The organism is Pseudomonas sp. ATCC 43928 (assembly GCF_005938665.2).
Taxonomy (GTDB): Bacteria; Pseudomonadota; Gammaproteobacteria; order Pseudomonadales; family Pseudomonadaceae; genus Aquipseudomonas.
This window is the reverse complement of the sequence record NZ_CP041753.1, coordinates 2,086,064-2,316,749: the sequence shown is the minus strand read 5'-3', so window position 1 is coordinate 2,316,749 and position 230,686 is coordinate 2,086,064. Positions and strand designations below refer to the sequence as shown.

The 230,686-nt window shown below is 58.9% G+C and carries 209 protein-coding genes, 3 tRNA genes, 3 rRNA genes and 1 pseudogene (2 of these 216 cut by a window edge); 114 read left to right on the top strand and 102 right to left on the bottom strand.

Going from position 1 to position 230,686, the window contains the following annotated elements; all coding sequences use genetic code 11:
* The 7 genes from FFH90_RS10555 to FFH90_RS10525 all read right to left on the bottom strand — a co-directional run.
* A protein-coding gene (locus FFH90_RS10555; RefSeq protein ID WP_138867121.1) for a hypothetical protein crosses the window boundary here: on the bottom strand, positions 1-116 show its start. Its footprint begins 1,063 nt before the window's first position; only the first 116 of its 1,179 coding nucleotides appear in the window; it begins with the start codon at positions 114-116; its stop codon lies beyond the left edge, outside the window.
* Between the two features lie 54 nt (positions 117-170).
* Positions 171-1,304 (bottom strand): hypothetical protein, encoded by a 1,134-nt coding sequence (locus FFH90_RS30100; protein WP_178114245.1) that lies wholly within the window; start codon positions 1,302-1,304, stop codon positions 171-173.
* A gap of 804 nt (positions 1,305-2,108) precedes the next feature.
* On the bottom strand, positions 2,109-3,428 hold the full coding sequence (locus FFH90_RS10545) for an oligosaccharide flippase family protein (RefSeq protein ID WP_018928278.1): 1,320 nt from the start codon (positions 3,426-3,428) through the stop codon (positions 2,109-2,111).
* Between the two features lie 12 nt (positions 3,429-3,440).
* A complete protein-coding gene (locus FFH90_RS30095) occupies positions 3,441-4,247 on the bottom strand; it encodes a hypothetical protein (protein ID WP_178114244.1) in 807 nt (268 codons plus the stop codon).
* A 23-nt stretch (positions 4,248-4,270) separates the two neighbouring features.
* The gene (locus tag FFH90_RS10535) at positions 4,271-5,593 is read right to left on the bottom strand and encodes a UDP-glucose/GDP-mannose dehydrogenase family protein (protein ID WP_018928280.1); all 1,323 of its coding nucleotides are present in this window, start codon (positions 5,591-5,593) and stop codon (positions 4,271-4,273) included.
* 281 nt (positions 5,594-5,874) lie between these two features.
* Positions 5,875-8,100 carry a polysaccharide biosynthesis tyrosine autokinase gene (locus FFH90_RS10530; protein WP_138867120.1) on the bottom strand — a complete coding sequence of 742 codons (2,226 nt, stop codon included), beginning with the start codon at positions 8,098-8,100 and terminating at the stop codon, positions 5,875-5,877.
* A gap of 46 nt (positions 8,101-8,146) precedes the next feature.
* Positions 8,147-8,587, bottom strand: a complete 441-nt coding sequence (locus tag FFH90_RS10525; RefSeq protein ID WP_172901207.1) for a low molecular weight protein-tyrosine-phosphatase — start codon at positions 8,585-8,587, stop codon at positions 8,147-8,149.
* On the opposite strand from FFH90_RS10525, the gene FFH90_RS10520 reads away from it, so the two are divergent.
* The 4 genes from FFH90_RS10520 to rfaH all read left to right on the top strand — a co-directional run bounded on the left by FFH90_RS10520 (position 8,501) and on the right by rfaH (position 11,064).
* Positions 8,501-8,776 carry a hypothetical protein gene (locus FFH90_RS10520; protein ID WP_064621216.1) on the top strand — a complete coding sequence of 92 codons (276 nt, stop codon included), beginning with the start codon at positions 8,501-8,503 and terminating at the stop codon, positions 8,774-8,776. The genes FFH90_RS10525 and FFH90_RS10520 overlap by 87 nt on opposite strands.
* A gap of 470 nt (positions 8,777-9,246) precedes the next feature.
* A complete protein-coding gene (gene galU / locus FFH90_RS10515; protein ID WP_018928284.1) occupies positions 9,247-10,080 on the top strand; it encodes a UTP--glucose-1-phosphate uridylyltransferase GalU in 834 nt (277 codons plus the stop codon).
* A gap of 49 nt (positions 10,081-10,129) precedes the next feature.
* Positions 10,130-10,561 (top strand): hypothetical protein, encoded by a 432-nt coding sequence (locus FFH90_RS10510; RefSeq protein ID WP_018928285.1) that lies wholly within the window; start codon positions 10,130-10,132, stop codon positions 10,559-10,561.
* Complete coding sequence (gene rfaH / locus FFH90_RS10505; protein WP_019581966.1) at positions 10,558-11,064, top strand: transcription/translation regulatory transformer protein RfaH; 507 nt, start codon at positions 10,558-10,560, stop codon at positions 11,062-11,064. The genes FFH90_RS10510 and rfaH overlap by 4 nt, the downstream gene beginning before the upstream one ends.
* A 69-nt stretch (positions 11,065-11,133) precedes the next feature.
* Here rfaH and FFH90_RS10500 read toward each other — a convergent pair whose 3' ends face one another.
* Complete coding sequence (locus FFH90_RS10500) at positions 11,134-11,970, bottom strand: undecaprenyl-diphosphate phosphatase (protein ID WP_019581965.1); 837 nt, start codon at positions 11,968-11,970, stop codon at positions 11,134-11,136.
* A gap of 380 nt (positions 11,971-12,350) precedes the next feature.
* Here FFH90_RS10500 and FFH90_RS10495 point away from each other — a divergent pair, with 380 nt between their 5' ends.
* A complete protein-coding gene (locus tag FFH90_RS10495) occupies positions 12,351-12,767 on the top strand; it encodes a hypothetical protein (protein ID WP_111453690.1) in 417 nt (138 codons plus the stop codon).
* Here FFH90_RS10495 and FFH90_RS10490 read toward each other — a convergent pair.
* The 5 genes from FFH90_RS10490 to FFH90_RS10470 all read right to left on the bottom strand — a co-directional run bounded on the left by FFH90_RS10490 (position 12,761) and on the right by FFH90_RS10470 (position 17,435).
* Positions 12,761-13,663, bottom strand: a complete 903-nt coding sequence (locus tag FFH90_RS10490; RefSeq protein WP_111453689.1) for a universal stress protein — start codon at positions 13,661-13,663, stop codon at positions 12,761-12,763. The two genes, FFH90_RS10495 and FFH90_RS10490, sit on opposite strands and share 7 nt — an antisense overlap.
* A 190-nt stretch (positions 13,664-13,853) precedes the next feature.
* Positions 13,854-14,453, bottom strand: a complete 600-nt coding sequence (locus FFH90_RS10485; protein ID WP_018928290.1) for a trypsin-like peptidase domain-containing protein — start codon at positions 14,451-14,453, stop codon at positions 13,854-13,856.
* Positions 14,454-14,791: 338 nt separating this feature from the next.
* Positions 14,792-16,012: an organoarsenical effux MFS transporter ArsJ gene (arsJ, locus tag FFH90_RS10480; protein WP_138867119.1), complete on the bottom strand. Its 1,221-nt coding sequence runs from the start codon at positions 16,010-16,012 to the stop codon at positions 14,792-14,794.
* Between the two features lie 9 nt (positions 16,013-16,021).
* Positions 16,022-17,026: an ArsJ-associated glyceraldehyde-3-phosphate dehydrogenase gene (locus FFH90_RS10475; protein WP_018928292.1), complete on the bottom strand. Its 1,005-nt coding sequence runs from the start codon at positions 17,024-17,026 to the stop codon at positions 16,022-16,024.
* Between the two features lie 43 nt (positions 17,027-17,069).
* Positions 17,070-17,435, bottom strand: a complete 366-nt coding sequence (locus tag FFH90_RS10470; protein WP_086945530.1) for a metalloregulator ArsR/SmtB family transcription factor — start codon at positions 17,433-17,435, stop codon at positions 17,070-17,072.
* 222 nt (positions 17,436-17,657) lie between these two features.
* On the opposite strand from FFH90_RS10470, the gene FFH90_RS10465 reads away from it, so the two are divergent.
* From FFH90_RS10465 to FFH90_RS10390, 16 genes are all read left to right on the top strand, one after another.
* A complete protein-coding gene (locus FFH90_RS10465; RefSeq protein WP_007935506.1) occupies positions 17,658-18,329 on the top strand; it encodes a GntR family transcriptional regulator in 672 nt (223 codons plus the stop codon).
* Between the two features lie 105 nt (positions 18,330-18,434).
* Positions 18,435-19,367 (top strand): 4-hydroxyproline epimerase, encoded by a 933-nt coding sequence (locus FFH90_RS10460; protein ID WP_138867118.1) that lies wholly within the window; start codon positions 18,435-18,437, stop codon positions 19,365-19,367.
* Positions 19,364-20,479 carry an FAD-binding oxidoreductase gene (locus tag FFH90_RS10455; RefSeq protein WP_138867117.1) on the top strand — a complete coding sequence of 372 codons (1,116 nt, stop codon included), beginning with the start codon at positions 19,364-19,366 and terminating at the stop codon, positions 20,477-20,479. Before FFH90_RS10460 ends, FFH90_RS10455 begins: the two co-directional genes overlap by 4 nt.
* On the top strand, positions 20,472-20,708 hold the full coding sequence (locus FFH90_RS10450) for a (2Fe-2S)-binding protein (protein WP_008074690.1): 237 nt from the start codon (positions 20,472-20,474) through the stop codon (positions 20,706-20,708). The genes FFH90_RS10455 and FFH90_RS10450 overlap by 8 nt, the downstream gene beginning before the upstream one ends.
* Positions 20,705-21,958: an FAD/NAD(P)-binding oxidoreductase gene (locus FFH90_RS10445; protein WP_138867669.1), complete on the top strand. Its 1,254-nt coding sequence runs from the start codon at positions 20,705-20,707 to the stop codon at positions 21,956-21,958. Before FFH90_RS10450 ends, FFH90_RS10445 begins: the two co-directional genes overlap by 4 nt.
* A gap of 71 nt (positions 21,959-22,029) precedes the next feature.
* On the top strand, positions 22,030-22,779 hold the full coding sequence (locus tag FFH90_RS10440) for an AraC family transcriptional regulator (RefSeq protein WP_138867116.1): 750 nt from the start codon (positions 22,030-22,032) through the stop codon (positions 22,777-22,779).
* A 402-nt stretch (positions 22,780-23,181) separates the two neighbouring features.
* Positions 23,182-23,541 (top strand): DUF6124 family protein, encoded by a 360-nt coding sequence (locus tag FFH90_RS10435; RefSeq protein WP_138867115.1) that lies wholly within the window; start codon positions 23,182-23,184, stop codon positions 23,539-23,541.
* A 442-nt stretch (positions 23,542-23,983) separates the two neighbouring features.
* Positions 23,984-24,802 carry a transporter substrate-binding domain-containing protein gene (locus FFH90_RS10430; RefSeq protein ID WP_019581953.1) on the top strand — a complete coding sequence of 273 codons (819 nt, stop codon included), beginning with the start codon at positions 23,984-23,986 and terminating at the stop codon, positions 24,800-24,802.
* 10 nt (positions 24,803-24,812) lie between these two features.
* Positions 24,813-26,591, top strand: coding sequence for an aconitase X (locus FFH90_RS10425; RefSeq protein WP_138867114.1), 1,779 nt, complete (start codon positions 24,813-24,815; stop codon positions 26,589-26,591).
* On the top strand, positions 26,584-27,249 hold the full coding sequence (locus tag FFH90_RS10420; protein ID WP_018928302.1) for an amino acid ABC transporter permease: 666 nt from the start codon (positions 26,584-26,586) through the stop codon (positions 27,247-27,249). Before FFH90_RS10425 ends, FFH90_RS10420 begins: the two co-directional genes overlap by 8 nt.
* Before the next feature lie 10 nt (positions 27,250-27,259).
* On the top strand, positions 27,260-27,910 hold the full coding sequence (locus FFH90_RS10415; RefSeq protein WP_064616855.1) for an amino acid ABC transporter permease: 651 nt from the start codon (positions 27,260-27,262) through the stop codon (positions 27,908-27,910).
* Positions 27,903-28,625 (top strand): amino acid ABC transporter ATP-binding protein, encoded by a 723-nt coding sequence (locus tag FFH90_RS10410; protein WP_064616854.1) that lies wholly within the window; start codon positions 27,903-27,905, stop codon positions 28,623-28,625. The genes FFH90_RS10415 and FFH90_RS10410 overlap by 8 nt, the downstream gene beginning before the upstream one ends.
* A gap of 25 nt (positions 28,626-28,650) precedes the next feature.
* Entirely contained in the window at positions 28,651-29,679 is a 1,029-nt protein-coding gene (locus FFH90_RS10405; RefSeq protein WP_064616853.1) for a proline racemase family protein, read from the top strand.
* A 113-nt stretch (positions 29,680-29,792) separates the two neighbouring features.
* Positions 29,793-30,710 (top strand): dihydrodipicolinate synthase family protein, encoded by a 918-nt coding sequence (locus FFH90_RS10400; RefSeq protein ID WP_138867113.1) that lies wholly within the window; start codon positions 29,793-29,795, stop codon positions 30,708-30,710.
* Between the two features lie 71 nt (positions 30,711-30,781).
* Complete coding sequence (gene abaF, locus FFH90_RS10395) at positions 30,782-32,170, top strand: fosfomycin efflux MFS transporter AbaF (RefSeq protein WP_064616852.1); 1,389 nt, start codon at positions 30,782-30,784, stop codon at positions 32,168-32,170.
* Between the two features lie 217 nt (positions 32,171-32,387).
* Positions 32,388-33,968 carry an aldehyde dehydrogenase (NADP(+)) gene (locus tag FFH90_RS10390; RefSeq protein ID WP_138867112.1) on the top strand — a complete coding sequence of 527 codons (1,581 nt, stop codon included), beginning with the start codon at positions 32,388-32,390 and terminating at the stop codon, positions 33,966-33,968.
* 53 nt (positions 33,969-34,021) lie between these two features.
* On the opposite strand, the gene FFH90_RS10385 is transcribed toward FFH90_RS10390, so the two are convergent.
* The 7 genes from FFH90_RS10385 to FFH90_RS10355 form a co-directional block, all read right to left on the bottom strand.
* Positions 34,022-35,029: an Ldh family oxidoreductase gene (locus FFH90_RS10385; protein ID WP_138867111.1), complete on the bottom strand. Its 1,008-nt coding sequence runs from the start codon at positions 35,027-35,029 to the stop codon at positions 34,022-34,024.
* A 103-nt stretch (positions 35,030-35,132) separates the two neighbouring features.
* Complete coding sequence (locus FFH90_RS10380; RefSeq protein ID WP_086945299.1) at positions 35,133-36,911, bottom strand: acyl-CoA dehydrogenase C-terminal domain-containing protein; 1,779 nt, start codon at positions 36,909-36,911, stop codon at positions 35,133-35,135.
* Between the two features lie 7 nt (positions 36,912-36,918).
* The gene (locus FFH90_RS10375) at positions 36,919-39,435 is read right to left on the bottom strand and encodes an RND family transporter (RefSeq protein ID WP_138867110.1); all 2,517 of its coding nucleotides are present in this window, start codon (positions 39,433-39,435) and stop codon (positions 36,919-36,921) included.
* 31 nt (positions 39,436-39,466) lie between these two features.
* On the bottom strand, positions 39,467-40,540 hold the full coding sequence (locus FFH90_RS10370; RefSeq protein ID WP_138867109.1) for a YCF48-related protein: 1,074 nt from the start codon (positions 40,538-40,540) through the stop codon (positions 39,467-39,469).
* A gap of 150 nt (positions 40,541-40,690) precedes the next feature.
* A complete protein-coding gene (locus tag FFH90_RS10365) occupies positions 40,691-42,049 on the bottom strand; it encodes a DUF1329 domain-containing protein (RefSeq protein WP_138867108.1) in 1,359 nt (452 codons plus the stop codon).
* A 41-nt stretch (positions 42,050-42,090) separates the two neighbouring features.
* A complete protein-coding gene (locus FFH90_RS10360) occupies positions 42,091-44,100 on the bottom strand; it encodes a DUF1302 domain-containing protein (protein WP_138867107.1) in 2,010 nt (669 codons plus the stop codon).
* Positions 44,101-44,227: 127 nt separating this feature from the next.
* Positions 44,228-44,794 carry an alpha/beta hydrolase gene (locus tag FFH90_RS10355; RefSeq protein WP_018928315.1) on the bottom strand — a complete coding sequence of 189 codons (567 nt, stop codon included), beginning with the start codon at positions 44,792-44,794 and terminating at the stop codon, positions 44,228-44,230.
* 356 nt (positions 44,795-45,150) lie between these two features.
* Between FFH90_RS10355 and FFH90_RS10350 the strand changes: the two genes are divergently transcribed.
* On the top strand, positions 45,151-46,203 hold the full coding sequence (locus FFH90_RS10350; protein ID WP_138867106.1) for an AraC family transcriptional regulator: 1,053 nt from the start codon (positions 45,151-45,153) through the stop codon (positions 46,201-46,203).
* Positions 46,204-46,343: 140 nt separating this feature from the next.
* On the opposite strand, the gene FFH90_RS10345 is transcribed toward FFH90_RS10350, so the two are convergent.
* The 7 genes from FFH90_RS10345 to FFH90_RS10315 all read right to left on the bottom strand — a co-directional run bounded on the left by FFH90_RS10345 (position 46,344) and on the right by FFH90_RS10315 (position 52,764).
* On the bottom strand, positions 46,344-47,354 hold the full coding sequence (locus FFH90_RS10345; RefSeq protein WP_064616844.1) for a YeiH family protein: 1,011 nt from the start codon (positions 47,352-47,354) through the stop codon (positions 46,344-46,346).
* Complete coding sequence (locus FFH90_RS10340; protein WP_026286598.1) at positions 47,351-47,677, bottom strand: Rieske 2Fe-2S domain-containing protein; 327 nt, start codon at positions 47,675-47,677, stop codon at positions 47,351-47,353. The genes FFH90_RS10345 and FFH90_RS10340 overlap by 4 nt, the downstream gene beginning before the upstream one ends.
* Entirely contained in the window at positions 47,674-48,354 is a 681-nt protein-coding gene (locus FFH90_RS10335) for a DsbA family oxidoreductase (protein WP_138867105.1), read from the bottom strand. Before FFH90_RS10335 ends, FFH90_RS10340 begins: the two co-directional genes overlap by 4 nt.
* Positions 48,351-49,682 carry an MFS transporter gene (locus tag FFH90_RS10330; protein WP_138867104.1) on the bottom strand — a complete coding sequence of 444 codons (1,332 nt, stop codon included), beginning with the start codon at positions 49,680-49,682 and terminating at the stop codon, positions 48,351-48,353. Before FFH90_RS10330 ends, FFH90_RS10335 begins: the two co-directional genes overlap by 4 nt.
* Positions 49,683-49,782: 100 nt before the next feature.
* Entirely contained in the window at positions 49,783-50,835 is a 1,053-nt protein-coding gene (locus FFH90_RS10325) for a 3-keto-5-aminohexanoate cleavage protein (protein WP_018928321.1), read from the bottom strand.
* Positions 50,836-50,923: 88 nt separating this feature from the next.
* Complete coding sequence (locus tag FFH90_RS10320) at positions 50,924-51,769, bottom strand: TauD/TfdA family dioxygenase (protein WP_019581932.1); 846 nt, start codon at positions 51,767-51,769, stop codon at positions 50,924-50,926.
* A gap of 14 nt (positions 51,770-51,783) precedes the next feature.
* Entirely contained in the window at positions 51,784-52,764 is a 981-nt protein-coding gene (locus FFH90_RS10315; RefSeq protein WP_138867103.1) for a quinone oxidoreductase, read from the bottom strand.
* Between the two features lie 283 nt (positions 52,765-53,047).
* Here FFH90_RS10315 and FFH90_RS10310 point away from each other — a divergent pair, with 283 nt between their 5' ends.
* The 8 genes from FFH90_RS10310 (at position 53,048) to FFH90_RS10275 (ending at position 59,630) form a co-directional block, all read left to right on the top strand.
* A complete protein-coding gene (locus FFH90_RS10310; protein WP_086945290.1) occupies positions 53,048-53,500 on the top strand; it encodes an Ohr family peroxiredoxin in 453 nt (150 codons plus the stop codon).
* A gap of 200 nt (positions 53,501-53,700) precedes the next feature.
* Positions 53,701-54,162 (top strand): MarR family winged helix-turn-helix transcriptional regulator, encoded by a 462-nt coding sequence (locus FFH90_RS10305; protein ID WP_018928325.1) that lies wholly within the window; start codon positions 53,701-53,703, stop codon positions 54,160-54,162.
* Positions 54,163-54,426: 264 nt separating this feature from the next.
* A complete protein-coding gene (locus tag FFH90_RS10300) occupies positions 54,427-55,203 on the top strand; it encodes an ABC transporter substrate-binding protein (RefSeq protein ID WP_138867102.1) in 777 nt (258 codons plus the stop codon).
* A 91-nt stretch (positions 55,204-55,294) separates the two neighbouring features.
* The gene (locus tag FFH90_RS10295) at positions 55,295-55,984 is read left to right on the top strand and encodes an ABC transporter permease (protein ID WP_138867101.1); all 690 of its coding nucleotides are present in this window, start codon (positions 55,295-55,297) and stop codon (positions 55,982-55,984) included.
* A gap of 14 nt (positions 55,985-55,998) precedes the next feature.
* Positions 55,999-56,697 (top strand): ABC transporter permease, encoded by a 699-nt coding sequence (locus FFH90_RS10290; protein WP_138867100.1) that lies wholly within the window; start codon positions 55,999-56,001, stop codon positions 56,695-56,697.
* Between the two features lie 9 nt (positions 56,698-56,706).
* Positions 56,707-57,819 (top strand): succinylglutamate desuccinylase/aspartoacylase family protein, encoded by a 1,113-nt coding sequence (locus FFH90_RS10285; RefSeq protein ID WP_138867099.1) that lies wholly within the window; start codon positions 56,707-56,709, stop codon positions 57,817-57,819.
* 18 nt (positions 57,820-57,837) lie between these two features.
* Positions 57,838-58,602: an ABC transporter ATP-binding protein gene (locus FFH90_RS10280; RefSeq protein ID WP_138867098.1), complete on the top strand. Its 765-nt coding sequence runs from the start codon at positions 57,838-57,840 to the stop codon at positions 58,600-58,602.
* A gap of 119 nt (positions 58,603-58,721) precedes the next feature.
* A complete protein-coding gene (locus FFH90_RS10275) occupies positions 58,722-59,630 on the top strand; it encodes a MurR/RpiR family transcriptional regulator (protein ID WP_007940239.1) in 909 nt (302 codons plus the stop codon).
* Positions 59,631-59,726: 96 nt separating this feature from the next.
* Here the strand turns inward: FFH90_RS10275 and FFH90_RS10270 are convergent, their stop codons facing one another.
* The 6 genes from FFH90_RS10270 to FFH90_RS10245 all read right to left on the bottom strand — a co-directional run bounded on the left by FFH90_RS10270 (position 59,727) and on the right by FFH90_RS10245 (position 65,207).
* Positions 59,727-61,058, bottom strand: a complete 1,332-nt coding sequence (locus tag FFH90_RS10270; RefSeq protein WP_018928331.1) for a dicarboxylate/amino acid:cation symporter — start codon at positions 61,056-61,058, stop codon at positions 59,727-59,729.
* Between the two features lie 95 nt (positions 61,059-61,153).
* Positions 61,154-61,537, bottom strand: coding sequence for a VOC family protein (locus FFH90_RS10265; RefSeq protein WP_111453875.1), 384 nt, complete (start codon positions 61,535-61,537; stop codon positions 61,154-61,156).
* Between the two features lie 166 nt (positions 61,538-61,703).
* On the bottom strand, positions 61,704-62,645 hold the full coding sequence (locus FFH90_RS10260; RefSeq protein ID WP_138867097.1) for a D-2-hydroxyacid dehydrogenase: 942 nt from the start codon (positions 62,643-62,645) through the stop codon (positions 61,704-61,706).
* Complete coding sequence (locus tag FFH90_RS10255) at positions 62,642-63,037, bottom strand: VOC family protein (protein ID WP_138867096.1); 396 nt, start codon at positions 63,035-63,037, stop codon at positions 62,642-62,644. The genes FFH90_RS10260 and FFH90_RS10255 overlap by 4 nt, the downstream gene beginning before the upstream one ends.
* Positions 63,034-64,002, bottom strand: a complete 969-nt coding sequence (locus FFH90_RS10250) for a hydroxymethylglutaryl-CoA lyase (protein ID WP_019581920.1) — start codon at positions 64,000-64,002, stop codon at positions 63,034-63,036. The genes FFH90_RS10255 and FFH90_RS10250 overlap by 4 nt, the downstream gene beginning before the upstream one ends.
* A gap of 14 nt (positions 64,003-64,016) precedes the next feature.
* On the bottom strand, positions 64,017-65,207 hold the full coding sequence (locus tag FFH90_RS10245) for a CaiB/BaiF CoA-transferase family protein (RefSeq protein WP_138867095.1): 1,191 nt from the start codon (positions 65,205-65,207) through the stop codon (positions 64,017-64,019).
* Positions 65,208-65,324: 117 nt separating this feature from the next.
* Here FFH90_RS10245 and FFH90_RS10240 point away from each other — a divergent pair, with 117 nt between their 5' ends.
* Positions 65,325-66,227 (top strand): LysR family transcriptional regulator, encoded by a 903-nt coding sequence (locus tag FFH90_RS10240; protein WP_018928337.1) that lies wholly within the window; start codon positions 65,325-65,327, stop codon positions 66,225-66,227.
* Positions 66,228-66,354: 127 nt separating this feature from the next.
* Here FFH90_RS10240 and FFH90_RS10235 read toward each other — a convergent pair whose 3' ends face one another.
* The 3 genes from FFH90_RS10235 to FFH90_RS10225 all read right to left on the bottom strand — a co-directional run bounded on the left by FFH90_RS10235 (position 66,355) and on the right by FFH90_RS10225 (position 69,941).
* Positions 66,355-67,725 carry an MFS family transporter gene (locus tag FFH90_RS10235; RefSeq protein WP_138867668.1) on the bottom strand — a complete coding sequence of 457 codons (1,371 nt, stop codon included), beginning with the start codon at positions 67,723-67,725 and terminating at the stop codon, positions 66,355-66,357.
* A gap of 213 nt (positions 67,726-67,938) precedes the next feature.
* Positions 67,939-68,778, bottom strand: a complete 840-nt coding sequence (locus tag FFH90_RS10230; RefSeq protein WP_018928339.1) for a MaoC family dehydratase N-terminal domain-containing protein — start codon at positions 68,776-68,778, stop codon at positions 67,939-67,941.
* Positions 68,775-69,941: a CaiB/BaiF CoA-transferase family protein gene (locus tag FFH90_RS10225; protein WP_018928340.1), complete on the bottom strand. Its 1,167-nt coding sequence runs from the start codon at positions 69,939-69,941 to the stop codon at positions 68,775-68,777. Before FFH90_RS10225 ends, FFH90_RS10230 begins: the two co-directional genes overlap by 4 nt.
* Positions 69,942-70,103: 162 nt before the next feature.
* On the opposite strand from FFH90_RS10225, the gene FFH90_RS10220 reads away from it, so the two are divergent.
* Complete coding sequence (locus FFH90_RS10220) at positions 70,104-71,000, top strand: LysR substrate-binding domain-containing protein (protein WP_018928341.1); 897 nt, start codon at positions 70,104-70,106, stop codon at positions 70,998-71,000.
* A gap of 25 nt (positions 71,001-71,025) precedes the next feature.
* On the opposite strand, the gene ripC is transcribed toward FFH90_RS10220, so the two are convergent.
* Entirely contained in the window at positions 71,026-71,862 is an 837-nt protein-coding gene (gene ripC, locus FFH90_RS10215; RefSeq protein ID WP_138867094.1) for an itaconate degradation C-C-lyase RipC, read from the bottom strand.
* Positions 71,863-72,011: 149 nt separating this feature from the next.
* Between ripC and FFH90_RS10210 the strand changes: the two genes are divergently transcribed.
* Complete coding sequence (locus tag FFH90_RS10210; RefSeq protein WP_138867093.1) at positions 72,012-72,890, top strand: LysR family transcriptional regulator; 879 nt, start codon at positions 72,012-72,014, stop codon at positions 72,888-72,890.
* A gap of 90 nt (positions 72,891-72,980) precedes the next feature.
* Here FFH90_RS10210 and FFH90_RS10205 read toward each other — a convergent pair whose 3' ends face one another.
* Together FFH90_RS10205 and FFH90_RS10200 are read right to left on the bottom strand one after the other, a co-directional pair.
* Complete coding sequence (locus FFH90_RS10205; protein WP_111453661.1) at positions 72,981-74,090, bottom strand: MFS transporter; 1,110 nt, start codon at positions 74,088-74,090, stop codon at positions 72,981-72,983.
* Positions 74,091-74,226: 136 nt separating this feature from the next.
* Positions 74,227-75,168 carry a LysR substrate-binding domain-containing protein gene (locus tag FFH90_RS10200; RefSeq protein WP_178114243.1) on the bottom strand — a complete coding sequence of 314 codons (942 nt, stop codon included), beginning with the start codon at positions 75,166-75,168 and terminating at the stop codon, positions 74,227-74,229.
* Positions 75,169-75,665: 497 nt separating this feature from the next.
* On the opposite strand from FFH90_RS10200, the gene FFH90_RS10195 reads away from it, so the two are divergent.
* Positions 75,666-77,042, top strand: a complete 1,377-nt coding sequence (locus FFH90_RS10195; protein ID WP_138867091.1) for an MFS family transporter — start codon at positions 75,666-75,668, stop codon at positions 77,040-77,042.
* Between the two features lie 75 nt (positions 77,043-77,117).
* On the opposite strand, the gene FFH90_RS10190 is transcribed toward FFH90_RS10195, so the two are convergent.
* Positions 77,118-77,933 carry an alpha/beta fold hydrolase gene (locus FFH90_RS10190; RefSeq protein WP_138867090.1) on the bottom strand — a complete coding sequence of 272 codons (816 nt, stop codon included), beginning with the start codon at positions 77,931-77,933 and terminating at the stop codon, positions 77,118-77,120.
* 161 nt (positions 77,934-78,094) lie between these two features.
* On the bottom strand, positions 78,095-78,988 hold the full coding sequence (locus tag FFH90_RS10185) for a LysR family transcriptional regulator (RefSeq protein WP_018928348.1): 894 nt from the start codon (positions 78,986-78,988) through the stop codon (positions 78,095-78,097).
* A 105-nt stretch (positions 78,989-79,093) separates the two neighbouring features.
* Here FFH90_RS10185 and FFH90_RS10180 point away from each other — a divergent pair, with 105 nt between their 5' ends.
* The 9 genes from FFH90_RS10180 (at position 79,094) to FFH90_RS10140 (ending at position 87,503) form a co-directional block, all read left to right on the top strand.
* Entirely contained in the window at positions 79,094-79,759 is a 666-nt protein-coding gene (locus tag FFH90_RS10180) for an RraA family protein (protein ID WP_111453658.1), read from the top strand.
* Entirely contained in the window at positions 79,759-80,421 is a 663-nt protein-coding gene (locus FFH90_RS10175) for an RraA family protein (RefSeq protein ID WP_138867089.1), read from the top strand. The genes FFH90_RS10180 and FFH90_RS10175 overlap by 1 nt, the downstream gene beginning before the upstream one ends.
* Positions 80,421-81,059: an RraA family protein gene (locus tag FFH90_RS10170; protein WP_138867088.1), complete on the top strand. Its 639-nt coding sequence runs from the start codon at positions 80,421-80,423 to the stop codon at positions 81,057-81,059. The genes FFH90_RS10175 and FFH90_RS10170 overlap by 1 nt, the downstream gene beginning before the upstream one ends.
* A complete protein-coding gene (locus tag FFH90_RS10165; RefSeq protein ID WP_138867087.1) occupies positions 81,056-82,270 on the top strand; it encodes a pyridoxal phosphate-dependent aminotransferase in 1,215 nt (404 codons plus the stop codon). Before FFH90_RS10170 ends, FFH90_RS10165 begins: the two co-directional genes overlap by 4 nt.
* 93 nt (positions 82,271-82,363) lie before the next feature.
* Positions 82,364-83,263: a LysR family transcriptional regulator gene (locus FFH90_RS10160; RefSeq protein WP_138867086.1), complete on the top strand. Its 900-nt coding sequence runs from the start codon at positions 82,364-82,366 to the stop codon at positions 83,261-83,263.
* A gap of 146 nt (positions 83,264-83,409) precedes the next feature.
* Positions 83,410-84,162 (top strand): SDR family NAD(P)-dependent oxidoreductase, encoded by a 753-nt coding sequence (locus tag FFH90_RS10155; protein WP_138867085.1) that lies wholly within the window; start codon positions 83,410-83,412, stop codon positions 84,160-84,162.
* Between the two features lie 74 nt (positions 84,163-84,236).
* Positions 84,237-85,202, top strand: coding sequence for an LLM class oxidoreductase (locus FFH90_RS10150; RefSeq protein WP_138867084.1), 966 nt, complete (start codon positions 84,237-84,239; stop codon positions 85,200-85,202).
* Between the two features lie 210 nt (positions 85,203-85,412).
* Positions 85,413-86,759 (top strand): MFS transporter, encoded by a 1,347-nt coding sequence (locus FFH90_RS10145; RefSeq protein ID WP_256663681.1) that lies wholly within the window; start codon positions 85,413-85,415, stop codon positions 86,757-86,759.
* Positions 86,760-86,840: 81 nt separating this feature from the next.
* A complete protein-coding gene (locus FFH90_RS10140) occupies positions 86,841-87,503 on the top strand; it encodes an RraA family protein (protein WP_018928358.1) in 663 nt (220 codons plus the stop codon).
* Between the two features lie 71 nt (positions 87,504-87,574).
* On the opposite strand, the gene FFH90_RS10135 is transcribed toward FFH90_RS10140, so the two are convergent.
* Positions 87,575-88,879, bottom strand: a complete 1,305-nt coding sequence (locus tag FFH90_RS10135) for a dicarboxylate/amino acid:cation symporter (protein WP_111453654.1) — start codon at positions 88,877-88,879, stop codon at positions 87,575-87,577.
* Positions 88,880-89,223: 344 nt separating this feature from the next.
* Here FFH90_RS10135 and FFH90_RS10130 point away from each other — a divergent pair, with 344 nt between their 5' ends.
* The 11 genes from FFH90_RS10130 to FFH90_RS10080 all read left to right on the top strand — a co-directional run bounded on the left by FFH90_RS10130 (position 89,224) and on the right by FFH90_RS10080 (position 98,682).
* Positions 89,224-89,763, top strand: a complete 540-nt coding sequence (locus FFH90_RS10130; RefSeq protein WP_138867083.1) for a thiamine pyrophosphate-binding protein — start codon at positions 89,224-89,226, stop codon at positions 89,761-89,763.
* Positions 89,751-90,347, top strand: coding sequence for a thiamine pyrophosphate-dependent enzyme (locus FFH90_RS10125; RefSeq protein ID WP_138867082.1), 597 nt, complete (start codon positions 89,751-89,753; stop codon positions 90,345-90,347). The genes FFH90_RS10130 and FFH90_RS10125 overlap by 13 nt, the downstream gene beginning before the upstream one ends.
* A 66-nt stretch (positions 90,348-90,413) precedes the next feature.
* A complete protein-coding gene (locus FFH90_RS10120) occupies positions 90,414-91,577 on the top strand; it encodes an acyl-CoA dehydrogenase family protein (RefSeq protein ID WP_018928362.1) in 1,164 nt (387 codons plus the stop codon).
* Between the two features lie 20 nt (positions 91,578-91,597).
* Entirely contained in the window at positions 91,598-92,800 is a 1,203-nt protein-coding gene (locus FFH90_RS10115) for a CaiB/BaiF CoA-transferase family protein (protein WP_168206158.1), read from the top strand.
* A 37-nt stretch (positions 92,801-92,837) separates the two neighbouring features.
* On the top strand, positions 92,838-93,587 hold the full coding sequence (locus tag FFH90_RS10110; RefSeq protein ID WP_138867081.1) for an electron transfer flavoprotein subunit beta/FixA family protein: 750 nt from the start codon (positions 92,838-92,840) through the stop codon (positions 93,585-93,587).
* Positions 93,588-93,589: 2 nt separating this feature from the next.
* Positions 93,590-94,519 (top strand): electron transfer flavoprotein subunit alpha/FixB family protein, encoded by a 930-nt coding sequence (locus tag FFH90_RS10105; protein ID WP_138867080.1) that lies wholly within the window; start codon positions 93,590-93,592, stop codon positions 94,517-94,519.
* A 25-nt stretch (positions 94,520-94,544) separates the two neighbouring features.
* A complete protein-coding gene (locus tag FFH90_RS10100; RefSeq protein ID WP_138867079.1) occupies positions 94,545-95,387 on the top strand; it encodes a MaoC family dehydratase N-terminal domain-containing protein in 843 nt (280 codons plus the stop codon).
* Positions 95,384-96,208, top strand: coding sequence for a CoA ester lyase (locus tag FFH90_RS10095; protein ID WP_138867078.1), 825 nt, complete (start codon positions 95,384-95,386; stop codon positions 96,206-96,208). The genes FFH90_RS10100 and FFH90_RS10095 overlap by 4 nt, the downstream gene beginning before the upstream one ends.
* Before the next feature lie 23 nt (positions 96,209-96,231).
* Complete coding sequence (locus FFH90_RS10090; RefSeq protein ID WP_138867077.1) at positions 96,232-97,623, top strand: aldehyde dehydrogenase family protein; 1,392 nt, start codon at positions 96,232-96,234, stop codon at positions 97,621-97,623.
* Positions 97,624-97,722: 99 nt separating this feature from the next.
* The gene (locus FFH90_RS10085) at positions 97,723-97,929 is read left to right on the top strand and encodes a hypothetical protein (RefSeq protein WP_018930267.1); all 207 of its coding nucleotides are present in this window, start codon (positions 97,723-97,725) and stop codon (positions 97,927-97,929) included.
* Positions 97,930-98,055: 126 nt separating this feature from the next.
* Positions 98,056-98,682: a LysE family translocator gene (locus FFH90_RS10080; protein ID WP_026331974.1), complete on the top strand. Its 627-nt coding sequence runs from the start codon at positions 98,056-98,058 to the stop codon at positions 98,680-98,682.
* A 267-nt stretch (positions 98,683-98,949) separates the two neighbouring features.
* Here the strand turns inward: FFH90_RS10080 and FFH90_RS10075 are convergent, their stop codons facing one another.
* Complete coding sequence (locus FFH90_RS10075) at positions 98,950-99,357, bottom strand: DUF3224 domain-containing protein (protein ID WP_138867076.1); 408 nt, start codon at positions 99,355-99,357, stop codon at positions 98,950-98,952.
* 508 nt (positions 99,358-99,865) lie between these two features.
* On the opposite strand from FFH90_RS10075, the gene FFH90_RS10070 reads away from it, so the two are divergent.
* Together FFH90_RS10070 and yecR are read left to right on the top strand one after the other, a co-directional pair.
* Positions 99,866-100,228 carry a DUF6124 family protein gene (locus FFH90_RS10070; RefSeq protein WP_064616822.1) on the top strand — a complete coding sequence of 121 codons (363 nt, stop codon included), beginning with the start codon at positions 99,866-99,868 and terminating at the stop codon, positions 100,226-100,228.
* 174 nt (positions 100,229-100,402) lie between these two features.
* The gene (yecR, locus tag FFH90_RS10065) at positions 100,403-100,933 is read left to right on the top strand and encodes a YecR family lipoprotein (protein ID WP_138867075.1); all 531 of its coding nucleotides are present in this window, start codon (positions 100,403-100,405) and stop codon (positions 100,931-100,933) included.
* 190 nt (positions 100,934-101,123) lie between these two features.
* Here yecR and FFH90_RS10060 read toward each other — a convergent pair.
* From FFH90_RS10060 to thrS, 9 genes are all read right to left on the bottom strand, one after another.
* Positions 101,124-101,200, bottom strand: a tRNA-Pro gene (locus FFH90_RS10060).
* A gap of 89 nt (positions 101,201-101,289) precedes the next feature.
* Positions 101,290-101,646: a MerR family transcriptional regulator gene (locus FFH90_RS10055; RefSeq protein ID WP_003179985.1), complete on the bottom strand. Its 357-nt coding sequence runs from the start codon at positions 101,644-101,646 to the stop codon at positions 101,290-101,292.
* Positions 101,627-101,929, bottom strand: a complete 303-nt coding sequence (gene ihfA, locus FFH90_RS10050) for an integration host factor subunit alpha (protein ID WP_002553164.1) — start codon at positions 101,927-101,929, stop codon at positions 101,627-101,629. Before ihfA ends, FFH90_RS10055 begins: the two co-directional genes overlap by 20 nt.
* Positions 101,930-101,932: 3 nt before the next feature.
* A complete protein-coding gene (gene pheT, locus FFH90_RS10045; RefSeq protein ID WP_138867074.1) occupies positions 101,933-104,314 on the bottom strand; it encodes a phenylalanine--tRNA ligase subunit beta in 2,382 nt (793 codons plus the stop codon).
* Between the two features lie 26 nt (positions 104,315-104,340).
* On the bottom strand, positions 104,341-105,357 hold the full coding sequence (gene pheS, locus FFH90_RS10040; RefSeq protein WP_007940232.1) for a phenylalanine--tRNA ligase subunit alpha: 1,017 nt from the start codon (positions 105,355-105,357) through the stop codon (positions 104,341-104,343).
* A 109-nt stretch (positions 105,358-105,466) separates the two neighbouring features.
* On the bottom strand, positions 105,467-105,823 hold the full coding sequence (gene rplT, locus FFH90_RS10035; protein WP_007905879.1) for a 50S ribosomal protein L20: 357 nt from the start codon (positions 105,821-105,823) through the stop codon (positions 105,467-105,469).
* 28 nt (positions 105,824-105,851) lie between these two features.
* Positions 105,852-106,046 (bottom strand): 50S ribosomal protein L35, encoded by a 195-nt coding sequence (gene rpmI, locus FFH90_RS10030; RefSeq protein ID WP_002553160.1) that lies wholly within the window; start codon positions 106,044-106,046, stop codon positions 105,852-105,854.
* Positions 106,047-106,106: 60 nt separating this feature from the next.
* Complete coding sequence (gene infC, locus FFH90_RS10025) at positions 106,107-106,658, bottom strand: translation initiation factor IF-3 (RefSeq protein ID WP_172435341.1); 552 nt, start codon at positions 106,656-106,658, stop codon at positions 106,107-106,109.
* Positions 106,658-108,580 carry a threonine--tRNA ligase gene (gene thrS / locus FFH90_RS10020; protein WP_007940231.1) on the bottom strand — a complete coding sequence of 641 codons (1,923 nt, stop codon included), beginning with the start codon at positions 108,578-108,580 and terminating at the stop codon, positions 106,658-106,660. Before thrS ends, infC begins: the two co-directional genes overlap by 1 nt.
* Positions 108,581-108,953: 373 nt before the next feature.
* Between thrS and FFH90_RS10015 the strand changes: the two genes are divergently transcribed.
* Both FFH90_RS10015 and FFH90_RS10010 read left to right on the top strand, forming a co-directional pair.
* On the top strand, positions 108,954-109,256 hold the full coding sequence (locus FFH90_RS10015) for a hypothetical protein (protein WP_138867073.1): 303 nt from the start codon (positions 108,954-108,956) through the stop codon (positions 109,254-109,256).
* A 290-nt stretch (positions 109,257-109,546) separates the two neighbouring features.
* Positions 109,547-109,759, top strand: coding sequence for a cold-shock protein (locus tag FFH90_RS10010; protein WP_003179963.1), 213 nt, complete (start codon positions 109,547-109,549; stop codon positions 109,757-109,759).
* A 65-nt stretch (positions 109,760-109,824) separates the two neighbouring features.
* Here the strand turns inward: FFH90_RS10010 and FFH90_RS10005 are convergent, their stop codons facing one another.
* Together FFH90_RS10005 and FFH90_RS10000 are read right to left on the bottom strand one after the other, a co-directional pair.
* Positions 109,825-110,142 carry an I78 family peptidase inhibitor gene (locus FFH90_RS10005; protein WP_018930278.1) on the bottom strand — a complete coding sequence of 106 codons (318 nt, stop codon included), beginning with the start codon at positions 110,140-110,142 and terminating at the stop codon, positions 109,825-109,827.
* A 167-nt stretch (positions 110,143-110,309) separates the two neighbouring features.
* On the bottom strand, positions 110,310-110,615 hold the full coding sequence (locus tag FFH90_RS10000) for a hypothetical protein (protein ID WP_018930280.1): 306 nt from the start codon (positions 110,613-110,615) through the stop codon (positions 110,310-110,312).
* A gap of 132 nt (positions 110,616-110,747) precedes the next feature.
* Here FFH90_RS10000 and FFH90_RS09995 point away from each other — a divergent pair, with 132 nt between their 5' ends.
* Positions 110,748-110,960: a hypothetical protein gene (locus FFH90_RS09995; RefSeq protein ID WP_018930281.1), complete on the top strand. Its 213-nt coding sequence runs from the start codon at positions 110,748-110,750 to the stop codon at positions 110,958-110,960.
* A gap of 38 nt (positions 110,961-110,998) precedes the next feature.
* Here FFH90_RS09995 and FFH90_RS09990 read toward each other — a convergent pair whose 3' ends face one another.
* The 9 genes from FFH90_RS09990 to FFH90_RS29945 all read right to left on the bottom strand — a co-directional run bounded on the left by FFH90_RS09990 (position 110,999) and on the right by FFH90_RS29945 (position 118,988).
* Positions 110,999-112,027 (bottom strand): nucleoside hydrolase, encoded by a 1,029-nt coding sequence (locus FFH90_RS09990; RefSeq protein WP_086945278.1) that lies wholly within the window; start codon positions 112,025-112,027, stop codon positions 110,999-111,001.
* A gap of 33 nt (positions 112,028-112,060) precedes the next feature.
* On the bottom strand, positions 112,061-112,465 hold the full coding sequence (gene rbsD, locus FFH90_RS09985; protein WP_138867072.1) for a D-ribose pyranase: 405 nt from the start codon (positions 112,463-112,465) through the stop codon (positions 112,061-112,063).
* Positions 112,462-113,379, bottom strand: coding sequence for a ribokinase (gene rbsK, locus FFH90_RS09980; RefSeq protein ID WP_138867071.1), 918 nt, complete (start codon positions 113,377-113,379; stop codon positions 112,462-112,464). The genes rbsD and rbsK overlap by 4 nt, the downstream gene beginning before the upstream one ends.
* Positions 113,380-113,439: 60 nt before the next feature.
* On the bottom strand, positions 113,440-114,459 hold the full coding sequence (locus FFH90_RS09975; protein ID WP_019649606.1) for a LacI family DNA-binding transcriptional regulator: 1,020 nt from the start codon (positions 114,457-114,459) through the stop codon (positions 113,440-113,442).
* 3 nt (positions 114,460-114,462) lie between these two features.
* Entirely contained in the window at positions 114,463-115,440 is a 978-nt protein-coding gene (locus tag FFH90_RS09970; RefSeq protein WP_007940220.1) for an ABC transporter permease, read from the bottom strand.
* Complete coding sequence (locus FFH90_RS09965; protein ID WP_111455369.1) at positions 115,437-116,990, bottom strand: sugar ABC transporter ATP-binding protein; 1,554 nt, start codon at positions 116,988-116,990, stop codon at positions 115,437-115,439. Before FFH90_RS09965 ends, FFH90_RS09970 begins: the two co-directional genes overlap by 4 nt.
* Before the next feature lie 56 nt (positions 116,991-117,046).
* Positions 117,047-118,003 (bottom strand): sugar ABC transporter substrate-binding protein, encoded by a 957-nt coding sequence (locus FFH90_RS09960; RefSeq protein ID WP_019582837.1) that lies wholly within the window; start codon positions 118,001-118,003, stop codon positions 117,047-117,049.
* Between the two features lie 176 nt (positions 118,004-118,179).
* Positions 118,180-118,632: a hypothetical protein gene (locus tag FFH90_RS09955; protein WP_111455368.1), complete on the bottom strand. Its 453-nt coding sequence runs from the start codon at positions 118,630-118,632 to the stop codon at positions 118,180-118,182.
* A 197-nt stretch (positions 118,633-118,829) separates the two neighbouring features.
* Complete coding sequence (locus FFH90_RS29945) at positions 118,830-118,988, bottom strand: hypothetical protein (protein WP_167331207.1); 159 nt, start codon at positions 118,986-118,988, stop codon at positions 118,830-118,832.
* On the opposite strand from FFH90_RS29945, the gene FFH90_RS09950 reads away from it, so the two are divergent.
* The 3 genes from FFH90_RS09950 (at position 118,969) to FFH90_RS09940 (ending at position 121,206) form a co-directional block, all read left to right on the top strand.
* Positions 118,969-120,057, top strand: coding sequence for an asparaginase (locus tag FFH90_RS09950; protein ID WP_018930289.1), 1,089 nt, complete (start codon positions 118,969-118,971; stop codon positions 120,055-120,057). The two genes, FFH90_RS29945 and FFH90_RS09950, sit on opposite strands and share 20 nt — an antisense overlap.
* 164 nt (positions 120,058-120,221) lie before the next feature.
* The gene (locus FFH90_RS09945; protein WP_064616810.1) at positions 120,222-120,512 is read left to right on the top strand and encodes a DUF1654 domain-containing protein; all 291 of its coding nucleotides are present in this window, start codon (positions 120,222-120,224) and stop codon (positions 120,510-120,512) included.
* A gap of 4 nt (positions 120,513-120,516) precedes the next feature.
* Entirely contained in the window at positions 120,517-121,206 is a 690-nt protein-coding gene (locus tag FFH90_RS09940; protein WP_138867070.1) for an endonuclease, read from the top strand.
* Positions 121,207-121,298: 92 nt separating this feature from the next.
* Here FFH90_RS09940 and FFH90_RS09935 read toward each other — a convergent pair whose 3' ends face one another.
* Entirely contained in the window at positions 121,299-122,762 is a 1,464-nt protein-coding gene (locus tag FFH90_RS09935; RefSeq protein WP_026286742.1) for a glyceraldehyde-3-phosphate dehydrogenase, read from the bottom strand.
* Positions 122,763-123,116: 354 nt separating this feature from the next.
* On the opposite strand from FFH90_RS09935, the gene mfd reads away from it, so the two are divergent.
* From mfd to FFH90_RS09920, 3 genes are read left to right on the top strand one after another with little or no spacing between them, the layout of a single operon-like run.
* Positions 123,117-126,566, top strand: coding sequence for a transcription-repair coupling factor (mfd, locus tag FFH90_RS09930; RefSeq protein WP_018930293.1), 3,450 nt, complete (start codon positions 123,117-123,119; stop codon positions 126,564-126,566).
* Between the two features lie 10 nt (positions 126,567-126,576).
* Entirely contained in the window at positions 126,577-127,155 is a 579-nt protein-coding gene (locus FFH90_RS09925; protein WP_018930294.1) for a CsiV family protein, read from the top strand.
* Between the two features lie 11 nt (positions 127,156-127,166).
* Complete coding sequence (locus tag FFH90_RS09920) at positions 127,167-129,860, top strand: DEAD/DEAH box helicase (RefSeq protein WP_138867069.1); 2,694 nt, start codon at positions 127,167-127,169, stop codon at positions 129,858-129,860.
* 229 nt (positions 129,861-130,089) lie between these two features.
* Here the strand turns inward: FFH90_RS09920 and FFH90_RS09915 are convergent, their stop codons facing one another.
* The gene (locus FFH90_RS09915; RefSeq protein ID WP_064616808.1) at positions 130,090-130,845 is read right to left on the bottom strand and encodes a class II aldolase/adducin family protein; all 756 of its coding nucleotides are present in this window, start codon (positions 130,843-130,845) and stop codon (positions 130,090-130,092) included.
* Between the two features lie 121 nt (positions 130,846-130,966).
* On the opposite strand from FFH90_RS09915, the gene FFH90_RS09910 reads away from it, so the two are divergent.
* Entirely contained in the window at positions 130,967-131,926 is a 960-nt protein-coding gene (locus FFH90_RS09910; protein ID WP_064616807.1) for a LysR family transcriptional regulator, read from the top strand.
* 11 nt (positions 131,927-131,937) lie between these two features.
* On the opposite strand, the gene mrdA is transcribed toward FFH90_RS09910, so the two are convergent.
* The 6 genes from mrdA to FFH90_RS09880 form a co-directional block, all read right to left on the bottom strand.
* On the bottom strand, positions 131,938-133,830 hold the full coding sequence (gene mrdA / locus FFH90_RS09905) for a penicillin-binding protein 2 (RefSeq protein WP_019582845.1): 1,893 nt from the start codon (positions 133,828-133,830) through the stop codon (positions 131,938-131,940).
* A gap of 241 nt (positions 133,831-134,071) precedes the next feature.
* Positions 134,072-134,187: ribosomal RNA gene (gene rrf, locus FFH90_RS09900) — 5S ribosomal RNA — on the bottom strand.
* Positions 134,188-134,342: 155 nt separating this feature from the next.
* Positions 134,343-137,234 (bottom strand): 23S ribosomal RNA (locus FFH90_RS09895).
* Positions 137,235-137,480: 246 nt separating this feature from the next.
* Positions 137,481-137,556, bottom strand: a tRNA-Ala gene (locus tag FFH90_RS09890).
* A 29-nt stretch (positions 137,557-137,585) separates the two neighbouring features.
* Positions 137,586-137,662 (bottom strand) — tRNA-Ile (locus FFH90_RS09885).
* A 163-nt stretch (positions 137,663-137,825) separates the two neighbouring features.
* Positions 137,826-139,364: ribosomal RNA gene (locus FFH90_RS09880) — 16S ribosomal RNA — on the bottom strand.
* The 16S, 23S and 5S rRNA genes sit together here with 2 tRNA genes alongside, the layout of an rRNA operon.
* A 670-nt stretch (positions 139,365-140,034) precedes the next feature.
* Between FFH90_RS09880 and rhtA the strand changes: the two genes are divergently transcribed.
* The 4 genes from rhtA (at position 140,035) to FFH90_RS09860 (ending at position 142,846) form a co-directional block, all read left to right on the top strand.
* Positions 140,035-140,922, top strand: a complete 888-nt coding sequence (gene rhtA / locus FFH90_RS09875; RefSeq protein WP_111454968.1) for a threonine/homoserine exporter RhtA — start codon at positions 140,035-140,037, stop codon at positions 140,920-140,922.
* Positions 140,923-141,092: 170 nt separating this feature from the next.
* Positions 141,093-141,374: a hypothetical protein gene (locus tag FFH90_RS09870; protein ID WP_018929955.1), complete on the top strand. Its 282-nt coding sequence runs from the start codon at positions 141,093-141,095 to the stop codon at positions 141,372-141,374.
* Positions 141,375-141,473: 99 nt separating this feature from the next.
* Complete coding sequence (locus tag FFH90_RS09865) at positions 141,474-142,214, top strand: SDR family oxidoreductase (protein ID WP_138867068.1); 741 nt, start codon at positions 141,474-141,476, stop codon at positions 142,212-142,214.
* A 35-nt stretch (positions 142,215-142,249) separates the two neighbouring features.
* On the top strand, positions 142,250-142,846 hold the full coding sequence (locus tag FFH90_RS09860; RefSeq protein WP_111454969.1) for a 2-hydroxychromene-2-carboxylate isomerase: 597 nt from the start codon (positions 142,250-142,252) through the stop codon (positions 142,844-142,846).
* A 47-nt stretch (positions 142,847-142,893) separates the two neighbouring features.
* Here the strand turns inward: FFH90_RS09860 and FFH90_RS09855 are convergent, their stop codons facing one another.
* The 4 genes from FFH90_RS09855 to FFH90_RS09840 form a co-directional block, all read right to left on the bottom strand.
* The gene (locus FFH90_RS09855) at positions 142,894-144,702 is read right to left on the bottom strand and encodes an aminopeptidase P family protein (protein WP_138867067.1); all 1,809 of its coding nucleotides are present in this window, start codon (positions 144,700-144,702) and stop codon (positions 142,894-142,896) included.
* Between the two features lie 56 nt (positions 144,703-144,758).
* Positions 144,759-145,925 (bottom strand): cysteine desulfurase family protein, encoded by a 1,167-nt coding sequence (locus tag FFH90_RS09850; protein WP_138867066.1) that lies wholly within the window; start codon positions 145,923-145,925, stop codon positions 144,759-144,761.
* Between the two features lie 205 nt (positions 145,926-146,130).
* Positions 146,131-146,742 (bottom strand): LysE family translocator, encoded by a 612-nt coding sequence (locus tag FFH90_RS09845; protein WP_018929960.1) that lies wholly within the window; start codon positions 146,740-146,742, stop codon positions 146,131-146,133.
* A 101-nt stretch (positions 146,743-146,843) separates the two neighbouring features.
* Positions 146,844-147,113, bottom strand: a complete 270-nt coding sequence (locus FFH90_RS09840; RefSeq protein WP_018929961.1) for a hypothetical protein — start codon at positions 147,111-147,113, stop codon at positions 146,844-146,846.
* Positions 147,114-147,424: 311 nt separating this feature from the next.
* Between FFH90_RS09840 and FFH90_RS09835 the strand changes: the two genes are divergently transcribed.
* From FFH90_RS09835 to FFH90_RS09795, 9 genes are all read left to right on the top strand, one after another.
* Complete coding sequence (locus FFH90_RS09835) at positions 147,425-147,883, top strand: VOC family protein (protein ID WP_018929962.1); 459 nt, start codon at positions 147,425-147,427, stop codon at positions 147,881-147,883.
* A gap of 261 nt (positions 147,884-148,144) precedes the next feature.
* Positions 148,145-149,356, top strand: coding sequence for a PepSY domain-containing protein (locus FFH90_RS09830; RefSeq protein WP_064616801.1), 1,212 nt, complete (start codon positions 148,145-148,147; stop codon positions 149,354-149,356).
* A complete protein-coding gene (locus FFH90_RS09825) occupies positions 149,353-149,895 on the top strand; it encodes a hypothetical protein (RefSeq protein WP_018929964.1) in 543 nt (180 codons plus the stop codon). The genes FFH90_RS09830 and FFH90_RS09825 overlap by 4 nt, the downstream gene beginning before the upstream one ends.
* Positions 149,892-150,212, top strand: coding sequence for a hypothetical protein (locus tag FFH90_RS09820; protein ID WP_138867065.1), 321 nt, complete (start codon positions 149,892-149,894; stop codon positions 150,210-150,212). Before FFH90_RS09825 ends, FFH90_RS09820 begins: the two co-directional genes overlap by 4 nt.
* Positions 150,213-150,214: 2 nt before the next feature.
* Complete coding sequence (locus tag FFH90_RS09815) at positions 150,215-150,787, top strand: DUF6162 family protein (protein ID WP_138867064.1); 573 nt, start codon at positions 150,215-150,217, stop codon at positions 150,785-150,787.
* Between the two features lie 35 nt (positions 150,788-150,822).
* Positions 150,823-151,749: a metal ABC transporter substrate-binding protein gene (locus tag FFH90_RS09810; protein WP_019582483.1), complete on the top strand. Its 927-nt coding sequence runs from the start codon at positions 150,823-150,825 to the stop codon at positions 151,747-151,749.
* The gene (locus FFH90_RS09805; RefSeq protein ID WP_019650594.1) at positions 151,746-152,489 is read left to right on the top strand and encodes a metal ABC transporter ATP-binding protein; all 744 of its coding nucleotides are present in this window, start codon (positions 151,746-151,748) and stop codon (positions 152,487-152,489) included. The genes FFH90_RS09810 and FFH90_RS09805 overlap by 4 nt, the downstream gene beginning before the upstream one ends.
* Complete coding sequence (locus FFH90_RS09800; protein ID WP_007906536.1) at positions 152,489-153,388, top strand: metal ABC transporter permease; 900 nt, start codon at positions 152,489-152,491, stop codon at positions 153,386-153,388. The genes FFH90_RS09805 and FFH90_RS09800 overlap by 1 nt, the downstream gene beginning before the upstream one ends.
* Positions 153,389-154,303 (top strand): metal ABC transporter solute-binding protein, Zn/Mn family, encoded by a 915-nt coding sequence (locus FFH90_RS09795; RefSeq protein WP_138867063.1) that lies wholly within the window; start codon positions 153,389-153,391, stop codon positions 154,301-154,303.
* Positions 154,304-154,407: 104 nt separating this feature from the next.
* On the opposite strand, the gene FFH90_RS09790 is transcribed toward FFH90_RS09795, so the two are convergent.
* The 5 genes from FFH90_RS09790 to FFH90_RS09770 form a co-directional block, all read right to left on the bottom strand.
* A complete protein-coding gene (locus FFH90_RS09790) occupies positions 154,408-154,635 on the bottom strand; it encodes an MbtH family protein (protein ID WP_007934245.1) in 228 nt (75 codons plus the stop codon).
* Positions 154,636-154,716: 81 nt separating this feature from the next.
* On the bottom strand, positions 154,717-156,129 hold the full coding sequence (locus tag FFH90_RS09785) for an aspartate aminotransferase family protein (RefSeq protein ID WP_138867062.1): 1,413 nt from the start codon (positions 156,127-156,129) through the stop codon (positions 154,717-154,719).
* 134 nt (positions 156,130-156,263) lie between these two features.
* Positions 156,264-156,749 carry a GNAT family N-acetyltransferase gene (locus FFH90_RS09780; RefSeq protein ID WP_138867061.1) on the bottom strand — a complete coding sequence of 162 codons (486 nt, stop codon included), beginning with the start codon at positions 156,747-156,749 and terminating at the stop codon, positions 156,264-156,266.
* Between the two features lie 128 nt (positions 156,750-156,877).
* A complete protein-coding gene (locus FFH90_RS09775) occupies positions 156,878-158,203 on the bottom strand; it encodes an ATP-binding protein (RefSeq protein ID WP_026286707.1) in 1,326 nt (441 codons plus the stop codon).
* Entirely contained in the window at positions 158,200-158,880 is a 681-nt protein-coding gene (locus FFH90_RS09770) for a response regulator (RefSeq protein WP_018929974.1), read from the bottom strand. Before FFH90_RS09770 ends, FFH90_RS09775 begins: the two co-directional genes overlap by 4 nt.
* Before the next feature lie 326 nt (positions 158,881-159,206).
* Between FFH90_RS09770 and FFH90_RS09765 the strand changes: the two genes are divergently transcribed.
* The 4 genes from FFH90_RS09765 to dsbG all read left to right on the top strand — a co-directional run bounded on the left by FFH90_RS09765 (position 159,207) and on the right by dsbG (position 163,444).
* Positions 159,207-159,980 carry a hypothetical protein gene (locus FFH90_RS09765; RefSeq protein ID WP_138867060.1) on the top strand — a complete coding sequence of 258 codons (774 nt, stop codon included), beginning with the start codon at positions 159,207-159,209 and terminating at the stop codon, positions 159,978-159,980.
* Positions 159,981-160,101: 121 nt separating this feature from the next.
* Positions 160,102-161,835: a protein-disulfide reductase DsbD gene (gene dsbD, locus FFH90_RS09760; protein WP_138867059.1), complete on the top strand. Its 1,734-nt coding sequence runs from the start codon at positions 160,102-160,104 to the stop codon at positions 161,833-161,835.
* A complete protein-coding gene (locus tag FFH90_RS09755; RefSeq protein ID WP_138867058.1) occupies positions 161,835-162,701 on the top strand; it encodes a TlpA disulfide reductase family protein in 867 nt (288 codons plus the stop codon). Before dsbD ends, FFH90_RS09755 begins: the two co-directional genes overlap by 1 nt.
* Positions 162,677-163,444 carry a thiol:disulfide interchange protein DsbG gene (dsbG, locus tag FFH90_RS09750; RefSeq protein ID WP_018929978.1) on the top strand — a complete coding sequence of 256 codons (768 nt, stop codon included), beginning with the start codon at positions 162,677-162,679 and terminating at the stop codon, positions 163,442-163,444. The genes FFH90_RS09755 and dsbG overlap by 25 nt, the downstream gene beginning before the upstream one ends.
* A gap of 67 nt (positions 163,445-163,511) precedes the next feature.
* On the opposite strand, the gene FFH90_RS09745 is transcribed toward dsbG, so the two are convergent.
* Both FFH90_RS09745 and FFH90_RS09740 read right to left on the bottom strand, forming a co-directional pair.
* Positions 163,512-164,336: an alpha/beta fold hydrolase gene (locus FFH90_RS09745; protein WP_138867057.1), complete on the bottom strand. Its 825-nt coding sequence runs from the start codon at positions 164,334-164,336 to the stop codon at positions 163,512-163,514.
* An 81-nt stretch (positions 164,337-164,417) separates the two neighbouring features.
* Positions 164,418-177,401: a non-ribosomal peptide synthetase gene (locus FFH90_RS09740; protein WP_138867056.1), complete on the bottom strand. Its 12,984-nt coding sequence runs from the start codon at positions 177,399-177,401 to the stop codon at positions 164,418-164,420.
* Between the two features lie 380 nt (positions 177,402-177,781).
* Between FFH90_RS09740 and FFH90_RS09735 the strand changes: the two genes are divergently transcribed.
* Positions 177,782-178,330, top strand: coding sequence for an RNA polymerase factor sigma-70 (locus FFH90_RS09735; RefSeq protein WP_007894994.1), 549 nt, complete (start codon positions 177,782-177,784; stop codon positions 178,328-178,330).
* A gap of 93 nt (positions 178,331-178,423) precedes the next feature.
* Here the strand turns inward: FFH90_RS09735 and FFH90_RS09730 are convergent, their stop codons facing one another.
* The 3 genes from FFH90_RS09730 to FFH90_RS09720 form a co-directional block, all read right to left on the bottom strand.
* The gene (locus tag FFH90_RS09730) at positions 178,424-179,437 is read right to left on the bottom strand and encodes a GNAT family N-acetyltransferase (protein ID WP_138867055.1); all 1,014 of its coding nucleotides are present in this window, start codon (positions 179,435-179,437) and stop codon (positions 178,424-178,426) included.
* A 99-nt stretch (positions 179,438-179,536) separates the two neighbouring features.
* Positions 179,537-180,331, bottom strand: coding sequence for an ABC transporter substrate-binding protein (locus FFH90_RS09725; protein WP_102685632.1), 795 nt, complete (start codon positions 180,329-180,331; stop codon positions 179,537-179,539).
* Between the two features lie 94 nt (positions 180,332-180,425).
* Complete coding sequence (locus tag FFH90_RS09720) at positions 180,426-181,049, bottom strand: TetR/AcrR family transcriptional regulator (RefSeq protein ID WP_138867054.1); 624 nt, start codon at positions 181,047-181,049, stop codon at positions 180,426-180,428.
* Positions 181,050-181,239: 190 nt separating this feature from the next.
* Between FFH90_RS09720 and FFH90_RS09715 the strand changes: the two genes are divergently transcribed.
* The 8 genes from FFH90_RS09715 (at position 181,240) to FFH90_RS09680 (ending at position 190,529) form a co-directional block, all read left to right on the top strand.
* On the top strand, positions 181,240-183,030 hold the full coding sequence (locus tag FFH90_RS09715; protein ID WP_168206157.1) for an acyclic terpene utilization AtuA family protein: 1,791 nt from the start codon (positions 181,240-181,242) through the stop codon (positions 183,028-183,030).
* A 12-nt stretch (positions 183,031-183,042) separates the two neighbouring features.
* Positions 183,043-183,942, top strand: coding sequence for an SDR family oxidoreductase (locus FFH90_RS09710; protein ID WP_138867052.1), 900 nt, complete (start codon positions 183,043-183,045; stop codon positions 183,940-183,942).
* Between the two features lie 2 nt (positions 183,943-183,944).
* Positions 183,945-185,561 (top strand): geranyl-CoA carboxylase subunit beta, encoded by a 1,617-nt coding sequence (gene atuC / locus FFH90_RS09705; RefSeq protein WP_018929988.1) that lies wholly within the window; start codon positions 183,945-183,947, stop codon positions 185,559-185,561.
* 23 nt (positions 185,562-185,584) lie between these two features.
* Positions 185,585-186,742: a citronellyl-CoA dehydrogenase gene (atuD, locus tag FFH90_RS09700; RefSeq protein ID WP_138867051.1), complete on the top strand. Its 1,158-nt coding sequence runs from the start codon at positions 185,585-185,587 to the stop codon at positions 186,740-186,742.
* Entirely contained in the window at positions 186,739-187,536 is a 798-nt protein-coding gene (locus FFH90_RS09695; protein ID WP_019650579.1) for an enoyl-CoA hydratase/isomerase family protein, read from the top strand. Before atuD ends, FFH90_RS09695 begins: the two co-directional genes overlap by 4 nt.
* A 52-nt stretch (positions 187,537-187,588) precedes the next feature.
* The gene (locus tag FFH90_RS09690; RefSeq protein ID WP_138867050.1) at positions 187,589-189,550 is read left to right on the top strand and encodes an acetyl/propionyl/methylcrotonyl-CoA carboxylase subunit alpha; all 1,962 of its coding nucleotides are present in this window, start codon (positions 187,589-187,591) and stop codon (positions 189,548-189,550) included.
* A 71-nt stretch (positions 189,551-189,621) separates the two neighbouring features.
* Complete coding sequence (locus FFH90_RS09685) at positions 189,622-190,170, top strand: exonuclease domain-containing protein (protein ID WP_086944671.1); 549 nt, start codon at positions 189,622-189,624, stop codon at positions 190,168-190,170.
* 74 nt (positions 190,171-190,244) lie between these two features.
* Positions 190,245-190,529, top strand: a complete 285-nt coding sequence (locus tag FFH90_RS09680) for a pyrimidine/purine nucleoside phosphorylase (RefSeq protein WP_018929993.1) — start codon at positions 190,245-190,247, stop codon at positions 190,527-190,529.
* Between the two features lie 70 nt (positions 190,530-190,599).
* On the opposite strand, the gene FFH90_RS09675 is transcribed toward FFH90_RS09680, so the two are convergent.
* A complete protein-coding gene (locus FFH90_RS09675) occupies positions 190,600-191,403 on the bottom strand; it encodes an MOSC domain-containing protein (protein WP_019582506.1) in 804 nt (267 codons plus the stop codon).
* A 140-nt stretch (positions 191,404-191,543) separates the two neighbouring features.
* Positions 191,544-192,479, bottom strand: coding sequence for a chemotaxis protein CheV (locus FFH90_RS09670; protein WP_018929995.1), 936 nt, complete (start codon positions 192,477-192,479; stop codon positions 191,544-191,546).
* Between the two features lie 462 nt (positions 192,480-192,941).
* Here FFH90_RS09670 and FFH90_RS09665 point away from each other — a divergent pair, with 462 nt between their 5' ends.
* The 3 genes from FFH90_RS09665 (at position 192,942) to FFH90_RS09655 (ending at position 195,454) form a co-directional block, all read left to right on the top strand.
* Positions 192,942-193,412 (top strand): hypothetical protein, encoded by a 471-nt coding sequence (locus FFH90_RS09665; RefSeq protein ID WP_018929996.1) that lies wholly within the window; start codon positions 192,942-192,944, stop codon positions 193,410-193,412.
* Between the two features lie 492 nt (positions 193,413-193,904).
* Positions 193,905-194,798, top strand: coding sequence for a sensor histidine kinase (locus FFH90_RS09660; protein WP_018929997.1), 894 nt, complete (start codon positions 193,905-193,907; stop codon positions 194,796-194,798).
* Positions 194,795-195,454, top strand: coding sequence for a response regulator transcription factor (locus tag FFH90_RS09655; RefSeq protein ID WP_019582509.1), 660 nt, complete (start codon positions 194,795-194,797; stop codon positions 195,452-195,454). The genes FFH90_RS09660 and FFH90_RS09655 overlap by 4 nt, the downstream gene beginning before the upstream one ends.
* Here the strand turns inward: FFH90_RS09655 and yegS are convergent.
* Positions 195,438-196,355 (bottom strand): lipid kinase YegS, encoded by a 918-nt coding sequence (gene yegS / locus FFH90_RS09650; RefSeq protein WP_026286710.1) that lies wholly within the window; start codon positions 196,353-196,355, stop codon positions 195,438-195,440. The genes FFH90_RS09655 and yegS overlap by 17 nt on opposite strands.
* 324 nt (positions 196,356-196,679) lie before the next feature.
* Between yegS and FFH90_RS09645 the strand changes: the two genes are divergently transcribed.
* Positions 196,680-196,988, top strand: a complete 309-nt coding sequence (locus FFH90_RS09645; protein WP_086944670.1) for a hypothetical protein — start codon at positions 196,680-196,682, stop codon at positions 196,986-196,988.
* A gap of 66 nt (positions 196,989-197,054) precedes the next feature.
* Here FFH90_RS09645 and glp read toward each other — a convergent pair whose 3' ends face one another.
* Positions 197,055-198,281, bottom strand: coding sequence for a gephyrin-like molybdotransferase Glp (glp, locus tag FFH90_RS09640; protein WP_138867049.1), 1,227 nt, complete (start codon positions 198,279-198,281; stop codon positions 197,055-197,057).
* Positions 198,265-198,804, bottom strand: coding sequence for a molybdenum cofactor biosynthesis protein B (gene moaB / locus FFH90_RS09635; RefSeq protein ID WP_007940044.1), 540 nt, complete (start codon positions 198,802-198,804; stop codon positions 198,265-198,267). The genes glp and moaB overlap by 17 nt, the downstream gene beginning before the upstream one ends.
* An 81-nt stretch (positions 198,805-198,885) precedes the next feature.
* Between moaB and mobA the strand changes: the two genes are divergently transcribed.
* Both mobA and FFH90_RS09625 read left to right on the top strand, forming a co-directional pair.
* Positions 198,886-199,488, top strand: a complete 603-nt coding sequence (gene mobA, locus FFH90_RS09630; protein WP_111455009.1) for a molybdenum cofactor guanylyltransferase MobA — start codon at positions 198,886-198,888, stop codon at positions 199,486-199,488.
* A 76-nt stretch (positions 199,489-199,564) separates the two neighbouring features.
* The gene (locus FFH90_RS09625) at positions 199,565-199,786 is read left to right on the top strand and encodes a YgdI/YgdR family lipoprotein (protein ID WP_064616755.1); all 222 of its coding nucleotides are present in this window, start codon (positions 199,565-199,567) and stop codon (positions 199,784-199,786) included.
* Positions 199,787-199,870: 84 nt separating this feature from the next.
* On the opposite strand, the gene FFH90_RS09620 is transcribed toward FFH90_RS09625, so the two are convergent.
* The 3 genes from FFH90_RS09620 to FFH90_RS09610 all read right to left on the bottom strand — a co-directional run bounded on the left by FFH90_RS09620 (position 199,871) and on the right by FFH90_RS09610 (position 201,557).
* The gene (locus tag FFH90_RS09620; RefSeq protein ID WP_111455011.1) at positions 199,871-200,761 is read right to left on the bottom strand and encodes a pseudouridine synthase; all 891 of its coding nucleotides are present in this window, start codon (positions 200,759-200,761) and stop codon (positions 199,871-199,873) included.
* 72 nt (positions 200,762-200,833) lie between these two features.
* Positions 200,834-201,154, bottom strand: a complete 321-nt coding sequence (locus FFH90_RS09615; protein WP_007895054.1) for a hypothetical protein — start codon at positions 201,152-201,154, stop codon at positions 200,834-200,836.
* A 160-nt stretch (positions 201,155-201,314) separates the two neighbouring features.
* Positions 201,315-201,557 carry a glutaredoxin family protein gene (locus tag FFH90_RS09610; protein ID WP_019582515.1) on the bottom strand — a complete coding sequence of 81 codons (243 nt, stop codon included), beginning with the start codon at positions 201,555-201,557 and terminating at the stop codon, positions 201,315-201,317.
* A gap of 199 nt (positions 201,558-201,756) precedes the next feature.
* On the opposite strand from FFH90_RS09610, the gene FFH90_RS09605 reads away from it, so the two are divergent.
* Complete coding sequence (locus tag FFH90_RS09605) at positions 201,757-203,469, top strand: monovalent cation:proton antiporter-2 (CPA2) family protein (RefSeq protein WP_111455013.1); 1,713 nt, start codon at positions 201,757-201,759, stop codon at positions 203,467-203,469.
* A 1-nt stretch (position 203,470) separates the two neighbouring features.
* Here the strand turns inward: FFH90_RS09605 and FFH90_RS09600 are convergent, their stop codons facing one another.
* On the bottom strand, positions 203,471-204,679 hold the full coding sequence (locus FFH90_RS09600) for an ammonium transporter (protein WP_138867048.1): 1,209 nt from the start codon (positions 204,677-204,679) through the stop codon (positions 203,471-203,473).
* A 305-nt stretch (positions 204,680-204,984) separates the two neighbouring features.
* Between FFH90_RS09600 and FFH90_RS09595 the strand changes: the two genes are divergently transcribed.
* The 9 genes from FFH90_RS09595 to FFH90_RS09555 all read left to right on the top strand — a co-directional run bounded on the left by FFH90_RS09595 (position 204,985) and on the right by FFH90_RS09555 (position 216,420).
* On the top strand, positions 204,985-205,299 hold the full coding sequence (locus FFH90_RS09595; protein WP_018930006.1) for a YqjD family protein: 315 nt from the start codon (positions 204,985-204,987) through the stop codon (positions 205,297-205,299).
* Position 205,300: 1 nt separating this feature from the next.
* Entirely contained in the window at positions 205,301-205,690 is a 390-nt protein-coding gene (locus FFH90_RS09590; protein ID WP_018930007.1) for a phage holin family protein, read from the top strand.
* Positions 205,687-206,028 carry a hypothetical protein gene (locus tag FFH90_RS09585; protein WP_019020946.1) on the top strand — a complete coding sequence of 114 codons (342 nt, stop codon included), beginning with the start codon at positions 205,687-205,689 and terminating at the stop codon, positions 206,026-206,028. The genes FFH90_RS09590 and FFH90_RS09585 overlap by 4 nt, the downstream gene beginning before the upstream one ends.
* 124 nt (positions 206,029-206,152) lie before the next feature.
* A complete protein-coding gene (locus FFH90_RS09580; RefSeq protein WP_138867047.1) occupies positions 206,153-207,316 on the top strand; it encodes an EAL domain-containing protein in 1,164 nt (387 codons plus the stop codon).
* 67 nt (positions 207,317-207,383) lie between these two features.
* Positions 207,384-208,715: a deoxyguanosinetriphosphate triphosphohydrolase gene (locus FFH90_RS09575; RefSeq protein ID WP_007940029.1), complete on the top strand. Its 1,332-nt coding sequence runs from the start codon at positions 207,384-207,386 to the stop codon at positions 208,713-208,715.
* Positions 208,716-208,886: 171 nt separating this feature from the next.
* Positions 208,887-209,291, top strand: a complete 405-nt coding sequence (locus FFH90_RS09570) for a response regulator (protein ID WP_111455016.1) — start codon at positions 208,887-208,889, stop codon at positions 209,289-209,291.
* A 255-nt stretch (positions 209,292-209,546) separates the two neighbouring features.
* A complete protein-coding gene (locus FFH90_RS09565; RefSeq protein ID WP_007940027.1) occupies positions 209,547-210,173 on the top strand; it encodes a response regulator transcription factor in 627 nt (208 codons plus the stop codon).
* An 8-nt stretch (positions 210,174-210,181) separates the two neighbouring features.
* Positions 210,182-213,442 carry a transporter substrate-binding domain-containing protein gene (locus FFH90_RS09560; RefSeq protein WP_138867046.1) on the top strand — a complete coding sequence of 1,087 codons (3,261 nt, stop codon included), beginning with the start codon at positions 210,182-210,184 and terminating at the stop codon, positions 213,440-213,442.
* Positions 213,443-213,474: 32 nt separating this feature from the next.
* A complete protein-coding gene (locus tag FFH90_RS09555) occupies positions 213,475-216,420 on the top strand; it encodes an HD domain-containing phosphohydrolase (protein ID WP_111455018.1) in 2,946 nt (981 codons plus the stop codon).
* Here the strand turns inward: FFH90_RS09555 and FFH90_RS09550 are convergent, their stop codons facing one another.
* Complete coding sequence (locus FFH90_RS09550; RefSeq protein WP_111455020.1) at positions 216,421-216,903, bottom strand: GAF domain-containing protein; 483 nt, start codon at positions 216,901-216,903, stop codon at positions 216,421-216,423. It lies immediately after the preceding gene.
* Entirely contained in the window at positions 216,900-217,790 is an 891-nt protein-coding gene (locus FFH90_RS09545) for an ATP-binding protein (protein WP_138867045.1), read from the bottom strand. Before FFH90_RS09545 ends, FFH90_RS09550 begins: the two co-directional genes overlap by 4 nt.
* Before the next feature lie 166 nt (positions 217,791-217,956).
* On the opposite strand from FFH90_RS09545, the gene FFH90_RS09540 reads away from it, so the two are divergent.
* Positions 217,957-220,278 (top strand): response regulator, encoded by a 2,322-nt coding sequence (locus FFH90_RS09540; protein ID WP_111455021.1) that lies wholly within the window; start codon positions 217,957-217,959, stop codon positions 220,276-220,278.
* Here the strand turns inward: FFH90_RS09540 and FFH90_RS09535 are convergent.
* The 3 genes from FFH90_RS09535 to msrB all read right to left on the bottom strand — a co-directional run bounded on the left by FFH90_RS09535 (position 220,262) and on the right by msrB (position 221,755).
* Entirely contained in the window at positions 220,262-220,723 is a 462-nt protein-coding gene (locus FFH90_RS09535; protein WP_007940020.1) for a MarR family winged helix-turn-helix transcriptional regulator, read from the bottom strand. The genes FFH90_RS09540 and FFH90_RS09535 overlap by 17 nt on opposite strands.
* On the bottom strand, positions 220,720-221,205 hold the full coding sequence (locus tag FFH90_RS09530) for a glutathione peroxidase (protein ID WP_111455023.1): 486 nt from the start codon (positions 221,203-221,205) through the stop codon (positions 220,720-220,722). Before FFH90_RS09530 ends, FFH90_RS09535 begins: the two co-directional genes overlap by 4 nt.
* A 154-nt stretch (positions 221,206-221,359) precedes the next feature.
* Positions 221,360-221,755, bottom strand: coding sequence for a peptide-methionine (R)-S-oxide reductase MsrB (msrB, locus tag FFH90_RS09525; protein ID WP_007940018.1), 396 nt, complete (start codon positions 221,753-221,755; stop codon positions 221,360-221,362).
* A gap of 226 nt (positions 221,756-221,981) precedes the next feature.
* Between msrB and FFH90_RS09520 the strand changes: the two genes are divergently transcribed.
* Complete coding sequence (locus FFH90_RS09520; protein ID WP_007940017.1) at positions 221,982-223,193, top strand: pyridoxal phosphate-dependent aminotransferase; 1,212 nt, start codon at positions 221,982-221,984, stop codon at positions 223,191-223,193.
* Positions 223,194-223,510: 317 nt separating this feature from the next.
* Complete coding sequence (gene htpX / locus FFH90_RS09515; RefSeq protein ID WP_008075669.1) at positions 223,511-224,398, top strand: protease HtpX; 888 nt, start codon at positions 223,511-223,513, stop codon at positions 224,396-224,398.
* A 180-nt stretch (positions 224,399-224,578) separates the two neighbouring features.
* On the opposite strand, the gene FFH90_RS09510 is transcribed toward htpX, so the two are convergent.
* Entirely contained in the window at positions 224,579-225,232 is a 654-nt protein-coding gene (locus FFH90_RS09510; RefSeq protein WP_138867044.1) for a thiopurine S-methyltransferase, read from the bottom strand.
* A gap of 103 nt (positions 225,233-225,335) precedes the next feature.
* Between FFH90_RS09510 and FFH90_RS09505 the strand changes: the two genes are divergently transcribed.
* Positions 225,336-226,103 carry a class III extradiol ring-cleavage dioxygenase gene (locus tag FFH90_RS09505; protein ID WP_138867043.1) on the top strand — a complete coding sequence of 256 codons (768 nt, stop codon included), beginning with the start codon at positions 225,336-225,338 and terminating at the stop codon, positions 226,101-226,103.
* Positions 226,104-226,212: 109 nt separating this feature from the next.
* On the opposite strand, the pseudogene FFH90_RS09500 reads toward FFH90_RS09505, so the two are convergent.
* Positions 226,213-227,920, bottom strand: a pseudogene (locus tag FFH90_RS09500) (DEAD/DEAH box helicase).
* Between the two features lie 387 nt (positions 227,921-228,307).
* Between FFH90_RS09500 and FFH90_RS09490 the strand changes: the two are divergent.
* Positions 228,308-229,099 carry a crotonase/enoyl-CoA hydratase family protein gene (locus tag FFH90_RS09490; protein ID WP_018930021.1) on the top strand — a complete coding sequence of 264 codons (792 nt, stop codon included), beginning with the start codon at positions 228,308-228,310 and terminating at the stop codon, positions 229,097-229,099.
* Positions 229,100-229,156: 57 nt separating this feature from the next.
* On the opposite strand, the gene FFH90_RS09485 is transcribed toward FFH90_RS09490, so the two are convergent.
* Positions 229,157-229,912: a spermidine synthase gene (locus FFH90_RS09485; RefSeq protein WP_007940010.1), complete on the bottom strand. Its 756-nt coding sequence runs from the start codon at positions 229,910-229,912 to the stop codon at positions 229,157-229,159.
* Positions 229,913-230,060: 148 nt separating this feature from the next.
* Between FFH90_RS09485 and FFH90_RS09480 the strand changes: the two genes are divergently transcribed.
* Positions 230,061-230,686, top strand: partial view of a class II 3-deoxy-7-phosphoheptulonate synthase gene (locus tag FFH90_RS09480; protein ID WP_138867042.1) — the beginning only. 721 nt of this gene lie beyond the right edge of the window; only the first 626 of its 1,347 coding nucleotides appear in the window; it begins with the start codon at positions 230,061-230,063; its stop codon lies off the right edge, out of view.

Below are 230,686 nucleotides of genomic sequence, written 5' to 3'. Positions count from 1 at the left end.
TCAGTTGGCGTCAAAATCCCAGTTATTTGCAAAGGCGCGCCTAAAAGAAAACACAACAGCATAAAAAAATATAATGCTGAAAACCTTACCTTACTAAAGGTTTGAGACGTATACATCCGCATATCCCTTTCAAATTAAATTTCAACAAGCATTCAACATGAAAGAAACTTCTATACAGAGGCCGTCTTGAAACTCAAATCAAACCTGACCAACAATTCTTTCAAAAACGACTTCAAACGAACTTTAACATACCAACTCTCTTCGATGCTTTCGGATATCTTGCAATTACCCGACAAACTAGCAAGCATTCTAATCTTTTCGGAAGTCATCTCCGAATGATTATAATTAAAAATAAACTCACTTTGGATCTCATAGTCTATAGACGTCACACAAGGCAAGTTATGCTTGAAATATTCATACAGCTTTAGCGGTGATTCATCGTGAGATCTTTCCTTTAAATATGGAAGCAAACCAATTTTAAACGTTCTAGCTATCACCCCAATGTCGTTATATTGAAATTTACCAAAATAATGAACATTACTCATGCTTTTAATACTGGCTAAAACTTTTCTATCAAGACAAAGACCGTATAGGGCTACCGAGTAGTTCTCCGATAGTTTTCTTATGAAAGACAAATCTAATTTATCTGTAATGAACCCAATAAACCCAAAATCATAGGTATTCGAATGGACGGTGAGTTTATTCATCTTGGCATCGTTGAAAAAAATGCCATTTGGCAAAACTGTTTTTTTAGTATTAAAAGATATTAGCGCCTCGCTTGTCACCCCGGTGACAGCGTTAAAATACTTATCTACCCAAGCGTACTTATCTCGCACCAACTCCCGTTGAAGCGGTGTATAACGATTGTGCTTTGTAAAATTATCTATCAAATCATACCAATACAGTACATTGCTATTCTTTAGCAATGGAAAGATAGCAAAAGGAGAAAAATCTAAAACCACCACTTGCTTATCACTTTTATTATACTTTGAAAGCAATGTATTTATTGTTTTAGCAAAACAGGTTTTCGCCCACGCTCTGCCACGTAACGGACCAAACAGATCTAAGGATGTAGCATCAACAAAGTTCACACCTGGAATGACAGACAGATCACTATTCAACTTTCCAAGCACACGCTCATACAGACTAACCGGCCTATTGATAACAGTTATAGCGTCAAAAAAATCAAACTCAGATATGGTTTTTATGAATTGCAAGTCTCTAACCGCAGGCCCGTATTCACTTAAGAAATACTGATCCCTATACGGGATGACTATGAGATCAGGTTTACTTTTAGCATCCATTTTATATATTCCAAATGAAGTCAAACAATATCGGTAGTTCTCAATTTATATGGATCTTCCCGGCTTCCCGAATCATAGAGGAAACATAAACTGAGCCGTTTTTTTGTATAATGGTCATACTCGAATTGAATTGGATCTTCACTCGCCGGAGCTGCTGTAGTTCATACACCGTCTTTATCTGGACATAGCAAACTGTAGACCGAAATACAAATCACACTAGAGCCTTTCAGCTGCTTACTCATAGAGCGACCCAATGACCGTTGAGATATTACTGCATTATTCTTTACAACTGCCATGCGATTATCAGCTTGCACTTAAGCCAGAATATTAGGCAACTTATTTTTATACTCTACGGAGGGCCCGATAACATAAATTCGTCTTGTGAACCCGGGCACTTCTTTTATAGTATTTTTTTGCTTGGTTATATCATTTTCACTCCAGCGAACTGAAAGTATTACAGCGTCCGACCTAGAAGATTCTGTATACGATGCAGCTGCGTCACCCTCTCCTCCTAGTATTGGAGGGTATCCCTAAGCAGTTGATTGCTGGACATTTACTTCAGAATAAATTATTTACAACCCATACCAGCCGCATGGCTATCGCCAATTAGGAGGAAATTTTCTTTTTTAGCGTAGTAATTTAAGCACTCCGAACGACTAAATTGATCCGTTCTCTATAGGCTGACGATAGAAAACATCTCGCTGTTCTCAGATACTCGGAAGGATCGGACTCCTAGATATATAGATATAGCTTGAGAAAAATGGAATACCAATACATCTCAACCACTAAGCGTATTTCGATATTTTAATACTTTAGAATCATCGCACTTGCAGTCATCGCCGCAGTTATCAAACCAGCGGGTAACATTCTAGACAAGAACCCTAATGGGCTTTTTTTGAAAACCACAATATACAAAACACAATATGCCAATATAAAATTTATGTGAAAGGTTATAACAATTGACCAGGACAATACCGTTAGATCTCTTTGAAGTATTCCCCAAACAATACCGCCAGCAGTTATGATGGATGAGAAAACTCCGCAAGCGAATAAGAGATCTGTTCGATTTAATGCTTGAAAAAAACTCCCACTCGTAGAAAGCACGACCTGGACTGGTATCGCTAACGCAAGAATTTTTATTAACGGTACGACTTCACTCCAGCTAGACCCTAGTAGGACCAGGACCATCTGATCGGAAAATAAAAATATAATCAGTGCTACTACTGCGCCTGCAATTGAAAGTTTGAAGGTGAAATCCCTATGTATCACCTCCACCATTTCCAAATCATTCGCATACTTGCGGATCACTGGTTGAATTGCTGGTGTCATTGCAAAGGTTAACAACATTAAAGGATATCGCATAATTTGATACGCCTTATCATAGACACCTAAATATGCTGCCCCCATGTACCTTGCCACTAATATGTTATCGAGATTCCTTGTAAAATAATTAACCAAGTTAAAGCTGAATTGATATGCAGAGAATGAAAACAAGGGCTTTATAGCCGAGAACTTCGTTCCAAAAATGGGCCTACCAAACTCCGTTTTACTAGAAAACAAATAAGCCAATAAGAAACCAGTGGCTGATAAAACTAATGGTTTCGAGGCCAAAGCATGCAACGGATCAGTCACCTTGCTTATTACTATAGTTGTGCCGGTTGAAACTATTTCAGAAGCCAAACCTATTACAGAGATATTAAAAAATAATTGCTCCCTCAACAGAAATGCCATTGGGACAATGGAGCAAGTGAAAAAAAATAGCCCCACACTGGTGTATGGTATTATTTGCTCCAGCGCTTCTATTTTGTAAAAGTCAACAATTACAGGCGTTGCCAAATAGAACAAAAGCCCTACACAAAGACCAATAATAACTGTTAAACCGAATATTCCATTTCGATCTGTTTTTTCAAGGGTATCGATATTTATTATCGACGGCCCTAAACCAGCTTCTGAAAGCATTTGAAAAAATGTCGAAAAAACCGCAACGGATGCAATAATGCCAAATTGCTCGGGAGTGAAGACACGAGCCAATAACATCATTGATCCCAAATTTGCGGCGTAAACGGAATACCGGCCTAGCATACTTTTGCTAATAGCTTTATAAAGTTGACTTTGGGCTTTCAAGATGCTCACTCTTTAAACGATGAGTTTTCTATTTATCTTCATGAGCTTTATTTTACTCGATGATAATTCGAGCACACCTTTTATTCCGCCCATCCCACGAAATGACGAAAATATTTCTTTTTTAAACGTACCATCCAACCTTACTCTACTGGCTCGAACATTCAGCGGCAGAGGCAAAATCTTGTGCGATGTAATAACAAACTTTACCAGTTCTTCAGCGTGTAATGGCTTTTTAGCTGACTCGCAGAAATTCACCATCTCACAAATCCGCTTACCATATACTTTATAAGAGTCAGCTCCGCATACTGCGAACCTATCGTTGTACCCCCCCCACCATTGCCAAGCTGGTATGAATACAGAGGTTTTATCATTTAGTAGCATCGAAAAAATTTCTTTCGGCAACGGGTCATGATAAAAAAGATCTGGTCTTAAAAAGATTGTGACGTCAGGTTTGTAACCTTCAATTAACAACGTCACTTCATGCAGTGAATTCAGCTGATGTATCAAATTACTAAGAGAGTTAAAGTCATCCTTCCAAACATCACCAAAAGATTTAACCCCTTCAAAATCCCATTTCTCTAAACATTCACCAGGCTTTTCCAACCCCCCATTGAAACTTAAGAAAGGATGATATTCTTGCGGAGAAAGAGCACCATTTTCCCCTGATCGTTTATTTACAACTTTCGATTGCTCATACAGATGATAAAAGAACTCTACCTCTGCATTCTCAGGAAGACTGTTTAGAATGTTCTCCTGGATTGACGGAAAGCAAATTGTTGTTGATCTTGGTATTCCATAGAATGCTAAAGCTATTTTCATATTTCACCCTCGAAAAACAACTCCTATCGGCCGATCGAGTAATAGGTCACACCTTTCTTAACCATCCGTTTTACATCAAATAGATTTCGCCCATCAAAAACTATCAGTTCTTTTAGTTCCTTCTCAACCATGTCAATATCGAGAGTTTTAAACACCGGCCACTCAGTAACAATAACAAGCGCATCAGCGCCTCTTAGCGCGGCCTCCTTCGTCCCACATAACCTGAGATCGTCACGATATCCGTAGATACGTTGCGTTTCTTCCATAGCCTCAGGGTCATAAGCCTGGACTTTAGCGCCATACTTCCATAGCTCTTCCATCAGAGTCCTACTTGGCGCTTCCCGCATATCGTCTGTATTTGGTTTAAAACTAAGCCCCCATAGGGCAAAAGTTTTGTCTTTAAGATCCCCGGCATAATGCTTATATATCTTCTTGAACAAAACACTCTTTTGTTCTTTATTGCGCTCTTCAACCGATTTAAGTAGTTTTGCATCAAAATCAATGATTTCGGCAGTGCGTATTAACGCTTGCACATCTTTAGGGAAACAGGATCCACCGTACCCAACTCCAGGATAGATAAAATGATATCCAATTCGTGGGTCGGAGCCTATTCCCTGCCGAACCATCTCGATGTCAGCTCCCAATATCTCTGCAAGATTAGCCATTTCATTCATGAAACTGATTTTTGTAGCTAGCATGCAGTTTGCTGCATATTTTGTTAATTCTGCACTCTTAACATCCATTACAATCATCTTTTCATGATTTCGGTTGAAAGGTGCGTAGAGATCTCGCATTACCTCCTCCGCACGCTCACTGTCGGTACCTATAACAATACGATCAGGACGCAGACAGTCCGCAACAGCAGAGCCTTCTTTTAGGAATTCTGGATTTGACACGACATCAAAAATAAGGTCCCCGCGATTTCTCTGGGCCAGCACTTCATCTACACAGGCTTTTACTTTATCCGCGGTACCTACGGGCACAGTGGACTTATTTACAATTATCTGATTTTTTTCCATATTTCTCGCGATGGTTTCAGCCACAGCAAGAACATACTTCAGGTCGGCGGAGCCATCTTCATCAGGAGGAGTACCAACGGCAATAAACTGAACATCGCCATGTAGTACGCCCACCGAGACATCAGTAGAAAAATTCAGGCGGCCTGCCGAATAATTTTCTTTTACTAAAGCTTCCAGCCCTGGTTCGTAAATTGGGATATGGCCTTGCGTCAAACGCTCAACTTTATTTACGTCGACATCAATACAAACGACATCATGTCCTACTTGTGCGAGGACTGCTCCCTGGACAAGACCAACATAACCGGTTCCAAATATCGTGACTTTCATAGCACCCTCTTTGACTTTAAATACTAAATTCTAACCGAAAAAAACTTGTCCATCGCTTTATCGCAGTTACTGGGAGAGGTAATGATCAAGTTTAATATTGAACTGACACGCTACCGCCCCAGGATTTTTCGTCATCTTCCTCAGGACGTAGTGTCTCTATGAATATCAGTTTGATCATGCCTGTTGGCCAATGATCCGTTGCAGCAATAACGATAAAAACTCAAGAACAACAGCCACGCCGTCAAACATCTGAATTTATGACGCGACCTATTCAATACTCATCAATTTTTGTCGGAGGCGTAGGCATAGTGGTAATAACCATAATCACTGTAGCCATACTTGTTGGAAGCCTTTCTCTCCACGCCATTGAAAATCGCACCTTTAATAACAACGCCGTTCTGGGTGAACCGGCGCACCGTCAACTCGATTTCTTTCGCCGGGTTCAGGCCATAGCGCGTCACGATCAAATTGGTTCCGGACAGACGCCCGACAATCGCCGCATCTGTCACAGCCAGTAGTGGCGGCGTATCGAGAATTACCAGATCGTATTGCTTGCTCACCTGCTCCAATAGCGCGCTGAAATTGGCGTGCATCAGTAGCTCGGAAGGATTGGGCGGAATCTGACCTCGACTGACAAAATCGAAGTTGTCGATTGCGGTCTTATGAATAGCCGTGGCCACATCGCAGCGCCGGGCCAGGACATCGGAGAGCCCATTGTCTGAAGTAGCACCCAACACTTTGTGCAGATAACCCTTGCGCATGTCGACATCGATCAACAATACCCGCAGACCGGTTTGTGCTATCACCACCGCGAGGTTGACCGAGACAAACGTTTTGCCCACCTGAGGGCTGGGCCCGGAAATCATCAAGCGGTTATTGTCGGCCTCATGCATGGCGAAGTGCAGACTGGTACGCAAACTGCGCAATGCCTCGATTGCCAGATCGGTAGGATGAGTGACGGCCAGCAATGAAGTCCCATTGGAACGCCCTCGTCCGCGGGAGATTTTATCTTCTTCGGTTTTTTGCAGAATGCTGTAGGGAATCGAGGCATAGACCGGCAACCCAAGTTGCTCGATGGCTTCAGGACTTTCGAGCCCCCGGTTCAGCGCCTTGCGCAGCAACACCAGAGCCACTGCCAGGAAGCTGCCAAGAAGAGTGGCGATCAATACAATCAAGGCTTTTTTCGGTTTGACCGGTTTGAGGAAGTTGACGTCCGCGGTGTCGATCAGGCGTACGTTACCGACAGTGCCCGCGCGCATCACATCCAGTTCCTGAGACTTATTCAGCAGCTGGGTGTAAATGGCCGTACCGACTTCTACATCCCGGGTAAGGCTCAGCAATTCTTGTTGGGTAGAGGGAAGGCTCTCTACTTTGGACGCCAAACTTTTCTGCTTGCTGCTCAACTCACCGATCTGGGTCAACAATGCGCGATAGGCAGGATGTTGACGGGTGAACTTGCGGTCCATCTCGGCTTGCTGCAACTTCAACTCGGAAATATTGGTATCGAGCCCGACTATCTGATCAAGAATGGCTTTGGTTTCGAGCGTGATGTCCACGGACTTGCTGCGCGTCTGGTACTCATTCAACGCATTTCCGGCTTTTTCCAGATCCTTCTTGACCTCAGGAAGTTGCTCTTTGAGAAACGCCAGGCTCTGCGCAGCCTCTGCTGAAGTGCGCTCTACGTTTTGCCGTACATATATAGCGGCGATTTCATTGAGTATTTTAATCGCCTGGTCCGGATCTGTGCTTTCCAGCGCCAGACCGATCATGCCCGACTCTTTTCCGCGCTCAACTACATCCAGGGCCTCTTGATAGTCGAGGATACTGGTCAGGCGGGAGTTACGGATAATGCGGAAGCGGGTACCAGGATTGGCGTGCAGTTCCTCTATTTGAAACGTTACGCCATTTTTTTCGAAAAGCTCTCCGGCCCGGCTGGCCGCCAATAGGTTGTCATCTTCATCCACCAACGTGAAATGACCATTTTCACCCGTGGTCAGGGTCAATTTCTTGCCCAGTTGCGAATCGGGGAGATCCAGTTTGAAGATCTTCAGCGACTCCCCTCCCCAGGCGAAACTGTTCAACCCCAACAAGGGTTCGGCTATTTCACCGGGATTATTATTCTGGAATCGACGCGCCAGGAACTCACCGAAAACCGGGAAATACTTCGGCTGTATGACAATATCAAGTTTCAAGTTATCGACAGTTTTACCAATCACGGAGCGGGACTGGATCAACTCGATTTCGGTGGCCGAAGGAGACTCCTTGCCCAGCATGCTGCCGATATCCGAGAAGCCCAATAAGTCGTTCTTCTTCGCTTCGACCTGCAACAGCGCATTCGCCTGAAATACCGGTGTCGCCAGCACTGCGTACGCGGCCCCTGCGACCATGAAGGCGCCGGTAACCGCGGCAATCAGCCATTTATGGTCGATGAGTGTTCCAAACAGGCCGAGAAGATCAATCTCGTCATTGTCGTCGTCCCGCACGTTGACTACCGGTGCTTGCTGCATAAGTCGGATTCTTTGCCTTGATTACGATTCAAAAAGGAAGTGGCCATCAGCGTGCCAGACGCTGTGCCCATGCGTGTACAGCTTCTTCGATCAACGCATAAGCGTGCACAAAAGCAGGTTTGCCTTGACGGTAGGGGTCGCTGATCTCTCGATCGTCCTGCCATTTGCCCAACAGCAACACTTTGCCCCGCGCTTCAGGGGCAATGTTGAGCACGCCACTGACATGTCGCCGCTCCATCACCAGAATCAAGTCCGCCTCACTGACGGCTTGAGATGTGAGCTGAACGGCCTGGTGCTCATGGGGCAGATGACCATGCTCTGTGAGCACGGCGTGTGCTGTCGGCTCGATGGGCTTGCCCGTCAGGGCGGCAAGGCCGGCTGAACTGACCTGAATATCGGAATGGACGAGTGCCCCACGCAGCAAATGCTCCGCGGTGGGACTGCGGCATATATTGCCAACACAGACAATCAAAACCCTTTTAAGCAAGATGACCTTCCCCGTCTTGTCAACATTGGCGGTGACCTAGCACTTGCCGAACATAAGAGCTTTAAATTACGAATGAGCCCGGGCATTTATAATGACCAGGAACTGCGACTGAAACTTTCAAACAATCAATGCGTATTTATTACCATGACGCTTGAACAGCCCTCAACTTTTTATCCGGACAAAAAATAACATCGCACTCTCCAGAATGCGAAAATAACAGTCAGTGAATTTATTCAGACAATTTCTAACGGTTGTCGTTTTCTGGCGACTGTTCAATCTAAATTATACTGAAATAGCGAATGACTAATGTATAGCCGTTCCGCTACTGCATTGCCAGGGTGTCGAACATTTGGTTAGTAGTTGGGTAAGGGACGCCTTGGGCAATAACTCTATTTACAGCGGGTTACGTCACGAGCATGCCGTGGAACAACCGGGCATGCTCGCCGGCAAATCGGCTGCTCGATGTCTCCCCTGCCCGCGCCTGGCGAGAAGCATGGCGTGCAGACCATTCGCAGCCCCTGGCGCGTTGCGAACATTGTTCTTGAGTGACCGGGCCGCTTCGAGCCCGCACTCCCCAGCGTGACCGGTTCGGCCAGCCTGGATCGAATCTTTCCTACTGCCATCAGCTATTCCATCAGTCTACTTTCAAGGACGCTTCCATGATTCGTAAATGCCTGTTCCCCGCCGCCGGTTATGGGACCCGCTTTTTACCCGCCACCAAGGCCATGCCGAAGGAGATGCTGCCGATCGTCAGTAAGCCGCTGATCCAGTATGCCGTCGAGGAAGCGCGTGACGCCGGCCTGCAACACATGGCCATCGTCACCGGTCGCGGCAAGCGCGCGCTGGAGGATCATTTCGATACCAGCTACGAGCTGGAGCACCAGATTCGTGGCACCGATAAGGAAAAGTTCCTGCACGGCACTCGCGAGCTGATCGATACCTGCAGCTTTTCCTACACTCGTCAGGTGGAAATGAAAGGCCTGGGGCACGCCATTCTCAGCGGCCGCTCGTTGATCGGTGATGAGCCATTCGCCGTGGTGCTGGCCGACGACCTGTGCCTGAACCTGGAGGGGGATGGAGTTCTGGCGCAAATGCTCAAGCTTTATGAGCAGTTCCGCTGTTCGATCGTGGCGATCCAGGAAGTACCCCGCGAGCAGACTCAGAAGTACGGCGTGATTGCCGGCGAGTTGATTCGCGAGGGGATTTACCGGGTCAACAGCATGGTCGAAAAGCCCCGTCCGGAAGACGCTCCGTCCAACCTGGCGATCATCGGTCGATACATTCTGACCCCCGACATCTTCGACCTGATTGCTGACACCGAACCTGGCAAGGGCGGTGAAATCCAGATCACCGATGCGCTGATGAAGCAGGCCCAGAACGGCTGCGTGCTGGCTTACAAGTTCGAGGGTCGACGCTTCGACTGTGGCGGTGCCGAAGGTTATATCGAAGCCACCAACTTCTGCTTCGAGCATCTGCATCAAAACGCCCTGTGATGTTGCTGTCCCCCGATATGGTCTTTATCACCTTATGGACGAAGCCTCTATGAATACGTTGAGCGGTTTCAAGGCAGATGACAGTCGCCACCCGTATAGCGCTGACCTTAAGCACAACCTCGCGTACCGCATCGTGCGCGCCTATGCGTCGGAACTGATTTTCCCCCGCGTGCGAAAACCACCGGTACTGCTGGTGGAACGCATCGGCGCGTTCCCCTCCTCCGGGGAGATCCGCCGCCAAGTCAAGGATGGTCCGGCGCTGCTGGCGAGCATCAAGCAGCGTTATGCCCGCGACGCCCTTGACCTCAACGAGAGCAGCGGGCTGAACCTGGTCTTTGCCGACTGGCGCTTCAGCTTGCGCCTCTCGGGCGAGGGTTGCGTAGCTTGCCTGACCGTGGAAAGTCGGGGCGACAGCTCGCTCCTGCAGCGCAAAACCGCCGAGCTGCTGGGGCAGATCGATGCAGGGAGGGCATTTGAATGAACGCGATTGCCGAACACGCCACCAAAGCCTGGTACCTGGTCCAGTGCAAGCCCAAACAAGATGAGCGCGCCGAAGAACATTTGCAGCGCCAAGGCTATGCATGCTTTCGCAAGACCTACAGACGTGAGCGCATGTTGCGCGGGCAACGTCGAGTGATCAGCGAGTCGCTGTTTCCGGGCTACCTGTTTATTCAACTGAGCCTTCAGGACAGCTGGGGTCCACTGCGCTCGACCCGCGGCGTTTCGCGGGTCGTCGGGTTTGGCGGTCAGCCATTGCCGATCCGCGATGCGCTGATCGACGAACTCCAGGAACCAGACAGCCAGGCGATCGTGACCACGCTGTTGAAACACGGAGATGCGGTGCGCATCACTGAAGGTCCGTTCTGCGATCTCGAAGCGGTGTTCCTGGCCATGGACGGTGAAGAACGGGTACTGCTGATGATGAATTTGCTGCAGCGTGAACAGCAAATCAGCCTGCCACTGGCACGGGTCAACAAGCTTTAGATGCTTTTAGCTGCTTACACAAAAACGCCGCTCAACAACAAGCGGCGTTTTTTATCAACACAGGAAAACCTACGCCCCTTCCGAGAGGTGATTCCAGTCGACCCAACCCAAAAACCACGTCGCCAGAATCAGTAAACCGAAGGCGATCCGGTACCAGGCAAACACCGCATAACTATGGTTGGCGATGAACTTGAGCAACCCGCGCACGGCAATCATCGCAAAGACGAAAGCGGCGACAAATCCCAGGGCAAACACCGGCAAATCTGCGGCCTGGAACAGGTCGCGATATTTATAGCCCGAGTACACCGCGGCCCCCACCATTGTCGGCATCGCCAGGAAGAACGAAAACTCGGTGGCCGTCTTGCGTGACAGGCCAAACAGCAACCCGCCGATAATCGTCGATCCCGAACGCGAAGTGCCGGGAATCATCGCCAGGCATTGTGCACATCCGACTTTCAAGGCATCGGTCCAGCGCATCTCGTCCACGTGATCGACCACTACCACGTGCTCGCGCTGTTCAGCCCACAACATGATGATCCCGCCGATCACCAGCGCCACAGCCACGGTGATCGGGTTGAACAGATATTGATGGATTTTGTCGGCAAACATCACCCCCAGCACCACCGCCGGCAAGAAACCGATCAGCAAATTCAGAGTAAAACGTTGCGCATTACGCTGGGTCGGCAAACCCGTGGTGATGTCCAGAATCTTGCGACGGAACTCCCAGACGACCGCCAGAATAGCGCCCAACTGAATAATGATATTGAACGCCATGGCTCGCTCACCGCCAAAGTCGAGCAGGTCCGCGGCAATAATCTGATGGCCTGTACTGGAGATCGGCAAAAACTCTGTGAGTCCTTCAACCAGCCCTAGAATCGATACTTGCGTGGTGGTCCAGAAGTCCATTAATCCCCCGTTAACCCCTTTCGGCTGAAAGGTCTGTTGTTGGTTCCGAGCAGCTGTCGGGTCAACGGAGAATTAAAACGCATTACCTGCCGGCTTGAGGCAAACGTTATAAAACGTCCATGACCAGGGCTATGACCACCTCGACAGCCCTACCCGCCTGCTACGCTTTGCGTTCATGACTGGAGGAATAACCATGCCGGACGATCCTCCCCCCGCCCTGCTCGACGCTTGATGGGCGCCTGAAGATGAAATTGACCTGGAAGACTGACACTTGTGTATCGCAAATCCATGGCTGCCACTCATCGTCAGCTCGTTGACGTTTTGAGTTTGGGCGCGCGCAATGTCTACCCCCAAAATGATCGCCCAAGAGAACATTCCATATGGCAAAGATCATAGTGCTCGCTGGTGACTTCCCGCAGTGCGACGGGGAATATCACTCGGGTACCATCACGCTCAAAACGGCCCTTAAGCCACGATTGGGGAAAAGCTTCCCGGTCTCGGAATTTAAAGATCTAACGATCCAGAACACGGACTCCAACAAGAATATAAAGAGCGCCATCGGCCTGGGCATTGCGGGCGCGATGTTGTTGGGGCCGGTCGGTGCCATCGCTGGCTATCTGCTCGCGGGCAACAACACGGAAGTGACCTTCATGGCCACCCTGAAGGACGGTGGCAAGCTCCTGGCGGCAACCGATAGCGAGACCTTCGAGGACATCTCGGCACGTGCCCACAAAAAAAACCGCCCCGGTCGCCGAGGCGTCCCTCGCGAATCATTTAACAACGACTCCATTCACTGATCCGCTGCCCCCGTGACCGCGAAGATGTTGCAGGGCACTCGATACAGAACATGCTCCGTCGTACTGCCCACCCACTTGCCCAACCCCTTGCGATGCGCATTGCCCATGACGATCACATCGGCCCGGTGATGCGCTGCAAAGTCAGCCAGCGCTTTGCCGGGCGGGCCCGCAACGAAGTGTTGTCGCTCGGTGGGCACGCCAAAGTGGTCGGCCAATGCGATGAATGACTGATGCAGAGACTTGCGCAGGTCACTGTTGAAGCCTGGCATCGTCACTGCACCCGCGCCTGCGTCGGCTATATGCGTCAGCGACAGATCATAGGCATGCAGCAAATGCAGTTCTGCGTTGCATTGCATGGCCAGTCCGTTCGCTGCCTGGATGATGCGGTCGTTGATGCCGGTGATCTGCGTATCGGGTTGCGACGGATCGACCGCCGCCACGATCACCCGCGGCAGCGGACACCTGACTTCGCTGACCAGATGCACAGGCACCGGACATTCGCGCAACAGGTGCCAATCCAGAGGTGTAACGAAAACACGCTTGAGTGCAGACTCGTGCTGCACGTCCTTGATCACCAGATCCGGCTGCATTTCTGCCACGTGCCGAAGGATTTCTTGCAACGCGCTGCGGGTTATAAGCACTTCGGTGCTTACCGTGACCCCGCGCCCGCGTATCAGATCTGCTTCATCCTTCAGCCACTTTTCGTTCTCTTGCTGACAGGCCTCACGAAACCGCGCACCGGCGCTCATCAACCCCAAAAGGTGAGAGTCTTCGATAAACACCGTGATGTGCAGCGCTGCGCCAGTGGCTTCGGCGATGGCGACAGCTCGTTCCAACGCCGGGGTGTGACGCATGGCTGGGCCGGCTATCAGAAAGAGTCGTTGATATTGGCTCATGTAACACCTCCAAACGTTCCGGGATATCTAACTCCCCCCCAACGCTCTCGCCTGTCACACCACCGACGATTGGCTATCGCCTCAACTAACGGGATCGACACTATCAATATACGCCTTGATTGAATAAGCGAGTGATAGACGCGCCACGTCACACCGAATCCGATGTTCCGGATTCGGTGATGACCCAACACTACTTCTGCGCGTATTTCGTGCCGTGCGAATCGTTAAGCTGTGCCTGCATCAGCCCCCACTCACGTTGAATGATCGAGTAAGGAATAAAGATACTGATCCGCTCAGCGCCCTTTACCCCAGGGTGAAAACTCACATCGTGAAGTGTGGTGGAGAAGAATCCGACATTAATACCGACAATGCTGCCGTCATTGGCGATAACCGGCCCACCCGACATCCCCTTGATCATCGGGGCATCATGGATGGCATAGCGTTCGCCGCTGCCTTCATCACTGTTGATGAAAGGCGCCGGATACACCTTGCCTTGCCCGCTGACCGTTGTCATATACGGGCTCGTTCCCACGGCAGTGATGTGCTCACCCACGCGCGGTGCGCGCCATGACGGATAATGGCCGTCAGCCTTGTGCTTGATGAAGACCAGGTCGCAACCGGTGCTGCAGCTGTATATCACGTTGCGAATGAGTGGGGTGTGGCGGGTGGTGACGGCGTAATCCTCGTTCCATTGCACGGCCGAGGCGGTGTACAGATAGGGCAAGGGAAAGCCTGAGAAGACTGAGAAATATGAATCGTTGGCAGGTCCCGACAAGTCGGGTTTTACCATACCGTTGCATCCTGCAATACCAGCTCCTATTAAAAAGTAGGCCATGATTTTAATCATGATGTTCACCGACTTATAAGGAGATTTTAGTTTTTGTTGTGTCAGGTTTTTAGTGATCAGGTTGTTGTAGTTGTTCCTCGCTGCCTGTTCTGGTGGGTAATGTATGGCTTAGGTTGCAAGCGTGTGTATGAATTAATTGCGCTAAGAACAATCGCTTTTCGTTACATATAAAAAACTTCAAATATTTGGCGCCTGAAAAATGTCACATGCACCAAAATAAATATAAATGGAAGTTGCACTTAATAAGTGTAAAAGGCGTGAAACAGTACTTTTAGAGCGATTTAGAGCACGTTGGAATGCCGCGGCAACCTAACAGAAATCAGTGCCGCGAAAATAACAAATGCGCTGGATATCCATAAACACGCTTCCAGCCCGAAGACCTGAAAAACCCAACCGGAGAGCACGGTGCCGATCAGCCGTCCCATGGCGTTGGACATGTAGTAAAAACCCACATCCAGCGATACGCCGTCTTCCTTGGCGTAGGACACGATCAGGTAGCTGTGCAGCGAGGAATTCACCGCGAACAACGCACCAAAGATCATCAGACCGCCCAACAGCACCCACTGTGGCGACAACCCGGTGTTCAGCCCCAGCGCGATTGCCGCCGGCAGGCCTGCCAAGGCAACCGCCCAAAGAAACGCGGCGCGGCCATCCGGGACATGCCCTCGTTGCTTGCCGGTGATCCGCGGCGCGAGCGATTGCACGATGCCGTAGCCAATCACCCAGGCCGCCAGGAATCCACCGACCTTCCAGAAGTCCCAGCCAAAAACGCTGCTCAAGTACACCGGTAAAGCCACCACGAACCAGACATCGCGGGCACCGAACAGGAACATCCGTGCCGCCGACAAGATGTTGATGGCCCGGCTCTTGGAGAGGATGTCACGGAACCTGGGCTTGGCTTTCGCCTTGCCCAGGTCCTTTTTCAACAGAATCAGGCTGCTGAGCCAGATCAGCGAAAGAACGCCTGCCATGGCCAGCAGCGCCCCTCTGAAACCGATCAGGGCGAGCAATGCCCCGCCGAGAAAGAAACCGACGCCCTTGAGGGCATTCTTCGAGCCGGTGAGGATGGCTATCCATTGATAAAGCGTGCCCTGTTGCCCGTCGGGCACCAGAAGCTTGATCGAGCTTTTAGCGCTCATCTTGTTCAGGTCTTTGGCGATCCCCGACAGTGCCTGCGCCACCATCACCCAAGGAATCGTCAGCCAGGCCACCGGCACCGTCAGCATCAACAGCGCCACCACCTGCATCCCCAGCCCGATGTTCATGGTCCGGTTCAGCCCCAGTCGCGCGCCGAGATAACCGCCCAGCAGGTTGGTGATCACGCCAAAGAGTTCGTAGAACAGAAACAACGCCGCGATTTGCAACGGGCTGTAGCCCAACCCGTGAAAGTGCAGCACCACCAACATGCGCAAGGCACCGTCGGTGAGGGTAAAAGCCCAGTAATTGCCCGTAACAAGCAGGTATTGCCGCACTGACGGCGCGAGGGCTGACAAGGCTTTCATCAACGCTCCTTAAACGGCCAGACCGACCATCCTGGCCAATTCGACGGTGCGGTTCGCGTAACCCCATTCGTTGTCGTACCAGGCATAGATTTTGACCTGGGTGCCGTTGATGACCATGGTCGACAGCGCATCGATGATCGATGAGCGCGGATCGGTGCGGTAGTCGATGGACACCAGCGGACGCTCCTCGAAACCGAGAATACCTTTGAGTTCGTTCTCGGACGCGTCCTTGAGAAACCGATTCACTTCGTCAACCGTGGTGACGCGATCGACCTCAAACACACAATCAGTCAGCGAAGCATTGGCCAACGGTACGCGCACCGCGTGACCATTCAGACGTCCGCGCAGCTCCGGGAAAATTTCCGCGATGGCGGTGGCCGAACCGGTGCTGGTCGGGATTAGGCTCATGCCCGAAGCCCGTGCACGGCGCAGATCCTTGTGGGGTTGGTCGAGAATGCTTTGGGTGTTGGTCAAGTCGTGAATGGTGGTGATCGAGCCGTGGCGAATGCCTAGCGCTTCATGGATCACCTTGACCACTGGCGCGAGGCAATTGGTGGTGCACGACGCCGCGGTAACGATGCGATGTTCCGCCGGATTGAACAGTTGATGGTTGACGCCCATGACGATGTTCAGCGCGCCCTCTTCTTTCACCGGAGCACTGACCACCACGCGCTTGACGCCCTGGTCGAGGTACGCCTGAAGCACCGCGACAGTCTTCATCTTGCCGCTGGCTTCAATCACCAGATCGCAGCCCGACCAATCGGTATCGGCAATCGCCTTGTTGGCGGAAACCTTGATGCGCTTGCCGTCGATGACAATGCAGTTGCCCTCGGCGCTGGCTTGATCATTCCAGCGACCATGCACCGAATCGAAGTTCAGCAGGTGCGCATGCGTCGCCGCGTCGCCTGCCGGGTCGTTGATCTGCACGAACTCAAACTCCGGCCAGTGCCAGGCGGCGCGCATGGCGAGACGACCGATGCGGCCAAAACCATTGATGCCCACTTTGATAGTCATGTTGGTGTGCTCTGTATCTGTTGTCAGGGATAGGCTTTTGAAATTATCGAACCGGACAGCAGGCGGCTGCCCGTTCAGGGCGCTCACCCATGTCTTCAAGACGTTTGGCATCCGCGCTCAGCCAATGCTGGTTGGTTTCAAGCACGACAGTCAGCATTTGAAGCACCCAGTCAGGAAGGCTCGGGTGCAACCGGTAGTAAACCCATTGGCCTTGTCGACGGTCCGACAGCAATCCACTGGTGCGCAACTGCGCCAGGTGCCTGGAGACTTTCGGCTGGCTCTCATCCAACGCACAGGTCAGCTCGCAGACACACAACTCTCCCTCGCGGGCGATGAGCAGCATCATGCGGACCCGGTTGTCGTCAGCCAGGCATTTGAAAACAGTGGTCGGCGTCAGAGAGTCAGCCATTTCGGGTCTCGGCGTTTGGGTTTCATACAGCAACACGGGCTTCGCGACACAGGCAAGCCTCATTAATATGCGTTTTGCCGAATATATGTTTTTCCGTATATGCGGTAAAGCAGCAAATCTTCGACCAACACAACCAGCGTCCTGACGTTCGTGCGGTCCCGGGAAGATCAGCGAAAGGATTTCGTATACCCTATCGCTATCTCACTCCAAACGATCGCCGCCGTGAACCTACCCAAACTCAACGCTCCCGACCTTGGCAATACGCCTTCGACCTCGGAAATCATCACCCGTCATCTGCGCGACGCGATCGTCGCCGGGCATTTCGCCGAAGATGAGCCGATTCGCCAGGACGACATTGCCCGCCAGTTCAACGTCAGCAAGATTCCGGTGCGCGAGGCCCTCAAGCGGCTGGAAGCCGAAGGGCTGGTGATGTTCCAGCGCAATCGCGGGGCGATGGTCACGAGGGTTTCCGATGCCGAGCTGGCGCAGATGTTCGAAGTGCGCATGTTGCTGGAAGACAAAATACTGCGCCTGGCCATCCCCAACATGACCGAAGAAACCTTCGCCCGTGCCGAGCGTATCTGTCAGGAATTCATCGGCGAGGACGACGTGGGCCGCTGGGCCGAGCTCAACTGGGAGCTGCACGCCTGCCTCTACGAACCGGCACAACGGCCGTTTCTGGTCAGCCTGATTCGATCGGTCAACGACAAGCTGGAGCGCTACCTGCGCATGCAGATGAGCCTGTCGGCCGGCAAGGAACGGGCCGATCACGAACACCGTGAGATCCTCGCGGCCTGCCGTGCCGGCGATGTTGAGCTGGCGGTGAAGCTGCTGGACGAACACATTGCCGGGGTCTGCAAGACCCTGTTCGAACACCTGCCCCACGCTCACTAAGCGCTGTGCCGATTTCGTCATCGGCACAGGATAAATCCATCAAGCCGGCACCTCGCCGCACAGGCCACTCTTGCGTTCACTCATCTGAACGGACGTGGCCCTTCCATGAAACGCATCACCGTGATCGACTCCCACACCGGCGGCGAACCGACCCGTCTGGTGACCGCCGGTTTTCCTGACCTGGGCACCGGCAGCATGGCTGAACGGCGCAAGCGGCTGGCCGACCATCATGATCAATGGCGCGCGGCCTGTGTGCTGGAACCACGAGGCAGCGACGTGCTGGTGGGTGCCCTGCTCTGCACACCGGTAGACCCGAGCGCCTGTGCCGGGGTGATTTTCTTCAACAACACCGGTTACCTGGGCATGTGCGGCCACGGCACCATCGGCCTGGTGGCGTCGTTGGCGCATCTGGGCAAGATCGGCCCCGGTGTGCACCGTATCGAAACACCCGTGGGGACGGTGCAGGCGACCCTGCACGAAGACCATTCGGTGAGCGTGCGCAATGTGCCGGCCTACCGTTACCGCAAGGCGTTGGTGTTGCAGGTGCCGGGCATCGGCCAGGTGGTCGGCGATATTGCCTGGGGCGGCAACTGGTTTTTCCTGATCGCCGAGCATGGCCTGCGGGTCGCCGGCGACAACCTCGACGCGCTGACCGCTTATACCTACGCCGTGCAACAAGCGCTGGAAGCCCAGGGCATTCGTGGCGAAGACGGCGGGTTGATCGACCATATCGAACTGTTCGCCGATGACGATCACGCCGACAGCCGCAACTTCGTACTCTGCCCCGGCAAGGCCTATGACCGCTCACCGTGCGGCACCGGCACCAGTGCCAAACTGGCCTGCCTGGCCGCCGACGACAAGTTGCAACCGGGGCAGATCTGGCGTCAGGCCAGTGTCATCGGCAGCGAGTTCGAAGGTTCTTATGAATGGCAAGGCGAGCGCATCGTGCCGACCATTCGTGGCCGTGCCTTTATCAGCGCTGAAGCCAGTTTGATCATCGAACAAGATGACCCGTTCGCCTGGGGCATTCGCCCATGAGCGAGGGCCTGGTGGCCGATGTAATCGTGATCGGCGCCGGCATCATCGGCGCCGCCTGCGCCCAGGCACTGGCCCGTCGTGGCTTGCAGGTGTTGGTGCTGGACGCCGGCCTGCACGGTGCGACGGCGGCAGGCATGGGCCACCTGCTCGTGCTCGATGACAACCCGGCCGAATTGGCCCTGAGCCAATATTCCCTGCAACGCTGGCGTGAACTGGCGCCGGACCTGCCCGACGGCTGCGCCTACCGCAACAACGGCACACTGTGGCTGGCGGCCAACGCCGAGGAAATGGCGGTCGCCCACAGCAAATACCTGAACCTGAAAGCCCAAGGCGTGGCGTGCGAATTGATCAGCGCCCGCGCTTTGCGTCAGCGTGAACCGGAACTGCGCGAGGATCTGGAAGGCGGCTTGCTCATCAATGGCGACGGCATTCTGTATGCGCCGGCGACGGCCCGCTGGATGCTCGACACACCGAACATCCGTCAGCACCGGGCGCGGGTCAGCGCGGTCGATGGCAATCGCGTTTACCTCGATGACGGCCATTGGTTGCGGGCCGAAGCCGTGGTGTTGGCCAACGGCATTCAGGCCAGCGAACTGTGCCCGGAGTTGCCCATCGAGCCGAAAAAGGGCCACCTGCTGATTACCGACCGCTACCCCGGCACCGTCACCCACACCTTGGTGGAGCTGGGATACGTCACCAGCGCCCACAACGCCACCGGGCCATCCACCGCCTGCAATATTCAGCCGCGCCCGACCGGGCAATTGTTCATCGGTGCCTCACGGCAATTCGGCACCACCGACCCACAGGTCGAAGGCTGGATGCTGGCGAAAATGCTCAAGCGTGCCGCCGAGTACATGCCAGGGCTGGCCCGACTCAACGGCATCCGCGCCTGGACCGGTTTTCGCGCCGCCAGCCCCGACGGCCTGCCGCTGGTTGGCCAGCACCCACAGCAGCAGGGCTTGTGGCTGGCGGTTGGGCACGAAGGGTTGGGCGTCACCACGGCCCCCGGCACGGCCGACTTGCTGGTGGCGCAGCTGTTCAACGAAACCCCGCCACTGGCCGCGCAACCGTATCTGCCCCAGCGTTTCCTCGGAGAACCCGCCTATGCCTGAATTACTGCTGGATGGCCGCGCCTTGAAGGTGGCCGAGGGCACCAGCGTCGCCGCAGCCTTGGCGCTGGGCAGCGACGGATGCACACGCACTTCGGTCAGTGGCCAACGCCGCGCACCGCTGTGTGGCATGGGCATTTGCCAGGAATGCCGGGTGACCATCGACGGCCGGCGACGCCTGGCCTGCCAGACACTGTGCCGCGACGGCATGCAGGTGCAGACATGCCCATGAACGAATACGCCGATCTGCTGATCATCGGAGCCGGCCCCGCCGGCATGTCCGCTGCTCTTGCCGCTGCCCCCAGTGGCGCACGCATCGTCATGCTCGACGACAATCCGCTGCCGGGCGGGCAAATCTGGCGTGACGGCCCTCAAGCCAACGTACCCGATCAGGCCCGTCGCCTGCGTGAACGATTGCAGGCGTGCAGCAACATTCGCCGTCACGCCGGCACTCGGGTGATCGCCAGTCCCGGTCCGAAACAGCTGCTGGTCGAAAATGACGATGACGGCTGGCTGATCAGTTATCACCGATTGATTCTGTGCACCGGCGCCCGCGAGTTGCTGCTGCCCTTCCCCGGCTGGACGTTGCCCGGCGTGACCGGCGCCGGTGGCTTGCAAGCGCTGATCAAGGCGGGCCTGCCGGTGCAGGGTGAGCGCGTGGTGATCGCCGGCAGCGGCCCGTTGTTACTGGCCAGTGCCGCCACGGCGAAAAAACACGGCGCGCAGATCCCGCGCATCGCCGAGCAAGCCTCGCGCACCGCCGTCGCCGGTTTCGCCGCGCAACTGCCCCGCTGGCCTGGCAAATGGCTGCAATCGTTCAGCCTGTTCGACCGCCATTACCGCACCGCGACGCATGTGCTGGCCGCCCTTGGCACTGATCGACTGGAAGGTGTGCGCCTGCAACAGCAGGGCAAAGTCGTCGAACTGGCCTGTGATCGGTTGGCCTGTGGTTTTGGCTTGATCCCTAACATTCAATTGGGCCAGGCACTGGGTTACGCCATCGAGGGTCAGGCGTTGGCCGTGGATGCCTGGCAGGCCAGTCGCGTCGATCATTATGCGGCGGGAGAATGCACCGGGTTTGGTGGCAGTGAACTGGCTTTGGTCGAAGGTGCCATTGCGGGCCACGCGGCGGTCGGTGACCTTGAAGCGGCACGCCAGTTGTGGCCACGTCGGGCACGCTGGCAGGGTTTCGCCAAGGCACTGAATCAGGCCTTCGCCCTCGACCCACAACTCAAATCCCTGGCCCGCCCCGACACCCTGGTCTGCCGCTGCGAAGACGTGCCCTACGGCGCATTGACCGGGCACACCGACTGGCGCGAAGCCAAGCTGGCCAGTCGCTGTGGTATGGGCGCCTGTCAGGGCCGGGTGTGTGGCGGCGCGGTGCAGCACCTGTTTGGCTGGCAACCCTCGGCGCCCCGTCCGCCCTTCAGCCCGGCCCGAATCGAGACCTTGATGTGCCTGGACGACACCCCGCCAGCCTGAAACCCCCTCGGGGGTTTCAGCCGCGCTGTCGAGCCTCTATGATCCCGGGGTCGCCCTCAGACCCCAGCGCCATGTACCCCTCGCTCAGCACCTTCAAACCCTGCGACCTGCCCACGCTGTTGAACAGCCTGCAGCCGATTGCGCCGCTGCTCGACACCCTGGCGGACGTGGTGTTTTTCATCAAGGACCGCGAAGCCCGCTACGCCTTCGTCAACCAGACCCTGGCCCGGCGTTGCGGTTTCAAACATCGCGAGGATCTGCTGGGGCTCACCGCTGAAATGGTCTTCCCGGAACGCTTCGGCCCGCTGTACACCGAACAGGATCGGCGGGTGCTGTCCAGCGGTCGCGAGATGGCCGACCAACTGGAGCTGCACCTGTATTACGGCAACCAGCCGATCTGGTGCCTGACCCACAAACTCGCCTTGAAGGATGAACAGGGCCACATCGTGGGCCTGGCCGGGATCTCCCGCGACCTGCAATCGCCGCAGTCCAATCACCCCGCGTTCCAGAAACTCGCCGCCGTGGACGCGCACATCCGCAGCCACTTCGCCCGCCCCATCAGCCTCGCCGAACTGACCGCCATCGCCGGCTATTCCGTGGCGCAACTGGAGCGTCACTGCAAGCGGGTGTTCCAGCTCACGCCACGGCAGATGATCAACAAGGCGCGCCTGGAAGAAGGCTCTCGGCTGTTGCTGCACAGCGACCTGCCGATCACCGAGATCGCCCTGCGCTGCGGTTACACCGACCACAGTGCGTTCAGCCGACAGTTTCGTGCGTTGACCGGTCTGTCACCGAGTCAGTATCGCGATACTCAGCGCTAAGGATCGTTCCCACGCGGAGCATGGGAATGATCAACCCACAGTAAGACCAATAAACAGGCGATGTTTAATAGACATCTCCAGACACTCACCCAGGCTACACATCCTTGCGCCTCTGCCTACGACTACGCCAGAATCCGCCGGCTAGTGCGCCTGTGGCCTGGGCTATATCGTTTCCCTGTCGCTGAAAAACAGCGATCGGGTTTGGTAGCCCGGTTTTCTGGCGCATAGCGCGACCTAATGCAGAGACTGTTTTCGTCTCCTGTTTTTATGGTGGCTATGCGTAGGGCGCTCTCGGGCGCGCCGGGTTGCCAGATGACCGGTCTACCAACCTGCGTATGGCCACCACCTCTTCGTTTGGTAGCGAAGGTGATGGCTCCACTTTTAATATCTGGAGCTCCATCTATGTTCAAACCAACGCCAAATCCTCCGGAAACCGACGACGTTTCCCCCTACGAATCCCTCGATTCGAAAAAGCTCCACGCAGCCGCCGACCGCGCCCTCGATCACTACCTCAAACCACCCACCCCCAAAGACACCCAGCGCAAACCCAGCACCATTTACCACGTCGGCCCCAAGGTCGATAACGAAACCCTGCTGGTCAACGCCTGCGAATCCCTGGCGTCAGCCAGCATGATGCTCAGTGAGTTCGCCGGGTTGATGGACATGCCCCATCGCAACGTGATGTTGGGGATTCAATCGGTGGTCATGCTCGGGGAGCTGGCGGTGAATCGAGTGCTGGATAACCTCGATCCGCAGGGCTGACGAAAGTCTGTAGTGAGAGCACTTATTGTGGCGAGGGAGCTTGTCGGATCGCCGCACCGTCCCGCTCGGCTGCGCAGCAGTCGCAAAACCGGCTTATGCGGTGTGCCTGTAAAAAAGCAGTCGCAGGTTTTGGGGTCGCTTCGCAACCCAGCGGGAGCAAGCTCCCTCGCCACATGGGTGTGTCAGAGCACGGGGTGATCGCAGGGCGCCGATGTTCCCTAAAGGGGCGCCCCGCACAACCATTGCTCCCATCTGTAACACCCACCATCGCGGCCCCCGCCCCTCACGGCGTCACTCTGACGCACCGCAACACCTCTACTCCAAGGCCTGCCAACAAATTCACGCCTCGGCCTGGAAACGGGCACGTTGATTGCTATATTTAATATCGTATACGAAATCCCCAATACGATATCCAACAGCACTTCACATCAACGAGGCCTCTATGAAAAACCCCGCATTTGCCGTAGCCCTCAGCGCTGTTCTCAGTACCTCCTTCATTGCCACCGCCCAGGCCGACAAGCTCGACGACATCATCGGTTCGGGCAAGCTGCGCTGCGCCGTGACCCTGGACTTCCCGCCCATGGGTTTCCGCGATGCCGGTAACAACCCAGCCGGTTTCGACGTGGACTACTGCCGTGACCTGGCGAAAATCCTCGGGGTCGAGGCCGAAGTGGTCGAGACGCCGTTCCCGGACCGTATTCCGGCGCTGGTCTCCGGGCGGGCCGATGTGATCGTCGCCTCCACTTCCGACACCCTCGAACGGGCCAAGACCGTCGGCCTCACCGTGCCCTACTTCGCCTTCCAGATGGTGGTGCTGACCCGCGACGACACCGGCATCAACAGCTTCGATGACCTCAAGGGCAAACCCGTGGGTAACACCAGCGGCACCTATGAGGCCATCGCGCTAGAGAAAGACGTGAAGAACTGGGGCACCGGCACCTTCCGCGCCTATCAGTCGCAGAACGACACCCTACTGGCGGTTGCCCAAGGCCATATCGACGCCACCGTGGTCACCAACACCGTGGCCGCCGCCACCCTCAAATCGGGCAAATACAAAAACCTGAAAGTCGCCGGTAACGCGCCGTACGTGATCGACTACGTCTCCCTCGGCGCCAAGCGTAACGAGTATGGCCTGCTCAACTACCTCAACCTGTTCGTCAACCAACAGGTGCGCACCGGTCGTTACAAAGAGCTGTTCGTCAAATGGGTCGGCACTGAAATCCCGCCGACCAACCTGACCGTGCCACAGGTCTACTACTGAGGTGTCCGGCATGCCTAGGCCCACTTCTCTGACCGGTCGCAGCCTGGTCGCGGGCGCCGCCGAGGGCGCCCTGCTGTTCGCCGATATCGGGTTGAGTTTCTGGGGCGGGGTCGATCCGTTTAGCGGCGAGATCATTGACCGTCACCACCCGCTCAGCGGCGAATACCTGGCCGGCCGCGTGCTGGCTATTCCCAGCGGACGCGGCTCGTGCACCGGCAGCAGCGTGTTGATGGAACTGATCAGCAACGGCCACGCACCGGCCGCATTGGTGCTGGCCGAACCCGATGAGATCCTGACCTTGGGCGTGCTCGTCGCGCAGACGATTTTCGAGCGCTCCCTGCCGGTGCTGTGCATCGGCCGGGAGGCCTTCGCCGCGTTGCGCGGCAAGGCCTTCGCTCGGGTCGACGGCGCCTCGGTAACCGTGTTCGAACACCTGCCGGGCGATGCCTGGCAGGCACTCGACAGCCCATTGCAAACGCAAGACCCAAGCGCCCCGCTCGAACTCACCGAACACGACCGGGCGCTGCTCGACGGCCAACATGGCAAGGCTGCACAAGTGGCCATGCAGATTGTTCTGCGCATGGCCGAACTGCAAGGTGCCCGCCGCCTGGTGGATGTCACCCAGGCGCACATCGACGGCTGCATCTACACCGGACCTGCGAGCCTGCGCTTTGCCGAACAACTGGTGCAATGGGGCGCCAACGTGCGGGTGCCCACCACCCTCAATTCAATTTCCGTGGACCAGCGCCGCTGGCGCGAATTGGGCATCGACCCGGTGCTCGGCGAACCGGCCAGTGCCTTGGGCGATGCCTATATGGCGATGGGTGCGCAACTCAGTTTCACCTGCGCACCCTACCTGCTCGACAGCGCGCCGAAGGCGGGCGAGCAGATCGTCTGGGCCGAATCCAACGCGGTGGTCTACGCCAACAGCGTGCTGGGGGCACGCACCCTGAAGTACCCGGACTACCTGGACATCTGCATCGCCCTGACCGGCCGCGCCCCGTTGATCGGCTGCCACCTGGACGCACAACGCAAGGCCCGATTGCAGGTCGAAGTGTCCGCCCTGGGTGAACTGGACGATGCCTTCTACCCGTTGCTCGGTTACCACATCGGCGCGCTGGCGGGCAGCCGGATTCCACTGGTGCGTGGGTTGGAAAACCGCAAGCCGAGCCTGGACGACCTCAAGGCGTTCGGCGCGGCGTTTGCCACCACCTCCGCCGCCCCGTTATTCCATATCGCCGGGATCACCCCGGAAGCTATCGACCCGGCGCAGGTGCTGGAGGGAGATGTAGCCCTGCCCGTGGAAACAATCCGCCTGAAGGAGCTATTGGTCAGTTGGCGCGAACTCAACAGTGCCCGCGACAGCCGGGTGGATGTGGTCTCGCTGGGTAACCCGCATTTCTCCCTCAGCGAGTTCGCTCACCTGGCGCGACTGTGCCTGGGTCGGCACAAACACCCCGACGTGGTCCTCGCCATTACTTGCGGCCGCGCCGTGCTGGAGCAGGCTCGCGAAGCCGGGCATATCGCCGTGATCGAAGCCTTCGGCGCCACCCTGGTCACCGATACCTGCTGGTGCATGCTCGGCGAACCGGTGATCCCGCCGGGTGCAACAACCTTGATGACCAACTCGGGCAAATACGCCCATTACGCACCCGGCCTGGTGGGCCGCAAGGTGCATTTCGCCAGCCTGGCTGAATGTGTCGATACCGCTTGCAGTGCCACGGCCAGCGGTCGTCTGCCGGCCTGGCTGCAAACCGCCGCCCCTCTGGAGACTCTCGCGCATGTTTGATTACACCTTCCAATGGCGCGCCACCCTGCGCGCCCTGCCGGACATGCTCGCCGGCGCCTGGGTCACTTTCGAGACCGCCGCGTTGTCGATGATCTTCGGCGTGCTGATCGCCCTGGCCCTGACGGTGATGCGCGAAAGCAAAACCCCGCTGCTGCGTGGTATCGGCAACGGCTGGGTATCGATCGCGCGCAACACCCCGTCGCTGTTCCAGATCTACGTCCTCTACTTCGGCCTCGGCTCGCTGGGCTTGCACGTCAGCTCATGGTTCGCCCTGCTCGCCGGGATCACCTTCAACAATGCCGGGTATCTGGCGGAGAACTTTCGCGGCGGCCTCAAGGCCGTCCCCGACACTCAAGTGCGCGCCGCGCGTTCGCTGGGCATGAGTGCCTTCCAGGCCTACCGCATGATCATCGTCCCGCAGCTGTTGCGGATCGTCTTCTACCCGCTGACCAATCAGATGGTCTGGGCGGTGCTGATGACGTCGCTGGGGGTGATCGTCGGGCTGAACAATGACCTGACCGGGGTGACCCAGGACTACAACGTCAAAACGTTCCGCACCTTCGAATACTTCGCCATCGCCGCGGCGCTGTATTACCTGATTGCCAAGGCGATCGTCGCGTCAGCCCGGCTGATGGCCTGGCGGTTGTTCCGTTACTGAGGGCTTGACCATGTTTTCCACCAGTTTTTCCTGGAATGACCTGCTGTTCCTGCTCGATGGCGCCTGGGTCACCCTGCAACTGACGTTCTGGTCGATCATCCTCGGCTCCTTCGCCGGGCTGTTGTTTGGCCTGCTGCGAGCGCTGTTGCCACGCGCCAGCCTGCCCCTGGCCTGGGTGCTGGATGTGTTTCGCAGCGTGCCGCTGTTGATCCAGTTCGTGCTGTTCAACTCGCTCAAAAGCATCGTCGGCTTGAACATCAGTGCCTTCAGCGTCGGCTGCATTGTGCTGGGGGTCTACACCGCCGCGTACTTCACCGAGATCGTGCGCAGCGGCGTGCTGTCGGTGCCGTTCACCCTGCGGCGGGCCAGTCGTTCGCTGGGCCTGAGCTTTTTGCAGGACCTGCGCTGGATCGTCCTGCCGATGGCCACCCGCGTGGCTTTCCCCGGCTGGCTGAACCTGGTGCTCGGTGTGATGAAAGACACCGCGCTGGTGATGTGGATCGGCATCGTCGAACTGCTGCGCGCCTCGCAAACCATCGTCACCCGCATTCAGGAACCGTTGCTGGTGCTGTGCGTCGCGGGCCTTATCTATTACGTCATGAGCCTGGTGGTTGCACGCCTGGGCGCTCGTCTGGAAAGAAGGTGGCAAGAAAATGATTGAGATCGACAACGTACATAAATCCTTCGGCGATCTGGCCGTGGTCAAGGGTGTCAGCCTGACGGTGGACAAGGGCGAAGTGGTGTCGATCATCGGCGGCTCGGGCTCCGGCAAATCGACCCTGCTGATGTGCATCAACGGCCTGGAGCCGATCCAGAAAGGCAACATCCGCGTCGATGGCGTCGAGGTTCATCACAGCGCCACCGACCTCAACCGCCTGCGGCAGAAAATCGGCATCGTGTTCCAGCAATGGAATGCCTTCCCGCACCTGACCGTGCTGGAAAACGTGATGTTGGCGCCGCGCAAGGTTTTGGGCAAAAGCAAGTGCGACGCCGAGGCGCTGGCGGTGCAGCAACTGACCCACGTGGGCCTTGGCGACAAGCTCAAGACCTTCCCCGGCAAGTTGTCCGGAGGCCAGCAGCAACGCATGGCCATCGCCCGCGCCCTGGCCATGTCACCGGACTACATGCTGTTCGACGAAGCCACCTCGGCCCTCGACCCGCAACTGGTCGGCGAGGTGCTGGACACCATGCGCATGCTCGCCGAAGACGGCATGACCATGGTGCTGGTGACCCACGAAATCCGCTTTGCCCGCGATGTGTCCGACCGTGTGGCGTTCTTTCGCAATGGCCTGGTGCACGAGATCGGCTCGCCGGATCAGGTGATTGGCAATCCGATACATGCGGAAACGGCGGCGTTTCTCAAATCAGTGAAATAACGACCGGCGATAAAAGGAGTCAGCCATGCGTTCATCGAAAGTCATTCATGTGGTCAGCTGCCACGCCGAAGGCGAAGTCGGCGATGTGATCGTCGGCGGTGTCGCCCCACCGCCCGGCGCCACCGTGTGGGAGCAATCGCGCTGGATCGCCAAGGATGAAACCCTGCGCAATTTCGTCCTCAACGAACCCCGTGGTGGCGTGTTCCGCCACGTCAACCTGCTGGTGCCGGCCAAGGACCCTCGGGCGCAAATGGCCTGGATCATCATGGAACCGGCCGACACGCCACCGATGTCCGGCTCCAACTCGCTGTGCGTCGCCACGGTGCTGCTCGACAGCGGCATCCTGCCGATGACCGAACCGCAAACCCGGCTGGTGCTCGAAGCGCCCGGCGGCTTGATCGAGGCCGTGGCCGATTGCCGCGACGGCAAGGTCGAACGGGTGGAAATCAAGAACGTGCCCTCCTTCGCTGATCGCCTCGACGCCTGGATCGAAGTCGAAGGCCTCGGCTCGTTACAGGTCGACACCGCGTACGGTGGCGACAGTTTTGTCATCGCCGACGCCAAAAGCCTGGGCTTTTCCATCCGCCCTGACGAGGCGGCCGAGCTGGTCGAGGTCGGGTTGAAAATCACCCGCGCGGCCAATGAACAACTGGGCTTCGTCCATCCGCTGAACCCCGAGTGGTCGCATATTTCCTTCTGCCAGATTGCCGCGCCCATCGTGGTTGAAAATGGCATCGCCACCGGGGCTAACGCCGTGGTGATTCAACCCGGCAAGATCGACCGCTCGCCCACCGGCACTGGTTGTTCGGCACGTATGGCAGTGTTGCAGGCCAAGGGATTGATGCAGGTTGGCGAGCGCTTTATCGGCCGTTCGATCCTCGGTTCCGAATTCCATTGCCGCATCGATTCGATGACCGAAGTGGCCGGTCGCCCGGCGATCTACCCGTGCATTTCCGGCCGGGCCTGGATCACCGGCACCCACCAATTGCTGCTCGACCCCAGCGATCCCTGGCCACAGGGCTATCGCCTGTCAGACACCTGGCCCGGCGCCTGAAACTCCCCCAGACCAACGGCTATAAAAAACCCTGATTGATTGAAAAAACCACTGGCCGAGTATCGGCATTTAAAATATCGTATACGAAATACAAAAACGAACCGGAGGCAACAATGAGCAAGCGCATTAACTGGAGTGGCGTCTTCCCCGCGGTGACCACTCAATTCAACGATGACTTCTCCATCAACCTGGAAAAAACCCACCAGGTGATTTCCAACGTGATCCGTGACGGCGTATCGGGCCTGGTGGTGTGTGGTTCGGTGGGGGAAAACACCTCATTGACCGCCGAAGAAAAAATCGCCGTGACCGAAGTTGCGGTCGACGCTTCCCGCGGCCGCGTGCCGGTGATTTGCGGTGTGGCCGAGTTCACCAGTGTGCAAGCGGCCAAGGTGGCCAACGCGGTGCGCAGGGTCGGTGTCGACGGCGTGATGCTGATGCCGGCGCTGGTCTACGGTTCCAAGCCGTTCGAGACCGCCGAGCATTACCGCTACGTGGCGAAGAACTCCGACGTACCGTTGATGGTTTACAACAACCCGCCGATCTACAAAAACGACGTCACCCCGGACATCCTGATTTCCCTGGCCGACTGCGACAACGTGGTGTGCTTCAAGGATTCCTCTGGCGATACCCGCCGTTTCATCGACGTGCGCAATGAAGTCGGCGACCGTTTCGTGCTGTTCGCAGGTCTCGATGACGTGGTGCTGGAAAGCATCGCGGTGGGTGCCGAAGGCTGGGTCTCGGGCATGTCGAACGTATTCCCGAAAGAAGGCGAGACCATCTTCCGCCTGGCCAAGGCCGGTCGCTTCGCCGAAGCCATGCCGATCTACGAATGGCTGATGCCGATCCTGCACCTCGATGCCCGTGCCGACCTGGTGCAGTGCATCAAACTCTGCGAAGCCATCGCCGGTCGCGGCAGCGCCCTGACCCGTCCGCCACGCCTGGCACTGCCGCAAGCTGATCGGGAGTTCGTCGAACAGATCATGGCCAAGGCCATGGCCAACCGTCCGGAGTTGCCGGACGTCGGTCTCTGAGTGATTGCCGGGCGGATCCTTGCGGGTCCGGCCCGGCTACCTGTTTTCGCGCCTCTACAGGAAACGTCAGCATGTCCAATCCTCACAGCACCTCCAGCGCAACCACACCCTCGGGACTCAAACGCGTAGTGGCCGCCGCCATGGCCGGCACTGTCGCCGAGTGGTATGAATTCTTTCTCTACGGCACCGCTTCGGCATTGGTCTTCGGCCAGCTGTTCTTCCGTCAGACCGACAGTCCGATCGACGGCATCATCGCCGCCTTCGCCCTGTACGCCGTCGGCTTCCTCGCCCGTCCGTTGGGCGGTCTGGTGTTCGGTCACTACGGTGACAAATTCGGCCGCAAGCGCCTGCTGCAACTGAGCCTGGTGGTGGTTGGCATCACCACGTTCCTGATGGGTTGCCTGCCCGGCTTCGACAGCATCGGCTATGCCGCGCCAGTGTTATTGGTGCTGCTGCGGCTGATTCAGGGCTTTGCCTTTGGGGGCGAATGGGGTGGCGCGATTCTGCTGGTGTCCGAACACTGCCCGGACAATCGCCGGGGCTTCTGGGCCAGTTGGCCGCAAGCCGGGGTGCCGGCCGGCAACCTGGTGGCGACCGTCGCCCTGCTGCTGTTGTCGTCAAACCTGTCGGAACAACAATTCCTCGCCTGGGGCTGGCGCGTGGCGTTCTGGTTCTCGGCGGTGGTGGTGCTGATCGGCTACTGGATTCGCACCAGCGTCGATGACGCGCCGATTTTCAAGGAGGCCCAGGCCCGGCAAGCGCAGACCAAGCAGCAACAACTGGGCGTGGTGGAAGTGTTGCGTCATCACTGGCGCGCGGTGCTGGTGGGGATCGGCGCGCGGTTTGCCGAGAACATCCTCTATTACACCGTGGTCACCTTTTCGATCACCTACCTGAAACTGGTGGTGCACAAGGACACCTCAGAGATTCTGTTGCTGATGTTCGGCGCGCACTTGCTGCACTTTTTCCTGATCCCGTTGATGGGCTATCTGTCGGATATCGTGGGGCGTAAACCGGTGTACCTGATCGGCGCGGTGCTCACTGCGTTCTGGGGCTTCATCGGCTTCCCGATGATGGACACCGGCAACAACTGGCTGATCATCGGGGCCATCACCCTGGGCCTGGCCATCGAGTCGATGACCTATGCGCCCTACTCGGCGCTGATGGCCGAAATGTTCCCGACCCATGTGCGCTACACCGCCCTTTCGCTGTGCTACCAGGTGGCGCCGATCTTCGCCGGATCCCTCGCGCCGCTGATCGCCATCACCCTGCTCAACAAGTACCACAGCTCGACACCGATCGCCTGGTACCTGGTGGGCGCCGCGCTGATTTCCATCGTGGCTGTCGGCCTGACCCGGGAAACCCGTGGCAAGTCGTTGCACCAGGTGGATGCCGAATCCGCTGCGCGTATTGCTGCGCTGGATAACCTCGAACCGGCCGCCACACGCCGGTTGGCTTAATCGCCAGTACGCAACCTGTAGCAGCTGCCGAAGGCTGCGTTCGAGCGCGTAGCGGTCGTAAACCATGCACCGCGGTGTGGCCGAAATACCGCGGTGCATGATTTACGACGGCTTCGCCGCCGAACGCAGCCTTCGGCAGCTGCTACGGATCGCCGCGCTACGCCTGGCATTTCTCAACCAACGGCATTTGGCCTCGCATTCCAACAGGAGTTTTTCCATGCCCCAGATCATCGGCCACAACTACATCGGTGGTGCCCGCAGCGCCGCTGGCAACATCGCGATGCAGAGCCATGACGCCAGCACCGGCGCAGCGCTGCCCTATTCGTTCATGCAAGCCACCGCCGAGGAAGTGCACGCCGCAGCCCAAGCCGCCGCTGCCGCTTACCCTGCCTTTCGTAACTTGCCGGCGACACGCCGTGCAGAATTTCTCGAGGCCATCGCCGCGCAACTGGATGCCCTGGATGACGAATTCGTCGCCCTGGTCACCCGCGAAACTGCCCTGCCGACCGCACGCATCCAGGGTGAACGCAGCCGTACCAGCGGCCAGATGCGCCTGTTCGCCCAGGTGCTGCGCCGGGGCGATTTCTATGGGGCGCGTATCGACCGCGCGTTGCCCGAACGTCAGCCTCTGCCACGGGTCGACCTGCGCCAATACCGGATCGGCGTCGGTCCGGTGGCCGTGTTCGGCGCCAGTAACTTCCCGCTGGCCTTTTCCACCGCTGGCGGTGATACCGCGGCTGCTCTGGCCGCCGGTTGCCCGGTGGTGTTCAAGGCCCACAGCGGACACATGGCGACCGCTGAACACGTGGCCGACGCAATCATCCGCGCCGCCGAGCAAACCGACATGCCTAAAGGCGTGTTCAACATGATCTACGGCGCGGGCGTCGGTGAAACGCTGGTCAAGCATCCGGCGATCCAGGCCGTCGGTTTCACCGGCTCGCTCAAAGGCGGTCGCGCCCTCTGTGACATGGCCGCCGCACGGCCACAACCGATTCCCGTATTCGCCGAAATGAGCAGCATCAACCCGGTGCTGGTATTGCCTGAAGCCCTGCGCGCACGGGGCGAAAAAATCGCCGGTGAACTGGTGGCGTCGGTGGTTCAGGGGTGCGGTCAGTTCTGTACCAATCCGGGGTTGGTAATCGGTATTGGCTCACCACAGTTCAGCGCGTTCACCGCTCGGCTCAGTGCCTTGATGGCCGAACAGCCGGCGCAAACCATGCTCAACGCCGGCACCCTCTCCAGCTACGAAAAAGGTGTGCAGGCGTTAGTCGACCATCCAGGGATAAGCCATCTGGCAGGCCAGGACCAGCACGGTAATCAAGCCCGGCCGCAACTGTTCAAGGCCGACGTCAGCCTGCTGCTCAAGGGTGATCCGCTGTTGCAGGAAGAAGTGTTCGGCCCGACCACCCTCGTCGTCGAAGTGGCCGATAAAGCCGAGTTACAACAAGCGCTGAACAGTTTGCACGGTCAACTCACCGCCACTTTGATTGGCGAAGAGCAGGACCTGAAGGAACACGCCGATCTGCTGGTGCTGCTGGAACAAAAGGTCGGCCGGGTACTGTTCAATGGCTACCCCACCGGCGTTGAAGTGTGCGATGCGATGGTGCATGGCGGTCCTTACCCGGCGACCTCCGACGCCCGTGGCACGTCGGTCGGCAGCCTGGCCATCGAGCGTTTCCTGCGCCCGGTGTGCTACCAGAACTGCCCGGATGCCTTGCTGCCCGACGCCCTGAAAAACGCCAACCCGCTGGGCATTGCCCGCCTGGTCGATGGCGCCAGCCACCGCGAACCGGTCTGACAACACAACCTCCTGTGGGGTGAGCCTGCTCGCTCCCACAGGAGGTCGGATTATCAGGCCAGCAGCACTTTCAGATCGTTGTACAGCGCCTCGGGAATCTGCACGCCCTCCACCAAACTGCGCGACCGCGCCACATAACGCCGTTGCGACGGCAAGCGCGCCCCCTGCCCTTCAATCCCTTGAAACAACACCTCGGCCCGGGCCAAGTGCTCTTCAGTGGCCGCTCCCAGAAAACGTCGCGGATCCAGCGCGATGATCAACTCGCCATGGTAGGGCGATGACTTGCTGCCCGCGTCGTAAGCCAGTGACTCGGCACTGGTCAGGTCACCGATCAAAGGCCCGGCAATCAACTCCACCATCGCCGCCAGCGCCGAGCCCTTGTGCCCACCGAACGTCAGCATCGCGCCGCTATCGAGCACCACGTTGGCATCGGTGCTCGGCCGCCCCTCGGCGTCCACGCCCCAGCCCTCGGGAATCGCCTTGCCGGCACGCCGATGCAACTCGATATCGCCACGGGCAATCGCACTGGTGGCGAAGTCGAACACAAACGGATCCTGCCCCACGCGTGGCCAGCCAAAGGCAATGGGATTGGTGCCGAACACCGGCACCCGTCCCCCGGCCGGCGCCACCCAGGCATGACTCGGATTACACGCCAGCGCCACCAGCCCGGCGGCGGTCAACTGTTCGATCTCCACCCACAGCGCCGAGAAATGCACACAACGATTGATCGCCAGCGCCGCAATCCCATTGGCCCGGGTTTTCTCCGCCAGTAACGGCAAACCTGCCTGGAACGCCAACTGCGAAAAACCACCCCCGGCATCTACCCGAACAATCGACGGTGCCTGGTCGATCACCCGTGGCTCTGCGTCGGCCGACACCTTGCCGGCCCGCAGGGAATTCACGCAGCCCAGAATCCGGTACAAGCCGTGGGAGGCACAGCCATCGCGCTCGCCAGCGATCACCGTCGCCGCCACCGCTTGCGCATGGGCCAGGTTAAAACCGTTGTGCAACAGGATCGATTCGGCCAATTCACGGGCTTCGATCAGGGTCAGTCGAATCATGGTCATCTCCTTGGACAGACCGTTCAGCGTGGTCTATCCAAGGAGCGGTGGCTTGATCGGTTTAGGGACGGAGGGTGACGAAATGGGCACAGTGCCCTTTCGATCAGAACTGCGCTGCTTCCAGTTCAAAGAGGCATTCGCTACCGGCCCTGGCCGATGCACTCAGCGAGTGGATGCGCGGCAGCAGGCGGGCGAAGTAGAAGCGCGCGGTGGCCAGTTTACTGGCATAGAAAGCGTCCTTGGAGTGCGTACTCATCGCAGTCTTGGCCATTCGCGTCCACATGTAGGCGTACGCGGTGTAGCCGAACACATGCAGGTACTCGACCGAGGCCGCGCCGATTTCATTCGGGTTGCTCTGGGCTCGATCCAGCAGCCACGCGGTCAGTTCGTCAAGGGTGTCCATCGCGGCGTTCAACGGTTTGGTGAACTCACCCAGGTCAGCGCAGGCGTTGGCGGTGTAGTGGCGAACTTCGGCGGCGAACAAGCGGTAGAGCGCCCCGCCGCTGGCGACTATTTTGCGCCCGGCCAGGTCCAGCGACTGAATGCCGTTGGTGCCTTCGTAGATCTGAGTGATGCGCACATCGCGAACCAATTGCTCCTGGCCCCATTCGCGGATGTAACCGTGGCCGCCGAAGATTTGCTGGCCGTGCACCGTGGTTTCCAGCCCCATGTCGGTGAGGAACGCCTTGGCCACAGGGGTCAGCAGCGACACCAGTTCCTGGGCACGGGTGCGGGTTGGCGCGTCATCGCTGTACCTGGCGGTATCCAGTTGCAGGGCCACGTAGCTGGAAAACGCCCGCCCGCCTTCGTTCAAGGCCTTCATGGTCAACAGCATCCGCCGTACATCCGGATGCACAATGATCGGATCGGCAGACTTGTCCTTGCTCTGCGCGCCCGTCGGCGAACGGCTTTGCAGACGGTCACGGGCGTATGCGACGGCGTTCTGGTACGAGCGCTCACCCAACGCCAGGCCCTGGATACCCACGCCCAGGCGTTCGTAGTTCATCATGGTGAACATCGCCGCCAGCCCCTTGTTCGGCGCATCGACGATCCAGCCAGTGGCCCCGTCGAAGTTCATCACGCAGGTCGCGGACGCCTTGATGCCCATCTTGTGTTCGATTGAACCGCAGGACAGCGCGTTACGCTCACCCAGCGAGCCATCGGCATTCACCAGCACCTTGGGCACCAGGAACAGTGAAATGCCCTTGGGGCCGGCGGGTGCATCCGGCAGTCTGGCCAGCACCAGGTGAATGATGTTTTCGGTCAGGTCGTGCTCGCCGCCGGTGATGAAAATCTTGCTGCCACTGATCTTGAAACTGCCGTCGGCCTGAGGCTCGGCTCGGGTGCGGATCAGGCCCAGGTCGGTGCCGGCATGCGCCTCGGTCAGGCACATGGAACCGGTCCAGGTGCCGGCATACATGTTCGGCAGATAGCGTTCCTTGAGTTCCTGGCTGGCGTGGGCATTGATCGACAGGCACGCCCCGGCGGTCAACATCGGGTACAGGCCGAACGACAGACTCGCCGAGTTGACCATCTCCTCGACCTGAGCCGAAATGGCCTTGGGCATGCCCATGCCACCGAACTGTGGGTCACCGCCGACGCCCACCCAACCGCCTGCGGCGAACGCTTGGTAAGCCGCGACAAAACCTTCGGGAGCGATGACGATGCCATTGCTCCAGGTGCAGCCCTGCTCGTCGCTGCTGCGGTTCAGCGGTGCGACCACCTCGGCGCTGATCTTGCCGGCCTCTTCAAGGATCGCGGCAGCCGTTTCTTCATCGATCACCTCGGCCAGGCCAGGCAATCTGGCCCAGAGCCGGGACACCTGGAAGACCTCGTTGAGTACGAAGCGCATGTCGCGCAAGGGAGCTTTGTAATCAGACATAGTTGGCTTACTCAGAAGTGGTCAGGGCATGCGACATGGCCTGACGTGGGGTTGTATCGGTTTCAGCGGTTTGCGCCACATCAGCTTGCGCAACGGGGTGACGCAGCAAGAAGTACGACAGGGCCGGGATCAGGATCAGCGCGCCGAGCATGTTCCACAGGAACATGAAGGTCAGCAGGATGCCCATGTCGGCCTGGAACTTGATCGGCGACCAGACCCAGCACACAACGCCCGCCGCGAGGGTGATGCCCACCAGGCCCACCACCCGGCCGGTAAACGACACGGCGCTGCGGTAGGCCTGGCTCAGCGGCAGGCCCTGGCGCTGGAAATGCAATTGCACGCTGAGCAGGTACAAGGCGTAGTCCACGCCGATGCCCACGCCCAGTGCGATCACCGGCAGGGTCGCGACCTTCACGCCTATGCCCATGGCCACCATCAGCGCCTCGCACAGGATCGAGGTCAGGACCAATGGCAACAGGGCGACCAGGGTTGCGCGCCAACTGCGGAAGGTGATCAGACAGAACAGCGTCACCGCCGCATAGACGTAAAGCAGCATGGTGCGATTGGCCTCGCGCACCACAATGTTGGTCGCCGCCTCAATCCCGGCCGACCCGGCCGCCAGCAGGAACTGGCGATCGTCGCTGTTGTTCTCCTGGGCAAATTTTTCGGCGATGCCCACCACGGCATCGAGGGTCTCGGCCTTGTGGTCCTTGAGGAAAGTGATCACTGGCATCAGCGAACAATCGGTGTTGAACAACTCCGGGGAGTTGACCGAGGCTTGCTGCGCGGCGTAATTCAATACGTCCTGATTGCGCTGGATGCTGTTGAGCTTGGGGTTGCCTTCATAGGTGCCGGCGGTGATCTGGCGCACCGCGTTAACCAGCGAAGTCGTGGCCTGTACGCCCGGATACTGCTGCAGCTCCCAGGCCAGGCGATCGGCGAGAATCAGTGTCTTGTAGCTCAGGCAGCCTTCCGGCGCGGTCTTGATCATCACCGCGAACAGGTCGCTGGACAGCGCGTAGTGGCTGGTGATGTAGGCGTTGTCACGGTTATAGCGAGAGTCGGCACGCAACTCCGGTGCGCCACTTTCCAGATCGCCGATCTTCAGCTGCTGGCTGATCATGAAACCGCCGATGCCCATCAGTACCGCGACCACTACCGCCCCCGTGGCCCATTTGGCCGTGGTGAAGCGGTCGAGCAAGTCCCACAGTTTGCCGAAGCCTTTGTGCCCTTCGGCGCGCGTGTCGATGTTCAGCGCACGCTCGGCAGCCCTGGCGCCCACGCCGACATAAGACAGCGCCACCGGCATCAGCAACAGCGAAGTGAAAATCAGCACCGCCACACCGATACTGGCGGTGATCGCCAGATCCCGGATCACCGGTATATCGATCAGCATCAGCACCGCGAAGCCGACGGCGTCGGCCAGCAGCGCGGTAACGCCGGCAATGAACAGGCGGCGGAAGGTGTAGCGTGCGGCGATCAGTCTGTGGGTGCCACGGGCGATGTCTTGCATGATGCCGTTCATCTTCTGCGCCGCGTGGGACACGCCGATGGCGAAGATCAGGAAAGGCACGAGCACCGAATACGGGTCGATGGCATAGCCGAGCCAGGCGACGATCCCCAGCTGCCAGACCACCGCGATCAGCGAGCAGCCGACCACCAGCAAGGTGCTGCGCACGCATCGGGTGTAGGCGTAAATGATGATCAGCGAAGTGACGACGGCCAGGCCAAAGAACATCATTACCTGGATTAGCCCATCGATCAGGTCGCCCATCAGTTTGGCGAAACCGATCACCCGGACTTTGTACGGGCCCTTGCCCTCCTCCCCGGCCTTGCGTGTAGCACTATCTCCTGCAAACTCGATCTGGTCGCGCAACTGTTCTTCGAGCATTTGCGAAAAGGCGTGGTAGTCGATGCGCTGACCGCTGGCCGTGGCCTTGTCCAGCAGCGGCACGATCAGCATGCTCGATTTGTAGTCGCTGGCCACCAGACTGCCGACGATACCGGCGCGGGAAATGTTCTGGCGCAGCTGTTCTATTTCTGCCGGCTTGCCCTGGTAGGTATCGGGCATCACCGGGCCGCCCTGGAAACCTTCCTCGGTGACTTCGGTCCAGCGCACCGCCGGGCTCCACAACGACTTCATCCAGGCACGGTCGACACCCTCGGCAAGGAACAATCGGTCGTTGACCTGTTTGAGCACGTCCAGGTAACCGGGGTCGAAGATATCGCCCTGAGTGTTCTCCACCACCACCCGTACCGAGTTGCCCAAACCGCGCAGCGACTGGCGGTTTTCCAGGAAGTTCTGGATGTACGGCTGGCTCTGCGGAATCATCTTTTCGAAGCTTGGACGCAGCTCCAGGCGAGTCACGGCCATGTAGCCCAGCATCAGGGTGACCAGCGCCATCAGCAGCATGAACAGCGGACGATAGTTGAACACCAGCCGCTCCAGCCGATTGCCGGAATGGCGGTCGAAATCCCGCAGATCGCGGATCACCGGCATGGTTTCTTGTTTGGTATGGCCCATGTCTGGGTTCTCGCTCTAAGGGTTCGAGGACTTAATCAACGGACAGCGTCCGTGCACCACGGCTGCCAACCAGCACCAGCACACCGTCGGCGGACTGAGCGGCGCCGGTCACCGGGGTCGATGCCGGTTGCTGAACCAGGTGCAATTGCGCGCCTGTGCCCTGGCTGACCAGCATCTGCCCGCCCTGGGTGAACAAGCGATAGTTGCCACGGTTATCGACGAGGCCGGCGGTGATGCTGACGTGCAGGCCACTGTCCAGCGGGGTCCAGTTGAGGCCGCCGTCGGTGCTGCGCAGCACGTTGCCGCGCAGGCCGTAGGCAATCACTTCGCCGGGTTTTCCGAGCACGCCGAAAAAACTGCCCTGATAGGGTGTCGGCACGGCGGTGAAGCGCTGATCGGCGTTGTTCCATTTGAGCAACAGGCCCTGCTCACCGGCGATGTACAACGCATCGCCGGTGGAGGCGATGGCGTTGAGGTGAAAGCCCTGCGGGTTGTCGGTGCGATCCTGAAACGGCGTCCAGCTCTGGCCGCCGTCTTCGGTACGCAGGATCAGGTTGAACACACCGACCACATAACCGAGGCGGTCGTTGGCGAACCAGACATCGAGCAAGGGTTTGTCGGCGCCCTGCGCCACCAGGCGTTCACCTTCGGCGACCAGCAGCGGCCATTGTTCATTGCCCGGTTCTGCACCGGCTAACGCCTGGTAATGCTTGACCAGTAAGGCGCCGATCTCGCGGCCGTCCAGCTGCTTGCGCCAGGTCGCACCCGCGTCACTGCTGTGCAACACCACACCGTCGCCGCCCACTGCCCAGCCTTGGGTGGCGGAGGGAAAACTGACGGCATTGAGGTCGGCACTGACCGGCACGGCGGCCTGCTGCCAGTGTTTGCCGGCATCATCGGAATACAGAATGTGCCCACGCTGCCCGACTGCAACCAGACGATCGCCGGCGCGGGCCATGCCCGATAGCGGGCTGTTGATAGCCAGGGCGCTGACCCTGGCCGGCAGATCCAGCACGTCGACATAACCGGAGGCCTGGCTCAAGCCCTGCAACATTGCAAGCAGTGCGCCGAGCGCCAGCCGCAGATAATTTTTGTACGAACACATACCGCGTCCTCTTCGGATAACCGCGCCGGGACACACATCCGTGTGCCTGACTTTCAAACCTGGCGCCCGAAACGATCGGCATACGCCGACCGTCGTGCGCTCCCTTGCCTTGCGGGCAACGGAACGCACGGACGCGTTGTCACGGTTTGCTTAGCGAATCCCGCTACCTGCCAGGGATTCCGACGACCACTGCGCCTTGGAGAGCGGCTCGATGTACTTGATGCCGCCGTAAGGGCCCACCACACCGTTGATGTTGTAGGAGCCACCCACCAGGTCGTAGATCATGAAGGGCGTGGAGTCCGGGACTTGCTTGTCGTAGCTCTGGCTGAGGAACGCGAAAGAGCCACGGTACAGCTGACCACGGGCGTCGTACTGGTCAGAGGCCAGAGCGGTCCAACTGTCTTCATCGAGGTAGAAGCGACGCTTCTGATAGATGTGTCGGGCGCCAGCCTTGAGATTGCCCTCCACCACCCAGACGCGATGTTTTTCCCAACGCACATACTCGGGTGCCAGGTGATTGGCAGTGGTCAGCGACTTGGGGTCCTGGGCGTAGGTCAGCTTGTAAGTGTTGTAGGGCACGATCATTTCCTGCTTGCCCACCAGCTTCCAGTCGTAGCGGTCCAGTGCACCGTTGAACACGAAAACATCGTCGTAGGTGCCGGCGCCCGCGGTGCCGGGGTTGGGCGTGTCGTAAGCCAGGTTCGGTGCCAGCTTGACCCGACGCTGGCCAGGCAAGTATTGCCAGGCACGGCGCGGTTGCTGCAGCGGGTTGGCGGCGTCCTTGAGCATCACCGCTTCACCGGCCCGGCGCGCAGGGCCGGTGTAGGACAGCTTCATCTGGTAGTACACGTCGGCGCTGCTGATCGGCTGCGCCAGGTTCTCGTAGATCGGATAGGAAATGAACGCCTGCCCGGTGGTCGCCAGGCTCGGAATGCCTGCGGAGTCGACGTTCCAGGAGTCGTACTTGGAGTTGATGCTGACGCCCTGATAACGCAACAGGAAGTTCCACATCGCCTCGTTACCCGTCTGCGGAATCGGGAACGGCACGCCGGGCAGCACGTTATCGACGGCCAATCCGCCCTCGAGGGACTTGGCGCCGGTGGCATTTTTCACCCCGTTGTCCAGCACCGCCTTGGGCAAAGAGACGGTACGGTGGGTCGGGTAGACATTGACGTGGAAACTTGGGAACCGCTTGGCCAGTTCCGCGGTGGTTGCACTGAGCAAGCCCTTGTACTGATCGACGTTCTTGCCGTCGATCACCAGCAGCGGCTTTTCGTTGGCGAAGGGATCCGGGCGCATGCTGTCACCGGATTTGAAGCTGGCCGGCGGCGTGGTCAGGCCACCGTCATAGGCGGGGATGGATCCGTCGGCATTCCCGGCTTTTTCAGCCCCGACCAGGGTCAGGCTGGTGCCGAGCCTGGCGGCTTCCTGAGCCGATACAGCGGCCTGTGCCTGGGAGGCAATAACCATCGCCAACGAGGCGGCTAACACGGTTTGCACACATTTCATCTTGTTATTCTCCTGCTTACTTTGCGTAAGCCAGTGGTGAATCAAAAAGTGGTTTTCATCGTCAGGTAAACGGCGCCACGGTCCTCTGTCGTGGCACCACCGGAGAAGGCCGAGTAGCCACCGCCGTAACACGCGTAGTTTTCATTGCCGCTAAAGGCATTGGGTGTGGAGCCGTCTCCGCTGCCGGCATTGGCCGCGCCGGTGCTCGAACCACTGACGTCGCACTTGTCGGTCTTGCCGAAGGAGTCCACGTACTTCAGGTCGATGAAGTATTTGTTGTACACAACAGCACCCACGCCCAAGGCATAGTTGCCGGTGTCTTTGGCACCGCCACCGGACACCGGTGACACGCCAGCGAGGCCGACGTTGATGGACATCGGGGCGTTGAGATCGACCCCCGGGAATACCTGGTACCAGGTCGGTGTGAAGTTGACCGCGATGCCCCAGTTGTCCCGGGTCGGCTGGTCGATGCCGCGATAGGTGTCCTGGCCCTTGTAGAGCGCTTCGTTCTTGCTATCGAGCTTGAGCAGGTTGCTGTAGTACAACTCGGCGAGCAGGCTGGCCGAATCGAACACCGGTGTTTTCGGGAATGTCATCAGGCCATTGAGCGTCCAGTGCAACGTGTCACCGGTGGCACTCAGGCTGTCGCCCTTTTGCGGGGTGTCATAGATCACACCGGTGGCCGCCGTACGGGCCGGCAGCAGGCCCAGACCGGCGCCGAAACCCTGCGGCCCGGTCGAGCTGACAATCGCCGGAATACTGGCCAGCGGCATGTTGTGACGAATGTTCAGGTCCGAACCCACACTGATACCGCGCACATCCTTGGACAGGCTCAGGCCAAAGATCTGAATGTTGTCGGCATAGGCCAGTTGATAGGTGCTGGTGCTCAACGAATTGAGGGTGTTGACCACCGCCGGCACCATGCCGGCAGGCGGGGTGCCGTTGGGATTGGCCGACGTCAGCCCGGTGGCGTTCAGCCAGGCTTGCGGCAGGATTTCCGAGGTATTGCGGTAGTAAACACCGAGGGTGCCATCCAGCCAGGCCGGCGACCACTTGGCCATCACCCCCCAGTCGCCGCGCTTGTCCGGCGTCAGGTCATGACCGCGACGCACATTGGTCAAACTGTTGCAGGGTGCCAGACCGCAACCCAACGGGCTGCCCGGCACCACGCCATTGGTGTTGCCCAGCAGGAACGACTGCGCACCGAAGCCGACCAGATCGGAGCCGCCATAGTAAGTACCGGCTTCCGGCAGGCGGGCGGCATCCCAATCGAGGAAATACTGAGCGGCCACGGTCAACTCGGGATTGACGGTGAACGACATCGACAGCTGGTTACGCGGAACGAACAGTTCCTTGGCTTCGGTTCCCGGCGAGGCGGCCAGTTTGGCCAGGTCCAGCCCGGACTGGCCGTAGCTGATCGAGTGCACCGGGTTGAGAATGGTCTCGCCCCAAAACACGTTGTGTTGACCGGCCTTGACGCTCAACAGCGACTCCTCGCCCACTTCGGTGCTGTAGAACACGAAGGCATCGAGGATTTCGCCGGAAGGACCGGTGTAGTAACGCTCGGCGTAGTGGCTCAGGTGGGGGCTGCCATTGCCGACATTGTCGCCCGTGACCCCGGCCAGGCGCGGATCGTTGGCGACCAGACCCGACCTTGCGTCATTGCCATTGACGAACGGGTTGGAATTGGAGCCGGTGTTCTCGTAGGCCTTGTCATACCAACTGGCGGCGCTGACGCGAAAGCCCATGTGGTCCTTGTAGACCACATCCATTTCGGTCAACAGGTCAACGCGGTTGGTGATGTTGGTTCCCGCCTTGCGGAAGTTGTAGTCGCCATCGTTGTTGTTCGGCGTCGCCAACAGGCGCTTGTCGGCGCTTTCGGTGCGCACACCGTAGTTGTACTTGACGGTGTTATCCAGGCGCGCGGTCCAGTCCGGGTTACCTGTGTCCAGCTCGACCGCCTGCGCGACCGGCACGGCGGCGCCCAGAATGGCCGAGGCCAACAAGGTGCATCGCGAGGGGGCGAACCCGTGACTCTTATTGTTGTGCATTGCGTTGTCTCCGCCTTTTTGTATTTGTTTTAAGCGCAGCCTCCCTCACACCCCCTTGTTCCAGGGGTTTGCGTTTTTCAGGAATGAGGGCAAATGCCGGATGACTGGGGGCCACCCGGCGCCTGAACTAGCGGTCCAGCTCCAGGATGAGAGCTTCGGCTTGAGGCCAGTGGCCAAAGCCTGCAGCCGGATTGAGATGACCTGCATCGCCCACGTTGAGCAGTTCACTGCCCCAGCCTTCAGCCAGCTGAGTGACGGCGGCCAGGCTGGCGAGATGGTCGTTGGTACTGGCGGCCACCAGACTGCGGAACGGCAGCGGCCCTTTTGGCAGGGGGTTCCAACCCTGGGTACGCAGGGTTTCAGCGGATGGGTAGCCTTGCGGCCAATCAGCATCGAGATCCGGCGGAGTGGCCAGCAGCGCGCCCTTGATCGGCCGGCTGTGTTGCGCAGCCCAGTGCGCGACCATCAACACGCCCGCGCTGTGGGCCACCAGAATCACCGGCCCATCGATCTGCTCCAGCTGGTGTTGAATCGCATCGACCCGCTTGGCGCAATCGAGCTTGTCGGTTGCCTGCGGCGGCACACTGCGCACCTTGCACAACCTGGCTTCAAGCAGCGTTTGCCAATGCTCGGCAACGTGCTCGCGCAGGCCCGGTACGATCAGAACGGTTGCGGCAGTTTGCAGTTTGTCCACGTCAACACCTTCGCTTTCTCGATGACTCGACTGGCTCTATTGGCCAGGGGCTTTTTGTAGGACTGACATTAAAGAGCGCCCACCCGAAGCGCTTTTCATTGGACGTCAGGCACTTTTCTTTTCATGACAAATTTCCAGGGATCGGCACGCGGCGACCATTGGTCGTAAATCCCCTCAGGTTCCCTGCGGGTCACTGTAATCAACGGGTGAGCGTCGATTGCGCCACGATAACGGAGGTGATCCTGGACAGATTTGAGCGAGCGCCCTCGACAACCTCGCAACTGTTCAATTGCTGATGCGCTGGATATAGTCGCCACGCTCATTTGAATCGCAACCGGCCCAGGAAAGACCTTCGCATGCCCAAGCTTGTTCGCGCCGCCGTCTTGACCAACTACCTGGAAGTCACTCAATACCTGGGGTTCAACCCGCGCGATGTACTGGCCGGCGTCGGCCTGAGCAAAGCCCTGCTGCAAGCGCCCGAACACCGCATTCCCATTGATGCCGCCGTACGCCTGCTGGAAGACTCGGCCGCCGCCAGCGGCTGCCAGAATTTCGGCCTGAGCATGGCCGAGTCGCGCCAGCTCTCGGACTTCGGAGTGGTCAGCCTGCTCCTCAGCCACCAACGTACGCTGCGTGATGCCTTGCAGGTCGTGGTGAATTACCGTCACCTGATGAATGATTCGCTGGCCATCTTCATTGAAGAGGCCGACAAGATGGTGATCATTCGCGAGGAGGTGGTCACTGAATCGCCAATGCCTTCCCGCCAGGCCACTGAGCTGGCCATCGGGGTCATGTTCCGCCTGTGCGCTGCCTTGCTCGGTACACACTGGCACCCCTACAGCGTCAACTTCACGCACCAGCCCCCGGACAACCTGCAACTGCATCGCCGCCTGTTCGGCTGCACGCTGGAGTTCGGCAGTGAGTTCAATGGCATTGTCTGCTCCGACGCCAGCCTCGACATGACCAACCCCAATGCCGACCCGGCCATGGCGCGCTACGCCCAGAGTTACCTCGACTCGCTGCTCAACCACGAAGGCCCGTCGATACTGTTCGAGGTGCGCAAAGCCATCTACCTGCTGCTGCCGATGGGACGCGCCACCATCGAGCAGATCGCCCAGACCCAGGGCATGAATGTCCGGACTCTGCAGCGCCGCCTCAAAGACGACGGCTGCGCCTTCAACGACCTGATCAACGACGTGCGCCGCGACCTGGTGCTGCGCTACCTGGACAATCCGAATTACTCGCTGGGCCGGATCGCCGACATACTCGGCTACTCCATGGCGAGCTCCTTCACCCGCTGGTTCATCACCCAGTTCGGCATGCCGCCCGCTACATGGCGCAGCGCACAAAAACACACCGTCAAGTCACCGACTGCCCCAACCACCCTGCCCGCACCGCAAAAAACCTGAGCCAAAAAAAAACGGCGACTGCTGGCACAGTCGCCGTAAAAGAACCGGTATCAGTGACACCGGCCGAGAGTCCCACTACGCCATGGAGGCAACGCAGTGCAACGCCGCTCGTGAATGAAAGTCCTGTGGATTTTGTGTGCCTACAGCCCCCAGCGCAGCAACAGCAACACCAGCACGACCAGGAACACCGTCTCCCCCACCATCAGCAGAATGGGTTTGATACCGACCGCCGCCAGCTCCTTGAGCTGAGTCTTCATACCCAGGGCGCTGATGGAAACCACCAGGCACCAGCGCGACAGTTCATTGACCGAACCTTGCACCACCGGGGCGATCCAGCCGGTGCTGTTGATACAGGCCAACAGCAGAAAACCGACGGCGAACCACGGTAGCAGCGGTGGTCGCTTGCCGGTCGGATCGGCACCCTGCATACGCGTGACCATCGCCGCACAAACGATCACCGGCAGCAGCATCGCCACCCGCATCAACTTGACCACCGTGGCGGTATCGCCAGTTTCGGTCGACAGGCTGTAACCAGCGCCGACGACCTGGGCGACATCGTGGATGGTCGCCCCCAGGAACACCCCCGCCACTTGCGGCGACAACGACAGCCAATTGGCAATCATCGGGTACACGATCATTGCCAGGGTCGACAGCGCCGACACCCCGATCACCGTGAACAACGTCGCACGTTCTTTCTGTGGATGATTGGGCAACGCCGCCGCCAGCGCCAACGCCGCCGAGGCACCACAAATCGCAGTGGCCCCGCCGGTGAGCATGCCGAACAAGCGCTGAAACCCCATCGCCTTGGCCGCGATCACCGAGACGCCGATCGTCACCACCACCAGAATCACCACCAGCGCCACAGGCTTCCAGCCCAGCGCGGCAATCTGCTCAAGGGTGATGCGCATGCCGAGCAAGGCCACGCCAATGCGCAACACAGTGCGTGCAGTGAATTCGATGCCAGCCTTGCAGGCACCCTCACTGGCCAGGAAGTTCAGCGCCATGCCCAACAGCAAGGCAAACAGCATCACTGGCGCACCGTAATGCTCGGACAAGAAGGACGCGGCGGCCGCCACGATCAAGCTGACGATAAAGCCTGGCGCCAATTCGCGCGTTCGGCTGTGGATACGGGTAAGTGCGATAGCATTCATGGCGCGGGCTCCTCGCAAGCGATGACGATGAATGCCTGGCCGTCAATTGTCTCGACCGGATAGTTGGCAACTTTGACCTGGGTTGAATTGAGCAAGTAACCGCTGCGCAGATCGAAGCGCAGGCCATGGGCGCAGCACTGGATCACCCGCCCCTCAAGGCGCCCGCCGCACAACGAGGCGCCCTGGTGCGGGCAACTGTCGTCAATGGCGAACAGGTCTCCTTCGATGTTGAATAACGCCAGGCTTTTACCATCGCATTCGAACAGCGCACGACCGCCTGCCGGCGGGAGTTTTCCAGCGGGCACGGGGATTCGAAGACTCATGCCGGTTGCCGCGCGCGATGACTGTCGAGCAAGGCTTCGCACATGGCGTCAAGTAGCGCCTCGGCAGGCTGCGCGCCCACCACTGTCAGGCGACCATCGAACTGAAAACTGGGCACGCCGCTGGCGGCTCCCGCCTCGTTGCCAATGTAAGGATCGCCGTCGCCTTGCAGGCAGGAGGCCATGGCATCAGGGTCGAAGCCACACGACCGGGCGATGGCAAGCAAGGTCTCCGGGCAGCCCAGATCCTCACCGCTCTCTGATCCCTGGAGCTGGAAGTAAGCAGCGAACAAACGCTCAAGCAAAACATCGCATTGGGCGCTATTGCCGAGCACCCTCGCACGCTCCAGCAAGCGATGGGCGTCGGCGGTATTGGGCATGCGGACGATACGACTCAAATCGATGGGCACGCCCACCGCCATCGCAGCCTGCTGCACCTGGGCCAGGCGCATCGCTACGGCTTTAAGACTGCCCAGGCGCTTGAGGTAAAAATCGACAAAGGGTTCACCCTGTGCCGGCAACTGCGGCAGCAATTGCACCCCGTGCCACACCGTGGTGATTTCCACGCCGGGTTGCCGGACACGCAGCAGGTCTTGCGCGCGCGCAAGTTGGCGCTTGCCGATCAGGCACCAGGGGCAGATGAAATCGAAAAACACATCAATACGTAAACGACCACTCACAACTTCACCTCTAACACCGCTTTGCCAATCGAATCGTGGACTTGCTCGCCCTGAAGCCGGGCCATGTCCTTGTGGTAATGACACTTGGCGTAAAAGAACACGGCCGCTGCCGCGATACTGACCAGTGGCACCATTTGAAAAGCCGCCTGCAAGCCAATGAGGTCGGACACCCGGCCGGTGATGAACGGCCCAGGCGCCAGCCCCAGCATGTTGTTGGCCAAGGTCAGCGTGGCGAAGGCCGTGCCATGGACCGAGTAATGGGTCAGGTTGGCAACCATGGCTCCGCAAGGACCGGTCGTGCCGGCGGCAATCAACATCCCCAGGCAGATCAGCACCAATTGCACAGGCCCTGGCGGCAGGGCGAAGGCCGTCGACAACAGCAGACAACTGCCCAGGCAATAGGCGATGGCCAAAGCGACTTTGCGCTCCGGCGAAGGGCGACACAGTCGATCGCTGAGCATGCCGCACAGGATCATCCCCGCGCCGCTGCACAGCACGATGATCGCCGCGACGCCGCCCGCCTTGTCCGTGGCCATGTCGTAATAACGATTGAGGTAGCTGGGCATCCACACGATCACGGTGCCGCCGACGAACAGTTGCAAGCCACTGCCGATGTAGGCAGCGATCACCGAGCGGCTGGAAAACAGCGTACGCAACGGACGCTTGACCGCGGCAGCCGCCTTGTTCGCCGCCTGCGCGGCACGCTGCGGAGCAATGCGTGCTTCCTTGATGATGATCGGGTAAAGCACCGCCAGCAGCAGGCCGAACAACGCCATGCCGGCAAACGACCAGCGCCAGCCCAGTTTGGCGGCGATGGCACCGCCCAGCGCCATGCCCAACACCGAACCGAACATGCCGCCCGCCATGAAGGCACTGGCCAGGGTGGCCCGCATGTGTTTGGGAAACACCGAAATCACCACCGCGATGCCGACGCTGCCATAGGCCGCCTCACCGACCCCCACCATGAAGCGGGCAATAAACATCTGCTGGTAGTCCTGCGCCAACGCGCAGCCCAGTGTGGCCAGGCTCCACAACAGTGCCATCAACGCCAGGCTCTTGACCCGACCGAAGCGATCCGCCAACAACGACAAGGGGAAGGTGAGCAGGCCGACCATCAGGGCGACAACGCCACTGAGCAGACCGAGCTGACCGTCGCTCAGGGCCCACTCGCCCTTGAGCATCGGAAACACCGCATTCAGTACCTGACGCGACATGTAATCGGAAATCAGCAGGCCGAACGTCAGTGCGAAGACGATCCAGGCATACTTGCGCGCAATGCCGACGCCACTGCCGTCGTCATCGTCTGCGGCGATTGGGTGAAAGGCCATGCAGCCTCCTCAAAGCTTCGTTTTATTGTTGTTATCAAGCGTGTTGCCATGCAGCGAGCGGGAGGCGTTTAACCGCCCGCTTCGTCTGCCGATCAGTCGATCAGCCGCGTTGCGGCACACCTTTTTGTCCGGCCTTGCGGTTGGGGGCCATGCCATTGGCCAACAGGGTTTCTTCGATGCTTGGGTACTGCACACCGATGCGATAGATCTCGCGGGCTTCTTTACCGGTAGCGATTTCGCGACCCAGTTCATGGGCAATGCGTACGGTTTGCTCGATTTGCTGCACCGAGCTGAAACGCTTGCCCTTCTGATCAATGATCGTGTCTTCAATCCCCACGCGAGGGTGCAGCCCCATCGCCAGCGCCATGGTATTGAACGGCAGTACGTTCTTGAGCAGCGATTCAGCGGTCAGGGTGCAACCGTCCGGCGCGCGATGGATGAAGTTGAAGAAGTTGAACGGATTGGGGCCATCGAAACCGCCGCCGATGCCGATCCAGGTCAGGTTCAACGGCCCCCTGTACACGCCTTTGCGTACCAGGCGTTCAAGGGTCTCCATGGCATGCATGCCGGTCAGTTGGAAATGCGGCTGGATGCCGTTGTCCATCAGGCGCTTGAGGTGTTCGGCGACCCAGGCCGGGCCTGCCGGTACGGTCATTTCGCTGTAGGCCGCCTGATAGGCAGGGTTGGCCAGGGACGTACCTTCCAGGTATTCCGGATACAGCAGCTCCATGATGTTCATCTGGGTGGTGTTGATAGCCACCGTGACCTGATCCGGTTTTGGCGTCAGCTCCGCGAGCATGTGGCGAGTGTCGTCAGACAGCCACTTGGCCGCTTCACCATCGCTTTCGGGTGCGAAAGAAATCGAACCACCAACCTGGATGATCATGTCCGGCACGGCTTCACGCACACCGGCGATCAACTCGTTGAACTTGGACAGACGCTTGGAACCCTTGCCGTCCAGTTCGCGCACGTGCAGGTGCAAAACCGTGGCACCCGCCTCATAACAATCGACCGCTTTCTGCACCTGCTCATCCATGGTCAACGGGATGTCTTCGGGAAAGTCTTCCGGCATCCACTCGGGGCCATACGGGGCCACGGTGATGACCACCTTTTCCATGTTTTCCGGGTGCAGGGAATCGTCGAAGAATTGCATGGGTTACTCCTATTATTATGGTTGTCCACACGCCCGGATCGCGCCGGGCGGACGTGTCTGTGAGAGCGAATGCAGCTGCGGTCGATCGTTAAGTCTTGTCGCCGATGATGCCGGCGCGTTCCATCTTGCGATGGCACGGCGGGTAATCCATGACGGCGTAGTGCTGGGTACTGCGGTTGTCCCAGATGGCGATGCTGTTGGGTTTCCAGCGCCAGCGCACCTGGTACTCGGGGATGTAAGCCTGGCTGATCAGGTAGCGCAGCAACTCACTGGCACCCGGGTTGGCGTCCTGGCCGAAGCGCACCCGCTCGGGGGTGTGGTAGTTGCTCAAGTGGGTGGTAAAGGCGTTGACGAACAGCACCTTTTCGCCAGTCTCCGGATGGGTACGGACCACCGGATGCTCGGCATCCGGGTACATCGCCTTGAGCGCCAGACGCTTTTCAATCGGCATCGCGGCACCGAAACTCGCTTCGATGCTGTGGCGCGCACGCAGGTCGGCGATCTTCGCCTTTACGTCATCCGGCAACCGCGCGTAGGCCTCCACCATGTTGGCCCACATGGTGTCGCCGCCGACTGGCGGGCATTCCACGCAACGCAACACGCAGCCCATTGGCGGCGCTTCGCGCCAGGTCGCATCGGTGTGCCAGGCGTTCTCGTAACGGTCCATCGGCTGGTCCGGGCGCTTGTAGATGCGCACCAGCCCTGGATGATCCGGGTCACTGCCGGCCACCGGGTGATCCTCCAGTTCGCCAAAGCGCCGGGCGAAGGCCACGTGCTCGGCCCGGGTGATCTCCTGATCACGCAGGAACACCACGCGATGCGTGAGCAACTGAGCACGGATCTCGGCAAAAAGACCGTCGTCATGCACCGCATCGGCGAGGTTGACGCCCAGCAGTTCCGCGCCAATGCTGCAAGTCAACTGTTCGACTTTCATGGAAGACGACTCCCTTAAATGACGAAAATCGATGAGCCCGTGGTCTTGCGTGATTCCAGGTCGCGATGGGCCTGGACGGCATCCTGCAAGGCATAGTGCTGGTTGATCTCGATCTTGATCCGGCCGCTGCCGACATGGTCGAACAACTCATTGGCCAACGCGGTTTTTTCCGCCGGGTCGGCGATGTAGTCGGCCAGGGCCGGACGGGTCATGAACAGCGAGCCTTTCATCGCCAGCAGTACCGGATCGACAGCCGGGATCGGACCGGAAGCCGTGCCGACGCACACCATCAGGCCGCGACGCTTGAGCGAATCCAGGGAACCCATGAAGGTGTTCTTGCCGACACTGTCGAACACCACGTTGACACCAACGCCGTCCGTCAACTCGCGCACACGCTGGGCGACGTCTTCATGGCTGTAATTGATCACATGGTCGCAGCCATGGGCCCGGGCGATTTCGCCCTTGACCTCGGTGGACACGGTGCCGATGACGGTCAGGCCGAGCAGCTTGGCCCACTGCGCCACGATCAGGCCCACACCACCGGCGGCGGCGTGCAGCAGAATGCTGTCGCCGGCCTTGAAATCGTAAATGCGCCGCATCAGGTACGACGACGTCAGGCCGCGCATGGTCATCGCCGCGGCGGTCTCGAAACTGATGGTTTCCGGCAACTTGATCAGCGGTGCGGCCGGGATCAGCCGTTCGGTGCTGTAGGCACCCAATGTATTGAGAAAACCGGTGTAGGTGACGCGATCCCCCACGCGCACGTTGGTAACCCCCTCGCCGATCGCCTGGACCACGCCGGAGGCTTCGACCCCCATGCCATTGGGCATCGGGATCGGATAAGTGCCATTGCGAAAGTAGGTATCGGCATAGTTCAGGCCCACCGCCACATGACGCAGACGAACCTGGCCTGGACCGGGCTCACCGACTTCGACCTCCTCATAACGGAGGACTTCGGGACCACCGGTTTCGTAGAAGCGTACGGCTTTGGCCATGTTTTCTTATTCTCCAGTCTGCAAGGTTGGCGTGCAGCGTCGATTTGCGCTGACTGGACTGTAGGACGCCGCCTGACGAGCCGCTTCTCATCAGACGACAATGGCTTTTCATTTCATGACAGTAAGCCGGCAGGCAGGGGTGGCATCCACAGGCCACTCGTCGGGCGACGCAACCCGACTGATTGACAGCGATGGGTGCCTGCGCAATTATTATTACATCGCATGCGATACAAGCGTATACGACACACAAATCACATCATTCGAAACGTTGAGGATCCACCCCATGAGCAAGATCGAAAAAGTCCTGATGACCGGCAAGACTCACACCACCGCCAGCGCCGCTGGCAACACGTCGCGTGGCCATAACGGCAGCCTCGACATCACGCTGTCGTCGCCTGGAAGCGCGAAACCGGCGCACGTGTTCGCCGCTGTTCAGCCACACCCGACCGCCGAGCAATTGTTCGCCGGTGCATGGTCGGCCTGCTACACCGCCGCTGTCGGGCTGGTGGCCAATGACATGAACGTGGTGCTGCCGTCTGATCTGTCGGTCGACATCGAAGTCGATCTGGGCCAGACCGGTGCGGCGTACTTCCTTCAGGCTCGATTGACGCTCCGCGTGCCGGGGCTGGCGCACGACGTTGCGACGACACTGGCGCACACCGCCGATCAAATTTGCCCGTACTCGAAGGCGACGCGCGGCAATATCGACGTGGCCCTGAACGTCCTCACGGTTTAACGCACCGCGATTGGCATTTTTTTTACTCACATACATCGCATGCGCTTTAAGCGCATGCGAATCACAAACCCATACGTGCGGCCGGTCAGACGTTGCTGTCAGACCGGCCACCGTCAACAAATCAGAGCTGTTCCGACACAATCGTATACGAGGTATATTTTGCCTTTGCGAGCCTTCTACTTTGGCCAACGAGGAAGCACATGAAACGCACTGACAAGACCGTCCCCGCTGATCTGAAGCTCTCCGACTTCCTGTGTTTTGCGGTCTATTCCACGAACCTGGCCTTCGGCAAGGCCTACAAGCCGATACTCGAGCACTTGGGGCTCACCTATACGCAATACATCACCATCGTTGCGCTATGGGAGGAAGACCACCAAACCGTAGGCAGCCTGGGCGAGAAGCTGTTTCTCGAATCGAACACGCTCACACCGATCCTGAAAAAACTGGAAGCGATGGGCTACCTGCAAAGGCAACGTGATCCCGAGGACGAGCGGCAGGTGCGGATCAGCCTGACGAAAAGCGGTCGACAGCTACGCGAAGACCGCCCCGAAACGGGCCTTTCCCACGCAACGGGTCTGGAACCGGACGAGTTCACACAGTTGCAGAACGCGATCGTGAAACTGCGCAACAACCTCATCAAATCGACGAAAGCCGAGGGATGAGCAAAACAAATACCTTGATACCGAAATGAAAAAACGGGCGCCCTGATCGGCGCCCGTTTTTTATTCAAAGGCTCGCTGGCAGGGCTGCGGTTACTGCCCATGAGTACTCCGCTTGTCGCCTCGTTTTGATATGTTTATTTTCACACAGTTGATTTGTGAAATATTTTATGTCATTTATAGCCTCGCAAATCATCAGGACAGTCCACCTTGCCAGACCGGACGGCAGCCCCGTATCACCAACGCCCCATCCAAGGAGTCAACAATATGAACAAGACAGAACTTCTAGGTGCTCTGGCACTGTGCGTCGCAAGCCTGCTGGCGCACGCCGACGAGGACAGCCTGCGTATCGGCATCGAAGCCGCCTACCCGCCCTTCTCCTTCAAGACGCCGGAGGGCAATGTCAGTGGTTTCGATTACGACATCGGCAACGCGCTGTGTGCAGAGATGAAGGTCAAATGCGAGTGGGTCATCCAGGAATTCGACGGCATGATCCCGTCGCTCAAAGTGCGCAAGATCGACGCCGTGCTGTCGTCGATGTCGATCACTGAAGACCGCATGAAGTCGGTCGACTTCAGCAAAAAGTACTACCACACGCCGGGCAAGTTCGCGATGAAGAGCGGCAGCGTGGTCAACGACCCGCTGGTCGATCTCAAAGGCAAGAAAGTCGGCGTACAACGCGCCTCGACCTACGACCGTTTCGCCACTGAGCAACTGGCGCAAGCCGGCGTCGAGGTGGTCCGCTACGGCTCACAAAATGAAGCCTTCCTCGATCTGGCATCAGGTCGCCTGGACGCCACCCTCGCCGACATCGTCAACACCGATGAGAGCTTCATCAAAACCCCCATAGGTAAAGGTTTCGCTCTGGTGGGGCCGGACATCAACGACCCGAAATACTTCGGCAGAGGCGCCGGGATCGCGGTGCGTAAAGGCGACAGTGCGAACGTTGCACGCCTGAGCGCAGCGATTGACGCCATCCGCGCCAATGGCAAGTACCAGCAAGTGATGGCCAAGTACTTCGCCTTCGATATCTACGGCGAATAAGCCGTTACCCGAAACCCTGGCGCCGGCGTTTGCGGGTGCCACTTCTGGCTTGTCTCGCGCGCCTCCCGGCGCTCGCTTGAGGAACTTCATCATGCTTCACGGCTACGGATCGAGCATTCTCGATGGCGCCTGGCTGACCATTCATCTGGCCCTGACTTCCATGACCATGGCGATTGCCCTGGGTCTGATCGGCGCCGCCTTTCGTCTGTCACCGTTCAAATGGCTGGCGGTGCTGGGCGAAGGCTATACCACCCTGATTCGCGGTATTCCCGACCTGGTGCTGATCCTGCTGATTTTCTACGGCGGCCAGGACCTGGTGAACCGCATTGCCCTCGCGCTCGGTTACACCCGCTACATCGACATCAACCCCTTTATCGCCGGCGTCTGCACCATGGGCTTCATTTTCGGTGCCTATCTCTCGGAAACCTTTCGCGGCGCCTTTATGGCGATCCCTAAAGGTCAGGCAGAAGCCGGTGTGGCTTATGGCATGAGCGGCGCTCAGGTGTTCTGGCGGATTCTGGTGCCGCAGATGATTCGTTTCGCCATCCCGGGGTTCACCAACAACTGGTTGGTGCTGACCAAATCCACCGCGCTGATCTCGGTGATCGGGTTGCAGGACATGATGTTCAAAGCCAAAAACGCAGCGGACGCCACCCATGAGCCGTTCACGTTTTTCCTCGCGGTTGCCGCGCTCTACTTGCTGCTGACCAGCGTGTCATTGCTGGTGCTGCGCTATCTGGAAAAACACTACTCGGTCGGCGTCAAAGCCGCCGAACTGTGACGGGGAGCACAGCCATGATTCTCGACTACAACCTGATCTGGGAAAACCTGCCGCTGTACCTCAATGGCGCCTTGTTGACCCTCAAAGTTCTACTGATTTCCCTGGCCGTTGGCCTGGTGCTGGCGATTCCTTTAGCGCTGATGCGCGTCTCCCGATCGCCGTTGATCAGCTTCCCCGCCTGGCTCTACACCTATGTGATTCGCGGCACCCCGATGCTGGTGCAACTGTTCCTGATCTATTACGGCTTGGCGCAGTTCGAAGCGGTACGCCAAAGCGTGCTCTGGCCTTACCTGTCCAGCGCAACCTTTTGTGCCTGCCTGGCCTTCGCGATCAATACCAGCGCCTATAGCGCGGAACTGCTGGCCGGCAGTTTGAAGGCCACGGCCCACGGCGAGATCGAAGCCGCCAAGGCCATGGGCATGTCGCGCTTTACCTTGTACCGCCGCGTGCTCCTGCCGTCGGCCTTGCGCCGGGCACTGCCGCAATACAGCAACGAAGTGTTGATGATGCTGCAAACCACCAGCCTGGCGTCGATCGTCACCCTGGTCGACATCACCGGAGCCGCTCGTACGGTCAGTTCGCGGTTCTATCTGCCATTTGAGGCGTTCATCACCGCCGGCCTTATCTACCTGGCCCTGACCTTCATCCTGGTTCGTCTGTTCAAGCTGGCCGAGCGCCACTGGCTGGCGTATCTGGCACCGCGCAAGCACTAAGGAGCTGTTATGGAGCACATTGAATACCTGTTGCCGTGGGGGGCCTCGGGCACAGAACGACGGCTGTCGCTGTTTCGTTTTGGCAGCGGGCCGCGCAAGGCCTACATCCAGGCCTCCCTGCATGCCGACGAGTTGCCGGGGATGCGCGTGGCGGTTGAACTTAAGCAGCGTCTGCGCGTGCTGGAAGAACAAGGTCGCCTGAATGGGGTCGTCGAGTTGGTGCCGATGGCCAACCCGATTGGCATCGCCCAGATGTTCCAGGCCACCCATCAAGGCCGTTTTGAGTTCTCCAGCGGGAAGAACTTCAATCGTGACTTCCCGGAGTTGGCAGAGGCCGTGGCGCAGCAACTGGAAGGTCAACTGGGAAAAGACGCCGACACCAACATCGCATTGATCCGCCAGGCCATGAGCGTTGCGCTCTCGGATATGCCGCCACCGACGTCGGAACTCGATGGCCTGCGGCGCCTGTTGATGCAGCACGCCTGTGATGCCGATGTGGTGCTGGACCTGCACTGCGATTTCGAGTCGATCATGCTGCTGTATGCCATGCCGCAAAACTGGCCACGCCTGCGCTCATTGGCCGCCCGCCTCGGCGCCGATGTTGCCCTGCTGACCGAGGCGGCGGGAGGCAGCGCCTTCGATGAAGCCTGCGCAATCCCTTGGCTGCACCTGGCCGAGCGCTTTCCTGAAGCCGACATTCCGCTGGCGTGTGTGGCCACCACGATCGAATTGCGCGGCATGGCCGATACCGAACGCGAGCAATGCATCGAGAGCGCGCAAGCTATTCTCGGCTACCTCGCCGAGCAAGGCCTGATCAGCGGCGACTGGCCTGACGCGCCACCGAACCGTTGTGAAGCGACACCCTTCGCCGGTGCGCAGTACGCCTATGCGCCGCACCCCGGCGTCGTGAGTTATCTGCAACCGCTGGGGGCCCGGGTCAGGGTCGGCGACCCGCTGTTCGAAGTGATTGATCCGCTGACCGATCGCCACAGCATCGTGCGCGCCAGCACCGACGGCATCCTCTATGCCCGTGAACGTCTGCGCTTTGCCCAGCCCGGTTTGTGGCTGGCCAAAGTGGCCGGCAGTACCCCTATTCGCCAAGGCCGCTTGCTCAGCGACTGATTCCAGAGAGTTGAAACCATGTACAAACTTGAAATTCAGGATCTTCACAAAAGCTACGGCACCCACGAAGTACTCAAGGGCGTGTCCCTGGAGGCGAAGGCCGGTGACGTGATCAGCATCATCGGCTCCAGCGGCTCCGGCAAAAGCACCTTCCTGCGGTGCATCAACCTGCTGGAGCAGCCCAACGCCGGCAACATTGTGCTCAATGGCGAACCGCTCAAGCTGGTGACCAACAAACTCGGCGGGCTCAAGGCTGCCGAGCCCAAACAGTTGCAACGCATGCGTTCGCGACTGTCGATGGTGTTTCAGCACTTCAACCTCTGGTCGCACATGAGCGCCCTTGAAAATGTCATGGAGGCCCCAGTGCATGTGCTGGGCATGAACAAGAAAGAAGCGCGGGAAAAGGCCGAGCATTACCTGAACAAAGTCGGCGTGGCGCACCGCATGGACGCCTGGCCGGCGCATATGTCGGGTGGTGAGCAGCAGCGGGTAGCGATTGCCCGGGCACTGGCCATGGAGCCGGAAGTGATGCTATTCGATGAACCAACCTCAGCCCTCGACCCCGAGCTGGTCGGCGAGGTGCTGAAAGTCATGCAGGACCTCGCACTCGAAGGCCGCACTATGGTGGTCGTGACCCACGAAATGGGCTTTGCCCGCGAGGTCTCGAACCAGCTGGTGTTCCTGCACAAGGGCCTGGTCGAGGAGCGCGGCAATCCGCGTGAAGTGCTGGTCAATCCGCAGTCCGAGCGGCTTCGGCAGTTTCTGGCCGGCAGCTTGAAATAACCACCGGCTCGCTCACCGCTCCCAGGCTTGGCGATGCACAACGAGGTTTGGCATGCGATACACTCCTGCCAACCTCGAACCAAGCCTTCTCCAACCCTTCAGGAACTGTAGAGCCGGACATGCCGACCCCTTCGAAAGACACCACGGTCTATGCCGCGCCGGTGATGCGTAAACTGGCGGAAATCGTTTCCGATCTACAGCCTTCACTGCGCAAGGTGGCGGATTTTATCCTGCGTCACCCGCTAAGGGCCGCGACGCTGACCATCGAAGAAATGGCCCATGAAACCTCCACCTCGCCGGCCGCGGTCAATCGTCTGGCCAAGGCACTGAACCTGGGTGGCTACACCGGCATGAAGGCCGAGCTGGTCGCGACGTTGCAGCAGATGGTGTCGCCGGTCGACAAACTGCGCAACGAACTGGCGCATCGTCCTGGCGGTGCATTTGGCCTGCATGAGCAAATCCAGAGCGCCACCAGCAACCTCGCCACGGCAGCCACCAACAACCACGCCGACACCTTTGAAGCGTTCGTCACCCGCCTGATCGAAGCGCGCAAAATTTACATCCTGGGCTTTGGCAACAGCGTCTACTTCGCCGGCCTCGCCGCCTCGACCCTGATGCCCTTCTGTGCCGACGCCACCGCCATCAGCATGGAGGGCGGCAACGAAAATGCCGCTTACCGCCTGGCTGCCATCACCGATCAGGATGTGTTGCTGGCGATCTCCCTGCCGCGCTATTCCCTCGACACCCTGCAACTCGCACGCTTCGCCAATGAGCGCGGCGCCTCGGTGCTGGCGATCACCGACTCACCCGCATCGCCGCTCACCAGCATTGCCGAACACGTGCTGTTTGCCCCTGCCGACCATCCGGTAATGACCAGCTCCAACATCGCCGTGCTCGCCTTGATCGAAGGATTGGTGGCGGGTGTGATGGCGCGCAATAAAGAAGCGGTCAAGCTGGCGACCGAGCTGACCGAGAGCGTGATGTCTTATTTGCATATTCCTGCCAGCAGCAAATCGTCGAAGAAGTGATAACTGACAGGGCTTGCGCCATGGGCAACCTGAAAACCCAAAACCACCCGGCTTTCGTGGACCGGGCGGTCTTGGGGCTGTCTTGCGACAACTCGTTCAGGACTGTGCCTCAACCTCCCGGGCACAACCATTGCGCAACTCTGACGCCAACGTCTGTTCGTCCAGCGCCCCTTCCCACTTGGCGATGAACAGCGTGGCGACACCGTTGCCGATGACGTTGATCAATGCCCCGCCCTCGGAAATAAACCGGTAGACCCCAAGCACCAACACCAACCCGGCCGCCGGAATCACATCCAGGCTGCCAAGGGTGGCCGCGAGGGTAATGAACGCACCGCCGGTGACACTGGCCGCGCCCTTGGAGGTCAGCAACAGAATCAACAACAGGGTGACCTGGTGCCACAGGTCGAGCGGAATATCCAGCGCCTGGGCGATGAAAATCGCCAACACTGTCATGTTGATGCAGCTGCCATCGAGGTTGAAACAGTATCCCGAAGGCACCACCAGCCCCACCACCGACTTCTCGCACCCCAGGCGCTCGAGCTTGCCCATCAACCGAGGCAAGGCCGACTCCGAAGATGAGGTGCCCAACACCAGAAACAGCTCATCGCGGATGTACTTGAGAAACTGCCACAGGCTGAAACCGGCCAGGCGCGCGACCAGGTTGAGAATCACGAACACAAAAAACAGCGCCGTCACGTAATAGCAGATCAGCAAGTTGCCATACGCCCCCAGGGAGCCGACGCCGTACTTGCCGATCGTAAAGGCCATGCCGCCGAAGGCCCCCAGCGGCGAGACATACATCACGATCTTGACCATGCGGAAAAACGCCTGGGCTACCAGATCGATCAGGTTCAGCAACGGCTTGCCGGCAGCACCGAGCATCTGCAAGGCGAAGGCAAACAGGATGGAAATGAACAGCACCTGGAGAATATCGCCTTCGGCAAAGGCACCAAACACGGTACTGGGCACGATATGGGTGAGAAAGCCCACCACACTCTGTTCATGGGCCAACTTGCTGTAGCTGTCGATGGCATGGCCGTCGAGGGTCGCCGGGTTGATGTGCATGCCCGTACCAGGCTGCATCAGGTTGACCCCGATCAGCCCGATCACCAGCGCCAGGGTGGTCAGCACTTCGAAGTACAGCAACGACTTGAAGCCAACCCGGCCGATGCGCTTGAGGCTCTGCATGCTGGCAATGCCACTGACCACGGTGCAGAAGATGATCGGCGCAATCAGCATCTTGATCAGCTTGATGAACGTATCGCCCAGGGGCTTCATTTCTTCGCCGAGACTGGGATAGAAATGACCGAAGATGATGCCCAGCACAATCGCCAGCAGCACCTGCACATACAGGTGGCGGAACACTCGGCGCAGGCGTGAATGGCTCGGCTTTTTTTCGGCAATCGAGGGTGTAATTGTTGTTGTCATGATGGCTTCCTCGCAGGCGTGATGCATTTCCCCAGGTAGCCGACCGCCACATCGGTGCACGATCGATCGCCTGGGAAAGAGTGTTCGGGGGATGATTACTGCTGGATGTACTCGGAAATCTCGATCAGGTTGAGATCGGGATCACGCAGGTACACCGAGCGAATGGGCCCCCGGGCCCCGGTTCGGGTCACCGGACCTTCCACCAGCGGCCAGTTCACCGTTTTGAGGTGGGCGATGACTTTGTCCAGTGGCGCGCTGGCGATAAAGCACAGGTCCAGGGCCCCTGGCACGGGCACGTGGGCCTTGGGTTCGATTTCATGACCGCGCACGTGCATGTTGATTTTCTGGTTGCCGAACGTGAAAGCCACCCGGCCCTCGCCGAATTTTTCCAGGTGCATGCCCATCACCTCGGTGTAGAAATGAATGGTCGCTTGCGGGTCGGTGGCAGTCAGGACGATGTGGTCGACGTGATCGATCATCCCAACCACCGGAGCACCTGGCGGCACGATGGCGGCCGCCACGGCAGGCGTTACCTGCAGCAATGCGCCCAGGGACAGCGCGGCAATGAACAACGAGACAAACTGACGGACCGGTGTGATTGTTATTGTTTTCATGAGTGGACCTTCTTGTTGGGTGGTGAAGCCTTCACGACACGAGGTTGATCAGGTTCCCCAAGTAGTAGCCCTGCAGGTTGCCAAGGATGCCGTCGGCCAGCCGTTGCAGGCTGCTCTGGCTGGCCCAGGCCACGTGGGGAGTGACGATCAGGTTGGCGTGGCGACTACTGAGCAAAAGGTGGTCGGCCGGTGGTGGCTCCTGGCAAAGCACATCGAGGGCCGCGCCACCGAGGCGACCGCTGTCCAGCGCATCGAGTACCGCCGCTTCATCCACCAACGGTCCGCGAGCGGTATTGATCAGCAACGCGCCGGGTTTCATCTGCGCCAGTTCCAGGGCCCCGATCAGGTGTCGGGTACGCTCGGTCAATGGACAGTGCAGAGAAATCACGTCGCTTTGCGCCAGCACCGTTTCAAAGGACTGGTACCCCTTGCGCACCGGGACCACGCCACGGTGTTCGGCAAACAGCAACTGCATGCCCAGGGCGCTCGCCAGACGTGCCGTAGCCAAGCCGATACCACCTCGGCCGATGATGCCCAACACGCTGCCCTGAACATCCCGGATCGGCGCGCGATGGACGCAGAAATGCCGCGAATCCGGCCAGTCCCGCAGCGCCGCAGCCTGGTAAGCGAACAGCTGTCGACGCAGGGCGAAGATTGACGCGATCACCGACTCGGCGACGCTTTGTGCCGAGTAGGCCGGGACGTTACACACCGTTACGGCAAAATCATGGCAGGCCGCCAAATCAATGCAGTCGTAACCGGTGGCCGCGACGCAGATGAAGCGCAGGTTCGGCAGTTGCTCAAGTTCAGCCCGACCGATGCGCACCTTGTTGGTGATCACCGCATCGGCATCCCGGGCGGCTTCCACCACTTGGTCCGGTGTCGTGTCGGGGCGGTCCTGCCAGTCCGAGACCCAGGCCGGGCGAGCAATGCTCACGGGCAGGCTATCGCTATCAAGAAATACCACTTTCATGCTGCACGCTCCGGCTGGACGGGTTCGGAAATCTCGATCAGGTTCAGGTCCGGATCACGCACATACACCGAACGTATCGGCCCGGTGGCACCGGTACGTAACACCGGGCCTTCGATGATGGGCCAGTCGACACGGGCCAGGTGCGCGATCATTTGGTCCAGAGGGATCGAGGCGATAAAACACAGGTCCAGCGCTCCCGGCACCGGCAAATGCGCCTTGGGCTCGAACTCGTGGCCACGCACGTGCAGGTTGATTTTCTGCTGGCCGAAAGCGAACGCCTTGCGCCCACCAGCAAAGGTTTGCACCTGCATGCCCATGACCCGCACGTAAAAATCCTCGGCAGCCACGGGGTCGATGGTGGTCAGCACTAAATGGTCGAGATGATCGATCATGAGTGCAGCTCCTGGGCTCGGGCCGACGGCACCTGTTTTTCCAGGTTGGCGACATGGGCGGGGATCGGGTGCAGGTCCAGGCGTTTGCCGGCCTTGAGGATCTGGCTGGGAATGTCGTGACCGACCAGACCCGGCAACTGCGCGGCGACCGCCAGCACCCGGTCCAGATCAACCCCGGTGTTGAAACCCATCAACTGCAGCATGTGCAACAGGTCTTCGGTGCACACATTGCCACTGGCCCCCGGCGCATAAGGGCAACCGCCCAGGCCGCCAAGGGACGAATCGAAACGATCGACCCCGGCCTCGATGGCCGCCAGCGCATTGGCCAGGCCCATGCCACGGGTATTGTGGAAATGCAGGGTCAGCTGCAGCGCCGGAAAACGCTCACGGACGGCCCGGGACAGCATCTCGACCTGACTCGGGTACGCCATGCCAGTGGTGTCGCACAAGGTCACGCCGCGAGCTCCCAGCTCGGCGAAGCGCTCGACCCAGTGCAACACCTCCCCTACCGGAACATCGCCCTGCATCGGGCAGCCGAACACGGTCGACAACGACACGTTGATCGCCACCGGCCCCTGGCCGATCACGCTGACCACTTCGCTGAGCTGGGCAAACGACTGTTCGCGGCTCATGCGCAGATTGGAACGGTTGTGCGGCTCGCTGACCGACATCACCAGGTTGGCTTCATCGATGTTGCACGCCAGGGCTCGCTCGGCCCCTCGCACATTGGGCACCAGCACCGTGTATTCCACCGCCGGATTGCGGCGGATGCCCTGCATCACTGCCTCGGCGTCGCGCAGCGCGGTAATGGCCTTGGGCGAGGTGAACGAGGTGACCTCGATCTTGGCGAAACCACACTGGCTGAGCGCATCTATCATGGCGATCTTGTCGACGGTTTCGATAAAGCGCGCTTCATTCTGGAAGCCGTCACGGGTTGCGACTTCCTGCAAGAAAAGACGTTGCATGTTGATTCTCCGGTTCAAATGATGCCGCGCTGGCGCCAGTCGGCTTGCTGCGCAGCGTCGATGCCAAGCTCGCCAAGAATCTCGGCGGTATGCTGACCAAGGGTCGGCGCCGAGCGAGTCACGCTGCCAGGCGTGGTACCCAGCTTGGGGACGATGCCGGGCAAGGTCACCGGCGTGCCGTCGTCCAGCTGGCTGTCGAGCAGCATGTCGCGCGCCCGGTAATGCGGGTCCTGGGCAATGTCGGCAGCGTTGTAAATCCGGCCGGCCGGGATGCGCGCCTCGGTCAGGATCGACAAGACTTCGTCGAGGCTGAGCCGCGCGGTCCATTCGGAGATGGCGGCATCGATGCGCTCAACCTGCAGCACTCGGCCGTGGTTCTGCGCAAGCGCTGGATCAGCCCCCAGATCGCGGCGCCCAATCACTTCCATCAGGCGTTGATAGATGCTGTCGCCATTGCCGGCGATCAAGGCAAAACCACCGTCACGGCAGCGATAGGCATTGGTCGGCGCGATACCCGGCAAACTGCTGCCGGCGGGCTCACGAACGGCATTGAACACCGAGTATTCGGGCAATAGGCTTTCCATCATGTTGAACACCGACTCGTACAGCGCCACGTCGATCTGCTGGCCGTCACCGCCGTTCTGCTCGCGATGACGCAGGGCAAGCAGAATCCCGATGACCCCGTGCAAGGCCGACAACGAGTCGCCGATGGAAACGCCAACCCTTACCGGGGTCCGCCCGGGCTCGCCGGAAAGATGCCGCAACCCGCCCATCGCTTCACCGATCACGCCGAATCCGGGACGGTCACGGTACGGCCCGGTCTGGCCGTAACCAGAGACCCGGAGCATGATCAGTTTCGGATTCAGCGCGTGCAGCATGTCCCAACCCAGCCCCCAGTTTTCCAGAGTCCCTGGGCGAAAGTTCTCTATCAGTACATCCGCGTCGACCAGCAACTGGCGCACCACCTGTTGGGCTTCACGCTGGCGTAAATCAAGGGTCAGCGAGCGTTTGTTGCGAGATTGCGCGGCCCACCAGACGGAAGTACCGTCATGCAGCAAGCGCCATTTGCGCAACGGGTCACCGGTGACCGGAGGCTCGATCTTGATCACGTCGGCGCCAAATTCACCGAGCATTTTCGCCGCAAATGGCCCGGCAATCAGTTGACCGAGCTCCACGACCTTGACACCTTGCAGAGGTAACCTCATGACGTTTCCCGTTCTTGTTGAGTACTTGTGGCATGGATAATCGACACAAACCGGGCAGATGAAAATTTCAAATTTCGCCACTACTCTTTCCAGAATGGAAAACCTTGGATCCTCTTGATGATCAATCCCCTGCATTTCGATCTGCTGTCGTTGCGCCTGCTGATCTTCGCCGCCGAATCCGGCAACCTGACCCGTGCCGCCGAAAAGGCCAACATGACGGTCTCGGCGGCCAGCAAACGGTTAGCCGAGCTGGAGCGAACCACCCAGTGCCCACTGTTCGTGCGCCTGCCAAGGGGGCTCGAACTGACCGCCGCGGGACAAGGGATCGTTGAACATGCCAGAACGATTCTGGAAGGCGTGAACCGGATGGCATGCGACGCCAGCGATTACGCGGTCGGGGTGCGCGGGCATGTGCGGTTGTTCGCCAACACTTCCGCCGTCGTCCAGTTTCTGCCGGACGACCTCGCGTCTTTCCTGCGCGCCAACCCGAACGTGCGTATCGGGCTGGAAGAAGCACTCAGCGAACCGATTATTCAAGCCGTGGAAAACGGGCGCGCCGACATCGGCATTTTTGCCGACAACGTACCGGCCGAGGGCCTGTACAAACTGCCCTATCGTGACGACCGACTCGTGCTCCTGGTGCCGGTCGGCCATGAACTGGCGAATGAGCGCAATGTGTCCTTTGCCGACACGCTTGGCTTCGATTACGTAGCGCTCAACCAGGGCAGCTCATTGCTGCGCAGAATCACCGATGCCGCCGTCAGTGCGGGCAAGATCCTCAAGGTGCGGATCCAGGTCAGCAGCTTCGACGGCATCTGTCGGATGATCGAAGCCGGCTTGGGCATCGGGATCTTGCCGTTGTCATCCGTGCGTGCCGAATTGCTCGGCAGCCGTCTGATTGCTGTCGACCTGAGCGATGACTGGGCGCACCGCACCTTGTTCGTGGGGGTTGCGAGTCAGGCGCAACTGACCCCGGAAGCGGCCAAGTTGTTCGAGTATCTGAGCAGCGTGCATGGCTGACAATGGCGTAAATGTCCCTGTCCACACATTTGGGTTACAGGTAGCCCAATCATCAAAAAACCACTGCCTCATGTGTTCGTGGCACATGCAACAGTGGCAAAAGCGCAATAGTTACCTCATGTCCAATTTACGAGTGCGCACTACGACCGTACTCAGGCGACTTCGCGAAATTGTCCTCGACCGTTCCAGTGCCATCCAGATACCCGTGCTTACGCAAATCAGGCATTAATATCGAAGCGATGAACGTCACGCATACCAATGCCGCTACGTAATAAAAGAAGTAACTTTCAATCCCCATCGATTTAAGCATCAATGCCACGTACTCGGCGGTACCGCCACACAATGCATTGCCGATCGCATAAGGCAGGCCAACGCCCAACGCCCTGACAGAAGCAGGATAAAGATCCGCTTTAAGCACACCCGTGACGGGCGTATAAAATGCGGCGATAAGGAGACCAGACATAATTAGCGCAAATGCTGCATATGGGCTCGACACCGTCTTTAACGTGATTAAAATTGGCACAACCAAAGCGGTTGCCAAACCACCAAATATCATCATGCTTTTTTTCACGCCAATACGGTCTGCCAGCATGCCGAAAAATGGCTGACAAATCATGAAGCACACTAAGGCAGACGTCATAATGAAACTGACCGTCCCCGCATCCAGCCCCACCGACAACACCAAGTATTTCTGCATATAGGATGTGAACGTATAATAGTAAAGCGAACATCCCATGGTGATGGCCACCGTTAAAATCACCGCTCGCTTATGCTTTAGCAACGCTCGAATGGATCCGGCCTCCTTACTCTTCATTTCTTTTACTGAGGCTGTTTCGGTCATGGATCGACGTAGAAACACGACCACAATGGCGCTAATCGCGCCGATTAAAAATGGAATTCTCCAACCCCAGGCTTTCAAATCGTCCGGAAGCAATACGTGCTGAAGAACCGCAACCGTCAGCAACGCAAGTAGCTGACCTGCAATAATGGTGGAATATTGGAATGAACCGAAAAATGATCTGCGCCCGGCAGTCGACATTTCACTGATGTAAGTGGCGCCTGTTCCGTACTCCGCGCCCACCGAAAGGCCCTGCATCAGCCTCGCTACAACCAACAGGACGGGGGCCGCGACACCAATCGACTCATACGTTGGCATGATCGCGATCATCAAAGAACCACCGCACATCATGAAGATTGAAATGATCATTGATATTTTTCGACCGCGCGTATCCGCAATGTAACCAAATATCCAACCACCGAGGGGGCGCATAAAAAAGCCGACAGCAAAAATTCCAGCTGTCGCTAACAGTTGACTGTTTTGATCTCCTGCCGGGAAGAACAGCGATGCAAAATAGATAGAGGTATAGGCATAAATAAAAAAATCATACCACTCAACCAAATTGCCCGAGCAAGCTCCGAGTATCGCTCGAACCCGTGCTTTATTTGTAATGGGAGGACGCTTGACTGCACTGTTATCAACATTACTTATTATTATCATTTCAATCTCCACGAGCGGAAATAATCTGTTGACGCGTTTACGCGCTAAACCACCAGCACAACAACAGTCTATGCGAAGACAAAAGTCACTCACACAGACTGCCTGCTTGATCATCTAATCAATCAATAAAACATTTAGGATAAAAGCCACCCCAACTGAAATATTAATCTTCCTGATGTGACTTCATCGTGCACTTTTCACTGCAATGCAGACTCAAAAACTGGCGCGCGCCTGCATCGAGACTGCGCCATCAGGCAAACTGACCCATAACAGTAAGTTGTCACCTTCATAGACAGCATTTAATGTTAGCGTCGCTCCCAACAAGGCAGGACGAACGCCTCGATAATTAAAGAGTTTTACTGGTTTACCCGCGATACGTTCGGCATAGCCTGCCAGCAGAGTTGCGTTCAGTGGACCATGTATTACTTGACTCGCGTAGTGTTCAACATCTCGACAGTAATCAGCGTCATAGTGAATGCGATGACCATTGAAAGTCAGTGCTGAATAGCGAAACAACGTGGTCGAGGTCGGCAGCCATTCATAGGAATGAGTGGCTGGCGGCATCGCGGCGAAGGGTTTGTTCGAGTCGACGGGAGTTGCCTCCTTGTAGACGATGTCGTGGTGTTCGGAAATGGCAACTTCGCCAGCATGCAAAATCTCATGCAATACGGTGACAAACACTAGCTCGCCACTACGACCTTGTTTGTGTTCGATTGAAACAATACTGGAGCGTTTCTCGACGCTGCCATCCAACGGCAATGCTTTCTTGAATTCAAGCTGTCCACCGGCCCACATGCGATTCGGCAGCGGCACGGGAGGCAAGAAGCCACCTCGTGCCGGGTGACCGTCACGTCCCAACTCTTCAGGCGCCAGTCCGTCCAGAAAATACAACCAGTGCCACAATGGCGGCAATGGATGACCCGAGACCAAATCGCTTTGTGGAATGCCCAGTGTGGCAGCCATCAAACGCGCATGGCGTGAAGACAGGACATCGCGGTCGACATGGGTCTTGCCGATCCATTGCCGAAGGTGTTGAAGATCAATAGTGCTCATGCAGGGACCTCCTCTTGTTTGTTCTGTGTTGCTGTCACCTGGAATTCTTTGCGCAGCCGATCACTGTGTTCGCCCAGGAGCGGAGCTTTTTCAAATCGCTGATCGTCCCAAGGAGCGCGTACCGGAGGCGCAATCATCTCGACTTCACCGGTCTCGACTGCCATTGGCCATTTACGAAGGCCTGGATGTTCTGCCATCTCGGCGACGGAGCGCACCTGACCAAAAGCGGTATTGGCCTGACCCAGTTTGTGGATCGCCTGTTCGGCGCTCAGGCTGGCGAAGGACGCACTGATCAGCGCATCCAAAGCGTCTCGGTTACGGACGCGTTCTGTGTTGGACGCAAAACGAGGATCAGTAGATGCGCCGGTGCCTTCAAGAAACAGGTTAGAGAACTGCTGCCATTCGCGTTCGTTCTGAATGCTGATCACGATGTCGCGCTGATCGCCGGTGGTATAAGCACCGTATGGAGCAATTGAAGGGTGGCGCAGACCCTGGCGTGTAGGAGCACCATTGCCATAGATCTCGTGCAAGTAAGGAATGGTCATCCAGTCCGCGGCACCATCGAACAACGAGACGGAGATGCCAGTGCCCTGCCCGGTTCTTTCACGTAACTGCAGCGCAGAAAGCACACCAATCGCAGCATTCAACCCTGCCCCGATATCGCATATCGACACGCCGATCCGGCCATAGCCTTCAGGTGAGCCACTGATGCCGGCCAGACCGCTTTCGCATTGGACCAACAGGTCATACGCTTTCAAACCACTGGCGGGCCCCTCAGTACCGTAACCACTGATATCGCAGGTGATCAATTGTGGATTCAGTTCGCGCAGTTCCGAGCTGTCAAACCCGGCGCGAGCAAGGGCACCGGGCGCCAGGTTTTGAACAAAGACATCGGCGCTGGCAATGATCCGTTTGAGCAGCGACGCGTCGGCGGCATTTTTGAAATCCAGTACCAGCGACTCCTTGCCTCGGTTGGTCCACAAAAAATACGAAGAGTGACCTTTGGCGGCATCGTCATAGCCCCGGGCAAAGTCCCCTTCTGCGCGCTCGACCTTGATGACCCTTGCACCCATCTCCGCCAAACGAGAGGTACACAACGGCGCGGCCAACGCCTGTTCGATGGAAACGACGGTAATGCCTTTTAAAGGTTTTGTAGTGGACATAAGGTTCTCCCATAGACAGTTTGCGTGCACAAGTATGTGCAAACCACGGTCAGGGGAGCAGCGAGCTTTTACGAAGACTGAGTTTGTAAAATACAAACACTGCAGGGCTTACAAGAGGTTAAATTAGAAAAAATTCTCATGATTTCGCCGGAGACTAACGCAATGTTGTACGACTTGATCGACCTTAAGGTCTTCTTGGCCGTCGCCGAGGAAAGCAATCTGTCGCGCGGCGCCGAGCGCTGTAATCTGGCCCCCTCCTCAGTCAGTTTGCGCATAAAAGGGCTTGAAGCCAGCCTCGGGACACCCTTGCTGCTGCGCCAGGCCAGGGGTGTGGGTTTGACCCCGGCGGGTCATGTGCTGGTCGAACATGCAAGACGCTGCATGGCTCAGTTGGAGCAGATGACGACTGACTTGCAACCGTTCGCCAATGGCTTGATCGGCCATGTGACCTTTTTTGCCAACAACAATGCCATCAGCTCATATTTGCCGGATGACCTGGCGCGCTTTTTCTCCAAGTACCCCAATGTCCGCATCACCCTCGAGGAACGATTGAGCCATGACATTATTTCAGCCGTGTCCGCAGGCCGTGCCGACATCGGAGTCGTAGCGCTGGAGTCTGACCACCCAGACCTGGAGTTTCTGCCCTACAGGCAAGACCAGTTAGTCCTGTTGGCGCCGTTAAACGGCCGATTCGACAACCAGCATTCGGTTAGTTTTTCCGAATGCCTGGGGCTCCCATTTATCAGCCTTCAATCCGGCGCCGCACTGCATACCTTTTTGATGAATCACGCCAGCGCCCTTGGCGGGCGCTTGGATGTGCGCGTCCAGGTCTCCGGATTTCGGGCGATTGCCCGTCTGGTCTCATCGGGAGCGGGTATCGGCATCGCTCCACGCTCAGCGTTAGAGCCAGCAGACCTGGATCGCCTTCAGGTTATCGATCTTGTAGAGGGATGGGCCAAGCGTGATTTGCGAGTGTGCGTACAACGCAGCCCGCGTGAAAAGAATGTGTTGCGAGATCACCTGATAGAGATTCTTTGTCAGCCAGGAAATACTCGATAGTGCATGAGATCAGGTTTGCCGGTCCTTATACTTCAGCAGATTGGCCTGCGCGGGCCAGCACTCGGCGGGCTTGGCGAGCGACGGCCTCATCGACCATGACACCGTTCACTTGCCCCACGCCTCGACAATTTTCGATCAGAATGGCCCGCGCTGCGGCGATCTCATCGACGGTCGGTGTGAACGCCTGATTGATGGCAGCAATCTGATTTGGGTGGATCGCCGCTTTACCGGCAAACCCCATGTCGGCAGCCTGGAGCGCTGCCCGCTCAAGCCCGGCCAAGTCGCGAATATCGAAAAAAGGAGAATCGATAGCAGCGATAGCCGCTGTCGCGCACGCGCTCACAAGCGATACACGTGCGAAGGTGAGATTCGCTGCAAAGGGTCCACAGCCTAAATCCGCCGCCAGATCCGCAGCCCCGAACATGAGGGCGGCGAGTCGGGGCGTCGCATGTGCGATGTCTGCCACCGCCTTGAGCCCTACTGCGCTTTCGATCAATCCGATCAAACGAGTGCTCAGACCTTTTTCGCTGAGCAGACGGTCCACTATCTGCAAATGTGCAACGGATTCGGTTTTTGGAAGTAGCAGAAATTCAGGCTGAACCGGACTTTCCAGCAGTTCAAGCACGTCACAAAGCCCCGCAGACGTATCCAGTCCGTTGATACGAATAATGCAAGGGAACCGCGCTTCCTTGGCAGCATTGAGTGTGGTGAAAGCAGTAGCACGAGCACTTTTTTTGTCTTTAGGCGCTATCGCGTCTTCCAGATCAATGATCAAAAAATCGGCATCCACCTCCTCGGCTTTGGCGAAACGTTCAGGGTGTGTTGCCGGCGTGAAAAGAGCACTGCGCATACGTACGGACATTTTCTACTCCAGAGGGGGTGACGGTGCCGCAAGGCGTGCTGTGATCCTTGCCGGCGCGTGAACCACCATAGCTAGACAAATGCCAATGGACTATTGTATGGAACTGTCGATCTTCATATGTTTTACAAATACCTATGGAGCTATTAGCTATGGAGTTACGTCACATCCGCTACTTTCTAGCCGTCGCTCAAGAGCAGAATTTCACCCGTGCGGCTCAGAACATCGGCATCGGTCAACCTCCATTGAGCTTGCAGATCCGCGACCTGGAGCGTGAAGTGGGCACCCGGTTATTTCACCGAATTCCGCAAGGCGCAGAATTGACTGCGGCAGGGCAGGCGTTTCATGACCTGGTTCGAAACATACCGGCTCAGGTAGAACGAGCAACGCACGCGGCTCAACGAGCCGCTCGGGGCGAGTTAGGGGCGCTGCGCATAGGTTTCACTGCCTCCGCAAGTTTCAATCCGGTCGTGGCTGCGGCGATTCGTAATTTTCGACGGGCCTACCCGGATGTTGATTTGACCCTGGAGGAAAGCAATACCATTCGATTGATGGCAGGCATTAACGAAGGTGACCTGGACGCGGTTTTTATACGCCCTGGAGTAGCTGAAGCTGATCATTTGACGATGCGAACTCTATCGGAGGAACCATTGCTCGCGGTTCTACCGAAATGTCATGTGGCTGCACGCCAGAAAAAATTGAACCTGAAAGATCTCAGTAAGGACCCGTTTATTCTCTATCCCAGGGAAGTAGGACCCACCTTGTTCGACACCGTTATCGCTGCTTGCCGCGATGCTGGTTTTGACCCGATTCTGGGACAAAGCGCTCCACAACTTGCCTCTGTCGTGCATTTGGTAGCGGCAGAATTAGGGGTTTCGCTTGTACCGGCGTCGATGCAGCAAGTGCATGCCACAGGGGTGGTTTTCAAAGCGATCAATGATGTCTCCCCCATCGCCCGGCTTACACTCGCCTGGCGTCGCAGTGACAACTCGATTTTCCTGCGGAACTTTATAAATTGTGCAGTCAGTTAACTACACACTCTTCGCCGGTACGGAAGCCGACTGCTTTCGAAAGCGGCCATTGTGAAGAGCTAAAAAATTGTCGTGAAGTGATTAGTTTTTTCACACCCACCGAATGAGCAAAAATACCAACAGCACATTCAATACGGCCAACGAACTCAAGCCCGCAAGCACTCCGCCAGCGCCCCAGGTCTGCAATAGGTAGCCGCCAGCGAGGGGAGTCAAGGCTTGTCCAATGAGCGAAGGCCGAGCCATGCGCCCCATCAGCAAAACATAATGGGTGGGCGACATAAGGGCCAGCGGCAGCAGTCCTCGAACGATCGCCCGCAAACCATTACCCGCGCCGTAGATCACCAGTCCCACTGCGGTCATTGCCGGCGCCATGGTCACCAGCAACAGACCAACTGCCACGAATACCACGCAGATCAATGTCGTCCAGATTGGATGTCTCTTTCGCGAAAACACTTGTAGAACACGTGAACCTACCTGACTTGGACCCAGCAAGGCGCTCAGTCCGATGGCGGCTGCGAGCGAATAGCCCTGCCCCTGCAACAATGAAATCAGCTGGACAGACATCGCCGTCATGATCACTGCACCCAACGCAAAAATCAGTGTGAGCAGCAGGTAGATCCGCCGGTCGATCGAGAGGCGTTCATCACTCATGGCACGGCTTTTTGCGAGTGGCCCCGCGCCCCGCGCCAGCACCCAGAGATAAAGCGGTGCTACGGCAATGACCAATAACACCCCGTATGCCAAGCACGTCGTGCGCCAGCCAACGTGCTCGATGACCAACGCAACCGCTGGCCATGACAGCGTTGTCGCAAACCCTGAAATAAGCGTGATCCCGGTAATCGCACTGCCCGCCCGCTCCCCGTACAGAGAACCTAAAGCGGCGAACAACGCTTCATACAGCCCCAGCGCCATACCGACGCCAATCACTGCCCAAGACAAAAGAAACATCGGCAACGAGGTCGAGCTCGCCATCAGAAACAACCCGATGGCGACGCCCAGGCCGCTACTGGCAAGGATGGGGCGGCCGCCGTAGCGGGCGATAAGCCGGCTGGTCAATGGCGCCAGCATTGCAGAAACCAGAATGCTCAGAGACAGCGCGCCATACACCCATTGGCTGGCCCAGCCGGTCTCTTTCATGATTGGCTCAGCCATGACGGCCATCAGGAAGAACGAACCTCCCCAGACCAGAACTTGCAGCATCCCCAATATAAAAATGCCGAATACGCCAGGCAGTCGCGTTTGATGGTTCAAGACAGTGTCATCAGTGGTGAGAAAAAAGCAGAAGTCGTGAGCAGCTGCGCAACAACGGGTAGGGGCTAACAGATTGGCCGATGGCTCAAAGCATGTGCCCGGCCCAGATTTTGCGATTGACCAGATCGGCTGCAATTTCGATAAAGGCATCCCCGACAAATTTCGCGGCCGGGCTGACGCGCCTGTCCGCGGGAAAGACCAGGACCAATTTACGCATGGGAGCGGGGTCGACCAACGGTGCCGCACTGAGCACGCCCGCTTCGATTTGCGCGTAAATCGAGGCCAACGGCAAAGCGGTCAAACCGAAGCCATTGCGGACCAGGTCGATCATCGCGCCGAAGGAATCGGCTTCAACGCTGGTCTTGAGCTTGATCCCGACTTCACGCGCACAATTATCCAAAATCACCCGAAGGCCATGTCGGGCGCTGGGCAATACCAACTGTTGCTCGGCCAGCGACGCGAACGACACCGGCGTATCAAGACGCAGGTTGGCGCTGGCAGGGCCGACCAACAGCAGGTTTTCCATCATCACCGGCACAATACGCAGCGTGTGCAGGGGTTGCGGATCGTAGGAAATCGCCAGTTCCAACTCGCCACGCTGAACCCAATCCAGCAGGTAGCCGCTGAAGGCCGAGGAAAACCTGATGCCGAGATTCGGATGCGCCTCTTTGATCTTGCGCACCAGAGGGACGGTGACGATTTCCGCGACCGTCGGCGTTGTCCCGATGACCACCGTTCCCCGAAAAGAGGTTTTTCCGCCCACCACCGAGCTTCGGATGGACTCCATCTCTTCCATGACTCGGGTGGCATGGGCCAGCACTTCGCGGCCGGCCTCGGTAATTTCCATGCCTCGCCCATGTCGGTCGAACAGGTAGGTGCCGAGTTCCTTTTCCAGCAACCGGATTTGCCGGCTCAGGGCCGGCTGCGCGATGTGAAGACGATCCGAGGCCTTGCTGAGACTGCCCAGCTCGGCCACATGAATCAGGGTCTTGAGTTGAACGACATCCATTACCAGGCCAGTCAGCATCGGGCTCGGCGCGATATGCGTCGAAAGTGTTGTGAGTGTAATCGCATTTGCGCACCTTGGAATGCCTCGCCAACCGTGTGTCGCGGGGCCTCAGGACTGGCGAGTCGGCTGTATCCCCCAGCGCGCCGGGGCTGCATGCCAAGCTATAGAATTCAGGTATATCAGTTAGGCCTGCCTGACGGCTTATTAGCCTCCTGACTCTGCGGTAGCGTGCAATCAACGTCGGCGCCAAAGAGCGCTCGACTCACTACAAGAATAAGATTCGAGGGCTCGCGCCATGATGTTCAATGCTTCGTCTTACCTGACCTGTCCGATTTTCCCGGGCCACGTACAGCTCGCCATGCTCGTGCATCCTCCCTCCCCGTTCTCTTCAGTAAACCCGGCCACGAACGAGTTCACTCCGCTTCGTTAAACCCGACAACCCATCGAGCCAGTCACGTCGGACACGCATCAGCGTGCTCCTCGTATCGCCTCGCCTTGAAGAAAGGGTGAACAGCATGTCCGCATCAATCACAGACGCCAAAGACCACGCTGCCGCAGCCGCTCCGATGAGAGCGCCGAACCGCGTCAAAGCCATCATGGGTGCCTGCTCGGGCAATCTGGTGGAGTGGTACGACTTTTTCATTTACGCCTACACCGCCATCTACTTTGCCGCTTCGTTTTTCCCCAAGGGGGACACCACCAGCCAGTTATTGTCGACTGCGGGTGTCTTCGCCGTCGGCTTTTTCATGCGCCCGCTCGGAGGCTGGATCTTCGGCTGGATTGCCGACACCCGTGGCCGCAAGGTGTCGATGATTATCTCGGTGTTCATGATGTGCGCCGGCTCGCTGCTGATCGCCGTCATGCCCACCTACGCAACCATAGGGGTCGCGGCACCAATCCTGCTGGTGGTGGCCAGGTTGATTCAGGGCCTGTCCGTCGGCGCGGAGTACGGCACCGGCGCCACCTACATCAGCGAAATTGCGACACCAGGTCGTCGCTGTTTCTATGGTTCCTTCCAGTACTTCACCATCATTGCCGGTCAGTTGCTGGCCTTGATGACCGTGGTCATTCTCCAGCAAACCCTGACCGGCGAAGAGTTGCGCGAATGGGGCTGGAGGATTCCGTTCTTCATCGGCGCCCTGAGCTCGATCGTGGTGGTGTATCTGCGGCGGGCCATGCATGAAACCGCAACCAAAAAAGACATGAACCGCAAAGATGCCGGCTCTCTGCGCGGCCTGTTCAAACACAAACGGGCGGTCGCTCTGGTGGTGGCGTTCACCATCGGTGGCTCGCTGTACTTCTACACTTTCACCACCTACATGCAGAAATTCCTGGTGATCTCCGCAGGCTTCAGCCCGGAAACGGTGAGCTTCATCATGACCGCCGCCCTGGTCGGCTTCATGCTCTGCCAGCCGCTCTTTGGTTTGCTCGCCGACCGCATCGGGATCAAGGCGCACATGCTGATGTTTTCCGGGTTGGCCATGTTGCTGGTGATTCCCCTGCTCTATTCATTGCAGTCGGTCAGCAGCCCGTTTATGGCGTTTCTGCTGGTGTTTGGCGGGCTGGCCATTGCCTCGCTCTACACCCCGATCGCCGGGATCGTCAAAGCCGAACTGTTCCCACCTGCCGTGCGCGCTCTGGGCGTGGGCTTTCCGTATGCCGTCGGCAATGCGGCATTCGGCGGCACTGCCGAGTACGTCGCCTTGTCGCTGCGATCCCAGGGGATCGAGGAGTATTTCTTTTTCTATGTCGCCGCGGTGGTGACCATCACCTTCATCGCCGCGATGTTGATGCCGAATCTGTCTCGCTACGGGTACATCAGCGGTTCCGGTGAGATCGAAGAGCGCACCGGGCTCAAGGGTTACTCAAAACCGAGCGCTGCCGGGGTCTGACCAAGAAATTTGAGCGCCAAAAGTCCTGTGGGAGCGCGCGGTGCCGCGATCCCACAGGTTCTGCGCCCTGTTTTGTTATTGCGCAGTGCTCGCCTGGAAATCGGCGATCTGTTGCCACATCGCGATCGGATTGGAATACATCGGGAAATGCCCACACTCGGGAATGGGCGCCAGCCGCACACCTTCTGCCTGGATGTGTGGCAAGTAGGACAATGACGCGTTCCGTTCGCCGTACATGAACATTCGCGGGCACTTCAACCCGAGGAACTTGCTCATCAGGTCGGCGTTATCGGAGAGGTCGACCATCGACTGAAAAATCCCTCGCACCGCACCGCCACGCACCTTGTGCCGCAAGCTCGCGGAATAGAGTGCGCTGGCATACGCCGGGGCGTGCCGGGCACGTTCGATGAAGGCGGCGAAAAACGCCTCGGGATCGTCGCTCGGATAATCGACTATCTGCCGGCTGAGGAAGCAGTCTTCCGGGGCGATATTGCCCTCGATATCGACGAAGCTGAGCACCCTATCCGGGAACTGATGGGCCAGCATCAGCGCGGTCAGCCCGCCCATTGAGTGGCCGACCAGATGGAAGCGCTCGATACCGAAATGCGCCAGCACTTGCAGCGCCGTCTGCAGCAGAAAGGGAATGGAAATCCTGGAAAGGTCACTGCACTGGCTTTCACCGCAACCCGGTGCGTCGTAAGCAACGAAAGGGTGACCGGCAAACGCGGGCTGATGCACGATATCGGCGTAGTCCTCCTTGGTCGAACCAAACCCATGCAGGAACACAATCGGCGCCAGGTGGCCGTCGCGATGGATGGCGGCCACGTTCAGCTGGACACCCTCCACCGTCAGAGGGAGTTGCACGTGAGTGAACGTTTCTGGTGAGGGCAAGATGTTGGACTCCTTGAGCGGAAAGGTTACGCCGAGCCTGGGTTGCCGGCAGCCAGGCTCGCAATTTCAAGGGAATCGGGTGTTCTGTAAATTCCTGATTGAGGAAGGCTTTCATAGGCCAATCCTATCAATCGGTGTTCGCACACAGTCCTTGGGCCAACTCACACCTTGGCCCGGAACCGGGCAACGACGTCCTCCACCACCGGATTGGGCCGATCGGCATTCCAGGCCACTGCGGTGGTCACGACATTGAGCTTCTGGCTCAGCGCCCGAAACACAACGTTGTCCGGCGCCAGTTTTTTCAGTGACGCCGGCACCAGTGCGATGCCTTGGCCATAGCTGACAAAAGCAATTTGCGAAGCGACGGAACGCACTTCATGCAGCACCCGAGGGGAAAACCCGCTGGCCCGGCAGGTCGCGATCAGATTGTCGAAGTACACCGGGCTGACCTTGCGGGAAAACATTACCAACGGCTCATTGGACAGACTGGACAGACTGATGCGTGTGCGCGAAGCCAAGGGGTGATCACTGGGCAGCGCCACCACCAGGCGATCCTCCAGCAGCGGCAGTGAATTGATCGAAGCGCCAAGATCACCGTCCAGCCGGGCGAAGGCCAAATCAATATCACCGGCCTCCAGCGCCGGGACGGCTTCGACGCTGTCGATTTCGCGCACGGACACGGTGAGGTGCGGGTAATCGTTCTTCAACTGCTCGATCAGCCCCGGCAACACATCGAACATCGCCGTGGAAATCGCACCAATGGTCAACATCCCCGACTGCCCCGCCACCGCCTCCTCCACGGCGAGTTCCAGACGCTCCAGTTGGTCGGCGAACTTGCGCACCGCCGGCAGGATCGCGGCGCCAACAGGGGTCAGTTTCGCCCCGCGTCGCGAACGGTCGAACAGCTTGACCTTGAGCGCCTGCTCCAACACCTGTATCTGCTCGCTCAGCGGTGGCTGGGACATGCCCAGGCGTTTGGCCGCGCGGCCGAAATTCTGTTCTTCGGCCACCGCGAGGAACAACCAGAGATGACGAATCAGACGAAAATTGATCATGGCTAATCCATAGGTTTAACGTATCTAACGTATCTGTGATTAGTAATATACCTATCAAATTGTCTCACTGACACTGGGCGCCTCCGTCACCACAGGGGCTTTCCCATGATCAATAAAAGTTTGCTGGATCGCTTGGCGGCGCTGGATACCAATACGGTTTCCGATGCGCTCGACTTCCTCGGCCTGCCGGGTGCCACCGTTGGGCTGCGCCCGTTGTGGAACTGCCCAAGGATCGTCGGCCGCGCCAGTACGGTGCTGCTGGCGCCAAAATCCGACAGTGCGCCCACGGTGCACCTGATTACCCCGGTGGTTGAACAGATCGACAGCGACGATCGCGTGCTGGTGATCGCCGGTGGTATCGAAGGCATCTCCTGCTGGGGTGACATCCTCGCCAACGCAGCGGCCGGCAAGAAAGTGCGCGGCACGGTGATCGACGGTTTCAGTCGCGACATCGACGGTAGCGAAGCCATCGGTTACCCGGTTTACGGCCGTGGCGTGACCATGATCAGCGCGCGCAATCGGGTGGTGCAGATCGATGCTGGCGTGACGATCAACGTCGCCGGCGTCGATGTCAGCGAGAACGACTATGTCATCGCCGATACCTGCGGCACGGTGTTCGTGCCCTCAACCCATATCGAGAAAGTGGTCGACCTTGGCGAGCGTATTGCTCGCCGCCAGGACGGCATGGTCGAGGCAGTCCGCAGCGGTCGCTCGGTAGCCGAAGTGATGCATGACACCCAATTCGAAGCGATCCACGTGGAGCACGCCTGATGAATATCGAAGACAAAGAACTGGTCGCCTTGTTTGAAGGTCTGGACACTCCGGGTGTCTCCGATGCCCTGGACAAACTAGGCCTGCCCGGCCAATGCCTCGGTGTGGCGCCCCTGGACAACTACAGCAAGGTCATCGTCGGTCCGGCGTTCACCGTGCAATACGTCTCGGCTAGCGTACCGCCTGGCACCGTGGGCGATTTCATCGACGACGTGGCGCCCGGCGACGTGGTGGTCATCGACAACAGCGGTCGCACCGACTGCACCGTCTGGGGCGACATCATGACCCAGTACGCCGGCACCCGGCAGATCGCCGCCACGGTCATCGACGGCGTATGCCGCGACGTGAACAAGGCGCTGGGCGATGGCTATCCGATCTTCAGCAAGGGCCGCTTCATGCGTACCGGCAAAGACCGGGTGCAGGTGCAGTCGGTCAACCAGCCAGTGTCGATCGGCACCGCACGGGTCTGCTCCCGAGACATCGTGGTCGCCGACGCCAACGGCGTGGTGATCGTGCCTCGCGCGCGTGCGGCGGAAGTGGCGGCGTGTGCCCGTCAGATCGAATCGGTCGAAGCCGACATTCGTGCCCTGATCGCTCAGGGCAAAACCCTTAAGGAAGCCCGGGCCGCCCTGGGCTACCACAGCCTGCAGAGGAAAGCCTGATGAGCACGCTCCCCTTCCCCGCGGATTTTCACCAACGGGCAAAAGTACTGGGCAGTTCGACGCTGTATGAAGCGTCCCATCTGCCCTGCGCGGTCGACAGTGTGATCCGCCCGATCTGGGACGGCGCCTTCATCGCCGCCCCCGCCTACCCGCTGGAATGTTCGCCGGGCGACAACCTGGCCCTGCACCTGGCGATGGAACGAGTGCCCCGTGGCAGCGTACTGGTCGTGGGCACGGGTGGTTTCATCGCCGGTTACTGGGGCGAAGTGCTCACCGTGGCGGCCGAAGCGGCTGGCGTGGTCGGTCTGGTGATCGATGGCGGCGTACGCGATATCGCGGCCCTGAAGAAACGCCAGTTCCCGGTATTTGCCCGTGGCATCTCGATCAAAGGCACGGTCAAGGCCAGCGCCCCGTCGGTGGGGCAACCGTTCAATTTCAACGGTGCCTTGGTGGCTCAGGGTGATCTGGTGGTGGCCGACGATGACGGCGTCATCATCATCCCCAAGGCGGATGCGGCGCGTACCCTGGCCGAAGGCGAGGTGCGCGCGAACAAGGAAACGCAGATGATGCAGGCGCTGACCGAAGGCCGCTCGCCCCTGGAATTGATGAACCTGACCGAGTGGAGAACCCGCGCATGAGCCTTGATATCCAACGACTGAACCAGCGCCTGGCCAGCGCGCAACCTTCCGCGACCTACCGGATCATGGACCGGGTGGCGGAACGCCGGGCACAAGGCGCGAAGATCATTTCGCTGTGCGCCGGCGAGCCCGACTTCGATACCCCCAGGCATGTGCGCGAAGCGGCCATTAATGCCATTGAACACGGCCATACCCGCTACACCCAGGTCGCCGGGGTCCGTTCACTGCGAGAAGCAGTGGCCGCCAAATTCCGCCGCGAGAATGGCCTGGACGTCACCTGGCAAGACACCCTCGTCTGCAACGGTGGCAAACAGGTGATCTACAACGCCCTGGCTGCAACACTCAACGAGGGCGACCAGGTTATCGTGCCGGCGCCGTACTGGGTCAGCTACCCGGAGATGGTGCAACTGTGCGGCGGTGAAGCGCGGATCGTCACCTGCGACGCCGACACCGGTTTCAAGCTGACGCCCCCGGCACTGGCCGCCGCGATCACCCCGCAAACCCGCTGGTTGATCCTCAACTCACCGTCCAATCCCACCGGCGCGGTGTACAGCGAGGCTGAGCTTCGCGCACTGGCGGCGGTGTTGCTGGATCACCCCCATGTACTGATCCTGGCCGACGACATCTATGAGCACCTGATCTTCGACGATCAAGCGTTCCATACCCTGGCCCAGGCGGAGCCACGACTGGCTCCGCGAACCCTGACCATGAACGGTGTCTCCAAGGCCTACGCCATGACCGGCTGGCGCATCGGTTTTGCCACCGGGCCGCGCTGGTTGCTGGAGGCCATGGAAAAACTGCAAGGCCAGCAAACCTCTGGCGCCAGTTCGATCTCGCAACAGGCGGCACTCGCAGCACTGGAGGGGCCTAAGGATTTCATCCACGAAAGCCGTGTCGTGTTCCAGCGCCGCCGAGATTTGATGGTGACGCTGCTAAACGACATTCCAGGACTCGAATGCGCGGCTCCAGCAGGTGCGTTCTATGCATTCGCCTCCTGCGCCGGACTGATTGGCCGAACATCCCCAGGCGGGCGAGTTCTGCACACCGACGAAGATGTGGCGCATGCGCTGCTCGACGAAGCGGATGTGGCCGTGGTGCATGGCAGCGCCTTTGGCCTTGGCCCCTATATTCGCATTGCCTATGCTCTGGATGACGCTTCATTGTGTCAGGCTTGCGAGGCCATCCGGGCGTTCTGTAGCGCCCTGCGTTAACCCGTAGGTGAAGAACGTGCAATATTTCGCACTCGATTACACTTGCAGCGATCGGCAGATTCCTGCTGAGAACTGCAGCTTCGAGGCTTCTAGATGAATATGATCGAGGCGATGGAGATATTCGTTGCTGTTGTTGAGCAACGTAGCTATACGCGCGCAGCGGAAGCTCTCCAGTTGCACCGCCCTGCACTCTCGAAGGCTATCCAGAACCTTGAGAGTGAATTGAACGTCCAGCTGCTTCATAGAACCACTCGACGGGTCAACGTCACTCCGGAGGGTGAGGAGTTTTACAACCGATGTAAGCAATTATTGGGCGATCTTGCAGATACCTTCGACTGGTTTTCGCCCACACGCCCACCGCGAGGCAAGCTACGGGTGGACGTTCCTGTCGTACTGGCAAAAGCGATCATCATTCCTGCGCTTCCCGGATTTCGAGACCTCTACCCACAAGTCGAACTGACGCTGGGATCGACTGATCATCAAATTGATCTCATTGCTGAGGGCATAGATTGCGCCGTCCGCCTGGGCGAGCTGGACGACTCGAGTTTGATAGCGCGCCGTATCGGGTTGGTGCCTATGGTGACCTGTGCCGCGCCTTCTTATTTTGAGCGATTCGGTACGCCTAAATCCCTGGATGAACTGGATAACCACCTGGCAGTCAACTTCCTCATTGAGCATCGACGCAAGATCATGCCGTGGAAATTTCAGGATGGAGATGGCGTCATTTCCGTCAAAGTCCAAAGCGGGATCGTGGTCGACGACTCCGAAGCTTTTCTCTCTTGCGGCCTGGCCGGGCTCGGATTGCTTCAAGGATTGCGGCCCTCGCTACAGAGGCATATCGACTCGGGAGAACTGATTGAAGTCCTTCCGCAACTGCGTACAGTCGCAAAGCCCGTATCAATGCTCCTGACCGACCGTCGTCACCTTTCACCAAAAGTTCGTGTGTTCATGGAGTGGTTGATGGAACTGTTCTCCGAGGCAGGTCTTAAGTGAGAGCGATTGGTAACGACACGGTACTAATCAAGTTCTAATCGGGCCGTTTATCCCCCATTCAGCAAGGCCTAAATTGCTCCTCGAATCAGGGCGAACACTCAGTTCGTCCCACTGTATTTTTCAATCTGTCTATTCGAGGACTCGCCATGGATATGCAACTTGCTGGAAAAACTGCTTTGGTAACCGGTGCTAGCCAAGGGCTCGGACGAGCCATTGTCAAAAGCCTGGCCGCTGAAGGTGTGAAGGTATTTGCTACTGCGCGAAACGAAGAGCTGTTGGTCAGTTTGGTAGGCGAAATCACCGATGCGGGTGGTATAGCACCGATCACGTTCGTTCAGGATTTTGTCGCGGCTGACGGCCCAGAAAGAATTGCAAGTGCTGCTCTGGCCGCTATGGGTCACATCGACATCCTGGTCAACAACGCGGGCGGCAGCCGTCCGATGGACATTGATGCTCCTGAAGAACAATGGATCGAAGGCATGACGCTGAACTTTGACCGTCATCGTCAGCTGACCCAAAAACTGTTGCCAAACTTCCTTCAGCGTAAGTCCGGAGCAATCATCAGCCTCTCCGGCAATCTTGAGCCGGAAGTCGTCAACGCGGCAATGGTGGCTAAAGCCGGTATCGTCGTATGGTCAAAAGGTCTTTCTGAACAGCTTGGCCAGCACGGTATCACGGTGAACTGTGTACAGCCTGGGCTGATCGATACGGCTCAGATCCGCCGTCTGTATCCGGGCGAAGAGCGTAAAAAATTCGCCGACCGAGAAATTGCACTGCGTGACTTTGGCCAGCCTGAAGATGTGGCTAACGCAGTCACCTTCCTTGCTTCCCCTCGCGCAAGCTACATCACCGGCACCGTATTGCTGGTGGATGGCGGTATGCGTCGCTACTCGTTCTAACTCACCCGTCTCAGGTCTCGGGCCACCGCCACGATCGGATGGTTCCCTGCCCTTGAGCAGAGGGAGCAATGCAGATGACAACGGCTGTAATGAAGTTTCCTGATGGACTTGATCAGGGTATTTTTTCCAAAGTTTTTCGACCGGGTGCGCTTACCTTCGGATTGATTGCACCGCTAGAGGGCTATCCGGAATCTGCTATTCCGACGATGCACCAACATACTGAGTTGGCGAAACAAGCAGACGAAGGCGGCTTCTCCGCCATCTGGCTTAGAGATGTTCCATTCTTTGATCCATCGTTCGGTGATGTCGGCCAGATCTACGACCCGATGGTGTACGGTGCATGGCTTGCTGCTGCAACGCGGAACATCGCAATTGGCACCGCCGGAATAGTCCTTCCTCTCAGAGACCCATTGATTGTCGCCAAACAGGCAACCTCTCTGGATCATTTGACTGGAGGCCGCTTTCTGCTCGGGCTGTCTACTGGGGATAGACCTATTGAATACCCGGCGTTCGGTAGCGACTTCAACAACAGATCCGAAAGGTTCCGCGCAGCTCATGCACTTTTACGGGTTGTCACGGAGCAAAGCTTTCCCATCCACGAGAGCGCCTTTTACGGATCACTGGAGGGCGCGCTGGATTTGATTCCAAAGCCCTTCCAGGCTCGCTTGCCGATGCTTGCGATTGGTCGCTGTGGACAAGAAATAGAATGGCTGGCATCCCATTTGGACGGCTGGATCTGGCACCAGAGTAACTTCGAACAATTGCCAGCTGTCATTGATCTCTGGCGAAAAAGTTGTGGCCCTGAAGTGTTCAAACCCTACGGTTATGGTGCTTTCTTCGAGCTCGACAAAGACCCGAATGCGCCATTACGCACAGGTCGTGGATTACACGCAGGTCGCAATGCGTTGATCGATTTGTGGGAGCGCCAACGTGAAGAGGGTGTCTCTCACGTTGCGTTGAACCTGAGACTGTCCCAGAGAGCGGTGAGCGATACATTGGACGAGCTTGCTGAATACGTTATTCCACTTTTCGCTTGCTGATCGGCGCTTCGACAGAGCCTGTGTTACCTCGTTGCTTTTCGCCACAAGCAGACCTTCGGGGCGGCTTATCCAAGCGGACGGATCATGCCCGTTCGGCCACCCTCTTTCATCAATAAAAGTGATCTGTTGAGCGGAATATTTGTCGCTTTTTTTGCAGATTCACACTCATTACTTTGGCCGGACAACACCTACAAAAACAAGGTCCAGCCCATGTCTATGCCTGAAGTCATAAAACCTGCTGTGCGCAGCAATTACCGCTGGGTGGTTGCGGCCCTGATTTTTCTGATTTACACCATCGCTGCCGCCGACCGGGCCAACCTGGGTGTCGCGCTGCCGTTCATTCGTAAAGAGTTTGAAATGAGCAATGCCGAGGCCGGTGGCTTGATGAGCCTGTTTCTGCTGGCCTATGCCCTGGCACAAATCCCTTCCGGGCTTGCCTTCGGCCGTTACGGCGTCAGCAGGATCCTGCCTGGCGCCATGGTGCTGACCTCATTGCTGACCGGTCTGGTGGGTACTGCCAGCTCACTGTTGGCATTGAAACTGTATCGCCTGGGACTTGGCGTCGCTGAAGGCCCACTGCCGATCAGCATGACCACGACCATCAACAACTGGTTTCCAGCGCGGGAAAAAGGCACCGCGTCAGGGATCTTTCTGTCCGCCGTCAAGTTCGGGCCAGTGATCGTGCCACCGCTCTGTGCAGTGATCATTTCGGTATGGGGCTGGCGAGAGATCTTCTACATTTTCGCCCTGCCCGGCATCGTACTGGCGGTGATCTGGTACTTCATGGTCACCGATCACCCCTCCCGGAGCCGGTTCGTCAACGCAGCCGAACTCAACTACATCATCGAAGAAACCGGCAGCACTGAAGCGACTCAGCCAACCCGCCCCCGGAAGATTCCAGCCTGGGTGGGCAAACTCGATCGAGTCATACGTGCACGCCATGAAACGCCCCTGGAAACCAACCGGCAGGTGTTCAAGTCCTGGAACATCTGGGGCTGCGCCACCAGTTATTGCTTCCAACTGGGCGTATCGAGCGTACTGCTGGCCTGGATTCCGACCTACCTGATGACGGTCAAACAGTTCTCGATCATGAACATGGGGCTGGTGTCGGCTGCGCCATGGGTGGGCGCCGTGCTCGGCAACCTGCTGGGTGGTTTCTGCTCGGACCGGCTAATGGGCGGGCGGCGCAAACCCGGCATGCTGCTGTCTGCGCTCGGCACGTCGCTGATGATGTATCTGCTGATCAATTCGCCCGCCGACCCCCTGCCCTATGGCTTGTTGCTGATGCTGACCGGCGTTGTGCTGAGCCTGGGCTTCTCCTCCTACATGGTCTACCCAATGGGCCTGACCACCAAAAAGACGTTCCCCATTTCCAACGCCATCGTGAACATGATCGGTCAGTTGGGCGCGGCGGCCACACCCTTCATTACCGGGCTGCTGCTGGACAACTATGGCTGGAACTATGTGTTCGCCTGGCTGGCAGTCGGCTCATTTATCAGCTTCATCCTCTTGCTGACCATTTCCGAGCCTCGGGCGAGATTGAACGCCCCGGTTTGAAGTGCATTGCGAACAAAGCCGAGCCGCTCATGTGAGCGGCTTCTGTTTGAACGATTCTGTCATCACTGCGAGGCGTTACACATGTCCCCCCAAGACAAAGAATTGGTTGCCCTGTTTGAAGGCCTGGATACGCCGGGTGTGTCCGATGCCCTGGATAAGCTGGGCCTGCCTGGCCAGTGCCTGGGCATCATGCCACTGGACAACTATCGGCAAGTGGTGGTCGGGCCAGCCTTCACCGTGCGCTACGTCAGCGCCAGTTGCCCGCCGGGAACGGTCGGAGATTTCATCGACGATGTGGCCGAAGGCGACGTGGTGGTGATCGACAACGACGGGCGCACCGATTGCACCGTCTGGGGCGACATCATGACCCAGTATGCCGGGAGCCAACGGATTGCAGCGACCGTTATCGACGGTGTCTGCCGAGATGTCAGCAAGGCACTCGGTGATGGCTATCCACTGTTCAGCAAAGGCCGGTTCATGCGTACCGGCAAAGATCGGGTCGAAGTAGCGTCGGTCAATCAGCCGGTGTCCATCGGCCAAGCCCGCGTGTGCGCCAGAGACATTGTGGTCGCCGATGCCAACGGCGTGGTCATCGTGCCTCGGGAGCGTGCCAGTGAAGTGGCCGCCTGCGCCCGCTCGATCGAAGCGGTGGAAGCCCGTATCCGCGCCCTGATCGCTGAAGGCAAATCCCTCAGGGAGGCCAGGTCAGAGCTGGGTTATCACACCCTGCAACGCAAGTCCTGATCATGACAAAGGGCGAGCATCCACCTCTGTGAATGCTCACCCTTTGATCTTGAAGGTGCACCGATAACAGGTCAGACCGTCAGCGGTTTTTCTCCTGTATCACCCTGAACATCCAGCGCAGTTGCATGACGCTCGGCCTCATCCTCACTCACCAACTCGCCCTCCCATTTGGCCACCACCGCGGTTGCGATGGAATTGCCCACCGCGTTGGTCGCCGAGCGGCCCATGTCGAGGAAGGTGTCGATCCCCAGAATCAGCAGCAAACCGGCTTCGGGAATATCGAACTGAGTCAGGGTCGCTGCAATAACCACTAGCGAAGCACGCGGCACGCCGGCCATGCCTTTGGAGGTCAACATCAGCGTCAACAGCATGGTGATCTGCGTACCGATAGACATCTCGATGCCATATGCCTGAGCGATGAACAGCACGGCAAAGGTGCAGTACATCATCGAGCCGTCCAGATTGAAGGAATAGCCCATGGGCATGACGAAACTGGAGATTCTGCGTTTGACCCCAAAACGATCCAGCGCGTGAAGAATCTTCGGGTAAGCCGACTCGGAACTGGCAGTGGCAAAAGACAGAAGGAAAGCTTCTCTGATCAACACCACCAGTTTGAACACACGCCGTCCGAGGAACATCCAGCCGGCAAACACCAACATGGCCCAGAGCACGATCAGCCCGAGATAGAAGTCGCGCATGAACACGGCGAACTTGACCAGAATGGACAGGCCGTTGATGGCAACGGTCGCTGCCATGGCCGCCATCACCGCCAGTGGTGCAAGCTTCATCACATAACCGGTGACCTTCAACATTGCGTGGGACAGGTCTTCGATGACATTCACCAGGCCGGCGGCTTTCTTGCCCAAGGAGGCCAACGCAACGCCGAAAAATATCGAGAACACCACGATTTGCAGAATTTCGTTGGTGGCCATGGCCTCTGCGAAGGATTTGGGCACCAGATGGGTCATGAAATCCTTGAGGGTGAATACCGACGTTTGCAAGTTGGTCGTACTGGTCACGTCTGGCAGCGGCAATCCCAGGTTGTGCCCGGGCTGCAACATGTTCGCCATGACCAACCCCACCGACAGCGAGATCAATGAGGCTGTCACGAACCAGCCCAGTGCCTTGCCGAATACCCGGCCGATAGCGCTTGCATCCCCCATATGAGCGATGCCCACCACCAGGGTCGAGAACACCAGAGGAGCGATGAGCATTTTGATCAGGCGTAGAAAAATGTCAGAGATGATCGAGATGTAACCGGCGATCCTGGTCGCCATCGCTTTGTCCGGGAAGTTCAGGAAAATCATGTAACCGATAAGAACCCCCAATAGCATGGCGATCAGAATGCCTGCCGCAGCCGGTAGCCTGTTTTTCATTAGGTGTAACCCCTTCTTATTGTTGTTGCGTCGGTTACGCGCTGTAACCCCGTAGCCGGAAAACTACCCTAGCCCCACCTCCTCAATAAGAGCGGATCACGCTCTAGCTGATATGCCCGAATGCTATGGCCCGGCGCCCAGGCTCGGCACCTTTGCGCAAGGCTGCTGCTCGGTTTTGCTCTTCCCATAATGTGTGGTTATCGCCGTTCCCTGCTGCGCCACGCACTCACCTCCAAGCTATACAAAACAGGCATATCTCAAAGACAAAAACGGTAGTCGTCGGCAGCAATCAGCACTCCCAGAATGTGTGAAAACACAAAAGCAGCACTGCTTGGGAGACTGGCATGTCAACAGAAGCTGAACAAACCGTGGGACAGGATTGGCAGGAGGACGTGTTCCGCGTGCTCAAGGCCCACGACGTCAAACATGTGGTCTTCGTACCGGATGCAGGCCACTCGGCGGCCATCCGCATGTCGTATGCCGACCCGGACATCAAGGCCGTCGTCCTCACCACCGAAGAAGAAGGCATCGGCTACCTCGCCGGCGCCTGGCTGGGCGGTGAGCGCGGCGCACTCTTGATGCAATCCAGCGGTGTCGGCAACTGCATCAACACCCTGGCACTGCAGGTCTGTGCCGGTTTCCCGCTGTTGATGGTGGTGACCATGCGCGGTGACTGGGCCGAGTTCAACGCGTGGCAGAACCCGATGGGCCAGGCCACCGAAACCTCCCTGAACCTGATGAAAGTCATGACCTGGCGCGCCGACGTTCCCGAAGACGTCGCCCCGCTGCTGCACGGTGCCGCGACCATGGCATTCAACGGTGATTCGTCCACTGCCCTGCTGCTCGGCCAGCGCCTGATCGGAGAAAAGAAATGGGTCAAGTAAGCGCCAACCACATCCTGTGCCGCCGCGAAGTGGTCAAGGCCTTGCTGGCCGACCGCAAAGACGTGCTGGTCGTGACCGGCCTGGGCTCGGCGTCCTATGACGTCATGGCCGCCGGCGACCACGATCTGAATTACTACCTCTGGGCCGCCATGGGCAGTGCCATCACGGTCGGCCTGGGCCTGGCGAATGCCCAGCCGGACAAGTCGGTGGTGGTGGTCACCGGCGACGGCGAGTTGCTCATGGGCTTCGGCGCACTGGCCACCGTCGCGCTGCAAAAACCCGCCAACCTGACCATCGCCGTGCTGGATAACGGTCACTTTGGCGAAACCGGCATGCAAGTCAGCCACGCGGGTTTTGGTATTTCCCTGGACCAAGTGGCGAAGACCTGCGGCTTCAGCTGGACCGACGAAATCCGTGACATGCAAGGCGTGCATGACCTGCGCGAGCGCTTCGCCACCCGCGACGGCGTCAAGCTCGCAACGATCAAGATCAAAGCTGAAAACCCGCCACGGGTGCTGCCACCGCGTGATGGTCACTACATCAAGAATCGCTTTCGTGCTGCGCTGGGTTTCAACCCGATCTGATTGCGCCCTACCCGGACCGAGTCACGCCGGGCTGATGCCAGGCGTGGCACGTTGAGGAGAATAATAATGACTGATCGCAACGCTGAAGAACTCAATGCCATCCGCGAGGGCGTACGCGCTCTTTGCGCAGAATTCGATGCCGCTTACTGGCGCAAAATCGACGAAGAAAAAGGCTTTCCGGAAACCTTCGTCAAGGCCCTGACCGATGCCGGCTGGTTGGCGGCGATGATCCCGGTTGAATACGGCGGCTCCGGCCTGGGGCTGGCCGAGGCCTCGGTGATCCTCGAAGAGGTGAACCGCTGCGGCGGCAACTCCGGGACCGTGCACGGGCAGATGTACAACATGTTCACCCTGCTGCGACACGGCAACGAGGCGCAGAAAAGCTACTACCTGCCGAAGCTGGCCAACGGTGAATTGCGCCTGCAATCGATGGGCGTGACCGAACCCACCACCGGCACCGACACCACCAAGATCAAGACTACTGCCGTACGCAAAGGCGACAAGTACGTGATCAACGGGCAGAAGGTGTGGATCTCGCGCGTTCAGCATTCCGACCTGATGATCCTGCTGGCACGCACCACGCCGTTGGCCGACGTGAAGAAAAAGTCCGAAGGCATGTCGATCTTCCTCGTCGACCTGCGCGAGGCCATCGGCAATGGCATGACCGTGCAGCCCATCGCCAACATGGTCAACCACGAGACCAACGAGTTGTTCTTCGACAACCTGGAAATCCCCGCTGACAGCCTGATTGGCGAAGAAGGCAAAGGCTTCCGGTACATCCTCGACGGACTGAATGCCGAACGCACCTTGATCGCCGCCGAGTGCATCGGTGACGGTCGCTGGTTTATCGAAAAGGCCAGTGCCTATGCCCGCGACCGCGTGGTGTTCGGGCGCCCGATCGGGCAGAACCAGGGCGTGCAGTTCCCGATCGCCGAAGCCCACATCGAAATCGAAGCGGCCGACCTGATGCGCTGGCGTGCCTGCGAGGAATACGACAGCGGCATCAACGCCGGGGCCAGCGCCAACATGGCCAAGTACCTGGCGGCCAAGGCGTCCTGGGAGGCCGCGAATGCTTGCCTGCAAACCCACGGCGGATTTGGCTTTGCCTGCGAATACGACGTCGAGCGCAAGTTCCGCGAAACCCGTCTGTATCAGGTCGCACCCATCTCCACCAACCTGATCCTGTCGTACGTTGCCGAACACCTGCTCGAACTGCCGCGCTCTTTCTAATAACAAGAGAGATAAACATCATGAGCCAGCCCAAAGGCCTCCGCCCGCTCGATGGCATTACCGTCGTCAGCCTTGAGCATGCCATTGCAGCGCCCTTCTGCACCCGCCAACTGGCCGACCTCGGCGCCCGGGTGATCAAGGTCGAACGTCCAGGCACAGGTGATTTCGCCCGGGGCTACGACCAACGCGTCAACGGCCTGGCTTCGCACTTCGTCTGGACCAACCGTTCGAAAGAAAGCCTGACCCTCGACCTGAAGCAGGACTCGGCCACCGAGGTGCTGGACAGTTTGCTGGCCACTGCCGACGTGCTCGTACAGAACCTGGCACCCGGTGCCGCTGCGCGGATGGGATTGTCATTTGAGGTGTTGCACCAGCGCTTTCCACGCCTGATTGTCTGTGACATTTCAGGCTATGGCGTCGGTGGTCCCTATGAGAAGAAGAAAGCCTACGACTTGCTGATCCAGAGTGAAGGCGGCTTTCTATCGGTCACCGGCAGTCCGGGCGAGGACGAAATGGCCAAGGCCGGTTGCTCCATCGCCGACATCGCGGCCGGCATGTACGCCTACACCGGGATTCTGTCTGCCCTGCTGCTGCGCGAACGGACCGGCGAAGGCAGCCACCTCGATGTGTCGATGCTCGAAAGCCTGGTCGAGTGGATGAATTACCCGATGTACTACGCCTACGACGGTGCGCCTCCACCCCCTCGCGCCGGTGCAGCGCACGCCACCATTTACCCCTATGGCCCCTTCCCCATCGGTGACGGCACCACCGTGATGCTGGGTTTGCAGAACGAGCGTGAATGGCAGCTGTTTTGCGAGAAGGTGCTGCTTGCCCCCGAACTGGCAAAAGACCCGCGTTTCTCGGCCAACTTCAAACGCGTCGAGAACCGCAATGCGCTACGGGAACTGATCATCGAATCGTTCTCCACGCTCAACTTCGATGCAGTGATCGATCGCCTCGACCATGCGCAAATTGCCAACGCCCGGGTGAATGACATGCAAGGTGTCTGGGACCACCCGCAACTTCAGGCCCGTGACCGTTGGCGAGCCGTTGAAACCTCTGCCGGCCCCATTCCAAGCCTGATCCCGCCCGGCAGCAGCAGCGCATTCGAGCCGCGCATGGATGCCGTACCGGGCCTTGGTCAACACACCGAACAGTTGCTCAGGGAACTGGGGCTGGGCGCGGAGCGCATTGAAGAAATGCGCGCCGCCGGGGCCATCTGACTGCAACGATAAAAGATTTTCGAGAGAACACTGCCCAATGAAGATCCTCGTAGCTGTGAAACGCGTGGTCGATTACAACGTGAAAGTTCGTGTGAAAGCGGACCATTCCGGCGTCGACCTCGCTAACGTCAAGATGTCGATGAACCCGTTCTGCGAAATCGCCGTAGAAGAAGCTGTACGCCTGAAAGAGAGCGGTATTGCAACTGAAATCGTCGTCGTTTCCATCGGCCCGTCCACCGCTCAAGAGCAACTGCGCACCGCGCTGGCCCTGGGTGCCGACCACGCCATCCTCGTCGAATCCGCTGAAGACCTGACTTCCCTGGCCGTGGCCAAGCTGCTCAAGGCCGTGGTCGACAAGGAGCAGCCACAGCTGGTGATCCTCGGTAAACAAGCCATCGACAGCGACAACAACCAGACTGGCCAGATGCTCGCGGCATTGAGCGGCTACGGTCAGGGCACGTTCGCGTCCAAAATCGAAGTCAGCGGCGACAGCGTTGCCGTGACCCGCGAAATCGACGGCGGCGCGCAGACCGTTTCCCTGAAGCTGCCGGCCATCGTCACCACCGACCTGCGTTTGAACGAGCCGCGCTACGCATCCCTGCCAAACATCATGAAAGCCAAGAAGAAGCCTCTCGAGACGCTGACTCCGGACGCTTTGGGCGTTTCCACCGTCTCCACCAACACAACCTTGAAAGTCGAAGCGCCGGCTGCACGCAGCGCGGGCATCAAGGTCAAGTCGGTGGCTGAGCTGGTGGAGAAATTGAAGAACGAAGCGAGGGTGATCTAATCATGACTATCTTGGTAATCGCCGAACACGACAACAAAGTGCTGGCCCCGGCCACGCTGAACACCGTTGCTGCTGCCGCCAAGATCGGTGGCGACATCCACGTTCTGGTTGCAGGCCAGGGCGCTGGCGCCGTGGTTGAAGCCGCTGCGAAAATCGCTGGCGTGAGCAAAGTCCTGAACGCTGACAATGCTGCTTACGCGCATCAGCTGCCGGAAAACGTTGCTCCACTGGTAGCCGAGTTGGGCAAGGGCTACAGCCACATCCTGGCTGCCGCCACTTCCAACGGCAAAAACATCCTGCCGCGCGTCGCCGCTCAGCTGGACGTTGACCAGATCTCCGAGATCATCTCGGTAGAAAGCGCCGACACCTTCAAGCGCCCGATCTACGCCGGTAACGCCATCGCTACTGTGCAATCGAATGCTGCAGTGAAAGTGATCACCGTGCGGGCTACCGGTTTCGACCCGGTGGCGGCCGAAGGTGGTTCGGCCGCCGTTGAAGCTGTTGCCGCTGTTCACAACGCCGGCACTTCCAGCTTCGTCAACGAAGAACTGGCCAAGTCCGACCGTCCGGAACTGACCGCTGCCAAGATCGTCGTTTCCGGCGGCCGTGGCATGCAGAACGGTGACAACTTCAAACACCTGTACGCCCTGGCCGACAAGCTGGGCGCTGCCGTCGGTGCTTCCCGCGCCGCGGTCGACGCAGGTTTCGTACCCAACGACATGCAGGTCGGTCAGACCGGCAAGATCGTTGCGCCACAGCTGTACATCGCCGTCGGTATCTCCGGCGCGATCCAGCACCTGGCCGGCATGAAAGACTCCAAAGTGATCGTTGCGATCAACAAGGACGAAGAAGCGCCGATCTTCCAGGTGGCCGATTACGGCCTGGTGGCGGATTTGTTCGAAGCGATTCCAGAAATGGCCGCCCTGGCCTGATCACCGACCGACAGGAGCGACATGTATGAGCAATATCGATTTTTCAACGTGGATCGGACGTCGTCAGGAAAGCCAGGACCGGATCAGCTTCAACCTGGTCAAACGCATTGCCGCCACCTTGAGCGAAGTGGCGCCACTGCCTGGCGAAGCGCTGCCGCCGCTGTGGCACTGGGCGTTTTTTCAGGAGCCGGTTGCCGCCAGCGAACTGGGCCCGGACGGCCATCCCGCGCTCGGCGGCTTCCTGCCACCAGCCCGCAACCGCAATCGCATGTGGGCCGGTAGCCGAATCGAGTTCTACCAGCCTCTGAAGGTAGAGGCGGATGTGACCTGCGTATCGACCATTCTCAACGTCGAAGAGAAGCACGGTCGCACCGGGTCGTTGCTGTTCGTCACGGTACGCCATGAGTATTTCCAGGACGGCCAACGCGCCCTGCAAGATGAGCAGGACATCGTCTACCGGGAACCGACACCGCCCAAACTGAGCGGCACCGAAGCGCTCCCTGAAGGCCAATGGCGGGACCAGGTCGAACCCTCACCGACCCTGCTGTTCCGCTATTCCGCAGTCACCTTCAATGGCCACCGGATTCACTATGACTGGCCCTACGTCACAGAGACCGAAGGCTATCCGGGGTTGGTAGTGCATGGCCCATTGATCGCCACCCTCAACTTGCGTGCCTTCACCAGAGCGCACCCGACCGCGCGCTTGAAGCGCTTCGCGTTCCGGGGTGTCAGGCCGCTGATTTCACCGCAACCCTTCGAAGTGGGCGGGCGTCTGATCGACAGCGGCAAGGCGCAGGTTTGGGCGGGCAATCAGGACGGCACCGCACAAATCGGTGAAGTCGAGTTCAGCGCGGGAGAAACCCCATGAATCCATCGATCGTTCGCACCGCCCTGTTTGTCCCGGCCATGCGTCCAGAGCGCATCCCCAAAGCCATCGCCACCGGCGCGGACCGGGTGATTGTCGACCTGGAAGATGCCGTACAGGAAAACCTCAAGGAGCAGGCCAGGGATAATCTGCAGCGCTTCTTGAGTGACCACCCGGACGCCCGGATTCTGGTTCGCGTGAATGCCCCGGATCACTGGGCACACGCTGCAGACCTGGATCTTTGCCGACGCCATGCCGGTGTGACCGCCATTCTGCTGCCCAAGGCTGAAACCTGTGCGCAAGTGCACACTGCAGGCAGCACCGGCAAACCGGTCTGGCCGATCATCGAAAGCGCCAAAGGCTTGGCTGCACTTGGCTCGATTGCCATCGCCCAAGGTGTCGAGAGGCTGTCGTTCGGCAGTCTCGATCTGGGCCTGGACCTGAACCTGACCACCGGCAGCCACGCCGCCGATGAAGTGCTCAGCCACGCCCGTTATGCCGTATTGCTCTGGACCCGGGTTGCCGGGCTGGCGCCTGCGCTGGATGGTGTTTTCCCCTCGATCGAGGACACCACCGGCCTGCGCGCCGACGTTGAATTTGCCCGCGACATGGGCTTCGGCGGCGCACTGTGCATCCATCCGAGCCAAGTGGCGATCATCCATCAGGCATTACAACCCACCACTGAAGAATTGCACTGGGCGCGACGCATCATCGATGCCGCCAGCTCCGGGGAAGGCGTGTTCGTGATGGATGGGCAAATGGTCGATGCACCGGTCATTGGTCGTGCCCAAGCCATTCTGGCGCGCGCGAACCAGCCATTTTGATTCTCACCCTGCAGGACGGTGTCATGACCCCAATTTCCAGTCTCACCCATGCCATTTCGATCAACCCCGCCACTGGCGAGCAGATCGGCCACTACCCTTTCGAATCCCCATCGACCCTGGACGCCGCATTGTCGCGCGCCGCTGCCGGGTTCCGCGTCTGGCGCAGCAAACCCGTTGATCAACGCTCGCAGTTGTTGATCACCCTGGCTCAGGTATTGCGCGACAACGCCGCCACGATGGCGAACATGATCACCCAGGAAATGGGCAAGCCCATCACTCAGGCACGCGGTGAAATCGAAAAGTGCGCGCAGATTTGCCAGTGGTACGCCGAACACGGCCCTGCCATGCTGAGTGCCGAACCGACAATGGTCGAGGGCGGCAAGGCACGCATTGAATACCGCCCGCTCGGGCCGATTCTCGCCGTGATGCCGTGGAACTTCCCGATCTGGCAGGTCCTGCGCGGCGCCGTTCCAGCGCTGATCGCCGGTAATACCTACGTCCTCAAACATGCCCCCAACGTGATGGGCTGCGCCTGGCTGCTGCGGGATGTCTTCAAGCACGCTGAGTTTCCCGAAGGTGTTTTCGAGGTCATCAACGTCACGCCGGACGGCGTCTCCACGGCCATCGCCGACCCACGCATCGCCGCAGTGACGCTCACCGGCAGCGTCCGGGCCGGTATTGCCATCGGCGCACAGGCCGGTGCAGCCTTGAAAAAGTGTGTGCTGGAACTGGGCGGCTCCGATCCGTTCATTGTGCTCAACGATGCCGACCTCGACGAGGCAGTCAAAGCCGCCGTCATTGGCCGCTATCAGAACACCGGACAAGTCTGCGCAGCCGCCAAGCGCCTGATCGTTGAGCAAAGCATTGCCCAGGCATTCACCCACAAGTTCGTCGAAGCCACCCGCCAACTGATCGTCGGCGATCCACTGGCCCCAGACACCTATATTGGCCCCATGGCCCGCTTCGACCTGCGCGATGAACTGGATCGTCAGGTTCGCAACACCCTGGAAGAAGGCGCGACATTGCTGATGGGCGGCAAGAAAGCTGAAGGCCCCGGCAACTTTTACGAGCCCACCGTCTTCGCTGACGTCACCGACCGGATGACCTCATTCAAACAGGAACTGTTCGGCCCGGTAGCCTCGATCATCACCGCACGCGACGCCGCCCATGCGCTGGAATTGGCCAACAACAGCGAATTCGGACTCGCCTCAACTATCTACACGGGTAATGCTCAGCTGGCAGAGCAGATGGCTGGTGAACTGGAAACTGGTGGTGTGTTCATCAATGGATATTGCGCGACGGACCCGCGTGTCACGTTTGGTGGGGTGAAGAAAAGCGGTTTTGGCCGGGAGCTGTCGCATTTTGGGGTACGGGAATTTTGTAATGCGCAGACGGTTTGGTTGGATCGGCGCTGATTGCATCAATAGTAAAACTGAGACAAATAAAAAGGGTCGCGAGGTAAAATCTCGCGACCCTTTTTAATTAATTCGCGTCCTCCCTGCCGAAGGGTACTCATGTTGAAGAAACAACCGGAAAGCAAAGCGGCGACAGCTGCTGAAATTGAGCGCTCCATCCAGGCCCTGAACAAAATGGCAGAACGCCTTTGGGGGGATGGCCGGGAAGCTGAGGCGAAGGCCCTCCTTGATGCCTTGGATGCACTAAACCGGGCGCTTGATCGGATCAGGATTGGAGAAAGTCGAAGGATTTCGACTCTGCATTAAGACGCACGAGTCAATCGGCGGTTGAAGTTACTCTCCAATGCAGTGGCTTTGACTTTGCAGCCTGGTACGGGCACATTCTGGCGCTACGTGAGGATGGATGCCTCGGTGAGGCTTAAGGAGAATGCCGTGTTTCCGATCAATATCTGGCTTGCCTATACTGCCGCGTGCTTACTATTGGTGCTCGCCCCAGGCCCGGACAATCTGCTGGCCGTAGGCCGAGGACTCAGCCAGGGCAAGATAGCCGCTATCGTGTCGGGGATGGCATCGGGGGCGGGAATTCTCTTTCATGTGGCAACCGCTTCGCTAGGACTGACTTTGCTGATGCAGACGTCCGCCGTTGCCTTCTGGGTCGTCAAACTTATCGGCGCCGGTTATTTGCTTTGGCTTGGCATAAAAGTCCTACGCTCCCGCAGCCTGATCAGCTTCCAGCCAGCGACTCGGCAATCACTGCCGAGCATTTTCCTCACGGGATTACTCTCGGCAGCACTCAATCCGAAGCCTGGGTTTTTCGTCCTTGCGTTCATCCCGCAGTTCGTCGACCCACAACGCGGCTCAGTGAGCGTGCAGATGCTGGTGTACGGCATATGGTTCGCCGCACTTACGGCAGTGGGATTCGCGCTTATGGGCGTATTTGCCACTGTACTGTCCCGATTTTTGCGTCAGAGCCCACGGCTGGTAAATGGCCTGAACGTAGGGGCAGGACTCACCTTCGTCGCTTCGGGAGTATCGATAGCGGCGCTTAGCCAAAAATAGGATCAATGTATTGGTGTTGCGGGGCTGACATTCCAGCCTCGCTGGGTCTCTGTGATTATGACGCTGACGACTTTAAGGCTGATCTTTCGTAAGCCGGTAGACACGCCTTGACGACCTCATTTCAATCGAATGGTGTTCGTCATCTCCAGGCAATCGCCGTTACTGCGACCGTGAATCCATACAACCCCTAGCCCTTCAAGACTTCGTTCACGTCAAAAGCCTCAGATAAGCTTTGGCAGAAACGGGGATGCGTCCAGCCAATACACTTTAGCTGTCAGGTTCAAACGAATATTCAAATGACACTTGTGCCGGCTCACCATGACCAGCAACGTAGTTACCATTACCGCTAAGATTGACTAGATCCCCCGTGCCAGCCCCCTTCACGACACTCCAAGTGCTGCGTGCCTTTCCCTCCGAAAATGATCCCGAATGCCGAACAACAAATGTTCCGCTCTTACCTGCTACCACACCACAAATCCGCTCAAAACCAACAAAGCTAGCTGTGCCGTCGACGCTATAAGACATGAGGTATTCGACGCTACTTGTTCCCTCGATGGCGCCAGCATAGGACTGCGTGACTTTGGCGTGTGAGAGTTTCGGAGTGCCCTCAAGTTCTTGAGACGGCTTCTCGTCCCAGCCAGTTATCTGAAACGTGCAGCTATCAGTCATTTTCATGGGGATTTAGCTCTTTCGTCATAGTAGGGGAATGTGCTGGTCTGATGTGCCGGGAACACCGTTCTGCCTAATTATACCCGTTGCACCTATACGGCAGCAGTTGCTGAATATCACCAGCCTGGTGCGTAGGCAGGCCGTAGCTCTGTATATCCCCTCGCCTCACCCTAGATGTTTAGCTACGTGTTTAAGTACATCCGGTGTTACTTCATCGAGGCTACAACGCCTTGCGTCGTTGCCTACGACTGCGCCAGAATCCGCCGGCTTGTGCGCTTTGGGCTCGGGTTTTATCGTTTCCCGGTCACTGAAAAACAGTGATCGGGTTTGGTAGCCCGTTCGTATCACGGCGCACGGCATCACCTATTATGGTGGCCATGCGCGGGGCTCTTTCGAGGGCGCCGGGTTCCTGATGCGACCGGTCTACCAACCCGCGTATGGCCATCACCCTAATTCGTTTGGTAGCGAATGTGATGGCTCCCATTTAAATAAACTCGCATCAGGAGTTTCATCCATGTTCAAACCTACACCCAATCCGCCTGCCACAGACCCGACATCCCCCTACGAATCCCTCGATTCAAAAAAGCTCCACGAAGCCGCCGAACGCGCCCTCGACCACTACCTCAACCCGGCCGCCCAGATCATGGCCACGGCCAACGAACCCGAGCCCATGTACCTCGCCAACCCGAAGTACAACACCGAATCCCTGCTGGCCAACGCAAGCGAAACACTCGGCTCGGCCACCCTCATGCTCAACAATTTCGCAGCGTTGCTGGAGACCTCACATCGCAAGACCCTGCTGGGCATCGCCCAAGTGGTCATGCTCGGTGAACTGGCGGTGAACCAGGCACTGGATCACGTCGAATTGAAGGAGTAATCGTCGTGCCCTGTGGCGAGGGTGCATACCATCGCCACAGAAACGGCACAAAGGCAGATTGAATAAATAGCCTCTGTTTATCGTTGAAGACTACAGAATGCTCGGCCTCCGCCTACAGTACAGTAATGAACCGCGGAGTTTGCGGACTGCTCTAAAGATGAACGGAGTCCATATATGACCTTCTCAGCATCGCCCCCTGTTGCCCGCAAGTTATCGGTAGCTCTCGCCCTCGCATTGTCAGCAACCCTCGCGGGTTGCGCCACTAACAAGGACTTTTACGCCAAAGGGGGAAGCCGAGCTGATGGCGTCGTTGATATGGCATATGACTTCCAGCAGTTTGAGACCCCTGTGGTTCGAGTCGAGCAAGCCCAGAGCATTGCTAAATCAAAATGCGCGTTGTGGGGTTACTCCGATGCAGAGGCCTTTGGAGGAAAAACCCAGCACTGCAACCAGATGAATGGCTACGGTACCTGCATTGCAGGTCAGATAGTTGTCCAATACCAATGCTTGGGTAACCTCAACACCTCTAGCTCTTCCACTACACCGGCCGCCACCGCGCCCGTTGCCGACACTGCAGCAACTTCTGCTCCGGGCGGGCCGCTCAGCAAAGATCAGTGGAAGCTGCAGCAAATTCAGCAGTTGAATAAATCTGCACCGTCGTATGAGGAGTACCAAAAGCGGTACCGGCTGATCATGGAGCAATAACCCCCCCGAGCCCTTCTGGCCCGGAAACCCAGAAGGAGCGCATATGTACTCCACGCATCACAGATCGAGGGCAGCGCCAATGTCTAGTCCTGAGAGAGGTGTTAACCTGATTCAGGACGGGACAGGGGCAAAAACACTTAAAAACAAAAAGGGGTCGCGAGATAAAATCTCGCGACCCCTTTGAATTATATGGTCGGGACGGAGTGATTCGAACACTCGACCCCTAGCACCCCATGCTAGTGCGCTACCGGACTGCGCTACGCCCCGACTAGGCGTTGACTCTGTCCCTCATCTCGAGGAACGCTCAAGAATATATCGCAAGCTTTTGAAAACTGGAAGTATTTAAAAGCAGGAATTTATTTCTTGAGGACCACCAGAACATCTTCCAGCTCGGCGATCATCTGGCGGATCATTTGTTTGTATTGGGTGGTGTCGTCTTTGGCTTCATCGCCGGACAAACGCAAGCGTGCGCCGCCGATGGTGAACCCCTGATCGTAAAGAAGCGCGCGGATCTGCCGGATCATCAGCACGTCCTGGCGCTGATAATACCGGCGGTTTCCGCGGCGTTTGACGGGGTTGAGTTGAGGAAACTCCTGCTCCCAGTAGCGCAGCACGTGTGGTTTTACCGCACACAGCTCGCTGACTTCACCAATGGTGAAGTAGCGTTTGCCCGGGATGACGGGTAGTTCGTCGTTATGACTTGGTTCCAGCATAAGCCTCAACTCGGGCCTTCAACTTCTGCCCTGGACGAAAGGTGACCACACGGCGAGCCGTGATCGGGATTTCTTCTCCCGTTTTCGGATTGCGGCCAGGCCGCTGGCGTTTGTCCCGAAGGTCGAAATTGCCGAAACCGGACAATTTGACTTGTTCGTTGTCTTCGAGCGCGTGCCTGATTTCTTCGAAAAACAGTTCGACCAATTCCTTGGCCTCCCGCTTGTTCAGGCCCAGCTCTTCGTACAGACGTTCCGCCATCTCAGCTTTCGTCAAAGCCCCCATACGTCACTTCCTTAACGTGGCGTTCAACCTTTGTTCGAGCGAGGTGAGGATGTTTTGCGTTGCGGTATTCACCTCATCGTCATTAAGAGTGCGCGATGGATGCTGCCAGGTCAAGCCGACCGCAAGGCTTTTTCTATCAGGATCAATGCCTTTACCCTGATACACGTCAAATAGCCTGAGGTCCGTGAGCCATTCGCCTGCATTTTCACGGATTACATCCAGCACAGCGGTGGCCGGCACGTCCGTGGCCGCAATCAATGCCAAGTCACGACGCACTTCAGGAAAGCGCGACAACTCGCTGAATTTTGGCATTTTGCCCGAAGCCACTTCGGCCAGAACCAGCTCGAAAACGAAGACCGGACGGTCGAGACCGAGGGTTTTCGACAATTCAGGGTGGATCGCGCCAACGAAACCTACCAAACGGCCTTCACGTTCGATGCGCGCGGTTTGACCCGGGTGCAATGCTGGGTGTTTGCCCGGCACGAAAGTGAACGAGTCCAGTGCGCCGGCGAAGCCCAGTACCGCTTCCACATCGGCTTTGACGTCGAAGAAGTCCACGACATCGCGACCTTGTGCCCAGCCTTCCGGCAGACGGCTACCGCACACCACACCGGCCAGCATCGGCTCTTGCTTGAGGCCTTCCAGCTGACCGACGAAACGCAGGCCGCTTTCGAACAGGCGGACGCGATCCTGCTGGCGGTTCAGGTTGTGCTGAAGCGCCTTGACCAGGCCCGGCCACAGGGACGAACGCATGGCCGCCATGTCGTTGGAAATCGGGTTGGCCAGCAGCAGCGGCTCGACCCCCGGATTAAACAACTCGAACTGTTTCGGATCGATGAAGCTGTAAGTGATCGCTTCCTGATAACCACGGGCCACCAGCAGACGACGCAGTTCAGGCAGATCACTGCGCGCTTCAGCCTTGGCTTGTGGCGCCAGACGGGCTTGCGGGTAGCGAACCGGCAGACGGTTGTAACCGTACAGACGGGCCAGTTCTTCGATCAGGTCGACTTCCAGGCTGATATCGAAACGGAAGCTTGGCACTTCAACGCGCCACTGCCCTGCCCCATCGGCGGTAATGGTCAGGCCCAAAGCGCTGAGCAGACGCTCGACTTCGGCCGAATCCATTTCCATGCCCAGCATCTGGGTGATGCGTTGGGCACGCAGGGTGATCGGTGCGATCGACGGCAGATGCTGCTCGCTGACGGTTTCGACGATCGGGCCGGCTTCGCCACCGGTGATTTCCAGCAGCAGGCCAGTGGCGCGCTCCATGGCTTCACGGGCCAGTTGCCAGTCCACGCCACGCTCGTAGCGGTGCGAGGCATCGGTGTGCAGGCCGTAGGAACGAGCCTTGCCAGCGACGGCAATCTGGTCGAAGAACGCGCTTTCCAGGAAAATATCGCGGGTGGTCGCGGTGTTGACGCCGCTGTGCTCGCCCCCCATGACGCCGGCGATAGCCAAGGCACGGGTGTGGTCGGCGATCACCAGCGTATCGCTACGCAGGCTGACTTCCTGACCGTCGAGCAGCACCAGCTTCTCGCCATCTTCGGCCATGCGCACGCGGATGCCGCCATTGATTTCGGCGAGATCGAATGCGTGCAGCGGCTGGCCCAGTTCAAGCATCACGTAGTTGGTGATGTCGACGGCGGCGTCGATGCTGCGCACGTCGGCGCGACGCAGGCGCTCGACCATCCACAGTGGCGTAGGCTTGGACAGGTCAACGTTACGGATCACGCGACCCAGGTAACGCGGGCAAGCGTTCGGCGCCAGTACTTCGATCGAACGCACTTCGTCGTGCACGGCAGGAACGCTGGCAATGGCCGGGCGCACCACCGGGGCAGCATAAAGCGCACCGACTTCGCGGGCCAGACCGGCCAGAGACAGGCAGTCACCGCGGTTCGGGGTCAGGTCGACCTCGATGCTGGCGTCTTCCAGGTTCAGGTATTCACGAATGTCCTGACCGACCGGCGCATCGGCCGGCAATTCCATCAGGCCGTCGTTGCCTTCGCCAATTTGCAGCTCAGCCTGGGAGCACAGCATGCCGTTGGATTCAACGCCACGCAGCTTGGCTTTCTTGATTTTGAAATCGCCTGGCAGTTCGGCACCGATCATGGCGAACGGGATCTTCAGGCCCGGGCGCACGTTTGGCGCACCGCACACAACCTGGAAGGTCTCCGCGCCACTGCTGACCTGGCAAACGCGCAGCTTGTCGGCGTCCGGGTGTTGCTCGGTGCTCAGCACCTCGCCCACCACCACGCCACTGAATTCACCGGCGGCCGGCGTAACGCTATCGACCTCAAGACCGGCCATCGACAGACGAGCAACCAGCTCGTCGCGATTTACCTGCGGGCTTACCCAGCCACGCAGCCATTGTTCACTGAATTTCATCCTGCTCTCCTAAGAATTCGTTACGACTAGCGAAATTGCGCGAGGAACCGCAAGTCGTTGTCGAAGAACAGACGCAAGTCGTTCACGCCGTAACGCAGCATGGCCAGACGCTCAACGCCCATGCCGAAGGCAAAGCCCGAAAACTCTTCCGGGTCGATCCCGGACATACGCAGCACATTCGGGTGAACCATGCCGCAGCCCATGACTTCCAGCCAGCCAGTCTGCTTGCAGACACGACAGCCTTTACCGCTGCACATCACGCACTCCATGTCGACTTCGGCGGATGGCTCGGTGAACGGGAAGTACGAAGGACGGAAACGCACGGCCAGTTCTTTTTCGAAGAACACGCGCAGGAACTCTTCGATGGTCCCTTTCAGGTCGGCGAAGTTGATATCGCGGTCGACCAGCAGGCCTTCGACCTGATGGAACATCGGCGAGTGGGTGATATCGGAGTCGCTGCGGTACACACGGCCTGGGCAGACGATGCGGATCGGCGGCTGTTTCGATTCCATGGTGCGGACCTGTACCGGCGAGGTATGGGTGCGCAGCAACATGTTGGCATTGAAATAGAAGGTGTCATGCATCGACCGGGCCGGGTGATGGCCTGGGATGTTGAGCGCTTCGAAGTTGTGGTAATCGTCTTCGACCTCAGGGCCTTCGGCGATGCCGTAGCCAATGTGGGTGAAGAACTGCTCGATACGTTCCAGAGTCCGGGTAACCGGATGCAGACCGCCTGAGGTCTGGCCACGGCCAGGCAGGGTCACGTCAATGGATTCGGCGGCGAGCTTGGCCGCAAGATCGGCCTCCTCGAACAACGCCTTGCGCGCATTGAGAACCTCTGTGACACGCTCCTTGGCAACGTTGATCAGCGCACCGACTTGCGGACGCTCTTCTGCCGGCAAATTCCCCAGGGTCTTCATCACCTGAGTCAATTCACCCTTTTTGCCAAGGTAGTGAACCCGGATTTGCTCCAGGGCATTGATATCTTCAGCGCTTTGCACAGCCTCTAGTGCTTGAGAGACGAGCGCATCCAGGTTTTCCATGTACAGACTCCAGATACAAAATAGGGGAAGAGCTTGAAGGCTCTTCCCCTATTTATGACGTTTAACACCTGGCCCCACAGAGGTGAGACCGGGTGACTGTCGGGGGTACTTAAGCCAAGGTGGCTTTAGCTTTCTCGACAATCGCAGCAAACGCCGCTTTTTCGTTCACTGCCAGATCAGCCAGAACCTTACGGTCGATCTCGATGGACGCTTTTTTCAGGCCGGCGATGAAACGGCTGTAGGACAGACCGTTGATACGTGCACCAGCGTTGATACGAGCGATCCACAGAGCGCGGAACTGACGTTTTTTCTGACGACGGTCACGGTAGGCGTATTGGCCTGCCTTGATTACCGCTTGCTTGGCAACACGGAATACGCGCGAGCGAGCGCCGTAGTAGCCTTTAGCAAGTTTCAGAATTTTTTTGTGACGCTTACGGGCAATGACGCCACGCTTTACACGAGCCATGAGTTACTTCCTCTATTCTTGACTAAAATTAACGAAGGCGCAGCATGCGCTCGACTTTTGCCACGTCAGACGGATGCAGCAAGCTGCTACCGCGCAGTTGACGCTTACGCTTGGTCGACATTTTAGTCAGGATGTGGCTCTTGAAAGCGTGCTTGTGCTTGATACCGTTAGCAGTTTTCAAAAACCGCTTAGCAGCACCACTTTTCGTTTTCATTTTTGGCATGTTCGGATACTCCGCATTCAGTTGATAAACATAATCAGAAGGCCTGCCGTGCCCTGTTGATTACTTCTTCTTTTTCGGGGCGATGACCATGATCAGCTGGCGTCCTTCCATCTTAGGATGCTGTTCGACCGAACCGTACTCGAGCAAGTCACCTTCAACTCGCTTGAGGAGTTCCATCCCCAGCTCCTGGTGGGCCATCTCACGGCCGCGGAATCGCAAGGATACCTTGGCCCTGTCCCCGTCACTCAGGAAACGTACCAGGTTGCGCAGTTTTACCTGGTAATCCCCTTCCTCCGTCCCTGGACGAAACTTGATTTCTTTAACCTGAATCTGCTTCTGGTTTTTCTTGGCCGCGGCAATCTGCTTCTTCTTTTCGAAGATCGATTTGCCGTAGTCCATCAGTTTGCAAACAGGGGGTACTGCATCGGCGGAAATTTCCACCAAATCCAGTTTGGCCTCTTCAGCCTTAAGAAGCGCGTCTTCAATTGACACAATCCCAAGCTGTTCACCTTCAGCCCCAATTAACCGAACCTCGCGTGCCGAGATATTCTCGTTGATCGGGGCTTTCGGTGCAGCTCGTTTATCTTGTCTCATTTCACGCTTAATAATAATTACTCCGAATCTGGGCGACCACGCCGGGAAACCGCTTGCGCGAGAAACTCAGCGAACTGGGCGACGGGCATCGAGCCCAGGTCAGCACCTTCACGAGTACGCACAGCGACAGTCTGCATCTCGACTTCCCGATCTCCGATAACCAAGAGATAGGGAACCTTGAGCAAAGTATGCTCGCGGATTTTAAAGCCGATCTTTTCATTTCTCAAGTCAGACTTGGCACGAAATCCGCTTTCGTTGAGAGTTTTTTCAACCTCGGCGGCAAAATCGGCTTGTTTATCAGTGATATTCATAATCACTGCCTGGGTCGGCGCCAGCCACGCGGGGAATGCACCCTCGTAGTGCTCGATCAGAATTCCGACGAAGCGCTCGAAGGAACCCAGGATCGCCCGATGCAACATCACCGGGTGCTTGCGACTGTTGTCTTCGGAGACGTATTCGGCTCCCAGACGGACAGGCAGGTTAAAATCGAGCTGAAGGGTACCACACTGCCAGACACGGCCGAGGCAATCTTTCAGCGAGAACTCGATCTTCGGACCGTAGAACGCACCCTCGCCCGGCTGCAGATCGTACGGCAGGCCCGCACTATCAAGGGCTGCGGCCAATGCCGCTTCGGCGCGATCCCACAACTCGTCGGAACCGACGCGTTTTTCCGGACGAGTGGACAGTTTCATTTCGACTTCTTTAAAGCCGAAGTCGGCATAGACGTCCATGGTCAGCTTGATGAACGCGGCGGATTCGGCCTGCATCTGCTCTTCAGTACAGAAGATGTGAGCATCGTCCTGAGTGAAGGCGCGAACGCGCATGATGCCATGCAGCGCACCCGACGGCTCGTTACGGTGGCAGGCACCGAACTCGGCCAGACGCATCGGCAGCTCGCGGTAGCTTTTCAGGCCCTGATTGAACACCTGCACGTGGCACGGGCAGTTCATCGGCTTGATGGCGTAGTCGCGGTTTTCCGACTGCGTGGTGAACATGTTGTCGGCGTAGTTGGCCCAGTGCCCGGATTTCTCCCACAGGCTGCGGTCAACGACTTGTGGAGTCTTGATCTCCAGGTAACCGTTGTCGCGCTGAACCTTGCGCATGTACTGCTCGAGCACCTGGTACAGCGTCCAGCCGTTCGGGTGCCAGAACACCATGCCCGGCGACTCTTCCTGGGTGTGGAACAGGCCCAGACGCTTGCCGATCTTGCGGTGATCGCGCTTTTCAGCTTCTTCGATGCGCTGGATGTAAGCCGCCAGCTGCTTCTTGTCCGCCCATGCGGTGCCGTAAACGCGCTGTAATTGCTCGTTCTTGGCATCGCCACGCCAGTAGGCGCCGGACAGCTTGGTCAGCTTGAAGGATTTCAGGAAGCGCGTGTTCGGCACGTGCGGACCGCGGCACATGTCGACGTATTCTTCGTGATAGTACAGGCCCATGGCCTGCTCGTTCGGCATGTCTTCGACCAGGCGCAGTTTGTAGTCTTCGCCGCGAGCCTTGAACACTTCGATCACTTCGGCGCGCGGAGTGACTTTCTTGATCACGTCGTAATCTTTCTCGATCAGCTGCTGCATGCGCTGTTCGATGGCGGCCAGGTCGTCAGGCGTGAAAGGACGCTCGAAGGCGATATCGTAATAGAAGCCTTCTTCGATGACCGGACCGATGACCATCTTGGCCGTCGGGTACAGCTGCTTGACAGCGTGGCCAACCAGGTGGGCGCAAGAGTGGCGAATGATCTCCAGCCCCTCTTCATCCTTTGGCGTAATGATTTGCAGCGAAGAATCGCTGTCGATGATGTCGCTGGCGTCGACCAGCTTGCCATTGACCTTGCCGGCTACGGTGGCCTTGGCCAGGCCTGCACCGATGGATGCGGCGACCTCGGCTACGGAAACCGGGTGATCGAATGAACGTTGACTGCCGTCGGGAAGAGTAATAGTTGGCATGGCGCCTCCTCTCCTAGTGGTGACCCCTACCAAAGGTCACGTGGGTTGGGATGAGCCAGTACAAGATCCGATCCAGGCCATTCAATGACGAACGCCTGCCTTACAGCGGCAGGAGCCTTGCGGCCAACCGGAAAACCGAACCAGAGTGACTGGGATTCAAATCAGGGTTATTCGCGCATTTGCCGCTGCCGGGACGGAAGGTCATCCGGAGCCTGCAAACACCCGAGCCAGGCATGCTAGCACAGATGAACGGTCATCGATGCACCGAGGTTTTCTGCTGGGGCAAATCAGGCTTTTTTGTGCCAGAGTGCTGAACTTGAACCCCGTGTCACCCATCAGATAAAAGACATTGACCCGAAAGGAGCATCTCAGCATGCGTCTGAATCGTTTATTCGCAGTAGTCGCCCCCCTCGTCCTGTTGCTGCCGTTGGCCGCCCATGCCGACTGGCCAAAGGGTGAGCGCGAGAAGTACATGGCTCAGTGCACACAGGCGGCTTCCCCTCAGATTGGCGCTGCTGCGGCAAAATCCCACTGCGCTTGTGGCGCCGACGCGATCAAATCCTACCCGGCCAGCGATATTCAGTCGCTGATGGACAACAAGGCCACCCCGGAACTGCAACAAAAGGCACTGGGCGAGATCGCGAAATGCAAGGCCAATGCACCGGCGAAAAAGTGAGGAAAAAGTCCTTTTGACTCGGCCCAACGCTGATAAAAAGTGATGGTTTTCAGCTTTTTCGTACGATTTATGCAGGTTTTACAGCTTTTTTTATTGTCTTTACTTTCGGCTGAAAGCCTTTTAAAACGGGGCTTTCAGCCATACAGAGCAACAAAGAGAACGCGACTGTAGGGCAAACAGCACGTCCGGGGGGCTCCCAAAGCGAACATTTCGACTATGATACTCCGGTGTGCCCAGTTGGCCTGAGCAGCACAGTACTACTGAAAATATATGTTTCTTGGAGATACACCATGTCTAATCGCCAAACCGGCACCGTTAAATGGTTCAACGATGAAAAAGGCTTCGGCTTCATCACTCCTCAAGGTGGCGGTGACGACCTGTTCGTACACTTCAAAGCTATCGAAAGCGACGGTTTCAAAAGCCTGAAAGAAGGCCAAACCGTTTCCTTCGTGGCTGAGAAAGGCCAAAAGGGTATGCAAGCTGCACAAGTTCGCCCAGAGTAATTTTCTGGCGCACTAAAAAAACCCCGTCCATGTGACGGGGTTTTTTATGGGTGAAACAAAAACAATCAGCCGCAGTTGACGCGGGTGACCACCAGATTGCTGTCGGTGCTCAGGTTCAGGCGATCGGAGCGGTACTCCAGAGTCACCATGTCATCAGGCTTGAGAAACCGGGCATTCTGCGCGCCTGCACGGGTACGCGCCTGCTCCAGCAATTCGGGCGAAGCCTTTTTGCCAATGGTGAATTCGGCAGCCTTTGCTTCACAACGGCTGTGGCCGGTATCGGTCGCCACAGGGTCCTTTGCCGACTCGGTGGACGTACTGCTGCAACCGGCCAGCAGAGTGGCGGCCAACAACGTACCCAATGATGCGAGCTTCCAAGGCATGAAGCCTCCTTTCTTTCAAAAATTAAGCAGAGATCGTGCGACCGCCATTTTGGTGTTTGGTTTCAAGGCGGGCGCTATCGCCCTGCCCTCGATCTGGACGAGTGGCGAGTTTGCCTGAGCATCGCCCTGGCGTTCATCCCGCAATCGTCACTGAATATGAACAGCGTTCAATAGACGTCGATGTAGTCGTACGGCGGATTCGGCCAGTTGTCTTTCAGCGCGTTGAAGATCTGCATGACCCACACCTCATCGCTGGCTGCGACCCGTCCGACATAACCCGAGCCCTTGGCCCATGTTTCCAGGCGAAACCGCAGCCCGTCGATATCAGTACCACCCACGACACCCGACGAAATGTAAGCGATGCCGCCCTTGGTGACCCGCAACTGAGTGTGCTCATCGTCGCTGGCAGAGGCCAGTAGCTGACGCACTGCTTCGAGGGTCAAGCCGTCAGGAGTGTTCAAATCGATCTGCACAGCACAATCCTTGAAAATTCGTCAAAGACCAAGTGTCGCATAGCCCTCTCCTGATGCCTAAGTCGGAGTGCCAAACGTCCTGCAAAATGGTTAACTCGACACTCAGACTTTCCCGACTTCACGAGCGCCATCATGACCACCGTAAGCATCGACGCCAATATCACAATCAAGTGGCCACAGGGCCACAGCTCTTACAGCCCGGGCAGTCCGGAAGAGCTGGCAATCATTGGTATCGATTTGCTGGTCAAGGAATTGGGGACACAGGCCGCCCAGACCTTCATAACCCAGGTTCTCGAGAAGTACTCCGACGACTATAAGGGCATGAGTGCAACGGATACCGAGTAGCGGAAAACCCCGCAGGCTGGCACCTGCGGGTCTATGGCTTACTTCAAGCGAGCCAGGCGCTGGGTCAGCAGATCGAAGAAGCCCTGGGCGTCGCCATTTTCAACCCAGAAGGCATTCTTCGGTGCCTTCAGGCCGTCATACCAGTCGACAACGGTCTGACCGAAGGTCGGCCCTTCTCGACTGTCGACCACCACGTTTACCGAGCGACCGGTAAACAGTTCCGGCTTGAGCAGGTAAGCGATGACCGTGGCGTCATGCACCGGGCCACCCGGAATGCCGTAGTGCTCCATGTCACCTTTGACGTATTCGTTGAGAATATCGCCCACCAGCTTGCTGGCATTGTTGTCCAATGCGGCGATTTGCTGCAGGCGCGCTTCACTGGTGAGGATCTTGTGGGTCACGTCCAGCGGCAGATAGGTCAGTTTGACGCCACTCTTCAGCACCACTTCCGCCGCCTGCGGGTCAGCGAACAGATTGAACTCGGCCACCGGGGTGATGTTGCCACCATTGAAGTGCGCACCGCCCATGATCACCACTTCCTTGATGCCCTGAACGATTTCAGGCTCCTGGATCAGCGCCAAGGCCAGGTTGGTCTGAGGGCCGAGCATGGCGATGGTGATGCTGTGGGGTTTGGCGGCCTTCAGGGTATCGATCAGGTAGTTGACTGCATTGCCTTCGGCCAGGCCTTTCTTCGGCTCATGCACGGTGACACCGGACAGACCTTCCTTGCCGTGGATGTTTTCGGCATAGATCGGCGTGCGCATCAGCGGTTTCGGCGCCCCCGCGTACACCGGCACCTCCTCACGCCCTGCCCATTCACGGGCCAGACGCGCATTACGCGAGGTCTTGTCCAGACGCACGTTGCCAGCGACGGTGGTCAGCGCACGAATGTTCAACTCTTCCGGCGAGGCCAGGGCAAACAGCAAGGCGACCACGTCGTCAGCACCTGGATCGGTGTCGATGATCAAGTCGATCTTTTCCGCCGCGTAGGCGCTTGTTGCGGTAATCAGGGACAAAAGCAGCAGACTCCGAAGCAGGTGATGCAGTTTCTGAGCATAGCGATGCATAGCGCACTCCTTGTGCGTGGGAAGAACGGGAAGTTAGAACGTTACGCCAGCCACCAAAACGATGTTGCAGTACGGCTGACATTCGCCTGTACGAACAATCGCCCGTGCCTGTCGGCTGAGCGCCTTGAATTGGTCATGGCTGAGCAGTTCGCGACGGCCCAGTGCGCCGTCGGCATTCAGTTCATCCAGCGCGCTCAAGGCCGATGGCTTTTTGTCCAGAATCTCATGGGCCAGTACATGGCTTTCGACCTGCATTTCGCTGAGCACAACCTTCAAGGTACTGATGAAATCCGGAATGCCATGGGTCAAGGCCAGGTCAATCAACTCGACGCCGGGCGGTACTGGCAAGCCGGCATCGCCGATCACAACGGTGTCGCCATGACCCAGGGATGCGATCAGCCGCGACAACGCGACGTTGAGCAAAGGTGTCTTTTTCATGGTGCTTTAAACGCCTGTACGTCGGACAAGGTAGGAATCGAAGGTTGCGCGCCAGCCCGGGTGACCGACAGCGCAGCGGCGACCTGACCGAAACGGATCGCCTCGGCCTCGCTTTTGCCGGCCGCCAGGGCCGCTGCGAAACCACCGACAAACGTGTCGCCGGCTGCGGTGGTATCGACTGCTTTCACTTTCGGTGCCGGGAAATGCTCGAAGGTGATGCCATTGGCGAACAGCGATCCCTGAGCGCCAAGGGTGATGATCACCTTACCGGCGCCCATGGCGATCAAGCGGGTCGCGGCGGCTTCGGCAGTGCTCAGGGAATCCACCGGCAAACCGCTCAAGGCCGACGCTTCGCTTTCGTTGGGGATCAGGTAATCGATGGCCGCATACCAATCCGCCGGCAGGGGGCGACTGGCCGGCGCCGGATTGAGGATCACGGTCTTGCCCAGCTCACGACCGCGTTTCAAAGCATGGCCGACCGTGGCATCCGGCACTTCCAGCTGGCAGATGATGACATCCGCCGTCTGCAATACGTTGTCGAAAAGGTCGATCACCTCAGGGGTCAGCGCGCCGTTGGCACCAGCAACAATCACGATCGCGTTCTGACTGTTGTCATCGACCACGATCAACGCCACGCCGCTGGAATCCTCGACCGTACTGACGGCCTGGCAATCGATCCGCTCGGCCAACAGCGCTCCGCGCAGCGCTTCGCCATAAGCATCGATGCCGACACAACCGACCATCGACACCTGCGCTCCCAGCCGCGCCGCGGCCACGGCCTGGTTCGCACCCTTGCCGCCGGAAACCGTGGCAAATGACTGGCCGATCAGCGTTTCACCACCATGGGGCAGCCGTGGCGCCCGGGTCACCAGGTCCATGTTCAGGCTGCCTATTACCACTACTTTTGCTGGCATACATCTTTACTCATCAATTCGATTTCAGCGGTGCTTTTTTTGTTTAGCGGTGCTTTCGGCTCAGCGATATTGGGCAAACACACCGGCCAGCGGCGCGGTCGATTCCCGCAGGACAATACTGGGCGTCACGATGCGCTGATCGGTCGCCAGATCCGGCGCGGCGATCCGACGCAGCAACACCTCGGCCGCCATCTCGCCAAGTTGCAGGATTGACTGACCCACGGTGGTCAACGCCGGATAGACGTAACGGCTCATCTGGATATCGTCGAAACCGATCACCGACAGCTCGGTGGGCACACGAATATTGCGCTCGGCAGCGGCACGCAACACACCGATGCCGATCATGTCGTTGCCGGCGAAGATCGCGCTGGGCGGGTTCTTTTCCAGCAGGATCGCGGCGGCGTTGTAACCGCCGGTGCTGGTGAAGTCGCTTTCCAGCATGCGCTCGCGCGGCACCTCGACGCCCGCCTCTTTCAACGCCCGGCAATAACCGGCCAGACGCATCTGCGCCACGCTGGTACTCGCCGGGCCGCCAATCGTGGCGATGTCCCGATGCCCCAACTCCAGTAAGTGCCGGGTCGCCAGATAGGCACCGTATTCGTGATCGATGCGCACCAGGTCCGCATCGACACCCTCCAGGTCACGGTCGACGATCACCATCGGCGTACGCACGCCCGTCAGGCCTTCGGCCAAGCTGCTGTCACCACCGGCAGACGCTACGATCAAGCCGTCGATGCGTTTTTCCAGCAGCACGCGAAGGTAGCTGCGCTGCTTGTCCAGGTTGTCATCGGAATTGCAGAGAATGACGCAATAGCCATTGCGCTCGCAGTAATCCTCGATGCCACGGGCCAGCTCGGCGAAGTACGGGTTGAGGCTGTTCGGCACCAGCAGGCCGATGGTCGCGGTGGTTTTCGCTTTCAACGAGCGAGCCACGGCGCTGGGCACGTAGTCGAGGCTTTTGATTGCCGCCTCGACCTTGATCCGCACTTCCTCACTGACTGGCCGCGTCTTGTTCACCACATGGGAAACCGTGGTGTAGGAAATGCCCGCGAGTGCCGCTACATCCTTGATCGTTGCCATGACTCAGGTCCGCCGGCTTGCGCGCTGACTGCGATAGGTATCGAGCACCACCGCCACCACGATAACCGCACCGGTGATGATGCGTTTGGTTGGCTCGGTCGCGCCGATCTGCGCCAGACCGGCCGCCAGCACGGAGATGATCAGTACACCGAAGAACGTGCTGATCACCGAACCGCGCCCGCCCATCAGGCTGGTGCCGCCGATCACCACCGCAGCGATCACTTGCAGTTCCAGACCGGAGCCGGCATTCGGGTCCGCCGCTTCCAGGCGAGAAATCTGAAACAACGCAGCAATACCGGCCAGCAATCCCATCAGACTGAAGACCAGAATCTTGTAGGGCTTCGGATTGATCCCCGCCAGACGCACCGCCTCCTCGTTGGTGCCGATGCCGATCAGGTAACGACCGAACACCGTACGCGTCAGCACAGCCTGGGCGATGAAGATAATCAGCAAGGCGATGATGAACGATGGCGAGATGCCGAATGCGATCGGATTGGACAGCCAGGCGAAGGCATCACCGATATAGGCGGTGCGCGAACCGGTCATTTGATACGCCAGCCCCCGCGCCATTTCCAGCACACCGAGGGACACGATGAATGACGGAATCCGCCAAGCCACGGTAATCGAACCGGTGATAGTGCCCGCCAGTGCCGCGGCGCCCATTCCCAGCAACGCTGCCGGCAGCACGCTCCAGCCCCAGCCGAGAATCGCCACGCTGACTGTCGACGCCGCCAGCGCCAGCACCGAACCCACCGACAAGTCGATTCCGCCGATGATCAATACGAAGGTCATGCCGACCGCCAGCACCATCAGATCGGGAATCTGGTTGGCCAGGGTGCTGAAGGTGTCGTAAGACAGGAAATGGCTGCTCAACACAGAGAACAGCGCGACCATCGCCAGCAAGGCACCGGCCAGGCCCAGGTAAGTGCCGAGGCCGTAAAAATTGCCACTACGTTTGCCGACCAGAGTTGCAGTATTCATGGAAGATCCCTAGGCGCTGCTTCGTTGAGCAACGCATCACGTTTTTGGTAGCCGGCGAACGCGGCGGCAAGCAAATCATCCTGGGTCCAGCTGTCACGCTCGAAGGTGTCGATCAGACGCCCTGCCGACAGCACGCCAATGCGGTCACAGATCAGCATCAGTTCGCGCAGGTCGCTGGACACCACCACCAGTGCTTTGCCCTGACGGGTCAACTCACCGAGCAATGTATAGATGTCGAACTTGGCGCCGACGTCGATGCCTCGGGTCGGCTCGTCGAACAGCATCACCGTGCAGTCGCGTTCGAGCCAACGGCCGATCACCACTTTCTGCTGATTGCCGCCGGACAATTCCGAGACCAATTGCGTCGGGCTGGAGCTGCGAATGCGCATGGCGTCGATCTGACGCTGGGCCAGCGACATCTCGTCACCGTTGTTGACGAAGCCGCCGCTGGAAATCACCGGCATATTGCCCAGGGCAATGTTGGCGCTGATCGATTGCGTCAGCAGCAGGCCTTCGCCCTTGCGATCTTCGGTGATCAGCGCGATGCCATGACCGACCGCGTCGGCCGGCGAACGAATATCCACCACCTGAGCCGGCGACCCCAGCGCGACGGTGCCGCTGTCAGCTGTATCGGCGCCGAAGATCAGGCGCAGCAACTCGGTGCGCCCTGCCCCGATCAAACCGGAGATCCCGAAGATCTCGCCGGCGCGCACCTCGAAGGACACATCGCGAACCTTGTCGGAACGGGTCAGCCCTTTGACCGTCAAGGCCGGAGCACCGATATTGCGCGGGCCCATGTCGATGTGCTCGCCCAGCTCACGGCCGACCATCAGGGTGACCAGTTGCTCGCTGTTGTAATTGGCCATCGGCTCGACACAGACCAGGTTGCCGTCGCGTAATACCGCGATGCGCTGGGCCACCCGTGCCAGTTCTTCGAGACGGTGGGAAATGTAGATGATCGCCACGCCGCGCGCCTGCAGGCGAGTGATCTGCTCGAAGAGCATTTCAACTTCACGGGCCGTCAGCATCGCGGTCGGCTCGTCGAGGATCAGCACATGGCAATCGCCGATCAGGTTGCGGGCGATTTCCACCATCTGCTGGTGACCGATACCCAGCTCACCGACCAGGGTGTCCGGATCGATGGCATCGAGGCCGACCTGAGCCATGGCCTCGATCGCCGCCCTGCGCAGTTGCTTGCGGCTGATCCAGCCACCGAGGCTGGGCAGGTTGTCGAGGAACAGGTTTTCCGCCACCGACAATGTCGGCAACAGATTGAGTTCTTGCATGACCATGCGCACGCCCAGCTTTTCGGCCTGGCTGCGGCTGCCGGGACAGTAATCCTGACCCTGGAATTGCATCTGGCCGGTGGTCGGCGTGACCAGCCCGCCAATGATTTTCGACAGCGTACTTTTGCCGGCGCCATTCTCGCCGGTCAGCGCCAGCACTTCGCCGCGCATCAGCGTCAGGTCGATGCCGGTCAGGACTGGTTGAGCGTAGGTCTTACCGATACCGCTGACCGAGAGGACAGCGTTCGGGGCGGAAACTGACATAAAAACTCTCCATGCGCCCGCCCCAAGGGGCGAGCACCGTTGTGTCGCCAGAAAGACTACTTGGTAACCAGCTCTACCGGAGTTTCGATGACGCCGTTGGCGCCGCTATCGACTTTCTCGCCCTTGATGATTTTCAGCGCGGTCTCAATGCCGAACACTGCTTGCCGGGCAGCAAACTGGTCGGCGGTGGCCAGGACACGGCCATCCTTGAGCATTGGCTTGATCGCATTGATGTTGTCGTAACCGACCACTTGCACCTTGCCGGCCTTGCCGGCGGCACGTACGGCAGAGACCGCACCGACCGCCATGCTGTCGTTGCCGGCAAGCAGGGCCTTGATGTTCGGGTATTCGCTGAGCATCGACGAGGCCACTTTGCCGCCCTTGTCGATTTCCCAATCGCCGGACTGCAGGGACACGACTTTGATCTGCGCCGCTTCCATCGCATCCTTGAAGCCGGCAGTGCGCTGCTGGGCGTTGGTGGTGGTGGAAACGCCTTCGATGATGCCGACTTCGTCACCGGCCTTCAGTTGCTTGGCCAGGTATTCACCCACCAGGCGCGCACCTTTGCGGTTGTCCGGGCCTACGAATGGAACGGTGATGTTTTTGCTTTTGACGACAGCCGGGTCCAGCTGGTTATCGATGTTGATCACGGTGATACCGGCATCGACTGCTTTCTTGATGACCGGGACCATGGCCTTGGAGTCTGCCGGAGCGATGACCAGCGCGTTGACCTTGGACAGGATCATTTGCTCGACGATGCGCGTCTGGCCGGCCGTGTCCGTTTCGTCCTTGATGCCGTTGGAGATCAGCTCGAAGTCGCCGGAGTGGTCTTTCTGGTAGGCCTTGGCGCCGTCTTCCATGGTCAGGAAGAACTCGTTGGCCAGGGATTTCATGACCAGCGCGACTTTAGGTTTTTCAGGGGTTGCGGCGAATGCCGAAGAGACAGGCAACGCGGCGGATGCGGCAGCCAGCATAGCGACAGCGAGAAGACGTCCAGCGAATGGCAGCTTCATGGGTTCACTCCGATCTTATGATTATTCTTAGCAACGCTTGCGCTGGATCATCAATGGATCAACCCATCGACGGCGACCGCGCAAACGTTTGCGTAGACCGAACTATGCGAACCCTGCCGAGATTTGTCAACGACCTGTTCTGTGTATCCGTTGGCAAAAACCAACCCGTTTTTTTATCACGCCGTGGTGTTGACCAGACCGCCACCGCTGGAATCCTTGGCCAGCTCCTTGACCAGATTGCCGGTCACTTGCGCCAGCGCAGCGCTGGTATTGGCGATTTGCCCCTGGATTGTCATGACTGCGCTGGCCTTGGCTTCCGGGGTCGAATAATTCGCCGCCTGAGCGGCCGCCAGTTGCTGTTGCTGTTCGCGCAGTTGCTGCTGCAGTTCCTGCATGCGCTTGAGCAATACCTGCACCGCAATACTCTGACTGCTGGTTTTCTCGGATTTGCTTTCGCTCTGAGCCGCCGCGCCGCCACCGGTTCTGACCTGCTTGTCGTCGCCCTGCTCTTCGCCCAGCGCCTGGGCCGAGGCGTCGGATGTTGCTTCACTCAAGTCGTTGATGGTCGCCGGGGATTTACCCCCGATAGTGATTGCGCCTGCATTTGCAAAACCGACAGTAAACGACATGTGAACTCCTGAAAAAATAGATCCTTTAAAGGAGCATCGACCTGTGCGGGGTTTTCTTTAGCACCGATTTTCGATTTTGCAAGGCGACCTTCTCAATGAAGGTCGGTGAGCCGAACATAAAAGCTGAACATATTCGGAAACCCGGACAGCCAGGCGCGAAGTATCGCCAGCCACGGCAACAATATTGATAAAAATCATCAGGTTAAAAGATCACCTTCTCCAGCGTCCGACTGGTACAGATCCTGCTCTTCTTCTACACCCCCGGCGTTCAGATCTGCTTGGGGCGCTTCTAGATGAACTTGCATCTGCACCGCCTCACTACTAGAGAAAACAATAATGAAATCTGCCTTCAACACTTTTATTCCGGGCGCCTTGGCCCTGCTTATGCTTCTGCCTACAGCCCTTCAGGCAAAAGAAATCGAAACCCAACAGAAACTGGCGAACGTGGTGATCCTGGCCACCGGCGGCACCATTGCCGGCGCTGGCGCCAGCGCCGCCAACAGCGCCACCTACCAAGCGGCGAAAGTCGGCATCGAACAATTGATCGCAGGAGTTCCGGAACTGAGCCAATTGGCCAACGTTCGCGGCGAACAAGTCATGCAGATCGCATCCGAAAGCATCACCAACGACAACCTGCTGCAACTGGGACGTCGCGTGGCTGAACTGGCCGACAGCAAAGACGTCGATGGCATTGTCATCACCCACGGCACCGACACCCTGGAAGAAACTGCTTACTTCCTGAACCTGGTGGAGAAAACCGACAAGCCGATTATCGTCGTCGGCTCCATGCGCCCTGGCACCGCCATGTCGGCCGACGGCATGCTGAACCTGTACAACGCCGTCGCCGTGGCCAGCAGCAAAGACGCGCGCGGCAAAGGCGTGTTGGTGACCATGAACGATGAAATCCAGTCGGGTCGCGATGTCAGCAAAATGATCAACATCAAGACCGAGGCGTTCAAAAGTGCCTGGGGGCCGTTGGGCATGGTGGTCGAAGGCAAATCCTACTGGTTCCGCCTGCCGGCAAAGCGTCACACCATGGACTCGGAATTCGACATCAAAACCATCAAGAGTCTGCCTGACGTCGAAATTGCCTACTCCTATGGCAACGTCAGCGACACCGCCTACAAAGCCCTTGCGCAGTCGGGCGCCAAAGCCATCATCCACGCCGGCACCGGCAATGGCTCGGTATCGTCCCGCGTGGTTCCCGCCCTGCAGGCCTTGCGCAAAGACGGCGTACAAATCATTCGCTCTTCTCACGTCAATGCCGGCGGTTTCGTGCTGCGTAACGCTGAACAGCCTGACGACAAGTACGACTGGGTTGTTGCTCACGACCTGAACCCGCAAAAAGCCCGCATCCTGGCCATGGTCGCACTGACCAAGACCAACGACAGCAAAGAGCTGCAACGGATGTTCTGGGAGTACTGATTCGCCCGCGCCCGACCCGTTCGCGGTCGGGCACCGCTGTCACCACTCGCCAGTCCTGGCGAGTGGTTCACGACCTCTTTCCGATAAAAAATCTCCCTTCGCCCTACACCAAACGGAAAAAACCACTGTCAGAAGATTTTCTTGAATTTTAAGCAGTTGCGAAAATGCCTACAGTTAAATACTGTATGCACGTACAGCTTAATAAGGATAACTCCGTGGCCACTACCTCCGCCTCTCCTGACGCTTACGAACGCCTGGGTATGCGCATTCAGAAAATCATCAATTCCCCCACCGCCCAGAAAGCCAAAGCTGCACTGATCTTCCGTCTTCCGGACGAACCCGTGGATGAGTGGGAGCGTTTGCTCGAAGAAATCGATGAGAACGACAACGTCACCCTCGCCCATCGCGACGATGGCGGCGTGCAGATTTTCTGGGTTGTGCCGAAGGAAGATTGAGTCAATGAGCGTCCGCTGGTTTGCTTTGCTGTTTCTGCTCATCACCCTTGGTGCCCAGGCTGGCGCCCCACGCACCTTCAACGAAGCCAAGAAAGTCGCCTGGAAGTTGTACGCTCCGCAATCCACCGAGTTTTATTGCGGCTGCAAATACACCGGCAACCGCGTGAACCTCGCCGCCTGTGGTTATGTGCCACGCAAAAACGCCAAGCGCGCCTCGCGCATCGAGTGGGAACACATTGTCCCGGCCTGGCAGATCGGCCATCAGCGTCAATGCTGGCAACAAGGAGGTCGCAAGAACTGCACGCGCTACGACCCGACCTATCAAAAAGCTGAGGCCGACCTGCACAATCTGGTACCCAGCATCGGCGAGGTGAATGGCGATCGGAGCAATTTCAGTTTCGGCTGGCTACCCGTGCAATCGGGTCAATATGGCTCGTGCCTGACTCAGATCGACTTCAAGGCGAAGAAGGTCATGCCCCGCCCTTCCATTCGCGGCATGATCGCCCGAACGTATTTCTACATGAGCAAGCAGTACGGCTTACGCCTGTCGAAACAGGATCGGCAATTGTACGAAGCCTGGAACAAGACCTACCCGGTTCAGGCATGGGAACGTCAGCGCAACCAGAGCGTGGCGTGCGTGATGGGCCGCGGCAACGAGTTTGTCGGCCCCGTAGACATGAAGGCTTGCGGCTAACCGGCTGCCAGCACTTTCTCCCGGCAGATTGCGCCCCGCACAAACAAAAACGCCCCGACCAAAGTCGGGGCGTTTTCATGTGCGGCTAAGGCTTAGCGCGGGAATGCTGGCGGGTTTACACCGGCCATGTCTTCCATCACGCGAACTACCTGGCAGCTGTAACCGAATTCGTTGTCGTACCAGACGTACAGAACAACGCGGTTGTCGTTGCAGATGGTCGCTTCAGCGTCCACTACGCCTGCGTGGCGCGAGCCCACGAAGTCGGTGGAAACCACTTCCTGCGAATTGACGAAGTCGATTTGCTTATGCAGATCGGAGTGCAGCGCCATGTAGCGCAGGTACTCGTTCATCTCTTCACGGGTGGTGGCTTTCTCAAGGTTCAGGTTGAGAATGGCCATCGACACGTTTGGCGTCGGAACGCGAATCGCGTTACCGGTCAGCTTGCCGGCCAGTTCAGGCAGCGCCTTGGCGGCAGCAGTGGCAGCACCGGTCTCGGTGATCACCATGTTCAACGCGGCACTACGGCCACGACGATTGCCTTTGTGGAAGTTGTCGATCAGGTTCTGGTCGTTGGTGTACGAGTGAACCGTTTCAACGTGACCGTTGACGATGCCAAACTTGTCGTTGACAGCTTTCAGCACCGGCACGATAGCGTTGGTGGTGCAGGAAGCGGCAGAAACGATCTTGTCGTCAGCGGTGATTTCACCGTGGTTGATACCGTGAACGATGTTCTTCAGCTTGCCTTTGCCAGGCGCGGTCAGAACAACGCGGTCGATACCCGGGCAGGCCAGGTGCTGGCCCAGGCCGTCGGCGTCACGCCATACACCGGTGTTGTCCACCAGCAGCGCGTTTTTGATGCCGTACTGGGTGTAGTCCACTTCAGTCGGGTTCTTCGCGTAGATAACCTGGATCAGGTTGCCGTTGGCGGTGATGGTGTTGTTGGCTTCATCGATGGTGATGGTGCCGTTGAACGAACCGTGCACCGAGTCGCGACGCAGCAGGCTGGCACGCTTGACCAGATCGTTCTCGGCGCCCTTGCGGACAACGATGGCGCGCAGACGCAGGCCGTCGCCACCACCGGTTTTCTCGATCAGGATGCGCGCCAGCAGACGACCGATACGACCGAAGCCGTACAGGACAACGTCGGTGCCGGTACGGCCGGAACCATTCTGCTTGCCGACCACATCAGCCAGTTCGTCACGGACGAACGCTTCGGCGGTACGGCCATTGCCTTCGGCCTTGAACTTGACGGCCAACTTGCCCAGATCTACCGAAGCAGCGCCGAGCTTGAGCTCGCTCATTGCCTTGAGCAGCGGGAATGTTTCGTGGACGGACAATTCGCTGTCATCGGACTGGCGATGGCGAGCAAAGCGGTGAGCTTTGAGAATCGCGATGACAGACTGGTTGATCAGACTGCGGCCATAGATCGAGCTCACCACGTTGTTATTGCGGTAGAGCTGACCGATAAGCGGAATCATCGCTTCTGCGAGTGCTTCACGGTCGATCCATTCACCAAGACACTGGTCGGGCTTCTGAGTCACGGGAACCTTCCACATGTAGGGGCAGAAAAAAGGGGCTACATTATGCCGCCGAGTGCCTCCCGTAGCAATGCGCGCCTGTCGCACGAGCGGTAACAAAATTCCGTTCAAAAAAATCACGCCCCGCGCCAGCCCAGTAAATACGGGGCTTTCAGCACAGTCAATTTTTCGACGATAACGCCACAGTGTCCGTAACCATCCGTAACACCGAGCGGTTTTGGCACTACATTTCCAGTATTAAATCGCCAGTTTTTGTCATTACCACTACATTTTGCTCACCCTGTGTATATAGACACAGTCTGCAACTGACAGCCGGCACCCGAGACCGTTACAATTACCGACTTTGTCGCAACGCTTGGAGCTCAACCTTCCGTGCCCGTTCTGCGTCTACCGCTTCTCCCTGCCGCGGCAGGTAAACAGCACTGGGGCAACCTGCCCGGTGCCGCCCTGAGCCTGGCCATCGCCGAGGCCGCCAGCGCTGCCAAGCGCTTTACCTTGCTACTGACCGCCGACAGCCAGAGTGCCGAACGGCTGGAACAGGAGCTGAGTTTCTTCGCCCCGGATTTGCCTGTTCTGCACTTCCCCGACTGGGAAACCCTGCCCTACGACCTGTTCTCGCCACACCAGGACATCATCTCGCAACGCATCGCCAGCCTGTATCGGTTGCCGGAGCTGGCGCATGGCGTTCTGGTGGTGCCGATCACCACTGCCCTGCACCGTCTGGCGCCGACCAAATTCCTGCTCGGCAGCAGCCTGGTGCTGGATGTCGGCCAGAAACTCGATGTCGAGCAGATGCGCACCCGGCTTGAAGCCACCGGATATCGATACGTCGATACCGTGTACGAGCATGGCGAATTTACTGTGCGTGGCTCGCTGATCGACCTGTTCCCGATGGGCAGCAAGTTGCCTTATCGCATTGACCTGTTCGACGACGAAATCGAAACCCTGCGCACTTTCGACCCGGAAAACCAGCGTTCCATCGACAAGGTCGACTCGGTCAAACTGTTACCGGCCAAGGAATTCCCGCTGCAGAAAGAAGCCGTGACCCGTTTCAAGGCGCGGTTTCGCGAGCGCTTCGATGTCGACTTCCGTCGCTGCCCGATTTTCCAGGATTTGAGCAGCGGGATTACGCCGGCGGGCATCGAGTACTACCTGCCGCTGTTCTTCGAGGAAACCTCCACCCTGTTCGATTACCTGCCCCAGGACACGCAAGTGTTTTCCCTGCCGGGCATCGAACAGGCTGCGGAAAATTTCTGGAACGATGTGCGCAACCGCTATGAAGAGCGCCGCGTCGATCCGTCCCGTCCTTTACTGCCACCGGCCGAGTTGTTCCTGCCGGTGGAAGACTGCTTTGCGCGCCTGAAGAGCTGGCCCCGTGTGGTGGCCAGTCAACAAGACGTCGAAACCGGTGTCGGCCGCGAGCGCTTCCCGGCTCAGCCGCTGCCGAACCTGGCCATCGAAGCCAAGGCCACTCAGCCGTTGGCGGCGCTGGCCAGTTTCCTCGACGAATTCCCCGGCCGCGTGCTGTTTACCGCCGAGTCCGCGGGCCGTCGTGAAGTGCTGCTGGAATTGCTCGAACGCTTGAAGCTGCGACCGAAAACCGTCGACAGCTGGCCGGACTTTGTCGCTAGCAAAGAGCGCTTGGCGATCACCATTGCCCCGCTCGACGAAGGCCTGTTGCTGGACGACCCTGCCCTGGCTCTGGTTGCCGAAAGCCCATTGTTCGGTCAGCGCGTGATGCAGCGCCGTCGCCGCGAGAAACGCGCCGACGCAAACAACGATGCGGTGATCAAAAACCTCACCGAGCTGCGCGAAGGTGCGCCGGTGGTGCACATCGATCATGGTGTCGGGCGTTATCTGGGGCTGACGATCCTGGAAATCGACAACCAGGCCGCCGAGTTCCTGACCCTCGAATACGCCGAAGGCGCCAAGCTGTACGTGCCGGTGGCCAACCTGCACCTGATCGCTCGCTACACCGGCAGCGACGATGCCTTGGCCCCGCTGCACCGCCTCGGTTCCGAGACCTGGCAGAAAGCCAAGCGCAAAGCCGCCGAACAGGTGCGCGACGTGGCCGCCGAGTTGCTCGACATCTATGCCCGCCGCGCCGCTCGCGAGGGTTATGCCTTCGCCGACCCCAAAGCCGATTACGCGACCTTCAGCGCCGGTTTCCCGTTCGAAGAAACTCCGGACCAGCAAACCACCATCGAAGCGGTGCGCGAAGACATGCTCGCGCCCAAACCGATGGATCGCCTGGTCTGCGGCGACGTCGGTTTCGGCAAGACCGAAGTGGCCATGCGCGCGGCGTTCATCGCGGTGCACGGCGGTCGTCAGGTGGCGATTCTGGTGCCGACCACCCTGCTCGCCCAGCAACACTACAACAGCTTCCGCGACCGCTTTGCCGACTGGCCGGTGACCGTGGAAGTGATGAGCCGTTTCAAGTCGGCCAAGGAAGTGAACGCCGCGGTTGCGGACCTGGCCGAAGGCAAGATCGACATCGTTATCGGCACACACAAGCTGCTGCAAGATGACGTAAAAATCAAAAACCTGGGGCTGGTGATCATCGACGAAGAGCACCGTTTCGGTGTCCGTCAGAAAGAACAGCTCAAGGCACTGCGCAGTGAAGTCGACATCCTGACACTGACCGCAACGCCGATTCCGCGGACGCTGAACATGGCGGTGTCGGGCATGCGCGACCTGTCGATCATCGCCACACCGCCGGCCCGTCGCTTGTCGGTGCGTACCTTCGTCATGGAGCAGAACAAGAGCACGGTCAAAGAGGCCCTGCTGCGTGAGTTGCTACGTGGCGGCCAGGTCTACTACCTGCACAACGATGTGAAGACCATCGAGAAATGCGCCGCCGACCTCGCCGAACTGGTGCCGGAAGCGCGGATCGGCATCGGCCACGGGCAGATGCGCGAACGTGAACTCGAACAGGTGATGAGCGACTTCTACCACAAGCGCTTCAACGTGCTGATCGCCTCGACCATCATCGAGACCGGCATCGACGTGCCGAGCGCCAACACCATCATCATCGAGCGCGCCGACAAGTTCGGCCTGGCCCAGTTGCACCAGTTGCGTGGCCGGGTAGGTCGCAGTCACCACCAGGCGTATGCTTACCTGCTGACACCGCCACGCCAGCAAATCACTCCCGACGCGGAAAAGCGTCTGGAAGCGATCGCCAACACCCAGGACCTCGGCGCGGGCTTCGTGCTCGCCACCAACGACCTGGAAATCCGTGGCGCCGGCGAACTGCTGGGCGACGGCCAGAGCGGGCAGATCCAGGCCGTGGGTTTCACGCTGTACATGGAAATGCTCGAGCGTGCGGTGAAGTCGATCCGCAAGGGCGAACAGCCGAACCTCGATCAACCGCTGGGTGGCGGTCCGGAAGTCAATCTGCGTGTACCGGCGTTGATTCCTGAAGACTACCTGCCGGACGTTCATGCTCGACTGATTCTCTACAAACGCATTGCCTCGGCCACCGATGAGGAAGGCCTCAAGGACCTGCAAGTGGAGATGATCGACCGCTTCGGCCTGTTGCCGGAACCGACCAAGAACCTGGTGCGGATCACGGCGCTGAAATTGCAAGCCGAACAGCTGGGCATCAAGAAAGTCGACGGCGGCCCGCAAGGCGGTCGGATCGAATTCGCGGCACAGACCCCGGTCGACCCGCTGACACTGATCAAACTGATCCAGAGCCAGCCCAAACGCTACAAATTCGAAGGCGCCACGATGTTCAAGTTCCTCGTGCCGATGGAGCGCCCCGAAGAACGCTTTAATACTGTAGAGGCGCTATTCGAGCGCCTCATTCCGACCACTGCTTGAAGGACGCCGCATGCGCCTGTTTCGCTCACTGACCTTGCTGATGACGTTGTTGATGTCGCTGCTCGCCTCGACCGCGTTTGCCGCTGATCTGTATCAGGTTGAAATGATTCTGGTACGGCAAAACGCCGTGCCTGCCATCGTCAGCCGAGCCGCGCCAGAAGACTGGGCTGCCGGTGCCCAACGCATCAGCCCCGACAGCTTTCGCACGCCAAGCCTGAATGCCGAAGTGGAAAAACTCACTGCCAGCAACGAGTACACGGTGTTGCTGCACAAGGCCTGGCAACAGAACCTGGGTGAAGAAGCCAGCAAAATCGCGATCAGCGAAGGCAAGGAACAGTTCGGCCAATTCCCGATCGAGGGCACGTTGAACCTGAAACTGGGGCGTTTCACTGACGTCGACGCCGACTTCTGGGTCAATCAGATTGACGCCAACGGCATGGTCACCGCCAGCGAACGCCTGAAGCAGGAAAGCCACACCAAGAACGGCCTGCTGAACTTCCTCGACAATGGTCACCTGGGCCTGTTGATCAAAATCACCTCGCTGACCGCCCCTGCACCTCGGCCAGTCCCTGATGAAATTCCGGACTGATTGAAGCCCTTATGTCCTCCGCGACCCTGAGCAAACCCCTGGCAACATCCTGGGTCAGCCGATTCAAGGAACAGAGCCTGGAGCGTGGCCGCCGCTACGCACTGGAGAACCGCGTCAGGATCGTCGAAGTCGGCGACGCCACCATCACCGCCAGTTGCGAAGGCTCTGGCGGTAACGTTTACCGTCAGACCATTCGCCTGCGCGAGTCGGCCAAAGGCACCTTGCTGATGATCGACGCCACGTGCACCTGCCCGGTTCACAGCAACTGCAAACATTGCGCAGCGGTGTTGCTGCAAGTGCAGGAAACCCTCGCGTATCCGGCAGCCGCGAAAGACGCCGAACTGCTGGAAAAACTTCAGGCCGTATTGGAAAACCGTAGCCCGAAAGCGCCGCCGCAAGTGCTGGTGGACAACGTGCAACCGGTGCCGCGCCTGTGGCTGGCGAGCATCGAGTTCAGCGCCTTCGAACCGCGCAACGGAAAAATGCAGCGTTACATTCAGCATCGCGCGGCGCTGTCCTTCAGCTATCTGGACGAATACGTCAGCGGACAGAAAAACGCTGACATCCTGATTCGTCAGGAGACACAGACGCTGCGGATAAAACGTCACCCGGAAGTCGAACAGACCTACAGGGAGCAGCTGCGGATCCTCGGTTTCAAAGTCGCCACCCGACAAAGTAAGGCCTTGCCAGAAAGTGCCGGCGAACTCTACGAGATGGTCAACGACAGCGCCTGGCTGACCTTCACCCTCAATGAGCTGCCGAAGTTGCGCACCCAAGGCTGGGAATTGCAGATCGACGAGGATTTCGGCTTCGACCTGACTGCCGTGGACGACTGGTACGCCACCGTCGAGCAGGCACCTGAGCGCGACTGGTTCGACCTGGAACTGGGGATCATCGTCAACGGCGAACGCCTGAGCCTGCTGCCGATCCTGTTGAACCTGATGCGCTCCCACACCGAAATCCTCAATCCGGAACGGCTCGCCCGACGTCGCGACGACGAACTGATCCTGGTGAACATTCCACAACGTCGCAGCACCGACCAGGGCCCGTTGCAGGTCGCCCTGCCCTTCGGCCGCCTGAAACCAGTGCTGGCCACCCTTGGCGAGTTTTACCTGCAAGAGCCCGGCGAAACCACGCTGCGCCTGAGCAAGGCCGACGCCACGCGACTGAACCCGCTGGAAGGCCTGCCGCTGCTCTGGGAAGGTGGCGAGCAGATCCGCACCTTTGCCCAGCGCCTGCGCGACATCAAGGACCACACCGCCGCAGCGCCCGAGGGCCTGAATGCCACCTTGCGCCCGTATCAGCTGGAAGGCCTGAGCTGGATGCAGTCGTTGCGACAACTGGAAGTCGGCGGGATTCTCGCGGACGACATGGGCCTGGGCAAAACCCTACAGACCTTGGCGCACATTCTCAGCGAGAAGAACGCCGGGCGCCTCGATCGGCCGTGCATGGTGGTCATGCCCACCAGCCTGATTCCGAACTGGCTCGACGAAGCGGCGCATTTCACGCCCCAGCTCAAAGTGCTGGCGCTGTACGGCGTCAGTCGCAAAAAGCATTTCGATAACCTGGCCGATTACGACCTGATCCTGACCACCTATGCACTGCTGCCCAAGGACGTCGAACGTCTGGCCGCGCAGCCATTGCACGTACTGGTGCTGGATGAAGCGCAGTACATCAAGAACCCCAACAGCAAGGCCGCCCATGCGGCCCGTGAGCTGAATGCTCGCCAGCGCCTGTGCCTGAGTGGCACGCCGCTAGAAAACCACTTGGGCGAGCTGTGGTCGCTGTTCCACTTCCTGCTGCCGGGTTGGCTCGGTGACGTGAAAAACTTCAACCGTGATTACCGCGTGCCGATAGAAAAACGTGCCAGTGAAGTACGACTTCAACACCTGAACGGTCGGATCAAACCGTTCCTGCTGCGCCGGACCAAGGAACAAGTGGCCACCGAACTGCCGCCGAAAACCGAAATCGTCCATTGGGTCGAGCTCAACGAAGCCCAGCGCGATGTGTACGAAACCATGCGCCTGGCCATGGACAAGAAAGTCCGCGACGAGATCACCCGCAAAGGCGTGGCACGCAGCCAGATCATCATTCTTGAGGCACTGCTGAAGCTGCGTCAGGTGTGCTGTGATTTGCGCCTGGTCAACGATGCTGCCCTGCCCGCTCGCGGCAGTACCTCCGGCAAACTCGATAGCCTGATGGAAATGCTTGAAGAGCTGTTCGAGGAAGGTCGGCGGATTCTGCTGTTCTCGCAGTTCACCTCAATGTTGTCGCTGATCGAGGACGAGCTGAACAAACGTGGCGTGGCGTATGCAATCCTGACCGGCCAGACCCGTGACCGACGCACGCCAGTCAAGGAATTCCAGAGCGGCAAGCGTCAGATCTTTCTGATCAGTTTGAAGGCTGGCGGTGTGGGCCTGAACCTGACCGAAGCCGATACGGTGATTCACTACGACCCTTGGTGGAACCCGGCGACGGAGAATCAGGCGACGGATCGTGCGTATCGCATTGGTCAGGAGAAGCCGGTGTTCGTCTACAAGATGATTGCCAGGGGCACGGTGGAAGAGAAGATTCAGCATCTGCAGAAGGAAAAATCCGATCTGGCCGCAGGCGTGCTGGATGGACGCAAGACCGGGGACTGGAAGTTGCAGAGCGATGATATCGAGGCGTTGTTTGCGCCGTTGCCGGAAAAAATCGATAAGTAGCAGGGATAGTCAGATCGCGATTACGAGCAGGCTTGCCCCCACAGGGTGAGCATCAATCCTGCGGGAACCTGCTCGCGAAAGGGGTCTTCTGAAATCGGACATGTCCTCCTGTAGGAGCGAGCGATGCGGCGACCCGACTTGCCCGCGAAGGCGGTGTGTCAGTCAACGTCGATGTTGAATGCGCTGACGCCTTCGCGGGACAGCAAAACAATGCTGTTGATGACAGAGTTTACGATAAGTAGGACTCGCGCTGGGATTCGATCAGGGTCAGAGCAGCCTCCCAGGCCAGGTCGATGATGTTGTCCTGTTCATCGCGGTCAAACTGTTCGGCGGTGTGCGCACAGACTTCCGGAGACGGGTAATGCAGCGCCGAACCACCGGCCAGCGCTTGAACCTGTGCCTGACAGGCACGCTCCAGGAAGTGAATTTCCTGAAATGCCTGGGCCACGCCGGAGCCACCGACCAGCAGGCCGTGATTACGCAGGATCATCGCCCGATGCGGCCCCAGATCGGCAATCAGACGCTCGCGCTCATCCAGCGACAGGGCAATGCCTTCATAGGTGTGATACGCCAACTTGCCGTAAAACTTCAACGCGTGCTGACTGATCGGCAACAAGCCGTGCTTCTGCGCGGCGACGGCCATGCCGGCGGCGGTGTGAGTGTGAATCACACAGTTTAGATCCGGGCGAGCCATGTGGATTGCCGAGTGGATCACAAAGCCTGCGGCATTGACCCGATGACCTTTGTAGGCCGGATCGACCACTCGCCCTTCCTGATCGATGCGCACCAGATCCGAGGCGCGCATGCGGTCGAAAATAACCCCGTAGCGGTTGATCAGAAAGTGATGCTCAGGCCCTGGAATCCGCAGGGTAATATGGGTGTCGATCAGGTCGGTCATGCGAAAGTGCGCGACCAGGCGATACAGCGCGGCCAGTTCGCAACGGGCTTGCCATTCAACCGTGCCGATGTGTTCAGGTTTACTCACGAATACACCTCTTTAGCAGCGCACTCTGTGGCGCTTGTGGGCTTTATCGCTGCCATGACAGGATTAGTCAATTTTCATAATCTTATATTTACTATTAGTACTGCTACTACATGGAATCCTTATGCCCTCCACTTCGAACCCGTGGGTTGGTCGCCGCTTTCTGAATGACCGTCTCGACTGGAACCTGCTGCGCACTTATCTGGTGATCGGTCAGGAAGGCAGCATGAGTCGGGCCGCCGCGCGGCTGCACATCACCCAGTCGGCGGTCAGCCAGGCTTTGAAGCGTCTGGAAGAACAACTGGAATGTGTGTTGATCGCCCGCAGTGGAAGGCGGTTCGATCTGACGGAAACCGGGGAAGAAGTCCTGCGCATTGCAACGGACATTTACGGCGATATTTCGCGCCTGGGAACGGTGCTGGAGAGTCGGCACGACGACGTGGTCGGCAAGATCCGCATCCTCACCGTCAGCGGCGTGCAAGCACGACACTACGATGAGTTCCTCGCCGACTTCCATGAAACCCACCCGAAAGTCGAGCTGGAAGTCGAGGTGATGGGCAGTTCGAACATCATCAGTTCGTTGCTGCAAAAGACCGCGACCATTGGCGTCGGATTATGCCGTTTACCGCAGCCGCGACTGGAACAGAGAGTATTGTTTCGCGAGCGTTATGCGTACTTTTGCGGGCAGCGTCATCGACTTTTCGGACAAGAGAATCTGACCCTTGAACAGCTCGCTGCAGAGAACTTCGTCAGCTTCACCAGCGATCAGCTCGGCGGCAACCTTTCACCCCTGACCCTGTTTCGCGACCAGCAAGGCTTTACCGGCAAGATCGTTGCGTCATCCACCAGTTTCGAAGAGATTTACCGCTTGATCTGCGCAGGGTTTGGTATTGGGTGTTTGCCGACTCATCTGGTGCGCAGGGATGTCGAGCAAGGTTTGCTCTGGCGTTTGCCGCCGGAAGACGGCGTGGTGGATTTCGATATCCAGCTGTTGTGGAATCGCGAGCAGAAGATGAATCAGGCCGAAACCGTGTTCCTGGAAAGCTTCCAGCACATGCTCAGCATTCGTGAGCCTGTGCTGTGAAGCCTTGATCCTTAAACGTGAGGGTCGCCCGGGGCTTTGCTCGGCGCGGCGTATTGCGGCTTCAGGTGGCCGTCCTGATCAAGTAGCCAGGCATCCATGATCTGCCGCACCACAGGGCCGGCGACGCGACCACCGGCCTCGCCGTTTTCGATCATCACCGAGATGACAATCTGCGGATGTTCGGCCGGAGCAAATCCGACGAACAAGGCGTTGTCGCGGTTGCGCTCCAGGGTTTTCGCCCGGTTGTAGCGTTCACCCTGCTTGATCGCCACCACTTGCGCGGTGCCACTTTTGCCGGCGATGCGGTACTGCGCGCCCTGCGCCGCCGCTCGGGCAATCCCGCGGGCGTCGTGCATTACCATCTGCATGCCGTGATTGACCTGCTCCCAGTCACGCGGATCCTTGAGCAGGATGTTCGGCATCGGATGCTCGTCCACCGGCGCGACGCCATCCACGGTCTTGGCCAGGTGCGGCCGGTTCCATACACCTTTGTTGGCGATCAGCGCGGTGGCCTGTGCCAGCTGCAGAGGAGTGACCTGCATGTAGCCCTGGCCAATGCCGAGGATCACTGTCTCGCCGGGGAACCACGCCTGTCGCCGCGTGGCGCGCTTCCAGGCCTGAGACGGCATCAACCCGGGAGATTCTTCGAACATGTCCAGCGAGACCTTCTCGCCAAGGCCGAACATCGCCATGTAGTCGTGCAGACGATCGATGCCCAGCTTGTGGGCCAGATCGTAGAAGTAGGTGTCGTTGGAGCGCATGATCGCCGTGTCCATGTTCACCCAGCCATCACCGCTGTGATTCCAGTTACGGTACTTATGATCGAAATCCGGTAACTGGTAATAGCCCGGATCGAAGACGCGGGTCTGCGGGGTTACGACTCCGGCGTCAAGGCCGGCGATCGCCACTTCCGGCTTGATGGTCGAGCCAGGTGCGTAGAGCCCGCGCAGCACGCGGTTGAACAGCGGCCGGTCGATGGAGTCGTGCAGTGCCGCGTATTCCTTGAAGCTGATGCCCGTCACAAACAAGTTCGGGTCGAAGCTTGGCTTGCTGACCATGGCCAATACTTCGCCGGTCGACGGATCGAGAGCGACCACCGAGCCACGCCGATCGCCCAATGCCTCCTCGGCGGCTTCCTGAAGTTTGACGTCGAGGCTCAGGACGATGTTTTTGCCGGGGATCGGGTCGGTGTGCTTGAGCACTCGCAGCACGCGGCCCTGGGCATTGGTTTCGACTTCTTCGTAACCCACATGGCCGTGCAATTCTGATTCGTAGAATTTCTCGATACCGGTTTTGCCAATGGATTGGGTGCCACGGTATTCCACCGTGTCCAGGGCTTTGGATTCTTTTTCGTTAATGCGACCGACGTAGCCGATCGAATGCGCAAAGTGCGCGCCCATGGGGTAGTGGCGAACGAACTGCGGCTCTACATCGATTCCAGGCAGACGGAACTCGTTGACCGCGAGTACGGCGATCTGTTCTTCGCTGAGCTCATAGAACAGCGTGACCGGGACGAAGGGGTGCCTGGCCTGCTTCATCGCCTTGTCGAACAGTGTACGGTCCTCGGCCGGCAGGTGCAGGAGGTTGACCACTTCATCCAGCTCGCGTTTGACATCGGAAGCGCGTTCGCGGGTGATGGTCAGGTTAAAGCTGGGTCGGTTGTCTGCCAGGACCACACCATTGCGGTCGTAGATCAGCCCACGAGTTGGAGTGATCGGCAGGACATGGACGCGGTTGTTTTCGGAGATTGTCGAGTGATAGTCGAACTCGACAACCTGCAGGACGTACATGCGCACCACCAGCGCGCAAGTAATGGCGGCGACGAACAAGGCGCAGGCCATCAGTCTTTTGTTGACCAGGAGCGTCTCTTTCTCGTGGTCCTTGATTGGTATCGGTTCGGGCATTTCTGCAGCAACTCTTTGACTATAAACGGGAGTACCGATCCGTAGGCTTGCAGTCAGTCCGTTGAAACGAGCTGCACCATACCAAAAACGGCGTGGTTTTTAGCGCGCTCTGCCGAAGTTTCACGAACGATGCGACCATTACCAGGGATGGCCATCCGCTAGCCCTCTGTTGCCAAAGCACTTTCCTACGGGCAAAACAAAACCCCTACCTGCATACGCAGATAGGGGTTTCGGAATTTAATCTTGACGATGACCTACTCTCACATGGGGAAACCCCACACTACCATCGGCGATGCATCGTTTCACTTCTGAGTTCGGGATGGGATCAGGTGGTTCCAATGCTCTATGGTCGTCAAGAAATTCGGGTACCGAACCGTCTTTCGACGCTTCAGCAAATTGGGTATGCGATAGTTTGTACGGTTTTTGTGAATGCTTGCGAACTTTCGGTTCATTGCGTCTTCACACACCGCAATCTGGTGTCCTTTCGGATCAGCAAATTGCTTGGGTGTTATATGGTCAAGCCTCACGGGCAATTAGTATTGGTTAGCTCAACGCCTCACAGCGCTTACACACCCAACCTATCAACGTCGTAGTCTTCGACGGCCCTTCAGGGGACTCAAGGTCCCAGTGAGATCTCATCTTGAGGCTAGTTTCCCGCTTAGATGCTTTCAGCGGTTATCTATTCCGAACATAGCTACCCGGCAATGCCACTGGCGTGACAACCGGAACACCAGAGGTTCGTCCACTCCGGTCCTCTCGTACTAGGAGCAGCCCCTCTCAAATCTCAAACGTCCACGGCAGATAGGGACCGAACTGTCTCACGACGTTCTAAACCCAGCTCGCGTACCACTTTAAATGGCGAACAGCCATACCCTTGGGACCGGCTTCAGCCCCAGGATGTGATGAGCCGACATCGAGGTGCCAAACACCGCCGTCGATATGAACTCTTGGGCGGTATCAGCCTGTTATCCCCGGAGTACCTTTTATCCGTTGAGCGATGGCCCTTCCATACAGAACCACCGGATCACTAAGACCTACTTTCGTACCTGCTCGACGTGTCTGTCTCGCAGTCAAGCGCGCTTTTGCCTTTATACTCTACGACCGATTTCCGACCGGTCTGAGCGCACCTTCGTACTCCTCCGTTACTCTTTAGGAGGAGACCGCCCCAGTCAAACTACCCACCATACACTGTCCTCGATCCGGATAACGGACCTGAGTTAGAACCTCAAAGTTGCCAGGGTGGTATTTCAAGGATGGCTCCACGCGAACTGGCGTCCACGCTTCAAAGCCTCCCACCTATCCTACACAAGCAAATTCAAAGTCCAGTGCAAAGCTATAGTAAAGGTTCACGGGGTCTTTCCGTCTAGCCGCGGATACACTGCATCTTCACAGCGATTTCAATTTCACTGAGTCTCGGGTGGAGACAGCGCCGCCATCGTTACGCCATTCGTGCAGGTCGGAACTTACCCGACAAGGAATTTCGCTACCTTAGGACCGTTATAGTTACGGCCGCCGTTTACCGGGGCTTCGATCAAGAGCTTCGCGTTAGCTAACCCCATCAATTAACCTTCCGGCACCGGGCAGGCGTCACACCCTATACGTCCACTTTCGTGTTTGCAGAGTGCTGTGTTTTTAATAAACAGTCGCAGCGGCCTGGTATCTTCGACCGGCGTGGGCTTACGCAGCAAGTGCTTCACCCTCACCGGCGCACCTTCTCCCGAAGTTACGGTGCCATTTTGCCTAGTTCCTTCACCCGAGTTCTCTCAAGCGCCTTGGTATTCTCTACCCAACCACCTGTGTCGGTTTGGGGTACGGTTCCTGGTTACCTGAAGCTTAGAAGCTTTTCTTGGAAGCATGGCATCAACCACTTCGTGTTCTAAAAGAACACTCGTCATCAGCTCTCGGCCTTAGAATCCCGGATTTACCTAAGATTCCAGCCTACCACCTTAAACTTGGACAACCAACGCCAAGCTGGCCTAGCCTTCTCCGTCCCTCCATCGCAATAACCAGAAGTACAGGAATATTAACCTGTTTTCCATCGACTACGCTTTTCAGCCTCGCCTTAGGGACCGACTAACCCTGCGTCGATTAACGTTGCGCAGGAAACCTTGGTCTTTCGGCGTGGGTGTTTTTCACACCCATTGTCGTTACTCATGTCAGCATTCGCACTTCTGATACCTCCAGCAAGCTTCTCAACTCACCTTCACAGGCTTACAGAACGCTCCTCTACCGCATCACCTAAGTGATACCCGTAGCTTCGGTGTATGGTTTGAGCCCCGTTACATCTTCCGCGCAGGCCGACTCGACTAGTGAGCTATTACGCTTTCTTTAAAGGGTGGCTGCTTCTAAGCCAACCTCCTAGCTGTCTAAGCCTTCCCACATCGTTTCCCACTTAACCATAACTTTGGGACCTTAGCTGACGGTCTGGGTTGTTTCCCTTTTCACGACGGACGTTAGCACCCGCCGTGTGTCTCCCATGCTCGGCACTTGTAGGTATTCGGAGTTTGCATCGGTTTGGTAAGTCGGGATGACCCCCTAGCCGAAACAGTGCTCTACCCCCTACAGTGATACATGAGGCGCTACCTAAATAGCTTTCGAGGAGAACCAGCTATCTCCGAGCTTGATTAGCCTTTCACTCCGATCCACAGGTCATCCGCTAACTTTTCAACGGTAGTCGGTTCGGTCCTCCAGTCAGTGTTACCTAACCTTCAACCTGCCCATGGATAGATCGCCCGGTTTCGGGTCTATTCCCAGCGACTAGACGCCCTATTAAGACTCGCTTTCGCTACGCCTCCCCTATTCGGTTAAGCTCGCCACTGAAAATAAGTCGCTGACCCATTATACAAAAGGTACGCAGTCACCCAACAAAGTGGGCTCCCACTGCTTGTACGCATACGGTTTCAGGATCTATTTCACTCCCCTCTCCGGGGTTCTTTTCGCCTTTCCCTCACGGTACTAGTTCACTATCGGTCAGTCAGTAGTATTTAGCCTTGGAGGATGGTCCCCCCATATTCAGACAAAGTTTCTCGTGCTCCGTCCTACTCGATTTCATTGACAAGAGATTTTCGCGTACAGGGCTATCACCCACTATGGCCGCACTTTCCAGAGCGTTCCGCTAATCTCAAATCAACTTAAGGGCTAGTCCCCGTTCGCTCGCCACTACTAAGGGAATCTCGGTTGATTTCTTTTCCTCAGGGTACTTAGATGTTTCAGTTCCCCTGGTTCGCCTCTTGCACCTATGTATTCAGTACAAGATAACCATCTTATGATGGCTGGGTTCCCCCATTCAGACATCTCCGGATCAAAGTCTGTTTGCCGACTCCCCGAAGCTTTTCGCAGGCTACCACGTCTTTCATCGCCTCTGACTGCCAAGGCATCCACCGTATGCGCTTCTTCACTTGACCATATAACCCCAAGCAATCTGGTTATACTGTGAAGACGACATTCGCCGAAAATTCGCATGCTCAATTAAGAGCAACTCACAAATTTTACCTTAGCCTGATCCGTTACCAGTGAAAGTAACGTTCAGTCTATCTTTCTATCACATACCCAAATTTTTAAAGAACGATCTAGCCAAAGACTAGAAATCAACATTCACCATCATCACGATGGAATGCTCATTTCTAAGCTTTCAACAACAGAAGCAGTAGTGGTGGAGCCAAACGGGATCGAACCGTTGACCTCCTGCGTGCAAGGCAGGCGCTCTCCCAGCTGAGCTATGGCCCCGTATTTCTACAGGTGTTCCCACACAAAATTGGTGGGTCTGGGCAGATTCGAACTGCCGACCTCACCCTTATCAGGGGTGCGCTCTAACCAACTGAGCTACAGACCCAATTTCGAGCTACTAAGGCCGACCTCACCCTGCTCTTTACCACACAGCATGGGGTGCGCTCTAACCAACACAGCTACAACCTGATACAGGCTGCTTCATATCGTCTTCTTCAATGAATCAAGCAATTCGTGTGGGAACTTATGGAGCAGCTGATGTCGTCGATTAAGGAGGTGATCCAGCCGCAGGTTCCCCTACGGCTACCTTGTTACGACTTCACCCCAGTCATGAATCACACCGTGGTAACCGTCCCCCCGAAGGTTAGACTAGCTACTTCTGGTGCAACCCACTCCCATGGTGTGACGGGCGGTGTGTACAAGGCCCGGGAACGTATTCACCGCGACATTCTGATTCGCGATTACTAGCGATTCCGACTTCACGCAGTCGAGTTGCAGACTGCGATCCGGACTACGATCGGTTTTATGGGATTAGCTCCACCTCGCGGCTTGGCAACCCTCTGTACCGACCATTGTAGCACGTGTGTAGCCCAGGCCGTAAGGGCCATGATGACTTGACGTCATCCCCACCTTCCTCCGGTTTGTCACCGGCAGTCTCCTTAGAGTGCCCACCATAACGTGCTGGTAACTAAGGACAAGGGTTGCGCTCGTTACGGGACTTAACCCAACATCTCACGACACGAGCTGACGACAGCCATGCAGCACCTGTCTCAATGTTCCCGAAGGCACCAATCCATCTCTGGAAAGTTCATTGGATGTCAAGGCCTGGTAAGGTTCTTCGCGTTGCTTCGAATTAAACCACATGCTCCACCGCTTGTGCGGGCCCCCGTCAATTCATTTGAGTTTTAACCTTGCGGCCGTACTCCCCAGGCGGTCAACTTAATGCGTTAGCTGCGCCACTAAGAGCTCAAGGCTCCCAACGGCTAGTTGACATCGTTTACGGCGTGGACTACCAGGGTATCTAATCCTGTTTGCTCCCCACGCTTTCGCACCTCAGTGTCAGTATCAGTCCAGGTGGTCGCCTTCGCCACTGGTGTTCCTTCCTATATCTACGCATTTCACCGCTACACAGGAAATTCCACCACCCTCTACCATACTCTAGCTCGACAGTTTTGAATGCAGTTCCCAGGTTGAGCCCGGGGATTTCACATCCAACTTAACGAACCACCTACGCGCGCTTTACGCCCAGTAATTCCGATTAACGCTTGCACCCTCTGTATTACCGCGGCTGCTGGCACAGAGTTAGCCGGTGCTTATTCTGTCGGTAACGTCAAAACAATTACGTATTAGGTAACTGCCCTTCCTCCCAACTTAAAGTGCTTTACAATCCGAAGACCTTCTTCACACACGCGGCATGGCTGGATCAGGCTTTCGCCCATTGTCCAATATTCCCCACTGCTGCCTCCCGTAGGAGTCTGGACCGTGTCTCAGTTCCAGTGTGACTGATCATCCTCTCAGACCAGTTACGGATCGTCGCCTTGGTGAGCCATTACCTCACCAACTAGCTAATCCGACCTAGGCTCATCTGATAGCGCAAGGCCCGAAGGTCCCCTGCTTTCTCCCGTAGGACGTATGCGGTATTAGCGTTCGTTTCCGAACGTTATCCCCCACTACCAGGCAGATTCCTAGGCATTACTCACCCGTCCGCCGCTCGCCACCAGGTACAAGTACCCGTGCTGCCGCTCGACTTGCATGTGTTAGGCCTGCCGCCAGCGTTCAATCTGAGCCATGATCAAACTCTTCAGTTCAAACATCTTTGGGTTTTTAAGAAACCCTAAACTTGGCTCAGCAATCGTTGGTTACATCTTTGATTTCTCGCGGAGTAACTTGTGATGCTGATAATCTTGTTGACTATCAGTCTGACTCCACAAGCACCCACACGAATTGCTTGATTCAGTTGTTAAAGAGCGGTTGGTTAAGAGCTTTCGTCTCAACCGAGGCGCGCATTCTACAGCAGCCCCTGTTGCTGTCAAGCGGTTATTTTCAGAAGCTTTCAAAGTTTCCTTTGCAACTTCAACCACTTGCGCTTCCGATCTCTCGTTAGCGGGAGGCGAATTCTACAGCGTTAGTCGCTGCTGTCAACACCTCTTTTTCTCCGCTTTCGACCGAGAAGATCGAACCGTCAATAAGGCGACAACATCATGCCCTACCAACTCCTTCTGGCTTCGATGAACTGAAGCGTAACCGCTGTCGAAAACTGCGTAACTCGTTGTTTACTAAGAAGTTTTCCGTTTCGACTGCGCCGGAAGTGGGGCGAATTATAGACTTCCAGAATCTGCCGTCAACCCCTGATTACGCTTTTCTATCAGGATGTTCAAAATCCCTGCTTATATATAGACGCAACCGCAACGAATGCGCAGTATATTGCCCAACACATTACACACTACTCTCGTTTCTCACCTCGGACGATGCCACGCAATGAATGACCACCCCCGCAGCCTTGCCTCGACCCTGTTCTCGGTAGGCCTGCTCTTGATAGCCATGGCATCGATCCAGTCCGGAGCCTCCCTGGCCAAAAGCATGTTCCCGGTTATCGGCGCTCAAGGGACCACCACCCTGCGGCTGATCTTCGCCAGCGTGATCATGCTTCTGCTATTGCGCCCATGGCGAGCGAAGCTCACCGCAAAATCCCTGCGCACGGTAATTGTCTATGGGATGGCGCTGGGCGGCATGAACTTCCTCTTCTATATGTCCTTGAACACTGTCCCTCTGGGTATCGCGGTAGCCCTGGAGTTCACCGGCCCATTAGCGGTCGCTATTTATGCCTCACGTCGGGCGATCGACTTTCTGTGGATCGCTCTGGCAGCAGTGGGTTTACTGCTGTTGATTCCAACTGGCGCCACGAGTGCAGGTATTGATCTGGTTGGCGCAGGTTATGCCCTTGGCGCCGGTGTCTGCTGGGCGTTGTACATTCTGTTCGGCCAGAAGGCCGGTGCCGACAATGGCGTGCAGACCGCCGCATTGGGCGTGATGATTGCTGCACTGTTCGTAGCCCCCATCGGTATCGTCCATGCTGGTGCTGCGCTGCTGACACCCTCGCTGATTCCCGTGGCCATCGGGGTCGCGATTCTGTCCACTGCCCTGCCCTACACCCTGGAGATGGTCGCCCTCACACGGCTGCCGGCCCGGACCTTCGGCACATTGATGAGTATCGAGCCCGTGTTCGGTGCACTGTCCGGCCTGTTGTTCCTCCATGAATACCTTTCCCTGTCTCAGTGGATGGCAATCCTGTGCATCATTCTGGCGTCCGTCGGCGCAACCATGACCATGGGGAGCACCGCCAAGCCCGCAGTAGCGGCGGATTGATACGAGATTTGACGAGGGTCTAGTATTTACCGCTCATTTAGGCCATGTTTAGGCCACGTAACTCAGTGTCAGACATGGATTTTTTCAGATAGGGATATCAGAACGCTTCAAGCAAAAGCGAATGCAGGCAGACCCGGGCACAAAGATCCGGGGCCTCAATAAGGACAGCAATGAAACGAATTTTGATACTGATCGCCGTGCTTGCAGTTGCGGGCTGCGCGGCGACCTCGAAAACCCAGATCAAACACGGCAAGAAAGGGCTGCATATCAACTGTTCCGGGCTGTCGTCCTCCTGGGACCAGTGCTACACCAGCGCTGCCAACTCGTGCGCGCCCAAGGGTTACAAGGTGATTGCCAAGTCTGGGGATGCGGTCGAAGAGCCCGGAGATTATCCGTTTGGCCTTAACCCGGCCGGCTATACCAGCCGCAGCATGATCGTCATCTGCAAGTAATCCTCCAACCCTATTGGGCTTGCGTAGCCCGATAGGCGCCTCGCCCGGGATGCTGCTAACGTTCGTCAGTCACTGACCGTTCAGCAAAGGGCGACATCCATGACCACCGCTATCAGTAGCAAGAAAATCGTATTGGTCGTCGGCGCAGGCGATGCCACCGGCGGCGCCATCGCCAAGCGTTTTGCCCGGGAAGGCTACGTCGCCTGCGTCACACGTCGCAGCGCAGACAAACTTCAGCCACTGGTAGATGCCATCACGATCAGCGGCGGCGAGGCTCATGGTTTTGCCTGCGATGCGCGCAAAGAAGAGGACGTGATTGCGCTCGTCGAGCAGATCGAAACCGCGATCGGCCCCATCGAAGCGTTCGTCTTCAATATCGGCGCCAATGTGCCCTGCAGTATTCTCGAAGAAACCGCCCGCAAGTATTTCAAGATCTGGGAAATGGCCTGTTTCTCAGGGTTTCTCAATGCTCGCGAAGTGGCCAAACGCATGGTCACCCGCCAACGGGGCACGATCCTGTTCACCGGGGCCACCGCCGGTTTGCGCGGTGCCGCAGGTTTTGCTGCCTTCGCCGGCGCCAAGCACGGGATTCGCGCCCTGGCCCAAAGCATGGCCCGCGAACTGGGGCCGATGAACATCCACGTCGCCCATGTGGTGGTCGATGGTGCCATCGACACCGACTTTATCCGCGACAGATTTCCGGAAAAATACGCGACCAAGGATCAGGACGGCATCCTCAATCCCGAGCACATCGCCGAAAACTATTGGTACTTACACAGCCAGCCACGGGACGCCTGGACGTTCGAGCTGGATCTGCGCCCCTGGAGCGAACGCTGGTAAGCCTTCCCCTACGACAAAAAGAAGAGCACATCGACATGAGTAAAACCGTGGAGTTCTTTTTCGACCTCGGCAGCCCCGCCACCTACCTGGCCTACACCCAACTGCCGAAAATCTGCGCGCAGACCGATAGTCAGCTGATCTACAAACCGATGCTGCTGGGCGGCGTCTTCAAAGCCACCGGCAACGCCTCCCCGGTGACCATTCCGGCCAAGGGTCGCTACATGTTTCAGGACCTGGACCGCTATGCCAAGCGTTACGGTGTACCACTGAAGTTCAACCCGCACTTCCCCATCAATACCCTGATGTTGATGCGCGCGGTCACGGGTATGCAATTACGTCATCCCGAACGCTTTCAGGCGTTTATCGATTGCCTGTTTCACGCCCTGTGGGTGGAAGGGTGCAGCCTCGATGATCCCGCGACCGTTGCCGCCGTGCTGACGCAAAACGGTTTCGACCCGAACGAGGTGCTGTCGCTAGCCGCCGATGAGAACGTCAAAGCCGCCCTCAAGAAAAACACCGAGGAAGCAGTACAACGCGGTGTATTCGGCGCACCGAGCATGTTTGTCGGGAATCAGCTGTTCTTTGGCCAGGATCGGCTGGACTTCGTCCTTGAAGCCCTGCGGGCACAATAGCCAGGCTTGAGTTCAGGCGCTGTTTCCAGCAACTGAACTCAAGCCGATCAAATAGCCGCGGTCCGGGTGTTCAACCACTCAAGGGCCGCGCCATCGAGCAACGGGCTCAGGCGCTCGCGCACTTCGGCATGGTAGCCGTTGAACCACTGCATTTCGTCTTCGGTCAGCAGCGACGGTTCCAGGCAACGGGTGTCGATCGGGCACAGGGTCAGGGTTTCGAACTTCAGGAATTCACCGAACTCGCTCTTGCCCGCCTCGCGGTTCAACACCAGGTTCTCGATCCGCACGCCCCAGCGGCCCGGACGGTAGGTGCCCGGTTCGATGGAAGTGATCATCCCTGGCTGCATTGCAGTTTGCGGCGCGGCTGCCGCCTGATAGGCGATCACTTGCGGGCCTTCGTGAACGTTGAGGAAGTAGCCGACGCCGTGACCGGTGCCATGACCGTAGTCGACACTTTCGGCCCAGATCGGTGCGCGGGCAATGGCGTCCAGCAACGGCGACAGAATGCCCCGCGGGAACTGCGCGCGGGAGAGTGCAATCACGCCTTTGAGTACGCGGGTGCAATCGCGCTTCTGCTCGTCAGTCGGCGTCCCCACCGGCACCATCCGCGTAATGTCGGTAGTGCCGCCCAAGTATTGGCCGCCGGAGTCGATCAGCAACAGGCCGTCACCCTCGATGACCGCGTGCTCTTCTTCGGTGGCGTGGTAATGCGGCATCGCACCGTTGGCATTAAACGCAGCAATGGTGTTGAAGCTCAGTGACACATAATCCGGACGCCGGGTGCGGGCCGCGGTCAGGTGTTCGTCGATGGTCAGCTCGGTGATGCGCTCACGCCCCCATGCCGCCTCCAGCCAGGCGAAGAATTCGCACAGCGCCGCGCCATCCTGCTCCATGGCCCGACGGATGTGCTCAGCATCGGCCAGGCTTTTTTGTGACTTGGCCAAGGTGGTCGGGTTCAAGCCTTCGACCAGTTTCACATCACTGTTCAAGTTATCCAGCAGACCTGCCGTGACCCGCGCCGGATCGACTTGCAGGCTCGCGCCGCTTGGTATGGCGCGCAAGGCGGCGGCCACTTCGCTGTAATCGCGCAGGGTCACGCCGTCCTGTTCAAGGATGGCACGCAGCTCGGCGCTGACTTTACTCAGGGCGACGAACAAGGTGGCCTGTTGCTGGCTAATGAGCGCGAAGGACACAAACACCGGGTTGAACGACACATCGCCGCCGCGCAAGTTGAACAGCCAGGCGATGTCATCGAGGGTGGCGATGAAATGCCAGTCGGCACCGCGCTCTTTCAACACGTCACGCAGCTGGGCGAGCTTTTCGCCACGGCTGACGGTCGCCTGAGGCGGTAAGTGCTGATAAATCGGCTCGTTCGGCAAGCTCGGGCGATCACTCCAGACTTCGCTCAGCAAATCGATGTCAGTGCGCAGACGTGCGCCGCGTTCTTGGAGTTTGCAGCTCAGGGTACGCGCCGACGCCACGGCCATCACCGCGCCATCGACTGCGACGACACCGCCTTCAGGCGTTTGCTCGGCCAGCCAATCAAGCGGGCCGGGTTGACCCGGTTGCAGCTTGACCAGCTCGATACCGCTACCCTTGAGTTCCTTGCTCGCTTGTTCCCAATAGCGGCTGTCGGCCCAGACGCCGGCGAAATCCGGTGTGACGATCAGCGTGCCGACCGAGCCATGGAAACCCGACAGCCACTGCCGCCCCTGCCAATAGCCCGGCAGGTATTCCGACAGGTGCGGGTCGGCCGACGGCACCAACAGAGCATGAATGCCCTCCCGGCTCATCAGCTCGCGGGTTTGCGCCAGGCGCCGGGGTACCAATCCATTGATCGAAGGCTGCGTACTCATCGTGTCTCCTGCTAACCACTTCATCATTATTGTTGGGTGCCGATCAGAGTCGGCGCTTAAGGACCTGTCGCCCAGAATGCCGGAGCACTGACGGCGGCCGTTTTGATCAGGTGCGCAGCCTGGTCGATATCTTGCTCGGTGGTGAAACGCCCCAGGCTCAGGCGAATGGTGCGACTGGCCGAGCGCGCGTCATGCCCCAGCGCCAGCAGCACATGAGATGGCGCATTACTGGCGGAGTTGCAGGCCGACGTCGCGGAAAACGCGATCGAAGTGCTCAACGCCGCGGAATTGAACTCACCTTCGTTGAAGGTCAGGCTCAGGGTATGGGGAATGCGCTGGGTCGGACTGCCATTGACGCGAATACCGGAAATGCTCAGCAGCTGATCGAGCAAGCGTTCACGCAGGCGCACGATGGTGGCTTTTTCTTCATCGAACAAAGCGGCCGCCAGCGCGAAAGCGGCGCCCATGGCTGCGATCTGGTGCGTCGCCAGAGTACCGGAACGCAACCCGCCCTCATGGCCGCCACCGTGGATCTGCGCCTGCAGGCGCTGTTGCGCACGAGGCCCGACGTACAGCGCGCCGATGCCTTTGGGGCCGTAGACCTTATGCGCCGAGAACGACATCAGATCCACCGGCCACCGGGCCAGGTCGATCGCTACTTTGCCCGCGCCCTGAGCCGAGTCAACGTGGAACAACGCATCGCGATCACGCACTACCTGGCCGATGGCCGGGATGTCGTTGACGGTGCCCAGTTCGTTATTGACCAGCATCAGCGACACCAGAAAGGTGTCTTCGCGCATCGCCTCGCTGACTGCTTGCGCAGTTATCAGGCCTTCGGCATCGGGCACCAGATACGTCACGGCAATGCCGGCATCCTGCAATTGTTTGGCGGTGTCGAGAATTGCCTTGTGTTCAATCTGGCTGGTGATGATATGGCCGCCGGACACACCGCGGGCCTGGGTAACGCCCTTGAGTGCCAGGTTGTTGGATTCGGTGGCTCCGGAGGTCCAGACGATCTGCTCGGCCTGGGCGCCCACCAGTTCGGCGACCTGGCGCCGTGCGTGCTCGACCGATTGCCGGGCCTGTTGACCGAAGGCGTGGGAGCTGGACGCTGGATTGCCGAAGTTACCCGTGAAACCCAGACACTCGACCATCACCTTGATGACCCGCTCATCCACCGGCGTGGTGGCGGCGTAGTCGAAATACAACGGACGTTTATTCATAGAAGACTCGCAGAGCGTGTTCCGGGATCAGGAAGCTCGTCACTGGAAATATCAAAGCGCCGCCTTATGAGCGGCGCCGAATTTGCAGAACGATAGCAATACCTGATCGGAGGCCGTTAAAGAAGAACAACTTCATTTAAAAGTGCGTAGGAACGCTCCTGAAGTCGAGCTTAACAGGCATCAGGCAACCGGTTGAAGCAATGCGTCAGCTAAAACTTTCAAGCAACAACGGATACATGGAAGCCACCAGCAACGAGGCCATGCCCCAGTTGAACAGGCGTAGCCAGCGGCGATCGCGCAGCACATTGCGCAACAGCGTGCCACAACCAGCCCACACACCGACGCTCGGCAGGTTGATCAGAGCGAAGACCGCGGCAATCACAATCACATTGGTGAAATAACCCTGCATCGGCGTGTAAGTGCTGATGGCACCGATGGCCATGATCCAGGCCTTGGGGTTGACCCATTGAAACGCCGCCGCGCCCAAATAACTGATCGGCTTGCCCTCGCCCTGCTCCCCCTCGGCGACCGGCCCGGAATGCGCAATCTTCCAGGCCAGGTACAGCAAATACGCCGCGCCGACATAACGCAGCACGGTGTAAAGCAGTGGATAGGTTTGAAACACCGTGCCCAGGCCGAAACCGACGGCCACCACCAACACGAAGAAGCCGCAGGTAATGCCCAGCATGTGAGGGATGGTGCGGCTAAAGCCGAAATTCACGCCCGAGGCCAGCAACATGGTGTTGTTCGGGCCGGGGGTGATCGAGGTGACAAGGGCGAACAGGGCAAAGCCCAGCAGAAGGTCGAGCGAGAGCATGGGGGGCAGTCCATCAGAGTCAGTCAGGTGTTGACCCTATCGCACGCCTTGAGGGAAACCCATGGACAGTTGCGTGAAAGTTAGAGCAGTACAGTTGTCGCTCAGCTTTGGCGACCGTGCATCTGTACTGTGCGCTCGGCGTTCATCTCGCCTTGCTTGTCAAAACTGATCGATTTGGTCGGCTGGCCGAGCAATTCGGCTTTCTTCGCGTGGTACTCCTCGAAGGACAAGCCCCGACGGTTCAAGGCTTCCAGCGCCAGTTCCCGGGTTTCTTCAGCGGTGTAGGGGCGTAGTTCCGGTGAAACATGACTGGCACATCCGGCGAGGACGGAAACGGCGAGCAACAGAAAAGTGGTGAGTAGAGTTTTCATTTCGAAAGTCCGGATAGCTGGGTTCGGGGCAATGAACACAGGCTACCGACGCGCCCCGACGGGCAGAAATCAATGCTCTCGATAGTGGGTATCGGGAATTGGTGAACTGGCAGTGAACAAGCGTCGCGCCACAGAGAACCTGTCGATCCAGGTTCTTACCGCTGATGCACCAAAATTGCAGTGCGGCGCGTTGTCGTGACTGCGGCTACTCGTCGGGCACTCAGTTGTGGCGAAGGGGTTGACCTATAGTTATCCGACCGGAAAACGGCGAAGGAACACCTTAACTCCACAACAATAAAGGGAGAACCGTCATGAGCGTCAAACCTATTCCAGAGGGTTATCACAGCATCACCCCTTATCTGGGCATTCAAAAAGCTGCCGAAGCCATCGACTTCTACAAGAAAGCCTTTGGCGCCACCGAAGTCATGCGCCTGGCCATGCCCGACGGCGGCATCGGGCACGCCGAACTGCGTATCGGCGATAGCCCGATCATGCTGGGCACACCCTGTGACCAAGGGCCCTTGAGCAACCCGGACAAATCGCCGTCCGTGGGCCTGCATTTGTATGTGAACGATGTGGACAAGTCCTATAAACAGGCCATCAATGCCGGTGCCACGGTGGTGTCCGAGGTCAAGGATCAGTTTTATGGCGACCGCACGGGGACCTTGAAGGATCCCTATGGGCATGTGTGGTTTCTGGCCACGCGCAAGGAGGATCTGACGCAGGAACAGATCGAACAGCGGGCGAAGGAGATGTTCAAGCAGGGTTGATAGCTTCGGTATGTGATCAGCCCCCATCGCGAGCAGGCTCGCGATGGGGGCATCACATTCAACATCAATATTGGCTGTTCCCACACAGCGCAGAAACACGAAACATTTACTTTCATATCCCCTTTCGGGATTTCCGATGCTCATACGTCTTATTTAGATGCAGCCGGTCGCGTAGGCAAAAGCCACGACCGGGCCTTTCATGGACCTCAACGCTGGGAAGCCCGCAGCAGAAGTCCTCTCATCGAAACAAGACCTTTAATCATGTCGAAGAAATCCCGCTCAAAACTCTGGTTTCTGGTCCATAGCTGGCTGGCCCTGCCCATCTGGTTCTTTGTATTGATCGTCTGTGTGACCGGCACATTGGCGGTGGTCAGTCAGGAAATCGTCTGGCTGGCCAACCCGCAAATGCGCGCCAGCCCGCCTTCGGACGACGCGCCGCTGCTCAGCTATGACCAGATCATCGCCGCCATCAAAAAGGCCGAGCCCCAAACGCTGGTCGAAAGTATCAACCGTCCCGACGAGTCGCATTTCGCCCTGGACGTGAAGGTCAGCTACCCGGACGGACGCTCGGTGACGGTCTATGTGAACCCCTACAGCGGGGCGATTCAGGGCACCGCTCCACCCTTCAACTTCCAGGCCTTCACTCGCGCGCTGCATGGCTGGTGGCTGGTGCCATTCACCAACGGCTACAGCTGGGGCTGGTATCTGGTGTCGTTCCTCGGCTTGCCGATGCTGGCTTCACTGGTGACGGGGCTCGTGGTCTACAAACGGTTCTGGAAAGGCTTCTTGCGACCGACCCTGCGCATTCGTCATGGCGCGCGGATTTTCTGGGGCGACTTTCACCGGCTCAGCGGCATCTGGTCGATCTGGTTCATTGCGGTGATTTCCGTCACCAGCACCTGGTTCATGATTGAAGCGATCCTGTCCGATAACCACATTTCGATTTCCACCGCGCCGGTCGCCCCCGTCGTCCCGCGTGAGAGCGTGCCGCTCACCGTCGATGGCGCACCGGCGCCGATGATCAGCCTGGAAAGCGCGATCCGCGAGGCCAAGGAACGCATTCCTGGCCTGGAAGACAGCTCTGTCAGCCTCCCCGCCAATGCCTATAGCCATCTTTTGGTGAGCGGGCGCAGTTGGTACCCGTTGATCTACCAGAGCGCCGAGGTCAACCCTTACACCGGTGACATTTCCACCACGCGCCTGCTGTCGGATCGTTCGGGTCTGGAGCTGGTGACCGAATCCATGCGTCCGCTGCACACCGGCGATTTCGGCGGTATCTGGATCAAGCTGATCTGGTTCTTCTTCGGTCTGATCCTGAGCATGATGGTCCTCAGCGGCCTGTTGATCTGGACCAAACGCACCGCCCTGGCCACGGCCAATGCGCTCAAGCGCAGCAACAAGCGTCCACGGGCTGCGCTGACCGGCCAGCCGGCCCCGGCCATGAGCCGCGAAGCCACGGAGGGCAGCCGATGAGCCAGGTCGCAGCAGAAAAACCACGCTCGCCGCTAAGCCGCTTCTGGCACACATGGCGTTTCCACATCAACGTGCTGCTGTTGCTGGTGCCGCTGGGATTCATGCCCAAATACTTCGCCGACGCAGCGCTGTTTCGCGGAGACACCGGCCTGGGTGAGCGTGAAGTCGGTGAAATTCAGGTCGGCCCCTGGAGCCTGCGCCTGGCTGAATTGCGCAACGCAGCCCCGGTATCCGATGGCCCTGCCGGCTACTTGAAGTCCTTCAATGCTGCGCTCTGCGACAGCTGTCGCGATCAGGTCAAGGCGACTTACCTGCGCATTGGCAAACCGCGCAGCCTGCGCGCCGCCGGGGTGATTTTCTTTGGCACGCCCTACCACATGGGCGCCGCGCTACCGGTACCCGAAAAGACCAAAAACGACGCTGAACTGTGGATCACCATGGAAGGCTGGGACGGCGCCATGCATCAAGCCTCCATCCCCCTGAGCCAGGCGTCGCCGGCCACCGTCGCATGGCTGAACAGACAAGGAGGCAAACCATGACCAGCGTTTTTCGCCCCGTTTTACTGGTGCTCTGCACCGTCTTCAGCACCAGCGCCCTGGCCCACAACCCGATGTGCGAGTGCAAGGCCATCGACGCCGAACAGATCCGTTGCACCGGTGGTTTCTCCGACGGCAGCGGCGCGCCGGGCGTGACCCTGGATGTGATCGGCTACGATGAAACCATTCTGGTGCCAGGCAAGCTCGGCGCCGATTCGACCCTGACGTTCAAGAAGCCCGGCGCTGAATTCTACGTGCTGTTCGACGCCGGTCCCGGCCACGTGGTCGAGATCGACCAAGCCGACATCGAGGCGCCCTGAGCATGAGCACGCCAACCACCCAAGTGGTGCGCCCGGCCGGAGCCGGCCATGAAACCCTCTATGTGTTGCTGTTGTGCCTGATGATTCTGGCGGTGGCCGGCTCGGTAGTCGCCTGGCGCGGCGAGCCCCGGGAAGTGAGCAGCGTCGGCACCCATCAACTGGATGCCCGCCGCGACCTGAGCGCATCCGAGCAAGGTATTTACGCAGACCTGCGGGTCACGCTGGATGAAATCCACCTGTTGCGCGAGGAACAACAAGCGCTGCCCACACCCGCCACCCTCGCCGAGGAAGGTTTCGCGCCGTTTGCCCAAGACGCCAGTTCTGTCAGTCGAGGCGGTCATGCCTGGCAATTGCTGGACGCCAAGGCGTACTTCGGCCAGAGCCAGGCACCCACCGTGGCCGGCTCATTCCTGATGCGTTTGACTGCTGACGACGATGCGCCAGACATCTGGCTCAACCGCTCCAAAGCCCTCGCGCCCCCGGCTGATCTGACTGACGCCGCGCTGGAAAGCGCTGGCTGGCAGCAGATCGTCGCGCAATTCGATGCCGGGGTCACCCGCCAGCATCGGCACTGAACCCTCGCCCTCACCCGAGAGAAGACCGCTTTCCCATGCCTAGTTCATCTCAACGTCGTTTTTTGCGCCTGCTGCTGGTCGGCCTGCTTGCCTGTTTGCTGACGCCTCTGGCCAGTGCCGACGAAGCCAAGCGCCTGCGAATCGGCATCACCCTGCACCCTTATTACAGCTACGTGGCCAATATCGTCGGCGACAAGGCCGAAGTGGTGCCGTTGATCCCGGCCGGTTTCAACCCGCACGCCTATGAGCCCCGCGCCGAGGACATCAAACGCATCAGCGGGCTCGACGTGATCGTGCTCAACGGTGTGGGCCATGACGACTTCGCCGACCGCATGATCGCCGCCAGCGAAACCCCGAATATCAAAGTGATCGAAGCCAACGAAAATGTGCCGCTGCTGGCCGCCACCGGTGTCGCCGCTCGCGGTGCCGGTAAAGTGGTGAACCCGCACACGTTCTTGTCGATCAGCGCTTCGATTGCCCAGGTCAACAACATTGCCCGCGAGTTGGGCAAGCTCGACCCGGCCAACGCTAAAACCTACACCCAGAATGCCCGCGCCTACGGTAAGCGCCTGCGGCAGATGCGCGCCGATGCCCTGGCCAAACTGACCCAGGCGCCCAACGCCGAGCTGCGCGTGGCCACGGTCCATGCCGCCTACGACTATCTGCTGCGCGAGTTCGGCCTGGAAGTCACCGCCGTGGTCGAGCCGGCCCACGGCATCGAACCCAGCCCCAGCCAACTGAAAAAGACCATCGATCAACTGCGGGAGCTGGACGTGAAAGTGATCTTCTCGGAGATGGATTTCCCGTCCACTTACGTCGAAACCATCCAGCGCGAATCGGGGGTGAAGCTGTATCCGCTGTCGCACATTTCCTATGGCGAATACACCGCCGACAAGTACGAAAAGGAAATGACCGGCAACCTCAACACCGTGGTTCGGGCGATTCAGGAGTCTGGCGCATGACCGCTCAAGAAACCCTGACCGTACAAAGCGCCGGCCCGACCCTCGACTTCGCCGAAGTCAGCCTGACGCTGGGGCGCACGACCATCCTCGACAACGTAACTTTTCAGGTCCGGCCCGGCAGCGTGCATGCTCTGGTCGGCCCCAACGGTGGCGGCAAGAGTTCGCTGATCAAGACCCTGCTCGGGCAGATGCCGCATCAGGGCCGTTTGAGCCTGCAATGGCCCGGCGAACCCGGGACGATCGGCTACGTGCCGCAAGCGCTGGAGTTTGATCGCGGTTTGCCAATGACCGTCGACGACTTCATGGCGGCCATGTGTCAGCGGCGCCCGGCGTTTCTCGGCTTGAGCAAGCATTACGCAACGGCCATTGGCGAGGCGCTGGAACGGGTCGGCATGCAGGACAAACGCAAACGGCGCATGGGCGCGCTGTCCGGCGGCGAGCGCCAGCGGGTTTTACTGGCCCAAGGGCTGATTCCGGCGCCACAGTTGCTGGTGCTCGATGAACCGATGTCGGCGCTCGATGAGGCCGGTATCCAAGTGTTCGAACGGCTGCTGGGCGATTGGCGCCAGAGCGGCATCACCGTGCTGTGGATCGAGCATGATCTGGAAGCGGTCGGGCGTCTGGCGGACCGGGTCACCGGGCTCAATCGCCGGGTGTTGTTCGATGCCACGCCGAAACAGGCGCTGACCCCGGAGCGACTGCTGACCTTGTTCTCGACCCATCCCCGGAGCGCTGCCTGATGAGTTACGAAGCCTTTCGTTTGATGGTCCAGGGTTGGGCCTCGTCGGGTTACCTGCCGGAAGCGCTGGCCTATGGATTTGTGGTCAACGCCCTGCTCGCTGGATTGCTGATCGGCCCGGTGCTGGGCGGTTTGGGCACGCTGGTGGTGGTCAAGCGCTTCGCATTTTTCTCCGAAGCGGTGGGTCACGCGGCGTTGACTGGCGTGGCCATCGGCATTCTGCTCGGTGAACCTTACACCGGGCCTTATGGCAGCCTGTTCGGTTACTGCCTGCTGTTCGGTATTTTGCTGAACTACCTGCGCAACCGCACGGGTCTGGCGCCGGATACATTGATCGGCGTGTTTCTGTCGGTGTCGTTGGCACTGGGCGCAAGCCTGCTGTTGATCCTGGCGGGCAAGATCAATGTGCACATTCTGGAAAACGTGCTGTTCGGCTCGGTACTGACGGTCAACGGCAACGACCTGCTGGTGTTGGCCATCGTCGGCTCGCTGGTCATGGCACTGGCCCTACCGCTGTACAACCGCATCATGCTCGCCAGTTTCAACCCGCAACTGGCGGCGGTACGCGGTGTGGCGGTGAAAACCCTGGACTACCTGTTCGTGATCCTGGTGACGCTGATCACGGTGGCAGCGGTGAAAGTCATCGGCGCGATTCTGGTCGGCGCCCTGCTGGTGATTCCAGCGGCGGCCGCGCGGTTGCTCAGCCAGTCGTTGAAGGGTTTTTTCTGGTGTTCGGTGCTGATTGCCACGGTGAGCACCTTGTGCGGAATTCTCGCGCCGATTGTCTTTGACCTGCCCATCCCGTCCGGTGCCGCGATCATTCTGGTGGCCGGTATCGCCTTCGCCCTGGCCGCGATCGCTCGCGGCATCGTCCCCAGCCTGAAAGGGAACCTCGGATAAATGTGTTTTTCTCTGCGTCAACTGACCCTGGCATTGACCTTCACATTGCCCCTGTGCGGTCTGGCCAATACTTGCGCTGCGGCGGACAGCGCCAAACCGCTGCACGTGCTGGCGTCCTTGCCGATCACCTATGGTCTGGGCGAAGTGTTGCTCAAAGGCACCGAAGTCAAACTGGAACGGGCCGCGCCGGACAATCTGCCCGGCAGCCGACAGACCGCCTATTTCACCGGTCGTGGCGCTCCGGCGCTGGCCAAGCTGGCGACCGACGCCGATGCCGTGATTGGTCTGCGTTCCCTGTGGGCGGATGATCCGCTGTACCCGATATCCCGGCGCAGCAATATTCGTATCGTCGAAGTCGACGCCGCCCGCCCGGTGGACGGCGCCCTTCCCGGCATCGCCGTGCAGCCCGGCAGCAAGGTCGACGGGTTGAACAGCCAGCCGTGGCTTTCCAGCAACAACATGGGGCGCATGGCAGACGTGATGGCGGCGGACCTGGTGCGCCTGGCGCCGGCGGCCAAACCGACCATCGAGGCCAATCTCGCAGCGCTCAAGCAGCGCCTGCTCAAGCTCAGTGCCGACAGCGAAGCGCGGCTGGCCAGTGCCGATAACCTGAGCGTGATGAGCCTGAGCGATCATTTCGGCTACCTGATCGGCGGCCTCAACCTGGAGCTGATCGGCCTCGATGCACGGCCGGATGCCGAGTGGACGCCTGAAGCGCTCAAGCAGTTGAGCGCGACGCTCAAGGACCATGACGTGGCGGTGGTGTTGCATCATCGACAGCCGTCGGAGGCGGTGAAAGCGGCGATCTCGCAGGCAGGCAGTCGGTTGGTGGTGTTGAGTGTCGATGCGGCGGATCCGGTGGCCGAGCTGGAAGGGAATGTGGATCAAGTGATCAAGGGGTTGAGCGGGGCATAACGTCAGTTAAACCCGCGATGGCAGCCGCGCAGACAACAGAGATTTCAAACGTGAAAAACCCGCTGACCGTCACCGGTTCAGCGGGTTTCTTTTTGCGCGGCGACTCAGTGAGCCACGGCCGCCTGCTCTTCCATTTTCTGGCGCAGGCTCAGTGGACGCATGTCAGTCCAGACCTCTTCGATGTAGGCCAGGCATTCCTTTTTCAGGCCGCTCTTGCCCACGGTGCGCCAGCCTTGTGGCACGGCTTTGTAGTCGGGCCAGATCGAGTATTGCTCTTCGTGGTTGACCACGACCTGAAAGAGGATGTCCTCGCGGTCGAATACTGACGTCATGCTGTCTCTCCATCGCTATAGGGTGGGCTGCACACCGTGCGCAGCCGTTATGTAGAAGGAACGTTAAAGGCGCAGAAAAATTTAGAGGCTGGCGACGGCTGCGGCCATGGCCCTGCCGAAAATGTCGGCCACCCGATCGATTTCGGCGGCGGTGATCACCAACGGCGGCAGAAAACGCACGACACCGCCGTGACGCCCGCCCAGCTCGAGGATTAACCCGCGTTTGAGGCATTCGCGCTGCACCAACGCCGCCAGACGACCGAATACCGGTGGATGGCCTTGAGCGTCCGGCGCACCAGCCGGGTCGACCAGTTCAACGCCCAGCATCAAGCCACGTCCGCGAATGTCGCCCAGCTGCGGGAAGTCCCGCTGCAGGATGTGCAGGTGTTCGCTCAAGCGCTCGCCCATGGTGGCGGCGTGCTCGCAAACCTTGTGTTCGGTCAGGTAGCGCATCACCGCAGAGCCTGCGGCCATGGCCATCTGATTACCGCGGAAGGTTCCGGCATGGGCGCCCGGCAGCCAAGTGTCGAGCCAGTCGCGATAGACCACCACCGCCAGCGGCAGGCTGCCGCCGATGGCCTTGGACATCACCACCACATCCGGAATGATTCCGGCGTGCTCGAAGGCGAACATCTTGCCGGTGCGGGCAAAGCCGCTCTGGATTTCATCGACGATCAGCGCCACGCCGGCCTGCTCGGTGATGCGCCGCAAACCGCGCAGCCAGTCGAGATCGGCCGGAATCACCCCGCCCTCGCCCTGCACCACTTCGACGATCACCGCAGCCGGCAGTTGCACGCCAGCCTCTGGATCGTTCAGCAGGTTCTCCAGGTAACTCAGGTTCACCTGCACTCCCTGCGCGCCACCGAGCCCGAACGGGCAACGGTAATCGTAGGGATACGGCATGAACTGCACGCCATTGCCGAGCAAGGCACCCAACGGCTTTTTCGGTCCCAGACTGCCCATCAGGCTCAGCGCGCCCTGACTCATGCCGTGGTAACCGCCCTGGAACGACAAGACGGTGCTGCGCCCGGTGGCGGTACGCACCAGCTTCAGCGCGGCTTCCACCGCATCGGTGCCGGTGGGGCCACAGAACTGAATCTTCACTTCAGCGGCCAATGCCGGCGGCAGCAGGCCGAACAGGTCCTGGACAAACCGGTCCTTGACCGGCGTGGTCAGGTCGAGGGTGTGCAGCGGCAGTTCATCGCTCAGCACTTGCTGGATCGCTTCGATCACCACCGGATGGTTGTGCCCCAGGGCCAGGGTTCCGGCACCGGCCAGGCAATCGATGAAACAGCGGCCTTCGACGTCTTCGACATAAATGCCCTTGGCACGCTTGAGTGCCAGGGGTATGCGTCGCGGGTAGCTGCGGGCGTTCGATTCCTGTTGGCTCTGACGGGCCAACAGCGGCGATTCGTTGAACTGATAAAGCGTCTCGGCAGGCGTCGGGGCAATCCGGGCCGGCTGATCTTCGATAAGGCTGGTAGCGACTGACATCTCTCGACCCCTGTTGATAGTGACCAAAACTGCACACCGGGCAGGTGCGCATTCCGTTCACGGGGCGCACTTGCAGGTTTTCCTGTTCTGGAAACGCATCAAGGGCTCGAGGATTTAGACCCTCGATCAGCTTTCTATGAAGGTGGCGGCAGCGCCTTGTGCATGGGAATGGCGTGGAGCCCTGCCACCGTGAAAGCTTCGGCGCAAGCCCGGTAACCCAGGCGGTGGTAAAACGCTTCGCCGGTGCGCGTGCTGTTGAGACGTGCCTGGGGCAAACCCTGAGCGATCAACCACGTCTCCAGATCATGCACCAGCGCTTGTCCGGCGCCCCGTCGAAACCATTCCGGTTGCACATAACAAAACGCAACCTTGCCGCTGATCGCCGCCATGGCGACGCCGACCGGTTTGTCTTGCAACAGAGCGATGTTCAGGTACAACCGCGGGTCGTTCAGCCAGGGCTGCACGTGTTCGATGGTTTTGTTGTGGGTCCAGGTGGCGACCGTTCGTGGATCATTGCGGTGGTCGAGCACGCAGCCGACGCGAATGGAGCGCTCGACGATCCGGCTGATGATGCCGGCGTCGGCAGACGTTGCCTTGCAGATGTGTATCGATGCAGTCATGGCGCTGTTACCTCAATCCATTGAGTCAAAGCTGCCAGGGACGATAACGCCGTGGGGGCCGGGAGGCCAACGGAGAGACGTTACATTTGGTGTGCGACGACATAGACACCCTGTAGGAGCGGTGTCTGTTAGACAGGTTGCAACGGCATCGTCAATTCAACCCGCAAGCCATCCGGCCGGCTGTCGAAATGCAGGGTACAGCCGCAGCGCTGGACGATGGCCTGGACAATCGCCAGGCCGAGGCCGCAACCGGTGCTCTGGCCGTTGCGCCAGAAGCGTTGGGTCAGGTGTTGCAAGTCGTCTTCGGCAATTCCCGGACCGTGGTCGCGCACCAGAAAGTGCACGCGATTGCCATTGGTTTCCAGGCTCAGCTCCACCGCCCTATCGCCCGGTGTATGGCGCAGGGCGTTGTCGAGCAAGTTGCGTAATGCAGCAATCGACAGCACTGCGGGCATTTGCAGCGGCGCATCGGAGAATCTGGCCGGCACCTGAAACTTGATCCGCTGACGATCGCCGCTGGCGGCATCCTGAATCGCCAGTTTCGCCACCTGCTCGGCGCTGCACTGCACGCCATCATCGAACGACAAGCTGCCCTCGACACGCGCCAGCAGCAGCAATTGTTCAAGGGTACGGTGCAGGCGGTCAGCGCCCTCTTCAGCCCGGGCCAGGGACTGATCCCGCGCGGCACCGTCGGTCATGCGCGCCACTTGCAGATGGGTTTTGATCGCAGTCAGCGGGCTACGCAATTCGTGCGCCGCATCACCGGTCAGGCGCCGTTCACGCTCGATGGTCTTGCCGATGCGCTGGAACAACTGATTCTGGGTTTCCAGCAGCGGTTGCAATTCGCTGGGCAACGGCTGGATCTGCAATGGCTCCAGAGAATCGGCGCTACGCCGCATCAACGCATCGCGCATACGATTGAGCGGTGCCAGCCCCTGACCGATGCCGAGCCACAACAGGCACAGGCAGCCAAGCAGCGCCACGCCGACGGGCACCGAAGCCGCCAGCAGAATGGACATGTTCAGCGCTTCACGCTCGATCTGCCGGTCGGCGGTGGTGATGCGCACATCGCCCCGCGCCAGGGTGAAACTGCGCCATGGCGCGCCGTCGATAATCTGATCGTGGAAGCCCATTTTCTCGGCTTCCAGCGCTTGCTCGGGGTTGCTGTGGCTGCGGGCCAGAATCTCGCCGCGCAACGAGCTGACCTGACAGGCCATGCCGCCGGGGATATTCAGTTGTTCAGCGCTGAAATGGGTGCCCTCGCCCTTGCTCGGCAATGCCGGCAGTTGCTCCAGTAACCCGGCGACCATCCGCGCCGAGGCAACCAGCCGCTGGTCGAGGGAAAACATCATCTGGTTGCGCAGATCACTGAGCATCCAGGCGGCGGCCAGGGCCCAGATCAGCGCAAATGCGGCGCCGAGGGTCAGGCTCAGACGCAAACGCAGGCTCATCACTTCGATTCTTCTCCGCCATCGGCCGGCCCCAGGCGATAGCCCAGGCCACGCACCGTCTCGACAATGCCATTGCCGAGTTTACGCCGCAGGTGATGGATATGGACGTTAAGGGCGTTGCTTTCCAGCTCATCGTTGAAACCGTAGACGCTGTCTTTCAGTTGCTCGGTTGAGAGTACGCGACCACGGTTATGCAGCAAGGCTTGCAACAGCGATTGCTCGCGACGGGAAAGGTCCACCGGCTGGCCGCCCAGCATGGTTTCGCGGCTGCTCGGATCGTAGGTCAAACGACCGTGCTCGATCAGGTTGACGCTGCGCCCCGCCACTCGTCGCAGCAAGGTGTGCAGGCGCGCTGCCAGTTCGCGCAGGTCAAAAGGCTTGAGCAAGTAATCGTCGGCCCCGGCCTGCAAACCGTCGACGCGATCGGTGACCGAATCCCGCGCCGTGAGAATCAACACCGGAATCTCCAGGCCACTGTGACGCAACTGCTGCAACAGCTTCAGGCCATCCTCATCGGGAAGGCCAAGGTCGAGCACCATGACATCGAACTCAGCCACCTTGAGCATCGCCCGGGCAGCCGACGCGGTGGCGACGTGCTCGACGGTCAGGCCTTGCGCGGTCAGGCCGGCAACAATACCGCTGGCGATCAGCTCATCGTCTTCGCAAACCAGTACATGCATGGGAGCCCCCAGGACAAAAAAGCGAGTGAAGCAGCTGAGGATTAAGCCGCAATTATGGCAAGGCCCGCCGCTGACGAGAAGCAGCGCTTCCCACGCAGGCGTCGCGATCGCAAATCGACGAAGTTGAAAGTGAAGTTTGCTGTTAATGCATGGCCGGACGCCTGCGAACATGTCGTTTCAAACCGAAACATATTCCATCCTGAAAACATGACCACAGCGTAAAACATCACGATACCCTAGCACGGCTCCACTCCAGGCCAATTATTACCTGGAAGAAAGTCATTTAAGACCCGAACCATACTTAATTATCTGAAAGGAATCAGATCATGCCGACACTTAAAAACATCGTGACCGTCGATTGGCGTTCAGGAAAAGACAAGATCTACTTCATCTTCAAAGACACCGATACTTATTCCCGCTTTGATATTCCCGATAACAAGGTCTCTGATGGATACCCCTGGCCGATTAAAGGAAACTGGGGGACGTTGGAAAACCACATGAAAAACCTGCGGTTTGGATTTACGACCACGGGCATAACGCTTGATCGTCCCATGGACTCTTCCGACCTCGATATCCTTTGGCTTTTCTATTACGAGCGCACTACGCCGATGGTCTGCGCCTACAATCAGGATACCGATGCGGTAATGCAGACCCGCAAGGTTGAAGACACTAAATGGAAGCTGCTGTTGCCTCACTTTGATCGAATCGTTGCAGGGACATGGTGGCAAGTAAGTCGCCCCTCACTCTTTCGATTCATCATGAATGACGGGAACTCCCTCTATCTGGATCTGGATGAGGATCCCAACCGGGACCACGGTTATATCGGTGGCAAACTTGACGACGACCTCCCTCCCCCTGTTGTGACCCCGGTCCAGTCACTGAGGACAGAGCCCATTACAGAGGCTACCTGGCCCGGTCTTGCTCCCTACAAAGACCGGATCATTACGGCTGTGCAAAACGATCGGACTTTCGCCGACAGTTATTACTATATCTTTCTGACTGACAATCAGTTTCTGACTTACAACATTCCGGAAAATCGCCTGGTTTCCGGTCCGCATGCGGTTGATAGCCAATCCTGGCCAGGCCTGTTGCGCAACTGAAGTTTCAAGCCGTAGTGGCTGCCTCCTGACGGGGCAAGCGGGCGGTACCGGCGGCGGTTAATCATCGGTTAATCGCCGCCACCCATTGTGCAGTCAACTTGCACAGGGATAAGGCTTACCCATGCGTCGACTGTTTCTATTTTTTGTTCTCTTGATCTCGGGTGTAGCCCAGGCAGGGATAAATCCGTTCGACACCAAACCTGAATTCTTGCCGGTGGAGAAAGCCTTTGCCTTTACCTCCGAACGCCTCGAATCAGGTGAAACACAGCTCTATTGGCAGATTACCGACGGTTATTACCTTTATCAGAAGCGCCTGAATTTCGAAGGTTTGTCTGCGCAACAGCAGCCGGTATTACCTGACGGCGAAGCACACAGCGATGAGTTCTTCGGCGAACAAGAGGTTTATCGCCAAGGCCTGGAGCTGAAGATTCCGGCGGGAACCACCGGTCAGATCAAGGTGGGTTTCCAGGGGTGTGCCGATGCCGGTTTGTGTTATCCGCCGCAAACCCAGATCGTGGACCTGGGCGGCAAGGCTACTGCATCTGCGGCCAGCGAAGCGCCGGACCAAGCCTTGGCCAGCGGCCTGCAACAACGGGCGCTGGGTTGGAGCCTGCTGGTATTCTTCGGCCTGGGGCTGCTGCTGGCGTTCACCCCTTGCTCGTTGCCGATGCTGCCGATTCTGGCGGGGTTGATCGTTGGCAGTGGTGCCACGCCCAAACGCGGTTTTGCCCTCGCCGGCAGTTATGTGATCAGCATGGCGCTGGTGTATGCGGCGATGGGTGTTCTGGCGGCATCGCTCGGCGCGAACCTTCAAGCTCTGCTGCAGAATCCATGGCTGTTGGGCAGCTTTGCGGCGGTGTTCGTGCTGCTGGCCTTGCCGATGTTCGGTTTTTTTGAACTGCAATTGCCGGTGGCCGTACGGGATCGGCTGGAACATGTTTCACGCAGCCAGCGCGGTGGCAACCTGATCGGTGCCGGTGTGCTGGGGGCCTTGTCCGGTCTGTTGGTGGGACCGTGCATGACTGCCCCATTGGCCGGCGCCCTGCTCTATATCGCCCAGAGCGGCAATGCGCTGCACGGCGGGCTGATTCTGTTCGCCATGGGCGTTGGCATCGGTGTGCCGCTGTTGCTGCTGGTCACCGTCGGCAATCGCTTCCTGCCTAAACCTGGCGCATGGATGAACCTGCTCAAGGGTGTGTTCGGTTTCCTGTTTCTCGCCACGGCTTTGCTGATGCTGCGCCCGGTGCTGGATGAATCGCTGTGGCTCGGTATGTGTGGCGGTTTGCTGCTGATCGCCGCCTATAGCGCCTGGAAGCAGTCCCAGGGGTTTGGCCGCGTTGCCCATCTGTTCGGTGCCAGTTCGCTGCTGTTGGGGCTATGGGGCAGTCTGCTGGTGGTCGGTGCGGCGGGCGGCAGTGACGATCCGTATCAGCCGTTGCAGGTGTACAGCGCCGGTCGCACCGGCGCTGTCTCGCCGAGCGCTCACGATGCATTCACGACGATCAAGGAGCCCGCGGCCCTGCAACGTGAGCTCGATGCGGCCAGGGCCCAGGGCCAATGGGTGCTGCTGGACTACTACGCCGACTGGTGTGTGTCGTGCAAAGTCATGGAAAAACAGGTCTTCGGCAAACCCCAGGTGCTGGATGCGCTGAGCGATGTGCGCTTGCTACGGCTGGACGTCACCGCCGACAATGCCGCCAGCCGCGAACTGCTCGGCCGTTATAAAGTGCCGGGGCCGCCGAGCCTGTTGTGGATCGGCACCGACGGCGAAGAGCGTCGCAGCCAGCGCATCACCGGCGAGGTCGATGCCGGCACTTTCCTGCAACGCTGGACCACCACCCGAGACGCTCGTTAATGCTGACCTTCACCCTCGGCACCTTTGCCATCGCGCTTAACCACTTGCTGCTGATCAGTGCCCTGGCGCTGGCGACGTTTGTCGGCTGGCGGGTGGCCAAGCGTGGCGGCGAGAACCCGGAATCGGTGCTGTTCAGCCTGTTCCTGTTGGGCATGTTGGCGGCCCGGGTCGGCTTCGTGATTGCCTACTGGGCACAGTATCGCAACGATCCGTGGCAGATCATCGACCTGCGCGACGGTGGTTTTCTCGCCTGGCCGGGGGTGGTCGTGCTCTTGCTGGCTGCGTTGTACCGAGGCTGGCGTCAACCGGGCCTGCGTCGGCCATTGGGCTTTGGCGTGGCCAGCGGTCTGGCGTTCTGGCTGCTGGCGAGTTTCTCCCTGAGTCTTTACGAACAAGGCACGCGCCTGCCGCAGATCACCCTGCGCAATGCCGCCGGCCAGACCATCCAACTCAGCGACTACCAGGGCGGCCCGTTGGTCATCAACCTCTGGGCCACCTGGTGCCCGCCGTGCCGCCGGGAAATGCCGGTGCTGGAAAACGCCCAGCAACAGCGCCCGGACTTGACCTTCCTGTTCGTCAACCAGAGCGAAAGCATGCAGAGCGTTGCCACTTTCCTCGAAACCCAAGGCCTGAGCCTGACCAACGTGCTGTTCGATGGCAGCGGTCGATTGAGCCAGGCCGTGGGTTCCATGGCATTGCCGACTACGCTGTTCTATAGCCCCAACGGGTATCTGTTGGGCAGTCACCTGGGTGAGTTGTCGGAAGCCAGCCTGGCCCGCGCCCTGGAACACTTCGACACCCCGAACCCGGCCACCTCGGCCACGCCTTCAAGGAAATTGCCATGCTCCGCCTCCGCCACCTGCTGACACTGACCCTGGGTGCTGCCCTGCTACACCTGCCGTCGGTACAGGCCGAAGAACTGCCTGAAGCGATCAAGAAGATCGAAGCCAAGGGCGCCAAAATCGTCGGTACCTTCGACGCGCCCGACGGCCTGCGCGGTTACGCGGCGCAGTACCAGAACCGCGGCATGACGCTGTACCTGACCCCGGACGGCAAACATGTGCTGCTCGGCAATCTGTACGACGCCGACGGCAATGACCTGAGCAGCGCACCGTTGCAGAAACTGGTCTACGCGCCGATGGCCAAGGAAGTCTGGGGCAAGATGGAAGCAAGCAGCTGGATCGGTGACGGCAATAAGGACGCACCACGGGTCGTCTACCTGTTCAGCGACCCGAACTGCCCGTACTGCAACATGTTCTGGGAACAGGCACGGCCGTGGGTCCAGGCCGGCAAGGTGCAGCTGCGGCACATCATGGTCGGTATCATTCGCGAAGACAGCCCCGGCAAATCCGCCGCGCTGCTGGCCGCCAAGGACCCGCAGAAAGCCCTGGAAGAACACGAGAAATCCGGCAAGGGCAGCTCGCTCAAGGCCTTGAAGGACGTACCACCGGCGGTTCAGGCGAAACTGGCGGCGAACATGAAGTTGATGGAAGACCTGGAACTGGCCGCCACCCCGGCGATTTTCTACATGGATGAAAAGGGCCAGTTGCAACAACAGCAAGGCGCGCCGTCGCCGGACAAGTTGCTGAAGATTCTCGGGCCCAAATAAAGATCAAAAAATCGCAGCCTTCGCCCTACGCGCCTGTGGGCAAAACCGAAGGCTGCGATCTTTTTAATCAAGCGCTACACGGATTTCTGTCGGCCAGAAACTTGAGCAGCACCTCAGTGACAAACTCGGGGTTCTCCAGACTGGAGATATGCCCCGCCTCCGGCACCAGCACATACGGGCAACCGATCAACTCAGCCATTTCTCTGGTTTCCGACGGCGGCCGCGGTTTGTCCTGATCGCCACACATCAACAGTGTGGTTTCAGGGTTCAGCTGAGCCAGGCGCGGCAACAAATCATCACGACTAAACGTGATCCGTCCCATCGGCACAATGCTTTCACGCAGCCGGTTGACTGGCAACGCAGCCAGTTTTGCGCGGAAATCCTGATACAGCGCCGACTGAGGATCGATGCCCGTGCGGAAGAAGATCGGCACAATAATGTCGAGCAGTTGCGGCGAGATCTCACCGCTGTCTTCGATCTGCTTGAACAGCGAGAAATAGTATTGGCGGGTCGGTTCCGGTTCGACGCCGACATAGGTGTCCATCAGCACCAGCCCGTTGAGCCGCTGCGGCGCCGACAGTGCCAGGCGAACGCCCCACATGCCACCGACCGAAAGACCGACCAGCGTGACGCGATCGATTTCCAGATGATCGAGCAATGCCAGTGCCTGACGCGCCACGTCATCCAGCGACGTCATGCCCTCGGGCATCCGCCCGGACTCGCCATGGCCCCAGAGGTCCAGGGCAATGACCCGATAGTACTGCGACAGCGCCGCAATCTGCGGTGCCCACATGGCTTGGTCCCACAGGTAGCTCCCGGCCAGCAATACCGCCGGGCCCGTACCTTGATCTATGTAGTGAAGCGCTTGTCCATCAACCGTTACGAAGGGCATCGACTGTCTCCCTGGTGAAGATAGGATCCATTAAAAAGCCACGGGAAGCCTGAGCCGCGTGGGCTCGGCAGTCAACCCGGGTTAAAGGCCCTCCAGCTCCGCCATCAGGTCATTCAACCGATCCACCTTCTCCTCGGTAATGTCGCTCGCCGCCAACCCATCGATGTACTCGGCCAATTCCGCCACCGTGCTGCACTCGAACATCGCCCGCAGCGGCACGTTGCGTTGCAGGGCTTTTTGTACCCGCGAGGCAATTTGCGTGGCCAGCAGCGAATGCCCACCCAGCTCGAAGAAGTTGTCACGCACGCCAACCTTCTCGACCTTCAACACTTCGGCCCAGATATCCGCCAAGGTCTGCTCCAGCTCATTGCCCGGCGCCTGATAGTCCTGGCTCTGCAACTGGCCGATCTCCAGTGCCGGCAAGGCCTTGCGATCGAGTTTGCCGTTGGCGTTGAGCGGCAGCTTGTCGAGCCACAACCAATGCAGCGGCACCATGTATTCCGGCAACTCGGCACGCAGGCGCTGCTTGATCCGCTCCAGTCGTTCGTTCGGATTGAGCGCCGAATCCGCTGCCACCAGATAGCCGACCAGATGCTTGCCGTTGACGCCCTCCTGCACCCCGACCGCCACGTCGCGGACTTCCGGCTGTTCATGCAGACGCGCTTCGATTTCACCCAGCTCGATACGGTACCCGCGAATCTTCACTTGATGATCGATACGCCCGACGTATTCCAGCACGCCATCACTGCGCCGACGGGCCAGGTCGCCGGTGCGATACAGCCGATCCCCTGACGCACCGAACGGGTTCGGCACAAACACCTGCGCGGTGCGCAACGGATCGCTCACATAACCGCGCCCGACCCCGGTGCCGGCCACACACAACTCACCCACCGCCCCCAACGGCACCAGCTCCAGCGCGCCATCGAGCAGGTACAAACGGTTGTTGTCGGTCGGCGTACCGATCGGCAAATAGCTGCCACGGGTCGAAGCCAGGTCGACCCGGAAGAACGCCACATCGTCCGAGCATTCCGCCGGGCCATAAGCGTTCACCAGCCCCATCTGCGGGTAACGCAGCAACCATTGATGCGCCAGTTCCGGCGGCATCGCTTCACCGGTCGGCAACATCCAGCGCAGGCCATCGAGGCTCATGCAGTCCTGGGCGAGCATGCCCTGAATCAGCGACGGCACGCTTTCCAGCACGCTAATGCCCTGGCTCTGGACGTGGGCCAGCAAGCCTTGCGGATCATGGGCGATGCTGTTCGGCACGATGTCCACCCGAGCACCGAACAACAGCGCCGCGAGGAACTGCCAGACCGAAATATCGAAGCTTTGCGAAGCGGTCTGGGCGATCACATCGGCGTCGCTCAGCTTCAGGTACGGCACCTTGCTCAACTGGTTATTGAGCATGCCGCGCTGCTCGACCATCACCCCCTTCGGCAGGCCTGTGGAGCCCGAGGTGTAGATCACGTAGGCGAGGTTGTCCGGGCCACTGTAGACACCCGGATTGGCCACCGAAACGTCGCTCGCCTGCACGTCTTCCCAGACCAGCAATCGAGGCCGGTTGGCACATCCGAATTCCTCCAGCAGCGCGACGGCATGTTCACGGCACGCCTGGGTGCAGACCAGCAACGGCGTGCGGCTCAGGTCAATGATCCGGCTCAGGCGCTGACTCGGCAGGCCCGGGTCCAGCGGCAGGTAACCGGCACCGGCCTTGAAGCTGCCGATAATCATGCCCAGCAGATCGAGATTACGCTCGGCGAGCAGCGCCACCGGTTGATCGAGGCTGACGCCTGCAGCGATCAAGGCATGGCCGAGACGGTTGCTGCGCTGGTTCAACTCAACATAGCTGTGTTGCTGATCGAGATAACTGGCGGCAATCCGCTGCGGATGCCGGGCAACCTGCGCTTCGAACAATGAGACATAGCTCTGCTCCAGCGGATAGTCGTGTTCGCTCTGGTTGCAGCCATGGATCAGGAAGTCCTGCTCCTCGACGCCCAGCAGCGGCAAATCGGCCATGTCACCGTGGAAGCCCTCGACCAGCGCCAGCAACAGGCGCTTGAACTCACCGAGCATGCGCTCGACGGTGGATTCGTCGAAATAACGCTGGTCGTAGGACAAGTGCAAGCCCAGGTCATCCCCCGGATAGCAGACCGCCGTCAACGGGAAGTTGGTGTGGGTGCGGCCCGAATCCGAAGTGGCATTGAGGCTTTGCGCACGGTCCAGCACCGAGACTTCCACCGGGGCGTTTTCGAACACGAACAGGCTGTCGAACAGCGGCTGGCCTTTCGGCAACTCGCTGTTTTCCTGGATGCTCACCAACGGCAGGTACTCGTATTCGCGCAGTTGCATGTTGCTGTCGAGCAAACCGCTGAGCCACTGACGAACGCTGCAGCGCTGATCGTCCTCGGGCATTTTCACCCGCAGGGCGATGCTGTTGATGAACAGCCCGACGGTGCGCTGCATCTCTGGCATCTCCACCGGACGCCCGGCCACCGTGACGCCGAACAACACGTCGCGATCGCCGCTCAAGCGACGCAGCACCAGCGCCCACGCCGCCTGGGCGAAGGTGTTGACGGTCAACTGATGGGCCTGGGCCAGTTCGCGCAATTGTGCGCCATCCCGGGGATCAAGCCTTGTGTAACGGTCGCCGACGATCATGCCGCCGCTGTCGCCGGCATGTTCACGCAGGAACGGCCGGTCGCTCGGAATCGGCGTGGTGCGCTCGAAACCTTGCAGGTTCTGCCGCCACCACTGCCGCGCCTCGGCCAGACTCTGGCGTTGCAGCCAGCCGATGTAATCGCGATAACGCGGCGGCACGGCCAGTTGCGCTTGCCGGCCTTCGCCGAGGGCGGTGTAGATTTCGAAGAAGTCGTTCATCAGCAGCGAACGGCACCAGGCATCGATGAGGATGTGGTGGTTGCTCATCATGAACCAGTAGCGCGCCGCGCCCACGCGGATCAAGCGCAGGTGGAACGGCGCCTGATTGAGCAGATCGAACCCGGTCTCGCGCTCGCTTTTCAGCAGCGCCTGCAGCTTCGGTTCTTGCTCGGTTTCGGCAACCGCGCTCCAGTCCAGATACTCGATCGGCGTGCTGCCCGGCTTATGGATCACTTGCAGCATGTCTTCGCCGACGTTCCAGCAGAACGACGCGCGCAGGGCTTCGTGACGGGCGATCACCGCTTGCCAGGCGTGGGCGAAGCGCTCGGGGTCGAGCTCGCTGTTGATGCGGTAGCGGTCCTGCATGTAATAGAGGCCGGTGCCCGGTTCGAGCAAGGTGTGCAGCAGCATGCCTTCCTGCATCGGGGTCAGCGGGTAGACGTCTTCGATCATCGCCGCCGGGACTGGCAGTGCGTCGAGTTGCGGCTGAGTCAGTCCGGCCAACGGGAAGTCCGACGGTGTCAGGCCGCCCGCGTTGTCGCTCAGGCAGTGCTGGATCAGGCTGTGCAATTCATCCAGATACGCCTGCGCCAGGTCGGCGATGGTTTGCCGGTCGTGGCGCTCGGCGCTGAAGGTCCAGCGCAACACCAGTTCACCACCGTACACCTGACTGTCGATGCTCAGTTCGTTGGGCAGCGGCGCATGCGAATCATGGGCCGCACCCACCGGCTCATCGAGCGGACGGAACAGCGCATCGCTGCCGAAGCTCTGGTCGAACTGGCCGAGGTAGTTGAAGGTGATCGGCGCCACCGGCAGCGCGGCCATGGTCTGCCGACACAGGCCATCGGCCAGGTAACGCAGCACGCCATACCCCAGGCCTTTATGCGGCACCCCGCGCAGTTGCTCCTTGATCGCCTTGATCGACGCACCCTGTTCACTCACCGGCGTGAGGCGCAGTGGATAAGCACTGGTGAACCAGCCGACGGTGCGGGTCAGGTCGATCTCGTCGAACAGGGTTTCGCGGCCGTGGCCTTCGAGTTGAATCAACGCCGACCCATGACCGCTCCAGCGGCACAACACACGGGCCAACGCAGTCAGCAGTAAATCGTTGACTTGGGTGCGATAGGCCGCCGGCGCCTGTTGCAACAGTTGCCGGGTGCGCTCGCTGTCGAGGCGCACGCTGACGGTTTGTGCGTGACGATTCTGCTGCCCGCCCCGAGGCCGATCACACGGCAATTCAGCGCTTGGGCCGGCCAGTTGCGCCTGCCACCAGCTCAATTCTTCCCGCAAGGATTCGCTGCCGGCATAAGCCTGCAACCGTGCGGCCCAGTCCCTGAAGGCACTGGTTTTCGCTGGCAGTTTTACTGACTGCTCTGCGTCCAGTTGACGATAAACCGTTTGCAGATCGTCCAGCAGCACCCGCCACGACACCCCGTCCACCACCAAGTGGTGAACGGCAATGAACAACCGTTGTTGCCCCTCGGGATCGTCGACCAACAGCGCCCGCATCAGCGGCCCTTGCTCAAGGTCGAGGCTGCGCTGGGCATCGGCGAACAGCGCGGCGCACGCGTCCAGGGTCGGCACGTGTACCTGCCACAGCACAGCGGCATCGGAAACCGCCTGATGCTCGGCTTGCCAACGGCCGGCGACCTCAGTGAAACGCAGGCGCAAGGCGTCGTGCTGCTCGATCACCGCCAACAGCGCTTGCTCCAGGCGATGCGGCTCCAGCACCACGGTCGGTTCCAGCAGCAACGCCTGGTTCCAGTGTTGACGCTGCGGGATTTCGGTGTCGAAGAACCAGTGCTGAATTGGCGTCAGACGCGATTCACCCGTGAGCAAACCTTGTTCGGCGGTGACCTGCTCGGTACGAGTCGCCACCGCAGCCAACGTCTGCACTGTCTGGTGCTGGAACAGGTCGCGCGGGCTGAAGTGGATACCCTGCTGCCGCGCCCGGCTGACCACCTGGATCGACAGGATCGAATCGCCGCCCAGTTCGAAGAAGTTGTCGTTGAGGCCGACCTGTTGAACGTTAAGCACTTCACACCAGATGCCGGCCAGGATCATCTCAAGTTCGTTGCTCGGCGCCACGTATTGCTGACGATTCAACTCCGGGTCCGGTGCCGGCAGTGCGCGACGGTCGAGTTTGCCGTTGGCGGTCAGCGGCATGCTGGCCAGCAGGATCAAGTGCGTCGGCACCATGTAATCCGGCAACTGAGATTTGAGGTGCGCCTTCAACGCTTCGCGCAGTGCAGTTTGTTGCGCTTCATCCTGCTCGGCCACGTTTGTAACCAGATAGCCCACCAGTTGCTTGCCGCTCGGCGCATCGAGCGCCAGCACGACCGCTTCACGGATCGACTCATGTTCCAGCAGACGGGTTTCGATCTCGCCCAGTTCGATGCGGAAACCACGGATCTTCACTTGATGGTCGATACGGCCGAGGTACTCGACCAGGCCATCGGCGCGCTGACGGACAAGGTCGCCGGTGCGGTACAAGCGTCCGCCGTTCGCGGCAAAAGGATCAGCGACAAAGCGTTCGGCGGTCATCCCCGGACGTTGGTGATAACCCTGCGCCAGACCGGCGCCGCCGACATACAACTCGCCGGTCGCGCCTTGTGGCAGCAACGCCAGGTCGGCGTCGAGAACGTACGCCACCCGCGCGCCGATCACGCTGCCGATCGGCACGCTGCCCAGCCCTTCTTCCAGTTGCTCCGGTGCCAGACTGGCGAGCGGCATGACCACGGTTTCGGTCGGGCCATACGCGTTGAAAAACAGGCTCGGTTTGAACGCCGCGCGAATCCGCTGCAAGTGTTCGCCAGTCAGGGCTTCGCCACCGGTGATGCACATGCGCACCGGCAGGGTTTCACCCTGGGTCGCCAGCCATTGCGCCAACTGGCTGCCGTAGCTTGGGGTGAAGCCGAGGATGTTGATGTTATGGCGACGAATCAGCCCGCAGATTTCCTGCGCATCCCACTGGCCTTGAGCGCGAAGGACCACCTGCGCACCACTCAATAGCGGCACCAGCAGACGCTCGGTCGCGGCATCGAAGTTGATCGAATAGAAGTGCAACTCGCAATCATCGGGGCGCATGCCGAAACGCTCGATCACCGCGCGGCAATGCATGGCGATTTCACCGTGGGACACCACTACGCCTTTCGGTTTTCCGGTGGAGCCCGAGGTGTAAATCAGGTACGCCTGATGCTGCGGCATACTGATAAACGGCAGCTCGCTGGCCGGGTAATTGGCCAGGTCCGCGGCATCGTCTTCCAGGCACCAACGACCGACGCTGGCCGGCAATTCACCGAGTGCCGCGAACATCGCCGCATCGCTGAGCAACAAACCGATGCCACTGTCTTCGATCATGTAGTGCAGGCGATCCAGCGGGTATTCCGGGTCCAGCGGCACATAGGCGCCGCCCGCCTTGAGGATTGCCAGCAAGCCGATGACCATCTCCAGCGAACGTTCCAACGCCAAGCCGACCCGCACGTGCGGCCCGACACCGCGCTCACGGAGCATCCAGGCCAGACGATTGGCGCGGCTGTCGAGCTCGGCGTAGCTCAGGGTTTGCCCGGCGAACGTCAGCGCCGGTGCGCCCATGCGCACCAGCGCCTGCTCAGCGAACAGCTGATGGATGTATTGATCGAGGCGATGCTCACCCGGCTCGATGCCGAGGTTGTCGAGCAGGTTTTGCTGTTCAGTGGCGTCGAGCAATGGCAGCTCACTCAAGCGCTGTTGCGGATCGGCCAGCAACGCTTCCAGCAGATTGCACCAGTGCCCGGCCATGCGCGCAATGCGCGGCTCATCGAACAGATCGGTGCTGTAAGTCAGGCAGCAACCGAGGCGATGGTCGAGGTCGGTGACTTCCAGGTTGAGGTCGAACTTGGTCGCTCGCGCATCGTTGGCCAGGTACTCGACGGTCATCCCGGCCAGGGTGCGGCGCTGCTGGAATTCCCAGCGCTGCACGTTGCACATCACCTGGAACAGAGGGTTGTAAGCGGCGCTGCGCGGTGGCTGCAAGGCTTCGACCAAGTGATCGAACGGCAGGTCCTGATGGGACTGGCCTTCGATCACCGTGTGGCGAACCTGCTCGAACAACTCACCCACGGACATCTGCCCGTCGAGCTGGCAACGCAGCACTTGGGTGTTGAGGAACGCGCCGATCAGCCCTTCGCTTTCCGGGCGGATGCGGTTGGCCACCGGCGCACCAATGCGCAGGTCGGTCTGGCCGCTGTAGCGGTAAAGCAGCACGGCCAGGGCGGCGGTCATGGTCATGAACAGGGTCAGGCCGTTGTCTGCGTTGAAGGTACGAACCCGCGCCGCGAGGTCATCGCTGAGGTCGAAGCGAAACAGTTCGCCCTGATGACTTTGCACCGGCGGACGCGGACGATCGGCGGGCAATTCCAGCAGCGGATGTTCGCGGCCCAGTTGCGCGGTCCAGTAATCGAGCTGGCGCTGACGTTCGCCGGATTCCAGCCACTGACGCTGCCACACGCTGTAATCCAGGTACTGCACCGGCAAGGGTTGCAGTGGCGATTCGCGGTCATCGACGAAGGCTTCGTAGAGCGCGCTGAGTTCCCGGGCGAAGATGTCCATCGCCCAGCCTTCGGTGACGATGTGGTGCAGGGTCAGCACCAGGTAATGTTCCTGCTCGGCGGTCTTGACCAGGCAGGCGCGCAGCAACGGTCCGGTTTCCAGATCGAAAGGCGTGTGCGCCTCGCTGTCGGCCAGTTGCTGGACTCGCTGCTCACGGGTATCGGCCGCCAGTGCGGAGAAATCCTTCCAGTCCATGCGCATACCGGTGTCCGGATGCACCTGTTGCCGGGCCACGCCGTCGACGCTCGGGAACGTCGTGCGCAGGGTTTCATGACGCATGATCAGCGCTTGCAGCGCCGCTTCGAAACGCCCGACATCCAGCACGCCGCGCAACCGCGCCATGCCGCCGACGTTGTAGGCCGGGCTGTCCGGTTCCATCTGCCACAAGAACCACATGCGTTGCTGGGAATAGGACAAGGGCACCGGTTGGCGGCGGTCGACCTTCTCGATCGGCGGCTGCCGGTTGGTTTTGCCGCTGGCCTGGATCAAGCGAACTTGCTCGGCAAACGCGCCCAGCTCACTGGCCTCGAACAGCGCTCGCAACGGCAACTCGACGTCGCAGGCCTGACGGGTACGGGAGATGATTTGCGTGGCCAGCAGCGAGTGGCCGCCAAGGGCGAAGAAGTCGTCGCGCAGACCGATCTGCGTCTGGCCCAGCACTTCGCGCCAGATGCCGGCGATTTGTTGCTCAAGCGCCGTGACCGGTTCAACGTGCTCGCGGACGTGCCACTGAGGTTCCGGCAAGGCGCGGCGATCGAGTTTGCCGCTCGGGCTCAGGGGCATTTGGTCCAGACGCATCAGCTGCGCCGGGACCATGTATTCCGGCAACTCGGCGGCCAGCACGGCTTTCAGGCGTGCGGTTTGAGTGTCGAGGTCTTCAGTGGAATCAGTGGCGTTGTAGTAACCGATCAACTGCCCGCCGACCGCCGTTTCGTGCACCAGCACCACCGCTTGGGCGACGCCGGATTGTGCCAACAGCCGCGCTTCGATCTCTTGCGGCTCGACACGAAAACCGCGCAGCTTGACCTGCTGATCGAGACGACCGAGGTATTCGATTACGCCATCAGCGGTCCAGCGCGCACGGTCGCCGGTGCGGTACAGACGCGCGCCCTGCTCGCCCAGTGGATCGACCACGAAACGCTCAGCAGTCAGCCCCGCACGGCCCAAATAGCCCCGAGCCAAACCGATACCGCTGATGCACAGTTCACCCGGCACGCCGGCCGGCACCGGGTTGAGGTCACTGTCGAGCACCCGGCACAGCACGTTGCCCAATGGCCGGCCAATCGGCGAGCGCTCGCCATCGGCGGTTGTGCAGTGCCAGTGGGTGACGTTGATCGCGGTTTCGGTGGGGCCGTAGCGGTTGTGCAGTTGCACCGCCGGCAGTTGCGTCAGCACGCGGTTGCGCAGTTCGACGGGCAAGGCTTCGCCGCCGGAAAACACCCGGCGCAGGCTGGTGCATTCGGCGGTCAGCGGTTCGTCGATGAACAGCGAAAGCAGCGGCGGCACAAAGTGCAGCGTGGTCACGCCGTATTGCTGAACCAGTTGCGCGATGCGGTGTGGATCGCGGTGTTCGCCGGAACCGGCGATCAGCAAGCGGCACCCGGTGATCAGCGGCCAGAAACACTCCCACACCGACACGTCAAAACTGATCGGGGCTTTTTGCATCAGCACGTCGGTATCGTTCAGGCGATAAGTGTTCTGCATCCATTGCAGACGTTCAGCGAGCGCTGCGTGCGTGTTGCCGACACCCTTGGGCTGGCCGGTGGAACCCGAGGTATAAATCACGTAGGCCAGGTTGTCGCCGTGCAGGTGCAAACCCGGTGCATGGCTTGGCCAGTTCTCCAGGTGCAGGGCGTCCATGGCAATCAGGCAGACGCCATCAGTGGCCGGCAAGCGGTCGAGCAATTCGGTTTGGGTCAGCAACAACTCGACGCCACTGTCGCGGAGCATGTAGGCCAGGCGCTCGGCAGGGTAATCTGGGTCCAGCGGCACATAAGCGCCGCCGGCCTTGATGATCGCCAGCAAACCGATCAGCAACTGCGGCGAACGTTCGGCGGCGATCGCCACGCACACGTCCGGGCCGACGCCTTTGTCGCGCAGGTAATGCGCCAGGCGGTTGGCCTGAGTATGCAGTTCGGCGAAGTCCAGGCTGCCGCCGTCCCACAGCAACGCGGTGCGCTCCGGGGTCTGGTGTACTTGTTCGTTGAGCAGTTCCGGCAACCACTGCTGCGCCGGACTGCATGGGGCAACGCTCCAGTCATTTTGCTGAGTGTGTTCGGCGGTAGTCAGTAGTTGCAGGTCACCGATCGCTTGTTGCGGGCGTTCACAGATGGCTCGCAGCATGTTGCTGAAGTGCTCGGCCAGACGCTCGATGGTCGGCGCGTCAAACAGTTCGCTGGCGTAGTCGAACGACAGGCTCAAGCGTCCGTTGCGGTCTTCTTCGCTGTGCAGTTGCAGGTCGAACTTGGCTTCGCGGCTGTGCCACGGCAGCTCTTCGGCGAGCAGCCCCGGCAGACGACGCAGAGCGCCGAGATCCCGTTGCTGATGGTTGAACATGACCTGGAACAGGCCTTGTTCGCGGGCCTGCGGGAAAGCTTCGAGCAGTTGTTCGAACGGCAGGTCCTGATGCGCTTGCGCCCCCAATGAGGCTTGCCGGGTTTGCGCCAGCAACTCCACGAATGGCAGTCGCGAGTCCACTTCGGCACGCAACACTTGGGTGTTGATGAAGAAGCCGATCAGCCCTTGGGTTTCCAGGCGTGGACGGTTGGCATTCGGCACGCCGATGCGGATGTCACGCTGACCACTGTAGCGATGCAGCAGGCTCTGGAATGCCGCGAGCAACAGCATGAACGGCGTCGACTCATGGGCCTGGGCGGTCTGGCGAATCGCGTTGCTCAGGCTCGCGTCCAACCGCAGGGTGTGGCGGGCGGCGCTGTGGGTGTGTTGTGCCGAACGTGGGTGGTCGGTGGCCAGGCTCAGGGTCGGATGCTCATCACCCAACTGCTCTTTCCAGTAAGCGAGTTGCCGTTCGCCCTCCCCTTGCGCCAGCCACTGGCGCTGCCAACTGCCGTAGTCGGCGTATTGGGTCGGCAAGGCCGGGAGGCTGGCGGCCTGGCCTTGAGAGGCCGCCGCATACAGGCGCGAGAACTCCTCGATCAGCACGTTCAGTGACCAGCCGTCAGCGATGATGTGGTGCATCGTCACCAGCAGTTGATGGTCTTCATCATCGAGGCGCACCAGGGTCACCCACAGCAGCGGGCCGTTCTCCAGATCGAACTGGGTGCGCGCTTCGTCCTCGCGGATTTGTTGCGCGCGGGCTTCACGCTCAGCGGCCGGCACGTCGCTGATGTCGATCACTTGAAGATTGAATTCAGCGGCAGCATCGACCCGTTGCAGGGCCACACCGTCGCGCTCGAAAAAACGTGTGCGCAGGGATTCGTGACGTTCGATCAGTTGCTGGAAACTGGCGCGCAAGGCGTCTTCGTCCAGTTCGCCGCGCAGGCGCAAGGCGCCGGGAATGTTGTAGGCGCTGCTCTGCGGGTCGAGTTGCCAGGTGATCCACAAACGGTTTTGCGCCAGGGATTGCGGCATGGCTTCGTTACGCGACAGCTGAGTGATCGCGCCTTGGGCGAGGCCGCCATCCTGTTGTTGCCGGGCGACTGCGGCGGCGAACGCGCCGAGGGTCGGCGCTTCGAATAACAGACGCAGATTCAGCTCCATCCCCAACGCTTCACGCAGGCGAGCAACCACTTGAGTGGCGGCGATGGAGTTACCGCCGAGCAGGAAGAAGTGATCGTCGGCGTTGACTTGCTTGACCTGCAATTGCTCGCACCAGATCTGGCCGATCAGGGTTTGCAGTTCTGAACTCGACTCGCTGCTGCCTTCACTTTCGTTCGCTGCCGACGGGAAAACCGCATAGCTGTCGAGGCTGCCATCGGCCAGGCGATTGCGGCAGGCCGAACGTTGCAACTTGCCGCTGGAGGTCTTGGGCAGTGCCCCCGGATTGAGCAGCACCACCACGCTCGGTGCCTCCTGATACGCCTCGGCCACCGCTTGGCGGATGGCTGTGATCAGCGCCTCGGGCGACAGGATTTTCTGCACGCTGCGGCTGATTTCCGCGGCGACGCCGATACCTTCCTGTCCCTCGAGATTGACCGCGAACGCGGCCACACGCCCCTTGCGCACCACCTCCACTTCGCGCTCGATGGTCTGCTCGATGTCCTGCGGATAGAGGTTGTGACCACGAACGATCAGCATGTCTTTCAGGCGCCCGGTGATGAACAGTTCACCGTCACGCAAAAAGCCCAGGTCGCCGGTGCGCAGCCAGGTGCGGCCCGCGTGCTGGACGAAGGTCTTGGCCGTGGCTTCAGGGTTGCGCCAGTAGCCATGGGCGATGCTCGGCCCGGCGGCCCAGACTTCACCGACCGCGTTGTCGGCGAGTTCTTCGAGCGATACCGAATCGACAATCAGCACCGCGTGATCCGGCTGGCTGATGCCGCAACTCATGACCGGACTGCCGTCGCCCGGTTCGGCGCGGTTTTGCGCCAAGGCCTGATCATCCACGCGCAACGCCGGAATGCCCTGACCGCGCGGAGTGCCGGCAACGAACAGTGTCGCTTCCGCGAGGCCGTAAGAAGCCATGAAGCTGTCCGACGTAAAACCACAGGCCGAGAACTTCTCGGCGAAGCGTTCCAGGGTGTCGAGGCGAATCGGTTCGGAACCGGAATACGCCACGCGCCAGCCGCTCAAATCAATGCGCTCCAGAGCCGATTCGCTGACGCGCTCGCTGCACAGTCGATAGGCGAAGTCCGGCCCGCCACTGATGGTGCCGCCGTACTCGCTGATCGCTTCCAGCCAGCGCAACGGGCGACCGAGGAAGTACGCCGGCGACATCAACACGCACGGCACACCACTGAAAATCGGCTGCAGCAGGCCACCGATCAGGCCCATGTCGTGGTACAGCGGCAGCCAGCTGACGATCACGTCATCAGGATTGAGGTCAATGCCAAAGCCGTGACGAATCAATCGTTCGTTGGCCACCAGGTTGCCGTGGCTGACTTGCACACCTTTAGGCAAAGCAGTGGAGCCGGAGGTGTATTGCAGGAAAGCGATGTGCTCGCCTTGCAGGTCCGGTGCAACCCAGCGTTCAGCCACGGCGTTGTCGAGGGTGTCGACACATAGCAGCGGCGGCGCCCCGTTGATTTGCAACAAGGCGTCGCGCAGGTCGGCGCTGGTCAACAGCAGGCGCGGCTCGGCATCGCTGATGATCGACAGCAGGCGTTCCTGATGATGACGACGGGTCGATTCCGGCGGATAGGCCGGCACCGCGATCACCCCGGCGTACAGGCAACCAAAGAACGCCGCGACGTAATCCGGACCGCTGGGAAACAGCAGCACCGCGCGATCACCGAACGACGCCTGGGCCTGCAACGCGCCGGCAATGGTTCGCGCCCGTTGGTCCAGCTCACGATAACTGAGCACCACAGCCTGATCCTGGGTTTCGGCGAGAAAACGCAAGGCCACCCGGTCCGGCGTCAAGGCCGCGCGGCGCTGGAGGGCTTGGACCAGTGTGCTGGGGAGTTCGAACGCGTCGGTCATGAGGTTTCCTGCCTGAATTCGGCTTGCAAGTGGAATCGGTTTTCATATTTCACGCCCGTTCTCGGGCATGCAGGACGCGGTCTTCGCCGACCGCGCAAGGCTTGGGAATGCTGTTTTGGCCGGGGTTTGCGCCCGCAGCCATTCACCAATGAGAACGGATGAGGTCTTGGAATAATTAGTCGCCGGGCTTGAGCGCCGGCAGGCTTGTGGCCGGTGGGTGAGTCAGCGTGTCGCCGTTCTCGGTCCGCACCGCAACGGAGCATTAATTCTCTTTCTCAATTGACAATCATTATCATTCAACATAATTTGTCGCTCGATATGTAGGACGGCTCCGACCCCCTTGTCGTCCCACGACCCTATTTGCAGCAAGGTGATTTCCAATGACGGAACAAGTATCCACAAGCAGGTGCGATTCACCGCTACTTCAGGCCTTCGTCGACAACCGACTGATTCTGGTCAAGATTGCCGCCCGCATTACCGGCTGCCGATCCCGCGCCGAAGACGTGGTGCAGGATGCGTTCTTCCGGTTGCAATCGGCGCCGCAGATCACCTCGTCCATCAAGGCGCAGCTCAGTTACCTGTTCCAGATCGTGCGCAACCTGGCGATCGATCACTACCGCAAGCAGGCGCTGGAGCAGAAGTATTCGGGCCCGGAAGAAGAAGGCCTGAACGTGGTGATCCAGGGCGCTTCGCCGGAAACCTCGCACATGAATTTCTCGACCCTGGAAAACATTGCCGATGCACTGACGGAGTTGCCCAGCCGCACCCGTTACGCCTTCGAGATGTACCGCCTGCATGGCGTGCCGCAAAAAGACATCGCCAAGGAACTGGGCGTCTCGCCGACCCTGGTGAACTTCATGATTCGTGATGCGCTGGTGCATTGCCGCAAGGTGTCGGGCAATCGTGCCGATACCTTCGCCCGTCGTTAAACGCTTCGCGGGCAAACCTCGCTCCACAGGGAATATTGCCTGTCACTGTAGGAGCGAGCGGTGCGGCGATCCGACTTGCCCGCGAAGACTGACTCAAGCCAACGAACACCGATCAAAAAACCGCTCACGCCCCAGCATCATCAACGCCGCGCGCTTGTGCGGGAAGTCGAACTCTTTCTCGCAGTGAAAACACTGATTATGCAGATGCCCGATCATCTTCGCGTTGTCGGCGCGAGGTTCGGCGACCACCCGTTGAGTGCGCGGATCATCGAGAAACAGGTAGTGCACCAGCGCCGACAACCAACTCGCCACCTTGTGCGGGCCACGGTGATTTTCCTCACCCACCAGCATGTGAATGCCACGGTCGTAATCGCCGGCGTCATAGAACGGCGCAATGCGATCTTCCTTGGCCCAGTAGGCTTCAAAGTAGGCAAACGGCTGATCATCGAAGCAACCGATCAGGGTCAAGGTGTGCGGGTCGGCTTCGAGTTTGCCGAGGTATTCCCGATGCTTCTCGAGGCTGCCCTCCTCCTGCCAGAAACTCGCGACCCGCGGGCTGTTCTGCCAGCGGTTGAAACGCGCCAGATCCTGCTCGATTTCCAGCGTACGCAGGGAAACCCATGCACCGAGCCGCGCATCAAAACGCCGATAGACCTCACCACGGGGTTTCACCGCACGCAGGGGATGGCGCTTGCCGTCACTGATGACCATCTGCTGTGGATAGCTACCGGTCAACGACTCACCCAGCCAAGGCTGAGGCAATTGCCAGAACAGTGTGCGTTCACAGCGATATTGACCGTTGACGTCGGTCGCGATCAGCAACCCGCTGAGCAAGGCTTCGGTGGGCACTTGATCGAGGTGCCAGGTCAGACGCTGACACTGCGCATCACGGGCAAACAGCCAATAACAGGCCGCCCAGAATGCTTGACCGTCAGGACGGCCAAAGCACTCCTCCAGCCACAGATGCAACTCGGGCTCACGGGTCAGCCGCAGTTCGATCAGCGGCTGCCCTTCCAGACTGAGGCTCAGGCGACTTGCGGTTTCATCGGCTACAAGACGGTTGCCTGACGGCAAGGCCAGGGCGGTCAGGTCATTCAGATTGGACATGGGTCGGGCTCACGGTAATCGTCGACAGTTCAACGATGTGACGTGAGCCGGGGCAGAAAATTTAAGCGCCGTCGCCAAATACGCGCCCCATGGCGCGATTCAGTGCTTGCCCACCGGCACCAGGGCAATTTTGTAGGGATCGAAAATCTTCAGCATCTGGCCGTTGTTTCGCAGGCCTTGCAGCAACTTGCCGAATGCTTCCCCCGTAATCGGCGCCTCTGGACGAATCAGCGCGTAATGGTGATAGACCTGATCGATGCGTTGCGACACCAGCAACTGCTCGCCGACTTTTTCGTTGCGCAGCAGGTAATCGCTCAGATAAGAGCGTGTCACCAGGGCAATGTCCGCTCGCCCGCGCAGCACCATCAGCAGGTTGCTGTCGTGGGAATAGGTCAGCGTGGCGTTGTAGGTGTCGGCCAGGTACTTGGGATCGGCGTTGAAATTGGCAAACTCGTAGTGATAGCCGCTGTACAGCGCCAGGCGCTTGCTCGCCAGATCCTTGAAGTAGTTCTCATCGCGACCGGGTTGCTTCTGCGCGACAAAGATTTCTGCATCTTCCAGGCCCATGTCGACATCGGTATGCGGTATGTCCTTCCAGCCCCACTCCGGGTTCTCGAAAATGGCCATATCGACCCGGCCTTCCTTGAAGTCATTGAAACGCCGGGGAATCGAGGTGGGCACCAGCACAAACTGATAATCGGTTTGCAACTGATTCAACGCTTCCACCAGTTGCGGCAGCAGACCGGTGTCGGCACCGGACTCCGGGCGCACGGTATAGGGTGGAAAATGGGCGGCCCCGACCCGCACCTGTTGCGCGGCCTGAGATGGCAACACCCAGCACACTACAAGCGCCGCCAGCAAAAGCCGCGACGCCATTCGAATTGATGAAGACATCAAAACAGCACACTCCCCAAAAAAATACTCACCAATGCATACAAACTAGGCGGTTTCGTCAACTTAGCCAGTTTCTTGCCGAGATAGACGGCTCTTACCGTTCTTCAAGCACCAAAATCAGCGCTTCATCGGCCAATTGATCGAGGTTCATACTGCCATCGGCGCGAAACCAGGTGGTGGTCCAGGAGAGCGCGCCCGTCAGGAAGCGGCGGGTGATGAACACGTCGCCCCGGATAAAACCGGCGTCCTTGGCTTCTCCCAGCACCTGCAGCCAGATGGCTTCATAAATATCGCGCAGCGCCAGAACCTGCGCCTGGCCTTCCTCAGACAGCGAACGCCACTCATACACCAGCACCGCCATGGCCTCGCCACTGCCGCCCATGATCGACTGCAATTCGCAGCGAATCAGCGCCAGCACCCGCTCACGCACACTGCCGGCCTCGGCCAGCGCTGCACGCATCAACGCGGTGTTGTAGCGGATGGTCTCCTCCATCACTGCCCGCAGGATCTCGTCCTTGCTCTTGAAGTGATGAAAAATACTGCCTGACTGAATGCCCACCGCACCGGCCAGGTCGCGCACGGTGGTGCGTTCATAACCTTTGTTGCGAAACAGGTGAGCGGCCACTTGCAGCAGTTTGCCGCGGGCGCTGTCGGGGTCGGTCAATTGGCCGCTGTCGACCAATTCGCGCATCACCCTCAGGGCTTTTTGCTCGTCCACCCGTTCTCTCCTACAGTCGATCAATCAAATGCGCCGCTGCCCGTTAAAACAGCAGGGTTGCGCGGGCAATTTAAGCTGGCGGGGGCGACCAAGCAAGCGCTCGGGAAGAAGATAATCAAGGCGTTTACAAACCAAGCGCTTGCTTGGTAGTCTCGAAGCACTTCTGTCGCAGGTGGCTATGGAGTTGACTGTGCCTAAAACAATTCGCATCGGTTGTGCCAGTGCATTCTGGGGCGACACCTCGACCGCCGCCGCACAGTTGGTGGAGGGCGGGCGACTGGACTATCTGGTGTTCGATTATCTGGCCGAAATAACAATGTCGATCATGGCCGGGGCGCGGATGAAAGACCCCGCCACCGGCTACGCCAGCGACTTCATCGAAGTCCTCAGCCCCCTCCTCGAGCAGCTCGCGAAACAACAGATCCGGGTGATCAGCAATGCCGGCGGGGTTAATCCACAGGCCTGCGCCGTTGCCCTGCAAACGGCCTGCGACAAGGCCGGGGTGGCGCTGAAAATCGCCGCGCTGTCGGGTGACGACCTGCAACCGCAGTTCAAACACCTGAGCAGCCTGGGTATCCATGAGATGTTCAGTGGCGCACCCCTGCCGCTGATGTGCGTGTCGACCAACGCCTACCTCGGCGCACCGGGCATCGTCGAAGCCCTGCGCTTGGGCGCCGACATTGTGATCACCGGGCGCGTGGTCGACAGCGCCGTGGTCAGCGCCGCGCTGGTGCATGAGTTCGGCTGGTCGTGGCACGACTACGACAAACTCGCCCAGGCCGCATTGGCCGGGCATCTGATCGAATGCGGCGCCCAGTGCACCGGCGGCAATTTCACCGATTGGCATGACGTGCCCGACTACGAACACATCGGCTTTCCGATCGTCGAAGTCGGTGCCGACAGCCAGTTCATCGTCAGCAAACCCGACGGCTCCGGCGGTCTGGTCACACCGCTGACGGTTGGCGAGCAGATGCTCTATGAGATCGGCGACCCACAGGCCTATTTGCTGCCCGATGTAGTGTGCGATTTCAGCCAGGTCAAACTCGTGCAACAAGGCAAAAACGCGGTTCAGGTGCATGGCGCGAAAGGCTTGTCGCCGACCGCTCAGTACAAGGTCAGCGCAACGTACCCGGACGGTTTCCGCTGCACCGCCAGTTGCCTGATCGCCGGGATCGATGCCGTGGCCAAGGCCCGACGGGTCAGCCAGGCGATCATCAACAAGACCTCGGAAATGTTTAGCCAGCGCGGCTGGGCGCCCTACAGCGAGGTGAACATCGAACTGCTCGGCAGCGAAGCCACTTACGGCCCCCACGGCCAGCGCCAGGACAGCCGCGAAGTGGTGATCAAACTCGCCGTGCGCCATCCGAGCAAGCAGGCCTTGATTCTGTTCTCCCGGGAAATCGCTCAGGCTGCCACCGGTATGGCGCCTGGGCTGACGGGAATCGTCGGCGGGCGGCCGACGGTGTATCCGTTGATCCGGCTGTTTTCGTTCCTGATCGACAAAACCGCCTGCACCTTGGAGATCGACCTTGCCGGTGAGCGCCATCCGTGTGCCCTGCCCGCCCTCGATGCGCTCGACCCAGCTGACTTGCCGCTGCCGTTCGACCCACCCAAAACCACAGAGCGTGCCGACGCCAGCGTGGCCTTGATCAAACTCGCCGTGGCGCGCTCCGGCGACAAGGGTAACCACAGCAACATCGGCGTCATGGCCCGCCACCCCGACTACCTGCCGTGGATCGCCGAAGCACTGACACCCGAGGTGATGGTCGACTGGATGAGCCATGTCCTCGACCCGATTCACGGACGCGTCGAACGCTGGTATTTACCCGGCACTCAGAGCTTTAATTTTCTTCTGGAAAACGCACTCGGCGGCGGTGGCGTGGCCAGCCTGCGGATCGATCCGCAGGGCAAGGCGTTCGCCCAACAACTGTTGGAAATCCAGATTCCGGTGCCCCAGCGCATCGCCGATCAGTTCAATTAGAGGACTGTCGCCATGGCCTATGACTCGATTTTCAAACCCGACCTGTTCGCCGGCCAAACCATCATCGTCACCGGTGGCGGCAGCGGCATCGGTCGTTGCACCGCCCATGAGCTCGCGGCCCTCGGCGCGCAAGTGCTGCTGGTGGGACGCAATGCCGACAAATTGAAAAAGGTCAGCGCCGAAATCACCGAAGACGGCGGTAAAGCCAGTTGGCAGGTCTGCGATATCCGCAACGAAGACGCCGTCACGCAACTGGTCAGCGAGCTGATCCGCGAACACGGGCCGATTCATGGGTTGGTCAACAATGCTGGCGGGCAGTACCCGTCGCCGCTGGCGTCGATCAATCAGAAAGGTTTCGAAACCATCCTGCGCACCAACCTGGTGGGTGGTTTTCTGATGGCCCGGGAGGTTTTCAATCAGTCCATGAGCAAGCACGGCGGTGCCATCGTCAACATGCTCGCCGACATGTGGGGCGGCATGCCCGGCATGGGCCATTCAGGCGCCGCGCGCTCGGGCATGGACAACTTTACCAAGACCGCCGCGTTCGAATGGGGCTACGCCGGCGTGCGGGTCAACGCCGTCGCGCCGGGCTGGGTCGCGTCCAGCGGCATGGACACCTACGAAGGCGCGTTCCGGGCGGTAATTCCAACGCTGTGCGAACACGTGCCGCTCAAGCGCATCGGCACCGAATCGGAAATCAGCGCGGCGATTGTGTTCCTGCTCAGCCCGGCAGCGGCGTTTGTCAGCGGCAGCACGTTGCGCATCGATGGTGCCGCCAGCCTCGGCGGGCGGGCCTGGCCAATGCACAAGGCGCAGAACAGTCACTCGTACAACGGCTTTCACCGCGCCTATTTACCTGAAGTACTCAGGCCGGACGCCTCCAAACCAGACGAACCGAAGGACAAGGAATAACCATGCCGGTCATCCAGTCCCAGATAGACCCGTTCAGCGAACCGTTCGCCCGCAATCGTGCGGCCATGCTGGCCGGCATTGAGCAGGTCCGCCAGCTCGAACAGAACCTGTTGAATAAAGCCGCAGAAGCCAAACCGAGGTTCGACAAGCGCGGGCAATTGCTGCCCCGGGAGCGGCTGAACCTGCTGCTTGATCCCGGCGCGCCATTCCTCGAGCTGGCGAGCCTGGCCGGCTACAAGCTGCACGACGACAAGGACGGCAGCGCGGCCGGCGGCGGTTTGATCGCCGGGATCGGTTACGTATCCGGCGTGCGGGTGCTGGTGGTGGCGAACAACAGCGCGATCAAGGGCGGCACCATTTCCCCCAGCGGCCTGAAAAAGTCCCTGCGTCTGCAACAGATCGCCATGGAAAACAAATTGCCGGTGATCACCCTCGCCGAGAGCGGTGGCGCCAACCTCAATTATGCGGCGGAGATTTTCGTCGAAGGCGCGCGCAGCTTTGCCAATCAGGCGCGTATGTCGGCGATGGGCTTGCCACAGATCACCGTGGTCCACGGCTCGGCCACGGCGGGCGGTGCTTACCAGCCAGGGTTGTCGGATTACGTGGTGGTGGTGCGTGGCAAGGCCAAGCTGTTTCTCGCCGGCCCCCCGCTGCTCAAGGCAGCCACCGGTGAAGTCGCCACCGACGAAGAACTGGGCGGTGCCGAGATGCATGCGCAAACCGCCGGCACCGCCGAATACCTGGCCGAGAACGATGCCGATGGCGTGCGCCAGGTGCGCGAGATTGTCAGTCTGTTGCCGTGGAACGATCAGTTGCCGTGGTTACCGGAACGTCGGTGGGAAGAGCCGCTCTACCCCATCGACGAACTGCTGGGGCTGATCCCGGATGACCCGAAAAAACCTTACGACGTGCGTGAAATCATCGCGCGGGTTGCCGACGCTTCGAACTTCCTCGAATTCAAAAGCGAGTTCGATCAGCAGACGGTGTGCGGGCATTTGCAGATCCAGGGTCGAGCCTGCGGTTTCATCGGCAACAACGGCCCGATCACCCCCAAAGGCGCGAGCAAGGCCGCGCAGTTCATTCAACTCTGCGACCAGAGCCAGACGCCGCTGCTGTTTTTCCACAACACCACCGGCTTCATGGTCGGCACCGAGTCGGAACAGCAAGGCGTGATCAAGCACGGCGCGAAAATGATTCAAGCGGTGGCCAATGCCCGGGTGCCTAAACTGACAATCGTCGTCGGCGGTTCCTACGGTGCCGGCAATTACGCGATGTGCGGCCGCGGTCTCGACCCGCGCTTCATCTTCGCCTGGCCCAACAGCCGCACCGCGGTGATGGGCGGCGCCCAGGCCGGCAAAGTGTTGCGGATCGTCACCGAAGCCAAACAACTCAAGGACGGATTGGTGCCCGACCCGAAAATGCTCGACATGCTGGAACAAGTCACCGCGCAGAAACTCGACAGCCAGTCCACCGCGCTGTATGGCAGCGCCAACCTGTGGGATGACGGGCTGATCGATCCACGGGATACCCGCACGTTGCTTGGATACTTGCTGGACATCTGCCATGAGGCCGAGGTTCGGGCGCTGCAACCCAACAGCTTTGGTGTCGCCCGCTTCTAAGGGCGATCAGGAGAACAATAAAAATGATCTTCACCCAGGAACACGAAGCACTGCGCCGCACCGTCCGCCAATTCGTCGATCATGAAATCAATCCCCACGTCGAGGAATGGGAAAAGGCCGGGCGCTTTCCGATCCATGAGATCTTCCGCAAGGCCGGCGAGCTCGGTTTGCTGGGGATTTCCAAACCGGAAAAATTCGGCGGCATGGGCCTCGACTACAGCTATTCGATTGTGGCGGCCGAAGAGTTCGGCACCATTCATTGCGGCGGCATTCCGATGTCCATCGGCGTGCAGACCGACATGTGCACCCCGGCCCTGGCGCGTTTCGGCTCCGATGAACTGCGCGAAGAATTCCTGCGGCCGGCGATCACCGGCGAGCAGGTCGGCTGCATCGGTGTTTCCGAAGTCGGCGCCGGCTCCGACGTCGCCGGGCTGAAAACCACCGCCCGCAAGGACGGCGACGATTATGTGATCAATGGCAGCAAGATGTGGATCACCAACTCGCCGAGCGCCGATTTCATTTGCCTGCTGGCCAACACCTCGGACGACAAACCGCACATCAACAAGTCGCTGATCATGGTGCCGATGAACAGCCCCGGGATCAGCCTCAGCTCGCCCCTGGACAAGCTCGGTATGCGCAGCTCGGAAACCGCCCAGGTGTTTTTCGATAACGTGCGCGTGCCGCAACGCAACCGCATCGGCCACGAAGGCGCGGGGTTCATGATGCAGATGCTGCAATTCCAGGAAGAGCGGCTGTTCGGCGCGGCGAACATGATCAAAGGCCTGGAGTACTGCGTCGACAGCACCATCGAGTACTGCAAGGAGCGTAAAACCTTCGGCAACGCGCTGATCGACAACCAGGTCATCCACTTTCGCCTGGCCGAACTGCAAACCGAAATCGAATGCCTGCGGGCGCTGGTCTACCAGGCCACCGAGCAATACATCAAAGGCCAGGACGTCACCCGTCTGGCCTCCATGGCCAAACTCAAGGCCGGGCGACTGGGCCGGGAAGTCAGCGACAGTTGCCTGCAATACTGGGGCGGCATGGGCTTCATGTGGGACAACCCGGTGGCCAGAGCTTACCGCGATGTGCGGCTGGTATCGATTGGCGGCGGTGCCGACGAAATCATGCTGGGGATCATCTGCAAACTCATGGGCATCCTGCCGGGGAAAAACAAATGAGCACCCTCCCCACCTGTCAAACCCTGTTGCTCGGCCTGCATGACAGCGTGCTGCACATCACCCTCAATCGTCCCGAAAGCCGTAATGCCATGAGCTTGCAGATGGTCACCGAACTGCGTGCGGTGCTGGCGGCGGTTCGCGATGATCGGCAGATTCGTGCGCTAGTGATCGGCGGTGCCGGCGGGCATTTTTGTGCCGGTGCCGACATCAAGGACATGGCCAACGCCCGCGCTCAAGGCCAGCCCGCCTACCGCGATTTGAACCGTGCGTTCGGTGCGCTACTGCAAGAGGTGCAACACGCGCCGCAAGTGGTGATTACGGTGCTGCAAGGTGCGGTGCTTGGCGGTGGCTTCGGCCTGGCTTGTGTCAGCGACATCGCGATGGCCGATCATCAGGCGCAATTCGGCCTGCCGGAAACCAGCCTCGGCCTGTTGCCGGCGCAGATCGCGCCTTACGTGGTGCAACGCATCGGCCTGACCCAGGCCCGCCGACTGGCCCTGACCGCCGCACGCTTCGATGGTACCCAGGCGCGGCGCATGGGGCTGGTGCATTTTGTCGAACATGACCCACAAGCCTTGGCCGAACGCCTCGATGAGGTGCTGGCCCATGTGTTGTGTTGCGCACCGGGGGCGAACGCGGCGACCAAAAAGCTGTTGCTGGCGAGTGCCGGACAACCCTCGGATGATCTGCTGGATCAGGCAGCCGAGTGGTTCAGCGAAGCAGTGACCGGGGCTGAAGGGATCGAGGGGACGATGGCTTTTGTGCAGAAGCGCAAACCAGGGTGGTCCGTTTAAGAGCTTCGCGAGCAAGCCCTTACATTCACCGCAAAAACCAAGGGAATATCCCATGCCGGCCCTCAAGAAAATCCTGATCGCCAACCGCGGTGAAATCGCCTGCCGCGTCCAACGCACCGCGCAAGAGCTGGGCTACCGCACCGTCGCCGTATTCAGCGACGCCGACGCCGATGCGCTGCACGTGCAGATGGCCGACGAAGCCGTGAACATCGGCCCGGCCCCGGTGCAGCAGTCTTATCTGAACATCCCGGCCATCATCGACGCCGCCCGGCGCACCGGTGCCGATGCAATCCATCCCGGTTACGGCTTCCTCTCGGAAAACTCAGGCTTCGCCCTCGCCTGCCAACAAGCCGGCATCATCTTCATCGGTCCCAGCTCCGAAGCCATCGAGCTGATGGGCAGTAAACGGCTGTCGAAACTGGCCATGATCAAAGCCGGCGTGCCCTGCATCAAAGGCTATCAGGGCAGCGAACAGGACGACGCCACCCTGCGCCGCGAAGCCGAACGCATCGGCTATCCGCTGATGATCAAGGCCAGTGCCGGCGGTGGCGGTCGCGGCATGCGCCTGGTGCACAGCGCCGCCGAATTGCCGGAACAGCTCCGTAGCGCACGCTCCGAAGCGCTGCACGGGTTTGGCAGCGACGAATTGATCCTCGAACAAGCCTTGATCGATCCGCGTCACGTTGAAATTCAGGTGTTCGGCGACCAGCACGGCAACCTGATCCACCTCGGCGAGCGCGACTGTTCGATCCAGCGCCGCCACCAGAAAATCATCGAAGAAGCGCCCTGCCCGGCGATGACCACCGAGTTGCGCCAGGCCATGGGCGAGGCGGCGCTCAAGGCGGGTCGCACGGTGAATTACGTGGGGGCGGGTACCGTGGAATTCCTACTGGATGCTCACGGCCGGTTTTACTTCCTGGAGATGAACACCCGATTGCAAGTGGAACACCCGGTGACTGAACTGATCACCGGCCTCGATCTGGTGGCCTGGCAATTACACATCGCCGAAGGGCAACCGCTGCCGCTACGACAGGAACAGGTGCAGCTCAACGGGCATGCCATGGAAGTGCGCCTGTACGCCGAAGATCCGGCCCAGGGATTTCTGCCGCAAACCGGTCGAATCGTGGCCTGGGAGCCAGCGATCCAGGGCAGCGTACGGATCGACCATGGCCTGATCGAAGGCCAGTCTGTCAGCCCGTTCTATGACCCGCTGCTGGGCAAGCTCATCGCCCACGGTGCCACCCGTGAAGAAGCCCGACGCAAGTTGCTCCGGGCGATACAGGACAATGTGCTGCTGGGCGTGCAGAGCAATCAGCGCTTGCTCGCCAATCTGCTGGAACACCCCCAGTTCATCAGTGGCGAGTTCAGCACCGGGTTCATCCCCACGAACTTCGCCGACCATCCCTGCCTGCACCCTCATGCGCCGAGCGCCGACGAGCTGGCCATCGCCGCGGTGCTTTTTTATCAAGTATCAGCGCAGGCTCACCCCACCCCGCTGGCCGGTTGGCGCAACAATGCCAGCGTGCCTCTGCACTATCGGATCGGCTTGGGGGATCAGGAATGGCCGGTCGAACTGCACGCTGAACCTGGCGAACCCTACCGTGTTCAGATCGGCGCCCGGACCCTCGAACTGAAGGTCATCCAGTGCGACGAACGCTGGGCCACCCTGCAAATCGACGGCATCCGCCAACGCCATGCCTACCACCTCGAAGCCGGGCAACTCTGGTTGTTCGCGCGCCCCGGCAGCCTGCAGCTGGTCGATCGGACCCGGGCGCTGGTCAGCGGCCAGGCCAGAGTCAGCTCCGGCACGCTCAAGGCGCCGATGGACGGGGCGATCGTCGACGTATTGGTCAGTGAGGGGAGCCCGGTCAGCAAAGGACAGCTGCTGGTGGTGCTTGAAGCGATGAAAATGGAGCATCCACTCAAATCGGGTATCGACGGCGTGCTCAAGCGCTTGCAGGTCAGGGTCGGCGACCAGGTAAAAAATCGTCAGATTCTGTTGGAGGTCGAATAAGCCGCTAGGCGGATCCGCCGGGTTTGGCTACGCTCAAGCCCTATCAGGATGCGGATACCAGGAAACCTGCAATGCCTCACTGGCTGGTCATTGATCTGGAAGCCACCACCGATGAGGGCGGCTGGCCAGTAACAGAAATGGAAATCATCGAAATCGGCGCCACCCTCGTGGACCGAAAAGGCCGGGAACTGGATCACTTCCAGTGCTTCGTGCGCCCGTTGCGTCGGCCCCTGTTGACCCCGTTTTGCCGCGAATTGACCCACATCACCCAGGCCAATGTCGATGCTGCCCAGCCCCTGAGCGACGTTTGGGTTTCGTTCGAACACTGGCTCGACCAACATCTCTCGAATCTGGAAGGCTGGGCCAGTTGGGGTGACTACGACCGCAAACAGCTGCTTCAGGAATGGCAGCGGCTGCAACTCGACAGCGCCCTGAACCGGGTGCCGCACATGAATCTCAAGCAACGTTTCGCCAAGGCCTGTCGACTGGAGCGCCCGCTGGGGCTTAATGGCGCCCTGCAACTGGCGGGCCTGCAGTTCAACGGTCAGCAGCATCGGGCGCTGGAGGATGCGCGCAATACCGCGCGCCTGTTACCGCTGATTTTCCCCGCCAATCCTTGAGTGCAGGAGGTGACGCCTATCGACACCTTGTGCATACTGGCCGGCCCTTTTTAGCCCTTTTCGAGGAATCGCCCATGTTTAAAGTCAACGAGTACTTCGACGGCACCGTCAAGTCGATCGCCTTTGGCACCGCTGAAGGTCCGGCGACCATCGGCGTCATGGCACCGGGCGAATACGAATTCGGCACCAGCCAGCGTGAAATCATGCACGTGGTGTCCGGCGCCCTGACCGTCAAACTGCCTGACAGCAGCGACTGGCAAACCTTCGCCGCCGGCAGCCAGTTCAACGTGCCCGCCAACAGCAAGTTCCAGCTGAAAGTGGCCGTCGACACCGCTTACCTGTGCGAATACCGCGGCTAACCCCCTAGGGTTTCACAGCGAAAAAAAATGCCCGTGTTCTTGGACACGGGCATTTTTTTTATCAGGGCTGCTATTCGAGGATCGTCACCGGCATGCCGACTTCGAGCCGACCGTTACCGTCATTGACCAGGTTCTGCCCGAACATCGCGCCGTCCTCTTGAGCCCGATATTGCTGCAAGGTCGCCAGAGGCTCGCGGTCGTCGCTACGTTCGCCGGTCTGCGGGTCGATGGTGGTCAGAATGCAACGTGAGCAGGACTTGACCACGCGGAACTCGACATCGCCAATGCGGATGCGCTTCCAGCCATCTTCGGCGAACGCCTCGCTGCCCTCGATCACCAGATTGGGCCGAAAGCGCAGCATCTCCAGCGGTCGCCCGACCCGTTGCGACAAGTCTTCCAGCGACGCCTGGCCAATCAGCAACAACGGAAAACCGTCGGCAAAAGCCACCTGATCGTCGTCCTTGCCGTAGCCGGCCTGGGTGGTCCGCGCACGATCGAGCGGCACATGCACCAGACGCGTCGGCTTGCCGATGAACTCACTGACCCAGGCAGCCGCAGCAATGCCGGCATCGGGCACGCGCAAGGTGTCGCGCCAGATGGTCACGCCACGCAGCTCTGCATCGCTGGCGGGCAAGGCGATATCGATCGGTGAATGGCCTTGGGCACTGAGGGTCAAGCCACCGCTTGCGTTCCACAACGCCGACAGCTGACTCATTTTCGCCTCCGCGCGCTGGGTCAGAAAACGCCCGCTGGCCTCGTCGACCAGCATCCAGCGCCGGTCGCCGTCCAGCCCCAGTTTGTCCAGGCTGACCTGATTCAAGGTCTCGCCCTTGCCGGATTTCAACGGAAAACGATAAAGCGCGCTCAGATGCATGGCCACAGCTCCCTGGTGGGCAAAAACGCCACCCTATACGAGCTTGATCGCTGAATCAAAGACCCTGTGGCGAGGGGGCTTGCCCCCGTTGGGCTGCGCAGCAGCCCCAAACCCTGCCACCGCGTTTTTCCAGATCGTTATCAGGCCGGCACTTCGTCGAGCATCAGGCGCTGACGCACCACGTCGACGAGTTTGTCGGGCTGGAATTTGGAGAGGAAGTTGTCGCAGCCGACCTTCTTGACCATCGAGTCATTGAAGCTACCCGACAGCGAGGTGTGCAGGACCACATAAAGGCCGCGCAAACGGGGGTCGTTGCGGATCTCGGTGGTCAGGCGATAGCCGTCCATCTCCGGCATTTCCGCATCGGTGAAGATCATCAACAGCTTGTCAGTCATGTTCACACCGGTATCAGCCCAAGCCTTGAGCATGTTCAGCGCCTTCAAGCCATCACTGGCGATATGCATTTTCACGCCCAACTGACCCAAGGTGTCGCGCAATTGCGACAGAGCCACGTTCGAGTCATCCACCAGCAGCACTTCACGGCCACGGGCGCGCTCCAGAACCGGATCGTCGAGTTTGTCGCGAGAGACCTTGGCGTTGTACGGCACGATTTCGGCCAGGACTTTTTCGACGTCGATGATTTCCACCAGTTGATCGTCGACCTTGCTGATGGCGGTCAGGTAATGCTGGCGACCGGCGCTGGTCGGCGGCGGCAGAATGGCTTCCCAGTTCATATTGACGATGCGGTCCACGCCACCGACCAGAAATGCCTGCACCGAGCGGTTGTACTCGGTGACGATAATCGTACTGGTGGGGCTTGGCACCAGCGGACGCATGCCGATGGCCTGGGACAGGTCGATCACCGGCAGCGTCTGGCCACGCAGGTTGACCACGCCACAAACAAAGGGGTGACGCTGCGGCATCAGGGTCAGCTTCGGCAGCTGCAGCACTTCCTGGACCTTGAAGACGTTGATCGCGAACAATTGCCGTCCGGCCAGCCGGAACATGAGAATTTCCAGGCGATTCTCACCCACCAGTTGCGTGCGTTGGTCTACCGTGTCGAGAATGCCGGCCATTAATGACTCCTGGGCTTGTTCTGATGAATTCACTAAAGAGAGTTATCGGCAGTTTTTGCCGAATCTTGACCCCCGGACAAAATGCCATGCCCAAGCATTGATGTCACATTAACATCATGCTTTACTGACCCCGTGAATTCATCTGCTTCATCCCTTGCGGCGCGACCTCGGTTTGCACGTTAGGTTCCCCTGTGTAAGGGATTCCCCTAGGCACAATCAGGCCCAACCTGATATTCGCAATATCCAATAGCCATTAATGTGACGCCATTCTCATTGCATGAACGGAGTCAGGCTTTTGTGTGCGATCGCAGGTCAGTGGCCATCCACCCTCTCGAGTTCCCCAGTCGGTGCCCAAGCCTGCCAGAGCGCGATCTCACCAAGGCATGGCAGCGCCGGGACACGTAAGGTTCTCGTCGACACACACGACATTCCCTCATCTGACATGACGTTGTGGAGATAAGCATGGCGAACAACCCTAAAGAGTGGGCCCAGCGGATTCCGGAGTTTCTCGTCGAGGCTGAAACACTCCTGGCCAAGTTCGAGGAGTGCCTGAGTCATTTGCAGTTGATCAGCAATGACAAGGACGCCATCGATTGCATGCTCAGTACCCTTCTCAAGCTGGCAAGCAAGGCCGATGCCTTGGCACTGGCAACGGTTTCGGAATTCTCGCTGCACATTCATGGATTGCTGAGCCACGCCCAGAATCACATGGACCTGCATGATCAGGCCCTGGATGCGCTCAAGGATTGCTTCACGTTAATGGCCTGGCAACTCGAACTCATCGACCAGACCACCGGTCAACTCGGCCTCGATGACAGTGAACAGACGTCCCTGATCGAAGCGTTTGCATTTCAAGTGGGACAAAGTCAGTTTCAGCCGCCCAGCCACTCCAAGCAGTTCAGGCTCGTTTCGTTCTCTGAACGGCAGGCTTAAATTCACCAACCCCGTGTTGCGCATTTTTTATTGTAATGATGCCGCCCTGTAACTTGAGTGTGCGCATACCGCAATTGAATATTTCATACCCGTCGATGGCAGCTCGAAACAAATAGATACCCCCGCCCCGACTTCAGATAGTGCCTGCCAATAGAAATTAAACGCCTGGCACACTCGATATCTTTCGAAGATAAAAATCAAAAAGTTTTTCCATTGTGGAACTATCGTCCAAAAACGTTATTTCCTGAAGGTGCCTACCTATGTGCCGAACGCGACCAACGGTATCTTAAGTGGTATTATGCCGCCCATTCGTTGACGTCAATTAATGACAGAGTGCCCCTTGGCGCGAACAAGCTCATAACATTGAAGGCTTTATTTCGAGCATTGCACTGCCATCATTAAAGGCGACTCATACAACCTATTTTCAAACAGAGACCCGTCAGCCCTTATGACCGGTCTGCCCGCAGCGAACATCCATTGGCTCCATCCGCTATGTACGCCAGCCTCAAGTCAATCGCCCTGTGGCCACCCTCCCGAAAAAGCGCTCGCCGGTTCACGCTTTTCGTGTGCACCTGCTCGACGCTTGGCAGCCTGTTGGTCTACAGCTTGTCGATGCCTCTGCCGGTGAGTCTGCTGGTGCTCAATACTGCGGCGCTGACCTGCGTCTGGGTGGGGCATCGCCTCTCGCTCAAATCGATAAAGTTTCAGCCTCAAGAATTGGCCGACCGTCTGCTGGAAGTTCAGGAAAATGAACGTCACCGGCTCAGTCGGGAACTGCATGATGATATTGGCCAATTGCTGACCGCCGCAAAACTTCAGAGTGAATGGCTCAAACGTCGATTGCCTGAAGAACTGCAGGGTCAATGTTCGGTCCTCTGCGATACGCTGGACGAAACCCTGACCAAAGTTCGTGATGTATCAGCCATCCTGAACCCACGACAGTTGACCAGTCTCGGGCTGGAAGCCAGTCTGCGTGCGCATTTACTCAGAACCCTGGCCAATACGTCCGTGAACTGGAGCCTGGAATGCCATCAACGTTTGACTGGCATACCGGAAGAAATGGCGGTGGCGGCCTTTCGCATCACTCAAGAAGCGGTTACCAATATGCTGCGCCATGCTGAAGCCAGGAATCTGTTGGTCCGCCTGCAACGTCTGCCCCAAGGCCTGACGTTGTTAATCAGTGACGATGGCCTGGGGTTCGAGCCAGCGGCAGACCCTGCTCGCGAGGGGCAACGCGGAATGGCCGGAATGTCGGAACGGATCGATCAGTTGGGCGGCACGCTGACCGTGACCAGCGAGCCGGGCAAAGGCACTCAAATCGAAGCACTCTTCCCTTGGGCGCCCCGTGCGCTGGAACGGGCCAGTACGAATAAGGTTATGCGTTGACTTGTAACTTACTTCTGGTGGACGACCACTCGCTTATCAGGGCTGGCGTGCGCGCTCTGGTGCTGGATATTCCCGGCTATGCGGTCATTGGGGAGGCCAGTGACGGCTCGCAGTTACTCGAGATGGTCGAGCAACTGTCCCCGGACATCATCCTGCTGGATATCTCCATGAGGAAAACCGGTGGCCTTGAAGCCTTGCAGCGACTCAAACGAGTACGTCCGCAATGCAAAGTGCTCATCCTGTCGATGCACACCGACCCGGCGCTCATCATGCAAGCTCTCGAATCCGGGGCTCATGGCTACCTGCTCAAAGACACCACGGCCACCGAGCTCGAACATGCCCTGGATGCCTTGCGCAATAACGAACGCTACCTGAGCCCGGCCATTGCCCACACCGTCATCAACCAGGCGCTGACCCGAACCCAGAAAAATCAGGCACCAACCCAGGACTCGCACAACCTGACGGCACGCCAGCTGGAAATCCTGCGATTGATTGTTCGCGGAAAATCCACCCGGGAAATTGCCAATGGCTTGGGCCTGAGCATCAAGACTGTCGAAACCCACCGCTCGCAGATCATGAAACGCTTGCAGATCTACGATGTGGCCGGCCTGGTGTTGTTCGCCGTGCGCGAGCAAATCATCAGTCTGGACGATTAGCCGGATTCGAGCCGCTCAGCAGCGGCGAGCCCTCGGGCAAATGCACCCGCAATGCCGCCGGCCGTGCCGAAAACCGCAGGCTATCGCCCTCCAGAGGCTCACCATCAAGGTTGATATAAAGGCCCTCCGATACTTTGATCTCGACCCATGGCAAGCGGGCTCGCACAAACATGTTGTCGATTCCGAAGCCATCGGTCAGCAGGTCTTTCAAGGTACCGACCACTTCCTGGGGCGCGGGCAAAATGCTGATATCCAGCAGACCATCGTCAGCCAGCGCCTGCGGGCACAACATATGACCACCGCCAGCCTGTCGGCCATTGCCGATGCCTAATGCCAACAACTCACCGGCCCAGTGAAAATCCGGCCCCTGCAACTCGCCATAGGCCGCATGCAACTCACTGAAGCGCGATAAACCGGTGAAGAGATAAGCCGCGCCGCCAAGAATTTTTTTCAGTTCCTCGGAAGTATTGGCCGTGACCTGACTGCCAAAGCCGCCCGTGGCCATGTTCAGAAAAACCTGCCCACCCACCTCCCCCAGATCAATGGCATGCGGGGCGGCCTCCAAAAGCTCCAGCGCTTGAGCGGGCTCCAGGGGCACACCCGCGGCGCGTGCAAAATCGTTGGCGGTGCCCAAGGGCAAAAGCACCAGGCTGGCCTGAGTCGAATGCGCCGCCATGGCTTCGGCGATATCACGCAAGGTGCCATCGCCGCCGCCGGCAATCAGCTGCGTATAGCCCGCCGTCAACGCTTCCCCCACCAGCCGCTGCGCATCACCAGCCTCCCAGGTCAGTCGAACAGCCAGTTCCCAGCCTTGTTGGCGCTTGCCTTCGACAGCTGAACGGACCTGCTCATTGAGTGCCTGCTTGCCATGCAGAATCAACAGCGCCTTGCGCTCGTTCATTTTGATCACCCCCCTTTCCGAATCCGTATGGGAGATGTTGACCTCGCAGCCCCTCATAAAAGTCGCAAGGATTTCAATTATTTCCTGGGGAAGGACACTTGAGTCCTACAGAGCGGTATTTTTTCTTACAAAACCTGAGGAATCGGCTCAATTGACCCATCAGGGCAATTGGTACACCGTTGTGTCAGCGGTTATCAGTCATCACCAGTAAATTACACAGGGATGTGCAAACAATGAATGGAACCCCTTTAAGGTCCTCAAAAATCGTAAGTAATAACCGTATCGGCCACCTGAATGGTTTTAACGCAAGGAGCCAATTATTCCATGCAAAGCCATGACCTCAGACTACCGGTAACTCCGGTTGCGCCGTTCTCAGACAATCACGTCAATCAGCAGGCTGAATTCAAAAGCAGCGCAAAGCCCACCGGAGAAGTTGATATGGAACCTCGCGTCACTGAACTGGAGACACATCTCAAGTACATCCGCAGAGACCTGGATGAAGTCCGTGGCGACGTCAAATCCATCAAGCACAGGCTTGCCTATTCAGCTGGCGGAACAGCTGTGGTCCTGGGGCTTTTGAGCTGGATCTCCAATAGTCGCTTCGACCAGGTCGTGACACTTCTGGCAAATTAAGGAACGGTCATGCACGCAAGCCCCAACGCTTTCGACCGGGCTTGCGTGGCAGAACCAGGACCTGCATCAGCCCAGGACTTCACTCAACGGGATGAAGCTCACACTATCACCCTCGATCAGCGTACGGTCCTCCAGCACTTCAACCAGACCGTCCGCCCAGGCGGCACTGCGAAGTACGCCAGAGCTCTGATTCCTGTAGATGATTGCCCGGCCATTCTCCAGACGTCCGCGCAAGTACTCACGTCGGTTACCAGCCTTTGGCCAGACAAACCCTGCCGGTACCTGAAACTTCAGGGGTTCGATCTCTTTTACGCCTTGGCGGCGCAAGAGGTAGGGCCTCGCCAACAAAGCAAAAGTCACCAGGGTTGACGCCGGATTGCCGGGCAAACCAATGACAGGCACACCGCGAAAATGCCCGAACGTCAGCGGCTTGCCTGGCTTGATGGCAAGCTTCCACAGGGTCAACTCGCCCTCTTCCCGCAAGGCAATGCCCAGAAAGTCGGCTTCTCCCACCGATACGCCACCGGTGGAGAGAATCAGGTCGACATCCTTCAACTCGCCGAGACGGGCACGAGTGGTCGCTAAATCATCGGGAAGAATGCCAGCATCGATCACCTCACAGCCCAAGCGCTGCAACCAGCTGCAAAGCAACACTCGATTGCTGTTGTAGATCTGTCCCGGTCCAAGGGACTGGCCCGGCTCAATCAGCTCATCCCCGGTAGACAAAACCGCAACACGAACCTTGCGAACCACATCCAATTCAGCGCATCCCAACGATGCCGCCAGCCCCTGTTCGATGGGCCCCAGGCGTGTACCGGCGGGCAAGATCAACTCACCGGCGGTGGTTTCCTGGCCTTGTGGACGGATGTTCTGCCCCGGCGTCATGGTCTCGGTGAAACGTACCCGCTCATCCGCCTGAACCTCGGCGTTCTCCTGCATCTCGACACAGTCAGCACCCGCGGGCACAGGCGCGCCGGTGAAGATCCGCGCACAGGTCCCCGGCTTCAAGGGCTCCGGAGCCTGACCTGCAAAAATCTTCTGGCTGACCGGCAACGGTTCTCCCGTCCAGTCGGCGACGCGCAAGGCATACCCGTCCATGGCACTGTTGGGCCAGGGCGGCAGATCAAGTGTCGAGACCAGATCAGCAGCCAGTACACGCCCCAGAACCTGCGCCAACGGCAAGCGTTGGTGCTCATGAATTCTCGAGGCGTCGGCCATTTCCAGTAACCGCGCGAGCGCCACCTCGACGGCCATCAGGCTGCCAGTCTTGCCTGGCTTACCCGCGGGATTCACAGGGTGCCGCCTGTTTCAGATGAGTCACGAAATTGCACGGACGGTGCCGGGAATCCAGTTGTTCGGCGAGAATGCCGTCCCAACCGGTGCGCACCGCATTGGTCGAACCCGGCAAGCAGCAAACCAGCGTGCCATTGGCCAGACCGGCCAAGGCCCGGGACTGAACCGTGGAAGTACCGATATCCGCCACCGATATCTGCCGGAACAGTTCACCAAAACCATCGACCTGCTTATCCAGCAGGCAACTCACCGCTTCAGGCGTGCTGTCACGACCGGTAAACCCGGTACCGCCAGTGATCAGCACCACTTGCACGACTTCATCGGCAATCCAGTTGGCCACTTGCGCACGAATTTTGTAGAGATCATCTTTGAGCAATACACGGGCCGCCAGGTTATGACCGGCAGCGCTCAAGCGGTCGACGAAGACCTGGCCTGAGGTGTCGGTTTCCAGGGTACGGGTATCGCTGACAGTCAGCACCGCGATGTTGAGCGGTGCGAAAGGTACATCAGCCTTGGCTTTCATAGGCTCGTCCAGTTGTAGGAGAAACAGCCCGGTGTTATATCACAGCGCCTCATTTTTTCGCCGCCCCCATGGAGAAGTGCAATGACCTCGGATACACCTTTGGCGCCGTGCTCCATTTTGCTCCTGGCGGGTGGGCGTGGCCAACGCATGGGCGGTCAGGACAAGGGTTTGCTGGAATGGCACGGCGAGCCACTGATCGCGCATCTGCACCGCAAGACCCGTCTGCTGAGTGATGATCTGATCATCTCCTGCAACAGAAACCTGGAGAAATATGCGCCTTATGCGGATCAGCTGGTCCATGACGATGAAGGCGACTTTCCGGGACCATTGGCGGGTATTCGCGCAGGCCTGAAGGCCGCCCGCCACACGCACCTGCTGGTATTGCCCTGCGATGTGCCATGCATCGATGCGGCGCTGCTCCAGAACATGCGTGAAACTGCCGCGCAGCATCCGGACAAACCGCTGATGCTACGCCATGGAGAACACTGGGAACCTTTGCTGTGCATGATTCCCGTCGCTCTTTCAGGGGCTTTCGAGACGGCCTGGAACGAAGGCGAGCGCAGCCCGGGCAGACTGATGCGCACATTGGGCGCCATGGCCCTGCAGTGCCCCGAGAACGACTCTCGCCTGGCCAACCTCAACACGCCGGAACTGTTAAGCACGCATCACACTGTGTCAGACTGATAATTGAAGGAACTTGCGCGTGTTGCATACGTCTCAAGCTCAGCAATCAAAAGATTTTCCATTCGGAGACACACCCATGACCCAACGGACCCTCGCCACTTTCATGCTCGCCCTGGGCCTTGCGACCCTCGCCGGTTGTGCATCGCCTTCAGTGATCACCTTGAATGACGGTCGAGAAATCCAGGCCGTCGACGCGCCTAAGTACGATAAAGAATCGGGCTTTTACGAGTTCGAACAGCTGGATGGCAAGCACACCCGCATCAACAAGGATCAGATTCGTACCGTTAAAGAGTTGTAATCTTTGCGGCGACCATCGGATACAGAAAAGCCCGCTTTTAAAGCGGGCTTTTTCGTGACAGAAGAAAAACAGGATCGCCTATGATCACCACTCCAGAGTGATTGTGCTTTCGAACTCTCTTTCCTGCCCCGTAACCGGATCGACAAATCGCAACCCCTGGGCCAGCAGCTTCAAGGGATTGGCATAGTCGTCTTCAACATCCTTGAGCACCTGCGGATAGAACGGGTCATTGCAGATACCAGCCCCCAGGGCCGCCATGTGCACTCGCAACTGATGTTTCTTGCCTGTTACCGGGTAAAGCGCATAGCGCCAGAACTCACCGTTTTTTTCCCGGACCTCGACAGCCGTCTCGGTATTGCTGACGCCCGGACCTTCCTGCATGCGAAAGAACGGTTCGCCATCGATGAGTCGACTTTTATGAACCATCGGGAAGGTCAGTTCAGGCAATGCCCGGGCGATTGCTTCGTAGCGTTTTTCGATCTGGCGTGTAGGAAACAATGACTGATACGCCGACCGACTCTGAGGATTGGCTGAGAACAGCACCAGCCCTGCCGTATGCCGGTCAATACGATGCAAAGGCACCAGATGCGGGTTATCCAGTCGCCGGATCAGTCGTCGCAGCAATGTCTGCTCCACATACTCCCCAGCCGGCGTCACCGGCAGGAAGTGCGGTTTGTCCGCCACCACCAGATGCTCGTCGGCATAGAGGATCGACTCCACCACCGGGATCGGTTTTTCGTCCGGTACTTCACGAAAATAATGAATCCGCAGACCTTCCTTGTAAGGCAGATCCAGGGCGATCGGCATGCCTTGTCCATCGAGGACACGACCGCGAGCAATTCTGTCCAGCCATTGCTCACGACCGATGGCGCTGAAGTGTTCGCACAGGCAATCGAATACGGTCTGCCACGGACCAGGCGGCAGATAGAGCGTGCTGGCCTGGTTGTGCGCAGCAGAAAACGATGAAGTGGACATACGAAAAACTCTAACCCTCAATGCAGGGCAGCATTATCCAACAGTGGCCGGAACGAACCTAGAAGAGAATCCTCAGGCCGGTATTGACTGCGTTCGAGCGGCCGCTTCGGTGAACTCCTTGAGCCAGCGCAGCACATCGACCGCTTCCCAGCGACCCGGATCATAGAGCGCATACAACAACCCCTGATAGCCCACGACATCGAGCTGCCGGTGATAACCCGCACGCTGGAACAAGGCTTCGATTTCGGCGAAACAGGTATTGAAATGCAGTTTGTTGAAAGGCGTTTTTCCTTCCGTGACCAGACCATCCAGACGCAACTCGAGAACCGCCTCGCGCACCACGTCCGCCGACATCCGGTTCACGCTGTTCTTCAATTGTTCGACATTGACCACATTTCATCCCTCTGACGTCCGGGATCATCTGCCCAAACCCGAACAGGGAGAAGCATGGCAGGCAATCCGAATAACTGTATAGACATACAGTAACCGAATAACCAACCTTTCGCCAACGAATGAAACGAGGATCGCGACAGGTGGGGCATCGCCAGCAGTGTCAGGACTCGCGCAGGAACGCCACCACCTGCTCGGCACTAAACGGCCAGCCCAGTTCAGCGCCGGTATCGACCCGACGCAACACCGGAATACGCAGGCTGTAGGCTTCGAACCAGGTTTCATCATCAGCGATATCCACCAGCTCCACCAACAGACCACGCTCGACAAACTCCATCAGCATGGCTTCGGCGACTTCACAAAGATGGCAACCAACGGTGCCGAACAGCTGACATTCAGGAGGCATGACGACAAGACCAAACGAAGTAAGCGCTCATTCTAGGCCCGCCATCAAACGCAGTCGAGCCGACGTCCGAGCAACGGTGACTTCAAGAGATTTCAGCAAAACTCTGACGCAAATCATTTGCGTCGCCGGTCATTTGCGCAATGCTCGCGTCTTTTTTGCCTCTACGCTTGAGTAGCCAGAACCCTCACCGGAGTTTTTTGTGTTTGCCAACTTGTTGATCATCCTCGCCTCCTCCCTGGTGGTGATTGCACTGTTCCAGCGCCTGCGTTTGCCACCGGTGCTGGGCTACTTGTGCGTAGGGCTGATGATCGGGCCGACAGCGTTCAACTGGGTGAATGAAAACGAAGATTTGCCCGATCTGGCCGAATTGGGCGTGGTGTTCCTGCTGTTCTCCCTGGGGCTTGAGTTTTCCCTGTCGAAGATGCTCGCACTGCGCCAGGTGGTGTTTGGCCTGGGCAGCCTGCAAGTGCTGGGGTCCGGGATCTTGCTGGGAGCTTTGCTGATGCTGTTCGGCATGCCGATCACACCAGCCCTGTTACTCGGCGCCGGTCTGGCGCTGTCGTCTACCGCCATTGTCAGCAAGGAGTTGAGCAGCCTCGGCGAAATATTCAGCCGTCACGGCCAGAATGCCATCGCCGTGCTGTTGTTCCAGGACGTGGTTGCGGTGTTGCTGCTGACGCTTGTGCCGGTGTTCGCCGGCAGCAGTGACCACGCCTGGTATTGGGCGCTGCCGCTGACGCTGGCCAAGACCCTGGTGCTGTTCGTCGGTTTGCTGCTGGTCAGTCGCTGGTTTCTGCCACGGCTGTTCCATGAAGTCGCCGCGGCCCGGTCCGCGGAGCTGTTCGTGCTGTTGGCACTGGTGATTGTTCTGCTGACGGCCTGGCTGACTCACCTGCTCGGCCTCTCTCCTGCCCTGGGCGCCTTTCTCGCCGGCATGCTGCTGGGGGAAAGCCATTACCGACATCAGATCGAGGCCGATATCCGTCCGTTCCGCGATATTCTGCTCGGAGTATTCTTCGTCAGTATCGGCATGCTGATCGACTTGCGCCTGTTTGCCAGCCACGGCCTGCTGATTCTCGGTCTGACGTTGGGGTTGCTGCTGATCAAGGGCACCCTGGTCGCACTGCTGGTCAAATGGCGCGGCAGCGATGGCGAAACTGCATGGCGCAGCGGCCTGGCATTGGCCCAGGGGGGTGAGTTCTGTTTTGCCCTGATGGCGCAGATGCAACAGAACAAACTGATGCCCGCCGACCTCGGCGGCCTGCTGCTGGCGGCCACGTTCTGCTCGATGCTGGTAACGCCTTTACTTCTGCGCGCCGCTCCCCGCATCGCCATGCGTCTGCACCGCAAACCCAACAAAGCAGCCGAACTCGAAGAAATCAGCGCGCTCAATGCCGGCCTGCACAATCACGTGGTGATCTGTGGCTATGGCCGCGTCGGTCAATCCATCGGGCGTTTCCTGCGTCATGTTCAGCAACCGTACATCGCGTTGGACACCGATCCGGTGCGGGTCCAGGAAGCTGTGGTCAATGAAAGCAGTGTGCACTATGGCGACTCACGTCGCGGCGAGCTGCTGATCGCGATAGGGCTGGAGCGCGCAAGACTGTTGGTGGTTGCCGTGGACAAGACGGACATCGCCCTGCTGATTCTCAAGGAAGCACGGCGGTTCAACCCGACCGTGCCGATCCTGGTGCGCACCCGGGATGACAGTCAGTTGGCCGAGTTGAAGGCGGCTGGAGCCAGCGAAGTCGTACCCGAGTTGCTGGAGTCCAGCCTGATGCTCGCCTCCCACGCGCTGATCATGCTGGGCATACCCGGCCAGCAGGTGCAGGACCGGGTCGACCAGGTACGGCATGACCGCTATCGCCTGCTGCACGATTTTTATCCCGGCGCCAACGATGAAGAACGCTGATTCAATCCTGGCTCACGGCGCCGATCTTGTGCACCGACAAATCCGCGCCGTAATACTCTTCTTCCTGGCTCAGGCGCAAGCCATGGACCGCCTTGATCGCGCCATACACGGCAAAACCACCGGCCAGCGCCACGACTACCCCCAAAGAGGTGCCGATCAACTGGCTGATCAGGCTCACGCCCCCCAATCCACCCAAAGCGGTTTGCCCGAAAACGCCGCAAGCGATCCCGCCCCAGACACCACACAGCCCATGCAAAGGCCAGACACCCAGCACATCGTCGATACGCCATTTGCCTTGAGCCGCGGTAAAGCACCAGACAAACAGTGCTCCGGCGATGGCGCCGGTCACCAATGCGCCCACCGGGTGCATCAGATCCGAACCGGCGCAGATCGCCACCAATCCGGCCAACGGGCCGTTATGCAGGAAGCCCGGGTCATTGCGCCCGACGATCAACGCCGCCACCGTGCCGCCGACCATGGCCATCAACGAATTCACTGCCACCAGCCCGCTGACCCCTTGCAGAGTCTGGGCGCTCATCACGTTGAAACCGAACCAGCCGACGATCAGGATCCACGACCCCAACGCCAGGAAGGGAATGCTCGACGGCGCGAATGCCACCAGTCGCCCGTCGCGATAACGACCTTGCCTCGGCCCCAGCAGCAACACCGCCGCGAGTGCCAGCCAGCCGCCCATGGCGTGAACCACCACGGAGCCGGCGAAGTCATGGAAACTGGCGCCGAAACGTGCCAGCAACCAGGCTTGCAGGCCGAAGTTGCCGTTCCAGACCACGCCCTCGAAGAAGGGGTAGATAAACGCCACGATCAGCGCCGTCGCGCACAACTGCGGGACGAACCGGGCGCGCTCGGCGATGCCTCCGGAAATGATCGCCGGTATCGCCGCGGCAAAGGTCAGCAGAAAGAAAAACTTCACCAACCCATAGCCATGGTCGGCGGTGATCACCGCCGCCGGTTGCATAAAACTGACCCCATAGGAAATCCAATAGCCTATAAAGAAGTAGGCCAGGGTCGAAATGGCGAAGTCACTGAGGATCTTCGACAAGGCGTTGACCTGATTCTTTTGGCGAACCGTGCCGACCTCAAGAAAGGCGAAACCGGCGTGCATGGCCAGAACCATGACCGCACCGATAAGGATGAACAATGTGTTGGAGCTATGGACCAGACTGTCCACAGCACTTTGCAGATTTTCCATGGATTGGCAGACCTGAAGGCTGAAAAAAGCACCAAAGCAGTTCGCGCAGATGGTCGACGCACCAAGTTGCAGCCAATCCAGACCGCAACGCTGATCCGGATGAACCGCTTTGGCGCACAAGACCGCCGCCTCTGCGCGAGTTTTGATTGTTTGAGTTAGGGTTTTCCTGAAATCATGCCCGGCAACAGCGCAATAGCGCCGGCTGACGCACCACGACGTAGCAAAAGATGTACCAGTCATTTGTACTGAACCTTCGCGCAAGGCTCATACTCGAACGCTTCAGAAGCCACTTACGGAGATCACCAATGGCACGCATCAAGGCAAAGACTGCTCAAGAAATTCTGATGGAAGATTTTCAGACACTGGTCAGCGATACCGAACGGTTGCTGGAACACACCGCCTCCCTGGCCGGTGATCAGGCCGATGAGCTGCGCGAACAGATCCGCGACAGCCTGCTGCGTGCCCGGGAAACCCTGAGGCTGACCGAAGACGCCCTGCAAGAGCGCGGCAAAGCGGCTGTCGCCGCCACGGAAGATTACGTCCAGGCCAACCCATGGCAATCGGTCGGGATTGCAGCCGGCGTGGGTTTCCTGATTGGTCTGCTGGCTACTCGGCGCTGATATGGCAATCGATGAATCCGGCTCATCCGCGACGGGCACCCGCTCTTCATCGCGGCGCCTGGGTGCCGCGTTTCTTGGATTGCTGCATAGCCATGTCGAACTGTTCGGCATCGAACTGCAGGAGCAAAAAGCACGTACCGTAAGCCTGTTGCTGTTTGCAGGCCTGACGCTGGTCTTTGCCTTGTTGTTGCTGGTGGGGTTGTCGACGCTGGTGTTGATCCTGTTCTGGGACACCTATCGCCTGGCGGCGATCATCGGGCTCTGTGTGTTCTACACCCTCGCTACGTTGTTCTGCGCGATGCGCTTGAGGGCGGCGATTTTCGATGAATCCTCACCCTTCCATGGCACCCTCGAGGAGCTGGCCAATGATCGGGAGCGTCTGTTGCCATGAGCATGCCTGAACTTCCCCGCAATAGTTCGCGAACGGAAATGCGCAAGGCACTGATCCGTCTGCGCATGGAAATGCATCGCCAGGAAATTCGCCACGAGTCCCAACAACTGCTGCAGCCCCTGCAACGGGTGCGCGGCATGACACAAAGCCTGCAAGACGGCTTCGGCATCAAACACGCCCCGCTCTGGGGCATCGCCGCCGTGATCGGGTTGGGTTTTCTGACCGGCAAGGGTGCCAAGGGCGGCGGTATCGGCAGCCTGACCAAGCTGGTTAGCCTGGGCGCCGCACTAGGGCCGCTGATCAAGCTGGTCATGCAGAGCGCTTCGCGCAAACACTAATCAGTCTTGTCTGGCTGCATTCTTGCAATACCACCAGGATCAACCTCTTTATCGAGAGGTTGATCCTGCGTGCCTACCTGGGACCAGGTATTTATCCAGAACAACACCTTAATAAGGAGGCCTCGTGATCGACGGGCAACCGCTCGCCTGTTTTCAGCCATTCATCGATACCGCCACAGGCCGTATCGCGGGTGTCGAAGCGCTGGGCCGACTGCGCCAGGCCGATGGTCAACTGGCCTCGGTAGGTGCGCTGTTCGCCGATCCGCGAACCCCGGCTATCGCCCTGCGACGTCTCGATCGCCAGATTCGCGACAACGCCCTGAGCCGTCTGCATGAAGCGCCCACGGACTGGTTTCTCAGCCTGAACATCTCACCCCGCTGGATTAGCCGCTTGCGCCGGGACCAGGCACTGCCGAGCCTCAAGCAACTGAGCAGGCATGGTGTCGACGCACAGCGAATCGTCTTCGAGATCACCGAATTGGGCGGCGACAGCCAGCGTCTGGCTGAAGTCGTGGCCCGCTACCGGCAAGCCGGGGCGCGGATCGCCATCGATGATTTCGGTGCCGGTTACTCTCAACTCGATCGCGTGCTGGCCCTGCAACCGGACATTCTCAAGCTCGACATGCGGTTGTTCCAGGCCGCCGCGCTGGGCGGTCCCAGCAGCGATGTGGTCAAGGCACTGGCGCAAATGGCGGAAAAAACCGGTTGCTGGATCATCGCCGAAGGCGTGGAAACCGAAGCTCAACTGAATTTTGCCCTGGAGTGCGGCTCACGCTACGTACAGGGCTTTCTGTTCGCCCGAGCGCAAGCGGATTTCTTCGCCACCGACGCCTTTGTCGAGCGCTTCGCGCAACTGCGCCAGCGTTACGTTCAGCAAAAGCTGACTGAACGCGCTCGCCTGATGATCATGCGCCAGCAACTCAGCGAACTGATGACCATCCTGCAAGCCTGGGCTCAAGCCAGCGCGCCCCTCAGCGCCTTGCCGCAGCTGGAAGCGTTTCCCTGGCTGTTGCGTTTTTATCAGTGCGACCGCCACGGCACGCAACTGACCCCCAACCTGGAATGGCGCAACAACGGCTGGGAAGCCGATAGCCGCTACCTGGGCCATAACTGGTCATGGCGCCCCTATTTCTATCACTTGCTGGCCGAGGGTTGGGATGAGCGCCGTCTGACGCTTTCCAACACTTACCGCGACGCCACCAGCAATCAGTACTGCCTCACTGCGGGGCAGTTTTTCGATAACGGCGAACGGCTACTGCTCATCGATATCGACGCTGCGGGGTTGTAGTTCTCCTTGCAGGTACCGGCGCGAAACGGGAAGCTAGGGGTTCAGTCACCTGACGGAGAAACCAGCCTTGGATTGGCACACCCTGCTTACCCGCGAACGCCTCGGAAAACCTGTGCACAGCCCGGAAGAACTCGGCCGCAGTCCTTTCCATAAAGACCACGACCGGATCATTTTCTCAGGCGCGTTTCGCCGTCTCGGGCGCAAGACCCAGGTCCATCCGGTCTCCAGCAACGATCACATTCATACGCGCCTGACTCACTCGCTGGAAGTCAGCTGCGTCGGCCGTTCGCTGGGGATGCGCGTCGGTGAAACCATCCGCAGCGCGCTGCCCGACTGGTGTGAACCGAGCGACCTGGGGATGGTGGTGCAATCGGCTTGCCTGGCCCATGACATCGGCAACCCACCCTTCGGCCACTCCGGCGAAGACGCGATCCGCCACTGGTTCCAGCAGGCCGCCGGCCGTGGCTGGCTGGATGCCATGAGCGAAGCCGAACGCAACGACTTCCTCAACTTCGAAGGCAATGCCCAAGGTTTCCGGGTGCTCACCCAGCTTGAATACCATCAGTTCGAAGGAGGCACCCGGCTGACCTATGCCACCCTGGGCACCTACCTGAAATACCCGTGGACGGCCCGGCACGCCGACTCACTGGGCTACAAGAAGCACAAGTTCGGCTGCTACCAGAGTGAACTGCCGCTGCTGGAACAGATCGCTCATAAACTCGGCCTGCCCCAACTGGAAGAACAGCGCTGGGCGCGCCATCCGCTGGTGTATCTGATGGAGGCCGCCGACGACATCTGCTACGCGCTGATCGATCTGGAAGATGGCCTGGAAATGGAGCTGCTGGAGTACGCCGAAGTCGAGTCCCTGCTGCTGGACCTGGTGGGCGACGATCTCCCGGAAACCTATCGTCAGCTCGGTCCACAGGATTCGCGGCGGCGCAAACTGGCGATTCTGCGGGGCAAAGCCATCGAACACCTGACCAACGCAGCAGCCCGAGCCTTTGTCGAGCAACAGGACGCGTTGCTGTCCGGCACGCTACCGGGGGACCTTGTCGAACACATGCATGGCCCGGCCAAACGCTGTGTCTTGAATGCCAAGGACATGGCACGCAAAAAAATCTTCCAGGACAAGCGCAAGACGCTCCACGAAATCGGTGCCTACACCACCCTGGAAATCCTGCTCAATGCTTTTTGCGGCGCAGCACTGGAGCAGCACAACGGTCGTACGCCCTCCTTCAAGAACCGGCGCATACTCGACCTGTTGGGCAACAATGCACCCGACCCGCATGGCCCGTTGCACACCTCTTTCTTGCGCATGATTGATTTCATCGCTGGCATGACCGACAGCTATGCCGGTGAAATGGCGCTGGAAATGACCGGTCGTTCAAGCCACGGATAACAGCGCATCGATCAGCCGCGTCAGCGACGTCTGAACGGCTGATCGAATGTCTCGACATTCATCTGTATTTCAACATCGACAGAATCGCCCTACACCTTGTGCAGAGCTGACTGATCGATTGTTCGACCATCTCGCGAAACAATTGCACACCCACTGCTCGACAGATGACGCATGAAAACTCCTACGTTCAAACACGATTGGCACATATTGCTGGTGGAAGATCATCCGTTTCAGCTGAGAGCGACTCAATACCTGCTCGAGAGTTACGGCTTCACCCAACTGACCACCACTGACAGTGCCGAAGGCGCCTTGCAACAAATGCTCAAAGCTGCGCAACCGTTCGATATTCTTCTGTGCGACCAATGCCTGCCCGACCTTCCCGGTCTTGATTTGATCGAGTTCGCCAGTCACCGGGGAATGATCAGACAGGCAATACTGCTGAGCAGCCTGACATCCGCCGAACTGGAAAAACTTAAAACAGTAGCCTACGAACACGGACTTCCCTTGCTGGGTTACTTGATCAAGCCATTGAAACAATCAGATCTTAGAAACTTGTTGACCTTGGCCTCACAATAAAAAACACCAACTCTCACACACTAGAACCACATCCAAAACACAGATTAATACTTATAGCCAAACGCCTTTTAGCCTCTTGACTAAACCATCAAATTTTTAACCCTTCCTCATTCAAAACCTAGTTGACACGTAGTCCATTTCTTTTTCAGTTGTAGGACTTTTCCTATATTGCTGCTATCGGCTTGTCAGTTCATGCGCCCCCTCAACTACTGAGCTAAGGTGCGCGCTTTATTTGTGCACGTATGGGATTTGATTATGAACTCCGTTTTTATTGTCGACGATCACCCTGTCATCCGCCTTGCCGTTCGAATGCTGCTGGAACATGAAGGTTACAAAGTCGTCGGTGAAACTGACAATGGCGTCGATGCCATGCAAATGGTTCGCGAATGCATGCCCGACCTGATCATCCTCGACATCAGCATTCCCAAACTGGATGGGCTGGAAGTGCTCTCACGTTTCAACGCAATGAGCACGCCATTAAAAACACTGGTGTTGACTGCACAATGCCCAAAACTTTTTGGTATTCGCTGCATGCAGTCAGGTGCATCAGGGTATGTATGCAAACAGGAAGAGCTCAGTGAACTGGTAAGCGCGATCAAAGCAGTATTATCAGGTTACAACTACTTCCCCAGCGAGGCCTTGAACCCAGTTCGTTGTGACGACGCACAGTGGGCAGACCTGGACTTGTTCAAATCCGTAAATGATCGAGAGTTGATGGTATTACAACTTTTTGCCCAAGGTCGCACCAACAAGGAAATTGCCAAGGGCATGTTCCTCAGCAACAAGACTGTCAGCACCTATAAAAAACGACTTATGCAGAAACTCAAAGCCAAATCTCTGGTTGAACTCATCGATATGGCAAAACGTAACGCGCTAGTGTGAGGAACAGGATGCCCAGTCGTTTGAAGGATTATCTAAGACTCATGGTCACGGCTTTATGCATGAGTACCCCGGTGCTCGCGGCGCAGACAGCCAGTGAAAACTACACCCTGCTCAGTCGCTCAACGACCGGGCACATGGAAGTCCGACTGGATACCTCACAACGACAATGGGTCAAAGACAAACGTGAATTGATCCTGGGCACATCAGGCCCGGATTATCCGCCTTTCGACCTGACCCTCAGCGGCCACGACTACGAAGGTTTCACCGCCGACTACGCCGGCATCCTCGGCAAGGTTACGGGGTTGCCCGTCAAGGTTCAGCGCTTCGCGTCCCGAGGGGCTGCGATCGAGGCACTGGAAAAGGGTCAGGTCGACATGCTCGGCACCGCCAACGGGTTCGAGGCCGACAATGCCGACATTGCGCTGTCCATCCCTTACGCCGTGGATCAACCCGTGCTGGTCACACGGGAAGGAGAAACCCGATCACTGACCGAGGGTCTTGCCGGCCTGCGGCTTAGCATGGTCTATCACTATCTGCCCCTGGACGAAGTCAGGGCGCTGTATCCGAAGGCAATCATCACCTCCTACCCGTCCTACCAGAATGCAATCAACGCGGTTGCCTTCGACCAGGCCGACGTTTTTCTCGGTGACACCATTTCAACTCATTACATGATCAACAAGGGGTATCTGAACAACATCCGCATGGCCAACTTCGGTAAACACGAAGCCCATGGTTTCAGCTTTGCCGTACAGAAGGACAACCCGGACCTGCTCGGGATCATCAACGCGGTACTCAAGGCCATCCCCACCAGCGAACGGGAAAACATCGCCAAACGCTGGAGTGCCGGCAGCGACATTCTTCTCACCGATCAAAAACTGCAACTCACCCACCATGAAGAACGCTGGCTGGCGCAACATCCGGTTGTGCGGGTGGTAGTTAATGAAGCATTTGCGCCGCTGACGTTTTTTGACAGCGACGGCAACTTTCGGGGTGTCACGGCTGACCTGCTCGAACTGATCAGATTGCGCACCGGTTTGCGCTTCGAGATCCAGCGCAGCCGAAGCGATGACGAGATGGTCGATCAGATCGCCAACCAGCAGGCTGACCTGATCGCCGCCCTGCTCCCCAGCGCACAGCGTGAAACGATGTTGAACTTCAGCCGCCCGTATCTGGAAAACTCCTTTGTCCTGCTGACACGCAAAGCGGCCGACAGCCCGACCAACCTCAACCAACTGCAGGACAAACGCCTGGCCATTGCCCAGGGCAATCCACTGGTGGATTACCTGCGCAGCGAGTTTCCGCGGATCAATCTGGTTGAAACTCCAGACACATTCAGTGCCGTGGAGTTGCTCGCCGAGGGCAAGGCAGAAGGTGCGGTGAACTCATTGGTGATCGCCAATTACTTCATCTCATCGCGGATCTTCGAGCGGGCACTTCAGATCACCACCACCATCGGTACCCAGCAGGCGGCATTTTCCCTGGCGACCGGGCGCGACGCCAAAGAACTGAATGCCATCCTCGACAAGGCGCTGTTGAGCATCGCACCGGAAGAGCTGGGCATCATCAATAACCGCTGGCGTGGCTATTCGGCGGCCTCGCAAAGTACCTGGCGCAACTATCACAGAGTGTTCTATCAGATCGTTACCGGTGCTGGCGTACTGCTGCTGATCTCCGTTGCCTGGAACGCCTATATGAGACGCCAGATAAAACAGCGGCAGGCGGCGAAAGAACGTGCCGATGAAGCCAACCGGGCTAAAAGCACCTTTCTGGCAACCATGAGCCATGAGATCCGCACGCCGATGAACGCGATCATCGGCATGCTGGAGCTAACACTCAAACGCATTGATCCTGGCCATCCGGATCGACCGGCCATCGACGTCGCGTATCACTCGGCAAAAGACCTGTTGGAACTGATCGGGGACATTCTCGACATTGCGCGCATCGAATCCGGACGTCTGAGCCTGAGCCCGGAACGCGTCAATCTGGCTGAAGCCGTGGCCTCGGTGGTGAGGATCTTCGACGGGCTGGCCCGGCAAAAGAATCTCGGACTGCACCTGGCATTCAACCCTGCTAAACCTGCGACCGATGTCCTGCTGGACCCGATGCGTTTCAAGCAGGTGCTGTCCAACCTGGTCAGCAATGCAATCAAGTTTACGCAACAGGGTCAGGTCAGGATCAGCCTCGAGTTGCAACCGACCGACGAGCCCGACCGCATGCAGCTGCAGTTGCTGGTTGAGGACAGTGGCGCCGGGATCAGCGAGCAGGATCAGCAGCGACTGTTCGAGCCTTTCGTCCAGGCCAATAACTCCAGCCAGTTACCCAGGGGCGGTGCGGGTCTGGGACTGGTGATCAGCCGCAATCTGTGCGAAATGATGGGCGGCAACCTGCAATTGAGCAGCCAGCCTGGGGTCGGCACTCAGGTTCGGGTTTCGCTGAATCTGGCAACCCTGCCGCCTGTACAGATGCCGGAAATTGCCGAGCCACAGATTCACCAGAGCGCTGCCCCCTTGAACGTTCTGGTGGTCGATGATCACCCGGCCAATCGCTTGCTCATGTGCCAGCAACTGGAGTTTCTGGGGCATCGGTTCAAGGTTGCAGCAGATGGCGAGGCGGGATTGGAGGCGTGGAAAGATCAGCCATTCGACCTGGTGATTGCCGATTGCAATATGCCGATCATGAATGGATATGAGATGGCTCGTGCCATTCGCCAACATGAACAGCGCGTGCAGCGCCCTGCCTGTACCGTTCTGGGTTTCACCGCTAATGCGCAACCGGAGGAAAGACAACGCTGCAAACAAGCCGGGATGGACGATTGCCTGTTCAAACCTCTCAGCCTGACAGCCTTGAGCCAATGGATCGAAGGCATTGCACCGACGGTCCGCGACCCGGCGTTCAGTCTGGAGGGGCTGCACCTGTTAACCGGTGGCAACCCGGCACTGAACCGGCGATTGTTGACCGAGCTGCTGAATAGCAACCACCTGGATCGGCAAACGCTGCTGACGTTGTCCCGGTCAAACGACCGGCAGTCACTCCTCGACATTGCCCACAAAATCAAGGGAGCGGCGCGAATCGTCCAGGCCTCCCGACTGATCGACAGTTGCGAGGCGCTCGAAAAGGCCTGCCATAACAGGCCCCACCACGATCAAGTGGCCGATTGCAGCAAGTCCATGGAGCGCGCCATGCTCGAACTGGATCACGCGTTGCGACAACAGCTCGCACGCCACGACAAACAGCAGAATGACGGAGCGTTAACTATGCTGGAAGGCTGAGCAGTGTGTTCATCGTCATGGAGAAATCTGCAATGCCCAGCCCACTGCGCCCGGACCAGCGCCGATTTCCCCTGCACATCCATATCAGCGTGATGTTCACGTTCCTGCTGTTGCTGACCGGGGTGGTGCTGGGCATTTTCAACTATCGGCAAACCACCCGGATCATTCTTTCCAGCAGTGAAAAGCTCTTCAATCGCATCGAGCAGGATGTCCGTCTGGACCTGCATCGCACCTATGAGCCGATTCGTCATCTGCTGAGCCTGCTGGCGGACAATCCGGCAACCCAGGCCGCCGACCTTGAGCAACGCCTGGCGTTGCTCAAGCCCTTCAGTCAATCACTCACGGACAACCCCGATCTGGCCTCTCTGTACCTGGGCTACAGCAATGGCGACTTTTTCATGGTTCGCCCCCTGCGCAGCGTCGCCCTGAAAACGCAGCTCAAGGCACCGGACACCGCGGCGTATCAGGTATGGAGCATCGAGCATCCAGGCGGCGGTCAGGTCCGCTCCCAATCCTTGTTTTTCGATCAGAACCTGGCCCTCGTCAGCCGTCTGGACAACCCCGACGAAATCTACGATCCACGCACCCGCGCCTGGTTCTCCAGCGCCCGCAGCGACCGTGATCAGATCACCACCGAGCCCTACCTGTTTTTCTCCACCCACAATGTCGGCACAACCCTGGCGCGGCGCAGTGGTGAGCAAGCGGTGATGGGGGCCGACCTTACGCTGGCGGAACTGTCAGCGACCCTGGCCAAACATGTGGTGACGCCCGGCACCGAAATTGTGCTGCTCGATGCCGAGGGTAATGCCGTCGCCTACCCCGACAGCAGCAAACTGATCGTCGACGACCAGACAGCCCGGCTGATCAAAGCCGCCGACCTGAGCCCCAGCCTCGCGGCCCTGCTCACCAGTCCGCCTGAGATCAATCGCCTGAACGCCGCGGGTCGTCAATGGATCGCGGCGCGCAGCAGCATGCAGGAAGGTGGCCCACAGGGGCTGCAACTGGCGCTGCTGGTGCCGGAAGACGAATTGCTCGTCGATGCCTACCGCATGCGCTGGCAAGGCGCGCTGATTACCCTGGCAACGCTACTGTTGTGCCTGCCCATGGGTTGGCTGACCTCCAGAGTCCTGGTCACCCCCCTGCGCGCCCTGGTGCGGGAAGCCGATGCGATTCGTAGTTTCGATTTCAATTTTCCGGCCAGCCGTCGCTCGCCGGTGCTGGAAGTCGACCAACTGAGCGTGTCGATGGCGCGCATGAAAGACACCCTGGCGAGTTTTTTCCGGATCACCGAAAGCCTGAGCGCCGAAACCCGTTTCGCCCCCTTGCTGCAACGGGTGTTGTTTGAAACCGTGCAGATCGGCCAGGCCCAGGCCGGTCTGATCTACCTGCGTGAAGGTGATGAAAATCGCGTGGAACCTCATGCGCTGGTCATCAACGGCAGTTCACAGGCCTTGCCGCCATTCGACATTCAAGGACACGTGCTCCAGGATTTTCAGAGCCCTCAGTGGATGCAAACACTGTCGACCGCCGACAATGTCGTCACCTCCCTGGGTTTCGAACAGGCGGGGGATCTGCAGAAAGTCTTGCTCGCGCTGGAGTGCCCGCGGGTTCATCTGGTCGGTATTCGGCTGCACAATCGTCATAACGAAACCGTGGGGCTGCTGGTCCTGCTGCTGGCCGACAGCGGCACACAAGACGACCTGGAAAAACTGCGCCCGGATCGCATCGCGTTTCTCCAGGCGGTGTCTGGCGCGGCCGCCGTGAGTATCGAAAGTCAGCGCCTGCAAGCCAGACAAAAACAGCTGCTGGACTCATTCATTCAATTGCTGGCCGGCGCAATCGACGCCAAGAGCCCCTACACCGGCGGGCACTGCCAGCGAGTACCGGTACTGACGCTGATGCTGGCACAGGCGGCCGCTGCCAGTCAGGACCCGGCCTTCCGTAGCTATCAGCCCAGCGAAGATGAATGGGAGGCGCTGCACATCGCCGCCTGGCTGCATGATTGCGGCAAGGTCACCACCCCTGAATACGTGGTCGACAAAGCCACGAAACTTGAGACCCTGTACGACCGCATCCACGAAATCCGCACCCGTTTCGAAGTCCTCAAGCGTGATGCCTGGATCAATTATTGGCAGGCCATCGCCCTGGGGGGTGACGAGTCGCCTCTGGCGCAATTGCGCAATGCGAGCCTGGCGGCGCTGGATGATGATTTCGCGTTTGTGGCGCGCTGCAACCTGGGCAGCGAGGCCATGGCCGAGGCCGATCTGCAGCGGTTGAACACCATCGCCCAACGTACCTGGACCCGAACCCTGGATGATCGGCTTGGCGTTTCGTGGGAAGAGAACCGGCGCCAGGCCCGGACCCCGGTGCCGACCCTGCCGGTCAGCGAGCCACTGCTGGCGGATAAACCCGAGCATCTGCTCGAGCGCGCCGACAGCGAACTGATCCCGGACGACAATCCCTGGGGATTCAAGCTCGACGTGCCGCGATACAAGTACAACCGGGGCGAACTGTACAACCTGAGCATCGTCCGAGGCACCCTGACCCGCGAGGAGCGTTACATCATCAATCACCACATGGTGCAGACGATCCTGATGCTCAGTCGCCTGCCCTTCCCCGGTCACCTCAATAACGTCGCGGAAATCGCCGGCGGCCACCACGAAAAAATGGACGGCACCGGTTATCCCAAACGCTTGAAGCGCGAAGACATGAGCCTGCCGGCGCGGATGATGGCGATTGCCGATATTTTCGAAGCGCTGACCGCCGCCGATCGCCCCTACAAGAAAACCAAGTCCTTGAGCGAAGCGCTGGGCATCATGGCCACCATGTGCCGTGACGCCCACATCGACGCTGAATTGTTCGGGCTGTTCATCAACGACGAAATCTACTTGCAGTACGCCAGCCAATTCCTTGAGCCACAGCAGATAGACACCGTTGACCCGACAAGCCTGCTAATCAAGGCCGGCTTGAAGGGCTGATCAGCAGTCGGTCAGACGCAGGAAAATCGCCGCCAGCTGCTCGATTCCGGCCTGATCGTCAGCGGTAAAACGCGCCAGCTTCGGGCTGTCGAGGTCCAGCACGCCGATCAGTCGACCGTCCTTGACCAATGGCACGACGAGTTCACTGTTCGATGCGCTGTCACAAGCGATGTGGCCGGGGAATTCATGTACGTCTTCGACCCGCTGGGTCTGCAAGGTGGCAGCGGCAGCCCCGCACACGCCGCGACCGAATGGAATCCGTACACAGGCGATCTGCCCCTGAAACGGGCCAAGCACCAGTTCTTCGTTGCGATTAAGGTAGAAACCGGCCCAGTTCAGGTCATCGAGCTGGTTGAACACAAACGCGGAAAATTGCGCGGCGTTGGCGATAAAATCACGCTCGTCCGCCAGCAACGATTCCAGCTGTGCCCATAGCATGCCGTAGCCCTCAAGGCCCTGGCCGCTCTTTTGTAAATCGATCATGCCTTTTGCTCCAACAGCTTCAGCCCGACCCAATAACGGGCAAATTGATACGCGCAACGTCCGTTGCGATTACCCCGGCCCGTGGCCCAGCGCACCGCGAGGATGTCCAACTCTTCGTCACGCAGCCACTTGAGACCGGCCTTGTCGGCCAATTGGCCGATCCAGTGCTCGACGACGTTGAGGAAATGTTCCTGAGTAAACGGATAGAACGACAGCCACAGGCCAAAACGGTCCGACAGTGCGATCTTGTCTTCCACCGCCTCATTGGGATGGAGCTCGCCATCGACCCTTTTCCAGTTTTCGTTATCGCTTTCCTTTTCCGGCACCAGATGGCGACGGTTGGAGGTGGCGTACAGCAGAACGTTATCTGGCGCCTGCTCGAGAGAGCCATCGAGTACGCTCTTGAGCACGCGATAATCGCCCTCGCCCGACTCGAACGACAGGTCATCGCAGAACAGCACAAACCGTTGGGGCAGCTTGGCAATCTGCTCGACCACCCGCGGCAAGTCCGCCAGGTGATCGCGCTCGATCTCGATCAGCCGCAGGCCGTTCTTGGCGTGTTCGGCCAACAAGGCGCGCACCAGCGACGATTTACCGGTGCCCCGCGAGCCCCAGAGCAAGGCGTGATTGGCAGGCATGCCGTCGAGGAACTGTTGAGTATTGCGGCCCAATTGCTCAAGTTGCCGGTCAACGCCGATCAGGTCGGACAGGCGCATGTCGAGGCTGACTTGCAGCGGCAACAGAAAACCGTTGCGACCCTCGCGTTGCCAGCGTGCGGCCAGGCAATGTGTCCAGTCGACCGTTTGACGAGGCGCCGGCAGCAGCGGTTCGATACGGGCCAGAACGGCATCGGCGCGTTCAAGAAAAGCATTCAATCGGGAATCCACGTCTTCTCCTCGGGCACGTTCACAGTGATGATGGCGGTACAGCGACGAAACACAGCATCCGATGCCCGGCCAACACCCCGTACAGGTGTTTTGCGAGAACATCGGTATCCATTGATGATCGACTATGCTTGAGCAGCGAAGGGAAACGGAAGTGGTTCAACACCCCATGGATATCAAGTTCAGCCAGCGGCTGTCGTACAAGCAAGCCAAGCTTACGGTGCTGGTCGGTTTCATTCTGGGCACGCTGCTCAGCCTTGTGCAAATAGGCATCGATTATGCCAGCGAAGACGCCTCCATCAACCGCGAAATCCTGTCGTTGCTGGAAATCAGCCATAACCCCGCGTCTCGCATCGCCTACAACATCGATGCCGAACTCGCCCAGGAACTGATCCTGGGCCTGCTGCGCTCCCCGGCGATCATCGGCGCGAAATTGACCGACAACAACAATACCGTGCTGGCCAGCGCCAAACGTCCGGGCCTGGAAAACAATTACCGGGTGCTCAGCGACTTCCTGTTCGGCGCCAACCGACAGTTTGAAGACCGTCTTTACCTCGACCACTTGCCGGACGAATCCCTCGGGACCTTGCACCTGGATGTCGATACCTACACTTTCGGCAGTCGTTTCCTGCGCCGGGCCGAAGTGACCCTGCTCAATGGCTTCGCGCGCAGCCTGATCCTTACGGGCATTCTGCTGGCGCTGTTTTACGTGATGCTGACCAAACCGCTGGTACGGGTCATCCGAGAACTCAGTGGTCGTGATCCGCGCAGCGCGGAGCCAACCTGGCTGGAGTATCCGGCGGGGCATGAAAACGATGAAATCGGCGTCTTGGTCAAGGTCGCCAATCAACAGTTCGATAACATTGCCACCGAGATCCAGCAGCGGCGCAATGCCGAAAACCGTCTGACCGACTACCTCTCGCAACTGGAAAATATCGTCTCGGCCCGTACGGCGGAACTCAAGGCCATCAACTCCCGGCTCAGCCAGTCCAACGAGGAACTGGAAGTCGCCCGCCGCACCGCCCTGGACATGGCCGAGGCGCGCTCGGTGTTCCTGGCCAACATGAGCCATGAAATCCGCACGCCTCTCAACGGTCTGCTGGGGATGATCGCGCTCTCGCTGGACGGCCCGCTCAATGCCGAGCAGCAGCAACAGCTGTCCATCGCCCATGACTCGGGCAAAGTGCTGGTGGAACTGCTCAACGATATTCTCGACCTGTCGAAATTCGATGCCGGCCAGCTGGAACTCGAACACATTCCATTCGACCTCGGCTCGCTGATCGAAGACACCGCCAACCTGCTGTCCCAGAACGCTGCGCCGAGCGTCGAGCTGACGTGCCTGATCGACCCGCAATTTCCCGCGCTGGTACTCGGTGATCCGACCCGGGTCCGGCAGATCGTCAGCAACCTGTTGTCCAACGCCCTCAAGTTCACCCGCTTCGGGCGGGTCGATGTGCGTCTTTCAACGTTCGAAGACGGCGTGCGAATCGAGGTCTGCGACACTGGCATCGGCATTGCCCAGGACGCACAGGTCAAAATCTTCCAGCCCTTTACCCAGGCCGGTGCCGGCATTACCCGGCAATTCGGCGGTACCGGGCTGGGCCTGGCGCTGACTTACAACCTCTGCGAAGCCATGCAGGGGCGTCTGACGATCAGCTCGGAAGCAGGCTTCGGCAGTCAGTTCTGCGCCGACCTGCCGCTACCCTGCCACACCCGCGCCATCCCGCCAGCAGCTCTGCAAGGCAACATCGTCGCGATCACGGCTGCCAGCAGCGGACTGGCGGAACTGCTACAGAATCTATTGCCCGAATGGGGGCTCGGCTATCAACAACGTTCCATCGATGACCGATTGATCGGCCTGAAACCGGACGTGTTGATCACCGACTGCCCCGAATGCCTGTTTGGCCTGCGCCCGACTTTTACCGCGCCGATTCTGCTGGTGACCGCTTACGGCAGTTTCCTGCCCAGCGAGCAAGCCAGCGCCCTGGCACCTTTGCAGCAACAGGCGCGACCGTTGGCGCGCAATGCGCTGTACCAGACATTGCGACGGATCTTGCAGCCGGAACTCAACACGATCAACGGTGCCCGGGTCGAAGTCCTCTCGCCCCAGCGACGCGGGCGCATCCTGCTGGTGGAGGACAACCCGGTCAATCAGTTGGTGGCCAAGGGCATGCTCGGCAAACTTGGCTGCGAGGTGAGCGTCGCGGCCCATGGTGCCGAAGCCCTGGATCAGCTCGAACACAGCGAATTCGACCTGGTGCTGATGGACTGCAACATGCCGGTGATGGACGGTTATGAAGCCAGCCGGCAGATCCGTCGCAGCGGGCGCTGGCCACAACTGCCCATCGTCGCCCTGACCGCCAACGCCATGTCCGAAGAACGCGAACGTTGCCGTGCGGCGGGCATGAGCGACTACCTGGCCAAACCCTTCCGCCGGGAAGAACTGGCGGCCCTGCTCGACTTGTGGATACCCACTACGACAGCGATTTGATTTGCCCCAACAGGTGATCAAGACCATCGCGCAGCTCATTCAGGCGATCCAGATCGACACCGCTATCGCACAACAGGCGGGCCTTGAGCGGCCCGACCTGATCGCGCAAGGCCTTGCCGGTGGACGACAGGCTCAAGTGCACCTCGCGCTCATCGCGCGCCGAACGCTGGCGCTGCACCAGTTGCAGTTGCTCAAGACGCTTGAGCAGCGGCGTCAGGGTCCCGGAATCCAGCGCCAGGCGCTCGCCCAGCGCCTTGACCGTCGGCTGCTCCGGCGCCGCCTCCTGCCATTCCCACAGCACCAGCATCGCCAGGTATTGCGGGTAGGTCAGGCCCAGTTGATCGAGCATCGGCTTGTAGGCACGGATCACCGCCCGAGAAGCGGCGTACAGCTTGAAGCAGAGCTGACTGTCGAGTTTCAGCGAATCAACTGACAACGTGTTCATTTGAGCAGAGCTTCGATCTCGCGGCGCAGCGCTTGCGGCTTGGTTGCCGGAGCAAAGCGCTTGACCAGCTGACCGTCCTTGCCGATCAGGAACTTGGTGAAGTTCCATTTGATGCCCTGGGAACCCAATACACCTGGCGCGCGTTTTTTCAGCTGAACGAACAGCGGATGAGCGCCGGTACCGTTGACTTCGATCTTCTTGAACAGCGGGAAACTCACCCCGTAATTCAGCTCGCAGAACTCGGAAATCGCCCCTTCGTTGCCCGGCTCCTGCTGGCCGAACTGATTGCAGGGAAAGCCGAGTACCACCAAACCTTGATCCTTGTAGCTCTGCCAGAGCTCTTCGAGGCCTTTGTACTGCGGGGTGAAACCACATTTGCTGGCGGTGTTGACCACCAGCACCGCTTTACCGGCGAAATCGGCCAGGGTCTTTTGCTCCCCCTTGATGGTGGTGCAAGGGATGCTCAGCAGGTTGTCGCTCATGGCACGAACTCCGAGTGAAGGAAGATCAAACATAGCGAGCAATTGAATTGTGTGCAATTTAATAAATCAATAGATGCCCGGCACGCGAACATCATTGCAGGAGCTGCCGGAGGCTGCTCCTGCGTATACAAATCAAGCGCACGACATCAGCAGATTATTCGCGGGGAACGAGGTCCAGGCACACCGAGTTGATGCAATAACGCAAACCGGTTGGCGGCGGACCGTCCGGGAACACATGCCCAAGGTGCGCATCGCATTTGGCGCAGACCACTTCGGTACGGATCATGCCATGGCTGATATCACGGATCTCGACCATCGCGCTGTCGCCAATCGGCGCATAGAAGCTCGGCCAGCCGCAGCCGGAATCGAACTTGGTTTTGGAGTCGAACAGCGGTGCGTTGCAGCAGATGCAGTGGTAAACGCCGTCGGTTTTGGTGCCGTTGTATTTACCGGAGAACGGTCGCTCGGTGCCCTTGAGGCGGCAAACGTTGTACTGCTCCGGATCAAGCATGGCCCGCCATTCTTCCAGGGTTTTTTCCAACTTTTCCATTGATACACCTCAGCAGCTGAAAAAGCCCGATCTGTACCTTTTCCACGGATCGGGCGGCACGTATGATTGCGCCTCGTCAAACGCCAGTCTGGCAGCCAGACCACGCGCATTCAAACGGATTTATGAGTGCCGCCACTCAAGGCGTCAGGCCTGTGTGAATACGCAGGATTCCCAGCACGGTCGTTCACACGCCGCCTGGATCGTTCATTTTCGGGAACACATCGCCATGCAGGTCAGCAAATCGAACAAGCTCGCCAACGTCTGCTACGACATTCGCGGCCCAGTGCTCAAGCACGCCAAACGCCTGGAAGAGGAAGGTCATCGCATCCTCAAGCTGAACATCGGCAACCCGGCGCCCTTTGGTTTCGAAGCGCCGGACGAAATTCTTCAGGACGTGATCCGCAACCTGCCGACCGCCCAGGGCTACAGCGACTCCAAAGGCCTGTTCAGCGCCCGTAAAGCCGTGATGCAGTACTACCAGCAAAAGCAGGTGGAAGGCGTCGGCATTGAAGACATTTACCTGGGCAACGGCGTTTCCGAGCTGATCGTGATGTCGATGCAGGCCCTGCTCAACAACGGCGACGAAGTGCTGGTGCCGGCCCCCGACTATCCGCTGTGGACCGCCGCAGTGAGCCTGGCGGGCGGCAACCCGGTGCATTACCTGTGCGACGAGCAGGCCAACTGGTGGCCGGACCTGGCCGACATCAAGGCCAAGATCACCCCGAACACCAAGGCCCTGGTGATCATCAACCCGAACAACCCGACCGGCGCGGTGTATTCGAAAGAAGTCCTGCTGGGCATGCTGGAACTGGCCCGTCAGCACAATCTGGTGGTGTTCTCCGACGAGATCTACGACAAGATCCTGTACGACGACGCCGTGCACATCTGCACCGCCTCGCTGGCACCGGACCTGCTGTGCCTGACCTTCAACGGCCTGTCCAAGTCCTATCGCGTGGCCGGCTTCCGCTCCGGCTGGATCGCCATTTCCGGCCCGAAACACCACGCCCAGAGCTACATCGAAGGCATCGACATGCTGGCTAATATGCGCCTGTGTGCCAACGTGCCGAGCCAGCACGCAATCCAGACCGCACTCGGTGGTTATCAGAGCATCAACGATCTGGTATTGCCCCAAGGGCGTCTGCTGGAACAGCGTAATCGTACCTGGGAACTGCTCAACGACATTCCGGGCGTGAGCTGCGTCAAACCGATGGGTGCGCTGTATGCGTTCCCGCGGATCGATCCGAAAGTCTGCCCGATCCACAACGACGAGAAATTCGTGCTCGACCTGCTGCTCTCGGAAAAGCTGCTGGTGGTACAAGGCACGGCCTTCAACTGGCCATGGCCAGACCATTTCCGCGTGGTCACCCTGCCACGGGTCGACGACCTGGATCAGGCCATTGGCCGGATCGGCAACTTCCTCAAGTCCTATCGCCAATAAATGGCCTGTCACCGTGCGACGCGGATAAAAGTCGCACGGTGATTAATTCAGCAACACTTCTGTGCGCCCTGCCCTGCCTCGTTGTTTCAAGCGCTGACTGACGACACGCTTCATGCCCACGCCCAATAACGGCGGGGGCCTGTGAAGCTAATCGGCTGACAACCGTTTCCCATGTCGACGTCGGAAATGCCCTTCAAGCAGCTAGACTGTTGCCGTAGGACACAGTTTGAAATAGTCACCCGGTTGAATAGCCCGGTGCAGCACCTTATATACCCCGCAGTACGCTACATCTTTAGCACGAGGAGATTTCTACAACCATGATGCGCATTTTGCTGTTTTTGGCCACTAACCTGGCGGTCGTGCTGATTGCCAGCATCACCCTGAGCCTTTTCGGCTTCAACGGGTTCATGGCGGCCAACGGGGTTGATCTCAACCTCAATCAGCTGCTGATTTTCTGTGCGGTCTTTGGTTTCGCCGGTTCCCTGTTCTCGCTGTTCATCTCCAAGTGGATGGCGAAAATGAGCACCAGCACCCAGATCATCAGCCAGCCGCGCACCCGGCATGAGCAATGGCTGCTGCAAACCGTCGAGCAACTGTCCCGCGAAGCCGGGATCAAGATGCCCGAAGTCGGGATTTTCCCGGCCTATGAAGCCAACGCCTTCGCCACCGGCTGGAACAAGAACGACGCACTGGTCGCGGTCAGCCAGGGCTTGCTCGAGCGTTTCTCGCCGGATGAAGTGAAAGCCGTTCTGGCCCACGAAATCGGTCACGTGGCCAATGGCGACATGGTCACCCTGGCGCTGATCCAGGGCGTGGTGAACACCTTCGTGATGTTCTTCGCCCGGATCATCGGCAATTTTGTCGACAAGGTGATCTTCAAGAACGAAGAAGGCCAGGGTATCGCCTACTACGTGGCGACCATCTTCGCTGAACTGGTCCTGGGCATCCTGGCCAGCGCCATCGTCATGTGGTTCTCGCGCAAGCGCGAATTCCGCGCCGACGACGCCGGCGCACGCCTGGCGGGTACCAGCGCAATGATCGGTGCCCTGCAGCGCCTGCGTGCCGAACAAGGGCTGCCGGTGCACATGCCGGATACCCTGAATGCCTTCGGCATCAACGGTGGTCTCAAGCAAGGGTTCGCCCGCATGTTCATGAGCCACCCGCCGCTGGAAGAACGCATCGACGCACTGCGTCGCCGGGGCTGACAGGTTCCGCAGCACTGTCTAGTCCTGAAACAGGTGTAAACCTATTTCAGGACTAGACACACCAAAAGAAAAGGCCCGCAGTGAATGCGGGCCTTTTTTTGTCTGCGAAGTGGTGTGGTGCTCTTCAGGGCCTCATTGCGAGCAAACCCGCGATGAGGCCAGCATAACCAGCAGCTTTTATCAGCTGGAAACCCGATACACACGCTCCTCAAGCCGCGTGACACCGGCCTCGAGAAACTTCCAGCTCTCACCCAGGACATCCTGGTCTTCCAGGATCTTCAGCTCCCACGAAGCCCCCAGCAGCCGTTGCACTTCGTCATCAAGCACAGCAAATGGCGGTCCGGCCATTTGCTTCTGGTCGTAATCCAGCGTAATCAAAATCCCTAAAGAATCCTTCGGCAGAATCCGGATCAGATGAGCCGCGTATTGTTCACGCATCGCTGGCGGCAAGGCGATCAGCGCCGCGCGGTCGTACAGTGCGCTGCAATCGGCAACATCGCCTGCCGTCAACTCGAAGAAATCGCCGCACCACAGCTCGATCGACCCGGCCCGATAGACGTTGAAAGGCCCCTGGTCGCTGATTGCCGGGTCCAGTTGATGCTCATTGAAAAAGTCCTCGATGGCCTTTTCCGACAACTCGATACCCAGCACCTCATGACCGCAGTGCGCCAGCCACAACAGGTCCAGGCTCTTGCCACACAACGGCACCAGTACGCGAGAACCTTCATCAAGGCCCAGTTGCGGCCAGAACCGTTGCAGATAGGGATTTACTTCCGGCAGATGAAAGCCGATCTGATTCGACGCCCACCGTTTGTGCCAAAACTCCGGCTGCATAATTAACCCCGAAAAATTCGATCAAAAGACTCTAAAACTTATATTAGATTTAGATCAATGATCTGACTGAAGATGCTGCCATCTTACTCTCCGGAGCTCAATTATGTTCCCCAGCCTGTATATCTCTCATGGCTCCCCCATGCTGGCCCTGGAACCTGGCGCCAGTGGGCCGGCCCTTGCGAATCTGGCCGCGACAATGCCCAAGCCCAAAGCCATCGTGATCGTTTCCGCGCACTGGGAAAGCAGCGAATTGCTGGTCGGCGGCAACCCCCAACCCGAAACCTGGCACGACTTCGGCGGTTTTCCGCGGGCCTTGTTCGAGGTGCAGTACCCGGCACCCGGCAGCCCGCAACTGGCGACAGAGGTTGTCGAGCTGCTGAAGACCGATGGCCTGCCTGCGCGCATCGACGCCAAGCGCCCCTTCGACCACGGCGTTTGGGTACCCTTGTCGTTGATGTACCCGCAGGCCGATGTCCCGGTGGTGCAGGTCTCGCTGCCCACCCGTGGCGGCCCGGCGCTACAAACCAGCGTCGGACATGCCCTGGCCAGCCTGCGTGAGCGCGGCGTGCTGTTGATCGGCTCTGGCAGCATCACCCACAACCTGCGCGAACTGGACTGGCACGCCGGCCCGGAAAGCGTCGAACCCTGGGCCAAGGCGTTCCGCGACTGGATGATCGAAAAACTCGAAGCGAACGATGAAGCCGCGCTACACGACTATCGCCAGCAAGCACCGAACGCGGTGCGCAACCACCCGAGTGACGAACATCTGTTACCGCTGTACTTCGCCCGCGCGGCCGGGGGCGAGTTCAGCATTGTGCACCAAGGGTTCACCATGGGGGCGCTGGGGATGGATATCTATCGTTTCGACTAATAAGTCGACCGCCGGCCCCGCTCAAACGCCGGACACAAAACAGCAGGCAAAAAAAATCCCCGAACCAGTCGGGGATTTTTTATGTGCGATCAATCAGCCCGGGGGCAGATCAATCTTCGCGGTAGCGACGCAGCTTCAACTGCTTACCGGCAACGCGAGTGTCCTTCAGTTTGGTCAGCAGACGCTCCAGACCATCTTCCGGCAGCTCGACGAGGCTGAAGCTGTCACGCACCTGAATGCGACCGATGGCTTCACGCGCCAGACCACCTTCGTTGAGGATGGCGCCCAGCAGGTTCTTGGCAGCGATACCATCACGCGCGCCCAGCGCGGTACGGCAACGAGCACGGCCTTCAGCCAGCGGGATCGGAGCACGACGCTCGCGGTCACCACGGTCCGGACGATCACCGGAACGCTCTGGACGATCGCCACGCGGTGCATTGTTCGGCACCAGCGGACGTTCTTTCTCGATCGCGGCCAGGGTCAGCGCTTGACCGTTGGTAGCCTTGCGCAGCAGAGCTGCGGCCAGGGCACGCGGGCTGCAACCGATGTCGGCAGTCAGACGATCCAGCAGATCACCGTGAGTCGACTCGGCATCACCTACCAGCGGCGACAGGCTGTTGGTCAGTTTCTTGATGCGGGCATCGAGAACAGCTTGAGCGTCCGGCAGGCGAACTTCGGCAACTTTCTGACCGGTAACACGCTCGATCACTTGCAGCATGCGGCGCTCACGAGGAGTGACCAGCAGCAGCGCGCGACCTTCGCGACCGGCACGGCCGGTACGGCCGATACGGTGAACGTAGGATTCCGGATCGTACGGCATATCAACGTTGAACACGTGAGTGATACGCGGAACGTCCAGGCCACGAGCGGCAACGTCGGTCGCCACAACGATGTCCAGACGGCCATCCTTGAGGGATTCGATGACGCGCTCACGCTGGTTCTGAGCAATGTCACCGTTCAGCGCAGCGGCTTTGTAGCCTTTGGCTTCCAGGGCACTGGCCAGGTCCAGGGTCGCTTGCTTGGTGCGCACGAACATGATCAGGGCGTCGAAATCTTCCACTTCCAGCAAGCTGAGAACGGCAGAAGTCTTCTGGTCAGCGTGAACCAACAGGTGAGCCTGTTCGATCGCGGTAACGGTCTGAGTCTTGCTCTGGATCTTCACATGCTTCGGATCGCGCAGGTGGCGTTCGGCGATGGCACGGATCGATTGCGGCAGGGTGGCCGAGAACAATACGGTCTGACGGGTTTCCGGCATGGCCTTGAAGATAACTTCCAGGTCGTCCATGAAGCCCAGCTTGAGCATTTCGTCCGCTTCGTCGAGAACCAGGTGGTTCACGGTAGCCAGGACTTTTTCGTCGCGACGCAGGTGGTCGCACAGACGACCCGGAGTGGCGACAACAATCTGTGCGCCATTACGGATTGCTTTCAATTGTGGGCCCATCGGCGCGCCGCCGTAGACAGCCACAACAGTTACGCCCGGCATTTGCTTGGCGTAGGTTTCGAAAGCGGTTGCAACTTGTAGCGCCAACTCACGAGTTGGGGCCAGGATCAGAGCTTGCGGCTCGCGCTTGGACGGATCAATGCGGTGCAGGATCGGCAGGGCAAAGGCAGCGGTTTTACCGGTACCGGTTTGCGCCTGGCCAATCATATCGTGACCGGCGAGAATGATCGGGATCGACTGCTGCTGAATGGCCGAAGGCTCTTCATAGCCGGTAGCGACTACTGCAGCGACAATATTAGGGTGAAGTTCAAGAGCGGCGAAGCCGCCGATTTCCTGGGTCATGGGTCTGCCTCTAAGTGCATCCGCAAAGACCCATGCTCCAAAGCTGCGCATGCCGTGTTGAGACTCAAGAGTCGCCCTGGCAGCTTTGTCGGCGGGGATTTGCGAAAACGAATGAATGAAAAGAATCGTCAAGGAAGAGTCCGCGGGGCGGACGTGCAGCCGAAGCTGGCTTCGGGGAATTGCGCTACCTAAACGCGGCCCGGTTAAAGGCCGGCGCGCACTATACCGGAATTCGGCAAAAAAGGGAGCTTTTTTTATCGGAAAAAACCGGCATACGCCGTTGTGTCACGGGCTTTGCGGATAATCGTACAACCGTCTATTTTGCAAAGGCCCGGCCCTGCTGACGATGGCGCTAAAACGGTTCACCCTTGCGACGCAGACCTTTGGTCTGACGCACCCTTCCCGCCCGAGGAAATGCTCCATGAATCAGCCCAGCCCCAGTCGTGTAACCCGTGAAAGACACGGTCATGTCCTGATGATCGGCCTGGATCGGGTAGCCAAGCGCAATGCCTTCGACCTCGACCTGCTCAATGCGCTCAGCCTGGCCTATGGCGAATTCGAAGCCGACAGTGAGGCGCGGGTCGCGGTGGTGTTCGGCCATGGCGAGCATTTCACTGCCGGGCTCGACCTGGTGAGCGCCGGCGCAGCCCTGGCCGAAGGCTGGCAGGCACCGCCCGGCGGCTGCGATCCCTGGGGCGTGTTCGGCGGCCCCCGGGTCAACAAACCGGTGATTGTCGCGGCGCAAGGCTACTGCCTGACCGCGGGCATCGAATTGATGCTGGCCGCCGACATCAACCTGTGCGCCAGCAATACCCGTTTTGCCCAAAAGGAAGTGCAGCGCGGACTCCTCCCGTTCGGTGGCGCCACCTTGCGCCTGCATCAGGTCGCCGGTTGGGGCAACGCCATGCGCTGGCTGCTCACCGGCGATGAATTCGATGCACATGACGCCTTGCATCTGGGCCTGGTGCAGGAAGTCATGGCCAGCGAGGACTTGCTGCCACGGGCGATCGAGTTGGCCGAGAGGATTGCGAGGCAGGCACCGCTGGGGGTTCAGGCGACGTTGATGTCTGCGCGACAGGCGCGCTACGAGGGTGAAATTGCTGCGACCCAGGCATTGCCGCCGCTGGTGAAGAAACTGCTCAACAGCGAGGACGCCAAGGAGGGTGTGCGGTCGATGATCGAGAAGCGGCCAGGCGTCTTCAAAGGCTGCTGACAGATCGGCTTTTGTGGCGAGGGAGCAAGCTCCCTCGCCACAGATGACCTCATCGCATTAAGTCGCCGGCCGAATATCCTTGATCAACGATTGCAACGAATACCCCAACCGCGGCGCCAGGCCTTCCGCGCGGGCGATCAGCCCTTCCATGTCCAGCTCCTGATCCAGCTCCGATGGCACGATCAGAATCACGTTGCCCTCCTTCACCGGCAGTTCCCAGTAATGCCGGTGATAGAGACCGCGCAACAACGCTGCACCCAACGGCTTGCCGTCGTCGGTGGCCCACTGGTTGATCACCAGCCAGCCCCCCGGATTCAAGCGTTTCTGACAGTTTTCCAGAAAGCTCCAGGCCAGGTGCCCGACACCCGGCCCGACATCGGTGTACAAGTCGACGAAAATCAGATCGGCCGGTTCAGCCGTATCGAGCAACTCCAGCGCATCGCCGACGCGGATGTACAGCCGCGGATCGTCATCCAGCCCCAGGTATTCGATGGCCAGGCGCGGTACGTCAGGGCGCAGCTCGATGGCTTCGACATCTTCCAGTGGCAGGAACTTCAAGCAAGCCTGGGTCAGTGTCCCAGCACCAAGGCCGAGGAACAGCGCGCTTTCCGGCTGCTCGTGGCACAGCGCACCAATCAGCATCGCGCGGGTGTAATCGTACTCGAGCCAGCTAGGGTCGGCGGTGAACACGCAGCTCTGTTCGATGGCGTCACCGAACTCCAGAAAACGGTAATCGGCCACTTCCAGCACGCGAATCACGCCGAACTCATCCTGCACCTCGGCGAGCAGATGCTCGACGCGCTCCTCAGTCATTTCGTCTCCTGATCGTTACCGGCCCCGGCAACACGATAAACCGCAACATAAAGCGGCAAAGGCGCGATTGTCCGCGAAGCGACGGGAGCAGGTCACGCACTAATTGCTGATAACATAACCGTCCGAGCGTAAAACACTAGAGACTGCGATGAGCCAACCCTGGAGCCCTGACAGCTGGCGCGCCCTGCCGATCCAGCAACAACCTCAATACCCCGACGCGGCGCATTTGCTGCACGTCGAGCAAACCCTGGCGAGCTATCCGCCACTGGTGTTTGCCGGTGAAGCGCGGGAGTTGCGCCGTCAGTTTGCCGAAGTCACCCAGGGCCGGGCATTTCTGTTGCAGGGCGGCGACTGCGCCGAAAGCTTCGCCGAATTCTCCGCCTCGAAAATTCGCGACACCTTTAAAGTGTTGCTGCAAATGGCGATCGTCATGACCTTCGCGGCCGGTTGCCCGGTGGTCAAAGTCGGACGCATGGCCGGTCAGTTCGCCAAACCCCGTTCGGCCAATGATGAAACCATCAACGGCGTGACGCTGCCGGCCTACCGTGGCGACATCGTCAACGGCATCGGTTTCGACGAAAAAAGCCGCGTACCGGACCCGGATCGCCTGCTGCAGTCCTACCACCAGTCCACCGCGACCCTGAACCTGCTGCGCGCCTTTGCCCAGGGCGGCTTTGCCGATCTGCATCAGGTACACAAATGGAACCTGGACTTCATCGCCAACTCGGCACTGGCCGAGAAATACAGCCACCTGGCCGATCGCATCGATGAAAC

What these genes read in the sequence shown, in the direction of transcription:
- FFH90_RS10370 (WP_138867109.1), bottom strand. Translation starts at nt 40,540, where the DNA reads ATGTGTTCGTACAAAAATTATCTGCGGCTGGCGCTCGGCGCACTGCTT.
- FFH90_RS09805 (WP_019650594.1), top strand. Translation starts at nt 151,746, where the DNA reads ATGACCGCTCAAGAAACCCTGACCGTACAAAGCGCCGGCCCGACCCTC.
- FFH90_RS10460 (WP_138867118.1), top strand. Translation starts at nt 18,435, where the DNA reads ATGAAACGCATCACCGTGATCGACTCCCACACCGGCGGCGAACCGACC.
- FFH90_RS10510 (WP_018928285.1), top strand. Translation starts at nt 10,130, where the DNA reads ATGAATACGTTGAGCGGTTTCAAGGCAGATGACAGTCGCCACCCGTAT.
- FFH90_RS09950 (WP_018930289.1), top strand. Translation starts at nt 118,969, where the DNA reads ATGAAATCTGCCTTCAACACTTTTATTCCGGGCGCCTTGGCCCTGCTT.
- FFH90_RS10070 (WP_064616822.1), top strand. Translation starts at nt 99,866, where the DNA reads ATGTTCAAACCTACACCCAATCCGCCTGCCACAGACCCGACATCCCCC.
- FFH90_RS10440 (WP_138867116.1), top strand. Translation starts at nt 22,030, where the DNA reads ATGTACCCCTCGCTCAGCACCTTCAAACCCTGCGACCTGCCCACGCTG.
- FFH90_RS10135 (WP_111453654.1), bottom strand. Translation starts at nt 88,879, where the DNA reads ATGAAAAACAGGCTACCGGCTGCGGCAGGCATTCTGATCGCCATGCTA.
- dsbG (WP_018929978.1), top strand. Translation starts at nt 162,677, where the DNA reads ATGCTCCGCCTCCGCCACCTGCTGACACTGACCCTGGGTGCTGCCCTG.
- abaF (WP_064616852.1), top strand. Translation starts at nt 30,782, where the DNA reads ATGTCCAATCCTCACAGCACCTCCAGCGCAACCACACCCTCGGGACTC.
- FFH90_RS10315 (WP_138867103.1), bottom strand. Translation starts at nt 52,764, where the DNA reads ATGGCCAAAGCCGTACGCTTCTACGAAACCGGTGGTCCCGAAGTCCTC.
- FFH90_RS09610 (WP_019582515.1), bottom strand. Translation starts at nt 201,557, where the DNA reads ATGCCTCCTGAATGTCAGCTGTTCGGCACCGTTGGTTGCCATCTTTGT.
- FFH90_RS10425 (WP_138867114.1), top strand. Translation starts at nt 24,813, where the DNA reads ATGCCTAGGCCCACTTCTCTGACCGGTCGCAGCCTGGTCGCGGGCGCC.
- FFH90_RS09865 (WP_138867068.1), top strand. Translation starts at nt 141,474, where the DNA reads ATGACCACCGCTATCAGTAGCAAGAAAATCGTATTGGTCGTCGGCGCA.
- FFH90_RS10435 (WP_138867115.1), top strand. Translation starts at nt 23,182, where the DNA reads ATGTTCAAACCAACGCCAAATCCTCCGGAAACCGACGACGTTTCCCCC.
- FFH90_RS09910 (WP_064616807.1), top strand. Translation starts at nt 130,967, where the DNA reads ATGCCCTCCACTTCGAACCCGTGGGTTGGTCGCCGCTTTCTGAATGAC.
- FFH90_RS09695 (WP_019650579.1), top strand. Translation starts at nt 186,739, where the DNA reads ATGAGCACCCTCCCCACCTGTCAAACCCTGTTGCTCGGCCTGCATGAC.
- FFH90_RS09960 (WP_019582837.1), bottom strand. Translation starts at nt 118,003, where the DNA reads ATGAAGCTGCCATTCGCTGGACGTCTTCTCGCTGTCGCTATGCTGGCT.
- FFH90_RS09825 (WP_018929964.1), top strand. Translation starts at nt 149,353, where the DNA reads ATGAGCCAGGTCGCAGCAGAAAAACCACGCTCGCCGCTAAGCCGCTTC.
- rplT (WP_007905879.1), bottom strand. Translation starts at nt 105,823, where the DNA reads ATGGCTCGTGTAAAGCGTGGCGTCATTGCCCGTAAGCGTCACAAAAAA.
- FFH90_RS10005 (WP_018930278.1), bottom strand. Translation starts at nt 110,142, where the DNA reads ATGCCTTGGAAGCTCGCATCATTGGGTACGTTGTTGGCCGCCACTCTG.
- FFH90_RS10055 (WP_003179985.1), bottom strand. Translation starts at nt 101,646, where the DNA reads ATGCTGGAACCAAGTCATAACGACGAACTACCCGTCATCCCGGGCAAA.
- FFH90_RS09925 (WP_018930294.1), top strand. Translation starts at nt 126,577, where the DNA reads ATGCGCCTGTTTCGCTCACTGACCTTGCTGATGACGTTGTTGATGTCG.
- FFH90_RS09955 (WP_111455368.1), bottom strand. Translation starts at nt 118,632, where the DNA reads ATGTCGTTTACTGTCGGTTTTGCAAATGCAGGCGCAATCACTATCGGG.
- FFH90_RS09990 (WP_086945278.1), bottom strand. Translation starts at nt 112,027, where the DNA reads ATGCATCGCTATGCTCAGAAACTGCATCACCTGCTTCGGAGTCTGCTG.
- rbsD (WP_138867072.1), bottom strand. Translation starts at nt 112,465, where the DNA reads ATGAAAAAGACACCTTTGCTCAACGTCGCGTTGTCGCGGCTGATCGCA.
- FFH90_RS09975 (WP_019649606.1), bottom strand. Translation starts at nt 114,459, where the DNA reads ATGGCAACGATCAAGGATGTAGCGGCACTCGCGGGCATTTCCTACACC.
- FFH90_RS09680 (WP_018929993.1), top strand. Translation starts at nt 190,245, where the DNA reads ATGTTTAAAGTCAACGAGTACTTCGACGGCACCGTCAAGTCGATCGCC.
- FFH90_RS10255 (WP_138867096.1), bottom strand. Translation starts at nt 63,037, where the DNA reads ATGATCGATCATCTCGACCATTTAGTGCTGACCACCATCGACCCCGTG.
- FFH90_RS09690 (WP_138867050.1), top strand. Translation starts at nt 187,589, where the DNA reads ATGCCGGCCCTCAAGAAAATCCTGATCGCCAACCGCGGTGAAATCGCC.
- FFH90_RS30095 (WP_178114244.1), bottom strand. Translation starts at nt 4,247, where the DNA reads ATGAAAATAGCTTTAGCATTCTATGGAATACCAAGATCAACAACAATT.
- FFH90_RS09660 (WP_018929997.1), top strand. Translation starts at nt 193,905, where the DNA reads ATGTACGCCAGCCTCAAGTCAATCGCCCTGTGGCCACCCTCCCGAAAA.
- FFH90_RS10345 (WP_064616844.1), bottom strand. Translation starts at nt 47,354, where the DNA reads ATGAATGCTATCGCACTTACCCGTATCCACAGCCGAACGCGCGAATTG.
- FFH90_RS10330 (WP_138867104.1), bottom strand. Translation starts at nt 49,682, where the DNA reads ATGGCCTTTCACCCAATCGCCGCAGACGATGACGACGGCAGTGGCGTC.
- FFH90_RS10350 (WP_138867106.1), top strand. Translation starts at nt 45,151, where the DNA reads ATGCCCAAGCTTGTTCGCGCCGCCGTCTTGACCAACTACCTGGAAGTC.
- FFH90_RS10320 (WP_019581932.1), bottom strand. Translation starts at nt 51,769, where the DNA reads ATGAAAGTCGAACAGTTGACTTGCAGCATTGGCGCGGAACTGCTGGGC.
- FFH90_RS09855 (WP_138867067.1), bottom strand. Translation starts at nt 144,702, where the DNA reads ATGAGTACGCAGCCTTCGATCAATGGATTGGTACCCCGGCGCCTGGCG.
- FFH90_RS10285 (WP_138867099.1), top strand. Translation starts at nt 56,707, where the DNA reads ATGGAGCACATTGAATACCTGTTGCCGTGGGGGGCCTCGGGCACAGAA.
- FFH90_RS10220 (WP_018928341.1), top strand. Translation starts at nt 70,104, where the DNA reads ATGTTGTACGACTTGATCGACCTTAAGGTCTTCTTGGCCGTCGCCGAG.
- FFH90_RS09590 (WP_018930007.1), top strand. Translation starts at nt 205,301, where the DNA reads ATGGCAATCGATGAATCCGGCTCATCCGCGACGGGCACCCGCTCTTCA.
- FFH90_RS09625 (WP_064616755.1), top strand. Translation starts at nt 199,565, where the DNA reads ATGACCCAACGGACCCTCGCCACTTTCATGCTCGCCCTGGGCCTTGCG.
- FFH90_RS10360 (WP_138867107.1), bottom strand. Translation starts at nt 44,100, where the DNA reads ATGCACAACAATAAGAGTCACGGGTTCGCCCCCTCGCGATGCACCTTG.
- FFH90_RS30100 (WP_178114245.1), bottom strand. Translation starts at nt 1,304, where the DNA reads ATGGATGCTAAAAGTAAACCTGATCTCATAGTCATCCCGTATAGGGAT.
- FFH90_RS09535 (WP_007940020.1), bottom strand. Translation starts at nt 220,723, where the DNA reads ATGAACACGTTGTCAGTTGATTCGCTGAAACTCGACAGTCAGCTCTGC.
- ripC (WP_138867094.1), bottom strand. Translation starts at nt 71,862, where the DNA reads ATGTCCGTACGTATGCGCAGTGCTCTTTTCACGCCGGCAACACACCCT.
- FFH90_RS10150 (WP_138867084.1), top strand. Translation starts at nt 84,237, where the DNA reads ATGACAACGGCTGTAATGAAGTTTCCTGATGGACTTGATCAGGGTATT.
- pheS (WP_007940232.1), bottom strand. Translation starts at nt 105,357, where the DNA reads ATGGAAAACCTGGATGCGCTCGTCTCTCAAGCACTAGAGGCTGTGCAA.
- FFH90_RS09710 (WP_138867052.1), top strand. Translation starts at nt 183,043, where the DNA reads ATGGCCTATGACTCGATTTTCAAACCCGACCTGTTCGCCGGCCAAACC.
- FFH90_RS10245 (WP_138867095.1), bottom strand. Translation starts at nt 65,207, where the DNA reads ATGAGGTTACCTCTGCAAGGTGTCAAGGTCGTGGAGCTCGGTCAACTG.
- FFH90_RS10490 (WP_111453689.1), bottom strand. Translation starts at nt 13,663, where the DNA reads ATGAGCCAATATCAACGACTCTTTCTGATAGCCGGCCCAGCCATGCGT.
- FFH90_RS10225 (WP_018928340.1), bottom strand. Translation starts at nt 69,941, where the DNA reads ATGTCCACTACAAAACCTTTAAAAGGCATTACCGTCGTTTCCATCGAA.
- FFH90_RS09490 (WP_018930021.1), top strand. Translation starts at nt 228,308, where the DNA reads ATGAATCAGCCCAGCCCCAGTCGTGTAACCCGTGAAAGACACGGTCAT.
- FFH90_RS10195 (WP_138867091.1), top strand. Translation starts at nt 75,666, where the DNA reads ATGTCCGCATCAATCACAGACGCCAAAGACCACGCTGCCGCAGCCGCT.
- mrdA (WP_019582845.1), bottom strand. Translation starts at nt 133,830, where the DNA reads ATGCCCGAACCGATACCAATCAAGGACCACGAGAAAGAGACGCTCCTG.
- FFH90_RS09965 (WP_111455369.1), bottom strand. Translation starts at nt 116,990, where the DNA reads ATGTCAGTTTCCGCCCCGAACGCTGTCCTCTCGGTCAGCGGTATCGGT.
- FFH90_RS10390 (WP_138867112.1), top strand. Translation starts at nt 32,388, where the DNA reads ATGCCCCAGATCATCGGCCACAACTACATCGGTGGTGCCCGCAGCGCC.
- FFH90_RS10010 (WP_003179963.1), top strand. Translation starts at nt 109,547, where the DNA reads ATGTCTAATCGCCAAACCGGCACCGTTAAATGGTTCAACGATGAAAAA.
- FFH90_RS09510 (WP_138867044.1), bottom strand. Translation starts at nt 225,232, where the DNA reads ATGCAGCCGGAGTTTTGGCACAAACGGTGGGCGTCGAATCAGATCGGC.
- FFH90_RS09820 (WP_138867065.1), top strand. Translation starts at nt 149,892, where the DNA reads ATGACCAGCGTTTTTCGCCCCGTTTTACTGGTGCTCTGCACCGTCTTC.
- FFH90_RS09585 (WP_019020946.1), top strand. Translation starts at nt 205,687, where the DNA reads ATGAGCATGCCTGAACTTCCCCGCAATAGTTCGCGAACGGAAATGCGC.
- FFH90_RS10455 (WP_138867117.1), top strand. Translation starts at nt 19,364, where the DNA reads ATGAGCGAGGGCCTGGTGGCCGATGTAATCGTGATCGGCGCCGGCATC.
- FFH90_RS09620 (WP_111455011.1), bottom strand. Translation starts at nt 200,761, where the DNA reads ATGTCCACTTCATCGTTTTCTGCTGCGCACAACCAGGCCAGCACGCTC.
- FFH90_RS09790 (WP_007934245.1), bottom strand. Translation starts at nt 154,635, where the DNA reads ATGACGTCAGTATTCGACCGCGAGGACATCCTCTTTCAGGTCGTGGTC.
- FFH90_RS09830 (WP_064616801.1), top strand. Translation starts at nt 148,145, where the DNA reads ATGTCGAAGAAATCCCGCTCAAAACTCTGGTTTCTGGTCCATAGCTGG.
- FFH90_RS09600 (WP_138867048.1), bottom strand. Translation starts at nt 204,679, where the DNA reads ATGGAAAATCTGCAAAGTGCTGTGGACAGTCTGGTCCATAGCTCCAAC.
- FFH90_RS09555 (WP_111455018.1), top strand. Translation starts at nt 213,475, where the DNA reads ATGCCCAGCCCACTGCGCCCGGACCAGCGCCGATTTCCCCTGCACATC.
- FFH90_RS10105 (WP_138867080.1), top strand. Translation starts at nt 93,590, where the DNA reads ATGACTATCTTGGTAATCGCCGAACACGACAACAAAGTGCTGGCCCCG.
- FFH90_RS10275 (WP_007940239.1), top strand. Translation starts at nt 58,722, where the DNA reads ATGCCGACCCCTTCGAAAGACACCACGGTCTATGCCGCGCCGGTGATG.
- FFH90_RS09870 (WP_018929955.1), top strand. Translation starts at nt 141,093, where the DNA reads ATGAAACGAATTTTGATACTGATCGCCGTGCTTGCAGTTGCGGGCTGC.
- FFH90_RS09505 (WP_138867043.1), top strand. Translation starts at nt 225,336, where the DNA reads ATGTTCCCCAGCCTGTATATCTCTCATGGCTCCCCCATGCTGGCCCTG.
- FFH90_RS09850 (WP_138867066.1), bottom strand. Translation starts at nt 145,925, where the DNA reads ATGAATAAACGTCCGTTGTATTTCGACTACGCCGCCACCACGCCGGTG.
- FFH90_RS09570 (WP_111455016.1), top strand. Translation starts at nt 208,887, where the DNA reads ATGAAAACTCCTACGTTCAAACACGATTGGCACATATTGCTGGTGGAA.
- FFH90_RS09725 (WP_102685632.1), bottom strand. Translation starts at nt 180,331, where the DNA reads ATGTCTTCATCAATTCGAATGGCGTCGCGGCTTTTGCTGGCGGCGCTT.
- FFH90_RS09645 (WP_086944670.1), top strand. Translation starts at nt 196,680, where the DNA reads ATGCAAAGCCATGACCTCAGACTACCGGTAACTCCGGTTGCGCCGTTC.
- FFH90_RS10140 (WP_018928358.1), top strand. Translation starts at nt 86,841, where the DNA reads ATGTCCCCCCAAGACAAAGAATTGGTTGCCCTGTTTGAAGGCCTGGAT.
- FFH90_RS09785 (WP_138867062.1), bottom strand. Translation starts at nt 156,129, where the DNA reads ATGTCAGTCGCTACCAGCCTTATCGAAGATCAGCCGGCCCGGATTGCC.
- moaB (WP_007940044.1), bottom strand. Translation starts at nt 198,804, where the DNA reads ATGAAAGCCAAGGCTGATGTACCTTTCGCACCGCTCAACATCGCGGTG.
- FFH90_RS09595 (WP_018930006.1), top strand. Translation starts at nt 204,985, where the DNA reads ATGGCACGCATCAAGGCAAAGACTGCTCAAGAAATTCTGATGGAAGAT.
- FFH90_RS09770 (WP_018929974.1), bottom strand. Translation starts at nt 158,880, where the DNA reads ATGCATGTACTGGTTTGCGAAGACGATGAGCTGATCGCCAGCGGTATT.
- yegS (WP_026286710.1), bottom strand. Translation starts at nt 196,355, where the DNA reads ATGAACGAGCGCAAGGCGCTGTTGATTCTGCATGGCAAGCAGGCACTC.
- thrS (WP_007940231.1), bottom strand. Translation starts at nt 108,580, where the DNA reads ATGCCAACTATTACTCTTCCCGACGGCAGTCAACGTTCATTCGATCAC.
- FFH90_RS10485 (WP_018928290.1), bottom strand. Translation starts at nt 14,453, where the DNA reads ATGGTAAAACCCGACTTGTCGGGACCTGCCAACGATTCATATTTCTCA.
- FFH90_RS10295 (WP_138867101.1), top strand. Translation starts at nt 55,295, where the DNA reads ATGCTTCACGGCTACGGATCGAGCATTCTCGATGGCGCCTGGCTGACC.
- FFH90_RS09560 (WP_138867046.1), top strand. Translation starts at nt 210,182, where the DNA reads ATGCCCAGTCGTTTGAAGGATTATCTAAGACTCATGGTCACGGCTTTA.
- FFH90_RS09670 (WP_018929995.1), bottom strand. Translation starts at nt 192,479, where the DNA reads ATGGCCGGCATTCTCGACACGGTAGACCAACGCACGCAACTGGTGGGT.
- FFH90_RS10365 (WP_138867108.1), bottom strand. Translation starts at nt 42,049, where the DNA reads ATGAAATGTGTGCAAACCGTGTTAGCCGCCTCGTTGGCGATGGTTATT.
- FFH90_RS09520 (WP_007940017.1), top strand. Translation starts at nt 221,982, where the DNA reads ATGCAGGTCAGCAAATCGAACAAGCTCGCCAACGTCTGCTACGACATT.
- galU (WP_018928284.1), top strand. Translation starts at nt 9,247, where the DNA reads ATGATTCGTAAATGCCTGTTCCCCGCCGCCGGTTATGGGACCCGCTTT.
- FFH90_RS09530 (WP_111455023.1), bottom strand. Translation starts at nt 221,205, where the DNA reads ATGAGCGACAACCTGCTGAGCATCCCTTGCACCACCATCAAGGGGGAG.
- FFH90_RS09665 (WP_018929996.1), top strand. Translation starts at nt 192,942, where the DNA reads ATGGCGAACAACCCTAAAGAGTGGGCCCAGCGGATTCCGGAGTTTCTC.
- FFH90_RS10530 (WP_138867120.1), bottom strand. Translation starts at nt 8,100, where the DNA reads ATGCAGCAAGCACCGGTAGTCAACGTGCGGGACGACGACAATGACGAG.
- FFH90_RS10445 (WP_138867669.1), top strand. Translation starts at nt 20,705, where the DNA reads ATGAACGAATACGCCGATCTGCTGATCATCGGAGCCGGCCCCGCCGGC.
- FFH90_RS10340 (WP_026286598.1), bottom strand. Translation starts at nt 47,677, where the DNA reads ATGAGTCTTCGAATCCCCGTGCCCGCTGGAAAACTCCCGCCGGCAGGC.
- FFH90_RS10075 (WP_138867076.1), bottom strand. Translation starts at nt 99,357, where the DNA reads ATGAAAATGACTGATAGCTGCACGTTTCAGATAACTGGCTGGGACGAG.
- FFH90_RS10125 (WP_138867082.1), top strand. Translation starts at nt 89,751, where the DNA reads ATGGGTCAAGTAAGCGCCAACCACATCCTGTGCCGCCGCGAAGTGGTC.
- FFH90_RS10240 (WP_018928337.1), top strand. Translation starts at nt 65,325, where the DNA reads ATGATCAATCCCCTGCATTTCGATCTGCTGTCGTTGCGCCTGCTGATC.
- FFH90_RS09860 (WP_111454969.1), top strand. Translation starts at nt 142,250, where the DNA reads ATGAGTAAAACCGTGGAGTTCTTTTTCGACCTCGGCAGCCCCGCCACC.
- FFH90_RS10270 (WP_018928331.1), bottom strand. Translation starts at nt 61,058, where the DNA reads ATGACAACAACAATTACACCCTCGATTGCCGAAAAAAAGCCGAGCCAT.
- FFH90_RS10535 (WP_018928280.1), bottom strand. Translation starts at nt 5,593, where the DNA reads ATGAAAGTCACGATATTTGGAACCGGTTATGTTGGTCTTGTCCAGGGA.
- FFH90_RS09675 (WP_019582506.1), bottom strand. Translation starts at nt 191,403, where the DNA reads ATGCATCTGAGCGCGCTTTATCGTTTTCCGTTGAAATCCGGCAAGGGC.
- rbsK (WP_138867071.1), bottom strand. Translation starts at nt 113,379, where the DNA reads ATGCCAGCAAAAGTAGTGGTAATAGGCAGCCTGAACATGGACCTGGTG.
- atuD (WP_138867051.1), top strand. Translation starts at nt 185,585, where the DNA reads ATGATCTTCACCCAGGAACACGAAGCACTGCGCCGCACCGTCCGCCAA.
- FFH90_RS09845 (WP_018929960.1), bottom strand. Translation starts at nt 146,742, where the DNA reads ATGCTCTCGCTCGACCTTCTGCTGGGCTTTGCCCTGTTCGCCCTTGTC.
- mobA (WP_111455009.1), top strand. Translation starts at nt 198,886, where the DNA reads ATGACCTCGGATACACCTTTGGCGCCGTGCTCCATTTTGCTCCTGGCG.
- FFH90_RS10165 (WP_138867087.1), top strand. Translation starts at nt 81,056, where the DNA reads ATGAGCCTTGATATCCAACGACTGAACCAGCGCCTGGCCAGCGCGCAA.
- FFH90_RS10420 (WP_018928302.1), top strand. Translation starts at nt 26,584, where the DNA reads ATGTTTGATTACACCTTCCAATGGCGCGCCACCCTGCGCGCCCTGCCG.
- FFH90_RS10260 (WP_138867097.1), bottom strand. Translation starts at nt 62,645, where the DNA reads ATGAAAGTGGTATTTCTTGATAGCGATAGCCTGCCCGTGAGCATTGCT.
- FFH90_RS10375 (WP_138867110.1), bottom strand. Translation starts at nt 39,435, where the DNA reads ATGGGCCATACCAAACAAGAAACCATGCCGGTGATCCGCGATCTGCGG.
- FFH90_RS10145 (WP_256663681.1), top strand. Translation starts at nt 85,413, where the DNA reads ATGTCTATGCCTGAAGTCATAAAACCTGCTGTGCGCAGCAATTACCGC.
- FFH90_RS10210 (WP_138867093.1), top strand. Translation starts at nt 72,012, where the DNA reads ATGGAGTTACGTCACATCCGCTACTTTCTAGCCGTCGCTCAAGAGCAG.
- FFH90_RS10500 (WP_019581965.1), bottom strand. Translation starts at nt 11,970, where the DNA reads ATGGACTTCTGGACCACCACGCAAGTATCGATTCTAGGGCTGGTTGAA.
- ihfA (WP_002553164.1), bottom strand. Translation starts at nt 101,929, where the DNA reads ATGGGGGCTTTGACGAAAGCTGAGATGGCGGAACGTCTGTACGAAGAG.
- FFH90_RS09840 (WP_018929961.1), bottom strand. Translation starts at nt 147,113, where the DNA reads ATGAAAACTCTACTCACCACTTTTCTGTTGCTCGCCGTTTCCGTCCTC.
- FFH90_RS10100 (WP_138867079.1), top strand. Translation starts at nt 94,545, where the DNA reads ATGAGCAATATCGATTTTTCAACGTGGATCGGACGTCGTCAGGAAAGC.
- FFH90_RS10230 (WP_018928339.1), bottom strand. Translation starts at nt 68,778, where the DNA reads ATGAGCACTATTGATCTTCAACACCTTCGGCAATGGATCGGCAAGACC.
- FFH90_RS10405 (WP_064616853.1), top strand. Translation starts at nt 28,651, where the DNA reads ATGCGTTCATCGAAAGTCATTCATGTGGTCAGCTGCCACGCCGAAGGC.
- FFH90_RS09795 (WP_138867063.1), top strand. Translation starts at nt 153,389, where the DNA reads ATGTGTTTTTCTCTGCGTCAACTGACCCTGGCATTGACCTTCACATTG.
- FFH90_RS10175 (WP_138867089.1), top strand. Translation starts at nt 79,759, where the DNA reads ATGAATATCGAAGACAAAGAACTGGTCGCCTTGTTTGAAGGTCTGGAC.
- FFH90_RS09940 (WP_138867070.1), top strand. Translation starts at nt 120,517, where the DNA reads ATGAGCGTCCGCTGGTTTGCTTTGCTGTTTCTGCTCATCACCCTTGGT.
- FFH90_RS10475 (WP_018928292.1), bottom strand. Translation starts at nt 17,026, where the DNA reads ATGACTATCAAAGTGGGCATCAATGGTTTTGGCCGCATCGGTCGTCTC.
- FFH90_RS09565 (WP_007940027.1), top strand. Translation starts at nt 209,547, where the DNA reads ATGAACTCCGTTTTTATTGTCGACGATCACCCTGTCATCCGCCTTGCC.
- FFH90_RS10170 (WP_138867088.1), top strand. Translation starts at nt 80,421, where the DNA reads ATGAGCACGCTCCCCTTCCCCGCGGATTTTCACCAACGGGCAAAAGTA.
- FFH90_RS09765 (WP_138867060.1), top strand. Translation starts at nt 159,207, where the DNA reads ATGCCGACACTTAAAAACATCGTGACCGTCGATTGGCGTTCAGGAAAA.
- FFH90_RS09485 (WP_007940010.1), bottom strand. Translation starts at nt 229,912, where the DNA reads ATGACTGAGGAGCGCGTCGAGCATCTGCTCGCCGAGGTGCAGGATGAG.
- FFH90_RS10110 (WP_138867081.1), top strand. Translation starts at nt 92,838, where the DNA reads ATGAAGATCCTCGTAGCTGTGAAACGCGTGGTCGATTACAACGTGAAA.
- dsbD (WP_138867059.1), top strand. Translation starts at nt 160,102, where the DNA reads ATGCGTCGACTGTTTCTATTTTTTGTTCTCTTGATCTCGGGTGTAGCC.
- rfaH (WP_019581966.1), top strand. Translation starts at nt 10,558, where the DNA reads ATGAACGCGATTGCCGAACACGCCACCAAAGCCTGGTACCTGGTCCAG.
- FFH90_RS10085 (WP_018930267.1), top strand. Translation starts at nt 97,723, where the DNA reads ATGTTGAAGAAACAACCGGAAAGCAAAGCGGCGACAGCTGCTGAAATT.
- FFH90_RS09740 (WP_138867056.1), bottom strand. Translation starts at nt 177,401, where the DNA reads ATGACCGACGCGTTCGAACTCCCCAGCACACTGGTCCAAGCCCTCCAG.
- htpX (WP_008075669.1), top strand. Translation starts at nt 223,511, where the DNA reads ATGATGCGCATTTTGCTGTTTTTGGCCACTAACCTGGCGGTCGTGCTG.
- FFH90_RS09970 (WP_007940220.1), bottom strand. Translation starts at nt 115,440, where the DNA reads ATGAATACTGCAACTCTGGTCGGCAAACGTAGTGGCAATTTTTACGGC.
- FFH90_RS09815 (WP_138867064.1), top strand. Translation starts at nt 150,215, where the DNA reads ATGAGCACGCCAACCACCCAAGTGGTGCGCCCGGCCGGAGCCGGCCAT.
- FFH90_RS10450 (WP_008074690.1), top strand. Translation starts at nt 20,472, where the DNA reads ATGCCTGAATTACTGCTGGATGGCCGCGCCTTGAAGGTGGCCGAGGGC.
- FFH90_RS10430 (WP_019581953.1), top strand. Translation starts at nt 23,984, where the DNA reads ATGAAAAACCCCGCATTTGCCGTAGCCCTCAGCGCTGTTCTCAGTACC.
- FFH90_RS10470 (WP_086945530.1), bottom strand. Translation starts at nt 17,435, where the DNA reads ATGGCTGACTCTCTGACGCCGACCACTGTTTTCAAATGCCTGGCTGAC.
- FFH90_RS10415 (WP_064616855.1), top strand. Translation starts at nt 27,260, where the DNA reads ATGTTTTCCACCAGTTTTTCCTGGAATGACCTGCTGTTCCTGCTCGAT.
- FFH90_RS09945 (WP_064616810.1), top strand. Translation starts at nt 120,222, where the DNA reads ATGCCTACAGTTAAATACTGTATGCACGTACAGCTTAATAAGGATAAC.
- FFH90_RS10290 (WP_138867100.1), top strand. Translation starts at nt 55,999, where the DNA reads ATGATTCTCGACTACAACCTGATCTGGGAAAACCTGCCGCTGTACCTC.
- FFH90_RS10385 (WP_138867111.1), bottom strand. Translation starts at nt 35,029, where the DNA reads ATGATTCGACTGACCCTGATCGAAGCCCGTGAATTGGCCGAATCGATC.
- FFH90_RS10305 (WP_018928325.1), top strand. Translation starts at nt 53,701, where the DNA reads ATGAAACGCACTGACAAGACCGTCCCCGCTGATCTGAAGCTCTCCGAC.
- FFH90_RS10095 (WP_138867078.1), top strand. Translation starts at nt 95,384, where the DNA reads ATGAATCCATCGATCGTTCGCACCGCCCTGTTTGTCCCGGCCATGCGT.
- yecR (WP_138867075.1), top strand. Translation starts at nt 100,403, where the DNA reads ATGACCTTCTCAGCATCGCCCCCTGTTGCCCGCAAGTTATCGGTAGCT.
- FFH90_RS10120 (WP_018928362.1), top strand. Translation starts at nt 90,414, where the DNA reads ATGACTGATCGCAACGCTGAAGAACTCAATGCCATCCGCGAGGGCGTA.
- pheT (WP_138867074.1), bottom strand. Translation starts at nt 104,314, where the DNA reads ATGAAATTCAGTGAACAATGGCTGCGTGGCTGGGTAAGCCCGCAGGTA.
- FFH90_RS10380 (WP_086945299.1), bottom strand. Translation starts at nt 36,911, where the DNA reads ATGTCTGATTACAAAGCTCCCTTGCGCGACATGCGCTTCGTACTCAAC.
- FFH90_RS09735 (WP_007894994.1), top strand. Translation starts at nt 177,782, where the DNA reads ATGACGGAACAAGTATCCACAAGCAGGTGCGATTCACCGCTACTTCAG.
- FFH90_RS10520 (WP_064621216.1), top strand. Translation starts at nt 8,501, where the DNA reads ATGGACGAGTGCCCCACGCAGCAAATGCTCCGCGGTGGGACTGCGGCA.
- FFH90_RS09685 (WP_086944671.1), top strand. Translation starts at nt 189,622, where the DNA reads ATGCCTCACTGGCTGGTCATTGATCTGGAAGCCACCACCGATGAGGGC.
- FFH90_RS10200 (WP_178114243.1), bottom strand. Translation starts at nt 75,168, where the DNA reads ATGCTGACTGGCCTGGTAATGGATGTCGTTCAACTCAAGACCCTGATT.
- FFH90_RS10410 (WP_064616854.1), top strand. Translation starts at nt 27,903, where the DNA reads ATGATTGAGATCGACAACGTACATAAATCCTTCGGCGATCTGGCCGTG.
- FFH90_RS09935 (WP_026286742.1), bottom strand. Translation starts at nt 122,762, where the DNA reads ATGTGGAAGGTTCCCGTGACTCAGAAGCCCGACCAGTGTCTTGGTGAA.
- FFH90_RS10205 (WP_111453661.1), bottom strand. Translation starts at nt 74,090, where the DNA reads ATGCTGCAAGTTCTGGTCTGGGGAGGTTCGTTCTTCCTGATGGCCGTC.
- FFH90_RS09540 (WP_111455021.1), top strand. Translation starts at nt 217,957, where the DNA reads ATGGATATCAAGTTCAGCCAGCGGCTGTCGTACAAGCAAGCCAAGCTT.
- FFH90_RS09835 (WP_018929962.1), top strand. Translation starts at nt 147,425, where the DNA reads ATGAGCGTCAAACCTATTCCAGAGGGTTATCACAGCATCACCCCTTAT.
- FFH90_RS10235 (WP_138867668.1), bottom strand. Translation starts at nt 67,725, where the DNA reads ATGATAATAATAAGTAATGTTGATAACAGTGCAGTCAAGCGTCCTCCC.
- msrB (WP_007940018.1), bottom strand. Translation starts at nt 221,755, where the DNA reads ATGGAAAAGTTGGAAAAAACCCTGGAAGAATGGCGGGCCATGCTTGAT.
- arsJ (WP_138867119.1), bottom strand. Translation starts at nt 16,012, where the DNA reads ATGAAAGCCTTGTCAGCCCTCGCGCCGTCAGTGCGGCAATACCTGCTT.
- FFH90_RS10400 (WP_138867113.1), top strand. Translation starts at nt 29,793, where the DNA reads ATGAGCAAGCGCATTAACTGGAGTGGCGTCTTCCCCGCGGTGACCACT.
- FFH90_RS09810 (WP_019582483.1), top strand. Translation starts at nt 150,823, where the DNA reads ATGCCTAGTTCATCTCAACGTCGTTTTTTGCGCCTGCTGCTGGTCGGC.
- rhtA (WP_111454968.1), top strand. Translation starts at nt 140,035, where the DNA reads ATGAATGACCACCCCCGCAGCCTTGCCTCGACCCTGTTCTCGGTAGGC.
- FFH90_RS09780 (WP_138867061.1), bottom strand. Translation starts at nt 156,749, where the DNA reads ATGACTGCATCGATACACATCTGCAAGGCAACGTCTGCCGACGCCGGC.
- FFH90_RS09755 (WP_138867058.1), top strand. Translation starts at nt 161,835, where the DNA reads ATGCTGACCTTCACCCTCGGCACCTTTGCCATCGCGCTTAACCACTTG.
- FFH90_RS10115 (WP_168206158.1), top strand. Translation starts at nt 91,598, where the DNA reads ATGAGCCAGCCCAAAGGCCTCCGCCCGCTCGATGGCATTACCGTCGTC.
- FFH90_RS09745 (WP_138867057.1), bottom strand. Translation starts at nt 164,336, where the DNA reads ATGCCCTTCGTAACGGTTGATGGACAAGCGCTTCACTACATAGATCAA.
- FFH90_RS10325 (WP_018928321.1), bottom strand. Translation starts at nt 50,835, where the DNA reads ATGCAATTCTTCGACGATTCCCTGCACCCGGAAAACATGGAAAAGGTG.
- FFH90_RS10130 (WP_138867083.1), top strand. Translation starts at nt 89,224, where the DNA reads ATGTCAACAGAAGCTGAACAAACCGTGGGACAGGATTGGCAGGAGGAC.
- FFH90_RS10300 (WP_138867102.1), top strand. Translation starts at nt 54,427, where the DNA reads ATGAACAAGACAGAACTTCTAGGTGCTCTGGCACTGTGCGTCGCAAGC.
- FFH90_RS10090 (WP_138867077.1), top strand. Translation starts at nt 96,232, where the DNA reads ATGACCCCAATTTCCAGTCTCACCCATGCCATTTCGATCAACCCCGCC.
- FFH90_RS10160 (WP_138867086.1), top strand. Translation starts at nt 82,364, where the DNA reads ATGAATATGATCGAGGCGATGGAGATATTCGTTGCTGTTGTTGAGCAA.
- FFH90_RS09995 (WP_018930281.1), top strand. Translation starts at nt 110,748, where the DNA reads ATGACCACCGTAAGCATCGACGCCAATATCACAATCAAGTGGCCACAG.
- FFH90_RS10015 (WP_138867073.1), top strand. Translation starts at nt 108,954, where the DNA reads ATGCGTCTGAATCGTTTATTCGCAGTAGTCGCCCCCCTCGTCCTGTTG.
- atuC (WP_018929988.1), top strand. Translation starts at nt 183,945, where the DNA reads ATGCCGGTCATCCAGTCCCAGATAGACCCGTTCAGCGAACCGTTCGCC.
- FFH90_RS10155 (WP_138867085.1), top strand. Translation starts at nt 83,410, where the DNA reads ATGGATATGCAACTTGCTGGAAAAACTGCTTTGGTAACCGGTGCTAGC.
- FFH90_RS10265 (WP_111453875.1), bottom strand. Translation starts at nt 61,537, where the DNA reads ATGATCGATCACGTCGACCACATCGTCCTGACTGCCACCGACCCGCAA.
- rpmI (WP_002553160.1), bottom strand. Translation starts at nt 106,046, where the DNA reads ATGCCAAAAATGAAAACGAAAAGTGGTGCTGCTAAGCGGTTTTTGAAA.
- FFH90_RS09920 (WP_138867069.1), top strand. Translation starts at nt 127,167, where the DNA reads ATGTCCTCCGCGACCCTGAGCAAACCCCTGGCAACATCCTGGGTCAGC.
- FFH90_RS10180 (WP_111453658.1), top strand. Translation starts at nt 79,094, where the DNA reads ATGATCAATAAAAGTTTGCTGGATCGCTTGGCGGCGCTGGATACCAAT.
- FFH90_RS09800 (WP_007906536.1), top strand. Translation starts at nt 152,489, where the DNA reads ATGAGTTACGAAGCCTTTCGTTTGATGGTCCAGGGTTGGGCCTCGTCG.
- FFH90_RS10250 (WP_019581920.1), bottom strand. Translation starts at nt 64,002, where the DNA reads ATGCAACGTCTTTTCTTGCAGGAAGTCGCAACCCGTGACGGCTTCCAG.
- FFH90_RS10495 (WP_111453690.1), top strand. Translation starts at nt 12,351, where the DNA reads ATGGCAAAGATCATAGTGCTCGCTGGTGACTTCCCGCAGTGCGACGGG.
- FFH90_RS09550 (WP_111455020.1), bottom strand. Translation starts at nt 216,903, where the DNA reads ATGATCGATTTACAAAAGAGCGGCCAGGGCCTTGAGGGCTACGGCATG.
- FFH90_RS10280 (WP_138867098.1), top strand. Translation starts at nt 57,838, where the DNA reads ATGTACAAACTTGAAATTCAGGATCTTCACAAAAGCTACGGCACCCAC.
- FFH90_RS10185 (WP_018928348.1), bottom strand. Translation starts at nt 78,988, where the DNA reads ATGATCAATTTTCGTCTGATTCGTCATCTCTGGTTGTTCCTCGCGGTG.
- FFH90_RS09730 (WP_138867055.1), bottom strand. Translation starts at nt 179,437, where the DNA reads ATGTCCAATCTGAATGACCTGACCGCCCTGGCCTTGCCGTCAGGCAAC.
- FFH90_RS10310 (WP_086945290.1), top strand. Translation starts at nt 53,048, where the DNA reads ATGAGCAAGATCGAAAAAGTCCTGATGACCGGCAAGACTCACACCACC.